This is a genomic window from Burkholderia arboris (assembly GCF_902499125.1).
GTDB lineage: Bacteria > Pseudomonadota > Gammaproteobacteria > Burkholderiales > Burkholderiaceae > Burkholderia > Burkholderia arboris.
The window spans coordinates 114,167-342,433 of the sequence record NZ_CABVPX010000002.1 but is presented as its reverse complement, the minus strand read 5'-3'; the positions used below and the strand labels follow the sequence as shown (position 1 = coordinate 342,433).

Annotated in this window: 200 protein-coding genes, 1 tRNA gene, 1 pseudogene and 3 riboswitches (2 of these 205 only partly in view); of the genes and pseudogenes, 65 read left to right on the top strand and 137 right to left on the bottom strand. The window is 67.9% G+C overall.

What is annotated here, in order from left to right:
• The 8 genes from BLA15945_RS03985 to BLA15945_RS03950 all read left to right on the top strand — a co-directional run.
• Positions 1-439, top strand: partial view of a LysR family transcriptional regulator gene (locus BLA15945_RS03985; RefSeq protein ID WP_174991532.1) — the 3' end only. 455 nt of this gene lie to the left of the window's left edge; 439 of the gene's 894 nt are visible here — the last part of the coding sequence; its start codon lies beyond the left edge, outside the window; its stop codon occupies positions 437-439.
• A 162-nt stretch (positions 440-601) separates the two neighbouring features.
• Positions 602-1,366 carry a sugar phosphate isomerase/epimerase gene (locus BLA15945_RS03980; protein ID WP_174991531.1) on the top strand — a complete coding sequence of 255 codons (765 nt, stop codon included), beginning with the start codon at positions 602-604 and terminating at the stop codon, positions 1,364-1,366.
• A gap of 28 nt (positions 1,367-1,394) precedes the next feature.
• On the top strand, positions 1,395-2,387 hold the full coding sequence (locus tag BLA15945_RS03975; protein ID WP_059234102.1) for a sugar kinase: 993 nt from the start codon (positions 1,395-1,397) through the stop codon (positions 2,385-2,387).
• 167 nt (positions 2,388-2,554) lie between these two features.
• Positions 2,555-3,835, top strand: coding sequence for an MFS transporter (locus BLA15945_RS03970; protein ID WP_059234103.1), 1,281 nt, complete (start codon positions 2,555-2,557; stop codon positions 3,833-3,835).
• Positions 3,836-3,839: 4 nt separating this feature from the next.
• Positions 3,840-4,805: an NAD(P)-dependent oxidoreductase gene (locus BLA15945_RS03965; protein ID WP_059236739.1), complete on the top strand. Its 966-nt coding sequence runs from the start codon at positions 3,840-3,842 to the stop codon at positions 4,803-4,805.
• A gap of 321 nt (positions 4,806-5,126) precedes the next feature.
• On the top strand, positions 5,127-6,170 hold the full coding sequence (locus tag BLA15945_RS03960; RefSeq protein ID WP_059234104.1) for a LacI family DNA-binding transcriptional regulator: 1,044 nt from the start codon (positions 5,127-5,129) through the stop codon (positions 6,168-6,170).
• 54 nt (positions 6,171-6,224) lie between these two features.
• Positions 6,225-7,013, top strand: a complete 789-nt coding sequence (locus BLA15945_RS03955) for a YhfC family intramembrane metalloprotease (RefSeq protein WP_059234105.1) — start codon at positions 6,225-6,227, stop codon at positions 7,011-7,013.
• Between the two features lie 12 nt (positions 7,014-7,025).
• Positions 7,026-7,388 carry a DUF3022 domain-containing protein gene (locus tag BLA15945_RS03950; RefSeq protein WP_059234106.1) on the top strand — a complete coding sequence of 121 codons (363 nt, stop codon included), beginning with the start codon at positions 7,026-7,028 and terminating at the stop codon, positions 7,386-7,388.
• Between the two features lie 33 nt (positions 7,389-7,421).
• Here the strand turns inward: BLA15945_RS03950 and BLA15945_RS03945 are convergent, their stop codons facing one another.
• Complete coding sequence (locus tag BLA15945_RS03945) at positions 7,422-7,853, bottom strand: PGDYG domain-containing protein (RefSeq protein WP_174991588.1); 432 nt, start codon at positions 7,851-7,853, stop codon at positions 7,422-7,424.
• Positions 7,854-7,986: 133 nt separating this feature from the next.
• A complete protein-coding gene (locus BLA15945_RS03940; protein WP_174991530.1) occupies positions 7,987-8,538 on the bottom strand; it encodes a Spy/CpxP family protein refolding chaperone in 552 nt (183 codons plus the stop codon).
• A gap of 255 nt (positions 8,539-8,793) precedes the next feature.
• Here BLA15945_RS03940 and BLA15945_RS03935 point away from each other — a divergent pair, with 255 nt between their 5' ends.
• The gene (locus BLA15945_RS03935) at positions 8,794-9,258 is read left to right on the top strand and encodes an Lrp/AsnC family transcriptional regulator (protein WP_006481526.1); all 465 of its coding nucleotides are present in this window, start codon (positions 8,794-8,796) and stop codon (positions 9,256-9,258) included.
• 22 nt (positions 9,259-9,280) lie between these two features.
• Here the strand turns inward: BLA15945_RS03935 and BLA15945_RS03930 are convergent, their stop codons facing one another.
• From BLA15945_RS03930 to BLA15945_RS03915, 4 genes are all read right to left on the bottom strand, one after another.
• Positions 9,281-10,678, bottom strand: coding sequence for a sensor histidine kinase (locus tag BLA15945_RS03930; protein ID WP_174991529.1), 1,398 nt, complete (start codon positions 10,676-10,678; stop codon positions 9,281-9,283).
• Positions 10,654-11,319 (bottom strand): response regulator transcription factor, encoded by a 666-nt coding sequence (locus BLA15945_RS03925; RefSeq protein WP_059234110.1) that lies wholly within the window; start codon positions 11,317-11,319, stop codon positions 10,654-10,656. Before BLA15945_RS03925 ends, BLA15945_RS03930 begins: the two co-directional genes overlap by 25 nt.
• Positions 11,320-11,411: 92 nt before the next feature.
• Positions 11,412-11,852, bottom strand: a complete 441-nt coding sequence (locus BLA15945_RS03920) for a hypothetical protein (RefSeq protein ID WP_059234111.1) — start codon at positions 11,850-11,852, stop codon at positions 11,412-11,414.
• Between the two features lie 38 nt (positions 11,853-11,890).
• Positions 11,891-12,673, bottom strand: coding sequence for a COG4705 family protein (locus tag BLA15945_RS03915; RefSeq protein WP_174991528.1), 783 nt, complete (start codon positions 12,671-12,673; stop codon positions 11,891-11,893).
• Positions 12,674-12,921: 248 nt separating this feature from the next.
• Here BLA15945_RS03915 and BLA15945_RS03910 point away from each other — a divergent pair, with 248 nt between their 5' ends.
• Positions 12,922-14,022, top strand: a complete 1,101-nt coding sequence (locus BLA15945_RS03910; protein ID WP_059234113.1) for a saccharopine dehydrogenase family protein — start codon at positions 12,922-12,924, stop codon at positions 14,020-14,022.
• Positions 14,023-14,125: 103 nt separating this feature from the next.
• On the opposite strand, the gene BLA15945_RS03905 is transcribed toward BLA15945_RS03910, so the two are convergent.
• Together BLA15945_RS03905 and cydX are read right to left on the bottom strand one after the other, a co-directional pair.
• Positions 14,126-14,743: an AAA family ATPase gene (locus BLA15945_RS03905; protein ID WP_174991527.1), complete on the bottom strand. Its 618-nt coding sequence runs from the start codon at positions 14,741-14,743 to the stop codon at positions 14,126-14,128.
• On the bottom strand, positions 14,740-14,886 hold the full coding sequence (gene cydX / locus BLA15945_RS03900) for a cytochrome bd-I oxidase subunit CydX (protein ID WP_174991526.1): 147 nt from the start codon (positions 14,884-14,886) through the stop codon (positions 14,740-14,742). The genes BLA15945_RS03905 and cydX overlap by 4 nt, the downstream gene beginning before the upstream one ends.
• Before the next feature lie 200 nt (positions 14,887-15,086).
• Between cydX and corA the strand changes: the two genes are divergently transcribed.
• Positions 15,087-16,064, top strand: a complete 978-nt coding sequence (corA, locus tag BLA15945_RS03895; protein ID WP_174991525.1) for a magnesium/cobalt transporter CorA — start codon at positions 15,087-15,089, stop codon at positions 16,062-16,064.
• A 13-nt stretch (positions 16,065-16,077) separates the two neighbouring features.
• On the opposite strand, the gene BLA15945_RS03890 is transcribed toward corA, so the two are convergent.
• Complete coding sequence (locus BLA15945_RS03890) at positions 16,078-16,365, bottom strand: YciI-like protein (RefSeq protein ID WP_174991524.1); 288 nt, start codon at positions 16,363-16,365, stop codon at positions 16,078-16,080.
• 458 nt (positions 16,366-16,823) lie between these two features.
• On the opposite strand from BLA15945_RS03890, the gene BLA15945_RS03885 reads away from it, so the two are divergent.
• Both BLA15945_RS03885 and BLA15945_RS03880 read left to right on the top strand, forming a co-directional pair.
• The gene (locus BLA15945_RS03885) at positions 16,824-17,312 is read left to right on the top strand and encodes an aminoacyl-tRNA deacylase (RefSeq protein WP_059234117.1); all 489 of its coding nucleotides are present in this window, start codon (positions 16,824-16,826) and stop codon (positions 17,310-17,312) included.
• A 288-nt stretch (positions 17,313-17,600) separates the two neighbouring features.
• Positions 17,601-18,092 (top strand): annotated as a pseudogene (locus BLA15945_RS03880) (helix-turn-helix domain-containing protein); the annotation flags it as partial.
• Between the two features lie 200 nt (positions 18,093-18,292).
• Here BLA15945_RS03880 and BLA15945_RS03875 read toward each other — a convergent pair.
• From BLA15945_RS03875 to BLA15945_RS03840, 8 genes are all read right to left on the bottom strand, one after another.
• Entirely contained in the window at positions 18,293-19,009 is a 717-nt protein-coding gene (locus BLA15945_RS03875) for a helix-turn-helix transcriptional regulator (protein ID WP_155627136.1), read from the bottom strand.
• 189 nt (positions 19,010-19,198) lie between these two features.
• Positions 19,199-19,708 (bottom strand): winged helix-turn-helix transcriptional regulator, encoded by a 510-nt coding sequence (locus tag BLA15945_RS03870; RefSeq protein WP_059234135.1) that lies wholly within the window; start codon positions 19,706-19,708, stop codon positions 19,199-19,201.
• Positions 19,709-19,814: 106 nt separating this feature from the next.
• A complete protein-coding gene (gene fabF / locus BLA15945_RS03865; protein ID WP_217468142.1) occupies positions 19,815-21,131 on the bottom strand; it encodes a beta-ketoacyl-ACP synthase II in 1,317 nt (438 codons plus the stop codon).
• A 43-nt stretch (positions 21,132-21,174) separates the two neighbouring features.
• Complete coding sequence (locus BLA15945_RS03860; protein ID WP_059234137.1) at positions 21,175-22,446, bottom strand: MFS transporter; 1,272 nt, start codon at positions 22,444-22,446, stop codon at positions 21,175-21,177.
• A gap of 19 nt (positions 22,447-22,465) precedes the next feature.
• Positions 22,466-32,191 carry a non-ribosomal peptide synthetase/type I polyketide synthase gene (locus BLA15945_RS03855; protein ID WP_174991523.1) on the bottom strand — a complete coding sequence of 3,242 codons (9,726 nt, stop codon included), beginning with the start codon at positions 32,189-32,191 and terminating at the stop codon, positions 22,466-22,468.
• Positions 32,178-33,707, bottom strand: coding sequence for a flavin monoamine oxidase family protein (locus tag BLA15945_RS03850; protein WP_174991522.1), 1,530 nt, complete (start codon positions 33,705-33,707; stop codon positions 32,178-32,180). Before BLA15945_RS03850 ends, BLA15945_RS03855 begins: the two co-directional genes overlap by 14 nt.
• Positions 33,708-33,760: 53 nt before the next feature.
• Positions 33,761-35,590, bottom strand: a complete 1,830-nt coding sequence (locus tag BLA15945_RS03845) for an amino acid adenylation domain-containing protein (protein ID WP_059234140.1) — start codon at positions 35,588-35,590, stop codon at positions 33,761-33,763.
• Positions 35,583-36,821, bottom strand: coding sequence for a thioesterase domain-containing protein (locus BLA15945_RS03840; protein ID WP_174991521.1), 1,239 nt, complete (start codon positions 36,819-36,821; stop codon positions 35,583-35,585). Before BLA15945_RS03840 ends, BLA15945_RS03845 begins: the two co-directional genes overlap by 8 nt.
• A gap of 694 nt (positions 36,822-37,515) precedes the next feature.
• Here BLA15945_RS03840 and BLA15945_RS03835 point away from each other — a divergent pair.
• Both BLA15945_RS03835 and BLA15945_RS03830 read left to right on the top strand, forming a co-directional pair.
• A complete protein-coding gene (locus tag BLA15945_RS03835; RefSeq protein ID WP_174991520.1) occupies positions 37,516-38,706 on the top strand; it encodes a hypothetical protein in 1,191 nt (396 codons plus the stop codon).
• Positions 38,703-39,428: an SDR family oxidoreductase gene (locus tag BLA15945_RS03830; protein ID WP_196486572.1), complete on the top strand. Its 726-nt coding sequence runs from the start codon at positions 38,703-38,705 to the stop codon at positions 39,426-39,428. The genes BLA15945_RS03835 and BLA15945_RS03830 overlap by 4 nt, the downstream gene beginning before the upstream one ends.
• 417 nt (positions 39,429-39,845) lie before the next feature.
• Here the strand turns inward: BLA15945_RS03830 and BLA15945_RS03825 are convergent, their stop codons facing one another.
• A complete protein-coding gene (locus BLA15945_RS03825) occupies positions 39,846-40,697 on the bottom strand; it encodes an oxidoreductase (RefSeq protein WP_174991519.1) in 852 nt (283 codons plus the stop codon).
• On the opposite strand from BLA15945_RS03825, the gene BLA15945_RS03820 reads away from it, so the two are divergent.
• A complete protein-coding gene (locus tag BLA15945_RS03820; protein ID WP_174991518.1) occupies positions 40,688-41,743 on the top strand; it encodes an AraC family transcriptional regulator in 1,056 nt (351 codons plus the stop codon). The two genes, BLA15945_RS03825 and BLA15945_RS03820, sit on opposite strands and share 10 nt — an antisense overlap.
• A 54-nt stretch (positions 41,744-41,797) precedes the next feature.
• Here the strand turns inward: BLA15945_RS03820 and BLA15945_RS03815 are convergent, their stop codons facing one another.
• Positions 41,798-43,018 (bottom strand): alpha-hydroxy acid oxidase, encoded by a 1,221-nt coding sequence (locus BLA15945_RS03815; protein WP_407045086.1) that lies wholly within the window; start codon positions 43,016-43,018, stop codon positions 41,798-41,800.
• Positions 43,019-43,121: 103 nt separating this feature from the next.
• Here BLA15945_RS03815 and BLA15945_RS03810 point away from each other — a divergent pair, with 103 nt between their 5' ends.
• The gene (locus tag BLA15945_RS03810; protein ID WP_059234145.1) at positions 43,122-44,009 is read left to right on the top strand and encodes a LysR family transcriptional regulator; all 888 of its coding nucleotides are present in this window, start codon (positions 43,122-43,124) and stop codon (positions 44,007-44,009) included.
• A 55-nt stretch (positions 44,010-44,064) separates the two neighbouring features.
• Here BLA15945_RS03810 and BLA15945_RS03805 read toward each other — a convergent pair whose 3' ends face one another.
• Positions 44,065-45,384: an MFS transporter gene (locus BLA15945_RS03805; RefSeq protein ID WP_174991517.1), complete on the bottom strand. Its 1,320-nt coding sequence runs from the start codon at positions 45,382-45,384 to the stop codon at positions 44,065-44,067.
• A gap of 400 nt (positions 45,385-45,784) precedes the next feature.
• On the opposite strand from BLA15945_RS03805, the gene BLA15945_RS03800 reads away from it, so the two are divergent.
• The 5 genes from BLA15945_RS03800 (at position 45,785) to BLA15945_RS03780 (ending at position 48,277) form a co-directional block, all read left to right on the top strand.
• Positions 45,785-46,204, top strand: a complete 420-nt coding sequence (locus BLA15945_RS03800) for an organic hydroperoxide resistance protein (protein WP_059236751.1) — start codon at positions 45,785-45,787, stop codon at positions 46,202-46,204.
• A gap of 65 nt (positions 46,205-46,269) precedes the next feature.
• Positions 46,270-46,596 carry a DUF4148 domain-containing protein gene (locus BLA15945_RS03795; RefSeq protein ID WP_059236753.1) on the top strand — a complete coding sequence of 109 codons (327 nt, stop codon included), beginning with the start codon at positions 46,270-46,272 and terminating at the stop codon, positions 46,594-46,596.
• A gap of 60 nt (positions 46,597-46,656) precedes the next feature.
• Complete coding sequence (locus tag BLA15945_RS03790) at positions 46,657-46,986, top strand: DUF4148 domain-containing protein (RefSeq protein ID WP_059236755.1); 330 nt, start codon at positions 46,657-46,659, stop codon at positions 46,984-46,986.
• Positions 46,987-47,060: 74 nt separating this feature from the next.
• On the top strand, positions 47,061-47,390 hold the full coding sequence (locus BLA15945_RS03785; protein ID WP_059234147.1) for a DUF4148 domain-containing protein: 330 nt from the start codon (positions 47,061-47,063) through the stop codon (positions 47,388-47,390).
• Between the two features lie 170 nt (positions 47,391-47,560).
• Positions 47,561-48,277: a GNAT family N-acetyltransferase gene (locus BLA15945_RS03780; RefSeq protein WP_174991516.1), complete on the top strand. Its 717-nt coding sequence runs from the start codon at positions 47,561-47,563 to the stop codon at positions 48,275-48,277.
• A gap of 47 nt (positions 48,278-48,324) precedes the next feature.
• Here the strand turns inward: BLA15945_RS03780 and BLA15945_RS03775 are convergent, their stop codons facing one another.
• From BLA15945_RS03775 to BLA15945_RS03765, 4 genes are all read right to left on the bottom strand, one after another.
• Positions 48,325-48,780, bottom strand: a complete 456-nt coding sequence (locus BLA15945_RS03775; protein ID WP_059234149.1) for a MarR family winged helix-turn-helix transcriptional regulator — start codon at positions 48,778-48,780, stop codon at positions 48,325-48,327.
• Positions 48,781-48,887: 107 nt separating this feature from the next.
• A complete protein-coding gene (locus BLA15945_RS37840) occupies positions 48,888-49,016 on the bottom strand; it encodes a hypothetical protein (RefSeq protein ID WP_256084876.1) in 129 nt (42 codons plus the stop codon).
• A complete protein-coding gene (locus BLA15945_RS03770) occupies positions 49,013-49,384 on the bottom strand; it encodes a GFA family protein (RefSeq protein WP_059234150.1) in 372 nt (123 codons plus the stop codon). The genes BLA15945_RS37840 and BLA15945_RS03770 overlap by 4 nt, the downstream gene beginning before the upstream one ends.
• A 117-nt stretch (positions 49,385-49,501) precedes the next feature.
• The gene (locus BLA15945_RS03765; protein ID WP_174991515.1) at positions 49,502-50,602 is read right to left on the bottom strand and encodes an NAD(P)H-dependent flavin oxidoreductase; all 1,101 of its coding nucleotides are present in this window, start codon (positions 50,600-50,602) and stop codon (positions 49,502-49,504) included.
• A gap of 47 nt (positions 50,603-50,649) precedes the next feature.
• Here BLA15945_RS03765 and BLA15945_RS03760 point away from each other — a divergent pair, with 47 nt between their 5' ends.
• Positions 50,650-51,441, top strand: a complete 792-nt coding sequence (locus BLA15945_RS03760; protein WP_233464116.1) for a 5-formyltetrahydrofolate cyclo-ligase — start codon at positions 50,650-50,652, stop codon at positions 51,439-51,441.
• A gap of 11 nt (positions 51,442-51,452) precedes the next feature.
• Positions 51,453-52,139 (top strand): hypothetical protein, encoded by a 687-nt coding sequence (locus BLA15945_RS03755; RefSeq protein WP_233464115.1) that lies wholly within the window; start codon positions 51,453-51,455, stop codon positions 52,137-52,139.
• Positions 52,140-52,202: 63 nt separating this feature from the next.
• On the opposite strand, the gene BLA15945_RS03750 is transcribed toward BLA15945_RS03755, so the two are convergent.
• Positions 52,203-53,336 (bottom strand): AAA family ATPase, encoded by a 1,134-nt coding sequence (locus tag BLA15945_RS03750; RefSeq protein WP_174991514.1) that lies wholly within the window; start codon positions 53,334-53,336, stop codon positions 52,203-52,205.
• Between the two features lie 41 nt (positions 53,337-53,377).
• Positions 53,378-54,247: an RNA ligase family protein gene (locus tag BLA15945_RS03745; RefSeq protein WP_174991513.1), complete on the bottom strand. Its 870-nt coding sequence runs from the start codon at positions 54,245-54,247 to the stop codon at positions 53,378-53,380.
• A 733-nt stretch (positions 54,248-54,980) separates the two neighbouring features.
• Here BLA15945_RS03745 and BLA15945_RS03740 point away from each other — a divergent pair.
• The 3 genes from BLA15945_RS03740 to BLA15945_RS03730 all read left to right on the top strand — a co-directional run bounded on the left by BLA15945_RS03740 (position 54,981) and on the right by BLA15945_RS03730 (position 58,583).
• Entirely contained in the window at positions 54,981-56,129 is a 1,149-nt protein-coding gene (locus BLA15945_RS03740) for an RNA ligase RtcB family protein (RefSeq protein WP_059234156.1), read from the top strand.
• Positions 56,129-56,737 carry a peptide chain release factor H gene (prfH, locus tag BLA15945_RS03735; protein ID WP_319002372.1) on the top strand — a complete coding sequence of 203 codons (609 nt, stop codon included), beginning with the start codon at positions 56,129-56,131 and terminating at the stop codon, positions 56,735-56,737. Before BLA15945_RS03740 ends, prfH begins: the two co-directional genes overlap by 1 nt.
• A gap of 382 nt (positions 56,738-57,119) precedes the next feature.
• Positions 57,120-58,583: an MFS transporter gene (locus BLA15945_RS03730; RefSeq protein WP_174991512.1), complete on the top strand. Its 1,464-nt coding sequence runs from the start codon at positions 57,120-57,122 to the stop codon at positions 58,581-58,583.
• An 84-nt stretch (positions 58,584-58,667) separates the two neighbouring features.
• Here the strand turns inward: BLA15945_RS03730 and BLA15945_RS03725 are convergent, their stop codons facing one another.
• From BLA15945_RS03725 to BLA15945_RS03705, 5 genes are all read right to left on the bottom strand, one after another.
• Positions 58,668-59,561 carry a LysR family transcriptional regulator gene (locus BLA15945_RS03725; protein WP_059234159.1) on the bottom strand — a complete coding sequence of 298 codons (894 nt, stop codon included), beginning with the start codon at positions 59,559-59,561 and terminating at the stop codon, positions 58,668-58,670.
• 60 nt (positions 59,562-59,621) lie between these two features.
• Entirely contained in the window at positions 59,622-60,488 is an 867-nt protein-coding gene (locus tag BLA15945_RS03720; RefSeq protein ID WP_174991511.1) for an alpha/beta hydrolase, read from the bottom strand.
• A 209-nt stretch (positions 60,489-60,697) separates the two neighbouring features.
• Complete coding sequence (locus tag BLA15945_RS03715) at positions 60,698-61,081, bottom strand: VOC family protein (protein ID WP_059234161.1); 384 nt, start codon at positions 61,079-61,081, stop codon at positions 60,698-60,700.
• A 22-nt stretch (positions 61,082-61,103) separates the two neighbouring features.
• The gene (locus BLA15945_RS03710) at positions 61,104-62,066 is read right to left on the bottom strand and encodes a hydroxymethylglutaryl-CoA lyase (RefSeq protein ID WP_174991510.1); all 963 of its coding nucleotides are present in this window, start codon (positions 62,064-62,066) and stop codon (positions 61,104-61,106) included.
• 22 nt (positions 62,067-62,088) lie between these two features.
• A complete protein-coding gene (locus BLA15945_RS03705) occupies positions 62,089-63,279 on the bottom strand; it encodes a CaiB/BaiF CoA transferase family protein (RefSeq protein WP_174991509.1) in 1,191 nt (396 codons plus the stop codon).
• 259 nt (positions 63,280-63,538) lie between these two features.
• Here BLA15945_RS03705 and BLA15945_RS03700 point away from each other — a divergent pair, with 259 nt between their 5' ends.
• The gene (locus BLA15945_RS03700) at positions 63,539-64,504 is read left to right on the top strand and encodes a D-2-hydroxyacid dehydrogenase (RefSeq protein WP_174991508.1); all 966 of its coding nucleotides are present in this window, start codon (positions 63,539-63,541) and stop codon (positions 64,502-64,504) included.
• Positions 64,505-64,704: 200 nt separating this feature from the next.
• Here BLA15945_RS03700 and BLA15945_RS03695 read toward each other — a convergent pair whose 3' ends face one another.
• The 12 genes from BLA15945_RS03695 to BLA15945_RS03640 all read right to left on the bottom strand — a co-directional run bounded on the left by BLA15945_RS03695 (position 64,705) and on the right by BLA15945_RS03640 (position 76,092).
• The gene (locus BLA15945_RS03695; protein ID WP_047900698.1) at positions 64,705-64,917 is read right to left on the bottom strand and encodes a hypothetical protein; all 213 of its coding nucleotides are present in this window, start codon (positions 64,915-64,917) and stop codon (positions 64,705-64,707) included.
• A gap of 200 nt (positions 64,918-65,117) precedes the next feature.
• Positions 65,118-65,555: a hypothetical protein gene (locus BLA15945_RS03690; RefSeq protein WP_174991507.1), complete on the bottom strand. Its 438-nt coding sequence runs from the start codon at positions 65,553-65,555 to the stop codon at positions 65,118-65,120.
• 114 nt (positions 65,556-65,669) lie between these two features.
• Complete coding sequence (locus tag BLA15945_RS03685) at positions 65,670-66,593, bottom strand: ABC transporter permease (RefSeq protein ID WP_059234166.1); 924 nt, start codon at positions 66,591-66,593, stop codon at positions 65,670-65,672.
• A complete protein-coding gene (locus BLA15945_RS03680) occupies positions 66,593-67,462 on the bottom strand; it encodes an ABC transporter permease (RefSeq protein ID WP_059234167.1) in 870 nt (289 codons plus the stop codon). The genes BLA15945_RS03685 and BLA15945_RS03680 overlap by 1 nt, the downstream gene beginning before the upstream one ends.
• Positions 67,459-68,538: an ABC transporter ATP-binding protein gene (locus tag BLA15945_RS03675; protein WP_174991506.1), complete on the bottom strand. Its 1,080-nt coding sequence runs from the start codon at positions 68,536-68,538 to the stop codon at positions 67,459-67,461. Before BLA15945_RS03675 ends, BLA15945_RS03680 begins: the two co-directional genes overlap by 4 nt.
• A gap of 49 nt (positions 68,539-68,587) precedes the next feature.
• Complete coding sequence (locus BLA15945_RS03670; protein WP_059234169.1) at positions 68,588-69,754, bottom strand: ABC transporter substrate-binding protein; 1,167 nt, start codon at positions 69,752-69,754, stop codon at positions 68,588-68,590.
• A 308-nt stretch (positions 69,755-70,062) separates the two neighbouring features.
• Positions 70,063-70,638, bottom strand: coding sequence for an RBBP9/YdeN family alpha/beta hydrolase (locus BLA15945_RS03665; protein WP_059234170.1), 576 nt, complete (start codon positions 70,636-70,638; stop codon positions 70,063-70,065).
• Between the two features lie 17 nt (positions 70,639-70,655).
• The gene (locus tag BLA15945_RS03660; protein ID WP_059234171.1) at positions 70,656-71,984 is read right to left on the bottom strand and encodes an MFS transporter; all 1,329 of its coding nucleotides are present in this window, start codon (positions 71,982-71,984) and stop codon (positions 70,656-70,658) included.
• 156 nt (positions 71,985-72,140) lie between these two features.
• Positions 72,141-73,196 carry a BKACE family enzyme gene (locus tag BLA15945_RS03655; RefSeq protein ID WP_059234172.1) on the bottom strand — a complete coding sequence of 352 codons (1,056 nt, stop codon included), beginning with the start codon at positions 73,194-73,196 and terminating at the stop codon, positions 72,141-72,143.
• 120 nt (positions 73,197-73,316) lie between these two features.
• Positions 73,317-74,165 carry a TauD/TfdA dioxygenase family protein gene (locus BLA15945_RS03650; RefSeq protein ID WP_174991505.1) on the bottom strand — a complete coding sequence of 283 codons (849 nt, stop codon included), beginning with the start codon at positions 74,163-74,165 and terminating at the stop codon, positions 73,317-73,319.
• 10 nt (positions 74,166-74,175) lie between these two features.
• Positions 74,176-75,156: a quinone oxidoreductase family protein gene (locus BLA15945_RS03645; RefSeq protein WP_059234175.1), complete on the bottom strand. Its 981-nt coding sequence runs from the start codon at positions 75,154-75,156 to the stop codon at positions 74,176-74,178.
• Positions 75,157-75,174: 18 nt separating this feature from the next.
• Positions 75,175-76,092 carry a universal stress protein gene (locus tag BLA15945_RS03640; RefSeq protein WP_059234178.1) on the bottom strand — a complete coding sequence of 306 codons (918 nt, stop codon included), beginning with the start codon at positions 76,090-76,092 and terminating at the stop codon, positions 75,175-75,177.
• Between the two features lie 243 nt (positions 76,093-76,335).
• Here BLA15945_RS03640 and BLA15945_RS03635 point away from each other — a divergent pair, with 243 nt between their 5' ends.
• The 3 genes from BLA15945_RS03635 to BLA15945_RS03625 all read left to right on the top strand — a co-directional run bounded on the left by BLA15945_RS03635 (position 76,336) and on the right by BLA15945_RS03625 (position 81,262).
• Entirely contained in the window at positions 76,336-79,029 is a 2,694-nt protein-coding gene (locus tag BLA15945_RS03635; RefSeq protein ID WP_174991504.1) for a LuxR C-terminal-related transcriptional regulator, read from the top strand.
• Positions 79,030-79,259: 230 nt separating this feature from the next.
• The gene (locus tag BLA15945_RS03630) at positions 79,260-80,384 is read left to right on the top strand and encodes a porin (RefSeq protein WP_174991503.1); all 1,125 of its coding nucleotides are present in this window, start codon (positions 79,260-79,262) and stop codon (positions 80,382-80,384) included.
• Between the two features lie 173 nt (positions 80,385-80,557).
• Positions 80,558-81,262: a glutathione S-transferase N-terminal domain-containing protein gene (locus tag BLA15945_RS03625; RefSeq protein WP_174991502.1), complete on the top strand. Its 705-nt coding sequence runs from the start codon at positions 80,558-80,560 to the stop codon at positions 81,260-81,262.
• A 119-nt stretch (positions 81,263-81,381) separates the two neighbouring features.
• Here the strand turns inward: BLA15945_RS03625 and BLA15945_RS03620 are convergent, their stop codons facing one another.
• Positions 81,382-81,897, bottom strand: coding sequence for a MarR family winged helix-turn-helix transcriptional regulator (locus BLA15945_RS03620; protein ID WP_174991501.1), 516 nt, complete (start codon positions 81,895-81,897; stop codon positions 81,382-81,384).
• Positions 81,898-82,026: 129 nt separating this feature from the next.
• Between BLA15945_RS03620 and BLA15945_RS03615 the strand changes: the two genes are divergently transcribed.
• Complete coding sequence (locus BLA15945_RS03615; protein WP_059234185.1) at positions 82,027-83,205, top strand: MFS transporter; 1,179 nt, start codon at positions 82,027-82,029, stop codon at positions 83,203-83,205.
• Positions 83,206-83,500: 295 nt separating this feature from the next.
• Here the strand turns inward: BLA15945_RS03615 and cobM are convergent, their stop codons facing one another.
• The 5 genes from cobM to BLA15945_RS03590 form a co-directional block, all read right to left on the bottom strand.
• The gene (gene cobM, locus BLA15945_RS03610) at positions 83,501-84,229 is read right to left on the bottom strand and encodes a precorrin-4 C(11)-methyltransferase (RefSeq protein ID WP_174991500.1); all 729 of its coding nucleotides are present in this window, start codon (positions 84,227-84,229) and stop codon (positions 83,501-83,503) included.
• Positions 84,230-84,272: 43 nt separating this feature from the next.
• Positions 84,273-85,004, bottom strand: coding sequence for a cobalt-precorrin-6A reductase (locus BLA15945_RS03605; RefSeq protein WP_174991499.1), 732 nt, complete (start codon positions 85,002-85,004; stop codon positions 84,273-84,275).
• Positions 85,001-86,089 (bottom strand): cobalt-precorrin-5B (C(1))-methyltransferase, encoded by a 1,089-nt coding sequence (locus BLA15945_RS03600; RefSeq protein WP_174991498.1) that lies wholly within the window; start codon positions 86,087-86,089, stop codon positions 85,001-85,003. The genes BLA15945_RS03605 and BLA15945_RS03600 overlap by 4 nt, the downstream gene beginning before the upstream one ends.
• Complete coding sequence (gene cbiE, locus BLA15945_RS03595; protein ID WP_174991497.1) at positions 86,089-87,360, bottom strand: precorrin-6y C5,15-methyltransferase (decarboxylating) subunit CbiE; 1,272 nt, start codon at positions 87,358-87,360, stop codon at positions 86,089-86,091. The genes BLA15945_RS03600 and cbiE overlap by 1 nt, the downstream gene beginning before the upstream one ends.
• 122 nt (positions 87,361-87,482) lie before the next feature.
• Positions 87,483-87,779: a hypothetical protein gene (locus tag BLA15945_RS03590; protein WP_155627138.1), complete on the bottom strand. Its 297-nt coding sequence runs from the start codon at positions 87,777-87,779 to the stop codon at positions 87,483-87,485.
• A gap of 146 nt (positions 87,780-87,925) precedes the next feature.
• Positions 87,926-88,116: riboswitch (cobalamin riboswitch) on the top strand.
• Positions 88,117-88,223: 107 nt separating this feature from the next.
• On the opposite strand from BLA15945_RS03590, the gene cobG reads away from it, so the two are divergent.
• The 4 genes from cobG to cobJ are packed head-to-tail and all read left to right on the top strand — an operon-like array spanning position 88,224 to position 92,644.
• On the top strand, positions 88,224-89,588 hold the full coding sequence (gene cobG / locus BLA15945_RS03585) for a precorrin-3B synthase (RefSeq protein WP_320205688.1): 1,365 nt from the start codon (positions 88,224-88,226) through the stop codon (positions 89,586-89,588).
• On the top strand, positions 89,581-90,207 hold the full coding sequence (locus BLA15945_RS03580; RefSeq protein ID WP_174991495.1) for a precorrin-8X methylmutase: 627 nt from the start codon (positions 89,581-89,583) through the stop codon (positions 90,205-90,207). Before cobG ends, BLA15945_RS03580 begins: the two co-directional genes overlap by 8 nt.
• Positions 90,204-90,938, top strand: a complete 735-nt coding sequence (locus tag BLA15945_RS03575; RefSeq protein WP_059234199.1) for a precorrin-2 C(20)-methyltransferase — start codon at positions 90,204-90,206, stop codon at positions 90,936-90,938. Before BLA15945_RS03580 ends, BLA15945_RS03575 begins: the two co-directional genes overlap by 4 nt.
• The gene (cobJ, locus tag BLA15945_RS03570) at positions 90,935-92,644 is read left to right on the top strand and encodes a precorrin-3B C(17)-methyltransferase (protein WP_174991494.1); all 1,710 of its coding nucleotides are present in this window, start codon (positions 90,935-90,937) and stop codon (positions 92,642-92,644) included. Before BLA15945_RS03575 ends, cobJ begins: the two co-directional genes overlap by 4 nt.
• Before the next feature lie 6 nt (positions 92,645-92,650).
• Here cobJ and BLA15945_RS03565 read toward each other — a convergent pair whose 3' ends face one another.
• Positions 92,651-93,856, bottom strand: a complete 1,206-nt coding sequence (locus tag BLA15945_RS03565) for an MFS transporter (protein ID WP_174991493.1) — start codon at positions 93,854-93,856, stop codon at positions 92,651-92,653.
• 94 nt (positions 93,857-93,950) lie between these two features.
• Here BLA15945_RS03565 and BLA15945_RS03560 point away from each other — a divergent pair, with 94 nt between their 5' ends.
• Positions 93,951-94,853 (top strand): LysR substrate-binding domain-containing protein, encoded by a 903-nt coding sequence (locus BLA15945_RS03560; protein ID WP_174991492.1) that lies wholly within the window; start codon positions 93,951-93,953, stop codon positions 94,851-94,853.
• Positions 94,854-95,103: 250 nt separating this feature from the next.
• The gene (locus BLA15945_RS03555; RefSeq protein WP_174991491.1) at positions 95,104-96,459 is read left to right on the top strand and encodes a chitinase; all 1,356 of its coding nucleotides are present in this window, start codon (positions 95,104-95,106) and stop codon (positions 96,457-96,459) included.
• Positions 96,460-96,588: 129 nt separating this feature from the next.
• Here the strand turns inward: BLA15945_RS03555 and BLA15945_RS03550 are convergent, their stop codons facing one another.
• From BLA15945_RS03550 to BLA15945_RS03535, 4 genes are all read right to left on the bottom strand, one after another.
• Entirely contained in the window at positions 96,589-97,332 is a 744-nt protein-coding gene (locus BLA15945_RS03550) for an IclR family transcriptional regulator (RefSeq protein ID WP_174991490.1), read from the bottom strand.
• Between the two features lie 61 nt (positions 97,333-97,393).
• On the bottom strand, positions 97,394-98,560 hold the full coding sequence (locus tag BLA15945_RS03545; RefSeq protein WP_174991489.1) for an acyl-CoA dehydrogenase family protein: 1,167 nt from the start codon (positions 98,558-98,560) through the stop codon (positions 97,394-97,396).
• 142 nt (positions 98,561-98,702) lie between these two features.
• Positions 98,703-100,004: a CitMHS family transporter gene (locus BLA15945_RS03540; protein WP_174991488.1), complete on the bottom strand. Its 1,302-nt coding sequence runs from the start codon at positions 100,002-100,004 to the stop codon at positions 98,703-98,705.
• A gap of 126 nt (positions 100,005-100,130) precedes the next feature.
• Positions 100,131-101,291, bottom strand: coding sequence for a CaiB/BaiF CoA transferase family protein (locus BLA15945_RS03535; protein WP_174991487.1), 1,161 nt, complete (start codon positions 101,289-101,291; stop codon positions 100,131-100,133).
• A 280-nt stretch (positions 101,292-101,571) separates the two neighbouring features.
• Here BLA15945_RS03535 and BLA15945_RS37565 point away from each other — a divergent pair, with 280 nt between their 5' ends.
• Together BLA15945_RS37565 and BLA15945_RS03530 are read left to right on the top strand one after the other, a co-directional pair.
• Complete coding sequence (locus BLA15945_RS37565; RefSeq protein WP_059234217.1) at positions 101,572-101,829, top strand: hypothetical protein; 258 nt, start codon at positions 101,572-101,574, stop codon at positions 101,827-101,829.
• 150 nt (positions 101,830-101,979) lie between these two features.
• Positions 101,980-102,402 carry an NUDIX hydrolase gene (locus BLA15945_RS03530; protein ID WP_059234218.1) on the top strand — a complete coding sequence of 141 codons (423 nt, stop codon included), beginning with the start codon at positions 101,980-101,982 and terminating at the stop codon, positions 102,400-102,402.
• A 21-nt stretch (positions 102,403-102,423) separates the two neighbouring features.
• On the opposite strand, the gene BLA15945_RS03525 is transcribed toward BLA15945_RS03530, so the two are convergent.
• The 8 genes from BLA15945_RS03525 to BLA15945_RS03490 form a co-directional block, all read right to left on the bottom strand.
• The gene (locus BLA15945_RS03525) at positions 102,424-102,750 is read right to left on the bottom strand and encodes a low molecular weight protein tyrosine phosphatase family protein (protein ID WP_059234220.1); all 327 of its coding nucleotides are present in this window, start codon (positions 102,748-102,750) and stop codon (positions 102,424-102,426) included.
• Between the two features lie 31 nt (positions 102,751-102,781).
• Entirely contained in the window at positions 102,782-103,354 is a 573-nt protein-coding gene (locus BLA15945_RS03520) for a DUF1993 domain-containing protein (RefSeq protein ID WP_174991486.1), read from the bottom strand.
• Between the two features lie 217 nt (positions 103,355-103,571).
• The gene (locus BLA15945_RS03515) at positions 103,572-104,024 is read right to left on the bottom strand and encodes a YaiI/YqxD family protein (protein ID WP_174991485.1); all 453 of its coding nucleotides are present in this window, start codon (positions 104,022-104,024) and stop codon (positions 103,572-103,574) included.
• 61 nt (positions 104,025-104,085) lie between these two features.
• On the bottom strand, positions 104,086-104,622 hold the full coding sequence (locus BLA15945_RS03510) for a vWA domain-containing protein (protein WP_233464120.1): 537 nt from the start codon (positions 104,620-104,622) through the stop codon (positions 104,086-104,088).
• Positions 104,623-104,762: 140 nt separating this feature from the next.
• Positions 104,763-105,839, bottom strand: coding sequence for an ATP-binding protein (locus BLA15945_RS03505; RefSeq protein WP_059234226.1), 1,077 nt, complete (start codon positions 105,837-105,839; stop codon positions 104,763-104,765).
• A complete protein-coding gene (gene cobN, locus BLA15945_RS03500) occupies positions 105,836-109,645 on the bottom strand; it encodes a cobaltochelatase subunit CobN (protein WP_174991484.1) in 3,810 nt (1,269 codons plus the stop codon). The genes BLA15945_RS03505 and cobN overlap by 4 nt, the downstream gene beginning before the upstream one ends.
• 6 nt (positions 109,646-109,651) lie before the next feature.
• Entirely contained in the window at positions 109,652-110,740 is a 1,089-nt protein-coding gene (gene cobW, locus BLA15945_RS03495) for a cobalamin biosynthesis protein CobW (protein ID WP_174991483.1), read from the bottom strand.
• Between the two features lie 26 nt (positions 110,741-110,766).
• Positions 110,767-111,825 carry a HoxN/HupN/NixA family nickel/cobalt transporter gene (locus tag BLA15945_RS03490; protein WP_174991482.1) on the bottom strand — a complete coding sequence of 353 codons (1,059 nt, stop codon included), beginning with the start codon at positions 111,823-111,825 and terminating at the stop codon, positions 110,767-110,769.
• Positions 111,826-112,013: 188 nt separating this feature from the next.
• Positions 112,014-112,277: riboswitch (cobalamin riboswitch) on the bottom strand.
• Between the two features lie 113 nt (positions 112,278-112,390).
• A riboswitch (cobalamin riboswitch) is annotated at positions 112,391-112,626 on the top strand.
• 110 nt (positions 112,627-112,736) lie between these two features.
• Between BLA15945_RS03490 and cobA the strand changes: the two genes are divergently transcribed.
• The 4 genes from cobA to BLA15945_RS03470 are packed head-to-tail and all read left to right on the top strand — an operon-like array spanning position 112,737 to position 115,864.
• A complete protein-coding gene (cobA, locus tag BLA15945_RS03485; RefSeq protein WP_407045084.1) occupies positions 112,737-113,546 on the top strand; it encodes a uroporphyrinogen-III C-methyltransferase in 810 nt (269 codons plus the stop codon).
• Positions 113,543-113,920 carry a cobalamin biosynthesis protein gene (locus BLA15945_RS03480; RefSeq protein ID WP_174991480.1) on the top strand — a complete coding sequence of 126 codons (378 nt, stop codon included), beginning with the start codon at positions 113,543-113,545 and terminating at the stop codon, positions 113,918-113,920. Before cobA ends, BLA15945_RS03480 begins: the two co-directional genes overlap by 4 nt.
• Positions 113,921-113,954: 34 nt before the next feature.
• The gene (gene cobO, locus BLA15945_RS03475; protein WP_059234234.1) at positions 113,955-114,557 is read left to right on the top strand and encodes a cob(I)yrinic acid a,c-diamide adenosyltransferase; all 603 of its coding nucleotides are present in this window, start codon (positions 113,955-113,957) and stop codon (positions 114,555-114,557) included.
• A 2-nt stretch (positions 114,558-114,559) separates the two neighbouring features.
• Positions 114,560-115,864, top strand: a complete 1,305-nt coding sequence (locus BLA15945_RS03470; RefSeq protein WP_174991479.1) for a cobyrinate a,c-diamide synthase — start codon at positions 114,560-114,562, stop codon at positions 115,862-115,864.
• Positions 115,865-115,890: 26 nt separating this feature from the next.
• On the opposite strand, the gene bamE is transcribed toward BLA15945_RS03470, so the two are convergent.
• The 11 genes from bamE to BLA15945_RS03415 form a co-directional block, all read right to left on the bottom strand.
• Positions 115,891-116,430: an outer membrane protein assembly factor BamE domain-containing protein gene (gene bamE, locus BLA15945_RS03465; RefSeq protein ID WP_174991478.1), complete on the bottom strand. Its 540-nt coding sequence runs from the start codon at positions 116,428-116,430 to the stop codon at positions 115,891-115,893.
• 171 nt (positions 116,431-116,601) lie between these two features.
• Positions 116,602-117,765: a M20 aminoacylase family protein gene (locus BLA15945_RS03460; protein ID WP_174991477.1), complete on the bottom strand. Its 1,164-nt coding sequence runs from the start codon at positions 117,763-117,765 to the stop codon at positions 116,602-116,604.
• A gap of 176 nt (positions 117,766-117,941) precedes the next feature.
• On the bottom strand, positions 117,942-118,358 hold the full coding sequence (locus BLA15945_RS03455) for a PIN domain-containing protein (protein ID WP_174991476.1): 417 nt from the start codon (positions 118,356-118,358) through the stop codon (positions 117,942-117,944).
• Positions 118,355-118,615 (bottom strand): type II toxin-antitoxin system VapB family antitoxin, encoded by a 261-nt coding sequence (vapB, locus tag BLA15945_RS03450; protein ID WP_174991475.1) that lies wholly within the window; start codon positions 118,613-118,615, stop codon positions 118,355-118,357. Before vapB ends, BLA15945_RS03455 begins: the two co-directional genes overlap by 4 nt.
• Before the next feature lie 250 nt (positions 118,616-118,865).
• Entirely contained in the window at positions 118,866-119,882 is a 1,017-nt protein-coding gene (locus BLA15945_RS03445; RefSeq protein ID WP_174991474.1) for a GNAT family N-acetyltransferase, read from the bottom strand.
• Entirely contained in the window at positions 119,882-120,721 is an 840-nt protein-coding gene (locus BLA15945_RS03440) for a N(5)-hydroxyornithine transformylase PvdF (RefSeq protein WP_174991473.1), read from the bottom strand. The genes BLA15945_RS03445 and BLA15945_RS03440 overlap by 1 nt, the downstream gene beginning before the upstream one ends.
• A gap of 63 nt (positions 120,722-120,784) precedes the next feature.
• Positions 120,785-123,025, bottom strand: a complete 2,241-nt coding sequence (locus BLA15945_RS03435) for a TonB-dependent siderophore receptor (protein ID WP_455578877.1) — start codon at positions 123,023-123,025, stop codon at positions 120,785-120,787.
• Positions 123,026-123,071: 46 nt separating this feature from the next.
• Positions 123,072-124,448 (bottom strand): lysine N(6)-hydroxylase/L-ornithine N(5)-oxygenase family protein, encoded by a 1,377-nt coding sequence (locus tag BLA15945_RS03430; RefSeq protein ID WP_174991471.1) that lies wholly within the window; start codon positions 124,446-124,448, stop codon positions 123,072-123,074.
• Between the two features lie 32 nt (positions 124,449-124,480).
• Complete coding sequence (locus BLA15945_RS03425) at positions 124,481-125,512, bottom strand: GNAT family N-acetyltransferase (protein WP_174991470.1); 1,032 nt, start codon at positions 125,510-125,512, stop codon at positions 124,481-124,483.
• Positions 125,502-130,487, bottom strand: a complete 4,986-nt coding sequence (locus BLA15945_RS03420) for a non-ribosomal peptide synthetase (protein ID WP_174991469.1) — start codon at positions 130,485-130,487, stop codon at positions 125,502-125,504. The genes BLA15945_RS03425 and BLA15945_RS03420 overlap by 11 nt, the downstream gene beginning before the upstream one ends.
• Before the next feature lie 9 nt (positions 130,488-130,496).
• The gene (locus tag BLA15945_RS03415) at positions 130,497-140,171 is read right to left on the bottom strand and encodes a non-ribosomal peptide synthetase (RefSeq protein WP_174991468.1); all 9,675 of its coding nucleotides are present in this window, start codon (positions 140,169-140,171) and stop codon (positions 130,497-130,499) included.
• A 272-nt stretch (positions 140,172-140,443) separates the two neighbouring features.
• Here BLA15945_RS03415 and BLA15945_RS03410 point away from each other — a divergent pair, with 272 nt between their 5' ends.
• Positions 140,444-142,189 carry a cyclic peptide export ABC transporter gene (locus BLA15945_RS03410; protein ID WP_174991467.1) on the top strand — a complete coding sequence of 582 codons (1,746 nt, stop codon included), beginning with the start codon at positions 140,444-140,446 and terminating at the stop codon, positions 142,187-142,189.
• Between the two features lie 112 nt (positions 142,190-142,301).
• Here the strand turns inward: BLA15945_RS03410 and BLA15945_RS03405 are convergent, their stop codons facing one another.
• The 7 genes from BLA15945_RS03405 to BLA15945_RS03375 all read right to left on the bottom strand — a co-directional run bounded on the left by BLA15945_RS03405 (position 142,302) and on the right by BLA15945_RS03375 (position 149,099).
• A complete protein-coding gene (locus BLA15945_RS03405) occupies positions 142,302-143,333 on the bottom strand; it encodes an ABC transporter substrate-binding protein (RefSeq protein WP_059234260.1) in 1,032 nt (343 codons plus the stop codon).
• Positions 143,330-144,130: a siderophore-iron reductase FhuF gene (gene fhuF / locus BLA15945_RS03400; RefSeq protein ID WP_059234262.1), complete on the bottom strand. Its 801-nt coding sequence runs from the start codon at positions 144,128-144,130 to the stop codon at positions 143,330-143,332. Before fhuF ends, BLA15945_RS03405 begins: the two co-directional genes overlap by 4 nt.
• A complete protein-coding gene (fhuB, locus tag BLA15945_RS03395) occupies positions 144,127-146,217 on the bottom strand; it encodes a Fe(3+)-hydroxamate ABC transporter permease FhuB (protein ID WP_174991466.1) in 2,091 nt (696 codons plus the stop codon). Before fhuB ends, fhuF begins: the two co-directional genes overlap by 4 nt.
• Positions 146,214-147,062: an ABC transporter ATP-binding protein gene (locus BLA15945_RS03390; RefSeq protein ID WP_059234266.1), complete on the bottom strand. Its 849-nt coding sequence runs from the start codon at positions 147,060-147,062 to the stop codon at positions 146,214-146,216. The genes fhuB and BLA15945_RS03390 overlap by 4 nt, the downstream gene beginning before the upstream one ends.
• Entirely contained in the window at positions 147,062-148,069 is a 1,008-nt protein-coding gene (locus BLA15945_RS03385) for a TauD/TfdA family dioxygenase (protein WP_059234269.1), read from the bottom strand. Before BLA15945_RS03385 ends, BLA15945_RS03390 begins: the two co-directional genes overlap by 1 nt.
• A gap of 44 nt (positions 148,070-148,113) precedes the next feature.
• Positions 148,114-148,356: an MbtH family protein gene (locus BLA15945_RS03380; protein WP_059234271.1), complete on the bottom strand. Its 243-nt coding sequence runs from the start codon at positions 148,354-148,356 to the stop codon at positions 148,114-148,116.
• Between the two features lie 86 nt (positions 148,357-148,442).
• Positions 148,443-149,099, bottom strand: coding sequence for an RNA polymerase factor sigma-70 (locus BLA15945_RS03375; RefSeq protein WP_059234274.1), 657 nt, complete (start codon positions 149,097-149,099; stop codon positions 148,443-148,445).
• 293 nt (positions 149,100-149,392) lie between these two features.
• On the opposite strand from BLA15945_RS03375, the gene BLA15945_RS03370 reads away from it, so the two are divergent.
• Positions 149,393-149,644 (top strand): hypothetical protein, encoded by a 252-nt coding sequence (locus tag BLA15945_RS03370; RefSeq protein WP_059236765.1) that lies wholly within the window; start codon positions 149,393-149,395, stop codon positions 149,642-149,644.
• Positions 149,645-149,688: 44 nt separating this feature from the next.
• Positions 149,689-149,826: an HHHH-motif protein gene (locus tag BLA15945_RS03365; protein ID WP_014897078.1), complete on the top strand. Its 138-nt coding sequence runs from the start codon at positions 149,689-149,691 to the stop codon at positions 149,824-149,826.
• A gap of 82 nt (positions 149,827-149,908) precedes the next feature.
• On the opposite strand, the gene BLA15945_RS03360 is transcribed toward BLA15945_RS03365, so the two are convergent.
• Positions 149,909-151,294 (bottom strand): ATP-binding protein, encoded by a 1,386-nt coding sequence (locus BLA15945_RS03360; RefSeq protein WP_174991465.1) that lies wholly within the window; start codon positions 151,292-151,294, stop codon positions 149,909-149,911.
• Positions 151,291-151,956, bottom strand: coding sequence for a response regulator transcription factor (locus BLA15945_RS03355; RefSeq protein WP_174991464.1), 666 nt, complete (start codon positions 151,954-151,956; stop codon positions 151,291-151,293). Before BLA15945_RS03355 ends, BLA15945_RS03360 begins: the two co-directional genes overlap by 4 nt.
• A 77-nt stretch (positions 151,957-152,033) precedes the next feature.
• Between BLA15945_RS03355 and BLA15945_RS03350 the strand changes: the two genes are divergently transcribed.
• Together BLA15945_RS03350 and BLA15945_RS03345 are read left to right on the top strand one after the other, a co-directional pair.
• Entirely contained in the window at positions 152,034-152,768 is a 735-nt protein-coding gene (locus BLA15945_RS03350) for a DedA family protein (RefSeq protein WP_233464113.1), read from the top strand.
• Positions 152,769-152,813: 45 nt separating this feature from the next.
• Positions 152,814-153,545, top strand: coding sequence for a class I SAM-dependent methyltransferase (locus BLA15945_RS03345; protein ID WP_174991463.1), 732 nt, complete (start codon positions 152,814-152,816; stop codon positions 153,543-153,545).
• A 114-nt stretch (positions 153,546-153,659) separates the two neighbouring features.
• Here BLA15945_RS03345 and BLA15945_RS03340 read toward each other — a convergent pair whose 3' ends face one another.
• From BLA15945_RS03340 to BLA15945_RS03305, 8 genes are all read right to left on the bottom strand, one after another.
• A complete protein-coding gene (locus tag BLA15945_RS03340; RefSeq protein WP_174991462.1) occupies positions 153,660-154,847 on the bottom strand; it encodes a calcium-binding protein in 1,188 nt (395 codons plus the stop codon).
• Between the two features lie 107 nt (positions 154,848-154,954).
• Positions 154,955-155,977 carry a fimbrial protein gene (locus BLA15945_RS03335; protein WP_059234287.1) on the bottom strand — a complete coding sequence of 341 codons (1,023 nt, stop codon included), beginning with the start codon at positions 155,975-155,977 and terminating at the stop codon, positions 154,955-154,957.
• Entirely contained in the window at positions 155,974-156,720 is a 747-nt protein-coding gene (locus BLA15945_RS03330) for a fimbrial biogenesis chaperone (protein ID WP_174991461.1), read from the bottom strand. The genes BLA15945_RS03335 and BLA15945_RS03330 overlap by 4 nt, the downstream gene beginning before the upstream one ends.
• Before the next feature lie 16 nt (positions 156,721-156,736).
• Positions 156,737-159,223, bottom strand: a complete 2,487-nt coding sequence (locus BLA15945_RS03325) for a fimbria/pilus outer membrane usher protein (protein WP_455550526.1) — start codon at positions 159,221-159,223, stop codon at positions 156,737-156,739.
• 90 nt (positions 159,224-159,313) lie between these two features.
• Positions 159,314-159,826 (bottom strand): fimbrial protein, encoded by a 513-nt coding sequence (locus tag BLA15945_RS03320; RefSeq protein ID WP_059234292.1) that lies wholly within the window; start codon positions 159,824-159,826, stop codon positions 159,314-159,316.
• Between the two features lie 864 nt (positions 159,827-160,690).
• Positions 160,691-162,151, bottom strand: a complete 1,461-nt coding sequence (locus BLA15945_RS03315) for an efflux transporter outer membrane subunit (RefSeq protein ID WP_059236770.1) — start codon at positions 162,149-162,151, stop codon at positions 160,691-160,693.
• Complete coding sequence (locus BLA15945_RS03310) at positions 162,151-165,288, bottom strand: multidrug efflux RND transporter permease subunit (RefSeq protein WP_059234294.1); 3,138 nt, start codon at positions 165,286-165,288, stop codon at positions 162,151-162,153. The genes BLA15945_RS03315 and BLA15945_RS03310 overlap by 1 nt, the downstream gene beginning before the upstream one ends.
• Positions 165,289-165,302: 14 nt before the next feature.
• Positions 165,303-166,502, bottom strand: coding sequence for a MexX/AxyX family multidrug efflux RND transporter periplasmic adaptor subunit (locus tag BLA15945_RS03305; protein WP_059234296.1), 1,200 nt, complete (start codon positions 166,500-166,502; stop codon positions 165,303-165,305).
• Between the two features lie 149 nt (positions 166,503-166,651).
• Here BLA15945_RS03305 and BLA15945_RS03300 point away from each other — a divergent pair, with 149 nt between their 5' ends.
• Positions 166,652-167,299, top strand: a complete 648-nt coding sequence (locus BLA15945_RS03300) for a TetR family transcriptional regulator (RefSeq protein WP_174991460.1) — start codon at positions 166,652-166,654, stop codon at positions 167,297-167,299.
• A 338-nt stretch (positions 167,300-167,637) separates the two neighbouring features.
• Positions 167,638-168,900: a M23 family metallopeptidase gene (locus BLA15945_RS03295; protein WP_174991459.1), complete on the top strand. Its 1,263-nt coding sequence runs from the start codon at positions 167,638-167,640 to the stop codon at positions 168,898-168,900.
• Between the two features lie 34 nt (positions 168,901-168,934).
• Here BLA15945_RS03295 and BLA15945_RS03290 read toward each other — a convergent pair whose 3' ends face one another.
• The 9 genes from BLA15945_RS03290 to BLA15945_RS03250 all read right to left on the bottom strand — a co-directional run bounded on the left by BLA15945_RS03290 (position 168,935) and on the right by BLA15945_RS03250 (position 178,443).
• Entirely contained in the window at positions 168,935-169,660 is a 726-nt protein-coding gene (locus BLA15945_RS03290) for an amino acid ABC transporter permease (protein WP_174991458.1), read from the bottom strand.
• A 2-nt stretch (positions 169,661-169,662) separates the two neighbouring features.
• Positions 169,663-170,385 carry an amino acid ABC transporter permease gene (locus tag BLA15945_RS03285; RefSeq protein ID WP_059234345.1) on the bottom strand — a complete coding sequence of 241 codons (723 nt, stop codon included), beginning with the start codon at positions 170,383-170,385 and terminating at the stop codon, positions 169,663-169,665.
• A 94-nt stretch (positions 170,386-170,479) separates the two neighbouring features.
• Positions 170,480-171,295, bottom strand: a complete 816-nt coding sequence (locus BLA15945_RS03280; RefSeq protein WP_059234347.1) for an ABC transporter substrate-binding protein — start codon at positions 171,293-171,295, stop codon at positions 170,480-170,482.
• A 225-nt stretch (positions 171,296-171,520) separates the two neighbouring features.
• Entirely contained in the window at positions 171,521-172,213 is a 693-nt protein-coding gene (locus tag BLA15945_RS03275; protein ID WP_059234349.1) for an alpha/beta hydrolase, read from the bottom strand.
• A 277-nt stretch (positions 172,214-172,490) separates the two neighbouring features.
• The gene (locus BLA15945_RS03270; RefSeq protein ID WP_174991457.1) at positions 172,491-174,008 is read right to left on the bottom strand and encodes an agmatine deiminase family protein; all 1,518 of its coding nucleotides are present in this window, start codon (positions 174,006-174,008) and stop codon (positions 172,491-172,493) included.
• Between the two features lie 151 nt (positions 174,009-174,159).
• Positions 174,160-175,272 carry an agmatine deiminase family protein gene (locus BLA15945_RS03265; protein ID WP_059234351.1) on the bottom strand — a complete coding sequence of 371 codons (1,113 nt, stop codon included), beginning with the start codon at positions 175,270-175,272 and terminating at the stop codon, positions 174,160-174,162.
• A 50-nt stretch (positions 175,273-175,322) separates the two neighbouring features.
• Positions 175,323-176,435 carry a polyamine ABC transporter substrate-binding protein gene (locus BLA15945_RS03260; protein ID WP_233464112.1) on the bottom strand — a complete coding sequence of 371 codons (1,113 nt, stop codon included), beginning with the start codon at positions 176,433-176,435 and terminating at the stop codon, positions 175,323-175,325.
• 10 nt (positions 176,436-176,445) lie between these two features.
• Positions 176,446-177,360: an N-carbamoylputrescine amidase gene (gene aguB, locus BLA15945_RS03255; RefSeq protein ID WP_059234355.1), complete on the bottom strand. Its 915-nt coding sequence runs from the start codon at positions 177,358-177,360 to the stop codon at positions 176,446-176,448.
• 45 nt (positions 177,361-177,405) lie between these two features.
• A complete protein-coding gene (locus BLA15945_RS03250; protein WP_059234357.1) occupies positions 177,406-178,443 on the bottom strand; it encodes an agmatine deiminase family protein in 1,038 nt (345 codons plus the stop codon).
• 101 nt (positions 178,444-178,544) lie between these two features.
• On the opposite strand from BLA15945_RS03250, the gene BLA15945_RS03245 reads away from it, so the two are divergent.
• Entirely contained in the window at positions 178,545-179,474 is a 930-nt protein-coding gene (locus tag BLA15945_RS03245) for a LysR family transcriptional regulator (RefSeq protein WP_059234359.1), read from the top strand.
• 76 nt (positions 179,475-179,550) lie between these two features.
• Here the strand turns inward: BLA15945_RS03245 and BLA15945_RS03240 are convergent, their stop codons facing one another.
• The 16 genes from BLA15945_RS03240 to BLA15945_RS03165 all read right to left on the bottom strand — a co-directional run bounded on the left by BLA15945_RS03240 (position 179,551) and on the right by BLA15945_RS03165 (position 200,504).
• Positions 179,551-180,855, bottom strand: a complete 1,305-nt coding sequence (locus tag BLA15945_RS03240) for an MFS family transporter (RefSeq protein ID WP_059234361.1) — start codon at positions 180,853-180,855, stop codon at positions 179,551-179,553.
• Positions 180,856-181,088: 233 nt separating this feature from the next.
• Complete coding sequence (locus BLA15945_RS03235; protein WP_059234363.1) at positions 181,089-182,768, bottom strand: SpoVR family protein; 1,680 nt, start codon at positions 182,766-182,768, stop codon at positions 181,089-181,091.
• Positions 182,765-184,033 carry a YeaH/YhbH family protein gene (locus BLA15945_RS03230; protein WP_059234365.1) on the bottom strand — a complete coding sequence of 423 codons (1,269 nt, stop codon included), beginning with the start codon at positions 184,031-184,033 and terminating at the stop codon, positions 182,765-182,767. Before BLA15945_RS03230 ends, BLA15945_RS03235 begins: the two co-directional genes overlap by 4 nt.
• 125 nt (positions 184,034-184,158) lie before the next feature.
• The gene (locus tag BLA15945_RS03225) at positions 184,159-186,081 is read right to left on the bottom strand and encodes a PrkA family serine protein kinase (protein ID WP_059234367.1); all 1,923 of its coding nucleotides are present in this window, start codon (positions 186,079-186,081) and stop codon (positions 184,159-184,161) included.
• Between the two features lie 547 nt (positions 186,082-186,628).
• Positions 186,629-188,383: a methyl-accepting chemotaxis protein gene (locus BLA15945_RS03220; protein WP_174991456.1), complete on the bottom strand. Its 1,755-nt coding sequence runs from the start codon at positions 188,381-188,383 to the stop codon at positions 186,629-186,631.
• 289 nt (positions 188,384-188,672) lie between these two features.
• Positions 188,673-189,602: a ribokinase gene (rbsK, locus tag BLA15945_RS03215; RefSeq protein WP_174991455.1), complete on the bottom strand. Its 930-nt coding sequence runs from the start codon at positions 189,600-189,602 to the stop codon at positions 188,673-188,675.
• The gene (locus tag BLA15945_RS03210; protein ID WP_059234373.1) at positions 189,599-190,630 is read right to left on the bottom strand and encodes a LacI family DNA-binding transcriptional regulator; all 1,032 of its coding nucleotides are present in this window, start codon (positions 190,628-190,630) and stop codon (positions 189,599-189,601) included. The genes rbsK and BLA15945_RS03210 overlap by 4 nt, the downstream gene beginning before the upstream one ends.
• Before the next feature lie 35 nt (positions 190,631-190,665).
• Positions 190,666-191,685 carry an ABC transporter permease gene (locus BLA15945_RS03205; RefSeq protein WP_059234375.1) on the bottom strand — a complete coding sequence of 340 codons (1,020 nt, stop codon included), beginning with the start codon at positions 191,683-191,685 and terminating at the stop codon, positions 190,666-190,668.
• Positions 191,682-193,295: a sugar ABC transporter ATP-binding protein gene (locus BLA15945_RS03200; RefSeq protein ID WP_174991454.1), complete on the bottom strand. Its 1,614-nt coding sequence runs from the start codon at positions 193,293-193,295 to the stop codon at positions 191,682-191,684. Before BLA15945_RS03200 ends, BLA15945_RS03205 begins: the two co-directional genes overlap by 4 nt.
• Positions 193,296-193,440: 145 nt before the next feature.
• A complete protein-coding gene (locus BLA15945_RS03195; protein WP_059234379.1) occupies positions 193,441-194,391 on the bottom strand; it encodes a sugar ABC transporter substrate-binding protein in 951 nt (316 codons plus the stop codon).
• Between the two features lie 324 nt (positions 194,392-194,715).
• The gene (locus BLA15945_RS03190; RefSeq protein ID WP_059234381.1) at positions 194,716-195,102 is read right to left on the bottom strand and encodes a DUF805 domain-containing protein; all 387 of its coding nucleotides are present in this window, start codon (positions 195,100-195,102) and stop codon (positions 194,716-194,718) included.
• Between the two features lie 333 nt (positions 195,103-195,435).
• On the bottom strand, positions 195,436-196,362 hold the full coding sequence (locus BLA15945_RS03185) for a CysB family HTH-type transcriptional regulator (protein ID WP_059234383.1): 927 nt from the start codon (positions 196,360-196,362) through the stop codon (positions 195,436-195,438).
• Positions 196,363-196,437: 75 nt separating this feature from the next.
• Positions 196,438-197,496, bottom strand: coding sequence for a sulfate/molybdate ABC transporter ATP-binding protein (locus BLA15945_RS03180; RefSeq protein WP_059234385.1), 1,059 nt, complete (start codon positions 197,494-197,496; stop codon positions 196,438-196,440).
• 13 nt (positions 197,497-197,509) lie between these two features.
• On the bottom strand, positions 197,510-198,454 hold the full coding sequence (gene cysW, locus BLA15945_RS03175; RefSeq protein ID WP_059234387.1) for a sulfate ABC transporter permease subunit CysW: 945 nt from the start codon (positions 198,452-198,454) through the stop codon (positions 197,510-197,512).
• A complete protein-coding gene (gene cysT, locus BLA15945_RS03170) occupies positions 198,451-199,344 on the bottom strand; it encodes a sulfate ABC transporter permease subunit CysT (RefSeq protein WP_059234389.1) in 894 nt (297 codons plus the stop codon). The genes cysW and cysT overlap by 4 nt, the downstream gene beginning before the upstream one ends.
• A gap of 122 nt (positions 199,345-199,466) precedes the next feature.
• Complete coding sequence (locus BLA15945_RS03165; protein ID WP_059234392.1) at positions 199,467-200,504, bottom strand: sulfate ABC transporter substrate-binding protein; 1,038 nt, start codon at positions 200,502-200,504, stop codon at positions 199,467-199,469.
• Positions 200,505-200,768: 264 nt separating this feature from the next.
• Between BLA15945_RS03165 and lexA the strand changes: the two genes are divergently transcribed.
• The 3 genes from lexA to BLA15945_RS03150 are packed head-to-tail and all read left to right on the top strand — an operon-like array spanning position 200,769 to position 202,515.
• The gene (gene lexA / locus BLA15945_RS03160; protein WP_006759459.1) at positions 200,769-201,416 is read left to right on the top strand and encodes a transcriptional repressor LexA; all 648 of its coding nucleotides are present in this window, start codon (positions 200,769-200,771) and stop codon (positions 201,414-201,416) included.
• A gap of 26 nt (positions 201,417-201,442) precedes the next feature.
• Positions 201,443-201,778, top strand: a complete 336-nt coding sequence (locus BLA15945_RS03155) for a hypothetical protein (RefSeq protein WP_006476078.1) — start codon at positions 201,443-201,445, stop codon at positions 201,776-201,778.
• 29 nt (positions 201,779-201,807) lie between these two features.
• Positions 201,808-202,515: a DUF2939 domain-containing protein gene (locus BLA15945_RS03150; protein ID WP_059234394.1), complete on the top strand. Its 708-nt coding sequence runs from the start codon at positions 201,808-201,810 to the stop codon at positions 202,513-202,515.
• A gap of 87 nt (positions 202,516-202,602) precedes the next feature.
• On the opposite strand, the gene BLA15945_RS03145 is transcribed toward BLA15945_RS03150, so the two are convergent.
• Entirely contained in the window at positions 202,603-203,100 is a 498-nt protein-coding gene (locus BLA15945_RS03145; protein ID WP_059234395.1) for a universal stress protein, read from the bottom strand.
• A gap of 331 nt (positions 203,101-203,431) precedes the next feature.
• Here BLA15945_RS03145 and nodI point away from each other — a divergent pair, with 331 nt between their 5' ends.
• Together nodI and BLA15945_RS03135 are read left to right on the top strand one after the other, a co-directional pair.
• The gene (nodI, locus tag BLA15945_RS03140; RefSeq protein ID WP_059234397.1) at positions 203,432-204,346 is read left to right on the top strand and encodes a nodulation factor ABC transporter ATP-binding protein NodI; all 915 of its coding nucleotides are present in this window, start codon (positions 203,432-203,434) and stop codon (positions 204,344-204,346) included.
• 6 nt (positions 204,347-204,352) lie between these two features.
• The gene (locus tag BLA15945_RS03135; RefSeq protein WP_174991453.1) at positions 204,353-205,186 is read left to right on the top strand and encodes an ABC transporter permease; all 834 of its coding nucleotides are present in this window, start codon (positions 204,353-204,355) and stop codon (positions 205,184-205,186) included.
• Positions 205,187-205,222: 36 nt separating this feature from the next.
• Here the strand turns inward: BLA15945_RS03135 and BLA15945_RS03130 are convergent, their stop codons facing one another.
• The 4 genes from BLA15945_RS03130 to BLA15945_RS03115 form a co-directional block, all read right to left on the bottom strand.
• Positions 205,223-205,645 carry a hypothetical protein gene (locus tag BLA15945_RS03130; protein WP_059234401.1) on the bottom strand — a complete coding sequence of 141 codons (423 nt, stop codon included), beginning with the start codon at positions 205,643-205,645 and terminating at the stop codon, positions 205,223-205,225.
• Between the two features lie 96 nt (positions 205,646-205,741).
• Positions 205,742-206,800 carry a permease gene (locus BLA15945_RS03125; protein ID WP_059234403.1) on the bottom strand — a complete coding sequence of 353 codons (1,059 nt, stop codon included), beginning with the start codon at positions 206,798-206,800 and terminating at the stop codon, positions 205,742-205,744.
• On the bottom strand, positions 206,797-207,924 hold the full coding sequence (mnmH, locus tag BLA15945_RS03120; RefSeq protein WP_059234405.1) for a tRNA 2-selenouridine(34) synthase MnmH: 1,128 nt from the start codon (positions 207,922-207,924) through the stop codon (positions 206,797-206,799). Before mnmH ends, BLA15945_RS03125 begins: the two co-directional genes overlap by 4 nt.
• A gap of 64 nt (positions 207,925-207,988) precedes the next feature.
• The gene (locus tag BLA15945_RS03115) at positions 207,989-208,942 is read right to left on the bottom strand and encodes a LysR family transcriptional regulator (RefSeq protein WP_174991452.1); all 954 of its coding nucleotides are present in this window, start codon (positions 208,940-208,942) and stop codon (positions 207,989-207,991) included.
• A 166-nt stretch (positions 208,943-209,108) separates the two neighbouring features.
• Here BLA15945_RS03115 and BLA15945_RS03110 point away from each other — a divergent pair, with 166 nt between their 5' ends.
• On the top strand, positions 209,109-210,530 hold the full coding sequence (locus BLA15945_RS03110) for a M20 family metallopeptidase (protein ID WP_174991451.1): 1,422 nt from the start codon (positions 209,109-209,111) through the stop codon (positions 210,528-210,530).
• Between the two features lie 35 nt (positions 210,531-210,565).
• Entirely contained in the window at positions 210,566-211,852 is a 1,287-nt protein-coding gene (locus tag BLA15945_RS03105; protein WP_174991450.1) for an MFS transporter, read from the top strand.
• Between the two features lie 77 nt (positions 211,853-211,929).
• Here BLA15945_RS03105 and BLA15945_RS03100 read toward each other — a convergent pair whose 3' ends face one another.
• Together BLA15945_RS03100 and BLA15945_RS03095 are read right to left on the bottom strand one after the other, a co-directional pair.
• Complete coding sequence (locus BLA15945_RS03100; protein ID WP_059234412.1) at positions 211,930-212,982, bottom strand: NADP(H)-dependent aldo-keto reductase; 1,053 nt, start codon at positions 212,980-212,982, stop codon at positions 211,930-211,932.
• 143 nt (positions 212,983-213,125) lie between these two features.
• Complete coding sequence (locus BLA15945_RS03095; protein WP_059234414.1) at positions 213,126-213,563, bottom strand: PaaI family thioesterase; 438 nt, start codon at positions 213,561-213,563, stop codon at positions 213,126-213,128.
• 187 nt (positions 213,564-213,750) lie between these two features.
• Between BLA15945_RS03095 and BLA15945_RS03090 the strand changes: the two genes are divergently transcribed.
• Entirely contained in the window at positions 213,751-214,239 is a 489-nt protein-coding gene (locus tag BLA15945_RS03090; protein WP_174991449.1) for a winged helix-turn-helix transcriptional regulator, read from the top strand.
• A 336-nt stretch (positions 214,240-214,575) separates the two neighbouring features.
• On the top strand, positions 214,576-215,199 hold the full coding sequence (locus BLA15945_RS03085; protein ID WP_174991448.1) for a phospholipase D family nuclease: 624 nt from the start codon (positions 214,576-214,578) through the stop codon (positions 215,197-215,199).
• Between the two features lie 150 nt (positions 215,200-215,349).
• Here BLA15945_RS03085 and BLA15945_RS03080 read toward each other — a convergent pair whose 3' ends face one another.
• On the bottom strand, positions 215,350-215,577 hold the full coding sequence (locus tag BLA15945_RS03080) for a hypothetical protein (protein ID WP_059234419.1): 228 nt from the start codon (positions 215,575-215,577) through the stop codon (positions 215,350-215,352).
• Between the two features lie 262 nt (positions 215,578-215,839).
• On the opposite strand from BLA15945_RS03080, the gene BLA15945_RS03075 reads away from it, so the two are divergent.
• Positions 215,840-216,811: a sensor domain-containing diguanylate cyclase gene (locus tag BLA15945_RS03075; protein ID WP_174991447.1), complete on the top strand. Its 972-nt coding sequence runs from the start codon at positions 215,840-215,842 to the stop codon at positions 216,809-216,811.
• Between the two features lie 85 nt (positions 216,812-216,896).
• On the opposite strand, the gene BLA15945_RS03070 is transcribed toward BLA15945_RS03075, so the two are convergent.
• The 3 genes from BLA15945_RS03070 to BLA15945_RS03065 all read right to left on the bottom strand — a co-directional run bounded on the left by BLA15945_RS03070 (position 216,897) and on the right by BLA15945_RS03065 (position 218,253).
• Positions 216,897-217,370, bottom strand: coding sequence for a VOC family protein (locus BLA15945_RS03070; protein ID WP_059234425.1), 474 nt, complete (start codon positions 217,368-217,370; stop codon positions 216,897-216,899).
• A 288-nt stretch (positions 217,371-217,658) separates the two neighbouring features.
• Positions 217,659-217,898: a hypothetical protein gene (locus BLA15945_RS37935; RefSeq protein WP_407045083.1), complete on the bottom strand. Its 240-nt coding sequence runs from the start codon at positions 217,896-217,898 to the stop codon at positions 217,659-217,661.
• Between the two features lie 46 nt (positions 217,899-217,944).
• Positions 217,945-218,253 (bottom strand): phosphatidylserine/phosphatidylglycerophosphate/cardiolipin synthase, encoded by a 309-nt coding sequence (locus BLA15945_RS03065; RefSeq protein ID WP_174991446.1) that lies wholly within the window; start codon positions 218,251-218,253, stop codon positions 217,945-217,947.
• A 184-nt stretch (positions 218,254-218,437) separates the two neighbouring features.
• On the opposite strand from BLA15945_RS03065, the gene BLA15945_RS03060 reads away from it, so the two are divergent.
• Positions 218,438-219,181: a DUF695 domain-containing protein gene (locus BLA15945_RS03060; protein WP_174991445.1), complete on the top strand. Its 744-nt coding sequence runs from the start codon at positions 218,438-218,440 to the stop codon at positions 219,179-219,181.
• A 707-nt stretch (positions 219,182-219,888) separates the two neighbouring features.
• On the opposite strand, the gene BLA15945_RS03055 is transcribed toward BLA15945_RS03060, so the two are convergent.
• Positions 219,889-220,284 carry a hypothetical protein gene (locus BLA15945_RS03055; protein ID WP_059234429.1) on the bottom strand — a complete coding sequence of 132 codons (396 nt, stop codon included), beginning with the start codon at positions 220,282-220,284 and terminating at the stop codon, positions 219,889-219,891.
• Positions 220,285-220,585: 301 nt separating this feature from the next.
• Here BLA15945_RS03055 and BLA15945_RS03050 point away from each other — a divergent pair, with 301 nt between their 5' ends.
• Entirely contained in the window at positions 220,586-221,050 is a 465-nt protein-coding gene (locus tag BLA15945_RS03050) for a plasmid fertility inhibition factor family protein (protein ID WP_059234430.1), read from the top strand.
• Between the two features lie 87 nt (positions 221,051-221,137).
• Here BLA15945_RS03050 and BLA15945_RS03045 read toward each other — a convergent pair whose 3' ends face one another.
• From BLA15945_RS03045 to ssuD, 10 genes are all read right to left on the bottom strand, one after another.
• A complete protein-coding gene (locus BLA15945_RS03045; protein ID WP_174991582.1) occupies positions 221,138-221,653 on the bottom strand; it encodes a GNAT family N-acetyltransferase in 516 nt (171 codons plus the stop codon).
• 532 nt (positions 221,654-222,185) lie between these two features.
• The gene (locus BLA15945_RS37930) at positions 222,186-222,416 is read right to left on the bottom strand and encodes a DUF6566 family protein (protein WP_059234434.1); all 231 of its coding nucleotides are present in this window, start codon (positions 222,414-222,416) and stop codon (positions 222,186-222,188) included.
• Positions 222,417-222,641: 225 nt separating this feature from the next.
• Positions 222,642-222,717: transfer RNA gene (locus tag BLA15945_RS03035), tRNA-His, on the bottom strand.
• Between the two features lie 54 nt (positions 222,718-222,771).
• Entirely contained in the window at positions 222,772-223,758 is a 987-nt protein-coding gene (gene dusA, locus BLA15945_RS03030) for a tRNA dihydrouridine(20/20a) synthase DusA (protein ID WP_059234568.1), read from the bottom strand.
• 130 nt (positions 223,759-223,888) lie between these two features.
• Entirely contained in the window at positions 223,889-224,134 is a 246-nt protein-coding gene (locus BLA15945_RS03025) for a hypothetical protein (protein WP_174991443.1), read from the bottom strand.
• Between the two features lie 55 nt (positions 224,135-224,189).
• Positions 224,190-224,387 (bottom strand): hypothetical protein, encoded by a 198-nt coding sequence (locus BLA15945_RS03020; RefSeq protein WP_059234572.1) that lies wholly within the window; start codon positions 224,385-224,387, stop codon positions 224,190-224,192.
• Positions 224,388-224,531: 144 nt separating this feature from the next.
• Positions 224,532-224,747, bottom strand: a complete 216-nt coding sequence (locus BLA15945_RS03015; protein WP_006476104.1) for a TOBE domain-containing protein — start codon at positions 224,745-224,747, stop codon at positions 224,532-224,534.
• Between the two features lie 57 nt (positions 224,748-224,804).
• On the bottom strand, positions 224,805-225,764 hold the full coding sequence (locus BLA15945_RS03010) for an ATP-binding cassette domain-containing protein (RefSeq protein WP_174991442.1): 960 nt from the start codon (positions 225,762-225,764) through the stop codon (positions 224,805-224,807).
• Positions 225,761-226,573: an aliphatic sulfonate ABC transporter permease SsuC gene (gene ssuC / locus BLA15945_RS03005; protein WP_174991441.1), complete on the bottom strand. Its 813-nt coding sequence runs from the start codon at positions 226,571-226,573 to the stop codon at positions 225,761-225,763. Before ssuC ends, BLA15945_RS03010 begins: the two co-directional genes overlap by 4 nt.
• Positions 226,574-226,590: 17 nt before the next feature.
• On the bottom strand, positions 226,591-227,748 hold the full coding sequence (gene ssuD, locus BLA15945_RS03000; RefSeq protein WP_174991440.1) for an FMNH2-dependent alkanesulfonate monooxygenase: 1,158 nt from the start codon (positions 227,746-227,748) through the stop codon (positions 226,591-226,593).
• 341 nt (positions 227,749-228,089) lie between these two features.
• Between ssuD and BLA15945_RS02995 the strand changes: the two genes are divergently transcribed.
• Positions 228,090-228,267 carry the 5' end (the start) of a hypothetical protein gene (locus BLA15945_RS02995; RefSeq protein ID WP_006484223.1) on the top strand. Its footprint extends 251 nt past the window's final position, so only the first 178 of its 429 coding nucleotides appear in the window; it begins with the start codon at positions 228,090-228,092; the stop codon falls past the right edge of the window.

Below are 228,267 nucleotides of genomic sequence, written 5' to 3'. Positions count from 1 at the left end.
GCCGCCCGGCACGGCCGTCCATGCGTGGCACGAGGACGAGATCGTCGCGATCGTGCCGGCCGGCCATCCGCTGGCCGCGTCCGGCTACGACGCGGGCGTGACGCTCGACGCGCTCGCCGCGCACCCGCTCGTGCTGCGCGAGGCGGGCTCCGCCGTGCGGCAGCTCGTCGAGCGCGCGTTCGCGCATGGCGGCGCGCCGATGCGAGTCGCGTTCGAGATTGCCGGCGTCGAGGCCGTGAAGGAGGCCGTGCGCGCCGGGATGGGCGTCGGGTTCGTGTCCGCGATGTCGCTGCGTCACCAGGATGCGGCGCTCGTGCTGCGCTCGCTCGCGCCGGCGCCGCTCACGCGGCATTTCTCCATACTTGTGCCGCACGGCGGCGCACCGTCGCGGGTCGCCGCGCAGTTCCTCGACATGAGTCTCGCGCAGGACCTCGCGTAGGCGGCCGAAAACCGGCCCGGGAACGCGAGTTGCACGCCGTCGTGCGCGCGTTCGCGTGAGGTCCGGTCTTAGGGATTTCCTCTATGGCGTGGCCCAGACGCGAAGCGCACCATCCGTCTCAAGCAAATGGAACCGGTTCCATTCCGGTATAAAAAGGGCAAAATGGCAGACATCGTGATCGTGGCGAGCGCATTCGGGATGGACCGCGTGCGTCAGGAGGGCCACAGCGCATTCGTCGCGACCGTGGCGGCATCCGGCGCGGCCGGTTTCGAGGTGCGGCGCGAACTGTTCGCGTCGGACGACGACGCGGCGCCCGGCGCGCTGGCCGCGCTCGGCGCGCAGATCGACGGCCACAAGCTGTGGTCGGTCTATTCGACACCGGCCACGCTGTATACGGAAACGGGTGCGCTGGATGCCGGCGCATTGCGCGACGCGCTCGCGGAAGCCGACGCGCTCGGCGCGCGCTTCGTGAAATTCCAGCTCGGCGGCTTCGCCGGCGATGCGCACGCAGCCGACATCGTCGCGCTGTCGCGCGGTGCGAAGGCCCGCGTGGTGGTCGAGAACGGCCAGTTGCAGGTTGGCGGCGCGTTCGCGCAGTTCCGCGGGCTGTTCACTGCACTGGCGGAAGCGGGCATGCCCGACGCGCTCGGCATGACGTTCGACATTGGCAACTGGCAGTGGCCCGGTGAAGCACCGCTTGATTGCGCGCAGGTGCTCGCGCCGCATGTGGAATACATTCATTGCAAGGCCGTCGAGGGCGAGGGCGCGCGTCGTTTCGCCGCCGCGCCGGCGCCGGATGATGCGCTCGTGACCGGCGTGCTCGCGGCGCTGCCGCAGCATGCGCCGCGCGGCATCGAATTTCCGTTCGACGCGGCCGACCTGGCAGGCGATGCCTGCCGGCGTGTCGCGTGGCTCGCGACCGCGTGACGGCGGCAGGATCCGAAGGAGTTCATTCATGAAAGCAGCACTCGATGTCGTGACCTACGGTGAAGCGATGGCGATGTTCGTCGCGACCGAGCCGGGCCATCTCGCGCACGCGGGGCAATTCACGAAGCGGATCGCGGGCGCCGACCTGAACGTCGCGATCGGCCTGTCGCGGCTCGGCTTCCGGGTCGGCTGGATGAGCCGCGTGGGCCGCGATTCGTTCGGCGGCTACGTGCTCGACACGCTGGCGCGCGAAGGGATCGACGCGTCGTGCGTGACCGTCGATCCGCGTTACCCGACCGGTTTCCAGCTGAAGTCGCGCAACGACGACGGCAGCGATCCGACCGTCGAATATTTCCGCAAGGGCTCGGCCGCGAGCCACCTGTCGTGCGACGACTACGTGGCCGACTACGTGCTCGGCGCGCGCCATCTGCACTTGACGGGCGTCGCACCGGCGATCTCCGCGACCTCGTGCGAGCTGGCGTTCCAGCTGGCGCGCGAGATGCGCGCGGCCGGCAAGACGATCTCGTTCGACCCGAACCTGCGCCCGACGCTGTGGCCGTCCGCCGACGTGATGGCGAAGACGTTGAACGCGCTCGCGACGCTCGCCGACTGGGTGCTGCCGGGCCTCGCCGAAGGGCGGCAGCTGACCGGACACGACACGCCGGCCGACATCGCGGGCTTCTATCTCGCGCAGGGCGCACGCGGCGTCGTGATCAAGCTCGGCGCGGAGGGCGCCTATTACCGCACGGCCGACGGCCGCGAAGGCACGGTTGCGGGCGAGCGTGTCGGGCGTGTCGTCGACACGGTCGGCGCCGGCGACGGCTTCGCGGTCGGCGTGGTCAGCGCGCTGCTGGAAGGGCGGAGCATCGAGCAAGCCGTCGCGCGCGGGAACCGGATCGGGGCGCTCGCGATCCAGGTGATCGGCGATTCGGAAGGATTGCCGACGCGCGAAGCCCTCGACCGACTCGAAAATGTCAGCAATCGCATCGATCGCTTAGAGGAAATCGTCACCGCGCAATGAGAGGCCGAACACGGCACAATCCGCGGATTCATTTTGTGCACGACGCACAATGGTTTTGTTCGAGGCCGGGCCGGCGCCAAAGCGTCATCTCCGGTCGACACCCCTAAAGGATGGGACCGGAGCGGGCGCCAGCGCGCCGATGCCGGTCGACATACGGAGACACGCTCATGGCAGCCAATCTCGCAGCCCGACGCTGGTGGACGATCATGCCGATCGTTTTCATCACGTACAGCCTCGCTTACCTCGACCGCGCGAACTACGGGTTCGCGGCGGCGGCCGGCATCAACCAGGACCTCGGCATCAGCAAGGGCCTGTCGTCGCTGATCGGCGCGCTGTTCTTCCTCGGTTACTTCTTCTTCCAGATCCCCGGCGCGATCTACGCGGAACGCCGCAGCGTGAAGAAGCTCGTGTTCGTCAGCCTGATCCTGTGGGGCGGCTGCGCGGCGCTCACGGGCGTGGTCAGCAACATCCCGTCGCTGATGGCAATCCGCTTCGTGCTCGGCATCGTCGAGGCGGCCGTGATGCCGGCGATGCTGATCTACATCAGCAACTGGTTCACGAAGAACGAGCGCTCGCGCGCGAACACGTTCCTGATCCTCGGCAACCCGGTCACCGTGCTGTGGATGTCGATCGTGTCGGGCTATCTCGTGCATGAATTCGGCTGGCGCCACATGTTCATCGCCGAAGGCGTGCCGGCCGTCATCTGGGCCGTGTGCTGGTGGTTCCTCGTGCAGGACAAGCCGGCCGACTCGCCGTGGCTCACCGCGCAGGAAAAGCGCGACCTCGACGCCGCGCTCGCGGCCGAGCAGGCAGCGATCAAGCCGGTGCGCAACTATGGCGAAGCGTTCCGCTCGCCGGCCGTGATCAAGCTGTGCGCGCAGTATTTCTGCTGGAGCATCGGCGTGTACGGCTTCGTGCTGTGGCTGCCGTCGATCGTCAAGAACGGTTCCGACCTCGGGATGGTCGCGACCGGCTGGCTGTCCGCGCTGCCGTATCTCGCGGCGACGATCGCGATGCTCGCCGCATCGTGGGCGTCCGACAAGGTCGGCTCGCGCCGCGGTTTCGTGTGGCCGTTCCTGCTGATCGGCGCGGGCGCGTTCGCCGCATCGTACGCGCTCGGCTCGTCGCATTTCTGGATCTCGTATGCGCTGCTGGTCGTCGCGGGCGCCGCGATGTATGCGCCGTACGGCCCGTTCTTCGCGATCGTGCCGGAACTGCTGCCGAAGAACGTCGCCGGCGGCGCAATGGCGCTGATCAACAGCATGGGCGCGCTCGGCTCGTTCGTCGGTTCGTACTTCGTCGGCTACCTGAACGGTGCGACCGGGTCGCCCGTCGCATCGTATGCGTTCATGAGCGCCGCGCTCGTCGCCGCAGTGATCCTCACGCTGTCCGTCAAACCCCAGGCGCGCGATGCGCATCCGCTCGCCGCGCCGCTGCAAGGAAAATGAAACGATGAAGCCCCGTATCGTCGCGTACAAGCCGCTGCCCGATGACGTTCTCGCGTATCTGCGCGAGCATGCGGACGTCGTGCAGGCCGATGGCGCCGACGCACTTGCCGCTGCACTCGGCGACGCGGACGGCGCGATCGGCGCGAGCCTGAAGGTCACGCCGCAGATGCTCGACCGCGCACCGCGGCTGAAGGCGTGGTCGACGATCTCGGTCGGCTACGACAACTTCGACGTCGCCGATTTCACGCGGCGCGGCATCGTGCTCGCGCATACACCGGACGTGCTGACCGAGTCGACCGCCGATACGGTGTTTTCGCTGATCCTGGCGTCCGCGCGGCGCGTGGTCGAACTGGCCGAGTGGGTGAAGGCCGGGAACTGGCATCGCAGCATCGGCCCCGACCTGTACGGCACCGACGTGCAGGGCAAGACGCTCGGCATCGTCGGGCTCGGGCGGATCGGCGGCGCGGTCGCGCGCCGTGCCGCGCTCGGCTTCCGGATGCAGGTGCTGTACGCGAACCGCTCCGCGCATGCGGAAGCCGAGACGCAGTACGGCGCGCGGCGCGTGACGCTCGACGAACTGCTCGCGCAATCCGATTTCGTGTGCCTGCAGGTGCCGCTGTCGCCGCAGACGCACCACCTGATCGGCGCGCCCGAATTCGAGAAGATGAAGCGCAGCGCGATCCTGATCAACGCATCGCGCGGGCCGGTCGTCGACGAAGCCGCGCTGGTCGACGCGCTGCGTGCGGGCACGATCCGCGGCGCGGGACTCGACGTGTTCGAGAAGGAACCGCTGCCGGCGGATTCGCCGCTGCTGCAGATGAAGAACGTCGTCGCACTGCCGCATATCGGCTCGGCGACGCACGAGACGCGCCACGCGATGGCGCGTTGCGCCGCGGAAAACCTGGTCGGCGCGCTGGCCGGCAGGTTGCGCACGAATCTCGTCAATCCGGACGCGCTGGCGCACGCCTGAGCGGCCCCCGGCATCCGGCCGGCGCGGTTAGAGTCGATGATCTTGGTGCGGGAGGGCTGGCTGCGTTATGATCGCCCGCTCTCGTCGCATCGACGGCCCGGCTACACTGCCGGTGGCGTCGGGCGGCGGGGATCCGCGCCAGGTCCGGGCGGCCGACTGCCGATGCACGCGACTGGCGGGCGCTGATCGACCGCGAAGCACGGGACCAGCGCAGGCGCAGAAGCGCTCAGACAGGGGAGGCCGCCGGATGGCTTACGTTTCCAACAACAAAGGTCCGTCTGCTCACGAAGCGGCGCGGATCGTACGTCGCGAGGCACGACAGTGACCGATTCGCAACCTTCCACGACGCGTCCGGCGACGATCAGCGACGTCGCGCGCGAGGCCGGCACGGGCAAGACCAGTGTTTCGCGCTACCTGAACGGCGAGACGCATGTGCTGTCCATCGATCTGCGCCAGCGCATCGAGGCGGCGATCGCACGGCTCAACTACCGGCCGAACCAGATGGCGCGCGGGCTCAAGCGCGGTCGCAACCGGCTGCTCGGCATGCTCGCAGCCGACCTGACCAATCCTTACACCGTCGAAGTGCTGCAGGGCGTCGAGGCCGCGTGCCATGCGCTCGGCTACATGCCGCTCATCTGCCACGCGGCGAACGAGGTCGAGATGGAGCGCCGCTTCCTGCAGCTGCTCACGACCTACCGTGTCGAAGGGCTGATCGTCAACGCGCTCGGCGCCGAGGAAGACGTGCTGCGCCCGCTGCGCGGTGCGGGGATCCCGGCCGTGCTCGTCGACCGGACGGTCGAGGGCTTCGAGGCCGACCTGATCGGGCTCGACAACGCCGACGCAATCGAGATGGCGCTCGAGCACCTGATCGAACACGGGTTCGACGCGATCCATTTCGTCGTGCAGCCGTTCGAGCGCATCAGCTCGCGGCGCGTACGCGAGGCCGCGTTCCGCGCGGCGCTGGATGCGCGCGGGCTGCCGGTGCCGCCGACGGTCGTGCTCGACCTGAACGAACCCGATGCGGCGGCCGCCGCGCTTGCCGACATCGACACCCGCATCGACGATGCGGCGCGACGTGGCGTACGTGCGGCGCTGTTCGCCGCGAATGCGCCGGTCGCGCTCTCGATCGCACGCCACTTGCGCGCGCGTTTCGGCGCCGCCTGGCAGCAGAAGGCAGCGCTGCTGTCGATCGACGATCCGGAGTGGGCCGAGCTGATCGGTATCACGACGATCCGTCAGCCGACCTACGAAATCGGCTACAAGGCCGTCGAATTCGTGCACGAGCGGATCGACGGCGCGGCGGGCGACGTGCGCGTCGCGATGCTGCCCGGCGAACTGTGTGCGCGCGCGTCGACCGCAAGCTGAGTATCATTCGGGGCACGCAGCGCGTCAGGTGCGCTGCCCCGAACAAGGAAATACATGACTGTCGCTCCCGTCACGCTGGCGCTGCTGATTGCCGCCACGCTGATCATCGCGCTGCTGCCGCTCGTCCTCTACCGCATCCTGCGCAAGCCGCTTGCGCTCAACCGCCGCGACACGATCGTCGGCGTCGCCGTCTTCACGCTGTTCGCGATGATCGCCGAGCGCGCGTTCCACGGGCTCGTGCTGAGTCACACGCCGGAGGACGGCTGGCTGACGCAGCCGCTCGCGTTCGTCGCGTACGGCGCGCTCGCCACCGCCGTGTTCGAGGAAATCGGCCGCTATCTCGGGATGCGCTTCCTGAACCGCCGCTATGGCGAATCGGCTGGCGACGGTCGCGGGATCGGCTACGGGATCGGTCACGCCGGGGCCGAGGCGTGGTTCGTCGGCGTGCTCGTGTGGGGGCAGTGGTCGTATCTCGCATGGCTCGCGAGCCGTGGCCAGCTCGAGACGCAGCTGTCCGACCTGCCGGTCGACACCGTGGTGCGGCTGCACATGATGCTCGCGACGCTGTCGGCACAGTCGATCCTGCTGTTGCTGCTCGAACGCTGCGCGGCGTTCGCGGTGCAGCTCGCGCTGTCGGTGCTGGTCTGGCGCGGCGTGCGCGCCGGCCGGATGGCCGTGTTGCCGCTTGCGATCGTGCTGCATGCGCTCGCGGCGACGCCGACGCTGCTGTACCAGGTGCGCGTGCTGCCGGCCGCGTGGGTCGAGGCCGCGTATTTCGTGCTGGCCGCGGTCCTGGCCGTCGTGCTGGTGAAGACGTGCCGGCCGTCGCGTGCGGCGGCCTGACGGGGGAGCGGAATGGACGACTATCTGATCGAATGCCAGAGCGCGGAATTCGACGCGCTCGCGCGCGTGATCTGCGATCTCTTTCCGGAGCAGACACGCTTCGCCGAAATCAGCGATGCGCGCGGGCGCTGCCTGTCCGTACACTGGCTCGCGATGCGTTTCGGCGCGACGCCGAAGCGGATGACGCTCGCGATCCGCATCGTGCCGGCGGCATTCGCGCGCTATCTGGCGCTCAAGCCGATGCAGCGCGCGCGCAGTCACGCGGTGCTGCATGCGTATACGGAAGCGATGCTCGGGTCGCTCGAGGAGCGGCACGCGGCCGGCGAGGCCGTCGAACGTGACGCGGAACTCGAACTCGACGAAGACTTTGCGTGAGGACGGGCGCCGGCAGCGTGCCGGCGCGGCCGATTACGCGTCGCGGTAGACCTGCGCGAAGCGCTGCGCCTGCACGACGCCGTAGTCGCCAGGCGCGTACTGCATGACCCAGTCGCCGGCGACGCCGCGCAGCGTGTCGCCGTTTTCCGAGCGGGCGATCGTAAACGGTTCGTCCATCCGGCGGGCCAGCACGACGGCCGGCCGGTTCCGGTAGGCGCCCGGCGCGCCGTGGGCGAGCGCCGGATCGGCGGGCAGGTATTTGGTGTCGAAGCGCGCGCGCGACACGACCCAACGGTCGCCGGTCGAGCCGGTGATCAAGGCGTCGCCCGCCACATAGCGGTTCGGGCCTTCGAGGCTCATCAGTTCGCCGTCGGCCTCCGCGAAGGAAACAGCGACGGTTTCGTCCTTGACGACGCGACGGGCCTGCGGATCGGTGCGCAGATCGAGTTGCTTGAGTTCGAGCATGGCGGGGAAGGGCGGGAAAGCGGGAAAAGCCGGGAGCTTATCCCGAATTCGGCGCGCCGTGTGGCGCGCCGATCGCCGGCAGAGGCGCGGCGCCGTCAGGCCCGGGCGGGCCACGGCGCCGGCGGGGAGGGCGTCAGGGTTGCGCGGGTGCGCTCGCGGCCGGCGCGGCGGCCGCCTTGCCTTCCTTGCCCTTCGCCTTGCCCTTGCCGCGGTGCTCGCCGCCGTGGTGCAGCCAGCTGCGGAACGTCGTGTCGGCCAGCGCCTTCTGCTCGGCCGGGAAGCTCTCGTAGAGCGGTGCGAAGGCGTCGGCGAGCTTCTTCGCGCCGTCGGCGTTCGCCTGCGACAGTTCCGCATACTGCTTCATGTCGTCGAGCGCGGAGACGTCGTGCTTGGCCATCCGTTCGCTGTAGAGGCGGCCCATCGTTTCGCCGTTGTCGCGCATCGTATCGGCGAACGTCTTCCATTGCGGTTCCTGCGCCGACGTGATCTTCAACTGGTCGTGCAGGTACTTGATGCGCTGCTCGATACGCGCTTCGTGGCGTGCCGCGCGCTGCTCGGCGCTCGGGGCCGACGCCGCGGCCGTCATGGCCGGGGCCTGGGCGGGCGCTTGCGGCTGGGCCGGGGTTTGCGCGAACGCGCTGGCTGCAACGGCGAGCGTAGCGAGGGTGAGCGAGATTTTCTTCATGGTTGGCTCTCCGGGGTGGTGTCGTGCGAGCGGGCGCGGCGGCCATTGCCGCAAGCACGCATCTCGCGTCGCACGCTATTAGTAGCACGTTGCGTGCAGCGCAGCAGTGAATGCGACACTTGCTTACATCCGATACGAATCGAAATTGAAAGGTTCGGACCGGATTCCGGCGATGCCGTTTGGGCGTGCCGGTGTTCGGCGCTATCATCGCGTCACCTTCCACTCAGCCGGCGCATCGCGCGTCGGCACAGCCTCATGCGTCCACCCCGCCTCGACCAACTCGACGATCTCGACCGGCAACTCGTCGCGCTGCTGCAAGCCGATGCGCGCGCCAGCGTCGCGGATCTCGCGCGCCAGCTCGACGTCGCGCGCACGACGGTCGTTGCGCGCATCGCGCGGCTCGAACGCACCAACGTGATCGCGGGGTACAGCGTCCGGCTCGGGCAGGACGTGCTCGATGCGAGCATTTACGCGTACGTCGGCATCATCCTCACGCCGAAGTTCGGCAAGGACGTATTGCGCAAGCTGGACCGGATGCCGGAAGTGCAGCTGCTGTGCGCGGTGAGCGGCGAGTACGACTACGTCGCGTGGCTGCGCGCCGATTCGCCCGAAAGGCTCAACGACCTGCTCGACCAGATCGGCACGCTCGAAGGCGTCGAGCGCACGACGACGTCGATCATCCTGTCGCGCAAGATCGATCGCGGGACGATCGGCGGCTGACGCCTGGTGCGTGCGTAGCGGGTCAATCGGTTGTCGGCCCGGTCGCGGGGCTGCGCTGCGCTGCGTTTGACGGGCGCACGAGCGGAATCCGCACCGACACGCGCAACCCGAGCGAGGCCCGCTCGTCCGCATACGCGAGCGTGACGTCGGCGCCCATCCGGTCCGCGAGGATCTTCACGATCGACAGGCCGAGCCCCGAACCGATCTGCACGTTGCCGGGCACGCGATAGAACGGATCGAACACGCGCTCGCGTTCCTGCGGGGCGATGCCCGGCCCGCTATCGACGACCGACACGCAGGCATGCGTGTCCGTGGCTTGCGTCCACAGGTCCACGCGACCGCCGGCCGGTGTGTAGCGGATCGCGTTGTCGACCAGATTCATGACCAGCGACGCGAGTTCGAGCTCGTCGACGGGCACGCAGGTATCCGGACCGTCCTCGACGCCGATGTCGATCGCTTTCGCCTCGGCGAGCGGCATCAGGTCTTCCAGCACACGGCGATAGACCGCATGTACCGACACGGCGCCGGGCGCGGCGGCCGGCGTGCTTTGCGCACGTGCGAGCGCGAGGAGCTGCCCGATCAGGTGGCGGCTGCGGTCGAGCCCGCCGCGCAGGGCGGCGAGCCGTGCACGCGCATCGTCCGGCAGGTCGGTGCCGGCCAGGCGCTCGGCCTGCAGCGACATCGCGGTGAGCGGCGAACGTAGCTCGTGTGCGGCATCGGCGACGAAGCGGCGCTGTGCGTCGACCGATTGTGCGACGCGCGCAAGCATCCGGTTGATCGCGACGACGAAAGGCCGCACCTCGACCGGCACGTGCTCGGCCGGCACCGGGCGCAGGTCGTGTTCGTCGCGCGCGTCGATCCCGGCCGACAGCATGGCGACCGGACGGAACAGCTTGCGCACGAGATCGGCGACGAGCAGCAGCAGGATCGGCACGAGGATCAGCAGCGGCAGCGCGGTGCGCCACGCGCTCTCGCGCGCGACGTCGTCGCGCATGCCGGCCTCCTGCGCGACTGCGATGCGCTCGCCGTTCGCGAACGTACGGACCATCACGCGATAGGCGCTGCCGCCGGCATCGACCGTGTGCAGCCCGTCGGCGAGCGTCGGCGGCAGCGCGAGCGTCGGCCCGCCGTCGGTGCGCGGTTGCGGACCGCCGCCGAGCGGCTGCACGATCACGCGCGACAGCTCGTCGCTTTCTCGCGCGGGGCCGGTGTCTGCTGCACGCGGCGCAGGCGCACGCTGGCGATCGAGCAGCGTCGCGACCTCGCGCAGCACGTCGTCCTGCAATTCGTGCGCTTCGTCGAATGCCGATGAAAACGCGAACGCGGCCGCGACCGTGGCGACGACGAGGATCGCGGCCGACAGCGCGACCGACAGGCGAAACCCGATCGATTCGTTCAGGCGTTTCTTGAAACCATCCATCCCGCCCCCCTGACGTTCTTGATCACGGTGCTGCCGAGCTTGCGGCGCAGCGAATGGATCAGGAATTCGACCGCGTTGCTTTCGACTTCCTCTCCCCAGCCGTACAGGCGATCCTCGAGCTCGCGCCGCGACAGGATCGCGCCGGGGCGTACCAGCAGCGCACGCAACAGCGAGAACTCGCGGTTCGACAGTGCAACCGGCGCATGCCCGTCGACGGTCGCTTCGCGCGTCGCGGGGTCGAGCGACACGATTCCGTTGCTCAGCAGCGGCGCGGCCGAGCCGGCCCGGCGCCGGATCGCGACGCGAATCCGCGCGAGCAGCTCGGCCATGTCGAACGGTTTCACGATGTAATCGTCGGCGCCGCCGTCGAGGCCGCGCAGACGATCGTCGAGCCCGTCGCGCGCGGTGACGATGAGCAGTGGCGTGCCGGCGTCCTTCGCGCGGATGCCGGCCAGCACGTCGAGCCCGTCGCGGCCGGGCAGGCCGAGGTCGAGCAGGACCAGGTCGTAGGGCTGCGCGGCGAACGCGGTCAGCGCGCGCCCGCCGTCGGTGACCCAGTCGGTGGCGTACGACGCGTCCTTCAGCGCGGCATGGACTGCCTCGCCGATCATCGGGTCGTCCTCGACCAGCAGTATTCGCATGCGTGTTCTCCGTGCCGCGCAATCGCCGCCAGCGTATGCGATTCCCGGGCGCGCGTCACGTGCGGCGCGCCCGGCGCATCGCCGGTCTGCGCTTACTGGCTGCCGAATCGGTCGAATGCCGCGAGCAGGTTCTTCATCGCGGCGGCCGAATCGGCCTGGGTCGGATGGTCGGCGCGCAGCGCGGCGAGCGCCCGGTCGATCTCCTGGTCGACCATGTGCCAGTCGGCGGCCGCGCGCGGCTTGAGGCCGGCCTCGGCCGAATCCCACGCGATCTCCAGATCCTTGATGCGCGTTTTCGCGCCGGGCAGGTCGCCCTTGCCGACGAGCGTGTTCACGTCGGCGGCGATCGTGCGGAACTGCGACAGGTCGCCGAGTTTCGATGCGCGGGGCGCCGCGGACGACGAGGCGGCCGTCGAAGGCGCCGGGGTCGATGCGTTCGCATCCTGCTGTTTCGAGCAGCCGGCGGCGGCGCCGAGCACGGCAATCGCTGCCGCGGCCATGACGAGACGGGAAACGGAATTCGGAATGGGCATGGGATGTCCTCGATGCGATGAACGGAAGGAAAAGGGCGTCATTCGGCGGCGCCGGCGCGCGTCTGCGCGCTGCTGCCGAATTGCGCGACGGCGACGAGCAGCACGATCACGGTCAGGAACAACAGGCTCGTCCACGCGGCGCCGAAGCCGAGCCCGCCATAGGCGCGGGCCTGCGTGAGCAAATCGCCGAGCGACGCGCCGAACGGGCGCGTCAGGATGTACGCGATCCAGAACGCCAGCACCGCGTTGACGCCGAACCGCCACATCGCGAACACGGCCGCGATCGACGCGCCGAAGGCCAGTGCGCCGAGCGTGAAGCCGAGCCCGAGCGCCTCGGTCGCGAGATCGCCGGCGGCGGTGCCCAGCGCGAACGTGCAGAGGATCGCAGCCCAGTAGAACAGCTCGCGCCGCGGCGTGACGATCGTGTCGATCGACAGCGTGCCTTCGACGCGATGCCATACGAAGAAGATCGCGGCGAGCGCGACGGCAAACGCGGCGGTGCTCGCATACAGGCTGACGTTCAGGCCGTCGGTGAGCAGGTCGGTGATCTGCGTGCCGACGATGCTGACCAGCACCACCGTGAGCCAGTAGATCCACGGCACGTAGCGGCGCGTGCGCAACTGCAGCCACAGCGCGATCGCGAGCAGCGACGCCATCGCGACGCGCGTGACGGTCTGGCCGAGGCCCGCGTTGACCGCGAGAAAGTCCGCGCCGGTTTCGCCGACCGTGGTCGACATGATCTTGATGATCCAGAACGACAGCGCGACGTCGGGCACCTTGTTCAGCCAGTGCGACGCGCGATGGACGGGCAGGGATTGCATGCGATGCCTCCTTGGAAATCGGGTGATCGGCATGCAGTCTGAATCGCGAAACTTAGGCCAGCCATAGCGGGCCGGCCGCGGGTGAAAACACGTCGTTTCGACGTTTCGACGAAATATGTCGTCGTTACGTCGAAATTATCGGTCGTTTCGCATCATTCTTCGTCTTGGAACTGATTTTGCGCGTCTCTAAACTGTGTTCATGGCTCAACGCCGTTCACAACACCAACCCATCATCAGGAGATAAGCGCATGAAAATCGCCATCGTCGGCGCAGGTCTGATCGGCCACACCATTGCTCACATGCTGCGTGAAACGGGCGACTACGAAGTCGTCGCGTTCGACCGCGATGCGGATGCGCTCGCGAAGCTGTCGCGCGAAGGCATTGCGACGCAACGAGTCGATTCGGCCGACGCGAATGCGATTCGCGAAGCAGTGAAGGGCTTCGATGCGCTCGTCAACGCGCTGCCTTACTACCTCGCGGTTAATGTCGCCGCCGCTGCGAAGGCTGCCGGCGTGCACTACTTCGACCTGACCGAAGACGTGCGTGCGACGCACGCGATCCGCGAACTGGCCGACGGCTCGGATCGCGCGTTCATGCCGCAGTGCGGCCTCGCGCCGGGCTTCATCGGCCTCGCCGCGCACGAACTCGTGAACGGCTTCACTGAAGTGCGTGACGTGAAGATGCGCGTCGGCGCGCTGCCCGAGTACCCGACCAACGCGCTGAAGTACAACCTGACGTGGAGCGTCGACGGCCTGATCAACGAATACTGCCAGCCGTGCGAAGCGATCCGCGACGGCCGCAAGCAGTGGGTGCAGCCGCTCGAAGGCCTCGAGCACTTCTCGCTCGACGGCACCGAATACGAAGCGTTCAACACGTCGGGCGGCCTCGGCACCCTGTGCGAGACGCTGTCGGGCAAAGTCGAGACGCTCGACTACAAGTCGGTGCGCTACCCGGGCCACCGCGACCTCGTCCAGTTCCTGCTGGAAGACCTGCGTCTGTCGACCGACCGCGACACGCTGAAGTCGATCATGCGCCGCGCGGTGCCGTCGACCAAGCAGGACGTCGTGCTCGTGTTCATCACGGTGACGGGCGTGAAGGACGGCCAGCTGGTGCAGGACGTGTTCACGCGCAAGATCTTCGCGAAGGACGTGTGCGGGATGCACATGAGCGCGATCCAGATCACGACGGCCGGCGCGATGTGCGCGGTGCTGGATCTGTTCCGCGAGAAGAAGCTGCCGCAGAGCGGTTTCATCCCGCAGGAAAAGGTGTCGCTGAAGGCGTTCCTGTCGAACCGCTTCGGCAAGCTGTACGAAGGCGGCACGATGGAGCGCGTGCACGCGGTCGCCTGACCATTCGCCAGCCTCGGGCACGAGGGCCGTACGACGCCGGGAGCGCAGCAGCGCTTCCGGCGTTGTTTTTTGGGGGAAGCGGGAAGGGCGCCGGGCGGCGCGCTCAGGCCGGTAGCGGCGGGACCATCGTCGCGGGTTGCGCAGGCGGCGCGATGCGGCACAGCAGCGCATCGATGTCCGCGTCGGATGGTGCCGTGTTGTCGAACATCACGATGCCGTCGCATTCGTGGCCGGTCGGCACGAAGCGGCGCTGCCGGTATTCGTCCCAGTGCGCGAGCTTGTACGCATCGTTCGGATTGCCGCGCGCGACGATCCGCTGGTGCGCGACGTCTTCCGACGTGTGGACCCAGACGACCGTCAGCGTGACATCGGGCGCGATGCCGAGCCACGTGCGATCGAGGATGCGCCGGTCGCGCACTTCGCGCGACAGCGGGCCGACGACGATCGCGCCGATGCCGAGCGCGAGATTTTCACGGGCCGTGTCGAGCAGGCCGTGGTATTCGGGATCGCGCAGGTGTTTCAGGTAGAGCGGGCTGTCGCGATCGTTCGGGTCTTCCGTGAGCGCGCCCATCGCGGCCGAACTGTAGCGGCCGTATAGCGTGTCCTTGTCGAGCAGGCAGAGCGCTTCGCCCGTTGCACGCATGAGCGGCCCGATGAGCCGCTTCGCGAGCGTGGTCTTGCCGGTGCCGGCGTGACCGCAGAAGAACACCAGATGCGTCACGAATGCGTGCTCCCCGACCCCTGGCTCGACGCGCCATTGCGCTTGTCGCCGCGCGAGAACACTTCCGCTTCGAGCCACATCGCGTTGATGATGCCGAAGCCGAGTGCCACGCCGATGCCGAGTATCCACGAGAAATACCACATAGGTCTGTCTCCTTGACGGTTGGGCCGCATGGCCGTTGCGCGTCGCACTACGCGGGTCCGGCGGGCCTGTCGAAGTACCCCGGTGTGCGTGCTGCGGCGCACGCAGCCCGATCATGACCAATATCGGCGTGCCGTGCAAGCCGGGCCGTCCGCGCAGCAAACCGGTAAACTGATGCGCAAACCGCAACATCACGGACAACATGCTGATCAACTGTGCTGCTTACCAGGACGGCCGCAAGCTGGCCGACATCGATATCGACGCCATCAGCGATTACGTGTCGAAGCCCGAGTGCTTCGTGTGGGTCGCGCTGAAGGATCCGACGCCCGACGAAATCGACCTGATGGGCGAGGAGTTCGGGCTGCACGAGCTCGCGCTCGAGGATGCCCGCAAGGGGCATCAGCGGCCGAAGATCGAGGAATACGGCGATTCGCTGTTCGCGGTACTGCATACGGTCGAACTCGACGAGGAAGGCGAATTCAAGGTCGGCGAACTGAACGTGTTCGTCGGCCCGAATTACGTGCTGTCGATCCGCAACCATACCGAGCAGGATTTCCGCGAGGTGCGCAAGCGTTGCGAGCGCGAGCCGCATCTGCTGCAGGAGGGGGCGGCGTTCGTGTTCTATGCGCTGATGGACCAGGTCGTCGACCGCTATTTTCCGATCCTCGAAACGCTCGGCGCCGAGCTGGAAGAACTCGAGGACCGCATCTTCGCGAAGGCGACGCCCGCGTCGTCGCGCGCGGTCATCGAGGATCTCTATTCGCTGAAACGCCGGCTCGTGCTGCTGTACCAGCACACGGCGCCGCTGATGGAGCCGCTCGCGAAGCTCACGGGCGGGCGCGTGCCGCAGGTCTGCAGCGGAATGGCCGCTTACTTCCGCGACGTATACGACCATCTGCAGCGGATCGTGAAGACGATCGAAGGGCGCCGCGAGATGGTCGTCACGGCGATCCAGGTCAACCTCGGGATGATTTCGCTGGCCGAGAGCGAAGTGACGAAGCGGCTCGGTTCGTTCGCCGCGTTATTCGCGATACCGACGATGATCGCCGGCATCTACGGGATGAACTTTGCGAACATGCCCGAACTGCACCTGAAATACGGCTTCTACGGCTGCATCGCGGTGATGGTCGTCGCCGACTTCGCGCTGTGGTGGCGTTTCAAGCGGGCAGGGTGGCTGTAGGCGTGCTGCGCGCCTAGCGCGGCGCGTGCTTGCCGATCACGACGCGCCACGGCCGTACGCGCCACGATTTCACGAGGCCGTTCTGCACGTATGGATCGGCGCGCGCGAACGACTCGGCCGCTTCAGGCGAATCGCCTTCGAACACGAGCACGGCCTGATCGGCCGGATCCGTCAGCGCGCCGGCGAGCACGAGTTCGCCGCGCTCGGTCGCGGCTTGCGCGAGCGCGAGATGCTGCGCACGGAACGGTTCGCGCCGCGACAGGTAATCGTCGACGAGTTCGTAGATCAACTGGTAATGCATGGTGGCTCCAGAAGTCGGGTGCCGCCGCGGGATGACGGGCGGCCGGCTCAGTATAGGTCACCGGGCAAGCCCTTGGCGGTGCGGTTTGGCGACACGCCGGCCGACGTCTGCACGTCGGCCTTTTTTGCGGATGCCAGGCTGGTATCGTCCTGCTGGCTTCCTTAAAATGCAACTAACGGTCTAGTGCTTCGGCATCCGCCTATTGATGGGCGCATACGCGCGCGAGCCTGCGAAGCGTCCATTCGTCTACAGGAAAAGAGGGTCTGCCAGGCGTATTCCGGGCCCGGATTTCACATGCCGAAGGGCGAGGGCGGCCGGACAGGGTGAAGACCGGAACCGGCTGCCGGGCCGCCCGGACGGACGTTACGCGAGGGCGTTTCCATTGGCCGGAATGCGACCTATGCTGAACGAATCCGGAGCGAACTCCGTTCGCCCGATTCGCCCAGACGAGGTGTGCCATGCCAGTATCAGCCACCCTGCAGGATTGCCTGCGCCAGAAGTCATCGCGGTACGAAGTCGTGTACCACCCCTATAGCCATACGAGCATGGAGACGGCCGCCGCGGCGCACATTCCCGGCGATCGCCTCGCGAAAACCGTGCTCCTCGAAGACGACGAGGGCTACGTCGCCGCCGTTTTGCCGACGACGCACGCCGTGCGCCTGTCGGATCTCTGGGTGAAGACGGGACGCCATCTCGTGCTCGCCCGGGAGGTCGAGTTGCGCGAGTTGTTCAAGGATTGCGACATGGGTGCGCTGCCGCCGGTCTGCATGGCGTACGGGATGAAGACGTTCCTCGAGGAACGCCTCGCGCAACAGCCGGAAGTCTATTTCGAGGCCGGCGACCACGAAGCGCTGATCCACATGATGCAGGACGAATTCCTGATGCTGATGGAGACGGCCGAGCGCGCGCATTTCTCGCACAAGATGCAAGGGATGATGTTGTCCTGATGCGGGCGGTTCGTGGTGACCGGTTGGAGATTGCGGCGATCAGGGGGATCGTCGGGGGTGGTTCGTGTCCGTGAAAGGGATGGCTGCGGACGGCCGGTGAGGTGCGATTCGGGCGTTGTCCGGCGGTGATTTCAGGGCTGTCACCGGGTAAATTTCATATTTGACATAATCATAATTATCGATAGTTTTGGTGTAGGTCCCAAGTTCAGATGTCGCGTTTCCGCTAAATAAAAATGTCGTGTTTTGGCTTGTAGGTTGATCGCCAACACCCCTCAGGGAGCGCCGGCGATGAACGCGACTGGGACGATCACCATGACGATGCGTGAAGTGGATCGGCTGAAGGTCATTGAGGCAGTGGCCGAGCGCCGGCTCAAGCCCGGTCAGGCAGCCGACCGGCTGAGTTTGAGCGTGCGGCAAGTTGAGCGCCTCGTGTTGCGCTATCGCGCAGCCGACGTGGCCGGATTGGTGTCAGGCAAGCGTGGTCGCCCGAGCAACCATCAACTGCTTGAGGATCTGGCTCATCGCGCCCTGAGTCTGATTCGTGAGCGCTACGCCGATTTTGGCCCGACGCTGGCCTGCGAGAAGCTCTGGGAATGCCACGGGCTGCAGTTGTCGAAGGAAACGGTCAGGAAGCTGATGACGGACGCTGGGCTCTGGATTCCGCGCCGGCAACGACCGCCCAAGGTCTATCAGCCACGAGCACGCCGGGCCTGCCTGGGCGAATTGATCCAGATCGATGGCAGCGACCATCGGTGGTTCGAGGAGCGGCCTGTACGCTGCTGGCGTACGTTGACGGCCCTGCAGATTCGCCGGCTGGTCGGCCGGTTGTATGCGCACGGCCAGGCGGGATTGACGTGGGGACACCGGGCGAAGCCCGGTAACCGCTATCTGAATCAAGGGACCGTCGACCGATCACGGTTCCGTTTCCGGAAGCCAGGTTGACGGAGCGATCAGACCCAACGCAACGGCTGGCGTGCTTGTCACACGCACAACAGCCCGAGGGAAATGGCCTTCGTCACCGCGTGACGACGGCCCTTGGCATTGAGCTTCCGAACGACATTGCCGATGTGAAAATTCACGGTTCGTTCCGTGATGCCGAGAATCTCGCCGATCTCCCAGCTCGTCTTGCCTGCGGAACACCACTGCAGGCATTGGCGTTCGCGCGAACTCATGCCGGACATCCGCGTCGCGCCCTGCCCTTTGGTCTCGCGCGCGATCATGGTGACCTTTTCCTCGATATACGCGCAAAGCAGACTGAGTTTCGCGGTCTGCCCGAGGTCGTGCGCAGGGATGCCCTCGGAGCCGTCGGAGGCGACGCTCAGCACGCCGATGTCACCCCGGTGGCCGCGCACCGGCAGGCTCAGGCCATGAACGAGACCGAAGCGACGGGCCTCCGCTTCGAGGCACCGCTGCTCGCCGGAACTGTACATCGCGCGCTCCCATCGCAGCGGCAGCGAGGACATGCGTGCATGAGCGAGGATCGGGTCGATGTTCGCGTAGCGACGCTCGGCGTAGACATCCTGCCAGGCCGGACAGTTCGAGATGATGTGATTGACGCCCGTCTCGCCGGCGGACGCGGACGAGACAACCGCATAGATATAAGTTTGGTATCCGGCCTCGCGGCAGAAACTTCCCACGTGGGCCCCGAGCTCCTCCATCGTCTGCGATTGAAGGATAGGCATGAATTCGTCTACCAATTCAAACTCCGTATTGACTCTTCACTGATATCGAACGTAAGCACGCATCAAGTCGGACCTGCCGAAGTACACGACACCATCGGAAACGCCACGCTCGCCCGCCGACAAACGGCGACCGCCCGGGTCGATCCGGTATTTCCTGGCCGGTACTCGGGACGAGTCCGGCTTGTTCCAACGGTACGAGAGCGGTCAGCTGCCCGAGGCACTTTCGCGCAGCTCACGCACCTGCTCGACACGTTCATGCACGGCGGCCGATGCGACCGGCCCTGCCCTGAGCAAGACGCGATCCACGGTAATCGGCTGCAGGTCATTCCTGTCGACGACCACGGATTCAAGCACCCGGCCGCTCTCGCGGTCGATCTGCTGAACCGCGACACCGTCGTTGACGAGGTATTTGCTTCCCCAGTCGAACAGCACGACCAGCAGCGGAAACAGGTCGATGCCCATCTGCGTCAGCACGTACTCGTAACGCGTAGGTCGCGTCATGTAGCGCCGGCGCTCCAGCAGGCCTTGATCGACCAGGCGTTTCAATCTGCGCGTCAGCGTATTGGTGGCAATCCCGACACTGCGCTGGAATTCGTCGAAGCGTGTACACCCCTGTAACGCATCCCGCAGGATCAGGAGCGTCCACGATTCGCCGATGCAGTCGAGTGCGCGCGCGGTCGGGCACTCCATCGATTTAAAGCTGGTCGTTCTCATGGCGTGAAGGCTATCATTGAGACTTCTAATATGCAAGTGACTATCTGGACGGACGCCCTGTGATGTCAAGGGCGTGCCGGATGGGCGTATCCGGCACGCCTCGGGATCAGGCGTCCGCCGGCGGCGGCCCGAATATCAGCGCGGCGTTCGTTCCGCCGAACCCGAAGGAATTCGACAGTGCGTAACGCACCGGCCGCGGCTTGCTGCGGTTCGGCACGAGATCGAGGCCGTCGCATTCGGGCGCCACGCGATCGAGGTTGATCGTCGGCGGTGCGACCTGGTCGCGGAGCGCCAGCAGCGCGAACACCGCTTCGACGCTGCCGGCGGCGCCGAGCAGGTGCCCGGTCGACGCCTTGGTGGCGGACACCGACGCACCACCGAACAGATGCTCGCCGAACACGCGTTTCAACGCGGCGATCTCGGCCAGGTCGCCGGCGGGCGTCGAGGTCGAATGCGCATTGATGTAGTCGATGGCGTCCGGCTCAATGCGTGCGCGCTTGAGGGCGGCAAGCATCGCGCGGGCCGCGCCGTCGCCGTCATCCGGCGGAGCGACGATGTGATAAGCGTCGCCCGACATGCCGTAGCCGATCACTTCCGCGTAGATTCGCGCGCCGCGCGCGAGCGCATGCCCGTATTCCTCGAGGACGACCATGCCGCTGCCCTCACCCATCACGAAGCCGTCGCGGTCGGCATCCCACGGCCGCGACGCACGCTCCGGCGTGTCGTTGAACCCCGTGGACAGCGCTTTCGCAGCGGCAAAACCGGCGATCCCCACCTCACATACTGCGGCCTCCGCGCCCCCCGCGATCATCACGTCCGCGTCGTCGAGCGCGATCAGGCGCGCCGCATCGCCGATCGCGTGGGCGCCGGACGCGCATGCGGTGACCGTCGCGTGCGTCGGGCCGCGAAAACCGTACTTGATCGAAATCTGGCCGGCGGCCAGATTGATCAGGTTCGACGGAATGAAGAACGGCGACAGCCGCTTGCCGGGCGCGCGTTCGAGTTGTCGCGATCCCGCCTCGATCCCCGGCAGGCCGCCGATACCCGCGCCGACCATGACGCCGGTGCGATTCTGCAATTCCCGGTCGGCCGGATGCCATTGCGCGTCGTCGATCGCTTCCGTGGCGGCCGCGATTGCATAGACGATGAACGGATCCATTTTCTTGACCTCCTTCGCCTCGACCCATTCGGTCGCGTCGAAGCCGCCGTCGCGCGCGCTGCCCGCGGGAACTACCCCGGCGATCTTGCAAGGCAGATGCGACGTGTCGAAGCGATCGATGGTCGTGATGCCGCTGCGACCGTCGAGCAGGTTCCGCCACGTGTGTTCGACACCGACGCCGAGCGGAGTCACGAGGCCGAGCCCCGTCACGACGACGCGCCGCAATCCGAGCGGATGAGGCAGTTGGGGAGTGTTGGCATTCATTGAATTCTCCAGTGGGTTCGCGGTGAATGACCTTGACGGGGGTTCATCGACTGACCTCGAGTTCGACCGCCTGGTTGCAGAAGCGCCCGCCCAGCGCGCACGCCGCCACGAGCACCAGCGCGGACGCCGCGACCGGGAGGACGATCGAATGCGGCTGCAGCAGCGAGGTCACGATCGGGGCGACGCCCCAGGCGAGCGCATTGATCGACGACACGACGCCCAGCACCTGCCCCTGATCGTCGGCGGCAGCGCGGTTCGATGCGATGCTGAGCAGCGTGACATAGGAATTGGATACGGCGAGCGCGAGCAGCGGCACGGCCGCCCAGAGGCTGGCGGGGGCGTCGACCATCACCACCAGTGCGATCAGGACCGGTTGCGCCATCAGGCTGCCCATCAGGTTCTGTTTCGGGGAAAACGCCTTCGCCAGTGCGGGAATGATGAACATCAGCGACACGGCGAAGCATGCCGAGTAGAACGACAGCAACATGGCTTCCCAGAACGCGTCGAATCCATACCGCAACAGGGAAAAGGCGGACATGTAGTTGAAGAAGATGTAGTAACCGGTCAGAAACACCGCCAGGATGATGAGCGGCGGACGGAGCGCCGGCGATGCCGCATTCGCGAGGATGCGCCGCCATGCACCGGTGCGTCGCGCGCGCGCGGCGCCGTCGTGTACGCGACGATCGGAGAAGAAGGCGGTCACGAAGGCGAGCGTGAGCGCTGCCAGGGCCGCGCCGATGACGAACGGCAACGCGAGGCCGAACGCGCCGCCGCCCGCGCCGGAAAACGCACCGCCGATGACCGGCCCGATCGCAAATCCCACGCCGTTCGCCGCCGTGATCATGCTCAGGTTGCCCGCCTTCCTGTCGGGCGCGCTGATGTCGATGACGGCCGCCTGCGCCACCGGCAAGCTTGCGGCGGTCAGGCCGCAGATGGCGCGGCCGATCAGCACCCACCACAGACTGCCGGCGTACACGCCGGCTGCGGTGCCGAGCATGCCGAGCGCGTTGCCGCCCAGGCACAGCAGCAACACGCGTTTGCGGCCGTACCGATCGGACATGTCGCCGAGCAACGGCGACGCGGCGAACATGGCCAGCGGATAGAGCGCCAGCACGATGCCGTAGATCTGATAGCGCGTGGCCTCGCTGACCGACGCGGCAAACAGGCCGGTTTCGTTGTTGAGCAGCATCGGCGTCAGCGCGGGGAACACGATGCCGATGCCGGCCGCATCGACAAAGATGGTCAGAAAGAGCGAAGCAATGGCAAGTTTGGATGTCTTCATGGTCAGAGTGCGGACGGACGAGGAGCCGTCCATCCGGGTTCAGGGAAAGGGATCAAAGCGCGGCGAGCCGGTCGAGGCAGTCTGCCGTCGTGTCGAGCAGCCAGCGGCTTGGGTCGTCGGCGGCCGGCATTTCCAGCCGGCCGAGTTCGTCGAGATACGCGGCATGCTCGACAGGCCGCCCGCTACCGCCATCGCCGAGCGCGCTGTAAAGCGGCAACATCCTGAAGAACGGATCGGATTCGGGCGTCTCGTCGCGAGCGCGGGCGACCCAGTCGGCCGCCGGCATGCCGCGCAGTGCCGCCCCGTGGCGCAGCCGCGACACGATCGCGCGAAAATCCAGATCGTCGATATGGACATTGCGCACGGCCGACATCATGGTGACCTTGCTGCGACGGACGATGTAGCGCGCCACGTGTTCCGTCGGCATGACCGGCACCGGAATCGCAAGATCCGGATAAGCGCCCATCGCCACGCACTTGTTGCTGAACGCGACGAAATGGTTTTGCCGTTTCAGGTTCGGATCGCGGCCGTCGATCAGCAGCGGCAGCCGGTAGATCGACGCGGGATAGCCGTGCAGTGCCGCTTGCGCAACGCAGGCCTCCGCCACGAATTTCGAGCGTTCGTAGCCCGACGACAGCTCGCGGATTGCTGCGTGTTCGAGCCATTGCTCCGGCAGGGACCCGAGCTCCGTGTACTGCGTCGAAATGTAGTGCACGTGCGCGACTTTCGCGGCAGCCGCAAACGCCAGGACGTGCCGGCTCGCGCCGACGTTGCCTTCGCGCATGAATGTGTAGTCGGCCGCATGGTTGACGTGCGCGGCGCAATGCATGACCTGCGTGATGCGGGTCAGCAACTGCGCATGGCGGTCGTTGTCCAGGCCGAACTGCGGCAAGGTTGCGTCGCCCCGGCAGATGCGAACACGCGCGGCGGGCAGCGCGTCGCCAAACATGGCGCGGTAGCGTGCGTCGAGACGCGCGCGCGCGTCATCGTCGTGACTGCCGCGCACCAGCACATAGACGTCCGCATGCGTTTCCTCGAGCAGCATCCGCAGGAGCCAGACGCCGAGGTGCCCGGTTGCGCCGGTCAACAGATAGGCGTCCGTCGCCCTCGCCGCCGTACCCGTGAATGCCGGCAACGTCGCGGCAGCTGCCAGATCCGACGCATACGGTGCATCGTCCTGCCGGCTGGCGGCGGCGTCCGCCGTCGTCGAACCATCGGGCCGGCTCGCACAGGCGGCCAGGAACCCGTCGATCGTCGGGTTGGTCAGGAACAGGCTGAAGTCGACCTTCAGCGCGAGTTCGCGTTCGGCGGCGAGCACCATGCGCGTCAACGACAGCGAATCGCCGCCGAGCTGGAAGAAGTTCTCGCGGGTTCCGATCGAGGCCAGGTCGAGCTGCGCCTTCCACAGCGCGCACAGGGCCGCTTGTGCAGGCGACAATGCGTCCGCCGCATCCGGCTGCCGCCGTGCGTCGGCGTCCTGCTCGATCCGGGCCAGCACGCGTTCCGTGAGCGCCTTCCGGTCGACCTTGCCGCTGCTGTTCGACGGAAAGTCCTCGAATCGCATCAGGCGCCACGGCACCATGTAATCCGGCAACCGTGTTTTCGCGGCGGCCAACACCGCAGGCTCGTCGAACGTGTCTGCAATGACGCAACCGACGATCTGCCGCCCGGCTGACGATGCCGCGCCGACATCGACCACGAGCGCGGTCGCATGACGGACGCCCGGATGCGACATCAGCACATGCTCGATCTCGCCCAGCTCGACCAGCAGCCCCCGCAGCTTCACGCGGAAATCGTTGCGCCCGATGTAGTCGAGTTCGCCGTCGCGCCGCCATTTGACGATATCGCCGGTGCGGTACATGCGCGTCGCGTCGTCCTGGTACGGATTGGCGGCGAACGCGTCGGGCGCCTTGAGCGTGCCGATGTAGCCGCGCGCCACCCCGCTGCCGCCGAGGGTGAGCTCGCCGGGCACGCCCGGCGGCACCGGGCGGCCGCGCGCGTCCAGCACCCAGTAGCGCACGCCGTCGCAGGCGACGCCGATCGATGCGCCCGGCCCGTCGGGTACCCGGGTACACGCATGATGGGTCGCATAGATCGTCACTTCGGTCGGTCCGTACAGGTTGTTGAGCGTCGTGGTCGTGCCCGACGCGAGCCATGCGCGCACCACGGGCTGCATCAACGCTTCGCCGACCGAAATCACGTGCCGCAGCGTCGGGCAGCGGGTGAGCGGCTCGAGCAGCAGGTTCAGCAGCGACGGCACGGTACTCATCATGGTCACGCGGTGGCGTACGCACACAGCGGCGTGGCCGGCCGGCCCGTCGGTCTCGTTCATCAGCACGACGACCCCGCCCGTCATCAGCGGCAGGCAGAATTCGGGCACCGAGATATCGAACGTCAGAACCGTCCCCTGCAGGAACCGGTCGCGCGCCGAGAAGCCGAAATGCCGCTCCATCCAGCGCAGGCGCTGGGTCAGCCCCAGATGCTCGACCAGCACGCCCTTCGGATTGCCGGTGCTGCCGGAGGTGAACAGCACGTAAGCAAGCCTGCCGCCCCGATCGGCATAGGCGCCGTTCGGCTCCAGTCGTGCGTGCTGCTGCACGCTGCCGGCGCGCACGACGTCGCAGTCGATCGCAGCGTCGTCCGTGCGCAGCACGACGTCGCACAGCCCCAGCGCATCGCGCTCGGCGAGCGCCTGTTGCACGCTGTCGGACAGCCGGTGCCGTTGCGTCAACACCATCGCGCATCGGGCCGTGTCGATCATGTAGCCGGTGCGCGCCGCCGGATGCTTCAGGTCGAGTGCGACGTAGGCGGCATCGCATTTCCAGATCGCGAGGATCGCAACGATGGATTCCGGGCACCCGAAGCGCGGCAACAGGATCCCGACGGTCGTCTCGCGGCCGACGCCCTGGCTGCGCAGCGTATCGGCCACCGTATCGGCGAGCGCATTCAATTCCCGGTAGGTCAGCCGGCGTTCGCCCCATTCGATGGCGACCGCGTCCGGCGTCTCTTCCGCGCGCCGTGCGAACTGCTCGTGCACGCATGCCGTGTCGCGCGGATCGACCTCCCGCATGTCGCGCGGAACCGGGCCGCACCCGGATGCCAGCAACTGCAATTGTTCGGCCGGCAGCATCGTGATCGAACCCACTTCGCGTTCGGCATGCCCGGGGTCGGACAACGCGACCAGCAGCGTGGCGAAATGCTCCGCAATCTGTTCGACCGTCGCGCGGTCGAACACGGCATCGGCGTACTTGAGGTCGATCGCCCAGTCGTGCTGACGCTGTGTCACCCACGCGCTCAGATCGAATTGCGCTTCCTGCTGCGTGATGTCGAGCGGCATCGCGTCGCGCTGCGCGCCGACGTCGACCACCATCTCGGAGGCATCGAAGTAGTTGAAGTAGGTCTGAAACAACCCGGCCGACCGGCTGGCCGAACGCAGGCGTTCGTCGCGCATCAGCAATGCGAGCGGTACGTCCTGGTGGTCGACCAGCTCGAACAGCGCACGCCTGACGCGGTCGACTGCCGCCGTGACGGTCTGGCTTTCGTCGACTTCGCTGACGAGCGGCAGCACGTTGACGAAATGGCCGACCGTGTTGCGCCAGCGTTGCGCCGAGCGGCCATTGAACGCGACACCCGTGATCACGCGATTCTGGTTCGAGTATCGCGCAAGCAGCAGCAGCCATGCGGCAAGGTGCACGGCCGCGCGCCGTCCGCCCGGCATCGCGTTGAGCTGTTCGACCAGACGCCCGGACACCGGCACGCGCACCGTGCCGCCGGTCTTCGCGCCCTGCTCCGTCCGCACCCGATCCACCGGCAGGTCAATGCTGACGGGCACGCCGTCGCCGTCGATGATCCGCTCGACGAAGAAGGCGCGCGCCGCCGTCAAGGTCGTCGCATCGAGCGCCCGCTGCGCGCCTACGAAGTCGCGATACGGTGCGTCGGAGCCGACCAGCGGCGCCGTGGCGCCGCACATCGCCTGAAGGAGCTGGACGCCCACGATGAAAATGGTCGCGGCATCCATCACGAGGTGATTCGACGTCACGACCAGATACCATTCGCGCGGCGACACGCGCAACACGTTCACGCGGGTCGCGAATTCGGTCGCCAGGTCCGGTGAGGCGGCCAGCAATGCCTGGATCCGCGCGTCGACCTCGGCACCCGATGCGGCGTCGTCGATCGCGATGGCGCAACGCGAGAGCGTTTCGTCGAGCGGGTGAATCACGTATCCCGGCTCGTGCTCGACTTCGTCGAACGTCGCGCGCAGCAATTCGTGTTCGCCAAGCAGATCCCGCCACCGGGCCGCCAGCCGATCCAGGTCAAGCCCGTCGCCAATCACGCGCCAGCCGACTGCGCAGTTGTAGGCGCGGCTGTCGCGGTGGCGGATCTGCTCGTACCAGATCGCAAACTGGTTGTACGAGAGCGGCACGCGGGCCGGCGTCCCGCCCTCCTTCACGGGCGTTGCCTCGACGTGAGCAGGTGCCGCGGCCTTGCCCATCGATGCGACCAGCCGTTCGTGGATGTCCGCGACGGTCGCGCTGTCGAAGAACAGGCTCGCGGGCAGGCTCAGCCCGAGTCGCCCCTGCAGTTCGCTGCGAATCCGGATCGTGCCGACCGAATCGAGCCCGAGTTCGTCCAGCGTCGAGGTCCTCGAAATCTGGTGCGACGCATGCCCCGTCTCCGCTGCGATCAGCCCGGTCAGCAGCGCGAACGCGACGTCGGCCGTCGTCGTGGCCGCGTCCCGCCCGATCGCCGGCGCGGCGGCGTCGCGTGTCGCGGCCGTGTCGCCGGATCGCGCGGGCGCATCCCGGACGACGCGATAAATCGCCAGATGCGCCCCGTGCGCGAGGCGCGCCATCGCCGCGATCAATGCCGCGCTGGCGGCTTTCGGGTCGAGCGGTTGCAGCCGTCGCAGCGAGCGCGACGGCGCGCGTCCCCCCACCCGCTTCAACATGCCGGTGTCCGCCCACGGCCCCCAGTCGACCACGATGGCCGGCAGGCCGAGCGACACGCCGTGCGCGGCCAGTCGTTGCAGTCCCGCGTTCGCGATCGCATACGAAATCTGACCCGGCGACTCGACGAACGACGCCAGCGACGAGAAATGCACGACGAACTCGATCGAGGGCTGCCCGTGCGCGTAGTCGTGCAGCACCGACGCACCGCGCAACTTGGCGCCGAGGACGGCGTCGAGCTGCGCCGAGTCGGTGTCCAGGATATTCCTGTCGGCGGTCGCGCCGGCCAGGTGAAAAATGCCGTCGAGCGCGCCCGCATGGGCGGTCAGCCACGCCCCGTCGACATCGGCGGCGGCCAGATCCGCGACGAGCAGCTGAATCGTCGCGCCGGACCGCTCCCGCAGGCCCGCAACCCACCGGTGATCCTCGTCGTCCGGCGTCAACGCGCGGCGACGCATCAGGACGAGGTTCCGGCATCCGCACGCGTCGACGAGATGTTCGATGAGATGTCTGCCCGCACCGCCGAACGCACCGGTCACGAGGTAACGGCCGTCGCTGCGCGGCTGAAGCGCCGGGTCGCCGTCGACTGCCGGCAAACCGGCCACGGTTTCGCGGCGCGCCAGCCCCGCGTCGTCGATACGCCACAGCGGTGTCGTGATCCGCCGCGGCGTCATGCCCGGCTTCGCGCCCCGTACCGCCACGATCGCGTCGACGACGCGTTCGCCCACGACGGCTACCTCGAGCTGTGCCGCGTCCAGCGCGGGCAGCTCGGCCTGCAAATGAACCGCGAGCGCCTGCATCGTCGCGGCCCCCAGCACGTCCGGCGCGGCATGACCCGTCTCCGTCACGAGACACACCTGCAGCGGTTGGCCCGGTTGCCGGTCCGACACCGTCTCGACGCTGCGCCGCACGTCGCGAACGAACGCGGCCACCGCGCCGTAAGACGCTGCCCCGGACAACCACCCGTGGGGCGCCCACACGACGATCGTGCGCACGCGCGCGTCATCGGCCAGCGGGCGGTCGATCGGCGCGCCGGCGCGGTGCGATTCGCCCGGCAACGCGAGCGAGCAGCTCGCTGCGCCGCGCCCGGCAAGAGCGTCGTGCCAGTGACCGGGCGCCGGCGCATCGGCCGGTGCGAGCAGCAGCCACGTTTCGCCGGTTAGCGGCGCGCCGGCCGACAGTTCCGGGACGCCGTCCCGCACCCATTCGACCCGGAAATGCACGTCATCGTGCTCGGCGGCCGGTTCCGGCAGGCTCACGCAGGTCACGCCATGAAATGTTGCAACGTCCCGGCCGGATTCGTCCTGGACGTGCACGTCGCCGACCAGTATCGTGTCGCTCGACTCCCGAAGCACGGCCCGGCAAGTCAGCGCCGAAGACCAGCGCGCATCCGGATCGATCTGGATCGACTCGAGCGCAACGGGAGCGTAGGCGCTGTCCGGACGGCCGCGGCACACGCCGAGCGACTGGAAGCACGTGTCGATGAAGGCACTGTGACTGAGCGGCAGCTCGGGCTGCGTGTCGGGCGGTGCAATGCGGCAGCGTACTTCGATGTCGCTGACGCGCTGGTATGCAACGATCCGCTGGAATAGCGGGCCGTACTCGACGCCCCGGCGCGCATATTCGTCGAAGAACGCGTCCGGGCGCATCCATTCATCCGGCTGCTCGGCGAACGGACCGCTCGAAGGCGGCAGCGGCGCGTGTTCCGGCGCAACGTGCACGCGTGCCAGTTCGGCATCGCCCTCGCCCGGCAGCCGGTACACGATCGCGTAGCGGCCATCGTGTGCGGGGCCGGTGATCTGGCAGGCCACCTCGTGCGTCGCGACCGCATCGTCGAATACGAGCGGCCGGCTGACCGTCAGATCGTCGAGCCGAATCAGGGCGCCGGCCGGATCCTGCCGGGACGCCCGCGAAATGGCCTGCATCGCGAGCGATACACCCGTCGACAGGTAGAACGCGCCGGGTACGATCGCGCGGCCGTGAATCCGGTGCTGATTGATCCAGTCCAGCGCGGGCGTGCCGGGGTCGACCTGCAAGGTCGCGCGAAAATCGATGGCCGACCACGCCGGCGTATCGCGCAATGCCAGCGCTTGCGTGCCGCCGCTGCTCGCGCGGGCGACGGCGTGCGGCCACGAAGCCGGCTGCAGCAGCGTGTGGTCGAACGGATATTTCGGCAGCTCGATGAACGGCTCACCGGCCTGCGCATCGCCGAATGCCTGCATGGCCTTCCGGATGTCCAGTGCGCCGCCCTCGGCGAGGCGTCCGGCAGCACGCAGGAACGTTTCGTCGTCGGCGCCGCGCCGGTCGATGCTGGGCAGGCACGTCAACACGCGTTGCGCCGCGCGCGCGGTGGCTGCGACGAGGCCGCAGAGCACCGGGCGCGGCCCGATTTCGAGCACCGCGTCGACGTCGTCGCCGACGATCCCGGCGGCGGCGGCCGCGAAATCGACGGGCCGCACGATCTGTTCGGCCCAGTATGCCGGCGAACCCAGCGCCGCTTCCATGTGCGCGGAACCGACCCGCCCTTCGACGGAACTCACGAACCGGACGGATGGGCGTTTCACCGCGATATCGCCGGCCAGGAGACGCGATGCGTGAGCGGCGAATTCGTCTGCCGCGGATTGCATCAGGGGCGTATGAAAGGCGCCCTGCGTGTCGAGCGGCGTGACCGTCAGGCCTTGCCGCTGCGCATGCTCCGCAGCGGCCAGCACGGCCGTATCGGAGCCGGCGACCACGGTCGATTGCGGCGCATTCAGCGCCGACAGCCAGAGCCCGGCCGACGGCAGGCCACGATTGACCTCGTCGATCAGGGCTTCGACGATCGGTCGCGGTGCGGCGATCGACAGCATCTTGCCGGGGGCAGCCGAACACGCTCGCTCCATGGCGTCGGCGCGCGCGAGCACGAGGCGCGCCGCCGTGTCGAAGTCGAATGCGCCGGCGAACCACGCCGCGGCATATTCGCCGACGCTATGTCCGAGCACCGCGTAGGGTCGGCAACCGAGTTCCTGCCAGAACTGCGCGAGCGCGCATTGCAGGACGAGCAGCGAGAGTTGCGACGCCCGCTGTTCGCGCACGAGCGGCAGCGAGGCGCCGGCAGCCGGCTCGGTGGCCAGCATGCGCGGCAGCAACGGCGTGTCCCAGCCGGCGATGCCGTCGACGCGACCGGCGAATTCCGTGAGCAGCTCGCGGAATCGCCGGTTGGCGTTGAACAGCCCGTGAGCCATGCCCGCGTACTGGCTGCCCTGCCCGGTGAAGACCATCGCCACGCGCCGCAGCCGCGTCGTCGGGCCCGGTGCGGCGCAACGTTCGCGCAACCGCTCGACCAGTTCGGCCGGGCTGCTGGCCGTGACCGCGATCGATGCGTGCGGCCAGACCTGGCGATTGGCCAGCGCCGCGTCGCACATGGCCTGCATGTCGATACCGGGCGATGCGTCGATGGCATTGGCATAAGCGTCGGCCAACGCCTGAACCGACGCCGGTGTGCGGGCCGACAGGAACAGCAGGCTCGCGCCGGTCCGGCGCGCTGCCGCCGGCGTGGCCGAGCGTTGCGCGCGCGGCTCGCCCAGCACGACGTGCGCGTTGGTGCCGCTCATGCCGAACGAACTGACCCCCGCGATCAGTCGCCCGTCCGGGTCGCCCGGCTGCCAGCGCGTGGGCGTCGCAGGGATCACCCCCTGAAAGCGCGCGAGCGGAAGATCCTCGTCGATATCGTCCGCCATGCAGTGCGGTGCGATTTGCCGCGCGGACAGGCACAGGGCCGCCTTGATCAGGCTCGCGATCCCGGCGCTCCCCTCGCAATGGCCGATATTGGCCTTGAGTGCCCCGAGATACAGCGCATGCGTGCGTGTGCCGAACACGTCCGCGATCGCGGACAACTCGATTCGGTCGCCGAGATCGGTGCCGGTTCCGTGTGTTTCGACATAGGAGACGTCGGCCGGCGTCACCGCAGCGCTCGCCAGCGCGTCTTCGATCACGCGCCGCTGCGCGGCCTGCGACGGCGCGGTGATCCCGTTGCTGCGGCCGTCGCTGTTCACGGCGCTGCCGAGCAGGTTCGCGTAAATTCGCTTGCCGGTGCGCACGGCGTCCGATTCGCGCATCAACACGACGGCGCCGACACCTTCGCCGCGCGCAAAGCCGTCGGCGTGTCGCGTAAAGGTCTTGCAGCGGCCGTCGGCGGCCAGCATGCCGGCCTGCGCCAGATCCACGCTGTAGTCATGCGTCAGCATGAGCGACGCGCCGGCCACGATCGCCGCGTCGCATTCGCCCGCGGCCAGCGCGCCGAGCGCCTGGTGAACCGCCACCAGCGACGACGAGCAAGCGGTATCGACGACCAGCGCGGGTCCTTCGAGCCCGAGGTGATAGGCGATCCGCCCCGCGGCCATGCTGCCCAGCGCGCCGCGGCTCAGGAATCCGTTGTAGTCGCCGCTGCTTGCCATGCGGCGCGCATAGTCGAGCGTGCTCAGACCGACGAACACGCCCCAGCGCTGCTTCCTCAGTGACGAAGGGTCGAGCCCCGCGTCCTCGATGGCGTGATAGCTCGTTTCCAGCAGCAGCCGATGCTGCGGATCCATGTAGATCGCCTCTTTCGGCGCGATCGAGAACACGGTCGGATCGAATGCCCACGGCGAGCGTGCCAGGAAGCCGCCGTGCAGCGCGTGCGGCGGCGTCGCGGCGCCGTCCGCGCCGAAGCGGCCGGCCGGCATCGGCCCGGTGGTTTCCCGCCCTTCCAGCACGACCGCGCGGAACGCGTCGAGAGAATGGGCGGCTCCGGGCAACTCGCATGCCATGCCGACAATGGAGATTTCCCCCGGTACCCGTTCACGCTGCTTCATTGCTCGACTCCGTCGTTTCGTTGTTCTGTTCCGTTCCGCTCTGCGCGTCGATCTGTTGCAGCGCGCATTGCACCGAACGGCAGGCGCCTTCGAAAAAGCCCTGCAGGTCCGAATACGCTTCGCCGCAGATGTGCACGCACCGGTTGTCCGGATCGCTGCCGATACTGAACGCGGCCAGTTGCCGGATCACGTCCGCCGACCGGTAGCCGGGGCGCCAGAAATGCACGCCGGCGCCGAACGGCGCCATGCTCCAGTCGCGGATGCCCCATTCGAGGATGCGCGGCGTGTCGTCGCGGGAGAACGTCTGCTGCAGGGTCCGGACGAGCGCCGCCTTCAGGCGTTCGCCCCGGTTGCGATACGGGGCCGACTGCCAGCCGCGGCGGCCTTCGTCCGTGTCGATCAGGTTGGCCCAGTACTGATGCCACGGTTCATCGCTGTAGAACATCGCCATGCCGTACCGTTCGGGCTGTCGCGGGTGGACTTCGAAATGCGCGGCCCGGACCATCGCGCCTTCGCCGCTGCCCGGCGGGGTGTCGGCGGTCCACCACGGGTCCTCGACGACGCAGCATGCCCACGTGATCGGGAACGGGACGACGGCATCGAGGCTGGCGGTCACGGCCGGCGGCAGGCAGCGGGCCAGATCCCGGAGCGGACGCTGCGGCAGCGCGAGCACGACGCGTCCGCACTCGACGACGACGCGGCGCCGCTCCGCAGCCGACACGTCTTCGATCGTCGCGGCGAGGGTGCCGTCGGGCTGCTCCGACAAGTCGACGAGCGCGCGATTCAGGACCACGTCGACACCCAGCGCGCGCACCGCGCGGCTGGCGTGGTCGATCAGCGCTTGCATGCCGCCGACCGGCAGGTACGACGGACGCGCGAGCAGGCGCAAATCGAGCAGGGTCGCGATCCATTCCGCGGCATTCGGATTCGCGTTCTTGAAGTTGTAGAACGCCCCCTTTTCGCGCGTGAACTCGACCGCTTCATGGCTCAGCACGTTCGAGAGCACGTTCCAGATGCCCTGCTGGTAAAGCGGCATGCCGTCGAACTGCGCGTCCGTACGGAATCGCGCCAGCGCCTCGGACCGGCCCGGCCGGTCGAAACGGTCGCCGTCGAGGTCCCACTGGTCCGCGACGATCATGCGCACCGCATGCATCAGCAGCGCCCACGGCGGATCGTGCGCACGCGGATCTGCCAGCAGCGCGCGCTCGTCCTCGGTCAGCCGCTCCGCACACGGACGGATCGACGAACCCGCCTCATGCGACGAAATGGGTTGCACGGGTACGCCCAGCGCCTGCACGAACGCATCGACGAGCGGTTGAAGATCGGGTTCGATTCGCACGGCGCCATATTCGGCGCGAAATGCACCGGACAGCATCTCGTCGGTCTGCACCCGGCCGCCGACGCGCGACAGCATCTCGTACAACCGGACGCGCAGTTCGGGGCGACGCTTCTTCAGTTCATAAGCGGCATACAGGCCGGCCAGGCCGCCACCGGCGATCAGTACATCGGTATCCAAAAGAATTCTCCGTCTGGAAGACCCGGCGCCGCGTGCGGCGGCCGGCGTCGTGCTCATGCCGTTGCAAGCCGTGAGTGGATTTCGCGCGTAAGCAGGTCGATCGTGTAGTACTCGAACATGTCTTCAGCCCGGAGGGACACCCCGAAGGCGGCGCTGAGCCGTAGCGACAGCGCCTGCACGCCCAGCGAATCGAGCCCGATGTCCGCGAACGGCTCGTCTCGGTCGATCAGCGCATCGCTGCCCAGGCCGATCAGCTCGGCCAGCACGCGGCCGATTTCGGACTCGACGTCGCTGGCCGGCGCGTCCTCCGCGCGGGCGCGCTCGGTGGCCTGGCGGCAGAGGTCGACGAGCGCCCGCCGGTCGGCCTTGCCGCTCATCGCCTGACGGGGAATCTCCGCGACCGCGACCCAGTCCTTCGGCAGCCAGGCGGCCGGCAGCGTGTGAGCCGCGGTTTCGCTCAGTGCCCGCATCCACGCGGTGTCGTGGCCGTCGGCCAGGACCACGATCGCGGTCAGCCGGTCGCCGACCACGAGCGCCGTGGCATCGCGCACCATCGGCGAGCGCAGCACCGCGGATTCGATCTCCGCCAATTCCACGCGCTGGCCGTTGATCTTCACCTGGTCGTCCACGCGCCCCACGCAGTGGACCAGGCCATCGGCATCGACCCGGCAGACGTCGCCGGTCAGGTAGATGCGCGAGTACACCGCCAGGTCGCCGACCTCGAACAGCGGATTCGCGATGAAGCGCAGCGCCGTTTCCGCGGCGTCGTTCACATAGCCGTTGGCCAGCGCCGCGCCGCTGATGCACAGCTCGCCCTCCTCCCCCGGCGCCGGGGGCACGACCGTATCGGTCACGCCGTCCGCCGCGGTTCGACGCAGGTAGAAGCGCGTGTGCGAAACCGGCGCGCCGATCGGCAACGAATCCCGCGGCGCGTCGTCGTAAGGCCATGCGCTCGCCATGATCGTCGCCTCCGTCGGCCCGTACACGTTGTGGACGACCGTGTCCGGCAGCAGGCGCCGTGCGCGTTCCGCGAGCGACGGACGGAAGACCTCGCCACCGACGCAGATCGCCTTCAGGCTCGTGCATTGATCGAAGCCCGGCGTTTGCGTGATGAGGTTGAACATCGTCGGCACGGTCGTGATGTGCGTCGCCGCATGCCGCCGGATGGCGGCCACGATCTCGACGCTGTCGATCCGGTGCGTGCCGCCGAGAAAGCACACCGTCGCACCGATCGTCAGCGGCGCGAGCAGCTCGTGCATGGACGGATCGAAGCACGGGTTGATACTTTGCAGCCAGCGATCGTCCTCGCGGAATCCCAGGTAGCCGATGATCCAGCTGAAGTGATTCCACGCAGCCGCATGCGAGACGGCAACGCCCTTCGGCAGCCCGGTGGAACCCGACGTGAAAATGACGTAGAGCGGATCGTGCAGTTCGGCATCGAGCCCGAGATTGTCGGACGACAACTCGCTCGCCCGCTTCAGCGCCACGTAGACGTCGCTTTGCGGCACGCCGCCGAGCTGCGTCATCGCGCGGCCTTCCAGGGCGGTCAGCACGAACGCGATTCGCGCGCGCTGGACCATGTGACGCATGCGGTCCTCGGGGCACGCCGCATCGACCGGCACGTAGACGGCCCCGCACTTCACGATGGCGAGCAACGCGACCAGCCTGACGGGATCGTGATCCGTGCACACGCCGACGGCCTCGCCGGCGCGGATGCCGACTTCATCGCGCAGGAAACGCGCGAGCCGGTTCGCGCGTGCATTCAGTTCACCGTAGGTCACGCTTTCGCGATCCGAGACCGCCGCGATGCGTTCGGGCCTCGCGGCCGCGCACTGTTCGAAGACCCGATGCGGGATGTGGGGTGAATAGATGGATTCAGTCATCGCAGGATTCAGGACGAAGGGATTGAACGATCGAAGCGACACATGCGACGTGCGGCTCCGAGAGCATTGAAAAGTGATTGCCGGGTACTTCGATGCCTTGCACGCGATGCTGGAGCGCGAGCGCATGCCAGTCGGGCAGCAGAGGCTCGCGCGCGTGCAGGCATGCCACGCGCGTGGCGGGCGCCGCGACGGTGCGATGGGACTTCAGCAAGGCCAGGCACGTCTGGCGCATGTCGAGTACCTCGCGCAGGCGGGCGGCGGGCATGCGCCGATGCAGGCGGGCGTCGATGTCGCCGTCGCTGGGTGATTCGGCGAGGAAGCGATCGGCTTCCGCCGGCGGAAACATCGCCTTGAGCAGCGTGATGCGCTCCGTGCGGTCGTTGCTCGCGCGTTCGCGTGCCGCGAGGGCCAGCGACGGATCGAGGCTGACCACGACGCCGAGGCGCTTGTCGCGCTTCTCCAGCAAGGCGGCCATTTCGCGCGCCACCACCGCACCGAAGGAGTGACCGCCGATCCAGTGGAACGGCCGGTCGTCGATCTCGCACAGGGCATCGGCGTATCGGCGCGCGAGATCCTTCAGGTCGGCGGCCTGCGCGAGTTGCGCCGGCACACCGCGAAACGCGCGGACGCGGAACGGCAGCCGCGCGGCCAGCGGCGCGAACGGCACGACGCTGCCGTCGGCGCCGTGGATCAGGGTCAGCACGGCATCGCCTGCGTCGCGCATCGCGCGCCCGGCGAGCACCCGTGTGACGTCGACGATCGGATCGACGCTCAACTGATCGGCGAGTTCGGATGCCGCGCGGCGCCACAGGTCGCCGATGGCGGCCGCGAGCGCCGGAGCGCCGGCAACGCTGACCTGCCACGCGTTCGCCTGCATCGGGTCGTGCGGCCGGAGCACGACGGGGCCGTCCGCCGCGCCGTGGACCTCGAGCGCCCATTGATCGATGGCGGCGCCGGCTTCGGCGCCCCCCGCTGCGTCGAGGCGGTCGGCGACCCGTCGAACCAGCGTGCGCAGAGGCCCGGCAAGCTCGAGCGATCCGAGCGTGATCGTCGGGTCCGCGCCAACGACAGCCGAACGTCTGCGGATCGTGATGGTCGCGTCGTTGCCGCAATCGACGCCGCGCACCCCGGCACGGCACAACGCCGCGAGAAAACCGTATTGGAGCGGCGCTCCGAGAACCTGGGCCAGGCTGGCCCGCAGGCGCGGGGCAATATCGTCCGTCCGCATCATTCTGTATTTATCCGATTTGCAAACCGCGTGTTTCTTTGAACATGCTGAAAATATATTAATTTTTCAATAACTGTTGCGGTGTGTGATTAGACAATCAAAATCTTCTGACGTGAACCTGCAATATCTGACAGACATCCCTGACATAAACATCAGGTGTCGAGGAGGTAAATAAAACTGTCTGTTTTGACAGCAATCATTTCGAGAAAATACTCGATACAATCCCCCTCCGCGCCACCTGATACGTCATGAAAATCAATTAAATCAACATCGGACCATCGAGAGGTTTTAAATGGAAGTCAAAGCACCTGAGAGCGAATCGGCTCGTACGATTCGTCAAGAAATCGCCTCGTTCCTGCGCAGCAAAAGCAATCTCCCCGTCACCGCGGAACACGCGACGGAGAAGCTTCTCGCCAAATCGCTGGACCTGGACGAAATCACGCGCCGTCGCGAGGCCTTCGCGACTCACGCGGAGATCGACGGCACCGCGGTGCTTGCGAACTACGAACTTCTGCATGGCGTGAAATATCTGGATCGACTCATAAACTGCGAAAAGCAGCAGGTCGATGCAAAATGTATTGTCGCGATCCTCAGAGGGGCGGAAATCTGCCTGAATAACATTTCAGTCCTCGCCGACCGGATCATCGACGACGTCAGTCATTCACGCTTTGGCGACGTTTCGATCAAGATTACGTGGATGAATCATTTCAACGATTCGCTGCACCGCTTTTCGCAGTTGCTGGTGCAAACGGATCTCGGCCGCAATGGCGGGGACTTTCTGTCGATCGAGGATTCGTCCACCTATCAGGCTGCCGCGAAAAAGACCGAAGCGATGTACGAAGCGCTCAAAACGGCGCCGGAATCGGTCCTCGACCTTTCCGAGAAGGATCTCGACGATCCGCAACGCTTCACGTTCTTTCACACCTTCGTCAATACCAATTACGAAACGATCTGGCTGGCCGTGCTGCGCCATGTTCGCGTACCGGGCGTGTTTCGCCACGAAGGCGAAAGCGCCGAGGCGTTCTATCAGCGGGTCGTGCAGAACGACGAGGTGCGCGATGCGGTCAACTGCGTCGATCTCAAGGATCCGACGTACCTGATGCAGTTTCGTGCGTACCACCAGATCAGCGAAGTCCTGGTGGGCCTCGTCAACGACGTCATCGCGGATTCGATTCTGGCGCTCGTCGACGAAGCGAACGAATCGTTCGAACATGAAGCGACGTCGCTGGCGATGTGCAACAAATTGCTGCAGATCGTCACCGACAACATCAAGCCGATCGTGCGAACGCTCAGTCCGAAGGCTTACTTCGCGATCCGGCCGGCGCTTGGCATCACGAGCGGCTCGCATTCGCACAATCTCCGCAAGGGGCTGTTCCTGACGATCTACCCGCTGCTGGTACGCTCGCTCCGTCTGCGGCTGATGCAATTCAACGAAACGGCCGCGCGCGACGACGACGCCGTGCTCGAGCAAGCGCAGCAGGTGCTGCGCCTGAACACGCAACCGGAACTCGCCGCGATGATTCGCCAGACGGTCTACGTGTACCAGTACGTGCGGACATGGCGTGACGAGCACATTCAGTTCGTCAAGACGCAGATCGGCGTGAGTCCGGAAGACAATACGCCGACCGCGTCGATTTCGGGCGCCGAAAACGCGGCCCAGACAGCGCACAACTTCCGCAGCACGCACCTGAACGACCCGATCGGTCCGCTTTACGAGGCCACGCTCGGCAAACGCCCGCCTGCCCCGTTCTCGATCGTCCATCCGGGACGTTTCGACGAGCACATGGCGTTCTTCACGGCGAATGCCGTCAAGGCGATGTACGCCGACGTGCAGCAACGCGCGCAGCGCAAGCGAGACCGCGCGGCCCGCGTGGGAGGCGCGTCGTGACGACTTTGCCGCTGGTGATGGTGACGGGCGCGAGCTCCGGTATCGGCGCGGCGGTCGCGCGTGCGTTCTCGGCACTGGGGCATCCGCTGCTGCTGGTGTCGCGGCGGCTGGCCGAGCTGCAGTCGCTCGATTTGCCCAACGCCGTATGCGTCGCGGCGGACGTGACCGACGAGCGTGCGGTGCGATCCGCGGTACAGGCCGCGCAAGCGCAGTTCGGCGGTGTGGATTGTCTCGTGAACAGCGCGGGAACGATGTTGCTCGGCGAGCCGCTCGAGCAATCGGCCGACGAACTCCGGACCATGCTGGACGTGAACGTCGTCGGCACGATGAATGCGATTCACAGCGTGCTGCCGGGCATGGTCGAGCGGCGGCGAGGCAGCATTTTCAACGTCAGCTCGATCACCGGACGCCAGGCCTTTCCGTTTCATTCGGCCTATTGTGCGTCGAAGTTCGCCGTGCACGGGATGTCTGCCGGGCTCGGTGCCGATCTCGGTCAGCACAATATCCGCGTGTCGACCATCGCGCCCGGCGTGGTCGACACGCCCCTGCTCGACGCAACGACGTCGGAGTCCGCCAAGACCATGTTCCGTGAGTGGATGAGTTCGCTGGAATCGGTCCTGCATCCCGACGACGTCGCACGCACGGTGTGCTTTGCCTATGCGCAGCCGCAGCACGTTTGCATGCGGGAGATTTTCCTGACGTCCACCGCGCAAACGTCGTGAAGCAAGCCGCCTCGCGATGCGTCGCGAGGCGCCGGGCAGACTGGCCGGGTGCCGTTCGCAGCCATCGCGGCGGCACGACCGGCGGAGGTCGCCGGCTGTCCGATCCCGCCCATCAAACAGCCGGTGTAATGAACTGCGCCCCAAAAGCTGGATATCGATCCGGCCTTTGGGGCGTTTGTCTTGACGCCCTGTCCGATCGAGCGCGGACATTCGAACCGCTCGCCTGCCTCGTCGCAAAGACGGCCCGCCCATCTCCGGCGAGCGATGAAGGACGCGGCATGTCGCGGCGACCGGGATCGACGCGTTTCCCGATTGATCAGTTTGGAAATGAAATCATCGTGTTGTGATAAGAAAAGTTATCCGGATAGATGCATCGTTTTATCCAACTGCGTGTTCCGCGACAGACTATCCGGTGCGTCATGCGGCCGGAAAATCGGTCCCCTCGGTGAGATCGCGCCATGCTTCGAAATTCGTGCGCAGCGCATCGAGGCGCTCGAGCGCAACGTCGAGCGCCGCCTTGCCGAGCAGCAGGCGCAACGGCAGCGCATTCGATTCCAGCGCGGCGATCACCGCGGCGGCCGCCTTGACCGGGTCGCCCGGCTGATGCCCCGATACCGCTCTCGTCGCCGCGCGGCGCTTGCCGGCCGTGGGCGCGTAATCGTCGATCACCGTACCGGAGGCAACCATCGAACGACCGGCCCATTCCGTCCGAAACGCGCCAGGCTCGACGATCGTGACCGCGATGCCGAGCGGCGCGACTTCATGCGACAGCGATTCGGACAACGCTTCGACCGCGAACTTCGTTGCGTGGTAGTAGCCGGTCGCGGCGAATGCGACGAGGCCGCCCAGTGACGAAAAATTCACGACGCGGCCGCAACGTCGCGCCCGCATGCCGGGCAGCACGGCCCGGGTGACGGCCAGCAGGCCGAATACGTTGGTCTCGAATTGCGCGCGAATGGCCTGGTCTTCGCCCTCCTCGATCGCGGCGAGATAGCCGTATCCCGCCGCGTTCACCAGGACGTCGATGTGGCCGAAGCGTGCTTGTGCGGCGGCAACCGCATCGGCTATCGATACCGGATCGGTGACATCCAGGCGCACCGTCATCGCGGTATCGGGATATCGGCCGGCGAGGCTCGCCACGGCGTCGGGCTGCCGGACCGCCAGCACGACACGCCAGCCGCGTGCCAACGCCTGTTCCGCCAGCTCGCGGCCCAGGCCGGAGGAACTGCCGGTCACGAACCAGACCGAATCTTCAGGACATGCTGTCATCGTTGCACCCTCCTCTTTCGACGAAATGCAGGTGCAATGGTGGCGCCGCGGCGATCTCGCGCGTTAGTCCGTTAAGATCAAGGTCTTGCACGATCCTGCCAAAGTGCGTGTCGCGTGCATCCTTACTTCGGGGCCGGCTCTCCATGTCCGCAAACCAGCAGTCGGCGCTTCGCCGGATCGTACGGCGACATTGCAGGCAGCCACGTCAGGCGACGTCGTTGCCGAACGTCACGTTGTTCAACTGCCCTCATCCGACGAAGCCGGTGCGCAGCTTCTACGAGCCGCGCCTGTGCGTGGTGCTTCAGGGCCGCAAGCGCGTGTTGCTCGGGCAGTCGGTGTACGACGCTGGGGCGTCGCAGTGCCTGATCGCCACGGCCGACGTGCCGGTGACGGCCTGCGTGACCGATGCGCATCCCGACCACCCGCACCTTGCCGTGACCTTGGCGCTCGACCGCCTGCGCGTTGCCGAGGTCTGGTCGACGATGCCGGCGCGGCCCGGATCGAAAGACCGCGTGGGCGGGCTGGTCACGGGCGCACTGGAGCCGGACCTGATCGATCCGCTGACCCGCTTGCTGACCATTCTCGACCGGCCGGAAGACGCCGCGGTGCTCGCGCCGATGATCGAGCGCGAGATCATTTACCGGCTGTTGCAAGGCGCGTTCGGCCCGGTGGTTGCCGGGATCGTCAACGACCCGAACCTCACGCGGATCAGCCGCGCGACCTGCTGGCTGCGCGAGCACTATCGTCAGCCGTTCCGGATCGACGAACTGGCGGCGCTCGTCGGGATGAGCGTGACCTCGCTGCATCGCCATTTCAAGGCGATCACGGCGATGACGCCACTCGACTACCGGCGCGAGATCAGACTGGAAGAAGCCCGGCGGCGCATCCTGTCGGGCGGTGCGCGCGTGGGCGAGATCGGGATCGACGTCGGCTACGACAGCGCATCGCAGTTCAGCCGCGAATATCGGCGGCATTTCGGCCGGACGCCCAGTGACGAGGCAGAGCACGTGCCGCCGGACAACACGGCGGCGATGCCCGGCGTTTGAGCGTTCCTCCGTCGCTCACTCGCCCGGCCGCTGGACAGCCGTCCGCGAGGCCGGTCATCCGTTTTTCCGGATCAGCACGTCGGGCGTCAAATGGCTGCACCGCTCGACGCCGAGCATCGCCATGTTCCGGTCCACTTCATCGTGCAACAGGCCGATCGCGTGCAGCACGCCGGCTTCGCCGGCCACGGCCGCCGCGTAATTGAACGGCCGCCCGACGAATACCATGCGGGCGCCCATCGCGATGGCTTTCAGCACGTCCGACCCGCGACGAAAGCCGCTGTCGATCATCACCGGATAATCCGCCCCGAGCGCGCGAATCACGTCGGGCAGGATCCGCATCGGCGAGACCGCGCCGTCCAGCTGGCGGCCACCGTGGTTCGACAGGATGATGCCGTCGGCACCCGCGTCGCGGGCGATCACGGCATCGTCCACGCCGAGAATGCCCTTGATCACCAGTTCGCCCTTCCATTCCTGCCGGATCCGCTTCAGATGCGTCCAGTCGAGATGGTCGCGCGCGGAGAAATCCCGCAGTACCGAGGACGACAGGATCGGTGCGCCGCGTGTTGCGAAGGAGTTCTCGAAATGCGGCATGCCGTGCGCGAGCAGCGTCCGGGCGAAGGTGCCGGCCAGCCAGCGCGGGCGCGTGAGGCCGTCCCAGAACAGGCGCGCCCCGGGACGCAGCGGCGTGGTGAAGCCGGTACGCACGTTGTTTTCGCGATTGGCGGACACGGGGATGTCGACCGTGATCACCAGCGTCCGGTAGCCGGCACGCGCGACGCGTTCGAGCAATGCGGTGATGCGGCTCGGATCGCCTGGCAGGTACGCCTGGAACCAGGTGCCCGGCGCAGCGGCGGCGACCTCCTCCAGCGGGATGAGCGACGAGCCGCTCATGATCGATGCAATGCCCGCGCGCTGCGCGGCACGCGCCAGCACGATGTCGCCGCGATAGGCCGACAGCGCATGGATCCCCATCGGCGCGATGCCGAACGGCGACGCATAGCGCCGTCCGAACAGTTCGACCGTCTGTTGCCGCTGCGAAACGTTGCGCAGCACGCGCGTGGCAAACCCGTACTCGTCGAACACGGCGCGGTTGTCGTCGCGTGTGCAGTTGTCTTCCGCCGCGCCGCTGACATAGCCGAAGATCGGGCGCGGCAGCACGCGCCGCGCCGCCGCCTCGAAGTCGTGAAGGCTCAGCATGTTGCGCAGCACGCGAGGCGGTCGCGTGTCTGCCAGGGGGCGGCTTGCTCCGGGAAGGGATGAGGCGGACGAGGTCATTTCTGCGGCCTGTTTTCGAATTGGTGCCGGAATTTTAGGTACACGCGAGGCGCTTAAAAAGCGATAATCTTCCAATGAATTTGTTCGATAAAAGCGAAAGACAATGGCCACCCCGACTCTCAAGCAACTCGACGCGTTCTACTGGGCGGCGACCTGCGCAAACTTCTCGACCGCCGCGCAACGGCTGCATCTGTCGGTGTCGTCGCTGTCCAAGCGCATCAACGAACTGGAACAGGTCGTCGAGCGCACGCTGTTCGACCGGAGCGGCCATCGGGCCGTGCTGACCGACGCCGGCGAGGCGCTGTTGCCGGCCGTGGTGCGGGTGCTCGAGTCGGTCGCTGCGCTGCAGGAATCGGTCGCACGGGACGAAGGGTTGAGCGGCCGGCTGCGCTTCGGGGTCGGCGAGCTGTCGGCGCTGACGTGGCTGCCGCGCTTCGTCGCGGCGGTGCAGAAGCTGCATCCGAAGCTGGCGCTCGAGCCGTATGTCGACGTGGGCGCGGCGCTGGAGGAGAAAGTCGATGCCGGCGAACTGGACTTCGCGGTCATCGCCGGCCGGTCGTCGCGCGGCAGCGTGCTGTCACAGCCGGTGGCGGAAGCACGGTTCGCGTGGATGGCGGCCGAGGCGCTGGTCGGCAGCACGCGCGTGCTGACGCCGGCGCTGATCGCCAGCCATGCGCTGGTGCTGCTGCCGTCCGGCTCGGGCGTGACGCGCATTCTCGACGACTGGCTGCTGGCGTGCGGCATCAATCATGCGCGCCGGATCGCATGCAACAACTGGAGTGCGGTCGCCGGCATGCTGGGCGAAGGCGTCGGCATCGGCTTCCTGCCCGTCGACTGGGCGCGTGCGCGGCTGGGCGGCAACCTCGTGGAGCTGACGAGCGAGCCGCCGCTGGCGCCGCTCCAGTATGCGTTCCAGTGGCGCCGCGGCGACGTGCGCGGGTTGATTCCGTCGATGCTGTCGCTGGTGCGGCAGTATGCGGATTTCCGCTGATGCGTGACGGCCGCCCGGCGTCAGGCGCGGGCGGCCCGGATGAAGCGTGCCGTCGTCACGCTTCGTCGATGCGCGAGACCCGCTTGGGATCGGGCATCCACAGGTAGCACAGCAGCGACACCAGCACGCATGCCGACACGTAGTAGAAGAACCACGCTTCGTGTCCGATGCTCTTCATCCACAGCGCGACATACTCGGCCGTTCCGCCGAACAGCGATACCGTGATCGCGTAAGGCAACCCGACACCCAGCGCCCGCACGCCGACCGGAAACAGTTCGGCCTTGGCCACCGCGCTGACCGACGAATACAGGCTGACGATCAGCAGCGCGACGACGATCAGCGCCAGCGCGCTGCCGGTCGTCTGGACCCCGCGGAGCGCCTGGAAAATCGGCACGGTGCAGAGCGTGCCGAGCACGCCGAACGCGATCAGCAGCGGACGACGGCCGACGCGATCGGACAGGCTGCCGAAGACCGGCTGCATCGCGACGAATGCAAGCAGGCTGATCACCGAGACCATCGATGCGTCGGCCTTGCTCATCCCCGCGCTGTTGACGAGGAATTTCTGCATGTACGTCGTGTACGCATAAAACGCGACCGTCCCGCCGAGCGTCAGCCCGGCGACGATCAGGCATTCGCGCTTGTGGTGAAACAGGTCGGCGATCGATGCGTGGCGACGCTTGCTCTGGCGATGCTGTTCGAACGATGCCGTTTCCTTCATGTTGCTGCGCAGGAAGATCGCGCTGCAGGCCAGCAGCGATCCGAGCAGGAACGGGATGCGCCATCCCCAGCTTTCGAGCTGCGCGGTCGTCAGGAAAAACTGCTGCAGCACGACCAGGACGCCCATCGCGAGCAATTGGCCGAGCGACAGGGTCGCGAACAGGAAGCTCGAATAGAAGCCGCGGCTGGACGGATCGGCCATCTCGCTCAGGTACGTCGCCGAACTCGCGTATTCGCCGCCGAGGCTCAGCCCTTGCAGCAGCCGCGCGAGGACCAGCAGCACGGGCGCGGCAATACCGATGGTGTCGTAGCCGGGTGTGAGCCCGATGATCAGCGAGCCGACGCACATGGCGAGCACCGAGACGAGCAGCGCGGCCTTGCGCCCCCGGCGATCCGCGTACATGCCGACGAGCCAGCCGCCAATCGGGCGCATGATGAAGCCGACGGCAAAGATGGCCGCGGTGTTCAGCAACTGCACGGTCAGGTTGCCGTTGGGAAAGAACGCTTTCGCGAAGTACAGCGAAATCGCCGAATAGACATACCAGTCGTAATACTCGATGAGGTTGCCGACCGATCCGCTGAAGATGGATCGGAGGTTCGCGAGGGTTCCGGTCGGCCGGGATTCCGTGGCCGTTGCAAGAGGGCTGACGCGCGACACGTAATGTCTCCGTTTCGATTGTGCTCGTTGTCCACGCAAGCGCTGGCCGCGGGCGGGCCGCTTGCGATCGGGTGCGGCAAGGTTAGAAGAGACGTTGCGTTGTAGAAAGCGAAATAATGACAAGGAACCTGTTCGCTTTATGGAAACCCCCCGGTTGGACGATTCCCCGCTCCCCCGCCACCTTCCCCGAATCGCGCCTCTTTTCTTGATGCCGGGCGATCAGGTTTTGTTCGCCTGAACGCCTTGTCCGGCAAGGCGCTACACACTCCAGATACATTGAAATACAAAATATCGCATGCGATTTAATCGAATGCGCTTGACGCGATCGGCCGCCGGGACCAAACTGCGTCGCATGCGATCGAATCGCATCTGATACAAACCTCAACTGACGGAGCAAATGATGAGCAAGATCGAAAAAGTGCTGTACACGGGCAAGACGCATACGACTTCCGGTGGCCGCGACGGTGCGGCCCGCAGTTCCGACGGCCGCCTCGACATCCAGTTGTCGTCGCCGGGCAGCGCCGGCACCGGCACCAACCCGGAACAGCTGTTCGCGGCCGGCTGGTCGGCTTGCTTCATCGGCGCGATGCAGCTTGCGGCGCGTGCCGCGAAGGTGACGCTGCCGGCCGGTCTCGCGGTCGACGCCGAAGTGGATCTCGGCACCGGCGGCAACGCGTACTTCCTGCAGGCCCGGCTGAACGTGAGCGTGCCGGGGCTCGATCGCGAGGTCGCGCAACAGATCGTCGACGCCGCGCACCAGACCTGCCCGTACTCGAAAGCGACGCGCGGCAACATCGACGTCGACATCCGTATCGCCTGAACTTATGTCGGGCGGCCGAGCGCCGCCCTGCCGAAGGTCCGATTCCTTTTCTATCGAGGTGAATGATGAAAGTCCAATTGATCGCTGCCCTGCTCGTCGCGGTATCAGCCGCTGTTGCCGCACCGGCGTTTGCCAACGAAACGACCGTGACGCGTGCGCAGGTGCGTGCCGAACTCGCGCAGCTTCAACAGGCCGGCTATCCGCTGAACCGTGCCACCGACGCGACCTACCCGAACGATCTGCAGGCCGCGTTGACGCAGATCCATGCCGACGATGCCGTCGCGGCCAACGTGCCGGTGTCCGGCTACGGCAGCAACGGCGCCGCCGCGACGCAATCGGGCCGCCGGCCTGCAGTCAGCGTGGCCGAGCGCTCGGTGTACTTCGGTCATTGAGCGTCGCGCCGGTAAGTGCCCCCTGATTCCTTTCCAGTTTCCATTTTGTCGAGGTGAATGATGAAAACCCGCTTGATCGCTGCCCTGCTCGTCGCTGTTTCCGCTTCCGCTGCCGCACCGGCGTTCGCCGGCCAGGCCGTCGTGTCCCGCGCGCAGGTGCGTGCCGAGCTCGTCCAGCTCGAACAGGCCGGCTACCGTCCGGGCCGCGCGAATGATCCGCATTACCCGGACGACCTGCAGGCCGCATTGACACGCATTCACGCAAACGACGCCGTGGCGGCCGAACCTTCCGCATCGTCCGGTTACGGCCGCGACGCTGCCGCCACGACGCAGTCGGGCAGCCGGCCTGCGACGCGCATCGCCGAACGTTCGATCTACTTCGGTCATTGAATGAAACCGCGAACGGCGCCGATGGCCGGCGTGCGGTGCGCGACCCCCGAATGCCTGTTTCCCTGTCGAGGTAAATGATGAAGCCCCAACTGATTGCCGCCCTCCTCGTTGCCGTATCGGCCTCCGTCGCCGCACCGGCGTTCGCCGGCGAAAGCACCGTCACCCGTGCGCAACTGCGTGCGGAACTGGCCGCGCTGCAGAAGGCCGGCTACCTGCCGAACCGTCCCAACGATCCGAACTACCCGGACAATATCCAGGCGGCGCTGAACCGGATTCACGACAGCGGTGCCGTCGCGGCCGACACGCAGGCAGCCGGTTACGGCAGCGACGCCAGCGGCGCGACGCAGTCCGGCAGCCGCAACGTGGCTCGCACGGTCGAGCGCTCGGTTTATTTCGGCCATTGAGCGTGGCGCGACGAAACCGGTCGCCAACCTCTGCCAAATAAAGCGCATGCGATGCAATCGCATGCGCTTTTTGTTGTTGGAGGCGGCGGAATTTGAATCGACAGCGCTACCTGCCCGGCCAATCCCGGTCTATGCTGTGCGCCACCCCATCTTCATTCGAGGAGCAGCCGATGCCGGATGCCACGACCGGAAACGCGACAGGCGAAACGCACGTGCTCGACCGCGTTGCCTGGAACGCACTCACGGGCAAGCAGCGCCGCTTTGCGCTCGGCAATGACCGCGCGTGGCGGTTTCCGGCGGCCATTGCGCCATTTGCCGCGATCGCCGACACGAGTGCAGCGTCGTTCGGCGCGCTGTCCGAACTGGTTGCCGCGCACGGGCCAACGGCCCTCGTCACGCCGGACGAGATCGAGCCGCCGGCGGGATTGCCGGTGATCCGGCGCGCGACGCTGTTGCAAATGGTCTGGCAAGGAACACCCGATTCGGCGTATGAATCGGAGCATGTCACGCTCGGCGAAGCCGATGTACCGGACATGCTCGCACTGACCGCCGCCGCGCAGCCGGGCCCGTTCGGCCCGCGTACATTCGAGCTCGGCCGCTACATCGGCGTGCGCAGCGAAGGCCGGCTGGCCGCGATGGCCGGCGAGCGGATGCAGCTCGATGGCTATACGGAGATCAGCGCCGTGTGCGTGGACGCCGCGTTTCGGCGGCAAGGTCTTGCGGCACGCTTGATCCGGTCATTGATTGCGTCGATTGCCGCACGGTCGGAAACGCCTTTCCTGCACGTCCTCACGACGAACCAGGTTGCGATTGAGCGCTACGTCGCGCTCGGTTTCGACGTGCGCCGCGAGATGCGCCTGCTGGTGCTGGGCGACGCGCACGCATGACGACACGGCCGACGCGACGTTGCGCCGGCCGCCGATGGTTCATCGGCTTATGCTTCGGTCGAACGGATCAGGTTGCCGCGCAGCGTGACGATCGCCTTCTGCACCTTCGCGAATTCGTCCGGCTTCAACCCGGTGGCCTCGACCAGATTCATGTCGAGCCCCTTCTCGCGTACGCGGCGGCCGCTCTTCGTCAGGCTGACGACCACCTGGCGTTCGTCGGACGGATCGCGATGCCGCTCCAGGTAGCCCATTGCCTCGAGCTTCTTCAGGATCGGCGTCAGCGTGTTGGATTCGAGAAACAGCTTCTCGCCGAGCTGGCCGACGGTCTGGTTGTCCTGCTCCCACAGCGCAATGATCGTGATGTACTGCGTGTACGTGAGGCCGAGTTCGTCGAGGATCGGTTTGTAGGCCTTGCCGAACGCAAGATTCGCCGAGTAGATCGCAAAGCACAGGAACTCGGACAGTTTCGGCGCGGCGGGCGGCGGGGTTTCGGTCGGTTTCATGAACTTCCTCCAGCGACGCGAACGGTCGCAGACAACCGCATTATATATCGCATGCGATTTTATCGGAAGCATGTTAATCGGCCGCGATGCACCGGCCCGACGCGTGTTCAGCGCTGCGTGCGGCGCTTGCCGGCTTGCTGACGGCTGACCGACAGCAACGAGCATTGCACCGGATGCGCGATTTCGGTCGCAAGCCCGCCCGCGGCAAACAGCAGGATCATCAACCAGCGTTTCATGCGTCCTCCACGACCGAGAGGCTCGCGCCGTCGGCGACCGTCGCGTCGAGCGCATACGGATCGATGCCGTCGAGGCAGCCGAGATTGACGCGCCAGCATGCCGGGTCCTTGCGGGTCTGATGGAACGGATAGACGCCGCATCGGCTGCAGAAATAATGGCGGGCCGTGTGCGTGTTGAAGCGATAGCACGTCAGCGCGCCCTCGCCTTCGACGATTGTCAGGTCGGCGGCGGCGAACATCGGGCTCATCAGCGCGCCGCGCCGGCGGCACAGGCTGCAGTTGCAGCGCACGGCTGGCGCAATGGCCGCTCTGACTTCGAACTTGACGGCCCCGCAATGGCAGGACCCCTTGAACCAGGTGGCAGACATGACACGCTCCGGAAAAGGTCATGCCTGCTTTATAGCGAACCCGCGCGCGGGCGTTGTATCGCGCTGTATCCGCCGCCAGCGCAGATACAGAACATTGCAAATCTGCGGCCGGCGCGATCAGTCCAGCGCGTGTTGCAGCCGTTCGATCGCCGCGCGCGTTTCGCGTTCGAGTGCGGCGAACAGCTCGGCGGCCGGCAGCGCGCGAACGAGCGGTGCCGCCTGCCCGGCCCATTGCGCGCCGTAACCGAATTCGCCCTTTGCCTTCGCGGCAGCATGCAGCGCCTTGCCCGCGTCGTACGCGATCGGATACGCGGGCGTGGCCGGTGCGTGCGGGTCGTCGCCGAGCGCGGTCAGCCGGTTCGCGATGCCGCGGGCGACCCGGCCCGAGATCGCGCGCGTGAACGTCGTGCGGCGCGCTGCGTCGCCAAGGATCGCGCGGCGATAGCCGTCGTCGATCGACGTCTCCGGGCACGCGACGAACGCGGTACCGAGTTGCGCGGCCTGCGCGCCGAGCGCGAGCGCAGCAGCAATGCCTTCGCCGTCCATGATGCCGCCGGCGGCGATCACGGGCAGTGCGCATTCGCGCGCGATCAGGCGCGTCAGCGCGAACGTGCCGAGGCGATCGTCGTGCGCGCTCGAATCGAACACGCCGCGATGCCCGCCCGCTTCGATGCCCTGCGCGACGATTGCGTCGATGCTGGCGGCGGCGATCTCGCGTGCCTCGTCGAGATTCGTCGCGGCGGCGAACAGCGTGATGCCCGCGCGCTTCAGCGCAGCGATCACGTCCGCGGACGGCAGCCCGAAATGGAAGCTGACGACGGCCGGCTTTTCTTCGACGAGCATCGCCTGCATCGCGTCGTCCGCGACGAAGCTCGTGTAGATCTCCGACAGCGACGCGGGCGGCGTTGCGCCGTATTCGCGGAACACCGGCGCGAGCCAGTCGAGCCACGCGCGTTCGACGGCGGCATCGGCATGGGCCGGACTGTGGCAGAACACGTTGATGTTGAACGGCCGGTCGGTGAGCGCACGCGTGTCGCGGATCATCTTGCGTGCGCCGTCGGCGTCGGTCGCGCCGACACCGAGCGAGCCGAGCCCGCCCGCGTTCGACACGGCGGCGGCCAGTGCCGGCGTGCTGACGCCGGCCATCGGCGCCTGGACGATCGGTGCGCGGATGCCGAGCGTGCGCAACAGTGTCCGGTTGTTGGTCGGTTGATTCATGTTGCCTGCCTCCTGTTGATGGCCGACGCGCGAGCTTGGCGGGTCGCATGGGCCGCCCGTATCGCATTTCCGGTTTCACCCCTAGAATAGCGGACGGAGAAACCGCATCCAAGGCCGTCAGCGCGCAGCGTTCGCCGAACGCTTCGCCCGACATTCATGCGGCTCCGCTGTCAAAAACCAACAACACCATCACAGCATTCATGAAAAGAAGAACATTCCTCGCGCTGCCCGCCGTGGCGGCGTCCGGCATGCTTGCCGCCTGTTCCGACGTCAATATCGGCCCGATCACCAATCGCATGATGAAGGATCCGGAATACCGGGAAACGCTGTCGGCGTTTCTGATCAGCGCCGACGGGAAGAAACTTGTCGTGATCGGCAAGCAGTACCACTACATCTTCGATGTGCCGCCGGCCCTCGCCGTCAACCTCACGGCGCCCTATCGCCCCAAGCTGGATACCGATTTCGACGATTTCGAGACGCACGGCGACAAGATCTCCGGGCGTTACATCCTGCAGCTTTCGAGCGAGGACGCCCCCCCCGGCTCCGAACTGCGCGCGCGGGCGCTCGCCGACGGTTTCAAGGACGAGCGCTACAAGCTGACCGAGCGCGGCACGATCAGCGGCAAGCGTTACCAGCCGAACGACGTTACGCCGTCTTCGATTCCGCAGGCGTTCAATCATTCTTACAACGTCAAGGTCATCGAGCGGCCGTCGCTGCTCGGCCAGGGCGCGAAGCTCGCGATGTCGCCGGTCACGATTGCGGCCGACGGCGCAGTGGGCCTGCTTGGCCTGGCGTTGTTCCCGATCGCGCTCACGGCATTCATCATCGTCGCGCATTGAGGCCGGCATCGATGATGGAATCGCTTGGCCGAAACCTGTTCCGGATCGGCTGCGTGGCCGCTTGCCTCGCATTCGCGCAACCCGCCGCAGCCGAAAGCGACTGGGACGCCGCACGCCATGTGCGTACCGACTGGGTGTTCGCGTCGATGAAGGAAAGCGACGTGCGGCCGACGCTCGATCGCACGTTGAAGGATCAGGTGCGCTGGACCGGCCTGCCGGGCAACACGCCCGATGCGGGCGCGTTCCAATGCACGAAGCTCGCGCTGCCGCCGCCGTCGGACGCTGCACAGGCTGCGTTCGACGCGGCGCCGTCATCACGCGGCCGCGACGCGGACAAGGCCTACGCAAAGGCCGCGTCGCTCGGCTCATGGCGTGCGGCCGCGCGTCTGGTGAACAGTTCGCTCGAGGACGAAGACTGGGAAGGCGCGCAGCCGGCGATCGCATGGTTGATCGCGCATCACGTGCCGGCCGGCTACAACAAGCTTGCGGACGTGCTGCAGGCGATGTCGGGTTACGACGGCGAAACGCCCGGCGAGCGCATGCGCGGGATGATCGCGTCGCTGCGCTGGCGCGCGGCACGCGAAGGCGATCCCGTGGCGCAGATGGAGATGGCCGATCTGTTCGAGAAGCTGGGCAAGAACGATCGGGTCACCGCGCTGCGCGCGTGCGCGACACAGCAGAATCCGGACCTGAAATGATGCGCGTCGCCGGTACGCCGCAGCGACTTGCGGCGTACCGGCGCGCACCGCGACAGTGCCGCGTCAGACTTCGTACCGCACCGCGTGCGCTTCTGTCGGCAGCGGCAGATCCCAGCGCAGCAGCATCGCCTCGAGCGCACGGTTCGTCAGCGACGTGTCGCGCCGCGCATTGCGGCGCAACAGTTCCGCGCGCGGCTGTTCGAGGTAGACGAGCGTCACGTCGGCGCCGTACGCATACAGCAGGTCGAGCGTCTTCTTGCGCATCAGCGGCGACAGGTTCGTCGCATTCCATACGAATGGCCGCTGCTCGCGCAACAGCGCCTTCGCAGCGTCGACCGCATGGTGCGCGACCGCCCCCTCGTTCTGGCCGTGACGCAGCCCCAACGCATCGCGCGCATCGTCGAACGACACGACCGGCAGATCCGGATGATGCCGCGCAACCCACGTGTTCTTGCCCGATGCCGGCAGGCCCGACATCACGACGACCTGCGAGCCCGGCGTGCGGAACAGCGGATAGTCGGGATGCACGTCCGCACCTCGGAAGTAGCTGAGCGCCGTATGCGCGTCGGTGAACGTACGCGGCTGGCCGTAACAACCGTCCTCCCGCGCCAGTTCGCGCAACAGTTCGATGTTGTCGAGTACGCGTTGCGTGTCGTCGCAGATGCGCCCGCGGATGTCGGCTTCCGCGAGCAGGCACAGAAGCGGAATGCCGACCTGCCACGACAGCTCGCGCGCGATGAACTCGGGCGTGCCGCGGCGCGACCCGCTCATCGCGAAAAACGGCACCTGATGCACGGCGATCATCCGGCAAACCGCCTCGCGCGCCGCGAACGGCATGCCGGCGTCCCACAGCGCGATGCGCGCATCGATCGCCCCTTTGCGCGAGTGGCCGGGATGGCCGATCGCACCGGTGACGGGATCGATGACCGTCGTGCCCGCTTTCGCGATGTCGTGCAGCAACGCGGCGAGGAACACGATTTCCCGGTCGGCGCGCGACGCGGCCTGATAGCCGGGCAACGCGAGCAGCGCATCGATCACCATCATCGTATGCGTCCACACGTCGCCTTCGCCGTGATGCGCGGGCTCTTGCGGTGTCGTTTTCGCGTGTTCGAGCGCGGGAAACGCCGCGAGACACGCACGATAGTCCGGCTGCCGGCCGGGCGCAGGCACGAGTGCCTGCAGCTGTTCGTACTTCATGATCAAGACTCCTTCCGAAACGGCGCGCGGCCGTCCCGTATTCATTTGTTCGGCCGCGCGGCCGGGGCCGATGGCCAGGTCACCGTCGGATGCGGCGCATACAGGTCGACATCGGGTGCGAGCAGGTTCGGGATGAACGGCTGTTCCGAGTGATGGCGCGCGGAATCGAGAATCGCCTGCACGAAATCGTGGCGCACCCACTTCAGGCGCGCGGTCGTCGCGTCGTCGGTCTCGACTTTCACGTAGAGCCCTTCGGAGCGCTCCGACTTGTCGCACTGCTGCCAGGCGCGCGCGAGGTCGAGCCCCTGCCGCCGCACGGTTTCCTCGAATGCGCGGCGCCAGTCCGGCGTCTTCGCGAGCGACGGGCCGAGCAGCGCTTTCAGGTCGGCCAGCCGCGCCGGTGCAATGCCTTCGTACAGCACGGGTACCGACAGCACGGGCCCGTCGGCGAGCAGCGCGCGCCGCGCAGGCGTCGACAGGAAGCGATCCGTCGCACGGTCGAACACGTCGAATTCGAAGAAGTGATGCGGCAGCGCGTCGTAGAACACCGCGTGCTTCTTGCTCATCGTTTCGCCGTACATCACGTAGCGATCGCCGAGGCGCTCGAGCAGCCAGCCGGCATGGGCGGCCGCCCAGGTCTTCACGAACCCGAACTGCCGCTCGCGGCCGCCGCCGGCCAGATAGTGGCCGCGCGACTGCAGCAGCAGTTCGCCGGCCGGACTGAAGCTGATGCCCGTGTTCGCGCCGTCGAGCTTTTCCTCGACGACGATGTGCGTGCCCGCGAGGGTGCGATACGGAATGTGGTCGTGACCTTCGTCGCCGTTCTGCAGGCGCGATCCTTCAAGATGCGGCGTGCGCGGGTAACGGGCGAGGTCGAGCGATTGCGCGTAGGCGCGAAAATCCAGCGTCATGGTCTTTCTCCGGAAACAGGGAAAAAGCCGACGACGTGAACGAACGGATGGGTGTGCGTTACGGTGTCAGTGCGAGTCCGGGCGCGGCCCTGCGATGACGGTTCCGGCGCTGCGAGGCAGACGGAAACGGGCAGGACGACACGCGGCCGGGACGGCAGTCGTCGGCGTATCAGGCGAAGGGACGAATGTTTGCGGGCACTTGGATCACCGGTTCGATGAGGGTTCTGGGATGAAGCAGGCGGATGCTACGAAACGGCTTTTGTGCTGTCAAGCGCGACCGGACGCTCGCGTTGCGGTGGCCCGCAGCCGTTGAATGCCTGCAGCGGTACGTCACACGTACGATCGATGCGCGAATGATCCGGATTCCTATGTGTGTGTTTTTCGCCACAACGAGCGTCGAATCGATCGGACGCATCGCGTCGCCCGCTTGCTGCGCCCGTTGTGTGCATGCTAGAGTCGCCGCCATTCCGATCAACCCCTCACTCGCAAGGAGAAGAAAATCATGACGTCACGCCAACGCTCCTCCCGTCGCGGGTCGTAGTTCGGGTTTTTCGCGTCCGTTCGTTTCATCGTTCACGCTACGCAGCACCGCGCATCGCCGTCACGGCGATGCGCCGGGTCGTCCCGATCCGGTCGTGCCGCCCTCCTCCCGACTTCCGATGTCGGGCAGCGCATGCGTGCGCTGCCCGCGCCATGGCCCGCCGTTCTTCCTTTTCATCGAACGGAAACCTCCATGGGCAATTCCATGCAATACCTGGGCGAGCGCATCACGTTGTGCGCTTGCCCCACCACCTGGATCGAAGGTGAGGCCATCCGGCAGCTCGAACTGGCTGCCACCCTCCCCGGCATGCGGCGCGTCGCCGGCATGCCCGATCTTCACCCCGGACGCGGCTACCCGGTCGGCGCTGCGTTCTTTTCGACGGGCCGGCTGTATCCGGCGCTGATCGGCGGCGACATCGGCTGCGGGATGGCGCTATGGCAAACCGCGCTCGATACGCGGCGCGTCGGCGCGTCGAAGCTCGCGAGCCGGCTCGGCTCGATCGACGCCGCGCCCGATGCCGGCTGGCAGCCGCTGATCGCGGCCGCCGGATTCGCGGATCATCCGTTCGCGGCGTCGCTCGGCACGATCGGCAGCGGCAATCATTTCGCGGAGGCGCAGCGGATCGACACGGTGTACGACGCCGAGGCGGTCGCGGCGCTCGGTCTCGATCGCGACCGCCTGTTGCTGCTCGTGCACAGCGGGTCGCGCGGCTTCGGCCAGTCGATCCTCGAGCAGCACATGCGCGAGCACGGCTACAACGGCCTCGACGAGACGGATGCTGCGTGCACGGCGTACCTCGCGCGTCACGATGCGGCGTTGCGCTATGCGATCGCGAATCGCGACCTGATCGCGCGGCGCATGCTGGCGCGCTGGCGCAGCGACGGCCGGTGCGTGCTCGACGTGAACCACAACCTGGTGAGCCGGGCGAGCGTCGACGGCGAACCGGGCTGGCTGCATCGCAAAGGCGCGACGCCGGCCGACTCGGGGCCCGTCGTGATTCCCGGGTCGCGCGGCGACTACAGCTACCTCGTCGCGCCGGTGCGGCCCGACGATGCGGCGAGCCTCGCGTCGCTCGCGCATGGTGCGGGTCGCAAGTGGGCGCGCGGCGACTGCAAGGGCCGCCTCGAGCGGCGCTTCACGCCGTCGCAGCTCACGCGCACGCCGCTCGGCAGCCACGTCGTCTGCGAAGACCGCGAACTGCTGTACGAGGAAGCGCCGCAGGCGTACAAGCCGATCGACAGCGTCGTGGACGCGCTCGAGGCGGCCGGGCTGCTGCGCCGGCTGGCCCGGCTCGCGCCGGTGCTGACCTACAAGACGTCCGGGGAGGGCTGCCGATGCTGATGCAGATTTCCTCGGCGCACGGCCCGCTCGAATGCCAGCTCGCCGCGGCTCACGCGTTGCGGCGCCTGCAGGCGGAAGCCGATGCGCGGCGTGTGGTCGTGACGGTGCTCGATGCACAGCCGGGCGAACGGCCCGGCACGCTGCGCTCGGCGCTGTTCGATCTCGATGGCAAGGCGGCGCAGGCGCTCGCGGACCGGTGGACGGGCACGCTGCAGTGGATTTGCGCGAGCCCGTACCGGTTGCGCCATCCGCGCAAGAACTGGTTCATCGGCGTCACGCGCTGTGCGGATGCGCAGCCGCTGCCGGACGGCGACGTGCGGTTCGAAGCGATGCGCGCACGCGGGCCGGGCGGCCAGCACGTGAACAAGACGAGCTCGGCCATCCGCGCGACGCATGTCGCGACCGGCCTGTCGGTGCGCGTGGAAAGCGAGCGCAGCCAGCACGCGAACAAGCGTCTGGCGCTGCAGTTGCTGCAGGTGCGCTTGCAGCAGGAAGCCGACCGTCACGCGTCGGACGCGCGCCGTCAGCGGCGGATGCAGCACTTTGCGCTGGAGCGCGGGAACCCCGTGCGCGTGTTTCATGGGCCGGCGTTCGTGCCGGCCGATTGAGCACGGCGGCGTGGCTGTCGGCGGCGGTTGCACCGGCGGCCACGCGACGGGCCTCATGGTTTTCCCGGCCCGTCAGGGTGCGCGGCGACGCACCGCTTCCGGTACGCCACCGCGTGTCACGCAGGCTGCAACGGCCTGCCGCGCGAATCCGGGCTGCCGCGCGTTCCCTACCCTTTCTGCCCGGGAAAGGACGCTTGAAACATCCGCAATTATCACGCGCCGCCGATTTGCCCACCATGTGTCGGACGATCGGCGCACCCCTCAAGGCCGGCCCTTTCACGGGCCTTGCCATGTCTGTCGCCGCGTCGTGCAGCCGGACGCACCACGCCGGCCGCGAACGGCCGGGCTGCGCGCCACGGCATATCGAAAATCAGGAGACACGATGAACAGCCAATCCCTCGATCTCGGCGGCAACGCGGGCGGACCCGCGTCCGCCCGACTGCCGGCCGCCTCTTCCGGCGTCGGCGCCGATGCGGCGGCCCTGCCCGCACGTCGCGTCACGCTCGGCGATTTCATGGACGACCTACCGGTCGGCGCATTGCACCGGTTCGTCGTCTGGGTGATCGGCATCGGGCTGTTCTTCGACATGTTCGAGATCTTCCTCGTCAGCACGATCGGCTCCGCGTTGCAGAACGAATACGGGCTGAGCCGGCAAAGCGCCGATTTCAAGCTGCTGCTGGCCTCTGCTTTCATCGGCATGTTCGTCGGCGCGATGTGCCTCGGCAGCCTCGCCGACCGCATCGGCCGGCGCAAGGCGTTCCTGCTGACGCTCTTGTGGTACAGCGCGTTCTCGCTGGTCGGCGCGTTTTCGGTGAACGCCGACATGCTCGTCGCATGCCGGTTCCTGACGGGCATCGGCGTCGGCGCGATCTACCCGGTCGCCGACAGCTTCCTGTCCGAAATCCTGCCGAAAGACAAGCGCGGGCGGCTCGCCGCGTGGGCCTACACGACCTCGTATGTCGCGGTGCCGCTCGTCGGCTTCCTCGCGCTGTGGCTGAACCCGCTGCATGTGGCCGGCGTGGCCGGCTGGCGCATCATTCTCGCGATCGGCAGCCTCGGCGCCGTGTACGTGCTGCTCGTCCAGCACCGCCTGCCGGAGAGCCCGCGCTGGCTGCTCGCGCAAGGCCGCACCGCCGACGCGCACGCGGCGCTGCGCCGTTTCGCGGAGAGCGCCGGCGTGCGCGTGCCCGACCAGTTCGCGGAACCGGTCGAGCCGCAGCGGCCGCTCGGGCTCGGTGCGCGCATCGCGCTGCTGCGCCGCCAGCCATATGGCGCGCGCTACCTGATGCTTGCGGTCTTTCACCTGTTCCAGGGCTTCGGTTACTACGGGTTCGGTACGCTGGCCGGCACGGTCGTGAAGAGCCGCGGCTTCGACGTGACGGACAGCACGCTGTTCATCGCGCTGTCGTTCATCGGCTACCCGATCGGCTCGCTGCTGTCGATTCCGCTGTTGAACTGGATCGAACGCCGCACGCTCGTGATCGTGTCGATCCTGTCGATCGCGGTATTCGGGCTGTGCTTCGCGTACTCGGGCAATACCGTGCTGATCGTCGGCTTCGGGTTCCTGACGACCTGCGCATCGAACGTGTTCAGCAACGCCTATCACGTGTACCAGGCCGAGATTTTTCCGGCCCGCGTGCGCTCGACGGCGATCGGCAGTACCTATGCGCTGTCGCGGATCGTCAGCGGCGCACTGCCGTTCGTGTTGTTGCCGGTGCTCGGCAGCTACGGGGCGGGCGCGATGTTCGGCGTGATCTCGGGCGCGCTTGGCATCGTCGCGGTGACGCTGCGCATGCTCGGGCCGCTGACCACGCGGCGCAGTCAGGATGAGATCAATCCGGTGTAATGCGGCGAGCGGCACGGGGGGCGCGCAAGCGTGCCCCGTGCCCCATGCGTCGTCGTTTCATCGCATTCAGCGCATTCATCGCATTCAGCGCGCCGACATGAAATCGAACAGTTTCGCGACGTCGGTCGTCAGCGCGGTTCCCGCCTTCACGCCGACCCACAGCGTGCGCGTGGCCCACGCATCGTCGAGCTTCACGACACCGAGCCGCGCCGCGCGCTCGCCCGTCACCGCATCGCGCGGCAGCACGCCGATGCCGAGCCCCGCCTCGATCATTCGGCTTACACCGTCGAAATTCGATACCTGGATGCGCAGTTTCAGCGAGCGCTCGGCCGCGAACGCGGCGTCGGTCATGCGCGCGAGCAGCGAACTGCCGTCGCTCAGGCCCACGTAATCCTCGTCGAGCGTATCCGCGAAGCGGATGCTGTCGCGCGCGGCGAACCGGTGCGTGCGCGGCACCAGCAGCACCAGCTCGTCGCGCCGGTACAGCCGCCGTTCGATGCCGGGCGCCGGCACGTTGTCCGCGAACACGCCGAGATCGGCCTTGCCGGACGCGAGCGCGTCGACGATCTCGTGACTCAGTCGCTCCTCCAGGCTCACCTTGATGCCCGGATTGTCGGTGAGGAATGCAGCCAGATCGGCGGGCAGGAACTGGACGATCGCGGACGTGTTGGTCCACACATGAATGTGGCCGCGCACGCCGGCGACGTAGTCGCTCATCTCGTGCGCCATCCGGTTGACCTGCTCGATCACCTTCGCCGCATGGTCGAGCAGCGCGCGGCCGGCGGGCGTCAGCTCGACGCCGCGCGCATGCCGGACGAACAGTGCGCTGCCGGTCACGCTTTCGAGCTCGGCGATGCGCTTGCTGACCGCAGACAGCGTGAGCTGGCCGTGTTCGGCCGCCTTCGTCAGGCTGCCGTGCTCGGCGACGAGCGCGAACACGCGCAGCGACTGCAGATCGAAATGAAGCGGGTTCACCATGTCGGGGTCCTGGGAGGGCCATGCGGGTCGTGCGCCATCATCGCGCGGGCCTGACGCCGATCATACGCCGCCCGGCCGCGTAGTCGCGATGGAGCGCGGCTGGCGCGGCGCGATGGCCTGCAGCGCGGCAAGCATCGCGCCATCCGGCCGCGCGAGATCGTCGAGCACCGCGAAGTGCTGCATGCCGGGCAGCCACGTGCGTGCGATCCGTTCGCCGGCCGCTTCGCACGCCGCCGCGTATTCGTCCGCCTGGCGGATGAGTTCGGGCAGTTCGGCGTCGCCGACCGCAACGACGGTCGGCGCACCGGGCCCGACATGACGCAACGGGCTGCATGCGTCGACTTCGCGCGCGGTGAGCTGCAGCTTGTCGTTCAGGCAGCACAGCGAGATAGGTTCGAGATCGACGAGCGGACTGATCGCGAGCGCCGACACGACGGCCGGATGCGCGCGATGCAGGGCCGTCAGGTGCCCGCCCGCCGAATGGCCGCTCAGGTGGATCGGCCGGTGCGCAGTGCCGAGGCCGTCGCGGTTGGCAGCGAGATGGTCGAGCAGCGCGCCGATCTCGGCGACGATGTCGGTCATCGTCGCGACCGGTGCGAGCGTGTATTCGGCCAGGATGACATCGAAGCCGTGCGCGAGCGGCCCGCTCGCCGCATACGCGAAATCCTCTTTCGTGCAGTGCTGCCAGTAGCCGCCGTGAATGAACACGAACAGCGGCGCGCCGGGCTGCCCGCATGACAACCAGTCGAAACGTTGCGCAGGGTGTGCGCCGTAACGCAGGTCGCGGCGGCCGGGCGTCGCATCGTACAGCGCCGCGCTGCGCGCCTGGCATGACGCGAGCAGCGCCGGGAAATCGGGAACAACCTTCGTGTTCAGGTACGCGGCGTCGAGCGCCGCGCGGTCCATGCCGCGATAGAGGATCGTCATTCCGGGAGCGCCTGGGTCGGGTTGCGGATGCGCAGGGCAGCTTCGCCATGCGTGTTGCGAAGGCGGCGACTGAGCCGGCGCCGTTGCACCATTATCCGCAGCACGGCCGCGGCCGGCTATCCGAAATCGGCGGGCGCGGCGCGCACCTGTCCGCTTTCGGCGAAGGACTGTGAATGCCGTGCGCGCATGGGCACGCCACCCGCTGCCGCTCAGATCGGCTCGGAGATCTCGATCAGGTTCAGGTCGGGATCGCGTACGTAGACCGAGCGGATCTTCTGCGTCGCGCCGGTGCGTTCGACGGGCCCTTCGACGATCGGCCATTCGACGCGCCGCAGGTGCGCGATCACGTCGTCGAGCGGCACCGATGCGATGAAGCACAGGTCGAGCGCGCCGGGCACCGGCACATGCGCTTTCGGCTCGAACTCCGCGCCGCGCACGTGCAGGTTGATCTTCTGGTTACCGAAGCGGAACGCGAGGCGGCCGGCGCCGAAGGCTTCGAGCTGCATCTGCAGCACCTCGGTGTAGAAATGCTTCGTCTTGTCCGGATCGACGCAGGTCAGTACGAGATGGTCGAGGTGGTCAATCAGCGCCATGGGATGGGCTCCTTTTTGTCGTTCACGAAAAAGCGCGTTGCGCGGGCATGTCGCCGGCGTCGGCGCGCGGCGGCGGGTGCAGGTCCGAGCGGCGCCCGGCCTTCAGGATCTGGCTCGGCACGTCGTGCCCGATCAGCGCGGGCAGGCGTGCCGATGCGGCCAGCACGGCCGCGAGGTCGATGCCCGTATCGTAGCCGTCGAGTTCGAGCATGTGGACGAGTTCCTCGGTGCATGCGTTGCCGGTCGCGCCCGGCGCATACGGGCAGCCGCCGAGACCGCCGAGCGACACGTCGAAGCGGTCGATGCCGGCGTCGAGCGCCGCGAGCGTGTTGGCCAGCGCCATCCCGCGCGTATTGTGGAAATGCAGCGTGAGCTGCAGCGCGCGGAAGCGCTCGCGCGCGCGTTCGGACATATCGCGCACCTGCGACGGAAATGCCATGCCCGTGGTGTCGCACAGCGTGAAGCCGTGCACGCCGAGATCCGCGAAGCGCTGCATCCATGCCAGCACCGCTTCGGCCGGCACGTCGCCTTCCATCGGACACCCCAGCGCGGTCGACAGCGATACGTTGATCGCGACCCGCGAGCCGCGCACGGCGTCGATCACGTCGCGCAGCTGCGCGAACGATTGCTCGCGCGTCATCCGCAGGTTCGCGCGGTTGTGGCTTTCGCTCATCGACATCACGAGGTTCACTTCGTCGACGCCGCACGACAGCGCGCGCTCGGCGCCCCGCACGTTCGGCACGAGCACCGTATAGACGACGCCCGGTGCGCGCACGATGCCGTGCATCACGGCCTCCGCGTCGCGCAGGGCGGGAATCGCCTTCGGCGACGTGAACGACGTGACCTCGATCTTCGCGTAGCCGCACGCGCTCAGCGCGTCGACGAGCGCAATCTTGTCGTCGGTGTCGACGAATGCAGCTTCGTTCTGGAAACCGTCGCGCGTCGCGACTTCGTGGATGTAGAGCCGTTTGTGTGCTGTGCTCATGTCGTCTTCTCCCGAGTCCGGTTCAGATCACGCCGCGCGTGCGCCAGTCGTCGCGTGTCGCGGCACCGATGCCGAGCGATTCGAGTACCGCGTCGGTATCCGCGCCGAGCGCGGGCGCCGGACGCTCGATGCGCCCGGGCGTGGCCTCGAGTTTCGGCACGATGCCCGGCACGAGCACGGGCGTGCCGTCGGGCAGCGCGGCGTCGACGATCATGTCGCGTGCGCGGTAGTGCGGGTCGGCCGCGATGTCGGCCACGTCGTAGATGCGCCCGGACGGAATGCGTGCTTCGTTCAGTGCCGCGAGCACCGCGTCGAGATCGTGGCGCGCACTCCACTCGCCGATCGCCGCGTCGATACGCTCGACCTGTGCGACGCGCCCGTCGTTGTGCGCGAGCGCGGGATCGTTGCCGAGATCGGGCCGGCCGATCAGTTCCATCAGACGCCGGAAGATGCTGTCGCCGTTGCCGGCGATCAGCGCGTACTTGCCGTCGCGGCAGCGGTACGCGTTGGTCGGCGCGATGCCGGGCAGGCTGCTGCCGGCCGGCGCGCGCACCGCGCCGAACGCCGAGTATTCGGGCAGCAGGCTTTCCATCAGGTTGAACACCGATTCGTACAGCGCGACGTCGACGACCTGCCCCTTGCCGCCCTGCTGCTCGCGATGCCGCAGCGCGAGCAGCACGCCGATCACGCCGTGCAGCGCCGACAGCGAATCGCCGAGCGAGATGCCGACACGCACCGGCGTGCGGCCGGGCTCGCCCGTCAGGTGCCGCAGGCCGCCCATCGCCTCGGCGATCACGCCGAAGCCGGGTCGGTCGCGGTACGGGCCCGTCTGCCCGAAGCCCGACACGCGCAGCATCACGAGCCCCGGATTGATCGCGGACAGCGCGTCCCAGCCGAGCCCCCAGCCTTCGAGCGTGCCGGGCCGGAAATTCTCGATCAGCACGTCGGTCTCGGCGACGAGGCGGCGCACGACGTCCTGGCCTTCGGGCGTGCGCAGGTCGAGTGTGAGCGAGGTCTTGTTGCGCGACTGCGCAGCCCACCAGACCGACGTGCCGTCGTGCAGCAGCCGCCATTTGCGCAGCGGGTCGCCGACGCCGGGCGGCTCCACCTTGATCACGTCCGCGCCGAATTCGGCGAGCATCCGGCCCGCGAACGGCCCGGCGATCAGTTGGCCGAGTTCCAGCACGCGAATGCCGTCGAGGGGTCGTGTCATGGCTGTCTCCGATCAAATCGTGTAGTCGATGACGGCGATCATGACGGCGTTCGCGCACCGCGAAAATCGATCGATGCTCAACCAGCCTTTCCGAAACGGAAAGGCACGCGCCGGGCGAGTGTCGCGTCGGCTGTCGTGCGGTGCGCCAGCCTTTCCATCCGGGAAAGCGCACTCGCGCAACGGTCAAACGACGGCGCGCGCGCCGCCGGCAGAATCGAAGCCGTTCCGCGCCACCGGGCGCCTGTCAGCGAGACCTGCCATGTTTTCCGTTTCCTCTCCCGCGAAGATCGTGTTTCTCGACCGCGCGACGCTGTCGCCGCAAACCGTGCTGAAGCCGATCCCGTTTCCGCACGTGATGCAGACGTTCGACCGCACGGCCGCGCACGAGGTCGCCGCACGTATCGGCGACGCGGACATCGTCGTGACCAACAAGGTGCGACTCGATGCGGCCGCCTTAGCCGACGCGCGGCAACTGCGGATGGTCGCGATCGCCGCGACCGGCACGGACATCGTCGATCTCGATGCGTGCGCGGCGCGCGGGATCGTCGTGAGCAACATCCGCGGCTATGCGGTTCGCACGGTGCCCGAGCACACGTTCGCGCTGATTTTTGCGCTGCGCCGTAGTCTCCTCGCCTATCGCGACGCGGTGCGCGCGGGGCGCTGGCTCGACAGCGGACAGTTCTGCTTTTTCGATCATCCGATCCGCGACCTGGCCGGTTCGACGCTGGGCATCGTCGGCGACGGCGTGCTCGGCCGCGCGGTGGCCGGCATCGCCCGTGCGCTCGACATGCGCGTGCTGTTCGCGGCGCACGGCGATGCCGCAGGTGACGACCACGCGCCGCTCGACATGTTGCTGCGCGTCAGCGACGTGATCACGCTGCACTGCCCGCTCACGCCCGCGACGCGACACCTGGTCGATGCGGACGCGTTCGCGCGGATGGCGCGCCGGCCGCTGCTGATCAACACCGCGCGCGGCGGGCTCGTGGACGAAAGCGCGCTCGTCGACGCGTTGCAGTCGGGGCAGATCGCCGGCGCGGGGTTCGACGTGGTCACGCAGGAGCCGCTGCCGGCCGCGCATCCGTTCCACGCGATCCTGTCGCATCCAGCCTTCATCCTGACGCCGCATGTTGCGTGGGCGAGCGACGAGGCGATGCAGGCGCTCGCCGATCAGCTCGTCGACAACGTTGCCGCGTTCGCCGGTGGCGAACCGCGGCATGTCGTGTAGCGCTGCAAGCACAAACGGAACGGCCCCGCTCGATTGCTCGAAGCGGGGCCGACTGAATTCGGGGGCGGCTTACGCCGGCGACTCGGCGCGTAACGGGTTCGTGCATCAGCCCGGTCGTGAGGCTGGTTTCTGAATGCCTGTTGAGCGCTACTTTGGGGAATTCAGGCCGACGACGCGGTAGGGCTAATCCGGAAAGCCGCTCAGTACGCGGACATCTCGACGCAAGGATCGACCTTGGACGGCGAGCAGATCACCGAGTACTTGGCGCTCTCGCGCATCAGCGCTTCGCCTTCGTGCAGCGCGATCTTGATCTCGGGGTGACGCTCGTACGCGAGGAATGCCGAGCACATGACGGCGGACATCACGACGAGGGAAAACACAAATTTTTCAAGGGTTTGGAAACGTTCAGGCATGGTTCGACCTTTCTCTTAGGCCGTGATTATACCCTGAGATAAGGGTTTTCCCTATAAGTCAGCCTGCATACCGAGGATGCATTCAATCGAGATCGGGCCAGGTGCTCGCGCCCCTTTTCAGACCAAGCCGCGAGACGGGGCGGCCTGCCAGGCCGGGGCCGCGTGCCGGGAGAAGGAGAAGAAGGCTGGCAGCCGGCGCGTCACTGCGGTGCCGACGCGCCGTTGGCCGCATTGCCCGGCCAGGCCTTGCCGATATGGTCGATCAGCGATTTCGCGGTGCCCGTCACGAGCGCCGCATCGACGCCCGAGGTCTGCCACGAGCCGTCGGCGGCCTTCACGAAGGTCAGGTTCGCGCGCGACGGCGAGTAATCGGCGTTGCGCCACGTGACGACGACGTCACACGAATACGTGCGATCGCCGAGCTTCTTGCAGTCGCCGTCGGGCTTGGCCGACACGACATCGGCCGATACGGGCAGCGGCTGGCCGAACAGCGCGTTCAGGCCGCCGTGGTTTTCCGCTTCGAGCGCGCGGCGCACGGCCGCGTCGACGTCGCTCGATCCGGGACCGTCGTGGAGCAGGTTGCAGGCGGCCAGCAGCGTCGAGGCGCCGGCGAGTGTCAGCAGCGTTTGAAACTTCATGGATATCCGTCGATCGGGTGAACGCCGCGTAGTCTGCAACGTCCGCGTGCCGGGCGCGGTATCCATTTGTAACCAATTGCACGGATGGCCGGCACGACCGTGTGACGCCCTCGCCTATTGACGCTCCTGCTTCACGCGGCTGACCAGCTGCGTCGGGCTCACGAACTGCAACGCGATCACGACCCACACGAGCGTGATCGCCATGTAGATCATCGCCATCGCGTCGATCGACTGCGGCGCGCGCACGCCGGTCGAGAACACCGCGTAATACAGCGCGACGACGAGCGTCTGCGTGCTCGGCCCCGCAGTGAAGAACGTCAGCTCGAACATCCCGATCGTGCGCACCAGCACCAGCAGCCCGGCCGCGAGCATGCCGGGCACCAGCAGCGGCAGCAGCACGTAGCGGAAATAGCGCCACGTGTTCGCGCCGAAGATGCGCGCGGCGGCTTCGAGGTTCGGATCGATCTGCTCGATGAACGGCGTCATCACGAGGATCACGAACGGCAGCGCCGGCACGAGGTTCGCGAGGATCACGCCGGGCAGCGTGCCCGCGAGCCCGATCTTGTACATCACGGTCGCCATCGGGATCCCGTACGTGACGGGCGGCACCATCAGCGGCAGCAGGAACACCAGCAGCGCAAGGCGCTTGCCGCGAAACTGCACGCGCGCGAGCGCATACGCGGCCGGCACGCCGAGCGCGATCGACAGCAGCACGACCGCGCCGACGACTTCGACGGTCACCCACAACACGCTCGCGAGCTGGAAGTCCTCCCACGCCTTCGCGTACCAGTGCAGCGTGAAGCCTTGCGGCAGCGGCGTGCCGAACCAGCGCGTCGCGACCGAATTCACCGCGACGGTCGCGATCAGCAGCATCACGTTCAGCAGGAAGAACGCCATCAGCCCCCAGACGAGCGCCTTCCAGGCACGGCCGGCGAGGTTGCTTTTCATCCGGTGCGGTTTCCTTGCGTCGACGGGCCGCGCGTCGGGCGCGTCATGCTTCGGCGGCCAGGTGCGCGCGGCATGATTGTCGGTCGCCATCAGCCCTTGCCTCCCGTGACCGCGCCCGTATAGAAGAAGCGGCGCGCGCCGAGCATCGACGCGACCACCAGCAACTGCACGAAGCCCATCACGATCGCGATCGCCGACGCGAGCGAATAGTCGTAGCTCTCGAATGCGGCTTCGGCCGCCGCGATCGAGATCACGCGTGTCGGCCCGGCCGGCGCACCGAGCAGCACGGCCGACGGGAACACCGAGAACGCCTGCACGAACGACAGGCACGCGGCCATCGTGAGCCCCGGCACGAGCAGCGGCAGGTAGATCTGCCGGAACTGTTGCCACGGGTTCGCGCCGAGTGTCGCGGCCGCACGCGCGAGCGTCGGGTCGATGCCGCTGATGTACGACAGCATCAGCAGGAACGCGAACGGAAAGCCCGACACGATCAGCGACAGCAGCACGCCCCAGTAGTTGTGCGTGAGGCGCACTTCGTCGGTGTACAGGTGCAGCCCCTGCAGCGCCTGCGGAAACCAGCCGTTCGGCCCGAAATACGTGAGCATCCCGTCGGCGACGAGCACCGTGCCGAGCGTGACGGGAATCACGAGCAGCGTCGTGACGAATTTCTGGTACGGCGAATTGCGGCGCAGCGCGAACGCGACGGGCACCGCGATGCCGACGTTGAGCAGCGTCGCCGGCACCGCGAGCTTCAGCGTGACGAGCACGGTCGGCCACATCGCGGTATCGGTGAAGAACTGCACGTAGTTCGCGAGCGCGCCGCCGCCGTTCATCGGCTGGAACGACAGCACGAGGCCGTACGCGAACGGATAGATGAACAGCGCGACGATGAACGCAAGCGCGGGCGTGACGAGCCACGCCTTCGGGTCGCGCGGCGCGCCGGACGCGAGCGTGCTCATGCGGGCTCCGCGGCGTAGACGAGCGTACGCGATGGCGCGACGCGCAGCCTCAAGCGCTCGCCTTCCGCGAATTCGCCGGCGACACGCGCCCAGATCGCGCCGAACGGCGTGACCGCACGGATCAGCGAATCGCGGCCGCCGTATTCGACCGTTTCGACGGTCGCATCGAATGCGTTGTCGCCGCCCGCGTCCGCGCGCTCGATGTCGTCGGGACGCAGTGCGACCACGACGTCCTTCGCGTCGAAGCCGGCCATCGGTATCCCCGTGAGCCGTACCCCGCCGGCTGTGATTTGAACGCCATCGCCGGCCATCCCTTCGAGCGTGAACGGCAGCACGTTGCGATAGCCCATGAAACGCGCGACATGCAAGTTGTGCGGGCGCGTATAGACGTCCTTGGGCGACGCGACCTGCTGCACGACGCCCTCCTTCATCACGACGATGCGGTCGGCCATCGACAACGCTTCATCCTGGTCGTGCGTCACGTAGATCGTCGCGCGTTCGAGCTGCGTGTGGATGCGGCGGATCTCGGCACGCATCTCGATGCGCAGCTTCGTGTCGAGGTTCGACAGCGGCTCGTCCATCAGCACGAGCGGCGGCTCGATCACGATCGCGCGCGCAATCGCGACGCGCTGCTGCTGCCCACCGGACAGTTGTCCCGGCAGCTTGCCCTCGTGGCCGACGAGCTGCACGAGTTCGAGCGCCTGCTGCGCGCGCCGCCGCGTTTCCTGTTTCGGCACGCCGCGCATCTTGAGGCCGAAGCCGACGTTGTCGAGCACCGACATGTGCGGAAACAGCGCGTAGTTCTGGAACACCATCCCGAAGCCGCGGCGCTCGGGCGGCAGCACGTCGATGCGCGCGTCGTCGAGCCAGATGCCGCCGCTCGACAGCGGCTGCAGCCCCGCGATGCAGTTCAGCGCGGTCGACTTGCCGCAGCCCGACGGGCCCAGCAGCGCGATGAATTCGCCGCGCCGGATCTCGAGGTCGAGCCCGTTCAGCGCGGCGACCTGCGCGCCTTCCGAGTTGGTGAAACTGCGGCACACGCCGTCGAGCCGTAACCGTTCGAAACTGTGCTTCATTCCGCGAACTCCATCGACGCGGGCGCCGCGGCGCCCGCCGGTTCAGGCGTCACTTCGACTTCTGCGAACCGATCTCGCGGTCCCACTTCTGGAACGCGGCGACCATCGCCTGCGCGCTGAGCGGCTGCACGTGCGGGCGATCGGCGAGCAGCTTCGCGTACTCGGGGCGGCCGAACTTGCGGACCACCTCCTGGCTGTGCGCGGGCGCCATCTCGAGCGTCACGCCCTTCACCGCGGGGCCCGGATAGAAATAGCCGTCGTCGTAGGTCATCGCCTGCTGCGCCGGTTCGAGCAGGAAGTTCATCAGCTTGAACAGCACGTCGAGCTTTTCCTTCGGCACGCCCTTCGGGATCACCATGTAGTGGGCGTCGTTGACCCACGTCATGTTGTCGAATGCCTGGATTTTGAACTCGGCCGGCACGATGCCGAGCGCGCGCGGGTTGAGGTCCCAGCCCGTGACGGTCACGGTCATGTCGCGCGTGCCTTCGCCGAGTTCCTTCATCACCGCCGACGTGCCGCCCGGGTAGTACGGCACGCAGTCGTTCAGCGCCTTCAGGAACGCCCAGGTCTTGTCCCAGCCGTTGACCGGATCCTGCGGATTCTTGTCGCCGAGCACGTACGGCAGCCCCATCAGGAACGTGCGGCCGGGGCCCGAATTCGCCGGGCGCGCATAGATCAGCTTGTTCGGGTGCGCCTTGCACCAGGCGAGCAACTGGTCGGGCGTCTTCGGCGGGGTGCTGACCTTCGCCGGGTTGTATTCGAGCAGCGGGCCGGCCGGCATGTAGGTGACTTCGAGGCCGAAGCCCTGCGCGAGATCCTGCATCTTGCGCGGGCCGGGCGCGTACTTGTCGAGCACGCCGGGGAACGCGGCCGCGTCGTCGGGCAGGAGTTTCAACCACAGGTTCTGTTCGATGCCGGCGGCCAGCGCGTCGGTGCCCGTCAGCACGAGGTCGATGTCGGAGCGCCCCGCCGCCTGCATCGCCTTGATCTTGCCCGGCAGCTGCGGCGCCGGCGCATTCGTGAACGTGACGTTCGACACGAGGGTCGGGTTCTTGTCCCGGAACGCCTCGATGGCCTTCTGCGTGAGCTGCAGGTTGCCTGCGACGTCGACGATGTTCAGTGACACGGGCGCTGCAACGGCCGCCGCGGCCGTCAGCGTGAAACCCAGTGCGAGTGCGATCCGGCGGACACGGCGAGCGATCGTGGTGGTGTTCATGTCTCCTCACTTCGGTCGGTGGATGGGACCTTTCTTTTCAGGAAATCATGACGGCGTTATACGATGTCGGTCAACAAAAAACCACGACGCGCGGGGCGGGACTTTCCCTGACAAAAACCTTCCGTATGTCAACGATTGGCGTGCTGACCGACATTGTGGAGCGGCGCGGCACCGAATGGGCGGCGTGTTAGGACGTCATATCTCGGTGAAAGGCGAGATGCGATCGGTTCGGGGCCGTATCACGGCTGAGGGTGACGGGAGTCGCGCCGGAACCCGGCCGGGCCGGCGCGTGGTGGAGAGATCTTCAGTCAGGCCGCGCGGAGCGCCGCCACTTCACCGATCAGCCGTTCGGCGTCATGCCACTCGCCATACCCGGACGCCGGGTTCAGGTGTCCGACCTCGCCGAGATCGACGAGCTTGCTGCCCCACCCGGCCGCGAACGCCTCGGCGCGCTCGAAGCGCGCGAGCGGATCGTTGCGGCTCGCGGCGACGATGCTCGGGAACGGCAGCCGTTGCGTCGGCACGGGCGTCCAGCCGTGTGCGTCGATTGCTTCCGGCGATGGATAGCCGGCGGGCATCGGCGTCTCGAGATCGGCCGGCGCCGCGAGCAGCGCGCCGTGGATCGCGCGCGTGGCCTGCAGCGCCCAATGGACGGTAATCATCACGCCCGCGCTGTGCGCGACGAGAATCACGGGGCCGTCGATCGCGGCCAGCGCCGCATCGAGTGCCGCAACGCGTGCGGCGCGGCTCAGCTTGTCGGCTTCGAGCGGCGCGACGGAGCGCGCATTCGGCAAGCGCCGTTCGAGATGCGTCTGCCAGTGGTCTTCGACGTGATCGCGCAAGCCGGGCACGATCAGGATGGTGGGCGCGGTCGCCAGGGTCATGCAGCCTCCGGAAGGGTTCAGGAAAGTTGAGACGCGCGCCGTTCGCGTTCGACGCGCGCGAGATCGGCCGCGTAGCTCGTGCGTCCGATCGCGAACAGCACGGCGGCCGCGAGCGGCACGACGGGAATCCATTGCAGTGCGCCGACGAGGCCGGCGCGATCGGCGGCCCACCCCGTCAGCAGCGGGCCCGGCGCCATGCCGAGCAGGTTGTTCGCGAGCGTGAGCGTCGCGAACGCCGACGCATGGATCGCGGCCGGCGTCAGGTTCGCGACCATCGCGCCCGATGCGCCGGACGCGCCCGCGCCGACCAGCATGCCCGCGCAGATCAACGCGAGCTGCAGCGGCCCCGGCGGCAACCGGAACGCGATCGCGAGGCAAACACCGGTGAGCACGCAATAGGCGATCGCGGTCAGCCATTTGCGCGAGCCGTCGGCACGCCCGACGCGGTCGGTGACGACGCCGCAGCCGACCATCCCGACGCCCGCGATCAGCACGAAGCCGGCCGCGAGCACGGCCGCACGGTCGGGCGCCATCGCGTAGTAGCGGTTCAGGTAGCTCGGCAGCCACGCGAACAGCGCGCCGGGCACGAACAGGTGCAGCCCGCTGCCGAGATACGCGCAGATCACCGAGCGCGACGCGAACAGCCCCGCCATCAGCGCGCGCACGCTGCCGCGCAGGCCGCGCGGCGCGTCGGCGTCGCGCCGGCACGGTTCGACGCGGCACGCGGCGAGCCGCCGCTCGGTCACCACGCAGCGATACGCGACGAGCAGCACGATGCCGAGCGCGGCCATCACGCCGAACGACCAGCGCCAGCCGAGATGCGCGCCGACCAGCCCGCCGAGCGCCATCCCGAACACCGAGCCGAACGCGCCGCCGGCCATGAACGCGCCGGTCAGCGTCGCGCGCAGCCGGGCCGGAAAGATGCTGAGGATCAGCGCGACGCCGACGCTGCCGTACGCGGCTTCGCCGAGCCCGACGAGGCCGCGCGCGACCAGCATTTCCGCGTAGTTGGTCGACAGCGCGCAGCCGAGCGTCGCGACGCTCCACAACGCGGCCATCAGCACGATGCTGCGCACGCGCCCGAAGCGGTCGGCGAGCACCGACAGCGGAAACGTCAGCAGGCCGACCAGCAGCGCAACGACGCCGGACAGCGAGCCGAGCTGCGTGTCCGACAGCGCCCACGCGTGCTTGAGCAGCGGAAACACCGCGTTGAGCACCTGCCGCGACATGTAGTCCGACAGCAGCAGCCCGACGGTCAGTCCGAACACGAGCCACGCATACGCGGGCGCGCGCCGCTCGGTGGCCGCCAGGTCCTGCAGCGACGGCTCGACGTGATGAATCAACATGCGTGTCTCCTCCGGCACCGGGGCGGCAATGCGCCGGCGCGGCTTGCGCGGCCCCGCTCCGTCCGGCGGAGCTTGCCTCGCGCGCCGCGCGAGGATGGGTGCCGCGCCACATCGATCGGCGGGCGGCGTTTGCGGGCCGCCCGGATGCGCTGCGCGTCAGGCCGCGCGCAGCGGCACGCTCAGCTGGCCCGGCCGGCGGTTCGGTGCCATGCCGAGCTGCGCGAGCGTTTCGTCGACGCCGTCGTACTGCACGCCGATCCGGTAGATCGCCTTCGCTTCCTTGCCGGTCGCGATGTCGCGGCCGAGTTCGCGCGCAATCCGCGCGCACTGCTCGACCTGCTGCACCGACGTCATCCGGTTGCCCTTCTGGTCGATGATCGTGTCCTCGATCCCGCAGCGCGGATGCAGGCCCAGCGCCATCGCGACCGTGTTGATCGGCAGCACGTTCTTCATCAGCGATTCGAGCGTGATGCACGCGCCGTCCGGGCAGCGCCGCACGAACTCCATGAAGTTGTACGGATTGGGGCCGTCGAAGCCGCCGCCGATGCCGACCCACGTGACGTTCAGCGGGCCGCGGTAGACGCCGCGCCGGATGATCCGTTCGAGCGTTTCGAGCGCATGCATGCCGGTCAGCTGGAAATGCGGCTGGATGCCGGCCGCCTGCAGCCGGCGCAGATGCTCGTCGACCCAGCCCGGGCCGGCCGGCACCGTCATCTCGCGGTACGCGTCCCACAGCGCGGCTTCGTTCAGCGACGTGCCGGCGATGTCCTTGCGGTTCATCAGCTCGGTGATGTTCATCTGCACGGTGTTGATCGCGACCGTCACCTGGTCGGGCTTCGGCGTCAGCTCGGCGAGCATGTGGCGCGTGTCGTCGGACAGCCATTTCGCTTCGGCGCCGTCGCCTTCCGGCGCGAACGAGATCGAGCCGCCGACCTGCAGGATCATGTCGGGCACCGCTTCACGCAGCCGGCCGAGCAGCTCGTTGAATTTCGACAGCCGCTTGCTGCCCTTGCCGTCGAGTTCGCGCACATGCAGGTGCAGCACGGTCGCGCCTGCGTTGTAGCAGTCGACGGCCTTCTGCACGTGCTCGTCCATCGTCACCGGAATGTCTTCCGGAAAATCGGCCGGCATCCATTCGGGGCCGTACGGCGCGACCGTGATGACCACCTTGTCCTGGTTTTCCGGGTGCAGCGAATCGTCGAGAAATTGCATGTCGTCCTCCAGTGGAAATCGTTGTATTTCGGGCGTACGGGCGTGCGTATCCCGCCGTGCCGGGCGGCGAGCCCGGCGCGTCGTATGTGGGATTGCGGATCGGTTAAGGTGCGGGCGCGCTCAGAACGGCACGTCGCCGACGATGCCCGCGCGCTCCATCCGGCGTACGCACGGCGGGTAGTCCATCACCGCGTAATGCTGCGTGCTGCGGTTGTCCCAGATCGCGACGCTGTTCTTCTTCCAGCGCCAGCGCACCTGGTATTCGGGGATCGTGGCCTGGCTGATCAGGTATTGCAGCAACTGGCCGGCGCCGGGGTTCGCGTCCTGGCCGAAGCGCACGCGGCCGGGCGTGTGGAAGTTCGTGAAATGCGTCGCGAACGCGTTCACGTACAGCACCTTCTCGCCGGTTTCCGGATGCGTGCGCACGACCGGATGCTCGGCATCCGGATACTGCGCCTTCAACGCGAGCCGCTTGTCGATCGGCATCGCCGCGCCGAAGCTCGCCTCGATGCTGTGGCGCGCGCGCAAGTCGGCGATCTGCTGCTTCACGTGGTCGGGCAGGTTCTCGTAAGCGAGCACCATGTTCGCCCACATCGTGTCGCCGCCAACCGGCGGACCCTCGATGCAGCGCAGCACACAGCCGAACGGCGGCGCCACGCGCCAGCTCGCATCGCTGTGCCACGCATTCTCGTAGCGGTCGTTCGGCTGGTCGGGCGACTTGTAGATCCGCACGAGCCCCGGGTGCTCGGGATCGCTGCCGGCGACCGGATGATCCTCGAGCTCGCCGAAGCGCCGTGCGAACGCAACGTGTTCGGCGCGCGTGATGTCCTGGTCACGCAGGAACAGCACGCGATGCCGCAGCAACTGCGCGCGGATTTCGGCGAACAGGCCGTCGTCGTGCACGGCGTCGGCGAGGCTCACATCCAGCAGTTCCGCGCCGAGCGCGCAGGTCAGGGGTTCGACTCGCATGCGCGTCTCCTCAGACGATGAACACCGACGAACCGGTCGTCTTGCGCGATTCGAGATCGCGGTGTGCCTGCGCGGCGTCCTGCAGCGCGTAGCGCTGGTTGATCCCGATCTTGATACGGCCGGCCGCGACGTGCGCGAACAGTTCGCCGGCCAGGTCGTTCTTTTCGGCCGGATCGGCGATGTAGTCGGCCAGCGCCGGGCGCGTCAGGTACAGCGAGCCCTTCATCGCGAGACGCTGCGGATCGAACGGCGGGATCGGGCCCGACGCGGTGCCGACGCACACCATCAGCCCGCGCCGCTTCAGCGAATCGAGCGAGCCTTCGAAGGTGTCCTTGCCGACGCTGTCGAACACGACGTCGACGCCTGCGCCGTTCGTCAGTTCGCGCACGCGCTTCGCGACGTCCTCGCGACTGTAGTCGATCGTATGGTCGCAGCCGTGGGCGCGGGCGATCGCGGCCTTGTGCTCGCTCGACACGGTGCCGATGACCGTGAGCCCGAGCAGCTTCGCCCATTGCGACACGATCAGCCCGACGCCGCCGGCCGCCGCATGCAGCAGGATCGTGTCGCCCGGCGCGAACGCGTGGATGCGGCGCAGCAGATAGGCCGACGTGAGCCCGCGCATCGTCATCGCGGCGGCGGTCTCGCACGAAATGCCGGCCGGCAGCCGGACGAGCGGCGCGGCCGGGATCAACCGCTCGGTGCTGTACGCGCCAAGCGTGTTCAGGAAGCCCGTGTAAGTCACCCGATCGCCGACGGCGACGTTCGTCACGCCGGGGCCGACGGCCTCGACCACGCCGGCCGCCTCGACGCCGATGCCGGCGGGCAGCGGCACCGGATACAGGCCGCTGCGGAAATACGTGTCGGCGAAATTCAGGCCGACCGCTTCGTGCCGCAGGCGCACCTGGCCGGCGCCCGGATCGCCGACGTCGACTGCCTCCCAGCGCAGCACGTCGGGGCCGCCGGTTTCGTGGAATCGCACTGCATGTGCCATTTTGTTCTCCGTATGTTGTCAGTCCGATGCGCGTCGCGCATCGTCAGGTCCAGTCATGCCCGGCGGCGTCGCGGTTGCGCGGTCCGCCGGCGGTTCGTCCAGTTCGTTCCAGTCCGCGTCGCCCAGGTAGCGCCGCGCGGCCGGGAAAATCACGCCTTCCATCCGCCCCATCTGCTCGAACGCGCCGTGCGCATAGCGAGCCAGCGCTGCGTCGAACGCGGCCGACGGCAGCCCGTCTGCGGCGATCCGGGCGAGCGCGCCGAGCGCTTGCGCGTCGCGCTGCCGCTGGCGGTCGAGTTCGTCCAGTTCGGCCGCGACGCACTCCGCGCGGACGCGCAATGCCGCGAAGAGCCGCGCTTCGGTGGCCGTGCGGAAACGCGCGTCCTGCAGCGCGGCGAGCGAGGCCAGTGCACCCGGTGCGTCGACCGCTTGCCGCTGCAGTTCGTTCGCCGTTGGCCCGGACCCCATCAGCGCCTGCAGCAGCACGCCGGCCATGCGATGCGCATCGAGACAACGCGCCATCACGCGCGCCTCGGCGGGCGTCCGGTGCGACGTGCACACCAGCACCGGCACGGCGCTCGTCGCGAGCAGATGCTGCCGTTGCGTGCATTGCGCCGCATCGGCATCCGGCGGCAGTGCCGCGACGCCAATCAGGTCGCAACCGAGCTCGCCGGCAAGCGCGCCGGGCGATGCGTCGCCGCTTGCCGGGTGGCCGGCCCCCGCGATCGCATGGGACAGGCCCTGCGCCCGCGCGGCGGCTTCCACTTTCGCACCGTGTTCCGGCAGCCGCGCTCCGGATAAACGCGAGTCCGGCGCGGCGGCGGGCAGGACGAACGTGACCCGCGCGCCGACCGCCCGCGCCAGTTCCAGTGCATGGCCGATCGCGTCGATGCCGCCGGGCACGCCGTCGACCGTCACGAGCAGATGGCGGTACATCGCGCCGCTCCGCTTATCCGGCGGTCGGCGCGCTGCGCCGTGTGCCGGTCGATACGATCTTCATGGGTGCCCTCCTCGCGGCGTTCGTCATGTATCGGAACCCATGCTATCGACGCGGCGCCGGTGCGGCCCCACTCGTCGCGGGGGGGATTGACGGGCGAATACGGTTCGGCCGATCCTTCCCCCCACGCCCACCCCGGACGCTGGCCCGCACGGCCCCGCCGGATTCCGACTGCTGCCCAGATGGCCCACCCACCCGATCGCGCCGACGCGCCCCCCACCGAACTGGTCCTGAAGACGACCGCGCCGCGCGTGCCGGCGCAGTTGCTCGCCCGCGCGCGGCTGAGCCTCGCCGCGCCGGCGTTCGACGGCCGGCCGGTCACGCTGGTACAGGCGCCGGCCGGGTACGGCAAGACGTCGCTGCTCGCGCAATGGCGCCGCGAAACCCTCGCGCTCGGCCGCGCGGTCGTGTGGCTGTCGGCCGACGAGCGCGACGACGCACCGCGGCTGCTGCAGGGGCTCGTGCAGGCCGTGCGCACCGGCTGCGCGCGGCCCGGCTTCGGGCGGCTGATCCCGGGCGGTGCGGCGCGCGCGCTGGACGGCCTGACCGCGTGGCTCGCGGAAGTCGCGCAACTGTCGATGGACGCGCTGCTGATCGTCGACGATGCCGAGCGGCTGCCGGGCGCCGGCCTCGACGCGCTGATCTACGTGCTGCACAACGCGCCGCAGAACCTGCATGTCGTCGTCGCCGCGCGGCGCGGGCTCGATCACGCGGCCGGCGATCTGCTCGCCGGCGGGCAATGCACGCTCGCGGGCCCCGACTGGCTGCGCTTCACGCTCGACGAGACGATCGCGCTGGTCGGTGCGCGCTTCGCGCAACGGGTGGACGCCGACGGGTGCGCGCGGCTGTTCGAACGCGTCGACGGCTGGCCGCTCGGGCTGCAGCTCGCGATGGCCGCGATGGCGCGCTCGGCCGATCCGCGCCAGGCGGTCGACGCGCTCGCCGCACGCATGGACGGCACGCGCGACCGGCTCGTCGAACTGCTGCTCGCGAACCAGTCGGCTGACGACACCGCGTTCCTGACACGCACGAGCGTCGCCGATCGCCTGCATCCGTCGTTGTGCGCGGCGCTGCTCGACGATGCGAACGCACCCGACCGGCTCGCACGGCTTGCGCGCGACACGCCGCTGTTCATTGCATCGGACGATTCGGACTGGTGCCGGCTGCATCCGCTCGTGCGCGACACGCTGCGCGACCGCCTGGCCACACGTTCCGACGTCGAGCGCAGCACGCTGCATGCGCGCGCGGCCGCATGGCTCGATGCGCACGGGATGAGCGAGGAAGCCGCGCGCCACGCGTACGCGGCCGGCCAGTTCGAGGCCGCGTACGCGCTCGCGCAGCGCTGCCTCGAGGATGCGATCAAGCAGGGCCGCATCAACGATGTGCTCGACTGGCTCGCGCTGCTGCCCGACGCGGAACTCGACAAGCGCCCGACGCTACGGATCGCGGTCGCATGGGCGCTGGCGCTCGGCGAGCGTCATGTCGAGGCGCAGCGCCAGATCGCGGGGATCCTCGCGGATGGCGGCACGCCGGCCGCGATGCGCTACGAATGCGCGCTGATCCTCAGCGCGGCCGCGTATTACGCCGACGAAATCGACCGCTTCGTCGAGCTGTTCGAGCCGTGGGCCGACTTCACGCCGCCGGCGGCGACATGGCTCGCGCAGATGCACGCGAACCGGCTGTCGGCGCGCGCGATCATCGTCGGCGAACCCGCGCAGGCGCGCCGTTTCCAGCAGGCCGCACCGCGCGGCGAAACGGCGGCCGGGTTCGGCTATGTCGCCCGCTGGGGCGAGCTGATCGCGGGCCTGAGCTACCTGCGCGAAGGCCAGATCCGGCTCGCGGACGACGTGCTGTCGCCGGCGCTGGCGCGTGCGGAGGCCGATCTCGGGCGCCGCCATCCGCTGACCTGCATGTTCGCGGCGATGTGCGCGGCCATCGCGTACGAGGCCGATCGCGTCGACCAGGCGGCCGCGTTGCTCGCGAACCGGCTCGACGTGCTCGAACACGCGGGCACGCCCGATACCGTGCTGCTCGGCTATCGCACGGCCGCGCGCATCGCGCTGCTGCGCGGCGTCGAGCATCGCGCGATCGACCTGCTCGAAGCGCTCGACGCGATGGGTGTCGCGCGCCGGCTGCCGCGCCTGTCGGTCGCGAGCCTTGCCGAGCAGGTGCGCATTCACGCGGCGCGCTATCGCGAGGCCACCTGCCATGCGCTCGTCGAGCGGATCGACGCGATCGCCGCGGCGCAATTTCCGGCGCACGGGCCGTTGTGGCGGCGCCCCGTCGTGCTGCTGCAGGCGACCGCGCATGCGGGCGCGGCGCTCGCCGCGCGCCGCTGGGACGATGCGAGCGCGGCGCTCGACGAAGCGGCCGTGCTGGCCCGCGAAATGAGCATGGGGCGCGAGCGCATCGAGATCATGGCGCTCAGCGCGTTCGCGCTCGAACAGTCGGGGCATGGCGGCCGCACGCTGCTCGACGAGGCGATGAATCTCGCCGACATGTTCGGACTCACGCGCACGCTTGCCGACGCGCATCCGGCCGTCGCCGACTGGGCGCGCCGCGTCGGCGACGAGGCGCTCGCCGGCGACGGCCCCGCCCGGCACGCGCTGCCGCAGCCGCGGATCGTGCCGCCGGCCCCGCGCGGTGCGGCGAGCCCGCGCGCGGTGCCGAGCGTCGTGCTGACGCCGAAGGAGCGCGCGATCCTCGAGCTGCTCGCACGCAACCTGTCGAACAAGGAGATCGCGGTCGCGCTCGCCGTCGGCGAGGAAACCGTGAAATGGCACCTGAAGAACCTGTTCGGCAAGCTCGACGCGAGCTCGCGCAAGCATGCGGTGCGCCGCGCGCTGGTGCTCGGGCTGCTCGAAAGCGCGCCCTGAGATCGGCCTGAATCCCTTGCCCCTGGCCGCATAGCCGCCCGTCCCTCCCCGTTCGATTCTCCGCAACCCTGCCCCCCGTGCGTGGGGGGGAGCGGCTGCCCGCCGTTGCGTAGTCTTTCCGCACGGCTCGCACCGGCGCCGCTTGTCGCGCCTTCCCGCCTGCCTCGATGTTGCCCCGCTTTACCCGGACGGGCTCGATCCCGTCCGGCCCATGACAACCCGGAGACTTCATGAAGACGAAACTGGCCGCGCTCGCGGCGCTTGCCGGCTGTTCGGCCCTCGCGCACGCGCAATCCTCCGTCACGCTCTACGGCGTGATCGACTCGGGCCTGCTGTACCAGAGCACGTCGGCTGCGTCGTTCAGCCCGACCGCGCCGAATACGGGCAAGGTGTTCCGCATGAAGGACGGCGGCATCTATTCGAGCTTCTGGGGCATCCGCGGCAGCGAGGACATCGGCGGCGGCTACAAGGTCAACTTCAAGCTGCAGGGTTCGTTCGACAGCGGGACCGGCAAGCTGCAGCTGAGCGATACGCCGGGCGCCGTCGCGATCTTCAACCAGGTCGCGTCGCTCGGCGTGTCGGGCCCGTTCGGCTCGTTTACGGCCGGCCGCCAGATCGTGCCGATGATCTATGCGATGGCCGACACCGACGTGCGCAACGCGCAGTTCTTCGGCAGCGTGCTGACCGCATGGCTCGGCCTGAACACCGCCGCCGGCTGGCCGGGCACGAGCACCAACGGCGCGATCGGCGCGCTGTACGACAGCAATGCGCTCGTCTATCAGTCGCCGGCGTTCGCGGGCGCGACGATCGCACTCGAATACGCGCCGGGCGGCGTCGCCGGGCAGCTCCAGGGCGGCACGCGCGAGTCCGTCGTGCTCAGGTATGCGAACTACGGGCTGAACGCGTCGGCCGTCTACTACAACGGGCACGATACGAATCCGGCGCCGGGCGTCGCGCCGACCGGCGTCGACAACAATCGCTTTTTTTACGTCGGCGCGAAATACACGATCCACGACTTTTCGGTGTCGGCGTCGTACGGCAACGGCAGGAATCCGTCGCATGCGGACAAGGTGAACCTCGACATGCTGTCGGCCGGCGTCGGATACCGCTTCACGCCCGCGTTGCAGGTCACGTCCGCCGTGTACTACCTGAAGGATCGCAACCGCTCGGAGAACCGTTCGACGGCGGTTGTGCTCGCGGCCGACTACAGCCTGTCAAAGCGGACGATGGTCTATGCGCAGGTCGGCCGCGTGAACAACCGCGGCACGATGGACCAGATGCTCGTGTACGGGCAGCCGGTCGCGCCCGGCGTCGGCACGACGGCCGCGATGATCGGGCTGCGGCACAACTTCTGACGGCTTCGGGCGGGGTGGCGGCGGCCGGCCGAGGCCGGCGCCTGCATCGATTCCGGGGATCGGCTACAGTGGGCGTCTTTGGCGCGCGCCGGCCCGCCGCCGCGCCGCGGATCGTGCGCGAGCGCGGTGGCACGGACGGCGCGCGGATCCTTCACTTCGACGAGCGAACCTTCATGCCCGATCTGTCCGCCTTCCCGATTACGCACAAGTGGCCGGCCCAGCATCCCGACCGTCTCCAGCTGTACTCGCTGCCGACGCCGAACGGCGTCAAGGTGTCGATCATGCTCGAGGAAACCGGCCTGCCTTACGAGCCGCACCTCGTGCGCTTCGACACGAACGACCAGCTGTCGCCCGAATTCCTGTCGCTGAACCCGAACAACAAGATCCCGGCGATCATCGACCCGAACGGCCCCGACGGCAAGCCGCTGCCGCTGTTCGAATCGGGCGCGATCCTGATCTATCTCGCGGACAAGACGGGCCAGCTGATCCCGAAGGATCTCGCCGGCCGCTACGAGACGCTCCAGTGGGTGATGTTCCAGATGGGCGGCATCGGGCCGATGTTCGGCCAGCTCGGCTTCTTCCACAAGTTCGCCGGCCGCGACTTCGAAGACAAGCGTCCGCGCGACCGCTACGTCGACGAGTCGAAGCGCCTGCTCGCCGTGCTCGACGCGCATCTCGCGAACCGCCAGTGGGTGATGGGCGATACCTACACGATCGCCGACATCGCGATCTTCCCGTGGGTGCGCAACCTCGTCGGCTTCTACGAAGCGGGCGACCTGGTCGGCTTCAGCGAATTCCGGCACGTCGCACGCGCGCTCGACGCGTTCGTCGCGCGCCCGGCCGTCGCACGCGGGCTCAACATTCCGGCACGCGGTTAAGCGACCGGGCAGCCGCGCGGGCGCGCCGTGTGCGGCCCGCGCGCTGCGCGAGCCCGCCGCATTGCACGGCGGGCGTTTTTTTGCCCGCGCGACGCGTCCGCGTCACGCCTGCGGCGGCGCTACTTGCCGCCCGGCGCTTCCGGCGCAGGACTTTCCAGCCCCGTCAGCAGCTTGCCCAGCAATTGCGACAACTGGGCCTGTTCCGCGTCCGACAGCGCGGCCAGCAGCGCGCGCTGGTTGTCGAGGTGCGCGACGACCGCGTCGTCGATCAGCGCGCGGCCGGTGTCCGTCAGCGCGACGAGCGTGCCGCGCCCGTCGGCCGGGTTCGGCCGCCGCTCGACCCAGCCGGCCTTCTGCAGCCGGTTGATGCGCGCGGTCATCCCGCCCGACGACATCATCAGCGCGTCGTACAACGCCGTCGGCGTCAGCGCGAACGGCGCCCCGCCGCGCCGCAGCGTCGCGAGCACGTCGAATTCGCCCGGCTGCATCCCGTAGCGCGCAAACAGCGGATTGAGACGGTCGCGCGCGATCACGAGCGCGGCTTCCTGCAGCCGCCCCATCACCACCATCGACGACGCGTCCAGATCCGGACGCTCGGCGCGCCATTGCGCGAGCGCATGCGCGGCTCGATCCATTAACCCTCCTCGGCTCACCAGTTATCTTGACGTCGAGATAAATCAGCATTTATCTTGATGTCGAGATACTTTACCTGAAAACGCACGGCGCCTCGTTGGCAGCCGTCACCGATATCGAGGGCCTCGCCGATGAATCGCTTCACTTCCCCCGGATGGCGGCTTGCCGCCATCGTGCTCGTCGGGCTGAACCTGCGGCCCGCGCTGGCCGCGGTTGGCCCGCTGCTCGACATGATCCAGCGCGCGACCGGTATCGGCGACGGCACGGCCAGCCTGCTGACGACGATCCCGATCCTGCTGATGGGGCTCGGCGCACTGGGCGCGCGGCGCCTGCAGCGCGTGACCGGCATCGCGGGCGGCGTCTGGCTGGGTGTCGCGCTGATCGGGCTGGCCTGCGTGTCGCGGATCGGCGCGCAGCACGCGTGGCTGCTGCTCGCGAGCGCCTGCTGCGCGGGCGTCGGGATCGCGATGGTGCAGGCGCTGCTGCCCGGCTTCGTGAAGGCGCATTTCGCGACGCGCATCGGCGGCGCGATGGGCGTCTATTCGACGTCGATCATGGGCGGTGCAGTGCTCGCAAGCGTCGTCGCGCCGTTCGCTGCAGCGCGCTGGGGCTGGCTCGCCGCACTCGCGGGCTGGGCGCTGCCAGCCGTGGTGGCCGCGCTCGCGTGGCCGCTTGCCAGCCGCGGCGGCGACGGCTTTGCCGCCGCGCCGGCCTCGACGTCGAATGCGCAGCCGTCGCGCTCGCCGCGCGCATGGCGGCTCGCGCTGTTCTTCGGGATCGCGACGGGCGCCTACACGCTCGTGCTCGCCTGGCTGCCGCCGTACTACATGCGGCTCGGCTGGTCGCCGACGGCGGCCGGCAGCCTGCTCGGCGGCGTGACGCTCGCGGAAGTCGTCGCGGGGTTGACGATCTCGGCGACGATCGACCGCCTGCCCGATCGCCGGCCTGCGCTGCATGCGGCGATCGTGTCGCTGTTGGCCGGGTTGCTGGTGATGCTGGCCGCGCCCGAAGCGCTCGCGCTGCCGGCCGCGCTGCTGCTCGGCGCGGGAATCGGCGCGCTGTTCCCGCTGTCGCTGATCGTCACGGTCGACCATGCGGCGACGCCGGCCGATGCCGCATCGTTGACGGGGTTCGTGCAGGGTGTCGGCTATTTGATCGCCGGATCGTTCCCGTTCGCGGCCGGTATCGTGCGCCAGCATCTCGCGGATTTGACGCCTGCGTGGATCGCGATGGCGTGCCTGTGTGTCGTGCTGTTCGCGCTGGCGGCCGGGTTTGCGCCGCGGTTGGCGCGGCAGGTTGCGCGCGCCTAGGCGACTGTCCTCGCGTTAGCCGTCAGCCGCCCGCTTCCCGCTCCGCGACGAACCGTCGGCAGGCCCGCCCGGACGGACGCCGCCGCAAGTCTCACGCACCTTCGTCGCACCGCCGGCACCCGCGGATCGCCTGTTGCAGGTTCCCCGTCGTCCGCATTGCCGCGTCGATCCCGATCCTCGGCGAGACGGCATCGCCGGTCCGTTTCGTTGGCGGCGCGATCACGATCGGCGCCGCGCTCGACACACGTCTGCGTGACCGGCACGCCGCGCCGCGCCGGTCACGGCGCGCGCGTGATCAGCCGGCGCTCGCGTACAGCGTCGAATCCGCGAACCCTTCGGCATCGAGCACGCGTCCGATCAGGATCAGCGCGGTGCGCTCGATCTGCGTGCCCTGCACCCTGGCGACGATGTCCGCCAGCGTGCCGGTCACGCGCGCCTCGTCGGGCCAGCTCGCGCGATAGATCACCGCGACCGGGCAATCCGCGCCGTAATGCGGCAGCACTTCGTCGACGATGCGCGCGAGATGGCGCACGCCGAGATGGATGGCGAGCGTCGCGCGGTGTGCGGCGAGCGAGCCGAGCGCCTCGCCTTCCGGCATCGTCGTCTTGCCCGCGAAGCGCGTGAGGATCACCGTCTGCGCGACCCCGGGCAGCGTCAGCTCGACGCCGAGCGTCGCCGCGCAGGCGGCCGTGGCCGTCACGCCCGGCACGATTTCATACGGAATCCCGAGCGCCTTCAGCCGGCGGATCTGCTCGCCGATCGCGCCGTACAGCGATGGGTCGCCCGAATGCACGCGCGCCACGTCCTGCCCTTTCGCATGTGCGGCCGCGAGCAGCGCGACGATTGCGTCGAGGTCGAGTTCGGCCGTGTTGACGACCTGCTCCGCGCAATGACCGTCGAGCACGGCCGCCGGCACCAGCGAGCCCGCATACAGGATCACCGGGCACGTGCGCACGAGGCGCTGGCCCTTCACCGTGATCAGCTCCGGGTCGCCGGGCCCCGCGCCGATGAAATACACCGTCATCGAAAATTCTCCGTCAATTCGTTGGATGATCCGCTGCGCCGCGTCATGCGCGCGCGGCCGGATCGAGTGCGTCGAGCAATGCCGCGGCCGAGTCGAATGCGCGGTCGGCGTCGGGCAGCGGCGGCCGGCGCAGCATCACGACCGGCAGCCTGCGCTCGCGCGCGACGTCGAGCTTGGCCTCGGTGGCCGCACCGCCGCTGTTCTTGCTGACGACGACGTCGATGCCCGCCAGCGCGAACAGCGCCCGTTCGCCGTCGGGCGTGAACGGCCCGCGCGCGGCGATGATCTGCGCATGCGCGTTGCCGGGATGCGCGTCGAGGCAGCGCACGAGCCAGAACTGATGCGGCGGGATCGCATCGAGATGCGCGAGCGGTTCGCGGCCGAGCGTGAACAGCGGCCGCCTGAACGGTGCGAGCGCAGCTTCGATGCCGGCCCAGTCGTCGACCATCCGCCAGTCGTCACCCGGTTGCGGCATCCAGGGCGCGCGCCGCAACGCCCAGAGCGGCACACCGGCGTCGCGGGTCGCGGCAGCGGCGTTCGCGCTGATCTGCGCGGCATACGGATGCGTTGCATCGATCACGAGGCCGATGCCGGCGTCGCGAAGATACGCGGCCAAGCCGGCGGCCCCGCCGAAACCGCCGACGCGCACGGCGCAGCGCAGGTCGTCGGGGGTCTTGCCGAGACCGGCCAGGCTATAGACGTGATGCGGGCCGAGCGCGCGCGCGATTTTCAGCGCGTCGCCGGTGCCGCCGAGCAGCAGGATCCGCGCGCTCATCGCGCCTCCCCGACGAAGCGCCCCTGACGGTCGATCGCGAACATCTCGACGGCGACCGACGGCGGCACGATATCGCGTGCGACGCGCAACGCCTGTGCGCAGACGAGATCGCCGAGCGGCACGCCGTCGGCCTGTGCAAGCTTCAGCGCTTCCTGGCTCGTGTTCGCGGCGCGCATCGCGGCCTGCAGCGCATCGCTCGCGCCGGCGTCGGCCGCCCATTGTGCGAGCAGCGGCAGGTCGATGCTCGAATGGCGGCTGTGCAGGTCGAGGTGACCGGCCGCGAGCTTGCTGAGCTTGCCGAACCCGCCGCACATCGACAGGCGCGCGACCGGCGCGCGCCGCAGGTGCTTGAGCACCGCGCCCGCGAAATCGCCCATCTCGATCAGCGCCATGTCGGGCAGGTGGTAGTGCGCACGCATCGCGTCCTCGCTCGCGTTGCCCGTGCACGCGGCGATATGCGCGATGCCGTTTGCGCGTGCGACATCGATGCCCTGGTGAATCGACGCGATATAGGCGGAACACGAGAACGGCCGCACGATGCCGGTCGTGCCGAGGATCGACAGCCCGCCGACGATGCCCAGACGCGGATTCATCGTCTTCAGTGCCAGTGCCTCGCCGCCTTCGACACCGATCGTCACGTCGAAGCCGCCCGCGTAGCCCTGTTCTGCCGCGAGCGCTTCCAGGTGGGTCGTCATCATCTGACGCGGCACCGGGTTGATCGCCGGTTCGCCGACGGGCAGCGTCAGCCCCGCGCGGGTGACCGTGCCGACGCCCGGCCCCGCATGAAAGCGCACGCCGGGCGCCGCCGCGAGCGCGACGCGCGCGACGATCAGCGCGCCGTGCGTGACGTCCGGATCGTCGCCGGCATCCTTGATCGTGCCGGCTTCGGCGCCGTCGGCCGTGGTGCGGCAGAACTCGAGCCGCATCATCACGCGTTGCCCCTTCGGCAGCACGATCTCGACCGCGTCGTCCGCCTGGCCCGCGAGCAGCAGCCGCGCGGCGGCGAGCGACGTCGCGGTCGCGCAGCTGCCGGTCGTATAGCCGAAGCGCAGCGGCGCGGGCTGTTCGGGGGTTTCGTCGCGCATCACGCGTCCGTTGCGTTCGCCGGATTCGACGCGCCGGCCGTGGCGATCGCATCGGCCCTGTCGTCCGCGTCGGGCTTGCGCACGTCATATAGCGTGACCGGCAGCGGCTGGCGCCACGTGTCGAAGCGGCCGAGCGGCTCCGCATGCGCGAGCGACACGCGCGTGAGCGTGCCGCCGTGCGCGTCGCGCCACGCGGCGAGCGCCATCTCGCCCTGCAGCGTGACCGCGTTCGCGACCAGCCGGCCGCCGGGTTTCAGCGACGACCAGCACGCGTCGAGCACGCCGGGCGCCGTCGCACCGCCGCCGATGAAGATCGCGTCGGGCGTGGCGAGCCCCGCAAGCGCATCGGGTGCGCGGCCCGCGACGAGTTGCAGGCCCGGCACGCCGAGCGCATCACGGTTGTGTTCGATGAAACGCTGCCGTTCCGCATGCGCCTCGATCGCGATTGCCTGGCAGGATGGATGCGCGCGCATCCATTCGATGCCGATCGAGCCGCTGCCCGCGCCGACGTCCCACAGCAGTTCGCCGGGCGCGGGCGCGAGGCGGCCGAGCGTCATCGCGCGCAGGTCGCGCTTGGTGAGCTGGCCGTCGTGGCGGTATGCATCGTCGGGCAGGCCGGGCGTGAGCGCGCGGCGCGGCGCGTCGGGGCCGGCCTGGCAGTCGAGCGCGACGAGGTTGAGCGCGGCCGTTTCGGCGACGGTCCACTCCTGCGCGAGGCCGTCGAGACGCCGTTCGAGCGGGCCGCCCAGATGTTCGAACACGCTGATGCGCGTCGGCCCGAAGCCGCGTGCGGCGAGCTCGGCCGCGACGGCGGCCGGCGTGCGGCCGTCGGCGCTCAGTACGAACAGGCGCCGCCCCGGCAGCAGGTGCCGCGCGAGCGTCGCGAGCGGACGCCCGACAAGCGAGACCGCGCCGACGTCCTGCAGCGCCCAGCCCAGGCGCGCGGCCGCGAGCGACAGCGACGACGGCGCGGGCAGCACGCGCCATTCGTCGGGGGAAAGCTGGCGCGCGAGCGTCGCGCCGACGCCGAACAGCATCGGGTCGCCGCTCGCGAGCACGCATACGGGCGAGCCGCGCCGCGCGAGCACGCCCGCGAGATCGAACGGCGACGGCCACGCTTCGCGTTCGGCACGCAGCCGTGCCGGCAGCATGTCGAGATGCCGTTTCGCACCGACCACGCGCATCGCGTCGAGCAGCGCGCGTCGTGCGCTGCGCCCGAGCCCCGCGTAACCGTCGTCGCCGATGCCCACTACCGTCAGCCACGCCGTCATGCACCCTTCCCCATCGTTCGATTTCCTGCCATGTGTTGCGATGCGCAGCCGCCGTGCCGCTGCGCGTTGTTCCGTTGACGGCCGCCGCCACCGCCTGCCCGGGCGCGGATGCGGCAGCGATGTCAGCCGCGCGGCATGCCGCCGAGATAGTTCAGCAAGGTCAGATACATGCCGGCGATCGATGCGACCAGCAGCCAGCCGAGCAGCAGCCACACGAGCGGCCGTACGCCGCCTCGCCGGAACAGCCAGGTTCCACCTGCCACGATCGGCACGACGAGGCCGGCGAGCCCGACATTCTTGGGCCACTCCGCGGACGGCGCAAATGGAATCAGCACGAATGCGAGCAGCATCCATGCGGGAATGGCCAGCAACGCCAGCGCAATCCCCATGCCGAACAGCTCCGTCCTGCCGAGTTTCATCATTGCGGATCCCGGCGCGTCGCCGGTCGAATGCCGAGCCGCCAATCGTACCATCCACGCGACCGCGCGCAGTCCGCCACAGCCATGCTGCGACACGGTCCCGGCGCCAATCGCCGATGTCGGGCCGGTGCCGAAATCGGGTATCCTACGGCCGTTCGTTCGCCGGTGCCCTTCGGGGCCGAAGAGGGAACACAGGGCGCGTTGCGCGCCGCTGTGGCTGCCCCCGCAACTGTAGACAGCGAGCCGATCTCCCCCTCATGCCACTGGTTTCACCGGGAAGGCCGGGAGCCGGTGCCGACCTGTCAGCCAGGAGACCTGCCGGCCTGAAAGTGCGTGCGTGCCAGTCGGCGTCGGGCGGGGTGTACCGATGCGTTGGCCGCGGCGCGACACTGTCCCGGTATCCCGTTGAGTTCCGCCCCCGATTCGATTCCTGCGTCGCCCGTCGTGCGCCCGTCGGCTTGCCCGGGGCTCGTGCGCGTGGTCGCGGCCGCCGACGGCGGGCTGTGCCGGATCAAGCTGCCGGGCGGCCGGCTCGACGCGCGCCAGGCGCGTGCGATCGCCGCCGCCGCGCGTCAATACGGCTCCGGCGCGATCGACGCGACCAATCGCGCGAATCTCCAGCTACGCGGCATTCGCGACGGCGCTGCCGATGCGCTGACGCGCACCTTGCTCGACGCGGGGCTTGGCCCGCGCGTCGATGCGGCCGCGGACCCGGCCGCCGACACAGCCGCGCTTGCTGCAAGCGACGACGTCCGCAACATCCTGCTCAGCCCGCTCGCCGGGCACGATCCCGCCGCGCTTGTCGACAGTCACGCACTCGCCCTTCCGCTGCTCGACATGCTCGCGCATGAGCCGCGCCGTGGCGAGCTGTCGCCGAAGTTCTCGATCCAGCTCGACGGCGGTGAATCGGTCGCGGCACTCGATCATCCGCATGACATCTGGCTGGCCGCATGGCGCCGCGCAGACGGTGCGGTACGCATCGCGGCCGGGCTGTCCGGCTGCCCGCCGGTCGCGGATGGCGACCGTCCTGCGTCGGTCGACGTGTCGCCCGACCAGGCTGTCGCGCTGGTCCGCGCACTGCTGCTCGCGTTCCTCGATCTCGCGCCGGCCGATGTCACGCGGATGCGCGCCGTGCTCGCGACAGCCGGCGAACGTGCGTTACTCGAGCGCGCACAGCACTACCTGCCCTTCCCGCTCGCGGCCGATCCCGCGCTCGCCGGCTGGCGGCGCATGCCCGCTCACCCGGCGTTGCGGTTCGGCGCGCCCCCGTCGCTCGATGCAGCGCGCTGCAGCGTCGGCGTGCAATGCGTACTCGGGCGGCTCGACGCGGCGCAACTGGAACAGCTCGCCGCATTGGCCGAAGCCGACGGCGACGGCACGCTGTCGATGACGCCGTGGCAAGGCCTGTTTCTGCACGGCGTGCCGAACGAACGCGCACCGGCCACGCGCGACGCACTCGCGACGATCGGCCTCGTTTGCCAGTCATCCGACCCGCTTGCGACGTTCGTCGCCTGCACCGGCAGCGCGGGCTGCGCGAAAGCGCGCGCCGATACGAAACGCGACGCGCTCGCGCTCGCCGCGCACATCGGCCACCCGGTCGATGTGCACCTGACCGGTTGCGAACGCCATTGCGCGCTGCCGCGTCCCGCGACGCATACGCTCGTCGCGGTGGCGCCCGCGCATTACGACCTTTATCGGCGCGACGCGGCCGAGGGCCTCGGCGCCCCGCTCGCGCGCCATCTGACGATTGACCAGGCCGCAGCCCGTTTGGCGGGCGCGCGCCACAGCCAGGACACCACCGATGCTTGACTACATTCGCGACGGGCAGGAAATCTACCGGCAGTCGTTCGCGACGATCCGTGCCGAGGCCGACCTGTCGCAGGTTCCGCCCGACCTCGAGAAACTCGCGGTGCGCGTGATCCATGCGTGCGGGATGGTCGACGTCGTGTACGACCTGCGTTTTTCGGCCGGCGCCGGTACGGCGGGCCGCACGGCGCTCGCGGCCGGCGCGCCGATCCTGTGCGACGCGCGGATGGTCGCCGAAGGCATCACGCGCGCGCGGCTGCCGGCCGGCAACCGCGTGATCTGCACGCTCGGCGAGCCGGAGGTGCCCGACCTCGCACGGCACCTCGGCAACACGCGTTCGGCCGCCGCGCTCGAACTGTGGCGCCCGCATCTCGCGGGCAGCGTCGTCGTGATCGGCAATGCGCCGACCGCGCTGTTCCACCTGCTCGACATGATCGACGCCGGCGCCCCGCGCCCTGCACTGATCCTCGGCTTTCCGGTCGGCTTCATCGGCGCGGCCGAATCGAAGGCGATGCTCGACGCCGACAGCCGCGGCGTGCCGTACATCGCGCTGCTCGGCCGGCGCGGCGGCAGTGCGATGGCCGCCGCCGCGGTCAACGCGCTCGCGACGGAGGCCGAATGACGACCGCGCGTGGACAACTGTTCGGCGTCGGCGTCGGCCCTGGCGATCCTGAACTGATGACGATCAAGGCGCTGCGCGTGCTGCAGGCGGCGCCCGTGGTCGCGTATTTCGTCGCGAAGGGCAAGAAAGGCAATGCGTACGGCATCGTCGAAGCGCACCTGCTCGACGGGCAGACGCAGTTGCCGCTCGTCTATCCGGTGACGACCGAAGCGCTGCCGCCGCCGCTCTGCTACGAGACCGTGATCGCCGACTTCTACGATACGGCTGCCGAGATCGTTGCCGCACACCTCGATGCAGGCCGCGACGTCGCGGTGATCTGCGAAGGCGATCCGTTCTTCTACGGCTCGTACATGTACCTGCACGACCGCCTCGCGCCGCGCTACGACACCGAAGTTATCCCGGGCGTGTGCGCGATGCTCGGCGGCACGGCCGTGCTCGGCCAGCCGCTCGTCTATCGCAACCAGAGCCTGTCGGTGCTGTCCGGCGTGCTGCCCGAGCACGAGCTGCGCGAACGGCTTGCGCGCGCCGACGCCGCCGTCGTGATGAAACTCGGCCGCAATTTCGACAAGGTGCGGCGCGTGCTCGACGAGCTCGGGCTCGCGAAACGCGCGCTGTACGTCGAGCGCGCGACGATGGCGAACCAGCGCATCGTGCCGCTCGACCAGGTCGACCCGATGGCGTCGCCGTATTTCTCGCTGCTCGTCGTGCCGGGGGAAAAATGGCAAGGATGACGACTGCGCCCGCGATCGTGATTCTCGGGGCGGGCGCGCTTGACACCGCACGACGCATCCAGGCGCGCTACCCGGGCGCAAGCGTGCACGGCCTCGCGTCGCGCGTCGACGCCGACGTGCCGTTCGACGAACTCGGCGCGCACCTGCGCGAACTCTATGCGCGCGGCTTGCCGATCGTCGCGCTGTGCGCGGCCGGCATCGTGATCCGCTGCCTCGCGCCCGCGCTCGCCGACAAGGGCGTCGAGCCGCCCGTGCTCGCGGTCGCGGAAGACGGCTCGGCCGTCGTGCCGCTGCTCGGCGGGCTGACGGGCGTCAATGCGATCGCGCGCGAAATCGCCGCATGCGTCGGCGTCGCGCCGGCGATCACGACCAGCGGCGAATTGCGCTTCGGCGCCTGCGTGCTCAATCCGCCCGAAGGCTATGCGCTCGCCGATCTCGCGCAAGGCAAGCGCTTCGTATCCGACCTGCTCGCGGGGGCATCGACGCGTGTCGACGGCGCGGCCCCGTGGCTCGACGAAGTCGCGCTGCCGCGCGACGACGCGGCCGGGCATGCCATTCGCGTGACGCCCGACGCGTGGCATGGCGCACGCGACGAACTCGTGATCCATCCCCGCAGCGTGGTGATCGGCGTCGCCATCGATGCCGTGAACGCCGGAGAGGCCCTTGCCGCGCGCATCGAAGCCCTGCTCGCCGCGCAAGGTCTCGCGCGGCTGGCACTCGCGGCCATCGTCGCGCCGGTATCGGCGATCGGCGAACCTGCGCTGGAAGAAGCGGCGCAAGCGCTCGACGTGCCGCTGCGTTTCGACGCTGCCGACAGCAGCGCGCCTGCCGATGCGGCCACGCTGCTTGGCCGCACGTTGCGTGTCGCACACGCGCTGCGTCCGGCATCGAACGGCCTCGCATGCGCGGTCGCGTCGCATCCGGTCGATCCCGCCACGCTCGGCCGCGCACGCGGCCGCCTGACGGTGCTCGGTCTCGGCCCGGGCGGTGCTGCATGGCTCACGCCGGCCGCGCGCGCCGCGCTCGCGGAAGCGACCGACATCCTCGGCTACACGACCTACGTAACCATGGCTGGCCCGTTCCGCGACGACCAGCGCGTGCACGGCACCGACAATCGCGAGGAGTTGCAGCGCGCGCGCCATGCGTTCGAACTCGCGGCCGAAGGCCGGCGCGTCGCAGTCGTGTCGTCGGGCGACCCCGGCGTGTTCGCGATGGCCGCGGCCGTGCTCGAAGCGCTCGACGAAGCGCGCGACCCGCGGTGGGCCGCGGTCGACCTGCGCGTGGAGCCCGGCATCTCCGCGTCGCTCGCGACGGCCGCGCAGGCCGGCGCACCGCTCGGTCACGACTTCTGCGCGATTTCGCTGTCGGACAACCTGAAGCCGTGGGGCGTGATCGAGACGCGCCTGCAGCATGCAGCGCAAGCCGATCTCGTGATGGCGTTCTACAACCCGATCTCGCGCGCCCGGCCGTGGCAGCTCGACCGGGCGCTCGACATCGTGCGTGCGCACCGGGCGGCCGAAACGGTCGTCGTGCTCGGCCGCGATATCGGCCGGCCAGGCGCGACGCTGACGACAACGACGCTCGGCGCGCTGCGCAGCGACCAGGTCGACATGCGGACGATGGTGATCGTCGGCTCGTCGACGACGCGGCGCTTTGCGATCGGCAACGCGCGCGAGTGGGTCTATACGCCGCGCTGGTATCGCTGATCGCGACTAGCGCGTGAGCGTGCCGTCGCGCGTGCCGGCAGGCGCGATGCCGGACGCGCCGACGGTTCGCCAGAACCGGTACACGAGCACGCCGACGATGGCCTGCGCCGCGACCACGAACGCGACGCAACCGGCCCATCCCCAGCGATGCCAGCCGGGCACCGGCAGGATCGAGCCGAGACTGCCGCCGAAGTAATAGCACGACAGGTAAATGCCGATCGCCGTCGAACGCGCGCTCGACGCCGCCTGCGAGATGAACGTATTGGCCGACGCCTGTTCGACGAACACGGCGGTCGAGCTGAGCGCGAGACCGGCCAGGATCACCGGCACGCTGTCCGACAACGTCAGCAACGCCCCGCCGATCGCGAGCGCGGCCGCGGCGAGCGCCGGTGCGCGCGGGCCGCGATGCCGCGCGAGGCGGCCTGCCAGCGGCGTCACGACCACCGCGACCAGAAACACCGCATAGATCGCGCCGATTTCGACCGTGCCGAAGCCGAACGGCGCACGCGCGAGCCGCAGGCCGACGAACGTGAACGTCGCGACCTGCGACGCGAGCACGCAGGCGCCGATCGCGAACGACGCGAGCAGCGGGCCGCGCGTGACGATGCGCCACGACGAACCCGCCCGCGTGTCATTGGCGGACGCCCGCCGCGCGATCGCACCGGACGCCGGCAGGCTCGCGTAAATCGCGACGCCGGTGACAAGACACAGCGCCGCGACGACATCGAGCGCATGCCGCCAGCCCCACATCGACGTCAGCAGGTTGGTCACGAAGCGGCCGGCGAACCCGCCGAGCGTCGTGCCGGCGACGAACAGCGCGCTGATCTCGGCCGACGTGCCGCGATCGAAGCGTTCGCCGATATACGCGATCGACAGCGCAAAGACGAACGGCATGACCAGCCCGGCCGCAAAGCGCGCGCCGAGGAACGACGCGAATCCGGCCGCATGCGCGGACCACACGACCGGCAGCGCGACGGCCACCGCCGCGAGCGAGATCGCGACGCGCCGCTCGATGCGTGCGGCCAGCACGCCGACGAACGGCGCGATAATGGCGACGGCCGTCGTGGTTGCGCTCACGCCCTGCCCCGCGCGCTCCGCGCTGACGCCGAAGGCGGCCGCGAGTTCGTGCAGGATGCCCTGCGTCGCATAGAGATTGAGGAACGCGGCAAAACCGCAGAGAAAGAACGCGATGCGCGTGGTCCTGTCGTTCATCGGAAATGCCTTGTCATCGATGCCGACAGTCTGACGAGCGCGCCGCGCGCACGCCAATACCGTTTTCACCGCGATTGATACCGGAACGACAACAATGCTCGACTTGCGCCGCCTTCGCTATTTCGTGGTCGTCGCCGACGAACTGCACTTCGGCCGCGCCGCATTGCGCTTGCGCGTCGCGCAACCGCCGCTGACCCGCCATATCGCCGCGCTGGAAAGCGAGCTCGGCGTCCGGCTGTTCGAGCGCTCGACGCGCGCGGTGCGGCTCACGCCGGAAGGCGAACTGTTCCTTGAACATGCACGCAACGTCGTCCGTGCGGCCGACGAAGCCGAGGCGAGCGCGCGCAAGATCGCGCAGGGTATCGCCGGACGCATCGTGATCGGCTACGCGAGCTCGATCCCGATGTCCGGCACGTTCCCGGACGTGATTCGTGCCGCGAGCCGCACGATGCCCGACGTCGAACTCGCGTTCCGCGAAGCGGCGACCGCAAGCCAGCGCCAGCAGATCGCCGACGGCGCGATGGACATCGGCTTCGGCTGGGCGTGGGACGGTGCGCCCGGCGTGCCGGTCGCGTCGCTCGTCGTGTCGCGCGAACCGCTCGTCGCGGCCGTACCGGCCGGCAATCCGCTCGCGGACCGTGCGAGCCTCGACGTCGCGGAACTGGCAGACGAAACCTTCGTGACCTTTCCGCCCGGTTACGGTTCGGCGTTGACGGCGGCGCTCGACGACCTGTGCGCGCAGGCCGGATTCGCGCCGCGGATCGGCGCAACCGCCGCGCAGATCACGACGCTCGTGTCGCTGGTCGCCGCCGAACGCGGGATCGCGATCGTGCCGGGCTTCACGGCGACGCTGCAGCGCCCGGGCGTCGTCTACGTGCCGCTCGCCGGCACGCGTGCAGTCGAGCAGATCGTGTCGTGGAACGAGCCGTTTTCGTCGGCGTGCGTCGAGCGTTTCGTCGCACTCGCGCGTTCGCTGGCGCAGCCGGCATCGGCATGACGCGACGCCGGCAACGCTCGCGCACCGGCATGCAATCGATCGGGAAAATCACCCGCCCGATGTGTTGCGCAACGGTGTCGAATCGGCAAGATCGTTACGTATCGGGAATCAAATAACAAAAAGAACACCTAACCATTCACTATTCGGCGCGAATCCTCCAAGATGGGCACGCCGCCGGCCGGGCAGGCCCGGTCGCCCGTCCGGCGGCGATACGCAGGCCAGCGTATCCCTCTTCCACTTGGAGAACACAATGAACAACAATGTGTTGCCGCGTTTCATTCCGCGAGCACTTGCCGCGGGTTGTCTGCTCGCCGCCGCGAGCGTGTCCCACGGTGCAGGCGTCTATGCGCCCTATGTCGACGTGACGCTCTATCCGACACCGCTCGTCGACCAGATCGGCGTCCGGCAAGGCATCCAGCAATTCACGCTCGCGTTCGTGGTCGCGGGCAACGGTTGCGTGCCGTCGTGGGGTGGCGTGCAGCCGATCGGCAACGGCGCGAGCGGCGGGCTGCTCACTGCGCTGTCGACGTCGATCGCGAGCTACCGCGCGAAAGGCGGCGAAATCGCCGTGTCGTTCGGCGGCGCGAACGGCACGCCGCTGATGCAGGCCTGCTCGACGGTTCCCGCGCTGAAGACTGCGTACCAGACCGTGATCGACACGTACGGCCTCACGCATATCGACTTCGACATCGAGGGCGCGTCGCAGCAGGACACGGCCTCGGTTGCGCGCAACTTCCAGGCCGTCGCGCAACTGCAGTCCGACTATGCGGCGAAGGGCAAGCCGCTGCACGTCACGCTGACGCTGCCGACAATGCCGACCGGGCTCACGCAGGACGGCCTGAACGTCGTCAACGCGGCGATCTCGAACCAGGCCGCGTTCGATGCGGTGAACGTGATGGCGATGGATTACGGCCCCGCGAACATCGACATGGGCGCCGCCGCGATCAGCGCCGCTCAGGCGCTGTACTCGCAGCTCGACACGGCGTTCAAGTCGGCTGGCCGGCCGAAGACCCATGCGCAGCTCTGGCAGATGGTCGGCGTCACGCCGATGATCGGCGTGAACGACGTACAGGGCGAAACCTTCACGCTCGCGAATGCGCAAAGCGTGCTGAATGCAGCGGTCGGCAACGGCTACGGTTTCTTCGGCAACTGGTCGGTCGGCCGCGATCAGGCGTGCCCGTCCGGCGGCACGTATGCGTCGCCGACCTGCTCGGGCGTTGCACAGCCGCCGTATGCGTTCGCGGCAATCTTCAAGCAGCTGGACGGCAAATGGGGCGCGGGCGTCACGCAGGACCCGAACTACGGCGGCGGCTCGGACGGCGGCACGCCGCAGCCGGGCGCGCCCTGGGCGGCCGGCCAGGTCTACACGGCCGGCGCGACGGTCACCTACCAGGGCACGACGTACCAGGCGCAATGGTGGACGCAGGGCGACGTGCCCGGCCAGGCGGCCGTATGGAAACCGGTCGGCGGCGGCACGGCCACGTGGTCGGCGACGACCGCGTATTCAGGCGGCACCTGTGTGATGTACCAGGGCGCGAAGTATTGCGCGAAATGGTGGACGCAAGGCGACAACCCGAGTGCGGGCGGTGTGTGGGTGAAGTCGTGATGCCGCGTATCGGCCGTCGTTAGGCTCGCGGATCCATGGCCGTTCGCGGCGATCGCTGCCCGATCGCCGGCGGACGGCCTGCTTGCTGGCCCGCTTGCAGGGCCGTTTGCCGGCGCGCCTTGCCTTCCGTCAGCCGCGCGCGTGCTCGGCCAGCAGCTTGGCCTTCGCGTCGACGAGCAGCGCCGCATGCGTATCGCGATGCTGCCGGATCCGCTCGGTCGGCCCGACGACCGACAGTCCGTACCAGTCGCCGTCGAGCGTCAGCGCGACCGCGATCGCCGACAGTTCGGGCGCGCTCTCGCCGAAGTTCTCGGCCCAGCCGAGTTCGCGAAACCGCGCGGTTTGCGCGACGAGCGCCGGCAGGTCGGCCACCGTCGCGTCGGTGAAGCGTTCGAACGGCAGCTGCGCGCCGAGCGCTTGCTGCGCAGCGCCGGCGAGTTCCGCGAAAATCGCCTTGCCGATCGAGTTCGCATGCAGCGGACGCAGCTCGCCCGGCTGGCGCGTGTAGCGGATCGCCTGCTCCGACTCGACGACGTCGAGATACGTGACCGACCCGCCCTGGATCTTGCCGAGCACGGCCGTCTCGCGGCTCGCGTCGCGCAGCGCGACGAGGTACGGATGGACGATGTCGACGACGGGATCGGTCGCATCGATCGCGGCGGCGATCGTCTGCAGGCGCCGCGTCGGGTAGTAGCCGCCGCGTTTGCGCACTTCGTACAGATAGCCGCGGCTCACGAGCGTGCGCGCCATCGCGAGGCAGCTCGACGGCGGCACATCGAGCAGGCGCGCGAGTTCGGTGAGCGGCAGCGGCCGCCGTTCGGCGGCGAACAGCTCGAACAGGTCGAGCGTGCGGGCAACGAGTTTGACGTCCATGACGAGCGCTTGAATCGGAAACGGGAAACCGCGCGCCGGGCCGGCCGCCGGGTCGATACGGTCAATACGACTTCGGCAGCCCGAGCACCTTCTCCGCGATGTAGCACAGGATCAGTTGCGGGCTCACGGGCGCGAGCCTCGGAATCATACACTCGCGCAGGTAGCGCTCGACATGGTATTCCTTCGCGTAACCCATCCCGCCGAGCGTCGCGACGGCCGTCTGGCACGCCTGGAACGCGGCTTCCGCACCGAGGTATTTCGCCGCGTTCGCCTCCGCGCCGCACGTCTGCCCCGCGTCGTAGCGCGTCGCGGCCTTCATCACCATCAGCCACGCAGCCTCGAGTTGCATCCACGCCTGCGCGAGCGGATGCTGGATCGACTGGTTCTGCCCGATCGGCCGGCCGAACACGACACGCTCGCACGCATACTGCGTCGCGCGGCGCAGCGCGGCCTGCCCGAGCCCGATCGCCTCCGCCGCGATCAGGATTCGCTCGGGGTTCAGGCCATGCAGCAGATAGCGGAAGCCGTCGCCTTCGTTGCCGATCAGGTCGTCGCGCGACACGCGCAGGTTGTCGATGAACAGCATGTTCGAATCGACCGCCTTGCGGCCCATCTTCTCGATTTCGCGCACCTCGACGTGCGACCGGTCGAGGTCGGTATAGAACAGGCTCAGCCCGTCGGTCGGCTTCGCGACCTGGTCGAGCGGCGTCGTGCGCGCGATGATCAGCATCTTGTTCGCAACCTGCGCGGTCGAGATCCAGATCTTGCGCCCGCTCAGCACGTAGTCGTCGCCGTCGCGACGCGCCTGCGTGGTCAGGTGCGTGGTGTCGAGGCCCGCGTCGGGTTCCGTCACCGCGAAGCACGCCTTGTCGCGCCCGGCGATCAGCGGCGGCAGGAAGCGCGCCTTTTGCGCTTCGTTGCCGAACACCTGCACGGGATTCAGCCCGAAGATGTTCATGTGCACGGCCGACGCACCGGACAGGCCGGCGCCCGATGCGCTGATCGTGCGCATCATCAGCGCGGCCTCGGTCATCCCGAGCCCGGCGCCGCCATAGGCCGGATCCATCGCGATGCCGAGCCAGCCGGCTTCGGCGAGCGCCGCGTGGAAATCGGCCGGAAACCCGCCTGCGCGATCGCGCTCGAGCCAGTAGTCGTCGCCGAAGCGCTCGCAGATTTTCTCGATCGCGCTTTCGATCGCGCGCTGGTCGTCGGTCAGGTCGAACTGCATGGATTGCACTCCAGGAAAAAGCCGAGCGGCCGCGCCGCTCTCAAGAAAGCGCCAGGCGGCGCCAGGGTTGCCGCGCCGCGGAACGTCCCCTCGCAGGACTGCCCCCTCGGGGCACGGCCACGAAGCGGCACGTCTGGCGCGCTCACAACGGAAACACGCCAGCGATCACCGCGGCGAACACCATCAGCACGGTGGCGGCGAACAGGAACGGAATCGTGAATTTCTGATGCTCGGCAAGCTCGACGCCGGTCAGGCCGACGATCAGGAACGTCGCGGGCGTCAGCGGGCTCACGGGAAAGCCCGTCGTCATCTGGCCGAGCAGCGCGGCCTGCGCCATCTGGATCGGCGGCACGCCGAGCAGCTTGCCGCTCTCCGCGAGCACCGGCAGCACGCCGAAGTAGAACGAATCGGGATCGAACAGCAGGCTGAGCGGCATCGACAGCAGCCCGAGCACGAACGGCATGTGGCGCGCATGCTCGACCGGCACGTGCGTGACGACGACTTCCGCCATCGCCTTCAGCATCCCGGTGCCGGACATGATGCCGGTGAACGCCCCCGCCGCGAGCAGCACGCTCGCCATCATCAGCGCGGCCTTCGCATGCGCATCGATCCGCTCGCGCTGCGCTTGCACGTCCGGGTAGTTGATGACGAGCGCGGCGACCGTGCCGAGCATGAACATCACCATCGGATCGACGATGCCCGACACCAGCGTGACGAGCACGACGAGCGTCAGCGCGACGTTGATCCCGAAACGGCCCGGCCGGCGCAACGCGCGTTCGGCGTCGGTCAGCTCGCGCGGCGCGATCGCCAGCGACGCCGCGCCGGCACGGTCGAGCCCGAGCCGCTTCGCCTCGCGCACGCCGAGCACGTACGCAGTGCCGAACACGAACACGAGCCCGACGATCTGTACCGGAATCATCGGCGTGAAGATCGCCGAGCCGGGAATGTGCAGCGCCGCAGACGCGCGCAGCATCGGCCCGACCCACGGCAGGAAGTTGACGCCGGCCGCCATCGACGCGACGCACGCGAGAATCCGCCGATCCATCCCGAGCCGGGTATAGAGCGGCATCATCGCCGGCAGCGTGACGAGAAACGTGACCGCGCCCGAGCCGTCCAGGTGGATCAGCAGCGCGAGCAGCGCCGAGCCCATCACGATACGCGGCGGATGGCAGCCGATCACGCGCAGTACGCCTGCGATGATCGGGTCGAGCATCCCCGCGTCGGTGAGGATTCCGAAAAATAGAATCGCAAAAACAAACATGCCGGCGATCGGGCCGATGTTCTGCACGCCGTGCACAATGAACTTGCCGGTCTGCAGCCCGAAACCGGCCGCGAGCGACGCGGCCACCGGCACGACGATCAGCGCGACGAGCGGCGACAGCCGCTTCGTGATGATCAGGCCGAACAGCGCGACGATGGCGATCGCGCCGATCCATGCGAGCATGATGCGTCTCCTCTTCTGCCGGTAGTGCGTCTTTCGCGCGCAAGCCGGCGTGATGTCCGAATGATGGTGTTCCGGCCCGCCGGCCGTGCGCCGCAGCGCGGCACGTGCCGGCGGCCGCGCTGCCGGTCAGTTCCGGCGACCGTCGTTGTCGCCGCCGTCGGCGAACACCTGTGCCGCGTGTTCGTTCAGCGCGGGCGGCGGCCGCCGGTACGTCGCCGGCGTGCGGCCGAGCTTGATCGGCGACGCGATGCCGCGATGCCGGCCCAGCTCGACCTTCATCGCCCGATGTGCGACATGCGGATGGTCGAGCGCCGCGTCGAGCCCGAGCACCGGCGCGCACGGCACGCCGCGACGCATCAGCTGCTCGGCGAGCGCCGCACCGTCGTGGGCCGCCAGCGCTGTTTCGAGCAACGTGCGCAGCGCGGCGCGGTTCGCGCTGCGCGCACGGTTGTCGGCAAAACGCGGATCGTCGAGCCAGCCGCGCGTGCCGAGCACGTCGCACAGCGCCGCGAACTGCCCGTTGTTACCGACCGCCAGGAAGATGTCGACGCCCGCCGTCGGAAAGCTGTCGTACGGCGTGATGTTCGGGTGTGCGTTGCCGGTGCGCACGGGCGCGTTGCCCGAATGGAAGTAGTTCGGCGTATGCGGATGCAGGATCGACAGCGCGCAGTCGAACAGCGTCGACTCGACGAACTGGCCGTGGCCGCTTGCATCGCGCTCGCGCAGCGCCATCAGCACGCCGAGCGCCGCGTTCAGCCCCGTGACGAGATCGACGATCGGCACGCCGACGCGCAGCGGTGCGCCGCCCGCTTCGCCATTGACGCTCATCAGCCCCGCGAGCGCCTGCACGGCCGCGTCGTAGCCAGGCAGCCCGCCGAGCGGGCCGTCCGCGCCGAAGCCCGACACGCGGCAATAGACGAGGCGTGGAAAGCGCGCATGCAGCGCGTCGAAACCGAGGCCCCAGCGCTCCATCGTGCCGATCTTGAAGTTCTCGACGACGGCGTCCGCGTGCTCGAGCAGGCCGAGCAGCCGCTCGCGGTCGGCCGGTTGCGTCAGGTCGAGCGCGACGCCGAGCTTGTTGCGATTCACGCCGAGGAAATACGACGCCGTGTCGCCGTCGAACGGCGGCCCCCAGGTGCGCGTCTCGTCGCCGGACGGCGGTTCGACCTTGATCACCTCCGCGCCGTGGTCGGCGAGGATCTGCGTCGCGTACGGGCCGCCCAGCACCCGCGACAGATCGATGATGCGCAATCCCGCCAGCGCGCCCTGCTGCTCGTGTTCCGCCATGCGTCCCGCTCCTGGTTCCGGTTGATCGGACTGCCGGCTCCGGCGGCCTGGCGCCCCTGGCGCGCAGTCGGTCCGGATTCGACGAATATTTCTTGTGTGTGAATTTATATTCACACTCAGGAATTATGTTGTCAAGCCCGGATGCACCCGGCTGCCGCGCGGATAACGTCCCGGTGCGCAAGTGGGGACGACACCGAACGCAGGCCGGTTGCGGTGGCGCCCCGCCCTTCGCTAAGCTGGCGGACTACGTTCATCCTGAAAAAAACAAGGCGGAGTATTCATGAAACGGTTGTGGCTGGCGGCCTTCGTGCTGGCGTCGATGCTGGGCGTCGGACACGCGCAAACCCAGACTTTCCATTTCGGCGAAGGACAGACGCAAATGCCCGCCGCGGCGCCGCGGGCCGGTGCATCCGCTGCCCGGCCCGCGCCTGCGCGCCGGCACGCGACGGCGCGATCGCCGCATCAGCGGCACGCCGTTCACAAGCGCCGTTCGCACCGCGCGAAGCCCGTGCGCAGCGGGATCTATACGCATGCGTGACACCGTGTCCGGCGCGCTGCGCTGTGCACGGAACTGTCACGAACGGCCGGTAACATCGATGCGGCTGCCTGTATGCCGTCGCGGCCTGGTGCCGCACAACCCGCTGCCGGCGCGCATTTTCTCCACGATTCAGCACCTGTTTTGCCGAACATGAGCATCGGGCCGGATACCCTCGCCGTCACCAAGGAACGCGCCACCATCGTGTGCCGCCAGCGCAGCAGCGTGCTGCTGGTCGCCCGCACGGCGTCGCGCTGGTCGCTGCCGGGTGGCACGATCCGGCGCGGCGAGACGCCGCTCGAAGCCGCGCAGCGGGAGCTTGCCGAGGAAACGCGGCTGGAGGGGCTTGTGCTCGACTACGCGGTGCAGTTCGGCGGGCTGACGAAGCTCCATCACGTGTTCGTGGCCGAGGTGCCGGCATACCTGACGCCGCGCGCGAACAACGAGATCGCCCGCTGCAAGTGGTTCACCGTCGACCGGCTCGACACGCTCCATGCGAGCGTGCCGACGCGCAAGATCATCGAACTGCTGCGTCTCGACTGTTTTTCGGCGATCGTCAACGGCCCGCTGCGTTGACGGCGGTGCTGCCCGCGCCGGTCACGCGCGCAGGAACGGGCCGGCCTTGCGCTCGAGCAGCGCGACGAGTTCGGGCTGCATGAACGCGTAGCGGTCGGGAATGTCGAGGCAGACGATCTTCTTGCCGTTCAGATGCGCACCGAACAGCGTCGACAGCCTCGCCTTGTGCGCCCGCTCCATCACGAACACGATTTCGGCCCAGTCGAGCTGCTCGGCGGACAGGCGCGCGTCCGCGTCGGGCGCGAGGCCCGCGGAGTCGGTTTCGATGCCGGGCCACGCGGCGAACACCGCTTCGGCCGTCGGGCTGCGCAGCCGGTTGCGGCTGCAGATGAACAGTGCCCGTGTCATGTCGCTTCGCGAGCGCCCGTTGGCGGCCCGCTTACCCTGGCGGAATCGTGCCCGGCCGCACGTACGCGAGCATGTGCGGCACGTAATCGGCCTTGCCGAGCTCGACGCCGTGATGGCGCAGGATCGCGTACGCGGCGATCGCGTGGAAGTAGAACTGCGGCAGCGCCCAGTCGCGTGCGTACTGCTCGCCGGTCATGTCGAACGCGATCCCGTTCGGCAGCTCGAGTGCGATCGGCAGCGCCGTGCCGCCATCGAGCGCATCCGGCGCGAGTTCGCCGAGAAAGGCCAGCGTGCCCGCGATGATCGCCTGCGCGTCGGCGAGCGTGCCGGGCTGCGCATCCGCATTCCATCCCGCCTCACGCAAGGCCAGCAGCGCAGCCGGCAACGGTTCGCCGCGCAGCCGGTAGACGGGCTCCATCGCCTGGAAGCACGAGAAGCGCACCTGTGCCGCGAGCGGATACATGTCGGGCGCCAGCTTCAGCGTCATCGCCGCGTCGGGCGCGTCGCCCGCAGCCTGCCGGTGCGCGACAGCCTTGTCGAGCCACGCGGTCTGTGCGCGCAGCATGTGGGTGAAGGTCGGGATGAGAAGTTGAGTCGGTGTCACGCGTACGCTCCTGGGTTGGATTGTCGTTTGCGCCACGATAGCAGCGTCGACGCAAACACGCACCCCGGCCCGGGCGACGAGCGCGATTCGATGCGGATCCGGCGGTCCGGCGGTCCGGCGATCCGGCGATCCGGCGATCCGGCGATCCGGCGTTGTGGCGCGTGCGGGTCGCCCCACACGCGGGACGATCACGACGCGCGGCCGTCGCGCCCCGGCCTCAAGGCTTGCCGTGGCGCGCCAGGAACCGGTCGAGCTGCGATGCAAACGCCTTGCCGTCGCGCGCGCTGAACGGCGCCGGCCCACCGGTGTCGATGCCCGCGCTGCGCAACTGGTCCATCATCGCGCGGGTCGACAGGCGTTCCTCGATGTTCTCGCGGCTGAACCAGTTGCCGCGCGGGTCGAGCGCATGTGCGCCCTTGTCGAGGACGGCGGCGGCCAGCGGGATGTCGGCCGTGATCACGAGATCACCGGCCTCGACCAGCTCGACGATGCGCGCATCGGCCACGTCGAAGCCGGCCGGCACCTGGACGGCCTTGATGAACGGCGACGGCGGCGTACGCAGAAACTGGTTCGCGACCAGCGTCACGCCGATTTCGGCACGACGCGCGGCGCGAAACAGCATGTCCTTGATGACGGCGGGACACGCGTCGGCATCGACCAGTACTTGCATGGCGGGTTTTTCCAGTGTGCAGAAGCAGAAGCGGCGATCATATCGCACCGCCGGCCGGCCATCAGCCGGCGAGATCCGTGCGCAGCGCGTCGGCCGTCATCCACTGCGCGCCCCATGCGGCGGCGAGCCGTGCACCCTGCCCGATCCGCACGGCCGCATCGTCGAAGTCGACGAACACGACGTGATCGGCCGCCGCGGGCCTGGCCGGCGTCTCGCGCGTGCGCCCGTCCGACAGCACCCACAGCCAGCGCTGCTTGCCGGGCTCGCGCCGCGCATCGCGCGCGAGCAGCTGCGCGGCGGCTGCGATGCCGTCCGCGAGCGGCGTGCCGCCGCCGCCGTCGACCGGTTCGAGCCAGCGCGCATTCCACCAGCGCGGCACGGCCGGGCCGAAGCGCCGCGCGGCGCCGTGGCCGCCGAAGCAGATCAGCGCGGTTTCGACACGGTCGCGCGCGGCCTGATCGAAATACGCGACGATCAGCCCCTTCGCGAGCGCGAGCCGCTCGTGCGACAGCATCGACGCCGAGCAGTCGAGCACGAAGCAATGCAGCGCATGCGGCGTGCCCGCGCGTTTCCGGAAGCGCAGCTGATCGCGATGCAGCCGGCCGTCGCGTTTCGCGGCGAGCGTCGCCGGCCATGCAACGGCCGTGCCGGCGCGTGCCGTGCCCGGTACGCGTGCGGCTGCGCCTGACTGCCATCGAGCACCGCGAACGGCGTTCGCGGCGGCGCCGGCTCGATGGCTCAGCGTTTTTTTAGCGGCAGCGGCACCACGCTTTTCACGTCGCGCAGCCCGGCCGGTTCAGGCGGCAGATAACCCCAGTCGCCCTGCGATGCCGACGCATCGCCGCGTGTCTCGCCCGGCCGGTTGTCCGGCCGCTGGCGTGCATCCGGCGGCGAACGATCGTCGTGCTCGCCACCGTGCTGCGACGATCCGTGCGACGGCGGCGTACCCGCATGGCGCCGGTGCCGCAACACCGCTTCGGCCACGCGTTCCACCTGCGATACCGTCACCGCGTCGGCCTGTTCCAGCGCGGCCAGTGCGCGCGCGGCGCGCAGCATCACCAGATCGGCACGCAACCCGTCGACGGCCGCGTCGATGCACAGCGCGCTGACGCGCGCATGCACCGCATCGTCGAAATCCAGCGCGGCCAGCCGCGCACGCGCCGCATGAATCCGGTCGCCGAGTTCGCGCTGCGCGGAGGCATGGCGCGTGCGGAAGGCATCCGGATCGAGATCGAACGCAAGTCGCGCCTTCACGATCCGCTCGCGCTGCGCGGCGTCGAAACAGTTCTCCAGTTCGACCATCAACCCGAAGCGGTCGAGCAACTGCGGGCGCAGCTCGCCCTCCTCGGGATTCATCGTGCCGACCAGCACGAAGCGTGCGTCGTGCGCGTGCGACACGCCATCGCGCTCGACGATGTTCACGCCGCTCGCGGCGACGTCCAGCAGCGTATCGACGAGCCCGTCGGCGAGCAGGTTCACTTCGTCGACATACAGCACACCGAGGTGCGCACGCGCGAGCAGGCCCGGCCGGAAGCGCACGCCGTTTTCAGCGAGCGCATGCGCGAGATCGAGCGTGCCCGTCACCTGCTCGTCGCTCGCCGACAGCGGCAGCGTGACGAACTGCCCTTCCGGCAGTAGCTCCGCGAGGCCGCGCGCGGCGGTCGATTTCGCGGTGCCGCGCGGCCCGCTCACGAGCACGCCGCCGAGCGACGGGTCGATCGCGGCGAGCAGCAATGCCTGCTGCAGCGCGTCCTGCGCGACGAGCGCCGCAAACGGAAAAACCGCGCGCGCGCGGTGCGTCGTCGGATCGGTCATCGCCGTCCCCCTTCCTGGAGTTGTTCGCTCGCGAGCCAGACCGCTTCGATCCGCTCGCGATAGTCGCCCGGCTGCTGCCACAGGCCGCGCTGCATCGCTTCCACGAAACGTTCGCAGATGCCGTGCAGCGCCTTCGGGTTGTGTCGTTCCAAGAACGCGCGGGTGGCATCGTCGAACAGGTACGCGTCGGCGACGAGCGCGTACTGGTGGTCCGACAGCACGCGCGCGGTCGCGTCATAGCCGTACAGGTAGTCGACGGTCGCAGCCATCTCGGCCGCGCCCTTGTAGCCGTGCCGCTTCACGCCGTCGAGCCATTTCGGGTTGACGACGCGCGAGCGGATCACGCGCGCGATTTCCTCGCGCAGCGTGCGCATCTTCGGCGCGACCGGGTTCGCATGGTCGCCGTGGTAGATGCTCGGCTGCTGCCCGGACAAGTGCCGCACGGCCGCCGTCATCCCGCCCTGGAACTGGTAGTAATCGTTCGAATCGAGGATGTCGTGCTCACGGCTGTCCTGGTTCTGCACGACGACGTCGATCGTCGCGAGCCGCTCGCCGAATACGTCGGCGGCCGCGTCGCCCGCGCTGTTCTGCGCATACGCATGGCCGCCCCACTGGCGATACGCATCGGCAAGATCGGCGTCGCTCTGCCAGCGGCGCTGGTCGATCAGGTCCTGCAGGCCCGCGCCGTAGCTGCCCGGCCGCGCGCCGAACACGCGCCAGCCGGCGCGGCGCCGCGCTTCGTCGGGCGCCACGCCCTGCGCGACCCATTTCGCACGTTCGCGCTCGATGCGCGCACGAACCGGGTTCAGTTCCTCGGGCTCGTCGAGCGCGGCGACAGCCTGCACGGCCGCATCGAACAGGTGCATCAGGTTCGGGAACGCGTCGCGGAAGAAGCCCGATACGCGTAGCGTCACGTCGATGCGCGGCCGGTCGAAGATCTCGATCGGGAGGATCTCGAAGTCGGTCACGCGATGGCTGCCGTGCGCCCATTTCGGCCGCACGCCGAGCAGCGCGAACGCCTGCGCGATGTCGTCGCCGCCGGTGCGCATCGTCGCCGTGCCCCATACCGACAGGCCGATCGCGCGCGGATAGTCGCCGTGATCCTGCAGATGGCGCTCGATCAGCTGCTGCGCGGATTTCAGACCGAGCGACCACGCGGCCCGTGTCGGCACCGCGCGCGTGTCGACCGAGTAGAAGTTGCGGCCGGTCGGCAGCACGTCGGGACGGCCGCGCGACGGCGAGCCGCTCGGCCCCGGCGGCACGAAGCGGCCGTCGAGCCCGCGCAGCAGCTGACGCATTTCCTCGCCGCCGCATGCGTCGAGCGCGGGCAGCAGCGTCGCGCGGACGCGCTCGATCACTGCGAGCGTATGCGGCCATTCGCCGGGCGGTGTCGAGTCGGTGGCAGGGGCGGCGCCGTTGGCTGCGCACAGCCCGTCCAGCCATTGCTGCGCGAGCCGTTCGAGCCGCTCGCGCGTATCGCCCGCATGGCGCCACGGCGACGCGTCGAGCGCCTGCAGGATCGCCGGGCGCGGGCCGGCCCACGGCGCGGCCCAGTCGGCCGCGAGCGGATCGAACTCGTCGCCGGGCATCAGATCGCGCGCCAGCGCGCCGATCAGCCCCGCGCGCGCACCCTTGCCGTCGCCGACCGGAAAGCGTGCGAGCGCGAGCAGCGTATCGCGGCGCTGGCGATCGGCCGGCGACAGGCCGAACACGTGCAGCCCGTCGCGGATCTGCGCTTCCTTCAGTTCGCACAGCCAAGCGTCGACGCGCGTGAGCAGCGCATCCTCGTCGCCCGCATCGCGCGGCGGCGACACGCTCAGTTCGTCATGCAGACGATGCTCGGCGATCGTTGCGAGGATCGTCTTGCGCAGCAGCTTCGCGCGCCGCGCATCGACCATCAGCGCTTCGTAGTATTCGTCGACCTGCCGCTCGAGATCCTGCAGCGGGCCGTAGTTTTCCGCGCGCGTGAGCGGCGGCATCAGGTGATCGATGATCACCGCCTGCGCGCGGCGCTTCGCCTGGCTGCCCTCGCCCGGATCGTTGACGATGAACGGATACAGGTGCGGCAGCGGCCCGAGCGTCAGGTCGGGCCAGCACGCGTCGGACAGCGCGACGCTCTTGCCCGGCAGCCACTCGAGGTTGCCGTGCTTGCCGAGGTGGATGACCGCGTCGATGCGATACGCGTCGCGCAGCCAGAAATAGAACGCGAGATACGCATGCGGCGGTACGAGATCCGCGTCGTGGTAGCTCGCATAGTCGTTCTCGCCGCGCGAGCGCGACGGCTGGATGCCGACGAACACGTTGCCCGCGCGCCAGCCGGCGATCGTGAAACGCCCGTGCCGCAGCGTCGGGTCGGCTTCGGGCGGTCCCCAGCGTTCGTTCAGCGCGTCGCGCACGGCCACCGGGAGCCGCGCGAACCGCGCGACGTAGTCGGCCAGCGGGAAGCTCTGGAATGCCGGGCGCAATGCGTGCACGGCCGCGTCGTTGGTCACGCCTTCGGTGAGCCGCGCGATCAGCGCGTCGCCGTCGGGCGGCAGGTCGGCCACCGCGTAGCCCGCATCGCGCAGCGTCGCGAGCACGCGCAGCGCGGACGCCGGCGTGTCGAGCCCGACGCCGTTGCCGATCCGCCCTTCGCTTTGCGGATAGTTCGCGAGAATCAGCGCGACACGCTTGTCGGCGTTGTCGAGCGTGCGCAGCCGGCACCAGCCGCGCGCGAGCGCCGCGACGAACGCGATCCGCTCGGCGTCCGGCTGGTAGCGCACGACGTCGACCTCGGTGTGCGGGCAACGGTATGCGAGCCCCTTGAAACTCACCGCGCGCGTGACGATGCGCCCGTCGACTTCGGGCAGCGCGATGTGCATCGCGATGTCACGCGCATGCAGGCCCTGGTTGTCGGCCACCCACGCGTCGCGATTGCCGCCGGACAGGATCACCTGCAGCACCGGCGCGTCGCCGGCAAGCACGTCGTGTTCGGGGCTGTCGATCGCGCCGGCCGCGAACGCGGTCGTGTTCAACACGAGCGCGACGCCGTGCGTGTCGCAGAGCTGCGTGATGACCTCGCGGCTCACCGCATCCTTCAGCGACGTCACCGCGATCGGCAGCGGATTCAGCCCTTCCTCGACGAGCGCATCGGCCAGCGCGTCGAACACGGCCGTGTTCGCGGCCTGCCAGTGCGCGCGATAGAACAGGATCGCGACGACGGGCGCGCCGGGCGTCCAGCGCGGCTGCCAGTCGTCGACGCTCGCGCGGTCGCGCGCCGGGTGATACAGCGCGGCGGCCGGCAGCGGGCGCGGCAGCTCGGGGGCGTCGCCGAACCCGAGCGTGTGGAATGCAATGCTGCGCAGCAGCGCGTCGGCGTTGTGTACGCCGCCCTCGCGCAGATAGCGCCACCACAGCCGGCACAGATCCGGCGTGACGGTACTCTTTGCGACGAGGTTCGGATCTTCCTGCAGATCGCCCGAGAACATCGCGAGCTGCTGCCCGCGCTTCGACGCGAGCGACACGGCCTGCTCGATCCCGTACGGCCAGTACGCCTCGCCGCCGAGATGATCGATCACGACCGTCTTCGCGTGGCGCAGCACGTCGTCGACATAGAAATCGACCGACGCCGGCTGGCGCAGGAACGTGACGTTCGCGAGCCGCACGCTCGGGAAACCTTCGGCCAAGTGCGGCACGACGCTCGCGAGCAGCGACAGCGTCGTGTCGGCCGAACTCAGGATCACGATGTCGGCCGGCTGCTGGTCGATCCGGACGACACCCTGCGTATCGTCGACGAAGCCGCCCGGCGTGGTGCGCAGCAGATGCATCGTGCGTTACGCCTGTTGCAGCTCGGCCGCGCACGCGGCGTCGAACGCGCGTTGCAGTGCGGCCGCGTCGAGATCCTCGCCGATCAGCACGAAGCGGCTCGCGCGCGTTTCGCCGTCCTGCCAGCGACGGTCGAAATAGCTGTCGAAACGGCGCCCGACCCCCTGGATCACGAGCCGCATCGGCGCGCCGGGCAGCGCGGCAAAGCCTTTCGCGCGGTAGATCGTGTGCGCTTCGACGACGCGCTGCAGCGCGGCGATCGTCGCTTCGCGCGTGCCGGCGTCGCCGGACACGACCACCGAGTCGAAATCGTCGTGATGGTGATCGTGATCGCCGTCGTCAGCCGAGCCGTGATGGTCGTGACGCAGGTGGATCGTTTCTTCCGACGCCGATTCGAGGCCGAGCAGCATCGCGAGGTCGAGCTCGCCGCGCGTCGCGCGCACGATCTTCACCTGCGGCGGGATCTCGTCACGGATCGCGGTTTCGATCTGCGCAAACTCCGCGTCGCCGACGAGATCGGCCTTGTTCACGATCACCAGATCGGCCGACGACAGCTGATCGGCGAACAGTTCGTGCAACGGCGATTCGTGGTCGAGGTTCGGATCGGCGCGGCGCTGCGCGTCGACGGCCTGCGGGTTTTCCGCGAACTGGCCGCTCGCGGCGGCCGGCCCGTCGACGACGGTCACGACCGCGTCGACCGTGAAGCTGTTGCGGATCGTCGGCCAGTTGAACGCCTGCACGAGCGGCTTCGGCAGCGCGAGGCCCGACGTCTCGATCAGCACGTGGTCGATGTCCGCGCGGCGCTCGACGAGCGCTTCCATCACCGGATAGAACTCTTCCTGCACGGTGCAGCACAGGCAGCCGTTCGCGAGTTCGTACAGCTGGCCGGACGCTTCGCCCGGCGCGCCATCGGCGTCCTCGCAGCCGATGCCGCAGCCCTTGAGGATCTCGCCGTCGATGCCGAGTTCGCCGAATTCGTTGACGATCACCGCGATGCGGCGGCCTTCGGCGTGTTGCAGGATGTGGCGCATCAGCGTCGTCTTGCCGCTGCCGAGAAAGCCCGTGACGATCGTGACGGGAAGCTTGCGTAGGGTCATGGAATATCCAGGGTCGTAAGGGAGAGTCAGGCCGAGATCGTCACGTCGATCTCGTCGTAGCGCTTTAACCGGTAGATCAGGGCCGACACGAGCCAGCATGCGAGGAACAGGCCGATCACGACATAGCCGAGCATGCCGAAGTGCGACGCCACCATCGACGCGAAGTCCCACACCGGGCCCTGCAGCGACAGCTTGTCCGCGAGCAGCGCGAGCACCTCGATGCCGCCGATCAGCGCGGCGACCAGCACCGACACGAAAGTGATCGTCATGTTGTAGTAGATCTTGCGGATCGGCCGCACGTACGCCCAGCGATACGCGCCCATCATCAGGATGCCGTCGGTCGTGTCGACGAGCGTCATGCCGGCGGTGAACAGCATCGGCAGCGCCATCACGGACCAGAACGACAGCCCGCCCTGCACCTGCGCCGCCGAGATACCGAACAGCGCGATCTCGGTCGCCGTGTCGAAGCCGAAACCGAACAGGAAGCCGACCGGATACAGGTGCCAGCTGCGCGACACGAGCCGGAACAGCGGGCGGAACAGGCGCGCGAGCACGCCGCGCTGGTTCAGCAGCATGTCGAGATCGGCGTCGACGATCGGCTCGCCGCGCCGCGCGGCGCGAAAGGTCCGGTAGACGGAAATCAGGATCAGCAGGTTCGCGATCGCGAGCACCAGCAGGAAGAACGCCGACACGCTCGTGCTGATCACGCCGCCCCACGCTTTCATGCTCTCGAAGCGCGCGAGCGACGCGGCCGTGAGCGTCACCACGACCGACATCACGATCACGACCGTCGAATGGCCGAGCGAGAAGAACAGGCCCGCGCCGAGCGGGCTGCGCCCCTCCTGCATCAGCTTGCGCGTGACGTTGTCGATGGCCGCGATGTGGTCGGCGTCGACCGCATGACGCAGCCCGAACACGTACGCGAGCAGCGCGGTGCCGAGCAGCACGGGCTGGACGTGGAAAGCGGCGAATGCCCAGATCCACGCGCCTGCGTTGAAGGCGATCAGCAGCGCATAGATCGCGACGATCTTGCCGCGCAACCCGGACGGACTGTCGTTGAACAGGCGAAACAACGAATCGGGCATGACGCTCCTTGGCGAACGGTCGACATGAAGAATGCCAACACGGCCGTCGCTACGCGGCCCCGCGCGGTCCGGCCCTTCATCGCACCGGAACATGCGCACTCGCGCAGGCGGCCGGACGTCGGGAATCGGGAAACGCTCGGGTGTCGGGCACGCTACGGTCGTGGACGATGCGCCGCCTCCCCGCGGCGCTGAACCCCAATGTTTAGGCCGGTATCCGGACTGACGAACACGCCGCTTCGCCTTCCCGGATGCGCAGGGCATCCAGTGGCGGTCGTCCGCATGCGGGCGGCATGCGGCGAAGCGGCGCTGCATCGCGGCGGGCACGATGCGTTCGCTTACCGTTGCGGGGGCAGCACAGGTTGGCTCGACTGCGACGCAGGCAGGCTCCCTGTTTCCCGTTTAACTGCGCACGCCGGAAGGCGCGCGCGAGCACCAAAACGCGTGCGAGTGTAGGCGGCGGGGGCAGGAGCGTCAAGGCGGCACGGGCCGCGGGACTGCGTTCCGCACCGCCCTCGCGCCGCGCCGGAGACCTTCCGTGGCCGGTTCGCGCGGGCGAACCGTGTGCTATCGTATGCGCCGCGTTCGGTGCTCGCATGCGCATTCCGCGCATGCAGTTAAACGGGAAACAGGAGGCGGATGACCGCCCGGCCTGTGCTGTCCCCGCAACGGTACGCCGCCTGCGCGACGCGCTCCCCGCGCACGCGCCCAGGCCGCCCGCGATGCCACTGCCCTTCACCGGGCGGGAAGGCTGCGGCCTGGCAAGCGGCCAGCCCGGATACCGGCCGACGCAAGGGGCGAGCCCGATGCTCGCCGAACGCCCGATCCGCGGGGGACGGATGGGGTGCGCATTCCGCCCGCGTTCGCGCGGGCTTCGCCCGATCCGTCATGCATTGCCTGTCCGCCGGCCGCCGATGTGCCGCCCGCCTTTTCTTTTCCACTGTTTCGACACGGTGCGTACCGTGCCGCGTGCGATGAGCCGCGCCTGGCTCATCGGTGCCGGCCCCGGCGACGCCGACCTGCTGACGCTCAGGGCCGCGCGCGCGATCGGCATGGCCGACGTACTGCTCGTCGACGATCTCGTGAACCCCGACGTGCTGCGCCATGCGCGCGCCGACGCGCAGATCGAGCACGTCGGCAAGCGCGGCGGCCATGCGTCGACGCCGCAGGACGCGATCGTCGCCGCGATGCTCGCGCATCTGCGCGCGGGCCGTAGCGTCGCGCGGCTCAAGGGCGGCGATCCGTTCGTGTTCGGCCGCGGCGGCGAGGAACTGGCCGCGCTTGGCGCGGCGGGTTTTCCGGTCGAGGTCGTGAACGGCATCACCGCCGGCATCGCCGCGCCGGCCGCACTCGGCATTCCGGTCACTCAGCGCGGCGACGCGCAGGGCGTGATCTTCGTCACGGGCCATGGCGCAGGCGCCGACGAGCCCGACTGGCGCGCGCTCGCGGCCACGCGCATGACGATCGTGATCTACATGGGCATCCGCCGGCTCGACACGATTGCAGCGGCGCTGCGCGAAGGCGGCCTGCCCGGCGATACGCCGTGCGCGGCGATCGAGAACGCGACGCGCCCCGAACAGCGGCACGTGCTTGCGACGCTCGACAGCCTCGTCGAACGCGTCGGCGCGACCGGACTCGGTTCGCCGGCGATCGTCGTGATCGGCCGCGTCGCGGCGCTCGCGGACGATCCGGCGGTGCGCGCGGCGCTCGGCGGCCGCGCATGATGCGTGTCGCGCTCGGCATCGGCTTTCGCGCGGACGTCACGGCCGCGCAACTCGATGCCGCGATCCGCGCAGCGTTGGCGCGTTACCCGGCCGCCGAACCGGCGCTCATCGCGACGCTCGCCGACAAGGCGCGTGCCCGTGCGCTGCGCACGCTGTGCGCGCGACGCGGCTGGCCGCTCGTCGCATTCGACGCGATGCAGCTGGCGAGCCGTCCCGAACTGGCCGCGAGCGGTCCGTCGGACGCCGCGCTCGCACGCTTCGGTGTTGCGGGCGTGGCCGAGCCCTGTGCGCAGCTTGCAGCGCCGCGTGGCCGCCTGCTGGGCCCCAAGTCCATCCGGGACGGCGTGACGGTCGCGCTCGCCGGCCCGCTCTGAACCCTTTGTTTCGCTTTCGACAGGACGATTTCCGATGAAGACCGATGCCGAATCCCATCAGCGGATGACCGAACGCCGCCGCGCCGGCCACGAGAAGAAACAGGCCGCCGCCACCCACGAAAAGGGGCTGCTGATCGTCAATACCGGCAACGGCAAGGGCAAGAGCACGGCTGCGTTCGGCATGGCCGTGCGCGTGCTCGGCCATGGCATGCGGCTCGGCGTCGTGCAGTTCATCAAGGGCGCGCTGCACACGTCCGAGCGCGACTTCCTCGGCGCGGTTGCCGAATGCGATTTCGTGACGATGGGCGACGGCTATACGTGGAACACGCAGAACCGCGACGCCGATATCGCGACCGCGCGCAAGGGCTGGGACGAGGCGCGCCGGATGATCGAAAGCGGCGACTACCGCATGGTGATCCTCGACGAGTTGAACACCGTGCTGAAGTACGAATACCTGCCGCTCGACGAAGTGCTCGCGACGCTTGCCGCGCGCCCCGCTTCGGTCCACGTCGTCGTGACCGGGCGGCATGCGCCCGATGCGCTGATCGACGCGGCCGACCTCGTCACCGAAATGCGGCTCGTCAAGCATCCGTACAAGGAGCAAGGCGTGAAGGCGCAGCGCGGCGTGGAGTTCTGAGCATGCCCGCCTGCCCCGCGCTGTTCGTCAGTGCGCCCGCGTCGGGCCAGGGCAAGACGTCGGTGACGGCCGGCCTCGCGCGGCTGCACCGCCGGCTCGGCCGCCGTGTGCGCGTGTTCAAGACCGGGCCCGACTTTCTCGATCCGATGCTGCTCGAGCGCGCGAGCGGCGCCCCCGTGCATGCGCTCGACCTCGGGATGGTCGGCGAGGCCGGCTGCCGCGCGCTGCTTGCCGATGCCGCGCGCGACGCGGACCTGATCCTGATCGAAGGCGTGATGGGGCTGTTCGACGGCACGCCAAGCAGTGCCGATCTCGCAGCCGCGTTCGGCGTGCCGGTCGTCGCGGTGATTTCCGCGAAGGCGATGGCGCAGACGTTCGCGGCGATCGCGTTCGGGCTCGCACGGTTCAGGCCGGGGCTGCCGTTTCACGGGGTGCTCGCGAACCGCGTCGGCTCGGCACGGCATGCGGAATTATTGCAACAGGCGCTGCCCAGCGACCTCCGCTGGCTCGGGCACGTACCGGCCGATGCGGGCATCGCGCTGCCGGAGCGGCATCTCGGCCTGCACCAGCCGGCCGACATCGACGATCTCGAGGCACGGCTCGATCGCGCGGCCGACGTGCTCGCGCAGACGGCGCTGGCTGAGTTGCCGCCGGCCGTCGCGTTCGCGGAACCGGACGCCGCGGCGCCGCTGCCGCGCGCGCTCGCCGGCAAGCGGATCGCGATTGCGCGCGATGCGGCGTTCTCGTTCATCTATCCGGCGAATCTCGCGCTGCTCGACGCGTTCGGTGCGCAGTTGCGATTCTTCTCGCCGCTCGCCGACGAACCCGTGCCGGATGATTGCGACGCGCTGTTCCTGCCGGGCGGCTATCCGGAACTGCATGCGGCGACGCTTGCGGCGAATGACGAAACGGCACGGACGATTCGCGCGCATGCGGCGGCCGGCCGGCCGATCGTCGCGGAATGCGGGGGGATGGTGTATCTCAGTGAATCGCTGACCGATGCGGACGGTGCGACGACGTCGATGCTCGGCCTGCTGCCGGGGCAGGCGACGATGCAGCGCCGGTTCGCCGCGCTCGGCATGCAGCAGCTCGATACGCGCACCGGACCGATGCGTGGTCACACGTTCCACTACTCGCGGCTCGCGACGCCGCTCGATCCGGTCGCGCATGCGGCACGCCCCGACGGCGTGCGGGGTAGCGGCGAGGCGGTCTATCGCCACGGCGCAATCGTCGCGACGTACATGCACATGTATTGGCCGTCGAATCCGGCGGCGGCGGCGGCGCTGTTCGGCGGCACGGCGTTCTGACCGAAAACCGGCGAGGTGCCGCGATGTCAGGGCTTTTCGCGGCCCGGCGCTTCCGAACGCGAAGTGCGGATCACGGTGCCGTCGGGCGAGAAATGCGCGTTGAACATCGCGTCGCCCGATACGCCGCCCTCGGCCCAGTGCCAGCTCCACACCTCTTCATGGCTCAGCGCGTATTGCGCGATCTCGGTCGGCTTGCCGAGCAGTTGCCGCACGTCGTCCTTCGACATCCCGGGCACGACCTTCGCAATGTTCGCCGCCGTCAGTGCCTGCGTGATCGACACGAGCCGGCCGTCGGGCCCGAAATCGAGCATGTAGGTGCTCGTGCCGTATGGACCGCGCGGATACTCGAACCGCTGCGAGCCGTCGTCGCCCTGCCTGACCATCTCGGGCTTGCCTGCCTGGCGGAGCACGTCTTCGGTCGTCGAGACGCCCGGCTGCAGATGACCGAACGCCATCGGATCGGGCTTGATCGCATTCACCGCGTCGGCCACTTTCCGGTCGTCGCACCCGGCCGCCAGAACGCCGACCGCACAAGCCGTCAACACGGTCAGAAGCTGTTTTCGCATGTCATCCACACCTGTTTTCATCGAGCCGATCCGGCGTCGCGCGCAGCGTAGCACGCGACCGGTTCCGTCGATGTCAAGGAGCGTCAAATTCACGCGCGTCCTGTCGCGCCCCGTTTCACGGACGCACACGTCGAACGGCGGCGGCGACGCCGCCGCGCTTCTGCTTCTTCTTCAAACCAGGAACGCCTCGGCCAGCTTGACCCAATACGACGCGCCGGCAGGCAGCGCCGCGTCGTTGAAGTCGTAACCCGGGTTGTGCACCATGCAGCCGCCCTCCCCGTCACCGTTGCCGATGATCAGGTAGCAGCCCGGCCGCTTCTCGAGCAGGAACGCGAAATCCTCGCTGCCGGTGAGCGGCACCATCCCGTCGATCAGGTTTGCTTCGCCCACCCATTCGCGCGCAACGCCGCGCGCAAACTCGGTCATTTCCGCATCGTTGACGAGCACCGGGTAGCGGCGCTGGTAGTCGATCGTCGCGGTCGCGCCGTACACGGCAGCTTGCGCATGGACGACTTCCTTGATGCGCGTCTCCAGCAGGTCGCGCACGTCGGGTTTCAGCGCGCGCACCGACAGGCGCATCTGCGCACGATCGGGAATCACGTTCGGCGCCTCGCCCGCGTGGATCGCGCCGACCGTGACGATCGCCATGTCGAGCGGCGACACGTTGCGCGACACGATCGTCTGCAACGCCAGCACGATCTGCGCGCACACGACGACCGGATCGATTGCCTTGTGCGGCACCGCGCCGTGGCCGCCGCGGCCCTGCACGTCGATGACGACGGTGTCGGACGACGCCATGAACGACCCCGGCAGGAAGCCGAACTTGCCGGTCGGGAAACCCGGCATGTTGTGCATCGCGAAGATTGCGTCGCACGGGAACAGCTCGAACAGCCCTTCGTCGAGCATCTTCTTCGCGCCGCCGAGCCCTTCTTCCGCCGGCTGGAAAATCAGGTTCAGCGTGCCCGAGAAGCGGCGCTCGCGTGCGAGATGCTTCGCGGCCGCGAGCAACATCGCCGTGTGGCCATCGTGGCCGCACGCGTGCATCTTGCCGGCGATCTTGCTCTCGTACGGCAGGCCCGTGGCCTCGTGGATCGGCAGCGCATCCATGTCGGCGCGCAGGCCGAGGCGCTGCGTGCCGGTGCCGACCTTCAACTGCGCGACGACGCCCGTGCCGCCGAGCCCGCGATGCACCGTGTAGCCCCACGACTGCAGTTGCTCGGCGACGAGGTCGCTCGTTGCGAATTCTTCGAAGCCGAGTTCGGGATGGGCATGGATGCGGTGCCGGATCTCGATCATTTCGTCGGCGAGGCCTGCGGGGATCACGCTGTGCGTCACGGTTTCGTCTCCTGTTTCTGCGGGGAATGTGCAGGCAAGGATAGTCGGTTCGCCGGCAACCGGGCAGACGGAAAGTCGTCGCGGTAGCAACCTGCAGTTGCCGCTGGTGCGATGCCTGGTGCGCACGCTGAAAAGTGAACCGGGCACGACACGCTTACAGGTTGGCCCCGCCGTGCTCAGGCCGCCCAATCCTCGAGCGACAACCCCGCGACACGGCCGAATGCGCGGCCATTATGGGAGACGAGCACCGCGCCGGCCGCAATCGCATGCCCCGCGATCGACGCATCGTTCGTGCCGATCGGCGTGCCGCGCGCGGCGAGATCGGCACGAATCGCGGCCGTGGCATCGACGGCCGCCGTATCCCACGGCAGCACGCCATCGAGCCGCGAAACAAACGCCGTCACGAGTTCCGCGTGCTTCGGCGACGCCTTCTTGCCAACCGCGCCAAACCGCATCTCGGCGTAGGTCATGGCCGACACGACGATCCGGTGTTGCGCATTCACGCACGACTGCAACCGCGACAGCACCACGGGGGGCCGCTCGCGCATGATGAACGAACAGATGTTCGTATCGAGCATGTAGAGCGTGGTCACCGGTTGGACTCCGTCGGCGCGTCGGCGTCGAACAGGTCGAAGCGGCCGGACTCGATGACGGCCGGGCGTTCGGCAAGGAAATCGGCATCGGCCAGCGGTTCGTTCGCGAACGACAGCCACGTTGGCCGTACCGGCCTCAGCAGCAACGTGTCGCCCTCGCGGCGGATCTCGAGTTCCGTCACCCCCTCGAACTCCATGTCCTTCGGGATGCGGATTGCCTGATTACGGGCGTTCTTGAAAATGGAAACGGTGCGCATGAGCCACTCCAGCGGAGTACGATGCGTCCATTCTAGGCATATGTCGGCATATGTCAATTTGACGGGGTGCGAATCGGACGTCGCGCCCCACGCTGTCGCGGAGGTTCGGGTCATGTTGCCGGCCTGTCGTCGATGAAGAGTGAGATCGATTCTTCACGACGCAGGCCTCGCGGTCCATATCCCGAACGGCCGATGCCGGTGCGGCACCAGACCGCGCGCAACGTCGCACCGACGCTGCGCACCCGCGCCGTCACGGCAGCCGGAAAGTGTCAAAGAACGTATCGCGCTCGATCACGGTGAGTGCCGCGCGCTTGTGCGGGAAGTCGAATTCCTTCAGCGTGTAGAACCCGAGCCGGTGCATGTACGCGATGTGCCGCACGTGATCGACGCGCGGCTCGCCGACGAGCCGCTGGGTACGCGGTTCGTCGACGAACATGTAGTGCAGCACCCCGCTCCACCACGCATGCAGCTTGCCCGCGCTCTGGAAACGCGAGTCGCCGATGAGCAGGTGCAGCCCGCGATCGTAGTCGTGCGCGTCGTAGAACGGCGCGAGGCGGTCCTCCTTCGCCCAGTAGAACTCGAAATAGCCGAACGGCGTGTCGTCGAAATAGCCGATCATCGGGTGCATGTGCGGATCGGCAAGCCGTTCGGCGAGATACGCCGCATGCTCGTCGCGCGTGCCGCGCTGGTCCCAGAAATGCGCGACGCGATCGAGGTTCATCCAGCCGCTGAACAGGTCTGCGTGCGCGTCGATGTCGACGGTGCGCAGGCTGAACGTCATCCCGACCTGCGGCATGTAGCGCGCATAGATTTCGCCGGCCGGCGACGGCGGGCGCACCGGGTGCCGGTGGCCGTTCGTGATCGCGTGGCGCAGCGGCATCCCGCCGGACGCGGGGGCCTTCAGCCACGGCCGCGGGTTCTGCCAGAACGTGGTGCGCGATACGGTGAGCCGCAGCGTGTCGCCGGCCACCTGCGCGCCGTCGATCACGCCTTCGCGCACCGCGCGTGCAACGTACGACGCGACGGCGGCCGCATCGGCGCCGCCGAGCGGCACCGAGATCGTCGCCGCGTCATGCCGCGTGTCGGTGTTGAACAGCGCGACGAACGTCGCGAGCAGCGCGTCCGGCGAAGCGTCGGGCCGCCATGTGTCGAGCGTATGCTCGACGAAGGCCGCAGCCTGCCCGTGCGCGGCGCCGTCCAGCGCGGCGGCCACGTCCCCTTCGACGGCGTCCGCGACGCCAGCCGGTTTCGTCAGCGTGTCTTCCATCACAGTGCTCCCGCGTCATGGCGGTCGGCGAGGACGTGCAGCCCGCGCTCGAGCGCCGGAAACAGGCTGCGCTGGAAGTTGTTCCAGCGCAGCTCGAGAATCGTGTCGTCCGGCGCGATCGGCGTGTCGAGCACGTCGCTGATCACCTCGCCGGAATCGATGCCGTTGTCGACGTAGTGAAACGACGCGCCCGTCATCGTCACGGGCTCGACGGACGACGTCGTGCCGTTCGCCCAGTCGACCCGTTCGCCGCGCGCGCCGTGCAGCGCGTCGAGCGTCGCCCACGCGCCGCGCCGCTGGTACGGCGAATCGTCGGCCGTGATGCCCGGGTGGATGTTCGCGATGCGCCGGTGAAAGCGCGCGCCGGGCCGCACGAGCTCGTCGAGAATCACGAGCAGCCCGTCGAGCACGACGATGTCGGCGTCGAGTTCGAGCAAACGCTCGAGCAGGCGCCGCTCGAACGCCTGCTTGCCGGCCACGCGCTCGCGCGCGTCGCGCGGCAGCCGCCGGTACGTCGACGGAATCGAGCAGAACAGTTCGTCGACCGGCCGGCCCTGCACCGTCAGCCCTTCCGGCAGGATCCACGGGCGGCCCGGCGTGCGCGCGAAGCCGTAGTCGGCCACTTTCGCGCGATCGGCCGGCGACCCGTCGTCGTCGTCGACGATCACGCCCCGGAGCGTATAGCGCTCGCCGAGCGGAGAATCGTTCAGGCGTTCGACGAGGAATTCGAGCGGCGCCTTCATGTAGCGCGTGCTGCCCTGATAGGCGACCGGCTGGCCGGCGCGATCGGCCGCGCCGTTGCGCAGCGACTGGATGTAGACGAGATTTTTCTTCGGCATGGAGGCGTCGTGGAAAAGCGGACGAAGGCGCCGCGGCCGGCCGGCGAGCCGCGGCGCGCGTCGTCACCAGTTGTATTTCGCGGTCGCGATCACGGTACGGTCGGTGCCGAACACGCAGACGTTCGACGACTGGCAACCGCTGATGTAGTGGCGGTTGAACAGGTTCGTCCCGTTCACGGCGAAGCGCCAGTTACGCGTGTCGTAGTGCACGCCCGCGTCGAACAGCGTGACGCTCGATACCGTCAGCGAGTTGTCGGCCGCACCGGCCGACGCGCTCTGGTAGCGAATGCCGCCGCCGAGGCCGAAGCCCGCGAGCGGCCCCGTGTACCACGTCCAGTCGGTCCACAGCGACGCCATCTGGCGCGGACGCGGAATGTCGACCGGCCAGTTGTTCAGCGATACGTCGTTGGCCTGCACGTTCTTCACGTCCTGATAGACGTACGACGCGATCACCGACAGGTTCCGCGTGACCTTGCCGGTCGCGCTCAGCTCGATCCCGCGCGAACGCACCTCGCCCGTCTGCACCGACTTCGTGCCGGTGGTGTCCTGGCTCGGCAGCGCCGACGTGAGCACGTTGGTCTGGTTGATCTGGTAGATCGCCGCGTTCAGCATCAGGTTCTTGCCGGGCGGCTGCCAGCGCAGACCGGCCTCGATCTGCTTGCCGCGCGTCGGCTGCGGCAGCCCGCCGCCGAGCAAGTTCACGCCGATCAGCGGGTTAAACGACGTCGCGTAGCTGACGTACGGCGACAGTCCGTAGTCGCCCTGGTACGTGAGGCCGACGCGGCCGGTGAATGCCGTGACGTCCGCCTTCGTCGACGTGCCCGCCGCACGATCGTCCTGGCGCATGTTGACCCAGTCCTCGCGGCCGCCGAGCGTCAGCGTCCAGCGGTTCCACTTGATCTGGTCCTGCGCGTACAGGCCGAACGTGTTCATCGTCGTGTACGTATTGGTGCGGAACGTCGAGTCAGGCGTGAACACCGCCGTCGTGACGGGCAGGTAGACCGGGTTGTAGATGTTCAGCGGCGGCGCGGCAGCGAGCCATTCGCTGTCGGTCGCGGTCTGGCGGTTGTACTGGAACCCGAGCAGCAGCGTGTGCTGGAGCGGCCCCGTCGCGAAGCGGCCTTCGAGGTTGTTGTCGATGTCGAAGCGGCTGTAGTTCATCTGGAACACGCCGGCCCAGCGCGACACGTCGGTCGTGCTGCCTTCGACGAAGCCGTTGCCGAATACCGAGCCGTTGTCGAGCGACAGGTGCATCAGGCGCGTGTTCTGGCGGAACGTCCACGCCGGTGTCAGGTTACGCTCGAACTGATAGCCGACCGACCACTGTTTCTTGCGGTAGTAGTTGAAGTTCCCGTCGCCCTCGTACACGTCCTTGTTGATCTGGCCGTTCGGGTTCGGCAGCACCGTGCCCTGCGCGGGCAGGAAGTTCGACGAGATGTCGCCCCAGTCCTGCAGGTACGTCGCGGACAGCGTCAGCGACGTATCCGCGTTCGGGCGCCAGCGGAACGACGGCGCGAGCGCGACGCGCTGGTCGTTGTTCGGGCCGGTCAGCGCATTGCCGTCGCGTGCGACACCGACGAACCGGTACGCGTACTTGCCGTCCGGGTCGAGCTTGTCGCCGACGTCGATCATGAACTGCTTGCGCGCGTAGTTGCCGATCTGCACTCCGGCTTCACGCACGCGCTCGCCGTCGGCGAGCTTGGTCTGCACGTCGATGATCGCGCCGGGATCGCCCGCGCCGTACAGCACCGAGGTCGGCCCGCGCAGCACGCTGATGCTGTCGATCATGTACGGATCGACGCGCCAGCTCGCGAGGTTGATCGTGTTCGGCACCTGCAGCCCGTTCACGTAGGCGGTCGGCGTGAAGCCGCGCAGCGCCGCGTACCAGTCCGAGCGGTTGTCCGAGCCATACGACGAGAAGCCCGGCACGTAGCGCAGCGCCGCGTTCACGTCGGTGGCGCCGGTCATCTCGATCTGCTGCGCGGTGACGACGTTGATCGTCTGCGGGATCTCGTTGAGCGGCGTGTCGGTCTTGGTGCCGCTCCTGCTGCGCTTCGCGACGAGCCCGACCGTGCCGTCGCTTGCCGAGGCCGCGTTGACGGTGATCGCCGGCAGCGTGCCGCTCTGCGCGCTGGTCGACGCACTGGCCGCCGCGCCGTTCGGTGCACTGCTGGCCGACGCCGCGGCGCCTGCGTTCACGGCCGGCGCCGTCTGGGCGTATGCGTGCCCTGCCGCCGCCGTACCGAACGCCACGCTTGCCGCGGCCGCGATCGCACGCAAACGCGTGCCTGTTGCCCACTCCATCTTTCTCTGCTCCACTTTTTTCATGCGGTCTCCGACCGCGCCTTTGTCAAAGAGCGAAAGCCATCCGGCCCGCGCTCACCCCGTTTTCCTGTCGTTTTTCGTGCGATGCCCGGGTCGCGCCTTCGTCATGGGCGGGCGCGATCCCGTCTTCGAGCGACGCGCAGATTTCGTCCGCGCGGCGCGCCAGTACCGACAGCAGCGTGTCGGACAATCCGTGGCTGTCTTCGCAGCAGCCTTGCAGGTAGATGCGCGGCGCGAAGTGCTCGGGCGTCGCGAGCAGGTAGTCGCGCGTGACGTCGCCGCGCGTGAGCGCATCGCCCAGGTGCGGCGCGAGCCCTTCGAGCAGCGCCGAATGCGTGTCGCGGCGGTAGCCGGTCGCGAGCACGAGCGCATCGAAACGCTCGACGCGCGTGGCGCCGCTCATCCGGTCGCGCAGCGTCAGTTCGATACGGCCGTCGGCCGTGCGCACGGCGGCCTCGATCGCGCTGTTCGCGAGCAGCGCATGACGCGGCGTGCCGTCGATGCGCTGCAGGTACAGCATTTCGTAGATCTGCTCGATCAATGGCCGGTCGACCACCGCGTAGTTGGTGTCGCGATAGCGCTCGAGCAGCGCGCGGCGCGCGTCGTGCGGCTGCGCGTAGACGATGTCGGTGAACTCGGGACTGAAGATTTCGTTGACGAACGGACTGTCGTCGGCCGGCTTCAATGCGCCGGCGCGCATCACGAGGCTCGCGTCGACGTGCGGGAAGCGGCGTGCGAGATCGATGAACACCTCGGCCGCGCTCTGCCCCGCGCCGATCACCGCGACGCGGCGGCGCTCGCCGTCGGGCGATGCGACGAGCCGGTCGATGTCGGTCAGATACGACGACGAATGGATCACGCGGTCGCGGCCGAGCGCGGCGAACGCGTCCGGAATCGCGGGCGTGCCGCCGACGCCGACCGACAGCGCGCGCGTGACGCGCTGGCGCTCGTGGCCGGCCGCGTCGCGCGACAACACGCGCAGCGCATCGATCTTCGCGCCGTCGCCGCGCACGGGCTCGATCGCCAGCACGGTTTCGCTGTAATGGACGCGCTCGTCGAACGCTTCGGCAACCCAGCTCAGGTAATCGTGGAATTCGACACGGGTCGGATAGAAGTTCTTCAGGTTGACGAATTCGTTCAGCCGGCCACGTTCGAACAGGTAGTTGATGAACGTGTAGCGGCTTTTCGGATCGCGCATCGTGACGAGATCCTTCAGAAACGAAATCTGCATCCGGCAATCGTCGAGCAGCATCCCGCGATGCCAGCCGAATTCCGGCTGGCGCTCGACGAAGCAATGGGCGAACGTGCGCGCGCCGCTGCGCTCCGCGAGGCGCACGGCCAGCGCCAGATTCGACGGCCCGAAGCCGACGCCGATCAGGTCGAATACGGTTTCTCTCTGCATGTCTCAGCTCCCTTGTCGGTGAATCCGGCCCGTCAGACGTGACGGCCGGAGAAGAACGTCTCGCGCAGCGTGCGCATCCACAGCGGCTGCGCGTCGGCCAGCGCCAGACGGCGCTGCCGCGCGAAGCCATGCCGCGCGAGATGGTCGGCAACCCGCGCATGGCCGGCCGGAACGGCACAGCCGACCGCTTCGGTACGCGGGTCGTCGAGAAACAGGTAATGCACGACGGACGGCAGCCAGCCGGCCACGCAGTGCGGGCCGCGCCAGCGCGATTCGCCGACCAGCATCCGCAGCCCGCGGTCGTAGTCGCGCGCCGCGACGTGCGGCGCGAGCGCGTCTTCCTTCAGCCAGACGGCCTCGAAATACGCGAACGGTTCGCCGTCGAAGCAGCCGACGAGCGGCGTGACGTGCGGATCGGCTTCCGGTGCGCCTGCCGTGCCGCATTGCGCGGGCTGCGCACCCGGCCAGCCGTCGCGCACGCGTGGTTCGTCGAACCAGCGCGCGAGCCGTTCGGCGTCCTCGGCCGGCTGCCAGCCGCGCAGCGTGAAGCGCACGCCGAGCGCCGGCAGGTCGCGCGCGTAGACGTCGCCGCGCGGTGCGGGCGGCCGGCGCGGATGACGCCGGCCGCCGGTGAACGTGTGCAGCGTCGCGCACGGCAGATGCGGGCCGACGAGCCACAGGTCGGCCTGTTGCGCCCAGCCGTCGCGCAGGCAGCGCCCGCCGTCGGCGAGCACGCCGCTTGCGCGCAGCGCATCGAGCGCGACCGCGGGCCACGCGGCCGGGTCGAGCCGGATCGCCGCGTGGCGCGCGCTGTCCGAAAACGCCGCGGCCAGCGCGGCCAGCAGCGCACGCCGCTGGTCGGCCGGCGCCGCACGATGGTTGTAGGCGACGAGACGCAGTGCGCCGTCGTCGCCGAGTTGTGCGCGCAGCAACTGCGCGCTGATGCCATCGCCCTGCGCGACGCGGATCTCGGCGCCGTCGCGCACGGCGAACAGGCCGTCCGCGAACGCGAGGCGGTACGTATCGAGCATCGTGAATCCGTCCGGACGCACTTCAGCCAGCATGGCGCGCCTCCTGTCCCGTTTCCGCTGGCGCATCGCACCGCGCGCCGAGTGCCGCGAGCGTCGGCGATGCGAACACGTTGGCGATCGTCAGCGCGTGGCCGGCGCGGACCGCCGCGTCGATGAAGCGCACGACGTCGAACGACGTCGCGCCGGCTTCGAACAGATCCGCGTCCGGCTCGGGGGCGGCCGTCGCAAACGTATCCGACCACAGCGCCGCGAGTGCGGCCGCGGCGTGCGACGGTCGGGCGTGCGCCCGTGCGTCGCCGCTTGCGAGTGCGCCGGACGCATTGTGCATGGACGCATGCGCATCGGGCGCGCCGAGCGCCGCTTCGGACGCGCCGGCGAAACGCGCGACTTCGTCGTGATAGACATCGACAAGCGCATCGACGAAACCGCGCTCGAGCAATTCGTCCGCATACGAGAACGCGGCGCTCACGCGGCCGTCCGGATGTTCGACGACGTCCAGTTCGAGCGTGAACACGACGCGATGACGCACGTCGTCGAATCCGGCCAGCGACAGGCCGGCCCAGTCGCGCGCGGCGGCACCGGTCGGACGCAGGTAGTTGAACATCACCTGGAACAGCGGATTGGCCTGTGCGGCCCGCGGCGTACGCAACGCGGCAACGACGTCGGCGAACGGCACGTCGGCGTGCGCATACGCGGCGAGCGCCGTATCGCGTACTTGCGCGAGCACGTCCGCGCGGCGCGCGGCCGGGTCGATCCGCGTACGCACGACGACCGAGTTGATGAAGAGGCCGAGCGCATCGCGGGCCGCATCCCCCGTGAGTTCGCGCGTCGATGCGAGCACGCCGACCGGCTGGTCGGCCGCGCCCGTCGCGCGGAACAGCGCGGTGTTGAGCGCCGCGTGCAGCAGCATCGGCAGCGTGGCGTGCGACGCCGATGCGGCGTCGCGCGCGGCGCGAATCAGCGATGCGTCGAAATCGAACGCGATACGTGCCGCGCGCCATTGCGGCACGGACGGCGCATCGTCGCGCTGCGGCAAGACACGCGACGGCAGATCGGCGAGCGCATCGCGCCAGTACGCGACACGTGCCGGATGGCACGGTGTGGGCAGCACGAGCGGCACGGCCAGTTGAACGGATTCGTCGGCCGGCACGGCGCTGCCCTGCATGCGGGCGACATAGCGTGCGCGCACGGCGTCGAGCCACAGCTCGATCGATTCGCCATCGGACACGATGTGATGGATCGTCACCGACAGCACGTGGTCGTCCGCGCCGAGCCGCAGCACGCGGGCGCGCCACAGCGGCGCGTCGGCCGCGAGGTCGAACGGCGCGAGTGCATCCTCGTCGGTCAGCGCGGCCGCGCGGGCAAGCGCATCGGCTTGGGCCGACAGGTCGATCACCGGCAGTTCGACGGCAATGTTCGCGTCGATCCGCTGGCCCGGCAGCGCGCCGTCGCGGGCGACGAGCCGCGCACGCAGCGCCGGATGCACGGCTGCCGTCGCCGAGAACGCGGCGCGCAGCGCATCGACATCGAGCGGGCCGCGCACGCGCAGCGCGACCGGAATGTTGTACGCGGCGCTGTCCGGCTGCGCGCGCCACAGGAACCACAGGCCGAGCTGCGCGGGCGACAGCGGCCACACGCCGTGTGCGTCGGGCTTGGCCACCGCGACACCCGGCGCTGCGGCGCCGGCCTGCGCGGCGCGCGGCGCGTCGGCCACCTGCAGCGCGTACTGTGCGAGCACGGGCGCTTCGAACAGCGCGCGCACCGGCACGTCGCGGCCCAACCGTTCCGCCACGCGCGTCGCGACGCGTACGGCCGCGAGCGAATGGCCGCCGAGATCGAAGAAGTGATCGCCGCGGCCGACACGCCCGAGATTCAGCACGTCGCACCAGATCGCCGCGAGCGCGGCTTCGTCGCCGTCATGCGGCGCCTCGTATGCGCGTTCGACGCGCACCGGCGCCGGCAGCCGCGCACGGTCGACCTTGCTGTTCGCGTTGCGCGGCAGCGCGTCGAGCACGATCAGTTGCGCGGGCACCATGTAGTCGGGCAGCGTGCGGCGCAGGTGCGCGTCGAGCATCGCCGCTTCGACCGGCTGCACCGCTGCCTGTGCATCGGCGGTCAACTCGACATACGCGACGAGCTGCGCGAGCGCGCCCTGCCCGTGCACGACCGCACAGGCCTCGCGCACCGCATCGTGCGCGGCCAGCTGCGCCTCGATTTCGCCGAGTTCGATGCGCAGCCCGCGCAGCTTCACCTGGTGATCGACGCGGCCGATGAAGTCGAATACGCCGTCCGCACGGCGTCGTACGAGATCGCCGGTGCGGTACAGGCGCGCGCCCGGCGCGCCGTACGGATCGGGCACGAAGCGCTCGGCCGTCAGCGCCGGACGGTCGAGATAGCCGCGCGCGACGCCGATCCCCTCGCCGCCCAGGTACAGCTCGCCGATCACGCCGACCGGCAACGGGTGCAGCCGCTCGTCGAGCACGTGCGCGGTACGCGCGCCGACCAGCGTGCCGATCGGCAGATAGGCGGCGTCGCCGAGCTTCGCCAAATCGTCGCCGGGGCGGAACATCCACAGCGTCGGCGTGATGACCGTCTCGGTCGGGCCGTAGCCGTTGACCACCCGCACGTTCGGCAACGCGCGGCGCAGCATCGCAAATGCTTCGCGCGACGTCGCCTCGCCGCCAACGGTCAACGAACGCAGCGTCGGCGGCGCACCGTGCGCGAGCGCCCATTCGGCAAGCTGGGCGGCGCAGCCGGGCGGCACGTAGGTCATCGTCACGCCGTCGCGGACCATCATTGCGCAGGTCTGCGCGGGCGGCCACAGCACATCGGCCGTCACCGACACGGCGGCGCCCGACATGTATTGCGAGAACCAGCCTTCGTGTGCGCCGTCGAAATTGACCGACTGGAACAGCAGGAACACGTCGTTCTCGCCCGCGCCGTAGCGCTCGGCGATCGCTGCGCAATGCAGCGCGAACGACGCATGGTCGACGATCACGCCCTTCGGCTTGCCGGTCGAGCCCGACGTGTAGATCGCGTAGGCCGCGTGGCCCGGCAGCACGTCCGGCAGCGCGACGTGCGCGGCTTCGTCGAGCGCGTCGATCGCATCGGCACGCCACACGCGCAGCGCCGGCAATTCGGGCAGCGATGCCGCGCTCGCACCGTCGGTCAGCACGTGCGCGATGTTCGCGTCGCCGACGATCTGCGCGAGCCGTTCGCGCGGATGCGCGGGATCGAGCGGCACGAACGCGGCGCCCGACTTCAGCACCGCGATCAGCGCGACCAGCAGGTCGACCGAGCGCTGCAGCGCAACGCCGACGCGCATCTCGGGCCGTACGCCGGCCGCCACCAGATGGCGCGCGAGGCGCGCCGCGCGTGCATCGACTTCGCCGCGCGTCAACGCACGATCGATATCGGCGACGCCGCGTGCATCGGGCCGCGCCTGCGCATGCGCGGCGATGCGGGCATGCACGGGAACGAACGGCTCGGCGCCGGTCGCGCCGGCCGGCGCGTTCCATGCAAAGAGCTGCGCCCGCTCGTCCGCGGGCAGCCAGTCGAGATCGCCGACCGGCATGTCGGGGCGTGCAAGCGCATCGGTCAGCAGCGTGACGAAGCGTACGGCCAGCCGTGAAATTGCGTCCGCGTCGAACAGATCGAGCGCGTAAATGAACGCGGCGGCGAACGTGCCGTCCGGCGTCGCTTCGACGGACAGCGTCAGGTCGAACTTCGCGGACGGCGTGCCGGACGGCAGCAACGCTGCCGCCGCCGCGCCGAGCGCCGGCAGCGCGCGGCGTTCGCCGTACGCGGCCATCACCTGGAACAGCGGATGGTGGCTCGCGCTGCGCGGCACGCCGAGCGCGTCGACCACCTGTTCGAACGGTACGTCCTGGTGCATCTGCGCGTCGACGAGCGCGCGCTGCGTGCGGGCGACCAGCGACGAGAAATCGCCGTGTGCGGGTACGTCGACGTCGATCGCCAGCGTATTGACGAAGAAGCCGATCAGGCCGGCGACTTCCGCGCGCTCGCGGTTCGCGGCCGGCACGCCGACGCAGATCCGCGCATCGCCGGTCGCACGCGCCAGCAACGCATCGAGCGCGGCCAGCAGCACGGCGAACGGCGTGGCGCCCGATGCAGCAGCAAATGCGCGCAGCTGCGCGCCGACGCGTGCGTCGAGCGAAAACACATGGCGCGCGCCGCGCGCACTGCGGCGCGCCGGCCTGGCCGTTGCGCCCGGCAGCGTCAGCACGCCGCGCTGCGGATCGAGTCGGTCGCGCCAGAACGCGAGCTGGCGGTCGCGCTCGCCGGCATCGAGCCAGCGGCGCTGCCACAGCGCGTAGTCGGCATACTGGATCGGCAGCGGCCCGAGCGGCACCGGCCGGTCGGACGCATACGCGCGATAGAACGCCGCGAGCTCTTCCAGCATCACGCCCGACGACCAGCCGTCCGATACGATGTGATGCACGGTCAGCGCGAGCCAGTGATGCGTCGCGTCGAAACGCACCAGGTGTGCACGCACGAGCGGCGCCGCCCCGAGATCGAACGGCTCGGCCTCATCGGCCGTCGCGACGGCCTCCGCACGCGCGACGCGCTGCGCGTCCGGCAACGCTTCCAGATCGGTCTCGCGCCACGGGCAGCGCAGCGGTGCGTGGATCGTTTGCGCCACGCCATCCTGCGCTTCGTCGAAGGTCGTGCGCAGCGCTTCGTGGCGTGCGATCAGCGCATCGCACGCGAGCCTCAGCGCATGCACGTCCAGCGCGCCCGTCAGCGCCAGGCGCTCGGTGATGTGATACGCGTCGGGTGCGTCGATCAGCCGTGCATGCAGCCACAGCCGCGTCTGCGCGAACGACGCCGGCACGCGGTCGCTGCGCGGCGTGCGCGGCGGAATCGGCAGCACACGGAAGTCGATGCCGGCCGCGCCGAGCTTGTCGATGAAGACCGCGCGCTGCGCGTCGGGCAGTTGCGCGAAACGCGTCGCGAGCGCAAGCCAGTCGGGTTGAACCTTCGTCATCCGTCGTCCTTATTGGGTTTCCAGTTCGCCGAGCAACGCGTCGATCGCGCTCGCCGCGTCGGTCTCGCCGCGCGCCGCGCAGGCCGCGTCGATCGCTTGCGCGCAGCGCGCCAGCGTGCGGGTGTCGAACAGCGTGCGCAGCGGCAGCGCGAGCCCCCAGTGCAGGTTCGCCTGCGCGTGCGCCTGCGTCGCGAGCAGCGAATGGCCGCCGAGCAGGAAGAAATCGCCGTCGCGGCCGATCGTGTCCACATGCAGCACGCGCTGCCAGATTTCCGCGAGCGCGCGCTCGGTATCGGTCGCGAGCTCGACGGCTTCGGCCGTTTCGCGCACCGGTGCCGGAAGCGCATGGCGGTCGCACTTGCCGTTCGGCGTGACGGGCAACGCGTCCAGCTCGATCAGCTGCGACGGCACCATGTACGCCGGCAGTTGTGCGCGCAGTGCGTCGAGCAGCGCCGCACGGTCGAGCGGGCCCGCGTCGCCGCGGGCGACATAGCCGATCAGTTGCTCGTCGCGCACGATCACGACCGCATCGTTCACGCCGGGCGCCGCACGCAGCAGCGCCTCGATCTCGCCCGGCTCGATCCGCTGGCCGCGCAGCTTCACCTGCGTGTCGACGCGGCCGAGGTAGTCGAGCGCGCCGTCGGCGCGGCGCCGCGCGAGATCGCCCGTGCGGTACATGCGCGCGCCCGGCACGAACGGATCGGGCACGAAGCGCTCGGCGGTCAGCGCCGGACGGCCGAGATAGCCGCGCGCAAGACCCGCGCCCGCGAGATACAGTTCGCCGGTCGCACCGGCCGGCACCGGCTGCCACGCGGCATCGAGCACGTGAAGTTGCAGGTTCGCGATCGGATGGCCGATCGGCACCGCGACCGCATGCGCGTCGTCGGGGCCGCAGGTCCAGTGCGACACGTCGATCGCGGCTTCGGTCGGTCCGTACAGGTTCACGAGCGTCGCGTGCGGCAGCAGCCGCGCCATCTTCGCGACGAGTTCGGGCGCGAGCGCCTCGCCGCTCGCAACGATCAGACGCACGCTGTCGCATTGCGCAGCGGCCGAAAAATCGTCGAGATGCGCGGCGAACGCGGCCAGCATCGACGGCACGAAATGCAGCACCGTCACGCCGTGCGCGTGGATCGCGGCCGCGAGACGCGCCGGATCGCGATGGTCGCCGGGCGCGGCGATCGCGAGCTTTGCGCCGATCGCCAGCGGCCACACGAATTCCCAGACCGACACGTCGAAGCCGAACGGCGTCTTGTGCAGCACGACGTCGTCGCGCGTCAGCCGGTATGCGTGCTGCATCCATGCGATGCGGTTCGCGAGCGCGCCGTGCGAGTTGCCGGCGCCCTTCGGCTTGCCGGTCGAACCGGACGTGTAGATCAGGTACGCGAGCTGCGCGTCGTCGATCGCGGCGGCTGCGTCCGTGGGCGTGCCGTCGGCTTCGCCCGCTTCATCGGCAAGCAGGTCCGCGACCGTCAACAGTTGCGTGCCGGAGCCTTCGCCCAGCGCGGCCTCGACCTGCTCGCGCAGGTGAGCCTGCGTGATCGCGACGGCCGGCCGCGCGTCGCGCAGCAGGTAGGCAATACGCTCGGCCGGATAGTCGGGATCGACCGGCAGGTACGCGGCGCCTGCCTTCAGCACGCCGACGAGCCCCATCACCATGTCGAACGAACGCTCGACGCACAGCGCGACCGGCGTGTCGGGCTGCACGCCGCGCCGGCGCAACGCGGCCGCGATGCGCGACGTGCCGGCATCGAGTTCGCGATAGGTCGCGCGATGCACGCCGCCGTGAACGTCCGCGTATTCGAGCGCGATCGCATCGGGCGCTGCCTGCGCCGCATCGGCGAATTGCCGGTGCAGCGGCTGGCGCTGCGACGCCGGCCATTCATGCGCGGTGTTCTGGGCGAGCGCCAGTGCGTCGCGAGTGGCGTCGTCGGCGATCGACAGCGTGCCGAGCAGCGCGTCCGGCGTACGGGCCAGCGCATCGAGCGCGCACGCAAATGCGCGGTGCCAGGTCTCGACCTGACGCGCATCGACGCGTGCGGTGTCGTAGCCGTAGTCGATCGTCAGTTCGGCGCCGCTCTCGATCACGAGCGTCAGCGCAAAATCGGTCGATTCGATGCTGCGTACACCGCTCAATGCCAGCGCACGCGGATCGGCATCGCGCACCGACTCGTCGACCGGGTAGTTCTCGAACACGACCAGCGTATCGAACAGTGCGCCGCCCGCTCCGCGCGCCCAGCGCTGGATGTCGGCGAGCGGCGTGTGCGCATGCTCGGCGGCGGCCGCATTCTCGCGCTGCAGCGTTTGCAGCCAGTCGGCCGCGCGATGCTGCGGCGCCGGTGCGGTGATGACCGGCAGCGTGTTGATGAACAGACCGAGCACCGCGTCGACGTCCGCGAGCGCATCGGGACGTCCCGCGACGGTCGCGCCGAATGCAACGGCCGGCTGGTGCGTCATCCGCTGCAGCGCGAGCGCCCATGCGCCCTGCACCAGCGTGTTGACGGTCAGCTTCAGCGCGCGCGCCGTCTGCACGACACGCGCCATCGTGTCCGCATCGAGCGTCGCGCGCCACGTGGCCATCTCGGCATCGGCGCGATCGGCCGTGCGCTCGGCAATCAGCGTCGGCGCATCCAGGCGCGCGAGGCGCTCGGTCCAGAAGCGCTCGTTGGCGCCGCGGTCGCGCGTGCCGAGCCACGCGATGAAGTCGCGATAGCGCAGCGCCGGGCGGGTCGCGAACGGCGACACGGCGTCCGGATCGCGATAGTCGCGCAGCACGTCGGCGAGCAGGCGCGCGGTGCTCCAGCCGTCGAGCAGCACGTGGTGACGCGTCCACACGACGCGCCATGCGTCGTCCGTCACGCGGATCAGCGTCAGCCGCATCAGCGGCGGCTCGCGCCAGTCGAAGCCGCGCGTGCGGTCGGCCGCGAGCCATGCGTCGAAATCGGTGTCGAACGTGGCGCCGCGCTCGCGCCAGTCGAGCTGCTCGACCGGCATCCGGGCATGACGATGCACGCACTGCAGCGGCGCGGCTTCGTCCGGCATCACGCTCGTGCGCAGGATGTCGTGACGCGCGACCGACGCGTCGAACGCGGCGGCGAAACGGTCGGCGTCGAGCGCAGTCGCGGTCGCGACGAGCTGGTTCACGTAGCTTGCGTGGCCGGGCGCGAACAGCGCATGGAACAGGATGCCCTGCTGCATCGGCGACAGCGGATACACGTCGTCGATCGCGCGCCAGTCGAGCGGCGTGCGTTCGATCGCGGCCTGCGTGAGGCCGGCGGCCTGCGCGAGCGGGAAATCGCCCGGCGTCGCACCGGCACCGCGATGCGCAATGCGCGACGCGCACGCTTCGACGAGTTCGCGCAGCGCCGACGCGAAGCGTTCGGCGAACGCGTCGATCGTCGCGCGCTCGAATTGCGGCGCGCCGTAGACCCAGTGCACCTTCAGCGTACGTGCGCCGTCGCGATCCGTATCGAGGTACGCGTGGATCGCGAGCGCATTGCCGAGCGGGCCTTGCGGATCGCGCTCGACGCCGGTGCCGCCGAAACGCGGCACGAGCGTTGCATCGCGCGGCGCGTCGAACTGGCCGAGGTAGTTGAACGTGACGCGCGGGCGCGGCACGGCGGCCAGCGCCGCACGCGTCGTCGCATCGCCGTAGTGTGCGAGCACGCCGAAACCGAGCCCCTTGTGCGGCACCGCGCGCAGCGTGTCCTTGACGGCGCACAGCGTGTCGCGTGCAGTCGCGGCGACCGGCAGCAGCACCGGGTAATGGCTCGTCAGCCAGCCGATCGTCCGGCTCGCATCTGCGTCGTCGAACAGTGCTTCGCGGCCATGTCCCTCCAGCTCGACGCGGCACGATGCGGCGCCACGAGCGCCGGCGATTGCCAGCGCAAGCGCCGCGCCCAGCAATTCGATCGTCTGCGTGCGGTAGGCGGCATGCGCGTCGGTTAGCGCGGCGCGGGTCAATGCCGCATCGAGCGTCTGCACGACGACGGCTGCATCGGCGTTCGTCGCCGCTGCGTCGGGATGGTCGGGTACGAGATCGTCGCCCTGCGCCATGCCGGCCCAGTACGCGGCTTCGCCCGCGAACGGCGCTGCCGGTTCCGTCGCGGCGCGCGCGAGCCGCGCGGCCCAGGCGTCCGCGCGCAAGCCCGGTTGCGACAGGCGGACCGGCGTGCGTTCGCATGCGGCGCGGTAGGCCGAGTCCAGGTCGTCGAGCAGGATGCGCCACGACACGCCGTCGACGATCGCATGATGAATCGCGAGATACAGCTGCGTCGAGCCGTCCGGCAGCCGTGCCGCACACGCGCAGGCGAGCGGCCCGCGGCCGAGGTCGAGACGGCGCTGCAGCGCGTCGAAGCGTGCGAGCGCGTCGGCTTCATCGCGTGCGGCGACTTCGACGAACGGCAGCGCATCGTACGCGTTCGCGGCATCGCTCGCGTGCCACGTGCCGTCCGCGCGGCGCGCGAAACGCTGGCGGAATGCGTCGTGATGCGTCAGCAGCGCGTCGAATGCGCGCGCGAATGCGTCGGCGTCGAACGAACCGCGCACGTCGAACGCAACCGACTGGTTCCAGTGGCCCGGGTGCGGAACATCGAGCGCGAAGAAGCGTTGCTGTGCGGGCGTCAGGATCGACGCGGCAGCCGGCGTTGCCGCTGCGGGTGCGACCGCGTTCGCAGGCTGCGCGGCAGCGGCCGTGTCGTCCGTCTTCGCGATGCGGGCCAGTTCCGCGACCGTCGGGCCGTCGAACAGTTGCTTCGGCGTGAAGCGCACGCCGCGCTTGCGCGCACGGGCGATCACCTGCAACACGAGGATCGAATCGCCGCCGAGTTCGAAGAAGTTGTCGTCACGGCCGACGCGCGGCGCCTTCAACACGGCCTGCCAGACTTCGGCGAGCACCGTTTCGACCGCGCCTTGCGGCGCATCGCCGGACGCGACCGCAACCGGCGCGGCCGCGACTTCACGCAACGCCGCGCGATCGATCTTGCCATTCGCCGTCACCGGCAGGCGCGCGAGTGCGACGAACTGCGCGGGCACCATGTAATCGGGCAGCTTCGCGGCCAGCGCCGTACGCACGGCGGCTTCGTCGAACGCCGCGCCATCGCGCATCACGACGAACGTCGCGAGCCGCAGGCGGCCGTCGTGTTCGATTGCAAGCGTCTCGGCCTGCGCGATCGGGCCGGCCGCGCGCACCGCCACACTCACCTCGCCGGGTTCGACACGGTAGCCGCGGATCTTCACCTGGTCGTCGATGCGGCCAAGGAATGCGAGGCGGCCATCGGGGCGCAACCGCACGCGGTCGCCCGTGCGATACAGCCGCGCACCTGGCGTGAACGGATCGGGCACGAAGCGCTCGGCGGTTTGCGCCGGGCGGCCGAGGTAGCCGCGCGCGACACCCGGCCCGCCCAGATACAGCTCGCCCGTCGCGCCGGCCGGCACGCAGGCGCCGAACGCGTCGAGCACGAGCGCGCGCGCATTGGGCAACGGCTGGCCGAGCGGCACGCCGCTCGCGGGATCGCGCGCATCGGCGGCGATCGATGCCGTGTCGCAGGCGATCGCGCCGACCGTCGCTTCGGTCGGCCCGTAGTGGTTGATCACGCGGCAAGCCGGCGCGAGCGCGGCCAGGCGCGCGACGAGCGCCCACGTGAGCGTTTCGCCGCCCGTCACCAGCGCATGGCGCGGCAGCACGTCGGCCGGCACGCACGCGTCGAGCAGCGCCTGCAGGTGACTCGGCACGATCTTCAGCACGCCAACTTCACGGCGGCGCATTTCGCCGGCGAACAGGTCCGGATCGAACGCGCAGGCAGCCGGCAACAGGTGCAGCGTGCGGCCCGCGCACAGCGCGCCGAACAGCGTCGTATGGCCGAGGTCGGCCGCGACGGTCGACACCATCGCGAACGATGCGTCGGGGGCGAACGCGAGTTCGTCGAGCATCCCCTGCACGTAGTCGGCCAGTGCGCCGTGCGACACGACGACGCCCTTCGGCGTGCCGGTCGAGCCCGACGTATAGATCAGGTACGCGCCCTGTTCCGGGTGCGGCGCGACGCGTACGCCGCCCGCATGGGCGAGCGTCGCATCCTGCGCGAGCGTGTCGACGTCGAGCGGCTGCGTGTCGATGCCGGCCGGCCACGCGGCCGTGTCCGCGACGAGCGCCCAGCGTGCGCCGCAATCGGTTGCCGCCGCGGCAAGCCGTGCGGCCGGTTGCGCCGGATCGAGCAGCACGGCGAGCGCGCCGGCCTTCAGCGCGCCGAGCAGGCCGACGACGAAACGCGCCGATCGTTCGATGCAGACGATCACGGACGCTTCCGCGGCCACGCCACGCTGCGTCAGTGCGCGGGCGATGCGGTTCGATGCGTCGTCGAGTTCGGCGAACGTCAGCGATGCCGATGCGTCGGCAAGCGCCACACGATGCGGATAGGCGGCCGCCTGCCGCGCGAACGCGGCAACGATGTCGGCGTGCTCGACGCGCAGCGCACGACCGTCGCGCGGCTGGCGCGAAGCAGCCGATGCATCGCACGGCAGCGCGGCCGTCGTGCGCTGCGGATCGTGCGCAGCCGCGCCGACGAGGGTCGCATAGCTGTCGAGCCACGCGCGCGCCGTCTCGGCGTCGATGCAGTCGGTCGCATAGGCTGCGACGAGTTCGATGCCGTTCGCGTCGTCGGTGAAATCCAGCGCGAAGTCGAAGCGCGCGGCGAGATCCGGCCCCGGCGTCGCGACCGCCGTGGCACCCGGCAGCACGCTGTCGTGCCGTGCGTCGAACTGCTGCGCGAACTTCACGCGCAGCCATTCGTCGCCACGCTTGACCGGCGGCTTCACCGCATCGACGACGCGCTCGAACGGCACGTCCTGGTGTGCGACCGCGTCGAGCGCCGCCGTGCGCGCCGCATCGACGAGCGCGCGGAACGGCTGCGTCGGCGCCACGCGCACGCGCAGCGCGACGGTATTCAGGAAGAGGCCCAGCAGCGCGCGCGTTTCGGGGCGCTGGCGATGCGCGACCGGCACCGCGACGACGACATCCGTTGCGCCGGTCAGGCGCGACAGCCACGCGTCGAGCGCGGCCAGCAGCACCGTGAAGACGGTGGCCTGCGCATCGCGCGCGAGTTGCCGCACGTCGGCCGCGACCGCATCGGGCAGGCGCACCGACACGCGCGCGCCTTGCAGCGTGCGCACGGCGCCCGGCTGACGGTCGACCGGCAGCGCGAGCGGGCCCGGCACGTCGCGCAATGCGCCACGCCAGTAGTCGAGCTGGCGCTCGCCCTCGCCGCCGGCCAGCATGTCGCGCTGCCAGTCCGCATAGTCGGCGTACTGGATCGGCAGTTCGGGCAGCGACGGTTTGTGCCCTTCGGCATATGCGCGGTACGCCCCCGACAGTTCGTCGAACGCGCAGCGCGAGCTCCAGCCGTCGGTGATCGCGTGATGCGCGGTCAGCAGCAGGCGGTGGCGGTCGCCGGCGAGCGCGACGAGCGTCGCGCGCAGCAGCGGGCCGCGTGCGAGGTCGAACGGTTCGGCCGCGTCGCGCTCGGCGAGACGCGCGGCTTGCGCATCGCGCGCGGCCGGTGGCTGGTCGCGCAGGTCGACATCGGCGATCGACACCGGCAGGTGCGCATGAATCCGCTGCATCACGACGCCGTCGTCGTTGTCGACGAGCGTCGTGCGCCATGCCTCATGACGCCCGATCACGTGATCGAGCGCGCGCTGCAGCGCGTCGCGGTCGAGCGCGCCATCGATCGTCCAGTGCGCGGCGATGTGATACGCGGCACTCGCATCACGCGTTTGCGCGAGTACCCAGAAGCGTTGTTGTGCGAGCGAGGCCGCGCGATCGACGTGCGGTGCGCCCGATGCAGCGGCGTCGGCCGGCGTGCGGCGCGCGCCGATGGCGGCCAGCGGTTCGCCGGTCTCGCGCTCCGCACGATCGACCTGCTCAGCCAGTTCGGCGAGCGCCGGATCGGCAAACAGCGTGTCGAGTCGCAGATTCACGCGCACGGCCGCACGGATCGCGGCCTGCAGTTGCATCGCGGCGAGCGAGTCGGCACCCAGCGCGAAGAAGCGGTCGTCGCGCGACGGCACGACATCGAGGCCCAGCAGCGTCTGCCAGAGGCCGGCGATCTGCTGTTCGGTCGGCGAGCGCGGCGCATCGCCGGTACCTTGCGTCGTGTCGCGCGCCGCGGCAATCCGCTCGCGCAGTGCTGCACGGTCGATTTTGCCGTTCAACGTATACGGCAGCGCGTCGCCACGCACGAACCGGTGCGGCTGCCACGCGGCCGGCAATTGCGCGGCCACGTGCGCTTTCAACGCCTCGTCGTCAGCCGCCGCGCGCAGCACGACGCACGCGATCAGCCGCGTCGGCCCGCTGCCAGTTTCGGCGACCACGGCCGCGTCGGCCACGGCGGGATGCGAGCGCAGGCACGCGGCGATTTCCGCCGGTTCCACGCGCACGCCGCGCACCTGGACCTGATCGTCGAGGCGGCCGAGATAGTCGAATGCGCCGTCGTCGCGCAGCCGTGCGAGATCGCCGGTGCAGTAGACGCGCGCGCCCGGCTCACCGTCCGCATCGGGAATGAAGCGTTCGGCCGTCAAGGCCGGGCGGCCGTGATAACCGCGTGCAACACAGACGCCGCCGAGCAGCAGCTCGCCCACGCCGTCGTGCCGGGCGCCGTCGATACGCGCGACGCGCGGGCCGATCACGCGGCCGATCGGCAGCGACGCATACGCATCGTCGGCGGCCAGCACGGGCGTCTCGCCCGGCTCGACCGGCCACAGCATCGGCGAGATCACGGCCTCGGTCGGCCCGTAACCGTTGATCAGCCGTACCGACGGGAACGTGCCGCGCACGAATTCGAATGCCTGCTGCGGCAGCGCTTCACCGCCGAACGCGAGCACGCGCAGCGCCGGCGGCACGCCTTCGCGCGCGGCGACGGCTGCGAATTCGCGCAGGTAGGCAGGCGGGAACGCGGCGACGTTGACCGACTCGCGCACCAGCAGCGCATGCGCGGCGTCCGGCGCGAACGGTTGCGGCGGCGCCACGACGATGCTTGCGCCGATCGCGAGCGGTGCGAGCCAGCATTCGTGCGCGGCGTCGAAGTTGACCGACGCGAAATGCAGCAGACGGTCGCCGGCCTCGATCGGCAGCGCGGCCGCAAGCGCGTCGCAATGCGCGGCGAGCGGCCCGTGCTCGACGACCACCGCCTTCGGCGTGCCGGTCGAGCCCGATGTATAGATCATGTAGGCGGCCGAACGCGGGTGAACCGGCACTTCTTCGTCGTCGGCGACGAGACCCGGCTCGCCGGTTGCTTCCGCGGCCGGATCAAACGCCTGTTCGAACGGCGTGCCGAGCGCTGCACGGCCGGCCGCGTCGACGATGCCGTGCCGCAGTTGCGCGTCCTGCACGATCCAGTCGAGGCGCGCGGCCGGATGGCGCGGATCGAGCGGCACGAACACGCCGCCCGCCTTCAACACGGCCAGCAGCGCGACGAACAGTTCGCACGAACGCTCGACACACACGCCGACCCGCACTTCCGCGCCGACGCCGGCCGCGCGCAGTTGCCGGGCCAGGTGCGACGCCCGTGCGTCGAGCGCGCCGCGCGACAGGCGCAGGTCATTCTGGAAAGGGACCGCGATGGCGGGTGCGTCGGGCGCGATGCGCGCCAGTTCGCGGATTCGGTGATGCAGCGCAGTCGGGAAACTCGTCATGTGCGTGAAGTCCTTCGGTCCGGCCGCTTCGGCCAAGTCTCGGGGCCGCTTGGGGCGGCTTCACTGGTGTGACGAACGACGCGGCCGATTTTTTACCGTTTTGCGCTCAAAGTGCTTGCGGCCGCTTTTTTTGACGGCGTTGCTAAATATTTGCGCGGCCCGTTCGTCTATCAGGGAGGAAAGCCGGAACGGGGCACCGCCTCGCCCGCCGCTTTCGCGTCAGATTTGCCGTTTCCGCGTTTTTGCCTGCCTTCCCTTTACCGACGTTGCCGATGACAGCCGCCCACGAGCCTTCCTCCCCGCCGTCCCTCGACGCCTCCCCCGGCCGCCCCGCCGCGCGCCTGATCCTTGCGCTGTTGCGCGAAAGCCGCGTGTCGTTCACGCTGGCCCTCACCGCGTGCGTACTGAACGGTATCGCGAGCGTGCTGCTCGTCGCGACGCTGAACCGCGCGCTCTCTCAACCGGGCGCGGCCGATGCGTCGCTCGCGTGGCGCTTCGCGCTGTGCGCGGTGATCGCGCTCATCACGCGGATCGTGTCGGGCACGCTGTTCGCCCGCCTGTCGCAGGACACGATGGCGCGGTTGCGCGTGCACCTTGCGCGACGCGTTGGCGCCGCCGAATTGCGCGACATCGAGCGGATCGGCGCGGCGCCCGTGCAGTCGGTTCTGACCGACGACGCGACCAACGTGTCGATGCTGTTCTTCGCGCTGCCGAACCTGGTCATGCACGGCTCGATCGTGTTCGGCTGCCTCGGCTACCTTGCGTGGCTGTCGTGGCCCGTGTGCCTGCTGGCGCTGGCCGCGATCATCGCCGGCTCGCTCGGCTATCACACCGGCGACCGCCGCGCGATTGCGTCGCTCGAAGCGGCCGGCCACGCGCAGGACCGCCTGTTCGGCTATCTCGGCTCGCTGTTCTCCGGCGCGAAGGAGCTGAAGCTGCACGATGCGCGCGCCCGCCAGTTCGTCGACGGCCAGCTCGGCGCCGCGATCGGCGAAGTGCGCGACCACCGCCGCCGCGCGTTCAGCGCGTATGCGGTCGGGGTCGGCTGGATCATCTTCCTGTTCTACGTGTTCCTCGGCGTTGCGTCGTTCTGGCCGCAACTCGGCGTGCATGCCGACCCGGCCACCGCGGCCGGCTACGTCGTCGTGTTCCTGTTCATGCTCGTGCCGCTCGACGGCTTGCTGAACAACCTGCCGACCGTGAATGCGGCACGCGTCTCGCTCACGCGGATCGAAGGCGTGATGGCCGAGTTCGGCGCACTGCGCACGGTGCCGCCCGCGGCCGACGCCCCCGACGTGCCGCCGGCCGGCGCCGTCACGCTGCGCGGCGTCACGCACGCGTACTTCCACGAACGCGACGAACGGATGTTCAGCATCGGGCCGATCGACCTGACGATCAAACCAGGCGAGCTCGTGTTCATCGTCGGCGGCAACGGCAGCGGCAAGACGACGCTCGCGAAGGTGCTGACGGGGCTCTACGAGCCGGAGGAAGGCACGATCGAGGTGGACGGCCACACGATCGGCTGGCGCGAACGGGCCGCGTACCGGCAACGTTTCAGCGCGGTATTCAACGATTTCCACCTGTTCGATGCGCTGCTCGGCATCGTCGATCCCGACGATCCGTCGCGCGCGCAGGCCGATGCACGGGCGAACGCGCTCGTCGCGAAACTCGCGCTCGACCACAAGGTGAAAGTGGTCGACGGCGCGTTCTCGACGCGCGCGCTGTCGACCGGGCAACGCAAGCGGCTCGCGCTCGTCGTCGCGTACCTGGAGGATCGCCCCTTCTATCTGTTCGACGAATGGGCCGCCGACCAGGACCCGTCGTTCAAGGCCGTGTTCTACGAACAACTGCTGCCCGAGCTGCGCGCGCGCGGCAAGGCCGTGATCGTGATCACGCACGACGATCGCTACTTCGATCTCGCCGACCGGCTGTTGAAGCTCGACAACGGGCGCATCGTCAGTGACACGCAACCCGCGCGCCTGCGTGCGCAGGATGACGTCGATGCGCTGAGCGCTTGAGAGACGGTCGATAAAAAATCGCCGACGCGCTGCGATGGCAGCGCGTCGGCGATTTGCATTTCGGAAGGGATTATTGCCGATGCGCGGCGCGCCGGTCACGACGCCCTGCGCGTCACGTCTTGCGTACGGCCGGCAGCTTCAGCATCGTGTCGGTCATCACGTCGGCCAGTTTCAGCGCCGACATCGGTCCGCCGAACCCCCAGATATTGCGTTCGATCAGCGCGATCCGCCGTTCCTTCATCGCGGGCACGAAGCGCCACACCGGCGAATCGAGTTTCGCGGACAGCGGCACGTCCATCCCCGATGCCGTCACGAACATTACGGCCAGGTCGCGCTGCCGGAGCAGATCGGCCGACGTCACGTACAGCGTGCCTTCCCGCGTCGGTTTCTTCGGCCACGGATCGAGCCCGAGCGCACGCGCGAGGCCCGCCGACGTACTGTTGCCCGTATAGGCCCAGTAACGATCGGGCAAGCCGAGATCCTGCAGCAGCGCGATCCGCTCACCCTTGCGCCCCGCGGCGGCGAGCCGCGCCGCATTGCGCGCGATCCCGGCGTCGAGCTGCGCGTCGACCGCCTGTGCGCGGGCGTCGCGCCCCGTCACTGCGCCAATGGTCCGGAAGATCTGCCGCATCCAGTCGAGCTGCGTGACGGGCACGCCGCCGTCGGACACGTTCGGGCTGAACTGGAACAGGATCGTCGGCGCGATCCGGTCGAGCGCGTCGAAGATCGGCGCATGGCGGAAGCCGACGCCGATGATCAGATCGGGCTTGACCGCAGCGATCGCCTCGAGCCCCGGCTCCTGCCGCGAGCCGATATCGGTCACGTTCGCGAGCCGCTCGCTCTGGTAACCGAGCCAGCCCGGATAGAACGCCGTGTCCGCCATCCCGGCCGGCACGATGTCGAGCGCGATCACGCTTTCCGCGAACATGAAGTCGAGCGCGACCACGCGCTGCGGCCGCACGGGCATCGTCGCGCTCGCCTGCGACACGACGGGGTTGCCGGCCAGCGACACGGCGCCCTGCGCGCCGCGTGCATCGTTGGCAACGGACGCAGCGGCGACCGATGCCGGGAACGTGCCGCAACACGCGGCGCCGAGTGCCGCCGCGAGTACGCCGAGCGCATGCCGGCGGCCGGCGTGCGTCACCGGATCGCGTCCTGCTCGGCCAGCGCCGCGTCGTCCATCGTCAGTAGCAGGGGGCAGCTTCCACACAGTTGCGTTTCTCCAGGAATTTCATAGCGCAGGCAGCACACGCGGCGCGCGCGAAACGGCGTCGGCAGCAGCGCCGAGCGCGGCACGACATCGCGCACGGGCTGGCGCAGCGGATTCGATTCGCCCCGGATACAGGTCGACCCGAACAGCCAGTCAGCATCGCGGACGGGATCGGCCGCGCACGGCAGCGAACGATACGTGTCGAGCAGATAGTCGAGCAGGTTGCCCGCATTGCTCCACAGCACGCGCGGCGTGACGCGGCCCATTGCCGCCAGCAGGTCGATCACCGCGCCGAGATGCGCGACGAGTCCCGCATAGCGGGGCACGGGATCGTCGCACGGCGCGCCGAGCGCGTCCGCCGCGAAATACAGCGCGGCCGGCATCCCGTCGTCGAGCGCGACGAACGTGCGCTCCGGGTTCATGTCGAGCGGCCGGCCGAGCGTCAGCGCGGCGACGACGCCGGCCGGCACCGCGCGGCCGAAATAGTATTTGCTCCATTGCGACATCAGCGCGCGTGCATGCTGCGCGGGATCGCCGCCGTAGTGGCCGACCATCGCGTCGAGCACTGCGTCGCGATGGGCTGGCAATGCGCTGACGGGTATGACGATGCGGCCCGGCGCACGTACGTCTTCGGGCATGCCGAGCCAGACAACGTCGAGATGTTCGGCGAACGGTTCCGGCGCGAACGCCGAAAAGCGCGTGGCGCGCGTATCGTCGAGCGCCGGCGTCATCGCCCTGCGCGCCGGGCGCGGCGCCCCTCGAGAATCAGCAGCCCGAGCAGGTAAGGCGCGCCGATCAGCGCGGTCAGCACGCCGGCCGGCACTTCGCGCGGTGCGACGACCGTGCGCGCCGCGAGATCCGCGACACCGAGGATCAGCGCGCCGCACGCAGCCGCGAGCCACAGCCGCGTGCGATGCCGGCGTGCGCCGAGCATCGTCGCGACGTGCGGCGCCATCAGTCCGATGAAGCCGACCGGCCCCACCGCCGCGACGGCCGCACACGCGGCGAGCGTCGCGATCGTCAACGCGAGCGGCCGCAGCGCGGCCACCGGCAGGCCGAGCGCGGCCGCCTGGTCGTCGCCGAGCGCGAGCATGTCGAGCGGCTTCGCGAGCCATGCGAACACGGGCACAGCGAGTACACACCACGGCAGCAGCATCGACACTTCGCCCCAGCTGCGGCCATAGGTGCCGCCGACGAGCCACACGACGAAGCGCGCGGGCTGCACGCTTTCCTGCGTGATCAGCCATTGTGCGAGTGTCGTCCACAGCGCGCCGATCACGATACCGGTCAGTGCGACCGCGAGCGGCGCGTAGCGATGCCGGTGATTCAGCGCGAGCGTGATCGCGAGCGACAGGCCACCGCCGATCAACGCGGCGGCCGCGAGCGTCACGTGCCCCATCAGCGGCCACGTCGACAATGCGAACAGCGTGACGAGCCCTGCGCCCTGCGTGACGCCGAGCACTTCGGGGCCCGCGAGCGGATTGCGCACGACGCTTTGCATCGCGACGCCGCTGACGGCAAGCAATGCGCCGGCGAGCAACGCGCACAGCAGACGCGGCATGCGCAGGTCGATCAGCATCCGCGCGAGCGCATCGTGACCGGACAGCGCGGCGGACCAGCGCGCGGGCGACAGCCATTCGGGGCCGGCCGACACGCCGCCCCACACCACGAGCGCGCCGACAGCGACGAACAGCGCCGTGCGCAACGGCCAGCCGAGCCGTTCGAGCCAGCCGACGAGCCGCGTCGAACCGCCGCCCGCCGCACGCTCGGCATCCGCATGGAGCACGCCCGACCAGGCAGCGCCGCGCCGGATCATCGCGAGCATCAGCGGCGTACCGACCAGTGCGATCGCGACGCCGGTCGACAGCGTCGCGTCGAGACCCGACGCGAGCACCGCGCTGTCGGTGACGAGCACGAGCGCGCCGCCGGTGAGCGCCGACAACGGCACCAGCACGCCGAGCCGCGCCGCGCGCGCGCCGCGCACCTGGCGCAGCAGGTTCGGCGCGACGAGGCCGACATACGACAGCGGGCCCGCGATGCTGACGGCCACACTGGTGAACGCGACCGCGACGATCGTCGCGGCGAGCCGCGTCGCATCGACGCGCACGCCGGCCGCGGCCGCTGCGTCATCGCCGAGGGTGAGCGGATTCAGCGGCCGGATCACGAACGGCAGCGCGATCAGCGGCACGACGAGCCAGCGCGCGGCGAGCGCGAGGCCCGTCGCGCCAGGCTGGTACAGGCTGCCGTTGGTCCACAGCGCGGCCCCCGCGATGTTCTGCTCGAAGAACGCGAGCACGAGCGTCGACAGCGCGGCGAACAGCAGCATGCACACGCTGCCCGCGAGCACGAGCCGCAACGGCGTCGCGCGCCAACCGCCCGCCACGACTATCGCGCATGCGGCGGCAGCGAGCCCGCAGACGAACAGCAGCGGCACCGTCGCGACGCCCGCCAATGCCGGCACGAGCATCGCCGCGAGCAGGCCGAGCTGCGCGCCGCCCGTCACGCCGAGCAGGTCGGGCGACGCGAGCGGATTGCGCGTGAGCGACTGGAACAGCGCGCCCGCCATGCCGAGGCAGCCGCCTGCGACGAGCGCCGCTGCGACACGCGGCAGGTTGAGGTCGAACAGGAACACGTGTGCGAGCGACGCGGCATCGCTGCCGGGCACCGCGTCCCACCACACGCGCAGGTCGGGCGCGACGCGCAGCGCCGCGAAGATCGCGATCAACGCGACGAGGCCGAACGCGATCGCGCCGGCCCGTCCGGTGGCTGCCCCCTTCCCGGTCGCCGCGAGGCGCTTGCGCATCGCGAACGTCGTCATACGGCGAGATCCCGGTCGAAGACGCCGGCCGCCTGCGGCGCGCCGTCGGTTGCCGGACCGTAGGCCGGCACGCACATCGGTGCGCCCGTCTGCGGATGCGCGAGCTTCAGCATCTCGACGCCGAACGCCGCACGCAGCCGCGCCGGATCGAGCATCGCGTCGGGCGTGCCCTGCGCGACGAGACGGCCCGCACGCATCAACACGATCTCGTCGCTGTACGCGGCCGCCTGGTTCAGGTCGTGCAGCACCCACACGATCGTCAGCCCGCGCGTGCGATTCAGCGTGCGCAGTGCGTCGAGGATGTCGAGCTGGTGATGGATGTCGAGATAGGTCGTCGGTTCGTCGAGCAACACGATCGGCGCCTGCTGCGCGAGCGCCATCGCGATCCACGCGCGCTGGCGTTCGCCGCCCGACAGCGCGCCGACGTCGCGCTCCGCGTCGCCGGCGAGGCCGCTCGTGTCGAGCGCCTCGTCGATCGCCGCATGGTCGGCCCGCGACAGGCCGCGCAGGAAGCCGCCGTACGCATAGCGCCCGTAGGCGACGAGTTCGCGCACGGTCAGGCCCGACGGAATCTGGTTGAACTGCGCGAGCATCGTCAGCTCGCGTGCGAGCGCGCGACGGCGAAACGATGCGAGCGGCTGGCCGTTCACGTCGACATGGCCGGCACGCGCGGGCTGCAGGCCCGCGAGCGTGCGCAGCAGCGTGCTCTTGCCGCAGCCGTTCGGTCCGCACAGCGCGGTTACGCGGCCGGCCGCGATCGACAGGTCCAGCCCGTCGATCACGACATGGTCGCGATATCCTACCGACAGCCCGCGCGCGGCAAGCGCGGCGGTACTACGCGTCATCAAGCCTCCGTTCGGTCGCGCGGGACCGTATAACTCTGCGCCATCGCGACGACGACCTTGCGCGGCCCCTCGAACGGGTCGCGCGCATGCGCGGTCAGCATGTTGTCGAGCATCAGCACGTCGCCCGTGCGCCACGGGAACACGATGCGCTGCTGGTCGAGCACGCCGCGGATCTCCGCGAGCGCGCCGGCCTCGAGCGGTTCGCCGTCGCCGTAGTACACGTTGCGCGGCACGTTCTCGAGACCGACCGCGTCGACGAGTGCTTCCTGCATGTCGTCGTCGAGCGCCGACAGGTGAAACAGGTTTGCCTGGTTGAACCACACGCGATCGCCGGTGCGCGGATGGCGTGCAACGGCCTGGCAGCGTTCGCGCGTGCGCAGCAGCAATTCGCCGTCATCGTCGGTGCGCCACGTGCATTCGATGCCGCGCGCCGCACACATCCGTTCGACCTCGGCCGGCTCGTCGGTGCCGAACGACTGCTGCCACGGCAGATCGAGCCCCTGCCCGAAATTGCGCACGTACAGCAGCTCGCGTTTTTCGAAGCGCGCGACGAGCGCCGGATCGAGCGCGCGATACACCGCGCGGCTGTCCGCGATCGGCGTCGCCCCGCCCTTCGGCGCGGCGAGCGCGCAGTGGAACCAGATCCGCAGCGGCCATTCGCGCGTGTACGACTGCTCGTTGTGCAGCGGAATCGCGCGGTGCGGCGGGTATTCGGTCGACGTGTAGACGGCGCCTTCGACCTGGCTGCGCGGCGTCGACGCATATTCATAGCCGATCAACGGATCGCCGAACGATGCCGCGAACTGCTGAAACGCGTCGATCGACGGCACGTGAAAGCCCGTGAACAGTACGCCGCCCGCCCGTTCGAGCGTGTCGGCCGCGATCTCGCGCGCCAGCGGCGCGACGTCGTCGATCGACATCCCGTCGCTGCCGCGCGGCGACACGACGGTGGGCAGCCCCGGCTCGATACGCAGGTCGTCGAGCGTCGGCAACGAAAGCAGGGTCATGCAACGTCCTCTTCAGGTGGCGCGCCGGATCGCGGCGCAGCAGGTCACGATGCGCGCGACGCGCGCTCGCCGTCCATCGCGCGGCGCAGGCTCGCGGGGCGCATGTCGGTCCAGACGGCCTCGATATGGGCGAGACAGTCGGCCTTCGGGCCGCTCACGCCGACCTCGCGCCAGCCGGCCGGCACGGGCCGGAACGTCGGCCAGATCGAATACTGTTCTTCGTCGTTGATGACGACCGTGTAGACGAGATCGTCGGTGTCGGCGGAAGGCGTCGGGGCTTGCGTCATGATCGGAAATCGCTGAGACGGTTGAAGGAGGCGAAGCGGCGGTTTCGGCCGCTCCTGTCTGATAGACGGTTGGCCGGCGCGTTTTTTTACCGCCGCCGCGCGCGGCCGCCCAGGAACACCGGGCACGCGACGCCGCGCTGGCATGCGTCGAGGCATTCCGCGCAATGGCGCTCCGCGTCGCGCACCATGAAATGCACGAGTGTCTGCGACACGTTCAGCGCGCGCGCCGCGGTCTGCAGCGTTTCCTCGCGCAGCCGCACCATCTCGAAGGCCGCGCGGCTGCGGGCCGGCAGGTCGTCGAGCGCGGCCCACACGCGCCGCAGCGTATCGCGCGTCATCAGCGCGGCTTCCGGCGTCGGCTCGGGCGACGGCACGTCGAAACCGTCGTCCTCTTCCGTGTGATAGACGTTCTCGAGGCTTTGCCGGCGGCATGCGTCGATCGACGCATTGCGCACCATCCGCGTCACGTATGCGACCGGCTGGCGCACCGCATCCTGGTTCGGGAATTCGACGAGCTTCACGAACACGTCGTGCACGACGTCCTCCGCACGGCTCGCGCAGCCGACGAAGCCGCGCGCGACATTGACGAGCATCGAGCGATGAGAGATCAGCACGTCGAGCAGCGCACCCTGCGCACGGGGCTCCGCGGCCCGGCGCGCACGCGGCGGCAGGTCCGGATAACTGCCGAGGAACGGGTTTGCCGCTGCCGCCGCCGGTCGGTCAAGCACTTCCGCCATGGCCATCGATCTGCTCCGTCAAATTCCGAGATAGCGCAATTTAACGTAAACGCAAATCATTCTCAATCCGATTACCGGATGACCCTTTCAGTTGTCAGGATTTGTCTGAACAATTGACGAAATCGTTGTCGGGGCGGATGCGTCGCGTACCGGCCGTTGCGCACCGCTTGCGCCGCGTCCACGCATGCTTTCACGCATCTGACGAAACGCCTGCACCTGTCATGGGCGGTAGCAACTTCTTACCACGTGAAATTTTGGGGGCTCGTACGATCGACTTGCTGTTTCCAAGGGAGAACAACATGAAATCCATCGTGTTATCCGCAGTCATGGTTGGCGTGCTGTCGAGCGTGATGCTCGGCGGGTGCGTGGCCTACCCTGGCCCTGCCGAAGTCACGATCGGCTGGCATGGCGATCGTTACTGGGACGGGAATCGCTACTGGGAACGCCGTGACTGGGAAGCCCAGCATCCCGGCCCGCGTGACGAGCGCCGCGACGATCGTCGAGACGAGCGCCGGGACGACCGGCACGACGATCAGCGGCCGCAGTGGTAATGCCGTCGCTCCCGTAATCCGCCATTCAACGACAGGACCTCAACATGAAGACGCTACTGAAAACCCTGACCGCCGCCGCCGTTGCCGCCGCCGTACTCGTGCCGGCGATTGCCGAAGCGCATCCGCACCGCGTGTGCCACTTCGAGCATCACCATCACAAGGTGTGCCGCTGGGTGCGCTGAGCGTTGCGCGGTAGAGGTGAAAAAGCGCCGGCTCGCCGGCGCTTTTTTTGTTCTTGCGACTCGGGCAGCGCAGGCGCTCGCGCTAACGCTGCCAGCGCTCGGGCGCCAGCCAGATCGGAAACGACAGGATCACCGCCAGTCCACGCCCATCGATACCGGCCGCCACGTCGACCGCCCCGCCGTGAGACTCGGCAATGCGCGCGACCAGCGACAGGCCGATGCCGCTACCCGGCTGCGCCGTACCCGGGACCCGGTAAAAGCGTTCGAAGATCCGCGCATGCTCGTCGACCGGCACGCCCGGCCCGTCGTCCGCGATACGCAACCTGACGCGCGCCCCGTCCGCGCCGGCCAGGCCGTCGCACGCGATCTCGACCCGCCCGCCTTCATGGCCGTAACGCAGCGCGTTGTCGATCAGGTTGCGCACCGCGATCGCGATTTCATCCAGATCGCCCCACACGCACACCGGCTCGACCGCCACCCGCACCGTCTGCCGGCGCGCATGCGCGGCCGCGTCGAAGTCGCTCGCGATCAGCGCAACGAGCCGCGACAGGTCCACCGGCCCGTGCTGCTCGGCGCGCGATCCTGCATCGAGCCGCGCCAGCTCGAGCAATTGTCCGGACAGCCGCGCGCTGCGTTCGACGCCCGTTGCCAGACGGCGCAGCGCGGCGTCCTTGTCCGCGGGGCTGTCCGCCCGCAACGCGACTTCCGCCTGCGCCGACAACGCCGCCAGCGGAATGCGCAACTCGTGCGCCGCATCGCCGATGAAACGGCGCTCGGTATCGACGGCCTGGCTCAGCCGCGCGAGCAGGCGATTGAACGACTCGACGAGCGGCCGGAGCTCGCGTGGCAGCGTCATCAGCGGCAACGGCGAGAAATCGAATGCGGCCTTGTGCTGGATCGCCCGCTGAACGTCGCGCACCGGCCCGAACGACCAGCGGATCCCCCACCAGATCGCCACGCCCAGCATGCCGAGCAGCACCGCCGTATTGAACAGGCCGAGTTGCAGCGCATTGTTCGCCTTCTCCTGCCAGGTCGTGGCCGGCCCGCCCGTCTGCACGCGAATCCGGCCCGCCGGATCCGACAGCGAATAGACCCGCCAGGTCTCGTCGTGCGCGACGCCGCGCCCGCTGCTCACCCCGTATCCGTCCCGCATGTCGGCTTTGAGCGCCGGCCCCGGCGCATCCGCGCTGTGCATGACGTTGCGGCCGTCGATCCAGATCTGGAACGCGACGTCGTATTTGCCGTACGCGGCTTTCGGCAACACCGCCTGGGCGCGGGCTTCGGGCAGGCGGTCGATTGCATCGGGCAGCGACAGCAGCAGCAGTTGCGCGGCGCCCTCGAGCAAGCCGTCGCGCCAGCCGCGCTGCTCGCGCCACAGGCCGACGCCGAGGACCGCGCCCCAGCTCGCCCAGAACACGACCACCGTCGCCATCACGGTGGCGAGCAAGCGCATACGCAGCGACCTCATGCCGTGCCCTCCCCGACGCGATAGCCGAAACCGTGCACCGTCACGATCAGTTCGTCGCCGAGCTTGCGCCGAAGCTGATGGATGTACACCGCGATCGTGTTGCTTTCGATGGCGCCGTCGTTGCCATACACGCGCGCTTCAAGCTGCGTCCGCGTGACGACGCGTCCTTGCCGTTCCATCAGCGCGACCAGCGTCCGGTACTCGTGAATGCTGAGCGCGACGGGTTCGCCGGCGCGCGTGACTTCCTTGCGTGACGGATCGACGTGGATATCGCGGTAGACCAGCCGCTCCGACACGCGGCCCTGGCTGCGGCGCGTCAGCGCGCGCAGCCGCGCATAGAGCTCGTCCAGCTGGAACGGCTTCACGAGATAGTCGTCGGCGCCGGCGTCGAGCCCGCGGATACGGTCGCTCAGCTGATCGCGGGCGGTCACGATCAATACCGGCGTCGCGTCGTAGTTCGCGCGCATCGCGGCGAGCAGCGTGAAACCGGATGCGCCCGGCAACTGCAGGTCGAGCAGCACCGCGTCGTAGTCGCGACCGACGAGCGCGAGCCGAGCCGCCGGCACGTCGGCCACCCAGTCCGCGCGCCAGCCGTTCTGGGCCAGGCCGGCCCGCACGACGTCGGCCAGCATCGCGTCGTCTTCCACCAGCAGGATCTGCATCGGTTTCGCTCCTCGAATGGCGAGGTCGCCAGCCTGACGGACCGCGATTAAAAACTTCTTAAAGCCGGGGGGCCACGATGCGTGTCGATCGCCGCATTGCCGGTGCAATGCAGTTGGCGCTTTCCCGAGAGGCCCGCCATGACCGTGTTCTGTCCTTCGATTCCGTTGCTGCGATGCAAGACGGCACGGCGCGCCCGCTTCGCGCCGTCCCGGTGCCGGGCATTCTGGCACGAAAGGCCGCCCGCATTGCGTGCGTTGCGCGCGCGCCGCGCGGGAGCGGCGCGATGAACCAAGTCGCCGCGCTCGTCCCGTTCGGCCTCGCGCTCAGCCTGGCCGGCGCCAACAGCATCGCCTGCCTCGCCGGCCTGTCGCTGATCGAACGGTTGATCCCCGTGCTGCCCTCCCACGTGCTGCTCGCGATGATCGGTGTCGCCGGTGCGCAAGGCGCATGGACACTGCCGGAAGCGATCGTCGTCACGGCGCTCGGCAGTTTCGCCGGCTGCCTCCTTCATTACGCGCTCGGCAATCTGTGGCCTGAAGACAGCGTGCTGGCCCTGCTGCGCCGCGTCGCGCCGCTGGGCAGGCTGCAGCCCGCCAGAATGGACGCGCTGATCGAAGGCATCCGCGCGCGGCCCACGCGGCTCGCACTCTGGTCGCAACTGGTGCCGTTCGTCCGGCTCGTCGCGCCGGCGCTCGCCGGATTGCTGCAAACGAGCTTCGCGCGCTTCGCGTCGGGGGCGGCGGCCGGCATCGCGCTCTGGAACACGTTGTTCATCACCGCCGGCTATCTCGCCGCGCAAGCGGCCGGCTAACCGCGCCTGTCATTGCCCCCGATCGATCCCGCCAGGAGCCTGTCGATGCGTATCCCCGAATGGATGCTGTTTCTGCGTACGTGGTTGCGCAATCCGCGCCGGGTCGGCGCACTTGCGCCGTCCGGCCCGGCGCTCGCCGCGCTGATCACCGCGCATGTCCCGCGCGAACGCGCGTCCGTGATCGAGCTCGGCGCCGGCACCGGCGTGTTCACACGTGCGCTGCTCGCGCGCGGCGTCGCGAGCGACCGGCTCGTGCTGGTGGAAGCCGATCCCGCGTTTGCCAACGCGCTGCGGCATCAGTTCCCCGCGTTGCGGATCATGCAGATGGATGCGGCCCAGCTCGGGATGACGGGTGACTTCTTCGGCGGGGAACGCGCGGATGCAATCGTGAGCGGGTTGCCGCTCGTCGCGATGCCGGTCGAGCAGGCCGTCGCGATCGTGCACTGCGCATTCGCGCGCCACCTGGCCGCCGGTGGCGCGTTCTATCAATTCACCTATGTGCCGCGCTGCCCGATTCCGGCACGCTGTCTGGAAGCCCTGCGCATTCGCGCCGTGCGGGTCGGTGTCGCGTGGATGAATTTTCCGCCGGCCGTCGTGTATCGATTCGAACGAAGCAGCGAGGCGGACGGCTGTCAGCGGCACAACGCACGGCCGCTTCGCGAAGCCGTTGCCGACGCCCCTGCCTTGCACGGTATCGACGCAAGCCGATCGTCCCGTATCTCCGCACCCGGACCGGGCCATACCGGTCCGGCAACAGGTAGAAGTTCGCCATCCTGAATGTGATCGGAGGTCGGTTGCGATTCCGCCCGCCATGACTTTCCTGCTTCTTTCCGGCGAACCGCGAAACGAGGCGCCGGTTCCCCGGCGCCTTTTCCGCGGCCCGCGTCGACGCTACTGGCGTGGCGCCGGCCGCAGCGAGGACAGCGCGATGCGTATCTGCCAGAACAACGGACGATAGTTGTCGTCCAGATACTCCTGCCCGGTGATCAGGCTGCCGTCCGGGCTGATCGCCAGCGTCGTATCCAGCCGCAGCCCGCCGCGCGATACGCCCGCGGCGTCCAGCAGCGCCGGCAGACTTCGCATGCCGACGCCCTGCGTCCAGATGAACGTTCTGACAGTGTCGCGTTCGGTGTTCCCCGACTGGCCCACCACGACGCTGCCGTCCGCATTGGCGTGTTCGGCATAGCTGTAGTTGTCGCCGTCGAGCATGCCGAGTTGTTCGATCGTGTTCCCGCCATTCAGCCAGCGGACCGCGACGGTGCCCTCCCTCTCGCCCCACGGCGACGGCAACGATCGCCCGGTCCCGGCATTCCCCACGACAGTTTGACCGTCGTCGCTTACGCTGATAGCCCGGTCCATGAGCGCAGGAGCCGAGGAAATGGCCGGCAGCAGCCGAACGCCCGAGCGCACCGTCCAGACGAAAGCGCGCGAGCCATAGACACCGCCCACATTCCCGACGCTTCCTGCCACTGCGTCGCCGGGTTGATTCATGTGAACCGCGCTCGCAGCGAAGTCCTCATCGGTGGTGATACGGTTGAAACCGCTGCGACTGTCCCACAGAAACAGCGCATTGTGCCCGTCGGTCGTCGTGTAGCTACCCGCGATGCGCGAGCCGTCGCGATTCATCACGCTGGCGTCGCTGAAATACCGCGTTGCCGTTGACGGTGCAATGGGTTGCACGCTGCCGTCCCCGGGCCAACGGACAGCCGATACCGCATCGTTGCCATACGGACCGGGCTGGGCGAGCGACCCTACGACAACGCGCCCGTCAGACGACACGGCATTGGCTCTTGACGAGCGTTCATCGGACGGTGAAGCCAGCCGTTGCCAGCCAGTCTGCGCCGACCATGAGAATGCACGCCCCGGTTCGGCCGGATTCGTGTAACTGGAGCAAGAACCGACGAAGGTCTTGCCGTCCGCACTGACGCCGCTGACCTGGTTCGTACGATCCCGCATCCCGCCGAGATCGCCGAGCCGGGTCAGCGATATTGCACCGGGCACTTGTGCTTGCGCGTGGCCGCCGGCGAGCATCAGCGCGATCGCGATCGATGTTGCCACCACCCGATACCGCGTTTGCATGTGCGTCTCCTCCCTGGACTGAAACCCGAATGGTCATCCACCATCGTCGGGTTACGACGCAAGCCGTATATCCGTTGCGCGAGCCGACGACGGTGTCGCCGTCGATATCAATAGATGAACAACCGGATCGTCGCCGTCGCGTCGAACCGCCCGATCTTCGGCGGTCCGAACGACTTCAGCACCGCGTCCATCAATACGCTCTGGTTCATGACGTTGGACGGGAATTGCGCGAGGTTGAACTGTTCGTTGAACGGAATCGCCTTGCCCTGGCTGTCCTCGATGCCGATCCCGAAATTGCTGTCCTTCGCGGGCACCAGCAAGCCGTTCTGCACCGGGAAGCTGGTTTCGAAGTACCCGTCAACACGTACCGCGACGTTGCATTTCTTCGTCAGCGACAGCGAAAACCGCTTGCGCGGTACCGCGGGCATGAAGCCGTTGCCCACCGCCTGCACCTGTCCGAAATTGACGATGCCCGGCTCGGGCGTCACAAGCACGTCGACGAAGCACGGCGTCGGCTTGAGATTACGCAGGCCGCTCAGGCGGTACTGGAAGCTCGGGTTGTATGCGTTCAGCCCGAACTCGCCGTCGAACTGAAATACCGTGTAGATGTCGCTCGGCGGCTGGACCCAGTTGCCCCGCTTGCGCACCACGACCTGGTAGTCGATGCTGATTCGCGTCTGCTCGCAACGCCCTCGATCGAAGTCGTACTTGCTGCACGGTGGCACGGAATACCCGGTGAACACCCCGCCGCCTCGGTTGCTGGTCTTGTCGAAATAATCGATACCCTTGTAACGGATGCCGATCTCGAGCCCCCAGGCGGCAGGATTCGTGCGATTCGGATTCGCGTAGAAATAGATGTTGTCGACGACTTTCAGGCTGCTGTCGTCACCCAGATCCTTGTAGCAATACCCCGACGTCGTTCGCACCGGCGACACCCAGATCACATAGCCGTCGGGCGCGTCGGTCGGATACGACGCAACGCCGCCGATCGGCTCGGTCAACGAAGTCGCGCCGCTGTTGGTCAGACAGCGCAGTGCCCATGCCGGCTGCACTGCCGCGACCAGCAACACAAGCACGATCCAGCGCAGCCAAGCGGCCGGCGATCCCTGGTGGCGCATACCGCCGCTCATTTCTTCACGCTCTTGCAAGCACCGGCCTCGCACGCATACTCGACCGCCACCTGGCCGCCGTAATCGTCGATATGCGTGACGAACAGCGTCGCCGGCGTCGCGGCCTTGAACGGCACGTCGGCCGTGCTCATCGGGCTCACCATCACCGGCTCGATCGGCACCGGCGTCTTCTGCGCGCCCGCGCTCACGTCGACCACCGTCACGTGGTACGGCGTCGGATTGTCGAACACCAGCTTGTGCGCGGCCGCATCCACCCGCAGCGTCATCGGCAACGTCCAGTCCTCGTCGCGCGTGGGCTGCACGGCCTTCGGCCGGTAGAACAGCTTCATCTGCGTGTGCAGTGCGATCTGCAGCGTGTTCGGCGTATCGGTTTTCGGCGGCACTTCGCGGATGTTCAGGTAGAACACCGATTCGCGATCGGCCGGCAGCTCGGTGCCCGGCAGCTTCGCGATCCGCAGCACGTTGCGCTCGTTCGCCTCGACGCGCTGCAGCGGCGGCACGACCATCAGCGGCGACGTGATCTTGTTGCCTTTCGTGTCCTCGAGCCACGACTGCACGAGATACGGATACGTCGTGCTCTTGTTCGTGATCGTGACGATCGCGGCCTGTTCGCCTTCGTTGAAAATCACGCGCGTGCGATCGGGCACGATCGCCGCGTGCGCGGCGCCCGCGAGCAGCGCGCCGGCGGTTGCGAGCACGCACCACGCGCGTCGCCGAAAAGAAACGGAGAAAGTGTTTTTCATCGCTGGATCCGTGAAATCATCGTTCGGCCCGCGCGGCCGCTGCATGCGACTCGCCAGGCGTCTGGCACGTCACCGGAATCGGCGTGCCTTCGAGTTGGAGCCGGTTCGGCAGTGTGTCGACCGTGCAGAGCGTACGTTCGCCCGCCCGCACCGCCAGCGTCGACTTCGGCTGAACCTGGGTCAGGAACGCCGCGCCGCCCTCGCCGACGATGCCGAGTTCCTTGCCGTTCGCCGCGTCCTGCACCGATGCACCGAACGGCAGCGGCTTGCCGGCCGCGTCGGTCAGCGTCAGGTACAGGTTGCTGCCGCGCGCGGCGGAAAACTTCACGAAGCCGATCGCGCCGTCGGTCAGCACCATGCGCTGGATCGGGTTCGTGACCTGCACTTCGAGCGGCAGCTTCTCGACGTTGACGGTCGCGTCGTACACGTTGTACGGCGAGATGCCGTCGAGCACCGCATAGCCGCGCGAATCGGTGTGCGTGAGCGAGCCGGACAGCGGCACGTCGGGCACGCCGTCGGTCGACACCAGCAGGCGCGTATCGCCCGCATTGCCGTTCGCATGCGCGGACACGCCGTACTGCGTCGCGACGAACGAGCCGTCGACTTCGAGCGAGGCGGCCGCGTAGGCGTTCGCGAGGGTCGACGCCTGCGCGGTGAGCTGGTACGCCGTCGTGCGCTGGCGGAAGCTCGCGTTCGCCGACGCGCGGCCGTCGGTTTCGCCCGCGTTGACCTGGTAGGTGCGGCCGGCCGGATCGTCGTAGATGTAGCCCGCGTTCACGCTCGTGCTGCCGCTGCCCGTCGTCAGGTTCGACGTGACGGTGTGGCGGCCGCCGATCGGCAACGTCGCGGTAACCGAGAACTGGTTGCCGCTCGCGCCGGCGCTCTGCGTGCGGAATGCCGACACGCTGACGTTCACGTTGCGCAGCGTGCCGATCGAGAATGCTCGCGTCAGCGTGAGGCCGACGCGCTGCTCGGACGAACGCGCCCAGTAGGTCGTCTGGTCGTACGAAAAATAGGTCGACGTGTCGCCGAAGCGCTTCGACATCGTCGCCGAATAGCGCTGCTTGCTGTTGGCGAGCCCGTACGCGGTCGGGTCGCCCGAGAATTGCGCGAAGTTCGTGTAGTCGCGTTCGGAAAAGCGATAGCCGAAGAAGCGCACGTCGGCGTCGAGTCCGTCGAAGTGCTTCGAATAGTTGATCCGATACGAGTTGCCGTTGCGCGTCGCGCCGTTCCACCACAGCCGTGCACGCGCATGCGTGACGTCGGCCGACACCGCGCCCAATGCACCGAAATCGCGGCCGACGCCGAGCGCGACCGACGTATAGCCCGACGCGGCGATGAAGCCGCCGTACGCGGTGATGTCGAACGGCAGGCCGTACGCGATTTCACCGAAACCGAAGAACGGCGTGATGCCGGCGCCGCCGAACAGGCGCGGCTTGCCGACCGCGGCCTTGTAGCGCAATTGCCCGGTGCGCGCGAGGAACGGCACGGCGGCCGTCGTCACCTGGAAGCGCTGCACGCTGCCGTCCTCTTCCTCGACCGCGACGTCGAGCGTGCCCTGCACGCTCGTGTTGATGTTCTGCAAAGCGAAGGCGCCCGGCGACACGCGTGTCACGTACAGCACGCGGCCCGCCTGCGACACGGTCACGGTTGCGTTGGTGCGCGCGACGCCCGCGATCAGCGGCGCATAGCCGCGCAACGAAGGCGGCAGCATGCGGTCGTCGCTGCGGATCGACGCGCCCGTCAGCGCGAACGTGTCGAAAATGTCGGAGGTCAGGTAGTCGTCGCCGAACGTTACCGTCGACTGGATCGACGGCAACGCGCGAAATGCATACAGCCGGCTGAAGCGGAACGTGCGATCCGCGTACGCCGTGTTGCCCACGTTCGATTGCGCCTGGTAGTCGCCGCGAAAGCGCCACGCATCCCAGTTCGCACCGACCGTCCCGTAGGCCTGGATCGAATTCGTCTGGCTACCGCCCGCGCCGAAGTTGCGGTTCGTGTTCGCGATCACGCGATAGTCGAGCATCGCCCCCGGAATCCCTTCGGACCAGCGCTCCGGCGGCAGGTAGGTCGAATCGGTGAACTCGAGCGCGGCCTGCGGAATCGTGATCTTGAGCCGTCCGTCGCTTTTCAGGTAACGCACGGTTGCGCCCTCGATCGCGCCGAGGTCGACGCAACGTCCGCCCTGGAAGCGCGGCAGGTCCTTCGCAAGCGCCGGCTTCAGCCCGAACTGCGCGACGAGTTCCGGCCGCAGGCACGGCTTGCCCGCGCCCGACGCATCGATCGCGATGAACTCGATCGATTGCAGCCCGTAGAACAGGTCGTTGACCTGCACGTCGAGCATGTACTCGCCCGGCAGCGTGAAGTCCGCCTCCGAGAACTGCGACAGATCGACATTGTTCGTGCCGTCGATGTTCAGGAACGACGAATTGAATTCCGTCGCATGGCTCTGGCTGCCGACGACCAGCACGGAGACGCAAAGGAAGGAATGTCTGATTCGCACGCGGCGCTACCGGAAGTCCGAGGAGAAGGGAAAACGGGAGGACGGAAGAAGGAGGGAGGGAAGCACGCATCCCTCCTCCGGTACGGGCGCTTACTGGTAGCGGACCGTGAAGTTCGCGACGCTGTCGGCGGTACCCGGCGTCACGCCGGCTGCCGTCGCTTCGTACATGGCTGCGAAGCGTGCGATGTTCGTGCCGTTTTGCAGCACGGTCGGTGCCTTCTGCTCGGCGCCGTTGTCGAGGTATTCGCCCGACGCTGCCTGCAGGCGGATGCCGACGTTGGTTGCCGAACCGATCGTGGCGAGCAGCTTCGGCTGGCCTGCGCTCGACGTGCCCGTGAACGTGAAGTACGCGTTCTTCGCGATGCTCGTGTCGCAGTCGGTCAGCTTGATGTCGAAGTTGGTCGGCGTGGACTTGTCGCCAGCCTGCTTGAACACGTTGGTCGGCACCTTGCCGAGGTTCACGGTCTGGTTGACCGAGCCCGAATCGATGCCGCATGCGCCCGCGACGATCTCGCCCGTGAAGTTGATCGTGCCGGTGCCCGCTGCGAAGGCCGAGGTGGACAGGGCCGCGAGTGCGACAGCGGTCAGGATGGTTTTTTTCATGACGTTTCCCGTTAAGGACTGCAAATGGAGTGGACGACGTGGCGGACACAAACGGCAGCGTGTGCTGGCTCCCGTCCGACACGAGGCGGCATTATCGAGATAATCGTGAAAGATTTCTGTAAATCATTGTCAAACGCTTCTGACAATGTTCGATTTACCCCTCTAAAACCGCATTCTTTCTTCATGATTTTCAATCGCGGATATTTTGTCCGCAGTCCTTTTTTATTTTCCGGAACCAATTGAAGATTAAGGGAATTTCTTGCCGATAACCATCGACACCTCTCCCTGCCTTGCCAGCACTGGCCCGGCAAAGATCCGTTACGCAAAAGACAAAATATTGTCCAACGCCGCCATCGTTGCCCGGCGACAACGCCCATATCAAATCATTTTCAACTGACAGGAAATTAAATGAGGCGTTTCTCCAATCTCTATTTACCGCGCAAACGATTGCGAAATGAATACAAACGTTTTACTGCGACACTTTGCCGCCCTCATTAATTCCAATTCATTGATTAATCCGATCTTCAATTCCCGATCGTGAATCTCACGCGGGCGCAGTCGCCGATACGAAATTTGCGAGCCTGAATGGCCGAGAGGAAATCACGAAGATGCGCGCACACGTTTGCGCCGGAGAGCGACACGACCGGTCGCCGGTCGCCGGTCGAGGGATGCGGGATGCCGCTTAGCGCGCACCGCCGCGAGAAAAAAAACATCTGGATGGTTCGCTGGACAGCGAAAGGAAGCGCCGAACATGATCGGCGATACGGCGGGCAGCACGACTGGTGAACCGGCGGCCGCACGTCGAATCGTGCGGCCGCCGTTACGTCACCCGATGCACTGCGGCGCCAGGCAACGCGGCGCGCATCACGCGGAAGCTGCGGCCTCCGCCGATGCCGGCGACCAGCCGCCGCCGAGCGCACGGTACAACGCGATCGCGTTCGCGAGCCTGAGCTGCTTGAGCCGGATCAGCTCCTGCCCCGACTCGTACGTACTGCGCTGCGCATCGAGCAGTTCGAGATAGGTCGCGACGCCGCCGGCATAACGGCGCTCCGCGAGCTTCAGCCGCGCGCCGTCCGCCGCATACACGTCCTGCTGCGCGGCAAGCTGGCGATCGATCCAGTCGCGCGCGGCGAATGCGTCGGCCACTTCGCGGAACGCCGTCTGCACGGTCTTTTCGTACTCGGCCACCGCGATGTGCTTGCGCGCGTTCGCGACATCGAGGTTCGCGCGATTGCGTCCGCCCGCGAAAATGGGCAGCGTGATGCGCGGCGCGAACGTCCACACGCTCGTGCCGGCCGCGAACAGGCTCGAGAACGCGTCGCTCACCGAACCGTAATCGGTCGTCAGCGCGATACGCGGAAAAAACGCCGCGCGCGCGGCGCCGATCTGCGCGTTCGCGGCCTTGAGCCGCGCTTCGGCCTGCCGGATGTCCGGCCGCCGTTCGAGCAATTCGCTCGGCGCGCCCGGCGCCACCGGTGCGATCGACAGCGCGTCGAGCGCGGTTGCGTCGTCGGGCACGTTGCGCGCGAAGTCGCCCGCCAGCAGCTGCAGCGCCCGTACCGCCTGCGCATGCTCGCGCTGCAGCGCGGCCTGCGATGCGCGCGCGGACGCCACCAGCATCTCGGCCGAACGCAGCTCGATCGCGTCGCTCGTGCCGGCCGCGTAGCGGCGCTGCGTGAGCGCGGCCATGCGCTCGCGCGCGTCGAGCGTACGCTGCGCCAGCGCAAGCTGCTCGTGCAGCGAACGCTCCGATACGTAGGCGCCCGCCACTTCCGAGATCACGCCGATGCGAACCGCGCGCTGCGCATCGGCCGTCGCGAAATATTCGGCCAGCGCGGCATCGGACAGGTTACGCACGCGGCCGAACAAATCGAGCTCGTATGCACTGATGCCGACGCCCGCGCGATACAGTCCGCTGATCGCGCTTTCGCGCACGACGGGATCGTACTGCCGCACGCGTTCATAGCCGAGATTCGCGTCGACCGACGGCATCAGGTCCGCGCGCTGCACGCCATACAGCGCACGTGCCTCCTCGAGGCGGCCGGCTGCGATCCGCAGGTCGCGGTTGTTCGCGAGCGCTGCGTCGATCCACGCCTGCAGCGCCGGATCGGTGAAATACGCATGCCAGTCGTCGAGCTGCGCGGCATCCTGCGCGGCAACCGGTTCGGCCGCTGGCGCCGTGCTGCCTTCAACCGGCGCATAAGTCGCCGGCACCGGCGCCGCCGGCCGCTCGTAACGCGGCGCGAGCGAGCATCCGGCGAGCGCGAGCGCGGCGGCCAGCGCGAGCTGAACCCGCAGCGCGGCGCGTGCATTCAGCGCAAACATCATTGCGAACCCTCCATCGTCGCCGGCTGCGCCCCGCCACGCCGGCGCGGGCCGACGTCGAACAGGCGGCCGACGATCACGAAAAACAGCGGGACGAGGAACACCGCGAGTACGGTCGCCGTGATCACGCCGCCGAGCACGCCGGTGCCGATCGCCATCTGCGCGCCCGACGCCGCACCCGACGCAAACGCGAGCGGCAGCACGCCGACACCGAACGCGAGCGACGTCATCACGATCGGCCGCAGCCGCAGGCGCGCGGCCTCGAGCGCGGCGTCGACGAGCGACATGCGCTGCGCAACGAGATCCTTCGCGACTTCGACGATCAGGATCGCGTTCTTCGCGGACAGCCCGATCGTCGCGATCAGCCCCACCTTGAAATAAATGTCGTTCGGCATCATCCGCAGCGTGACGCCGAGCACCGCGCCGATCACGCCGAGCGGGACGACCAGCATCACCGCGAACGGAATCGACCAGCTCTCGTAGAGCGCCGCGAGCGCGAGGAACACGACGAGCACCGACAGCGCGAACAGCATCGGCGCCTGCGCGCCCGACAGCCGCTCCTCGAACGATTGCCCCGACCACGCGAAGCCGATGCCGGCCGGCAGCTTCGCGGCGATCCGCTCCATCGCGGTCATCGCCTCGCCGCTGCTGTGGCCTGCCGCCGCCGAGCCGTTGATCGTGAACGACGGATAGCCGTTGTAGCGCGTGAGCTGCGGCGGCCCGAGCGTCCAGTGCAGTGTCGTGAACGCCGCGAGCGGCACCATCTCGCCGCGCGCGTTGCGCACGCGCAGCTTCTTCACGTCGTCCGGATCGAGCCGGTGCAGCCCGTCGGCCTGCACCATCACGCGCCGCACCTGCGTGCCGTGCATGAAGTCGCCGATATAGTCGGAGCCGAACATCACCGCGAGCGTCGTGTTGATCTCGTCCATCGATACGCCGAGCGCGGACGCCTTCGCGCGATCGATGTCGAGCTTCAGCTGCGGCGCGTCCTGCGTGCCTGCGAACATCAGGTCGGTGAGCGCGCGGTCCTTGCCGCCTGCCGCGAGCAGTTGCTCCCGCGCGGCGCTGAACGTCGCGTAGTCGAGCCCGCCGCGGTTCTGCAGCCGGAAGTCGAAGCCGCTCGACGAGCCGAGATCGGGCAGCGCCGGCGAGTTCATCGCGAACACCGTCGTGTTCGGCGTGCTCGCGAAGCGCTCGTTGATGCGCGCGACGATCGACTGCACGTGATCGCGCTCGGCCTTGCGCTCCTTCCAGTTCTTCAGCGTGACGAAGATCATCCCGCCGTTCGGCCCTTCGCCATACAGGTTGAAGCCGCCGAGCGCGAACGTATACGCGGCCGGTTCGTCCTTGCGGATATACGACTCGACCTCGCGCACGCTCTGCATCGTTTCCGCGAGCGGCGTGCCTTGCGGGCGGATCACCATCACCATGAAGTTGCCCTGGTCCTCGTCCGGCAGGAACGCGGTCGGCAGCTGCGTGAGCATCAATGCCGCGGCCGCGGTCAGCGCGCCGTACACGACCAGCCAGCGCACCGGCTTCTTCAGCATCGCGCCGACGCGCGTCGCATAGCGCTGCGTCGCACGTGCAACGAAGCGGTTGAACCAGCCGAAGAAGCCGCGCTTCTCGTGATGGTCGCCGTTCACGGGCTTGAGCAGCGTCGCGCACAGCGCGGGCGTCAGCGACAGCGCGAGGAACGCCGAGAAGCCGATCGACACCGCGAGCGACAGCGCGAACTGCCGGTAGATGTTGCCCACGGCCCCGCCGAAGAACGCCATCGGCACGAACACCGACGTCAGCACCACGGTGATCCCGATGATCGCGCCGCTGATCTGCTTCATCGCCTTGACGGTCGCGTCGTAGGGCCCCAGCCCCTCTTCGACCATCAGCCGCTCGACGTTCTCGACGACGACGATCGCATCGTCGACGAGGATGCCGATCGCGAGCACCATCCCGAACATCGTCAGCACGTTGATCGAGAAGCCCGCCGCATACATCACGCCGAAGGTGCCCGCGAGCGCGACCGGCACGACGAGCGTCGGAATCAGCGTCGCGCGCAGGTTCTGCATGAACAGGAACATCACGAGGAACACCAGCACGCCGGCCTCGATCAGCGTCGTGACGACCTTGTTCATCGATACGCGCACGAACGACGACGTCTCGTACGGGATCTGGTATTTCACGCCCGGCGGGAAGTACGCGGACAGCTCGTCCATCGTCGCGCGCACGCGCTTCTCGGTGGACACCGCGTTCGAGCCCGGTGCGAGCTTGATGCCCATGCCGGTCGCGACCTTGCCGTTCACGTACGACGGATAGTTGTAGTCGTTGCCGCCGAATTCGATCCGTGCGACGTCACGCAGGAACAGCGCGGAGCCGTCGGCCTGCGCGCGCAGCGCGATCGCGCCGAAATCGGCGGGCGTCTTCAGCGGCGCATCGGCGAACACGGTCGCCGCAATCGGCGCGCTGTCCGGCACCGCGCTGCGGCCGATATCGCCGATCGTCACGCGCGCGTTGTGCGCACGCACGGCCGATGCGATGTCCGATGCGGTGAGGCCGTGCCCGGCCATCTTCACCGGGTCGGGCCAGATCCGCATCGCATACTCGGCGCCCCAGAACTGCACCTTGCCGACCCCCTCGACGCGGCGCAGCGCCTGCACGACGTTCGCCGACGCATACTCGCCGAGCTGCACGGCGGTCATCCGGCCGTCCTCGGACGTCAGCGACACGACCAGCTGAATGTTGTCGGCGGCCTTCTCGACCTGGATGCCGTCGCGGCGCACCGGCTCGGGCAGGCGCGCGTCGACCGTCTTCAGCCGGTTCTGCACTTCGACGGCCGCGAGATCGGCGTTGACGCCCTGCTTGAACGTCAGGTACAGCGACGCCATCCCGGCGCTGCTCGTCGCGGACGTGTACATCAGCCCCGGCGCGCCGTTCATCTCGCGCTCGATCAGCGCGGTCACCGATTCCTCGACGACCTGCGCGGACGCGCCCGGGTACGTCGCATAGATGCTGACGACAGGCGGTGCGATGTCCGGGTACTGCGCCACGGGCAGCGCGCGGATCGCGAACATGCCGCCCAGCATGATGAAGATGGCGATCACCCACGCGAAGACGGGGCGATCGATAAAGAAACGTGCCATGTTGGTTTAACCGGTCAGGTTTGACGGGCGGCCGCCTGCGAAGCGGCTGCGGCCGGCGCCGCCTGCGACGGCGACGCCTTCTCGACGGGCTTGACGGCCGTATCGGGCGCGAACTGTGCGGCGTTGTCGACGATCACGCGCTCGCCGCCCGCGAGGCCGCGCGTGATGCGCCAGTCATGGCCGCTCATCTGGTCGGCCGTGACCTCGACGTCCTTGACCTTGCCGTTCGTGCCGACCACGCGCACCGACGTGCGGTCGGTCGTGCGCAGCAGCGCGTCGCGCGGCACGAGGATCGCCCGCTGGTCGACCGCCGTGTCGAGCGCGATCCGCACGTACGCGCCCGGCAGCAACTCGCGCTCCGGATTCGGGAACAGCGCGCGCATCGCGACGGTGTCGGTGGTCGGATCGACCGCGAGATCGCTGAACAGCAGCTTGCCCTTCAGCGGATACGCGGTGCCGTCGGCGCGCAGCAGCGTCACCGCGACGTCGTGCTGCGCGATGCCCGTCGCACGTCCGCTCTTCACTGCGCGGCGCAGCGCATCGACATCGGCGGCCGGCTGCGAGAAGTTCACGTAAATCGGATCGAGCTGTTCGACGGTCGTGAGCGGCGTCGCCTGGTCCTGGCCGACGAGTGCGCCTTCGGTCACGAGCGCGCGCCGTGCGCGGCCCGCGATCGGCGCGGTAACGGTCGCGTAGTCGAGTTGCAGCTGCGCACGCGCGAGCTCGGCCTTCGCGGACGAGACTTCGGCCTTCGCCTGCGTGTCGGCCGCGACGGCCTCGGTGTGGTCGCGTTCGCTCACCGCGCGATCGCGCACGAGATCGTCGTAACGGCGGCGCTTGTCGCTCGCCGCGAGCGCGGCGGCCTGCGCCTTCGCGAGCGCGCCCTGCGCGGCATCGCGTGCGGCCTTCAGCGGCGCGGGATCGATGCGGAACAGCACCGCGCCCTGCTTCACTTCCTGGCCTTCCTCGTAAGTCCGCGCGGTGACGATGCCCGCGACCCGCGCGCGCACCTCCGCCTGCCGGTACGCATCGAGCCGGCCCGGCAGCTCGACGGTCATCGGCACGGCTGTCGGGTGCACCGTCACGACGGTGGCCTGCTTCGCGGTCTCCGGCGCGGCGTCCTTGTCGCCCTTTCCACATCCGGCCAGGGCCAGCACGGCCGCCAACGCGAACGGCGCCAGACCGTGGCGCGACAGGGAGCGATTGTTATTCATATAGACCTCGGATCGTTCGCCGCCGATAAAATGCGGCGGCTCAGGGTGGCCGATTATAATCAGTCACGACTGATTAAATACATGCGGTTTCAATCTGACCGCGACACTGTCTCCATAAAACGACAGCGAACTGTAAGGAAATTCACGACATGGCCCGCAAGACCCGGGAAGAATCACTCGCCATCAAGCACCGGATCCTCGACGCCGCCGAGCTCGTGTTGCTCGAAAAAGGCGTCGCGCAAACCGCGATGGCGGACCTCGCCGAGGCGGCCGGAATGTCGCGAGGCGCCGTCTACGGCCACTACCGCAACAAGATGGAGGTGTGTCTTGCGATCTGCGACCGCGCGTTCGCGCGCACGTCGGAGGGTTTCGACGCGGGCGACGGGTTGCCGCCGCTCGCCACGCTGCGACGCGCCGCATCGCATTATCTGCAGGAATGCGGCGAGCCGGGCCCGATGCAGCGCGTGCTCGTGATTCTCTATACGAAGTGCGAGCAGAGCGAGGAGAACGGCGCGCTGCAGCGGCGCCGCATGCTGCTCGAACTGCAGATGCTGCGGATCACGAAGGCGCTCTTGCGCCGCGCGATCGCGGCCGGCGAGATCGCCGCCAATCTCGACGTGCACCTGGCCGCCGTCTATCTCGTGTCGCTGCTCGAAGGCGTGTTCGCGTCGATGATCTGGACCAACCGGCTGCGCGGCAACCTGTGGAACGACGCCGAAGCGATGCTCGACGCCGGCTTCGATACCGTCCGCACCTCCACCGCGCTGCACGTTCGCGCGCAAAAATTGCCAGACTGACGAAAAACGTCGTAACAAATGCTGATTTAACCCGATTTACCGCACTGCGAAACGAGTGAGCCGACCCCTTTTAAAATTTTTAACGTTTCGCGGAACATCGGTAGACTGACGCTGTCATCTTTCTTTAGCGTCTTCGTGATAACCGGGTTCGACCCGGTATGCACGCCGCCGTTCGAAGCGGGCCCGCCCCGTGTGTTGGGTCGAACGGAAACGACACAGGCCCCTGGCGGGGCCTGTTTTGTTGCACGCCCGCCACCCGCCCCGTCGCCGTTCGACGGATGAGCCGCCGGCGGCCCCTGCCCACACCCCTTTGAACCGCTTTCCTGGATGTGGACACCTTGGTCAACTCTGCCGCTACCCCTGCTTTCGCGCCCGGCCGCGCGCAGCGCGTCGTGCGCGCGCTCGTGCCGGCCGCCGTGCTCGGCGCCCTCGCCGCGTTCGGCCTTGCCGCCGCCCTGCCGGCCGTATCGCAACTGCCAGGCGCTGTCGACTCGGGCACGGCCGCGCTGCCGCAGCGCGTGCTGTCCGACACGCCGTTTCCCACCGCGCAGCATTTCGTGACGAGCGAACTCGCGCGCACGATCGGCGAGCGCAACGAACACGTCGATCGCAACGACCGCAGCCTGCAACCGGGCCTGTTCGCGCCGCTCAGCGCGCACCGCAACGACATGCTCGGCTATGCGAGCCTGTTCCAGTTCGCGGCGCCCGAGAACCAGCAAGGGATGCGTGCGGGCGACATCGAACTCACGCTGTCCGATACGCTGAACCGTCTCGACGTGCCGCCTGAAGTACGCATCCAGCTCGGCGATCTGGTGACCGGCAAGGTCGCCATGCGCGCGAGTGCGCAGCGCGGCGACTATTACCGCGTCGCGTTCGACACGAACGGCGGCACGCCGCGCCTCACCGCGCTCGAACTGCGCGTTGCCGGCCGCACCTTCGGCGCGATCTGGTTCCGCGCGCCGGGCGCCGAGCACGGCGCGTACTACGCGCTCGACGGCTCGCCGCTCGAAGCCGCCGCGTTCACGATGCCGGTCAAGTGGACGCGCATCAGCTCGTTCTTCGGCGAGCGCATCCATCCGTTGTCGCAGGCGATGGCGTTCCACACGGGCGTCGATCTCGCCGCGCCGAGCGGCACGCCCGTCGATGCGGCGGCCGACGGCGTCGTGTCGTTCGTCGGCACCGATCCGGGCGGCTACGGCCGCTACGTGATCGTCGATCACGCGGACGGATATTCGACCTACTACGCGCACCTGTCCGCGTTCGCTCGCGGCCTCAAGACCGGCGAAACCGTGAAGCAGGGCCAGCGGATCGGCTCGGTCGGGATGACGGGCGCCGCGACGGGCCCGCACCTGCATTTCGAGGTGCGCGTCGCGAACGATCCGGTCGATCCGCTCGTCACGCTCGCCAGCGCGCAGACGGCGCTGTCCGACATGCAACTCACCGCGTTCCGCCAGGAAGCCGCGCAATGGCGCTTCCGCCTCGCGTCGATCAGTACGGCGCCGTTTGCGTTCGCGCAGAACGACGGACCGCTGTGGGGCGACTTCGCCACCGACAAATCGACGCTGCGCGCAGTCTTCAACACGCACTACTCGGCGTCGTGACGCCCGCGTCGCCCGCCGCGGCCGCGGTGCGCCGTTACCGCGCGGGTTCGGTGTACTCGGCGGCCGCCTGCGCGGCGCGCTCCGCGCGCGGGCGGCGCGACAGCAGCCAGCGCGCGGCGCCGTCGAGTGACGTGCACAGCACCAGATAGATCACGGCAACGAACAGGAAGATCGGCGCCGGATACACCATCAGCCGGTTGTTCACCTGCGTCGCGACGAACGACAGTTCCGGCACGCCGACGATATACGCGAGCGACGTGTCCTTCACGAGCGCGACCCACTGGTTGACGAACGACGGCGTCATGATCCGGATCGCCTGCGGCAACAGCACGTAGCGCACCGTCTGCCAGCGCGTGAGCCCGAGCGACAGCCCCGCCTGCCATTGACCGTCGCCTGCCGCGACGATGCCCGCATGCACCGCATGCGCGAGATACGCACCGCCGATCAGCGCCAGTGCACACACGACCGTTGCGAGTCCCGGCACATCCATGTGCAGCAGCACCGGCATCAGGAAATACGTCCAGAAGATCAGCATCAGCACCGGAATCGCACGGAAGAAGCCGATGAACGCGAGCAGCAGCACGCGCACCGGCCCGCGCGCGAGCGCCATCGCAACGCCAAGCGCCACGCCGAGCACGGCCGACGCGATGGCTGACGCGATCGCCAGCACCAGCGACAGCGCGGCGCCGCCGAGCGGGCCTTCCGGGAACGCGCCGACGAGCAGGTACGGCAGATTGGAGAAGAGCAGCGAAAGATCCATCGTCAGCGACCCGCTCCGAGCCGGTCACGCCATTGCGTGGCGGCGTACGCACCGGCCTCGATCGCGGCCACCGCCGCGATGTACAGCAAGGTCGCGACGCCGAACGCGGCGAATGTCTTGAACGTCTCCGTCTCGACCTGCCGCGATGCATACGACAGCTCGGCCACGCCGATCGCCATCGCGAGCGACGAGTTCTTCACGAGATTCATGTATTGACCGAACAGCGGCGGCAACGCGATACGCACGGCCTGCGGCAGCACGACGTAACGCAGCGACTGCATCGGCGTGAGGCCGAGTGCGGCTGCCGCGTCATGTTGTGCCCGACGCACGCCGCGCAGGCCGGCTTCGCATTCCTCGGCGACGAACGCGGCCGTATAGGCACTCAAGCCGACCCAGCCCGCGACGAATTCGAACGACGGCCACGCGAGCGTGAACGGGCCCGCGCTCACGGCATGGCGCGCATTGAGCCACGCGATCCACGTGTCGGGCAGCAACGACGCGACGCCGAAATACCAGAACAGCAGTTGCACGAGCAACGGCGTGTTGCGAAATGCGACGACGTACGCGGCGGCGGTCGCGCGCGGGACGGTGCCGCGGGCGTGGCGCATGACCGCGAGCAACAGCCCGCCGGCCGTTGCGGCAACGGCCGACGCGGCCGCGAGGCCGAGCGTCAGCAGGAAGCCCTGCCAGAGCCAGGACAGATATTTGGGAGCCAACCCGAGCATGCTGGGGTGCGCGTGAGAAGCACGCGATCGGAAGAAAACGGAAAGCGCCGCGCAGCCGGTGTGCCGGCCCGTCGCGGCGCGCGTGCAGCGAAGATCAGGTCTTGTCGCCGATCCGGAAGATGCGCGTGAGCGGCGTCTTGGTCGTCGGCCCGAACCAGGCGTCGTAGATCTGCGTGGCGCGGCCGTTCGCCTCGAGCCCCTTCAGCGTGTCGTTGACGAAGCCGAGCAGGCGCGTCTCGCCCTTCGGCACGCCGACCCCCATGTAGTCGTTCGAGATCGTGAACGCCGGGATCTCGTAGTTCTGCTTGTCGGGCACGTTCGCCAGCAGGCCGATCAGCTTCGGGCCGTCCTGCGTGATCGCCTGCACGTTGCCGGCGCGCAGCGCGGCGAACGCGAACGGCGTGTCGTCATACGCGACGATCGTCGCCTTCGGGAATTTCTCGCGCAGCGTGATCTCGTTCGTTGTGCCCTTGTCCGCGCCGACGCGCAGGCCGTTCAGCTGCTCGGCCGATTTCAGCACGCCCTTCTTCGCGAGGAACTGCTGGCCCGACGAGAAGTACGGAATGCTGAAGTCGACCTGCTTCGCACGCTCGTCGGTGATCGTGAAGTTCGCGAGCACGAGATCGACCTTGCCGGACGTCAGGAACGGGATGCGGTTCGCGGGATTGGTCGGCTGCAGTTGCAGCTTCACGCCGAGCTTGTCGGCGAGCGCCTTCGCATAATCGACGTCGAGGCCGACGACGTGGTTGTTCTTCGCATCGACATAGCCGAACGGCGGGTTGCTGTCGAACGTCGCGACGCGCAGCACGCCGGCCTTCTTGATGTCGTCGAGCCGGTCCGCATGCGCGACGGTGCCGGCGGTAATGAGCGCAGCCCCGACGAGCCACGTAGCGAGAGTGTGGAATTTCATGAGCACGACCTGATTTGTTATGAAGGCCGCCGCGGATCGCGCGGCGGCCCGGTTCGAAGAACATCGCGACGGAGTGTGTCGTCGCGAAGCCGCTAACGTATCAGCGCGTGCAGCGAATCCGAACCAACAAATGGTGCTTTGCTCTGCGGGTTTCGTGATGAGCCGCGGCGGGCACGGGCGCGGCATCGCGCCGTGCCCTTCCCGCCATGCCCCGCTTCCTGACCTTTACCCGCCAAGCGCCGTCGCGGCCTCGTCGATCAGCGCGGCGACCGCCACCGGTTTCGATGCAAGCGACGCATGGCTCGCGTCGAGCGTGATGATCTTGCGCGCGTCCATCCGCGCCGACATCCGTTGCTGGTTCTCCGGCGCGATCATCCGGTCCTCGCTGGAGATCTGGTACCACGACGGTTTCGAGCGCCATGCGGGCGTGCCGATGGTGTCCGCGAACGTGCTCGCCAGCGGTGCCTTCTGCGTGACGGCCATCACGAGCGCTTCGTCTGACGATAGATCCTGGCAGAAGCTCTCGTGGAACTTGTCGGGCTTGAGCCACAGATAGCCGTCGCTGTCGGGCGCGAGATTCGGCGCCGCCACCGGCAGGTGTTCCTGCGTGATCCCGCCGGGGCTTTCGCCCGCGTCAGGCGCGAACGCGGCGATGAACACGAGGCCCGCGACATTCGGCAGGTTGCCGGCCTCGCTGATCACCGCGCCGCCGTAAGAATGGCCGACCAGCAGCACGGGGCCGGTCAGTTGAGCGACCATCTTGCGCGTGCGTTCGGCATCGTCGGCGAGCGACGTCAGCGGTACCTCGACCGCGTGCAGCGATGTATGGCCTTTTCGTGCGAGTTCGACGATTACTTTTGCCCAGTGCGCGGCGCCGCCCCAGAAGCCGTGCACGAGCACGATCGCGGGTTTGCTCATCGTGTATCTCCTTGACGTGGCATGTCATCGAACCGTCACCGGCCCGGCCGATCCGGACCGTCGCGCGGACACGCAGCAACCAGCATAGGCGAGCCGACGCGCGCCACCAACCCTGCCGGGGCCGGCGTGAGATGCAGCGCACAAAAAAAGACGCCCGCTGCACGCAGCGGGCGCGAATCCCAGTCAAGGAGGTGTCACACGAACTACAGGCCCAGATTAAGGAAATCGCCTGAAACGGACAACGAATCGATTTCCATATCGATATGACGGGACACGCTCACGCCGGCACCTCGCGGGTCGAACAGTGAATGCCGCCGCCGCCCGACGCGATGCCGAGAATGTCGACCTGCACGATCGCACGATTCCCCGCGTACGGCCGGATCGCGGCGACCGCGGCCGCGTCGGCCGCCGCGTCGTTGAACTTCGGCACGACGATCGCGCCGTTGCACGTATAGAAGTTGATGTAGCCGGCCGCGAAATGCGACATCTGCCGCTCGTTCAGCGTCGTGCCCGCCGACGTGCCGTAGCTGACCGGCGGCACGAGCTCGACGAGCTTCAGCGGCCGGCCGTTTGCATCGGTCTGGCCGGCCAGGCGTTGCCGGTTGGCGTCCGTCAATGCGCGTTCGCCGGTCGAATTCGACGCGTCGTAGCAGCACGCGACCACGCCGGGGGCGAGAAAGCGTGCGTAGAAATCGACGTGGCCGTTCGTGATGTCGCTTTCGCCGGCCGGTGTCGACGCGCCGCCCGCGCCACCGACGCCGCTGCCGCGCGGAAACGTCGCCGTGCCTGGCAACCAGATGATCTTCCGCACCCCGAGCGTGCGCTGCAGTTCGGCCAGCACGGTATCGCGGGCCGTCGGCCGCAGCGTTGCGTTGGCGATCGCGCCGTTCGGGATGTCGAACAGTTGCGGATTGCGGTTCACGTGCAGCACGGACGATTCGGTGAGGATCGCCGTCCCGTCGCCATCGAATTCGATCGCGCCGCCTTCGAGCGTCAACGTGCTGCGGATCAGGTTTGCGCCTTTGGTTTGCGCCATCCAGCCCGCCACCCGGCTGTCCTGGCTGAACGCCTGGAAGAACTTGCCCGCTTTCGACCGGTTGCTCGCGGCCAGGAGCGCCGGCGGAATCGTCCCCGCACTCTGGCCGGCGCCGTCGGTGTTCGCGTTGCCCCAGCCGTTGAAATTGAAGCCGATCGCGTTCAGCGCATTGCCGTTCGTCGTATCCCTGACGAACACGCAACCCGTGTCGCGCACCCAGAAATCGTTGAAGCCGTCGGCGAGCGGCACGAGGGTGATCCCGCCCGTGCCTGCGGCGCGCGCCGCATAGCGCGCATGCAGGTCGGGATTCGCGGCGCTTGCAGTCGCGAGCAGCGCGCGGGCCGCGTCCAGATCGACCGGCAGCACCAGCATGTTGACCGGTTCGGTTGCGCCGATCGCCTTCGCGACGTCCATCAGGTCGGCCCGCACGCGGTCGATGCCGGCGTCCGTGCTCTGTGACGTGACGGGCGCCCAGATGCCGTCCACGCCGGACGCGAAGGTCATGTAGGTCAACGCGTGCGGCGCATCTTCGGCCGGCAGCCGGTATGCGGCCTGCCGTGCCGATGGCGTCGGGCCCGGCGTGCCCCCCGGGCCGGATACGCCGCCGCTGCCGCCGTCGCCGCCACCGCACGCGGCCAGGCTGCCCAGCAGCGGCATGCCGAGCCACGCAGCCGAACAGCGGATGAATCCGCGTCGGCCGGCATCCGGCATGGGCGACGCGTGCGGGTTCGTGCTCGCGTTGTTTCCTTTCTTCGTCATGTATTTCAACTCCATTGCGCGGACGGCGCGCAGGCGTGCGCGCCGGCTTCCGTCCCGTGGGACGGATTCCGCATTGTTTTCAGTAGTCCGGAAAGACTGGAAAATTGAAGCAGCATGCGGACCGGTCGCGTGGACCGGCCCGGGGCCGTGCTCAGGCCGGCTGCTGTTGCGTCGTGCAGTGGATGCCGCCGCCGCCCGCGGCGATGCCGTCGATGTTCAGCTGGATGACTTCGCGGCCGGGAAACAGGTCGACGAGCGTGTCGCGCGTATTGCGGTCGGCGCGGCTGTCGCCGAATTGCGGCGCGATCACCGCGCGATTGCACACGTAGAAGTTGATGTAGCCGGCCGCGAATTCCGCGTTCTCGTAGGTGTGCCGGACGGTCTTCGGCCCCGGCAGCACGACGACCTTCAGCGCTCGCCCCTTCGCATCGGTGGATTTCCGCAGGATTTCCAGATGCTGCCGCGTCACCGCGTGATCGTACGACGACGGATCCGTATCGAGCCCGGCCACCACGACGCCCGGGCTCGTGAAACGCGCGTAGAAGTCGGTATGCCCGTCGGTGATGTCCTTGCCCGCGATGCCGGGCAGCCAGATGATCTTCTTCAGCCCGAGCAGACGGCTCAGTTCCGCCTCGCACTGGGCCTGGCTGACGCCCGGATTGCGGTTCGAATTGAGCACGCAGCTGCGCGTGATGATCGCCGTGCCCTCGCCGTCCACTTCGATGCCGCCGCCTTCCAGCACGAGCTTGGTGTCGATCAGCCGCGCGCCGGCGCGTTCGGCCACGAACGGTGCGACTTCCGCGTCCTGGTCGTGTTCCTGCTTGTTGCCCCAGCCGTTGAAATTGAAGCTCACGCCGCCGAGCTGGCCCGACGCGCTCTTCACGAACACGGGCCCCGTATCGCGCATCCACAGATCGTCGACCGGATGCTGGACGAGCTCGACCGACGAACCGCACAGCCGCGAGGCGATCGCATAGTCCTGCTCCCGCACCAGCATCTTGAGCGGTTCGTGCGCGGCGATCGCCTTCGCGACCGCGGCGAGATTCTCCCGCACCACGGGCAACAGCCGTGCGCCCCAGATATCCTCGCTCGGGCCGAACGCCATCCAGGTCGCCGTGTGCGGCGCGCCTTCGTCCGGCATGTGCCAGGCGGCGCCCTGCTGCGCGTGCGCGGCGCGGCCGAACAACCCGCCCATCGCGCTGGCGGCCAGCGCCGCACCCGATACGGACAGGCCGCGTTTCAACAGTTGACGTCGTGTGGTCATGGCATTCCTCCTTTGCTTGCCGGTTACTTCGAGTGTTGCAGGGCGGGCCGTCACGGCCGCGCGGTCTTGAAGCCGAGCCAGGTCCGGCCTTCCAGGCGCATCGCGGCCGGCGACTCGGCGATCGGCGTGAACAGTGTGCGCCGAGTCGCGTCGTCCGGATAGATGCCCGGATCGCGCACCAGCGCCGGGTCCATCAGCTTCAGCGCGCCCTGGTTCGCATTTGCGTAGCGCGTCGAGTTCGAGATCTTCGCGATCACGTCCGGACGCAGGATGTAGTTGATGAACGCATGCGCGTTGTCCGGATGCTTCGACGATGCCGGAATCACCATCGCGTCGAACCACATCAGGCTGCCGATGCGCGGGATGTCGTACACGATGTCGCGCTTCGGATCGCGCGCCCTGGCCTTCTGCGCGGCCAGGTTGATCGCGCCGGAGAAGCCGACCGTCACGCACAGCTCGCCCTCGATCAGCTCGTTGGCATCGGACGAGCCGACGAACTGGCGGATGAACGGCCGGACCTTCATCAGCATCGCCTGCGCGGCCGCGTAATCCTGCGCGGACGGACGCATCGGATCGCGGCCGATGTAGCGCAGCGCGAGCGGCAGCACCGTGCTCGCCGAGTCCTGCAGGCCGAGCCCGCATTTCGCGGCGACGCGCGCCGCGATCGCCGGGTTGAACAGCAGGTCGAGGCTGTCGGCCGGCATGTCCTTGCCGAGGATCGCGCGCACCTTCGCGCGGTCGTAGCCGACGCCCACGGTGCCCCACATGTACGGCACGCCGTACTGGTTGCCGGGATCGGATTGCGCCATCTGCTTCAGCAGCGACGGATCGAGATACTTCAGGTTCGGCAGCCGGCCCTTGTCGAGCTTGCGGTACACGCCGGCCTGGATCTGCTTGGCCATGAAGTCGTTGGTCGGCCACACGAGGTCGTAGCCGCTGTTGCCGGTCAGCAGCTTCGACTGCAGCGTCTCGTCGCTGTCGTACGCGTCGTAGCGCACCTTGATGCCGGTTTCCTTCTCGAACGCGGAAATCGTATCCGGCGCAAAGTAGTTGCTCCAGTTGTACAGGTTCAGCACCTTCTCTTCGTCGGCGCGGGCCGCACCGGCCAGCACGCACAGCGCGAGGCCCGGCGCCGCGACGCGCAGCCATCCTTTCCGTTTCATTGCGAATCCCTTATCGATAACAGGACGACACGCCGTCGCTGGTCAGCAACGTGCGATACATCTCCGGGCGGCGATCGCGGAAAAAGCCCCACGACTGCCGGTCGGCGCGGATCGCGTCGAGGTCGAACGTCTGCACCAGCACAGCTTCATCGGTACGGCCCGCCTCGGCCAGCTTCTCGCCGGTGTGATCCGCGATGAAGCTCGACCCGTAGAACACGCCCGTGAGCCCCTGCTGGTGCGGATTGCCGTTGCCGAAGCCCGTTTCGCGGCCGATCCGGTTGGCCGCCACGACCGGCACCATGTTGGCCGCCGCGTGGCCCTGCATCGTGCGCTGCCAGTGGCCGGCCGAATCGAACTCGCTGCTGAACGGCTCCGAACCGATGATGGTCGGAAAGCACAGGATCTCGGCGCCCATCAGCGCGAGACTGCGCGCCGTCTCCGGATACCACTGGTCCCAGCAGATGCCGATGCCGATCCGCCCGAAACGCGTGTCCCACACCTTGAAGCCGGTGTCGCCCGGTGTGAAATAGAACTTCTCCGTATAGCCCGGCCCGTCCGGAATATGCGTCTTGCGGTAGACGCCGAGCACGCGCCCGTCCGCGTCCGCCACGGCGATCGAGTTGTACGCGGCATTGCCCGCGCGCTCGAAGAAGCCGATCGGCAGCACGATGCCGAGCTCGCCGGCCAGCGCCGCGAACCGGGCGATCTGCGCATTGCCTTCGAATGGCTGCGCGAGTTCGAGATGGCGCACGTTCTGGTCGAGGCAGAAGTACGGCATCGCGAACAGTTCCGGGCACAGCACGAGATTCGCGCCCTGGGCCGCGGCCGCCCGGATCAGGCGCTCCGCGGTGGCCATGTTGTCTTCGAGATTCCAGCTGCCCGACGCCATCTGCACGGCGGCGACGGTAATGTGTTTGGACGGCATTGCGTTGCTCCTCGGTGAGACCGGAAACCGCTGATGAAACGTCGCTCAGCGTGCGACGGAAGGTTGCTGCTGCGTCGAACAGTGGATGCTGCCGCCGCCGATCGACAGCGTCGGGATCGGCAGCATCTCCACCTTGCGCCCCGGGAACGCGCGACTGAAAGCGTCACGGGCGGCGTCGTCCTGCTCGACGCCGAACGCGGTCACGATCACCGCGCCATTCACCAGAATGTAGTTCGCATAGCAATCGCAGTAACGCTCGGAGCCGAAGCGTTCGCTGACGATCGGCGACGGCAGGTCGAGCAGCTCGAAACGGCGCCCCGCCGCATCGGTCGCGAGTTCCAGCGCGCGGCGGTTCTCGCGCATCACGCGGAAATAGTCGCCCTGCTCCGGCAGCGCGGTCTGGCACAGCATCCGGCCCGGCGCGATGAACGACGCGATGCCGTCCACGTGCCCGTTCGTTTCCACTTCGTCGGGGTTGCCCGGCAGCCACACGATCTTCTCGACGCCCAGCATGCGGCGCAGCTCTGCCTCGATCTCCGCACGGCTCAGGTGCGGATTGCGGTTGGGATGCAGCAGGCAGCTTTCGGTCGTGACCAGCGTGCCCTGCCCGTCGACGTAGAACGAGCCGCCCTCCAGCACCATGTGCGAATTGAAGATCTCGGCTCCGGCCGCGCGCGCGATGTCCTGCCCGGCCTGCTGGCAGCCGTCGTACGGCTGGTACTTCTCGCCCCAGCAGTTGAAGCGGAACACGGCCGCGCCGAGCCCGTGCTGCTCGCTGACGAGGAAGATCGGCCCGCAGTCGCGCAGCCAGTTGTCCTCGGCTGCGACCGGCAGCACCTCGACGCTCGCGCCCAGCAGTTCACGGGCGGCGTCGGCCTGGCTGTGGTGCACCGCGACCACGCAGCGCTGGTAGCGCGCGATCGTCCGCGCGACCAGCGCGAACTCGCGGCAGACCTGCGCGTAATGCGTTCCCCACAGATCCTCGCGGTCTTCGAGAACCGGCCATCCGAGCCACGTGGCATGCATGGCTTCCCATTCGGCGGGCATCCGGTAACCGCGCTGGCGAGCATCAAAGCGACCCATCGATCCGACTCCGTTGTGATTGATGAGCGATTGTCCGCCAGGTTAAACTTGATGAATATTGATATTTTTTGGCCGAATCAATCAATTCACCTCATACCTCGATGCAACGCGTTCCGTCCCTGAAACTGTTGACCGGCTTCGAAGCCGCAGCCCGGCTGGGCAATTTCTCGCGCGCGGCCGACGAGCTGCACCTGTCGCAGTCGGCGATCAGCCATCAGATCCAGCAGCTCGAAGCGCAACTCGGGCAGCCGCTGTTCCGCCGGCGCGGCCGCGGCGTCGAGCTGACCATCGCCGGCGAGGTCCTGCAGCGCAGCGTGCAGCGCGCGATGGACACGTTGCGCGGCGGGCTCGACCGCATCGCGACCTACCTGAACCCGGGGCTCGTCGTCCTGGTGTGCCCCGCGCCGTTGCTGCACGGCTGGCTGCAGCCGCGCCTCGAGCAGTTGCAGCAGGTGCTGCCGGACCTGTGCCCGCTGCTGTCGACCGACGAAACCGCGCGCTATGTCGACGAGATCGACGTCGACATGACGATCGGCACGCGGCCGATGCTGCAGCCCGGCCTGGTCGATATCCCGTTCATGCGCGACGAATGGGTGACGGTATGCGCGACGCCGCTGGCCGAGACGCTCGCCCGCGTGCCGCGCGCCGAACACGCCCGGCATGCGGGGCTCGTCTGCCTCGAAGCGAGCCTGACCGACGAGCGTATGGCGACCGTCTTTCGCGAGCAGCTGTCGGGCTTCCGGATGCAGGCGATCTACGACGATCAGCGGCTCGTACTGGACGCCGTGCAGCGCGGCCGCGGCATTGCGTGCCTGCCGCGCCTCGTCGCGCAGGCCGGCCTCGACCAGCATGCGCTGACCGTGCTCGCCGACTACCCGCGCCTGCCCGGCACCACATGGTGGCTGTCACGGATGGAAGGCCCGTCGCGCTCGCCGATCGTCGAGCAGATGTTCGACTGGCTGGTCGAGCAAGGCATCCTGTCGAGCGCTGCCAGCCCGGCACCCGACCACGCAACGCCGCCGTCCGCGTAATCGCGCGCACAAAAAAAACGTCCCGCCGGTTGGCGGGACGTTCGTCATGTTGCCCATGCGCACGATGCGCAGCCGATCACGGCTCGTGACGCAGGTACCCTTCCTTGCTCGGGTCGCGCATCCGCCACGACACGATCAGCGAGATCGCGCACAGCACGGTCACGTACCAGTAGAAGGTTTCCTCGCTGCCGATCGACTTGAACCACAGCGCGACGTATTCGGCCGAGCCGCCGAAGATTGCGTTCGCAACCGCGTACGACAGGCCGACACCCATCGCGCGCACTTCGGGCGGGAACATCTCGGCCTTGATGAGGCCGCTGATCGACGTGTAGAAGCTGACGATCGCCAGCGCAACCGTGATCAGCACGAACGCGGCCACCGGGCTCGTCACGTCCTTCAGCGCGTGCATCAGCGGCACCGTGCCGATCACCGCGAACGAGCCGAACAGGATCATCGACGTGCGGCGGCCGATCCGGTCGGACAGCGCGCCGAACACCGGCTGCATCAGCATGTAGACGAGCAGCGCGACGGTCATCACGTTGCTGGCCGTCTTCGCATGCATGCCGGCCGTGTTCACGAGGTACTTCTGCATGTACGTCGTGAACGTGTAGAAGATCAGCGAGCCGCCGGCCGTGAAGCCGACCACCGTGAAGAACGCCCCCTTGTGCTGCCACACGCCGCGGATCGTACCGGCGTCCTTCTTGTCGCGCGATGCGCTGGTCGACGTCTCGTCGAGCGATTTCCGCAGGTACAGCGAGATCAGCGCGGCCGCCGCGCCGACCACGAACGGAATGCGCCAGCCCCACGCCTTCAGTTCGCCGGCCGACAGCGTTTGCTGCAGGATCACGAGCACCAGCAGCGCGCACAGCTGGCCGCCGATCAGCGTCACGTACTGGAACGACGCGAAGAAGCCGCGACGGCCCTTCAGCGCGACTTCACTCATGTAGGTCGCGCTCGTGCCGTATTCGCCGCCCACCGACAGGCCCTGGAACAGGCGCGCGACCAGCAGCAGCGCCGGCGCGAGCGCGCCGATCTGCGCGTAGGTCGGCAGCACCGCGATCACGAGCGATCCGCCGCACATCATCAGCACCGAGATCATCATCGCCGCGCGACGGCCGTGACGGTCGGCGATGCGGCCGAACAGCCAGCCGCCGATCGGGCGCATCAGGAAGCCGGCCGCGAACACGCCTGCCGTGTTCAGCAATTGCGTCGTCGTGTTGCCGCTCGGGAAGAACGCCGGCGCGAAGTACAGCGCGCAGAACGAGTAAATATAGAAGTCGAACCACTCGACGAGGTTGCCCGATGAGGCGCCGACGATGGCGAACACGCGCCGCCGGGTGTCATGCGCGGACAGCGCAGCTTGGTCGGTCTGGACGTCCATGGGTTGGTCTGTTCCTTTTAGTACTTTCTGGGCGAGACGGCTGGGGCCGCCGCATGCGGTCGCACGTGGCACCGGTTCCGGCGCACGGCGCTACGGGATTTTAGCGAAATGTAAAGTAACAAGCACTCCGGGTTCGTCCGGATGTAGAAAATTTTTCTCCTGCCACGCGTTCGTCATATGAAAACGCCAGCCTTCAGGCTGGCGTCCGATGCAAGCATTTTCGAAGACACCGGTCAAACGCGGATCTCCGGCGGCACGTAGCGGCACTCGTAGCGCTTGCGCACGGTACCGGCCTCGTCGACGCTTTCCAGGTACACGTCGAACTGCCAGAGCCGCGCCATGTGCTTGAGCACTTCGTCGCTGTCGTTCGACAGGTGGCGGTTGTCGGTCATGAAGTGGCGCAGCGTGAGGCTGCGGTCGCCGCGCGTGTTGACGGCCCACACCTGGATGTTCGGCTCGCGGTGATGGATGTCGTACTGCCGCGACAGCGCCTGCCGCACGTACTGGTAGCCGGAATCGTCGTGGATCGCCGAGACTTCGAGCGAATCGCGCATGTCGTCGTCGAGCACCGAGAAGAGCCGCATCTCGCGGATCAGGTTCGGCGACAGGTACTGTGCGATGAAGCTCTCGTCCTTGAAGTTGCGCATCGCGTAGTGCATCGCCGGCAGCCACGGGGTGCCCGCGATCTCCGGAAACCACTTGTAGTCTTCCTCCGTCGGCGCCTCGCAGATCCTTCGAATGTCGCTCATCATCGAGAAACCGAGCGCATACGGGTTGATCCCGCTGTAGTACGGCTTCGTGACGGGCGGCTGGTAGACCACGTTGCTGTGCGAATGCAGGAACTCCATCATGAAGCCGTCTTCCAGCTTCCCCTGGTTGTACAGCGTGTTCAGCAGCGTGTAGTGCCAGAACGTCGCCCAGCCTTCGTTCATCACCTGCGTCTGCCGCTGCGGATAGAAATACTGGCCGATCTTGCGCACGATGCGGATCACTTCCCGCTCCCACGGCTCGAGCAGCGGCGCATTCTTCTCCGCGAAATACAGCAGGTTCTCCTGCGGCTCGGGCGGATAGCGGTCTTCCTGCTCTTCCATCAGCTCGGGCTTCTTGCCCGGCAGCGTGCGCCACAGTTCGTTCACCTGCGACTGCAGGTACGCCTCGCGCTCGCGCCGCAACGCCGACTCCTTCGACAGCGACGGCTTTTGCGGGCGCTTGTAACGGTCGACGCCGTAATTCATCAGCGCGTGGCACGAATCGAGCAACTCCTCGACGCGATCGAGGCCGTAGCGCTCCTCGCATTCCGCGACGTAGTTCTTCGCGTACACGAGATAGTCGATGATCGCGTGCGCGTCGGTCCACAGCCGGAACAGGTAGTTGCCCTTGAAGAACGAGTTGTGCCCGTACGCCGCGTGCGCGATGACGAGCGCCTGCATCGTCATCGTGTTCTCTTCCATCAGGTACGCGATGCACGGATTCGAATTGATGACGATTTCGTACGCGAGGCCCATCTGGCCGCGGCGGTAGCTTTTCTCGGTCGCGAGGAAGTGCTTGCCGAACGACCAGTGACGGTAGTTGACGGGCATCCCGACCGACGCATACGCGTCCATCATCTGCTCGGCGCTGATCAGTTCGAGCTGGATCGGATAGATGTCGAGCTCGTACTGTTCGGCAACCTGCGAGATGTGCGTGTCGTATTCCTCGAGCAGCTCGAACGTCCAGTCGGACGGGCACGGCAGCGGCTTGCGTTCGGCAACGTTCATACGCGCTTCCTTCTGCCCGGAACCGGGCAAGTCGGCGGCCGGCGGCGGCGGTTCGGCCTGCGCGCGTTGCTGCGCTGCGGCAGGACTGGCCGTGTCGTCGCCGGAAGGGCGCGGCGCGTAGCCGCGCGACTCGTTGTGCAGATGGCGGGTCGTCATGACGTTTCCACCTGCTTTTCGAACAATTCGCGAAACACCGGGTAAATGTCGGCAGCCGATTCCACTTTTTTCATCGCGAGATGCTGCTGCGACAACGCCAGCTGTGCGTATTCCAGCCACAGGTTCTGCTCTTCCGGCGCGACCTGGATATACGCGAAGTAACGCGTCTTCGTGAGGATATCCTCTTCCAGGATTTTGCGACACTTGGGCGAATCGTCGGTCCAGTTGTCGCCGTCGGACGCCTGCGCGCCGTAGATGTTCCACTCGGTCGGCGAGTAGCGCTCGTTCATCACCTTGCGCATCAGTTCGAGCGCGCTCGACACGACCGTGCCGCCGCTTTCGGTCGAATGGAAGAAGGTGTCCTCGTCGACTTCCTCGGCGCGCGTGTGGTGACGGATGAACACGACCTCGATACGCTCGTAGTTGCGCTTGAGGAACAGGTACAGCAGGATGAAGAAGCGCTTCGCGAGATCCTTGCGCTGCTCGTCCATCGAGCCCGACACGTCCATCAGGCAGAACATCACGGCCTGGCTCGACGGCTGCGGCTGCTTCACGCGGTTGATGTAGCGCAGGTCGAACGGATCGATGAACGGAATCCGCCAGATGCGCCCTTTCAGGTGATGGATCTCGGCCTCGAGCACCGCGATTTCCGCGCGGCGATCCTCGGGGTCGTTCTTCATCGCTTCGAGCTGCGCCTCGAGCTCGCGCAATTCGTTGACGAGCGGCGAGCCGAGCGCGATGCGCCGGCCGAGCGCGCTGCGCAGCGAACGCACGACGTCGATGTTGTTCGGCGTGCCTTCCGCCGACCAGCCCGCGCGCACGTTCTTCCAGCTCGGCACCGTCAGCAGGTGCGTCTTCACGAGGCGCGGCAGTTCGAGATCGTCGAAGAAGTACTGCATGAACTCGTCGCGCGACAACTCGAACACGAAGTCGTCCTGCCCTTCGCCCTCGTTGCTCGCCTGACTGCCCCCGCCACCCGAGCCGCCCTGCGGGCGCGGAATCTTGTCGCCGCGCACGTAGTCCTCGTTGCCGGGGTGCACGTACTCACGACGCCCGCCAGGCGCGTGCCGAAAATTCGGCTCCGCGATGTCCTTGCGCGGGATCGTGATGCTCTGCGTGCTTTGGATATCCTTGATGCTACGGTCGCGTACCGCGTCGGACACGGCACGACGAATGTAGTTCTTGACGCGACGCAGAAAGCGTTCGCGATTGGCGATGCTCTTGTTCTTGCCGGCCAGCCTGCGGTCGATGATTTGATGAAGCACTCCCGGTCTCCCGCTCGAAAGTCGATACGCCGGGACGCTCGCCGCACATGCCGTCTCCCGTCATGCGGGCGGCGTCTCTGAAAGCGCCCGTACGGACTCGCCGTACGGGCGCGGTACCGCGCGCGTCATGACGACTTGCGCACGCGCAGGTACCAGTCGCAAAGCAGCCTCACCTGCTTCGGCGTATAGCCCTTCGCGACCATCCGGTTCACAAAGTCCTCATGCTTGCGCTGCTCCTCCGCCGAACCCTTGGCGTTGAACGAAATCACCGGCAACAGTTCCTCGGTGTTCGAGAACATCTTCTTCTCGATCACGACGCGCAACTTCTCGTAGCTCGTCCACACGGGGTTCTTGCCGGCGTTCGCCGCCCGTGCCCGCAACACGAAGTTCACGATCTCGTTGCGGTAATCCTTCGGATTGCTGATGCCCGCCGGCTTCTCGATCTTCTCCAGCTCCGCGTTCAGCGCGGCGCGGTCGAAGCTCTCGCCCGTATCGTGATCGCGGAATTCCTGGTCCTGGATCCAGAAGTCCGCATACGTGACGTAGCGGTCGAAGATGTTCTGGCCATATTCCGAATACGATTCGAGGTAAGCCGTCTGGATCTCCTTGCCGATGAACTCCGCGTAGCGCGACGCGAGCACGTCCTTCACGAAGGACAGGTACTTCTGCTCGGTTTCCGGCGGGAACTGCTCGCGTTCGATCTGCTGTTCGAGCACGTACATCAGGTGCACGGGGTTGGCCGCGACCTCGCTCGAATCGAAGTTGAACACGCGCGACAGGATCTTGAACGCGAAGCGTGTCGACACGCCCGTCATCCCTTCGTCCACGCCCGCGTAGTCGCGATACTCCTGATACGACTTCGCCTTCGGATCGGTGTCCTTCAGGTTTTCGCCGTCGTACACCTGCATCTTCGAGAACAGGCTCGAATTCTCAGGCTCGTGCAGGCGCGACAGCACCGAGAACTGCGACATCATCTTCAGCGTGCCCGGCGCGCACACGGCCTCGGCCAGCGACGAGTTGCGGATCAGCTTCTCGTAGATCTTGGTCTCTTCCGACACGCGCAGGCAGTACGGCACCTTCACGACGAAGATCCGGTCGAGCAGTGCTTCGTTGTTGCGGTTGTTGCGGAAGGCCTTCCACTCCGACTCGTTCGAGTGCGCGAGGATCACGCCGTCGAACGGGATCGCGCCGAAACCTTCGGTGCCCTTGAAGTTGCCTTCCTGCGTCGCAGTGAGCAGCGGGTGCAGCACCTTGATCGGCGCCTTGAACATTTCGACGAATTCGAGCAGGCCCTGGTTCGCGAGACACAGGCCGCCCGAGTAGCTGTATGCGTCGGCGTCGTCCTGCGCGTACTGTTCGAGCTTGCGGATATCGACCTTGCCGACCAGCGACGAGATGTCCTGGTTGTTCTCGTCACCCGGCTCGGTCTTCGCGATGCCGACCTGCCGCAGGATCGACGGGTAACGACGCACCACGCGGAACTGGCGGATGTCGCCGTTGTATTCGTGCAGGCGCTTGACGGCCCACGGACTCAGGATGCTTTTCAGGTAGCGGCGCGGGATGCCGTACTGTTCCTCGAGGATCGGGCCATCCTCGTCGTAGTCGAACAGCCCGAGCGGCGATTCGTTGACGGGCGAGCCCTTCAGCGAATAGAACGGCACGCGCTCCATCAGTTGCTTCAGACGCTCGGCGATCGACGACTTGCCGCCGCCCACCGGGCCCAGCAGATAGAGGATCTGCTTCTTCTCTTCGAGCCCTTGCGCAGCGTGGCGGAAGTACGCGACCACCTGCTCGATCACTTCCTCCATTCCGTAGAACTCACGGAATGCCGGATAGACCTTGATGACCTTGTTCGCAAAGATGCGCGACAGGCGCGGATCGTTGCGGGTATCGATGTGTTCAGGTTCCCCGATTGCTGCCAGCATGCGTTCACCAGCCGTCGCGTACGCGGATGGATCGTTCTTGCAGAGCGCGAGATACTCCTCCAGCGAGAGCTCTTCCTCTCGCGTTTTTTCGAAGCGGTTCGCGAAGCTGCTGTAAATATCCATGCTACCTCCCTCGCCTGAGTCTGAAGACGTGCCTGCCTTCGTACGACTGCGCAGAAGCAAGCGCGTTCGAATTCATCCTAAACCCTTTCTGTTTTTTTTTCACGAACTCTTCGTATGAAGTTCGTTATTCTCGACAACACCGCTTGGACAACGCATTTCGTCGTTTTACAATTGATCTCCCGAGCCGCAGAAACTGCATCCGCCGCGTCTCGTCGAACAACGGAACGTCTTGTGCGTTGGACACTTCCGACGTCGTCACTGCCTCCCCTCATCCCTATACGTTCGAGCAGCCGCGTGCGATGACACGCCGCGCGCACCGTTACAAATTTTTTTCGCAGCGCCCTTACGGAGATACCCGTACGACGAACGCGGGAACGTGATGCAACGCGCGTGCGCCCGTCCGTCGATGCGCGACGCGCGACGCACGTGACGATGTGCAATCGGATCGTTCGCACTGTCACATTTCGTCTGTCGCAGAAACGACAACGCCCGCAGGTCGCGGGCGTCGTTCGTCACCAAATGGGGATAGATACGCGGCGCGCGCGAATCAGAAAGTCTCCCAGTCGTCGCCGCCGGCGGTAGCGGCAGCCGGCGCCGCAGCGGCCGCGGCGGGCTTGCGTGCCGGCATCGCTGCGGCTGCGCGCTTCGGCGGCGCATCGCGCTCGTCGCGCGCAGCGGCCGGTACGGGCACGGCAACCGCCGCGGAAGGCGCGCGCGACGCGTGACGCGCCGCCACCGGAGCGACAGCGCGTGCGGCCTCGTCATCGAGCTGGAATACCGCCGCCGTTTCACGCAGGCGCCCGGCCTGTTCGTCGAGCGACTGCGCGGCCGCCGCCGCTTCCTCGACGAGCGCCGCATTCTGCTGGGTGACTTCATCCATCTGCGCGACCGCGCGTGCCACCTGGTCGATCCCGCCGCTCTGTTCCTCGGACGCCGCCGCGATCTCGCCCATGATGTCGGTCACGCGCTGCACCGCGCCGATCACGTCGCTCATCGTGCGCCCCGCTTCGTCGACCAGCGTCGAGCCCGTCCGGATACGCTCCACCGACGCGTCGATCAGCGCCTTGATTTCCTTCGCCGCGCTCGACGAACGCTGCGCAAGGCTGCGCACCTCGCCGGCCACGACCGCGAAGCCGCGCCCCTCCTCGCCCGCACGCGCGGCTTCGACGGCCGCATTCAGCGCAAGAATGTTGGTCTGGAACGCGATTCCCTCGATGATCGCAATGATGTCCGCGATCTTCGCCGAGCTGTCGTTGATCTCGCCCATCGTGCCGACCACCTGGCCGACCACCGTATTGCCCTTGTTTGCAATCTCCGACGCATTCGCGGCCAGCGAACTTGCCTGGCGTGCATTGTCCGCGTTCTGTTTCACGGTGCCGGTCAACTGCTCCATGCTCGACGCGGTTTCCTGCAGCGCCGCGGCCTGTTCCTCGGTGCGCGACGACAAATCGATGTTGCCGGCCGCGATCTGGCGGGCCGCGGTCGCGATCGACTCGCTGCCGCCGCGCACGGTGCGCACCGTGTCGACCAGCCCGCGCTGCATCTTCGCGAGGCCTTCGAGGAGCTGGCCCATCTCGTCGCGCCGGTCCACGACGATCGGACGGCGCAGGTCGCCGGCGGCGATCGCGTCGAAGTGCGACAGCGCGTCGGCAATCGGGCGGCCGATCGCGCGGCTCAGCGTCAGCCACGACAGCAGCGCGGCGCCGATACCGGCCAGCAGCGCGACGATCGACAGCACGCGCAGCGTGTCGAATACCGATTCCGCCTGGTCGAAGCTCGCCTGCGCATCGGTGAACTGGAAATTGCGCAACGCTTCGCTGGACACCGCGAGGTCGTTGTAGAGCGCCTGAAGCTGCTTGGCGCCGTCGCCGATGCGATCGCGCTGGTCCGCCGCGAGGAGGCTCGAGAATGCGTCACAGGCGCGCTGCAGCGCCTGACGCTTCGCGGCGACGTCCTGCGCGAGCCGGTCTTCTTCCGGGCCGCGGGGCAACGCGAGGTACTTCTGCCACCATGCGTCGGACTGCGTGCGCATCCCGCGGCTGCGCTCCACGGCGGCCGCCGAGTCAGGCGTACCGGCCAGCAGCGCCGCACGGTCGAGCGCGAGGCGTTCGCGCGCAGCGAACATTTCCGCGACTGCCACGTCGACCGCGCTCGGCATCTGGTTCGTGAAAATCTCGCGCGTCGAGTCGTTCGAACGCGTCATCCCATACACCCCGAGCACGCCGGTTACGCCCAGCAGCACCGCCAGAAACGCCATCGTCAAACCGATGCGCGCACGAATCGTCAGGTTCCTGAACACCATCATCCATCCTGTGTTGCGTCGTCATGAACGGGCCCGGCCCGTTGGCTCGAAGCATTGCTTCACCTGACTCATTTACGACCGTGCAACGCACAACTTGATGGATTTCAGCGCATTTTTTCGAATTATTCGTCTGTATATTACAAATACCTGAACAATCGATGCGAATTCGGGCCAGTTCGAGAGACGGGAGAATAGTCCGGCAATGCGCCGGCATATTGCCGAAAGGTCGGCCGGCCGTCTTCGGCGGAGGGCCGGCCGCGAGATGCGGCCGGAAGCCGGTGATCCGGGCCTAGCCGGCCAGTTCGGCGAGCGTCGGAATCGACGGCTGTGCGCCCGCGCGCGTGACCGATAGCGCGGCCGCACGTTGCGCGAAGCGGATGGCCGTATCGACGTCCGCGCCGGCGGCAATCCGCGCGGAAAAGCCGCCGATGAAGGTATCGCCGGCCGCCGTCGTATCGACGGCCTGCACGGCCGGCGCCGGATAGTGCCGCGCGGTGCCGTCGGCTGTCAGCGCGAGCACGCCGCGCGCGCCGAGCGTAACGAGCACGTTGCGCGCGCCGCCGGCCTGGAGCACGCGTGCAGCGGCTTCGGCCTCGGCCGGGTCGCGCACCGGCAGCGCGGTCAGCGCGGCCGCCTCGACCTCGTTCGGGATCAGGTAATCGACGAGCGGCAGCCAGCCGTCCGGCAGCGGTGCGACGGCCGGGGCCGGATTGAGCACCACGGTGCGGCCGAGCCGGCGCCCGGCCGACAATGCGGCGAACACCGCATCCGGCGGCGTCTCGAGCTGGCAGATCAGCACGTCGGCCGACGCCAGCGCGGCCTCGTGGCCCGCGACCGTGCCGGTCGTGACTTCGCCATTGCCGCCCGCGACGATCACGATCGCGTTCTGGCTCGCATCGTCGACGACGATCAGCGCGACGCCGGTCGACGCCGATGCGCTCGTCGCGAGCCCCGTGCAGTCGATCCCTTCGGCCTCGAGGCCCGCGCGCAGCGCTGCACCGTGCGCATCCGCGCCAACGCAGCCGATCATCGCGACCTGCGCACCGAGCCGCGCGGCGGCGACGGCCTGGTTGCCGCCCTTTCCGCCCGCCGCCTGCGCGAACGCGTGCCCGGCGAGCGTTTCGCCCGGCAGCGGCAGCCGCGGCGCCCGCACCACGAGATCCATGTTGAGACTGCCGACCACCGTCACGCGGCCGGCGCCCGCTGCGCTCGCCGTCATGCGCGACCGCCCGATGCGGCGGGCTCGCGGTAGATCGCCGTCGATTCGCGCAGCACGAGGCGCGGCGAGACGACGCGACGGCGGCTCGGCACGGCCGTCGAGCCGCCGCCGATCCGTTCGATCAGCGTCTGCGCGGCCATTTCGCCGAGCGCGCGCACCGATTGCCCGACCGTCGACAGCGCCGGATACGTGTAGCGGGAAAACTCGATGTCGTCGAAACCGATGATCGAGCAGTCGTCCGGCACGCGCAGCCCGCGCTCGGCCGCTGCGCGCAGCGCGCCGACGCCCATCAGGTCGTTGCCCGCGAAGATCGCGCTCGGCCGCACCGATTCGAACAGCCGCGACGCCGCGTGATAGCCGCCGAGGCACGAGAAGTCGCTTTCCGCGATCGCGCCCGGCACGATGTCGACCCCGCGCTCGGCCATCGCGCGGATGAAGCCGTGCACGCGCATCGCGCTGACGGCCGTGTCGGTCGGCCCCGTGATGCAGCCGATCTTCGCGTGCCCGAGTTCGAGCAGGTGACGCGTCGCCAGGTAAGCGCCGCGCTCGTGGTCGATCTGCACGAGGTCGGCCGCGAGCCCCTCGATGTTGCGGTCGACGACGACGAGCGGCGCGTGGATATCCGCGAGCGTCTGCGCGAGCACCGCGTCCTCGCCGGCCGACGCGACGATCAGCCCGTCGATGCGCTTTTCCTGCAGCACGCGCAGGTAATTGCGCTGCTTCACGGGATCGTCGTCCGAGTTGCAGAAGAACACGCAATAGCCGTTGGCCGCGCACTGATCCTCGATGCCGCGCGCAAGCTCGGCGAAGTACGGATTCGTGCTGTTCGGCACGACGAGGCCGATGGTCGCCGTCGCACGCGCCTTCAGCGAGCGCGCGACGGCCGACGGCACGTAATTCAGCTCGCGGATTGCGCCTTCGACCTTCGCACGCACATCCGCTGACACCGGCCGCGAATTGTTCACCACGTGCGAGACGGTCGTAAACGACACGCCCGCCATGGCCGCCACATCCTTGATCGTCGCCATTTCCCGTTTCTCTCTGGTCTGTTCTGTCTGTCTTTCTACCGCGCGCGCGAGCGCCGGCTACGATACGTATCGAGCACGACCGCCACCACGATCACCGCGCCGGTGATGATCCGTTTCGTCGGCTCGTTCGCACCGATTTGCGCCAGCCCCGCGGCCAGCACGGAGATGATCAACACGCCGAAGAACGTGCTGATCACCGAGCCGCGCCCGCCCATCAGGCTCGTGCCGCCAATCACGACGGCGGCGATGACCTGCAGTTCGAGGCCCGAGCCCGCGTTCGGGTCGGCCGCCTCGAGCCGTGAAATCTGGAACAGCGACGCAAGCCCCGCGAGCGCGCCCATCAATGCGAATACGAGAATTTTATACGGCCGCGGGTTAACCCCTGCAAGTCGGACGGCTTCCTCGTTCGTGCCGATCCCGACCAGATAGCGCCCGAACACGGTGCGCGTCAGCACGAACTGGGCCGCGATCATCACCGCGACCGCGATCAGGAACGCCGGCGAGATGCCGAGCGCGATCGGGTTCGACAGGAAATCGAACGCGTCGCCGATGTAGGCCGTGCGCGAATTCGTCAGCTGGTACGCGAGGCCGCGCGCGGCCTCCAGCACGCCGAGCGACACGATGAACGACGGAATCCGCCAGCCGACCGTGACCGCGCCGGTCAGCGCGCCGGTCGCGGTTGCGACCGCGATCCCGATCAGCGCGGCGGGCAGCGGCCCCCACTGCCATTTCAGCGCGGCGACGCTGACCATCGACGCGGCGAGCGCGAGCACCGAGCCGACCGACAGGTCGATCCCGGCGATGATCAGCACGAAGGTCATCCCGACCGACATCACGACGAGATCGGGAATCTGGTTCGCGATCGTGCTGAACGTGTCGTAGGTCAGGAAATGCGAGCTCAGCACGGAAAACAGCGCGATCATCGCGGCGAGTGCGCCGGCGAGCCCGAGATAGTTCGACAGGCCGAGCCGCGTGCCGGACAGCGTGCGCGCGCGGCGCCCCGTCACGTCCTGCTGGGCGCCGGCGCCGGTCGGGGATACGGGAGGCTGGGTCATTGCTGTCGTCCTGTCGTCGAATTGCCCGGAGCGGCGCCTGGCGCCTGCCCCGCGGCCGGATGCGGCGCGCCGTCCGCCGGCGCCTCGCGGCCGAAGCCGGCGAACGCCGCGGCCAGCAGCCCATCCTGGGTCCAGTTGCCGCGCTCGAACACGGCGGTCATGCGGCCGGCCGACATCACGCCGATCCGGTCGCAGATCAGCATCAGCTCGCGCAGGTCGCTCGACACGACCACGAGTGCGCGGCCTTCACGTGCGAGCGCGCCCATCAAAGTGTAGATCTCGAATTTGGCGCCGACGTCGATCCCGCGCGTCGGTTCGTCGAACAGCAGCACGCCCATGTCGCGCGCGAGCCAGCGGCCGATCACGACCTTCTGCTGGTTGCCGCCCGACAGTTCGCCGACCGCCTGCGCCGCGCCGTGCGTGCGGATCCGCAGCGCGTCGATCTGCTGCTCGGCGAGCGCCGTTTCGCGTGCGGAATCGACGACGCCACCACGCGCCAGCCGATCGAGCTGGCCGAGCGACACGTTCGCGGTGATCGACTGCGACAGCAGCAGCCCTTCACCCTTGCGATCCTCGGTGATCAGCGCGATGCCCAGCTTCACGGCATCGACGGGCGACGCGATCTGCGCCGGCTTCAGCGGCTGGCCGACCGCGATCATCCCGGCATCCGGCGTATCGGCGCCGTAGATCAGGCGCAGCAGTTCGGTTCGCCCCGCCCCGATCAGCCCCGAGATGCCGAAGATCTCGCCCGCACGCACCTCGAGCGACACGTCGCGCACGGCCGTCCCCCGCGTGAGGCCCGACACGACGAGCCGCGGCGCGCCGAAATGGCGCTCGCCGAGATCGATGTGCTCGCCGATCTCGCGCCCGACCATCAGCGTGACGAGCCCGTCGGACGTCGTCGCCGCCATCTCGCCCGCGTGCACGAGCCGGCCGTCGCGCAGCACTGCGACGCGCTCGGCGACCCGCGCGAGTTCCTCGAGCCGGTGCGAGATGTAGACGATCGCGACACCGCGCTTCTTCAGACGGTCGATCTGCTCGAACAGCAGCTCGACTTCGCGCGCAGTCAGCATCGCGGTCGGTTCGTCGAGAATCAGCACGCGGCAGTCGCCGATCAGGTTGCGCGCGATCTCGACCATCTGCTGGTGGCCGATGCCGAGCGCGCCGACCGGCGTATCGGGATCGACCGCGTCGAGCCCGACCTGCGCCATCGCGGCGCGCGCGTCCTCGCGCAACCGCGCGCGGTCGATGATCCCGAAACGCCGCGGCAGGCGATTCAGGAACAGGTTTTCGGCAACCGTCAACGTCGGCAGCAGGTTCAGTTCCTGCATCACCATGCGCACGCCGAGCGCCTCGGCCTGCGTGCGGCTCGTCGGCGCATACGCCTGGCCGCCGAGCTGCATCGTGCCGGTCGTCGGATCGACGAGCCCGCCGATGATCTTCGACAGCGTGCTCTTGCCGGCGCCGTTCTCGCCCGTCAGCGCGAGCGCCTGGCCCGCCTCGAGCGTCAGCGTGACGTCGGCGAGCACGGGTTCGGCATAGGTCTTGCCGATGCCGGATACGGACAGCACGGGGTGGGCTGAACGGGAGGGTTGGAAGGTCGGTTCCATCGCGATCCTGGTTGCGGCCGCGCGCACGCGGCGCGCGGGTGTGACGCTCACAAGTGCATGTGCATGCAGTGGCCGTGATCGCGCTCACTCCGGATAACGGCCGCCACGACGGATTCTTGAGGGTGGCGGCCGGATCGGCGCGGCGTTACTTCGTCACGAGATCCACCGGCGTCTCGACCACGCCGGACATGTCGGCCTGCTTGCGATGCTCGGCGATCGCCTTGAGCGCCGTGTCGATGCCGAACACGGCCTGCTTCGCCGCGTACTGGTCGGCAGTCGCGATCACGCGGCCATCCTTCAGCATCGGCTTGATCGCGTTGATGTTGTCATAGCCGACCACGAGCACCTTGCCCTGCTTGCCAGCCGCACGCACGGCCGACACGGCGCCGATCGCCATGTTGTCGTTGCCGCACAGCAGCGCCTTCAGGTTCGGGTATTCGTTGAGCATCGCGGCAGCGACCGCATTGCCCTTGTCGATTTCCCATTCGCCCGACTGCACCGACACGACCTTCATCCCGCCCGCCTTCATCGCGTCCTGGAAGCCCGCCGTGCGCTGCTGCGCATTGGTCGTCGTCGACACGCCTTCGACGATGCCGACCTGGTCGCCCGCCTTCAGCCGCTTCGCGAGGTAGTCGCCGATCTTGCGCGCGCCCTTGCGGTTGTCGGGGCCGACGAACGGCACGTTCAGGTTCTTCGACTTCAGCACGTCGGGATCGAGCCGGTTGTCGATGTTCACGACGATGATGCCCGCGTCGACGGCCTTCTTCACGACCGGCACGAGCGCCTTCGAATCGGCCGGCGCGAGCACGATCGCGTCGACCTTCGACACGATCATCTGCTCGACGATGCGGATCTGGTTCGCGGTATCGGTCTCGTCCTTGATGCCGTTGGTGATCAGGTCGAACTGATTCGCGTTGTGCTTCTGGTATTCCTTCGCGCCCGTTTCCATGGTCAGGAAGAACTCGTTGGCGAGCGACTTCATCACGAGCGCGACCTTCGGCTTGGCCGCAGATTGCGCGTGGACGACCGGTGCAGCAGCGACCGCGACGGCGGCAAGCGCGGCGGTCAGGAAGCGACGGCGAAAGCGGACATTCATACACATCTCCTGGCGACTGGCCCGTAGGCCGGACTGTTGTTTGACTGTTGTTTTAATGTGAGCAAACGTTTGCGCCACACTACCCGGGCAATGGCCATCGATGCTGCTGTCGGTACCACGGAATGGAAGCAAGGCAGACGGCCGACTGCCTGGCGCGTGCTGTCGTTGACGCGCCGCCGCCGGCGTGACGCCGGCAGAGTGAGGGCTATGCTGTACCGATTCGCTTCGGCGCGCAACCTGTCTGATCAATATTTAAGGGTTTATTCGGAGCGCGCGATCGTGCTGCACGACGCGCAAATACGACACTCGCATGGGCGCCGCGCATCAGGCCGGATTCTGCGGCGCGGGTTCGTCTTCATCGACCGTCGGCGGCTCGCCGAAGCGGTTCGCATGCGACGTACCGGCGATGAACCCGTTCATCACGAACAACGCGATCGCACCGACGACCGGCACGCAGATCAGCAGCATCCACCATCCCGACTTGTCGATGTCGTGCAGCCGCTTCACGGTGACCGCAATCCACGACCACATCGCGACGACGGCGATCGCAACCGCGACGAGCAGCACCAGCAGCGGCAGGTCGTCGTTCGACGAACCGCGCGAACCCGCATCGAAGAACGCGCCGATCAACCCCGAAACCAGCGAGTAGATCCACCACGGCAGGCGCCCGGTCCGGCCTTTGAAGGAAAAGAGAAACCATTTCAGATTCATTGTTCGCCTCTTCGTCGTGCGGCGCGAATGGCCGCCATCGGACAATGCGCGCATTGAATCATATCTTCCGAGAAATGGCCCGGCGGGGATGGCCGACACCGGATCGAAACGTCAGCATGTGCCGTCTTGTTTTTCTGTTGGCACGAGAACGTGTGTCGATCGCCCCACGCGGGGAAGAACCGGGCCAGGAGCGGCGGCCGCACCCCATGGCTCGCTGAATCAGGCAACCGTGACGGCGGCCATTGCGCGGCCGCCGCCCGGCGCATGGCTTCGTGCGCGCGCATCGACGCCATCCGGGGTAACGGCCCGGACGGCGCCCGATGCGCACTGCCGTCAAACGGCTTCGCGCAACAGCCCCGCGATTTCCGCTTCGTTCAGGTGCGGCGCGAACATCTCGATCAGCCGGTACGCATACGCACGCAGGAATGCGCCCTTGCGCAGCCCGACGCGCGTCGTGCTCGCCTCGAACAGGTGCTGTGTATCGAGCGCGACGAGCCCGGTGTCGCGCTGCGGATCGTAGGCCATCGCCGCAACGACGCCGATCCCCATTCCGAGCTCGACGTAGGTCTTGATCACGTCCGCGTCGATCGCGGTCAGCACGACGTCCGGCACGGCGCCCGCCTGCGTGAACGCCTGGTCGATGTGCGAGCGGCCCGTGAAGTCCTGGTCGTACGTGATGATCGGATACTCGGCGATTTCCTCGAGCGTCAGGCTCTCGCGGCCGACGAGCGGATGGCCCTTCGGCACGACGACCGTGTGATGCCACGAATAGCACGGGAACGTAACGATGTCCGGATAGCGGTCGAGCGCCTCGGTCGAGATGCCGAGATCGGCTTCGCCATTCAGGATCATCTGCGCGATCTGCTGCGGGCTGCCCTGGCGCAGCGCCAGATGCACCTTCGGGAACACGTCGGTGAACTGCCGGATCACCTTCGGCAGCGCATAGCGCGCCTGCGTGTGCGTCGTCGCGACGACGAGGTGGCCACTGTCCTGGTCGGCGAACTGGCGCGCGACGCGGCGCAGGTTCTCCGCGTCGAGCAGCATCCGCTCGATCAGCTGGTGCACGGCCTTGCCGGGCTCCGTGAGCCCCGTCAGCCGCTTGCCGCGCCGGATGAAGATGTCGACGCCCAGTTCATCCTCGAGATCCTTGATCTGCTTCGACACGCCCGACTGCGACGTGTACAGCACGTTCGCGACTTCCGTCAGGTTCATGTTCTGGCGCACCGCTTCGCGCACGAACCGCAATTGCTGAAAATTCATGGGTATGCCTCTTAGGCTGTCGTTGTTTGATTGTCGATTCGGAGCCTGTTCCGCCCCCTGCCCTGCATTTTCTCGTCAATGCGCGGGAAACACACGCACCGCGCGCGGCACGGCCGTGGCACCGTCACCGACCTGCAGCGACAGCGCACGCCATGCGTCGCGATCGAGCTCCGCCTCGAGCGCACCGCCCGCGCGCGCCTCGAGCTCCACGCGCACCGACCCGCCGAGCGGGATCACGCGGCGCACGTCCACCGCGATGCCGTCGCGATGCCCTTCGCCCGCCGGCCACAGCTGCAGATCGTGCGGCCGCACATAGGCATTCGCGGGGCCCGCGAAATCGGCGTCGACCGCGATCGGCGCAGCCGCGCCCTCGGCAACGAAGCCACGCCCGGCCACCGTGCCCGGCAGCCGGTTGGCCGCGCCGAGAAACTCGTACACGAACGCGCTCTGCGGATGATCGTAGACGTCCTGCGGGCTGCCGACCTGCTCGACGTGGCCGCGGTTCAGCACGACGATGCGATCCGCGACTTCCAGCGCCTCCTCCTGGTCGTGCGTGACGAAGATCGTCGAGATGTGCAGGTCGTCGTGCAGCCGGCGCAACCAGCCGCGCAGCTCCTTGCGCACCTTTGCGTCGAGCGCGCCGAACGGCTCGTCGAGCAGCAGCACCTTCGGCTCGACCGCGAGCGCGCGGGCCAGCGCGATGCGCTGGCGCTGGCCGCCCGACAGCTCGGACGGATAGCGCTGCGCGAGCCAGTCGAGCTGCACGAGCTTCAGCAATTCGTGCACCTTGTCGCGAATCACGGCTTCCGACGGCCGCTCGCGGCGCGGCTTCACGCGCAGCCCGAACGCGACGTTCTCGAATACGGTCATGTGACGGAACAGCGCGTAGTGCTGGAACACGAAGCCGACCTGGCGGTCGCGCGCGCCGACCGACGCGACGTCGAGCCCTTGCAACACGACCTGGCCGGCGTCCGCGTGCTCGAGGCCCGCGATCACGCGCAGCAGCGTGGTCTTGCCGCAGCCGGACGGCCCGAGCAGCGCGACCAGCTCTCCCGGCGGAAAATCGAGCGACACGTTGTCGAGCGCGGTGAAATCGCCGAAGCGCTTCTGAAGGTTACGGACGGTGATACCCATTCTGGTTGCCTCTTTACGATTTCGACGAAACGGCGGCGACGGGGCCGGCATGTGCGGGAACGGCGTCGCGCGCGCCGGCCAGTTCGGCGGCGAGGTGACGCTCGGCGATCAGCTTCAGCGCGAGCGTGACGAGCGCGAGCAGCGCCAGCACCGACGCCACCGCGAATGCGGCCGCGAAGTTGTATTCGTTGTACAGGATCTCGACGTGCAGCGGCATCGTGTCGGTCTGGCCGCGGATATGGCCCGACACGACCGACACCGCGCCGAATTCACCCATCGCGCGCGCATTGCACAGGATCACGCCGTACAGCAGGCCCCACTTCACGTTCGGCAGCGTCACGCGGCGGAAGATCTGCCAGCCCGACGCGCCGAGCACGCGCGCGGCTTCTTCCTCGTCGGTGCCTTGCGCCTGCATCAGCGGAATCAGTTCGCGCGCGACGAACGGGAACGTGACGAAGATCGTCGCGAGCACGATGCCCGGCACCGCAAAGATGATCTGCACGTCGTGATCCTGCAGCCACGGCCCGAGCCAGCCCTGCGCGCCGAACAGCAGCACGTACACGAGGCCCGAGATCACCGGCGACACCGAGAACGGCAGGTCGATCAGCGTCGTCAGCAGCGCCTTGCCGCGGAATTCGAACTTCGCGATCGCCCACGACGCGCACACGCCGAACACGAGATTCAGCGGCACCGCGATCACGGCGACGGTCAGCGTCAGCTTGATCGCCGACCACGCATCGGGATCGGCCAGCGATTCGAGATAGAAGCCGACGCCCTTGCGCAGCGCCTCGACGAACACCGCGGCGAGCGGCACGACGAGGAAGAACGCGAGGAACGCCAGCGCGATGCCGGTGAGCAGCCAGCGCACGATGCGCGACTCGCTGACGGGGTCGAGCCGTTTCGCGGCCCGCGCGGCCGGCGACGGGGTTTTCAGCACGACGGTGGCCTCCTGGCTCATTGCTGGCCTCCTGCCGCGACGGCGGTGACGGTGGCGGGCGCGGGGCCGCTGGCGCCCTTGCTCGTGCGGCGCTGCAGATACCACTGCAGCGTATTGATCAGCAGCAGCATCAGGAACGACACGACCAGCATCACGACCGCCAGCGCGGTCGCGCCCGCGTAGTCGTACTGCTCGAGCTTCGTGATGATCAGCAGCGACGTGATCTCGGATTTCATCGGCACGTTGCCGGCAATGAAGATCACCGAGCCGTATTCGCCGAGCGCACGCGCGAACGCGAGCGCGAAACCGGTGAGGAGCGCCGGCAGCACGGCCGGCAGCACGACGCGGCGGAACGTCAGCCAGCGCGACGCGCCGAGGCACGCGGCCGCTTCTTCCTGCTCGCGCTCGAAATCCTCGAGCACCGGCTGCACGGTACGCACGACGAACGGCAGCCCGATGAAGGTCAGCGCGACCAGCACGCCGGCCGGCGTGAACGCGATCTTGATGCCGAGCGGCGCGAGATACTGGCCGACCCAGCCATTGGTCGCGTAGACGGCCGCGAGCGAAATGCCGGCGACCGACGTCGGCAGCGCGAACGGCAGGTCGACGATCGCATCGACGAGGCGCTTGAACGGGAACGTGTAGCGCACGAGCACCCACGCGACGAGGAAGCCGAACACGGCGTTGATCAGCGCGCCGCCAAGTGCGGACGTGAACGTCAGCCGGTACGACGCGAGCACGCGCGGCGACGTGACGGCGGTGACGAACTGGTCCCACGACAGCGTCGCGGTCTTCAGGAACGTGGCGGCGAGCGGGATCAGCACCACGAGGCTCAAATAGGCCACCGTGATGCCGAGCGTCACGCCGAAACCGGGCAGCGCGCTCGGCTTGCGAAAGGTGTACGTCGTCATCGGATGCTCTTGCTGGGTCGATGCTGCTCATGGGTCCGACGCAAACGCCGGCGCAGTGAATCGCGCCGGCGGGCAATCGGGGATGCGGCGCGCTGTCGTGGCGCGCCGCTGTCGTTATGGCGTTACTGCGGCTTGTAGATCGAGTCGAACACGCCGCCGTCCGCGAAATGCGTCTTCTGCGCATTCGTCCAGCCGCCGAACGTGTCGTCGACCGTGTACAGCTTCAGCTTCGGGAACTGCTTCGTCAGTTCCGCCGGCACGTTCTTCGAACGCGGCCGGTAGTAGTTGCGCGCCGCGATTTCCTGGCCCTGCGGGCTGTACAGGAAGTTCAGGTACGCGTCGGCCAGCTTGCGCGTGCCCTTCTTGTCGACCACCTTGTCGACCACCGCGACGGGCGGCTCGGCCAGGATGCTCACCGACGGCACGACGATCTCGAACTTGTCGGTACCGAATTCCTTCACCGACAGGAATGCCTCGTTCTCCCATGCGATCAGCACGTCGCCGATCCCGCGCTGCACGAAGCTCGTCGTCGCGCCTCGCGCGCCCGAATCGAGCACGCCTGCGTTCTTGTAGAGCTTCGTGACGAATTCCTTGGCCGTCTGCTCGTTGCCGCCCGGCTTGTGCACCGCGTACGCCCATGCGGCCAGGTAGTTCCAGCGCGCGCCGCCCGACGTCTTCGGGTTCGGCGTGACGATCGAGATGCCCGGCTTGGTCAGGTCGTCCCAGTCCTTGATCCCCTTCGGGTTGCCCTTGCGCACCAGGAACACGATCGTCGACGTGTACGGCGACGCGTTGTCGGGCAGGCGCTTCTGCCAGTCCTTGTTGACGAGCCCCTTGTTCGCGAGCGCGTCGATGTCGTACGCGAGCGCCAGCGTGACGACGTCGGCCTGCAGGCCGTCGAGCACCGAACGCGCCTGCGCGCCCGACCCGCCGTGCGACTGCTTGAAGTTCACGGTCTCGCCCGTCTTCGCCTTCCACTCCTTGCCAAACGCCTGGTTGAAGTCCTGATACAGCTCGCGCGTCGGGTCGTACGACACGTTCAGGAACGTCGTATCGGCCTGGGCATGCGTCGCGACGCCCAGCGCCGCCGCCGCGCCCAGCGCGAGTGTTGCGATCAGGCGGCCCACTCCGCCCACCAGCCCCGTATTGCGCTTCGCCATCCTTGGTTCTCCAGTGTTGTCGGTGTTGCGATGTCGGGCCAGTCTAACGAACGGGTTACATGATTAAAAATAATCGTTCTTCATTTTTTAATACTCAAAAGTGCTAACGCAGACGGGATGGACGGTTGCGGCAGATAAACCGCCGTCCGGACGTCGCGAAATCACGCCGGAACCGGCGTGATCGCGTCGAACCTCACGTAACACTTGAAATTCGCGAAGTACTGTATAAAAATACAGCTCACTGTCTATCCATACAGTTGAGCCATGACCAAACTCACCGCCCGTCAGCAGCAAGTGTTCGACTTGATCCGTCGCGCGATCGAGCGCTCCGGATTCCCGCCCACCCGCGCCGAGATCGCGGCCGAACTGGGTTTCAGCTCGCCGAATGCGGCCGAGGAGCACCTGCGCGCGCTGGCGCGCAAAGGCGTGATCGAGCTGGCGGCCGGCGCGTCGCGCGGCATCCGCCTGCTCGGCATCGAAGATGCCCCGCACCAGTTCACGTTGCCGCACGCCGGCCTGATGCAGTTGTCGCTGCCGCTCGTCGGCCGCGTCGCAGCCGGTAGCCCGATCCTCGCGCAGGAGCACATCTCGCAGCACTACGCATGCGATCCCGCGTTGTTCACGAGCAAGCCCGACTACCTGCTGAAGGTGCGCGGCCTGTCGATGCGCGACGCCGGCATCCTCGATGGCGATCTCCTCGCCGTGCAGAAGCGCACGGAAGCGAAGGATGGCCAGATCATCGTCGCGCGTCTCGGTGACGACGTCACGGTCAAGCGCCTGATGCGCCGGCCGGGCGGTCTCGAGCTGATCGCGGAGAACCCGGATTACGAAAACATCTTCGTCAAGGCCGGCAGCGCCGAATTCGCGCTGGAAGGCATCGCCGTCGGGCTGATCCGCTCGGGCGAACTCTGACATTCCGTCTCGCTGAGGAGAACATCATGGAACGCCTTGCCCGTCTGCTGCCTTTCCGTCAATTCGGCCGCCTGCGTCATCTGCGCGGCCGCACGCCCTGCGCACCGCTGTCCGCGGCCGCGCCCGTGCAAGAAGAAGTCGCAGTCGAACGGCAGGCGTCCCTGCTGCCGTCAGCGCTCCCCGCGTTCGCCCGGGTATCGCTGAACGCCGGCCTGAATCACGCGGAACCCGCGCGTCGCGCACCGGTGCGCGTCTATCACGGCCGGTCGCGCCTGATCATGGTCGGCACGATCGATGCCGTGTGCCGGATGATCGATCGCTGCATCGCGGAGGAACGATCGGCTACGCCGGGCGGTCTCTGATTGCGGAACATCCCCGCACCGGAGGCAACGTGACTGGATCGCCGAGCCGCGCATGGCGACTCAAGCCCCTGCTGATCGTCGCGCTGATCGTCGTCGTCATTGCGGCGATCGGCTATGCGTACGCGTCGCCGTACGTCGCGCTCGGTCGCCTGAAATCGGCGATCGATGCGCGAGATGCGCAGGCGATCAGCGAGTATGTCGATTTTCCGTCGCTACGCATCAGCCTCAAACAGCAGGTCACGGAAGAGTTGATGCGCCGGATCGACGCTGTGAAGAAGAACAACCCGTTTGCGGTGATCGGCGCGCTGATCGGGTCCGCGTTGATCGGCCCGCTGGTCGATGCGTACGCGACCCCGGAGGGCGTGGCCGCGCTGATGAGCGGATTGCCGCCGCGCGGCAATCCGGGCGAGCGCCCGCCTGATTTGTCGAATCTGCCGCAAGGCAATACACCGGGCGGCGCACCAGCCGCAACGCCGGCCAATCCGGCGCCGGCAAGTGCCGCCGCTGCGAGCAGTAACGCATCCGCTGCGACCGCGTCGTCAGCGGTGCCCGCGCCTGCCACGCCGGCGAGCCCGAGCGAGGCGACGCATCCGCAGCAAACCAGCGCGGGCTACCGGAATATCGATGAATTCGTCGTGACGTATCAGCGCAGCGCCGACGGCACGCGCTATGCGGCGGTATTCCACCGCTTCGGGCTGTTTTCGTGGAAATTGTCCGCGATCGACCTGCACGCATAACAGGCCGCGCTCGACGCCCGCACCGCTGAAGCGGTGTGGCGCCTGACCAGCACGCATTGCCGACCAGGCAACCATCGCGTCTTTAGATCATTTGCCGTTCGCCGTGGCCGCTTCACGCTCGCGCGCGATTTCGGCTTTCTGCTCTTCCGCCGACGAGCACGCCACCAGAATGCTGCAGTTCACGCGGTCGAGCAGTTGCGTATTGCCCGAGCCCATCCACCATCGCGACAGTCCGCTGCGGCACCGGTGGCCGACAACGACGAGGTCGACCTTCAGTTCCGACGCAAGATTCGCGATTTCGTCGATCGGATAACCGAACGCGAAATGGCCTTCGGCCTGCACGCCACGCTCGCGCAGCCAGTTCACCCCTTCCTCGAGGATTTCGCGCGCGGTTTCCTCGAAGCGGCCGCATGCGACATCGGTCAGCAAACCTGCACTTTGCGCAATGCTCGAACGCATGTCGACGACCGACAGCAAGTGCGTTTCGGCCTTCAGGTCCATTGCGAGATTAGCGCCGCAGCGCAGTGCCTTGCGCCCTTCGAGCGTGCCGTCGTAACACAGCAAAATCTTGTTGTAGCTAGCCATGAAACCTCCCTATCGCGACAACGAGCCTACGCATTCATCATGGTGCGCCGCAATTCAGGACGCAAGGGATGGAAAACGCTGATTCGCCCCGCGCGGCGCGTGCGCGATGATGCAGTGCACGATCGGTGCGCGCATGCATCGCACCGTGCAGGCATGCCCTGAAGAGACGCAGCCGATGCACTAGAATGGCTCGTCCGTACTCCAGCGGGTCATATCGCGCCGGCGTCGTTCGCTTCGGTCATGCCCATGTGACACGCATTCGTCCGATCCGTTCGCCAACCGGCCAGCCGGCGGGCAGCGGAACGCACCCGCTCACAACGACAACATGCCCATGTCCGTCGCACCGATCGATTTCCGCAACGTCGAAAAGCGCTATGGCGACAAGCTCGTCGTCAACGGTCTGTCCTTCAACGTCCAGGCCGGCGAATGCTACGGCCTGCTCGGACCGAACGGCGCCGGCAAGACCACCACCCTGAAAATGCTGCTCGGCCTCACGCACCCCGATGCCGGCACCATCTCCCTATGCGGCGAACCGGTTCCATCGCGCGCGCGGCATGCACGCCAGCGCGTCGGCGTCGTCCCGCAGTTCGACAATCTCGATCCCGACTTCACCGTGCGCGAGAACCTGCTCGTGTTCAGCCGCTACTTCGGGATGTCGGCGCAGGCCGCACGCGCACTCGTGCAGCCGCTGCTCGAATTCGCGAAGCTCGAAAACAAGGCCGATGCGAAGGTCGGCGAGTTGTCGGGCGGCATGAAACGCCGCCTCACGCTCGCCCGCGCGCTCGTCAACGATCCCGACGTGCTGGTGCTGGACGAGCCGACGACGGGCCTCGATCCGCAGGCGCGGCATCTGATGTGGGAGCGGCTGCGTTCGCTGCTCGCGCGCGGCAAGACGATCCTGATCACCACGCACTTCATGGAAGAAGCCGAACGCCTGTGCGATCGCCTGTGCGTGATCGAGGAAGGCCGCAAGATCGCCGAAGGTGCGCCGCACGCGCTGATCGAATCGGAGATCGGCTGCGACGTGATCGAGATCTACGGGCCCGATCCGGCCACGCTGCGCGACGAGTTGTCGGCATTCGCGAAGCACACCGAGATCAGCGGCGAGACGCTGTTCTGCTATGTGACGGACCCCGAACCGCTCAGCGCGCGACTCAAGGGTCGTACTGGGTTGCGCTATCTGCATCGCCCGGCCAATCTGGAGGATGTGTTCCTGCGGCTCACGGGCCGCGAAATGCAGGACTGATCGATCATGGACGTGCGCAACTATTCCGCCGCCACACCGTCCGCGCCGCCGCGCGCGTCACGCTTCGCGATCGCGATGCCCGCGAACGCAATCAACTGGATCGCCGTCTGGCGGCGCAACTATCTCGTCTGGCGCAAGCTCGCGCTTGCGTCGATGTTCGGCAATCTTGCCGATCCGATGATCTATCTGTTCGGGCTGGGCTTCGGGCTCGGGCTGATGCTCGGCCAGGTCGACGGCGTGTCGTATATCGCGTTCCTCGCGGCCGGCACGGTCGGGTCGAGCGTGATGATGTCCGCGAGCTTCGAGTCGATGTATTCGGGTTTCTCGCGGATGCACGTGCAGCGCACATGGGAAGCGATCATGCATACGCCGCTCGCGCTCGGCGACATCGTGCTCGGCGAGATCGTCTGGGGTGCCAGCAAGGCGATGCTGTCGGGGGTCGCGATCATGCTGGTCGCGGGTGCGCTCGGCTATGCGCAGTTTCCGTCGATGCTCGTGGCGCTGCCCGTGATCGCGCTCGCGGGCCTCGCGTTTGCCAGCATCGCGATGATCGTCACGGCGCTTGCGCCGTCCTACGATTTCTTCATGTTTTATCAGACGCTCGTGCTGACGCCGATGCTGCTGTTGTCGGGCGTGTTCTTCCCGATCACGCAGCTGCCGCCGGTCGCGCAGCACGCGGCGCAAGCGCTGCCGCTCGCGAACGCGGTCGAGCTGATCCGGCCCGCGATGCTCGGCCGGCCGGCGACCGACATCGCGCTGCACGTCGCGGTGCTCGCCGGCTACGCGGTCGGCGGATTCCTGCTGTCCGCGTGGCTGTTCCGGCGGCGGATGATGCGCTGACGGCCGGCGCACCGGGCGCCGGCTCCTGCGACGACGTTACTCGTCGTCGTCGCTCCACGGGATCTCGACGTCGGTCAGGAACGCGACGGTCGCGAGCGGGCCGCCTTCCTGGCGACCGAGCTTGCCGTCCGCGCGATGCCATTCGACGCGGAACTGCGTACCCGGATCGTCGGCCACCAGATAGACCGAGCGCAGCTCTTCCTTTTCGGCCTCGTCCACCGGGCCGTCGAACGACACCAGCATCTTCTGCGGCCACAGGCCGTTGACGGGATCGTAAATGCGGTCGCCCTGCGGGATTTCGATGCTGGCATCGACACCGATCGTTGCGGAGGCCTCGATGATCATCGTGCCGAGTGCGTTCAGCACGGCAGTCGCCCGCGCGGAATTGGCCTGGCGGATCGCGAGATCGCCGCGCGTCAGCGCCTTTTCGAGTCGAGGATGAATCTTCGGTTGGGTCATGCGTTTTCCTGTTTGCTACTTGTAAAGGGCGCCGCACGCGTAAAGCGGTGGCGCCGGATGAATATGGATACGGCTATCGAACCGGGCCGGCGCGCGTCAGAACCCGAACGCTATCGCGAGCAGGCCGCTCACGATCCCGAACACGACGACGAGCGTCGCAACGATCGCCAGCATGTAAGGCTTGAACGAACGCGCGAGCATCGCGAGCGACGGCACGCTGATCGGCGGCAGCGTCATCAGCAGCGCGGCGGCCGGGCCAACGCCCATGCCGAGCGACAGCATCGCCTGGATGATCGGCACCTCGCCGGCCGTCGGAATCACGAACAGCATGCCCGCGACCGCGAATGCGACGATCCAGCCGAGATGATTGCCGATGTCCGGACCGATATGCGGGAACAGCCATGCACGCGCCGCGCCGAGCAGCAGCACCAGCACGATGTATTCGGGCACGAGCCGCACGGCCATGCGCGCGAGCAGCTTCACCCAGCGGACGAACGGATTGCCGGCCGCGGCCTGCTCGGCCGCCAGCGCGGCGAGCTGCGCGTCGTCGATGCGGCGGTCTTCAGGACGCGCAATGCGGTTCAGCAGATAGCCGATCCCGAACACCATCGCGATGCCGAGCACGAGGCGCAACGCACTCCAGTGCCAGCCGAGCACGAAGCCCATGAACACCAGCGCGGCCGGATTCAGCACCGTGTTGCCGAGCCAAAACGCGACCGCACCGCCCGGCGACGCATGGCGCGCACGCAGGCCCGCGACGACCGGCGCCGCGCAGCACGTGCACATCATTCCGGGCAGCGACAGCAGGCCGCCCGCGGCGACGCTGCCGAACCCGGTACGGCCGAGCGCACGCGCGACCCAGTGTGCGGGCAACAGCGCCTGCACGGCCGAGCCGAGCAGCAGGCCGAGCACCATCGCCTGCCAGATCGCCTTGCCGTACGCCCATGCGTAATCGAGCGCAGCCTTCAGCGACGGCTCGGGGGCGGTCGCCGACGTGCCCATCAGGATCGACTGGCCGATCGAATGGTGCTCGGCGGCGACGAACGCCTTGTTGTAGTACGGAAACCATTTCACATAGAACAGTCCCGCGACCGCGATCAACAGGAAGGTCATCCAGCCGAGGGCCGGACTGGGTTGGGTGCGTGTGGTCGTCATCGTGTGGTCGTCGATTGGTCTGTGTCGGTTGCGGATTTCGCGCCTGCGGCAAGCGCGGCCGATGCGGGCAATCCGGTTTGCGCGAGTTCGGCCAGCAGTGCGCGCGCCTGGTCGCGCACGTCGGCCGCGTTGGGCCGGAACGTGAACGTCAGCGCCCGGTTCGGCTTGTTATAGGCCGTGCGATAGGTCCGCGCGTAGGCGGGATCGTAATGCTTGTCGATCAGCTCGGAGAACAGTTCGGCGCGCGCGTTCGCATCGATCAGCGCCTTCCAGTGTGTCACCTGTTCGCGGCTATGCAGGCCGATCAGCCGATGGAGCTGCGCCTTGAACGCGTCCGGTTCGTCGAACAGGTGCGCGTAATCATCGAGAAGAAACGCGATCCGCTCGTCGTGCGCCGCGTCGACATGCACCCACGGCCCCGCGTGAAACGCTTCGATCAGCGCGATCGGCAACTGCACGAGCCCGATCCTGCGGCTTTCCGATTCGACGAACACCGGCCATTCAGGGTCGAAACGTCCAAGCGTTTCGACGAGCCCGGAATCGAACCCCTTCTGCGCCGGCTGCGGCTTGCCCGGCAGCGCACCGAGCAGCGAGCCGCGATGGCATGCGAGCGCCTCGAGATCGAGCGTCTGCGCACCCACGTCGTGCAGCGCGTTCAGCAGGCGCGTCTTGCCGCAGCCCGTATGGCCGACCAGCGCGACGTAGCGAAAGCGCGTCGGCAGCGAATCGAGCGTCGCGCACACCGACTGGCGGTACGCCTTGTAGCCGCCGTCGAGCTGGCGCGCCTTCCAGCCGATCAGGTTGAACCAGGTCGTCATCGAGCCCGAGCGTTTGCCGCCGCGCCAGCAGTAGATCAGCGGCCGCCAGTTGCGTGGCCGGTCGGCGAACGTCGTGTCGAGGTGGCGGGCGATGTTGCGCGCGACGATCGCCGCGCCGACGCGCGTCGCCTCGTACGGCGACACCTGGCGGTACATCGTGCCGACGAGCACGCGCTCTTCGTTGCTGAGCACGGGCGCGTTCAGCGCGCCGGGAATATGGTCCTCGGCGAACTCGAGCGGCGTGCGCACGTCGATGATCTCGTCGAACTCGCCGGCGCGATCGAGGGTGACAATCAGGTTCTTCAATTTGGCGTCGAACAGGGGCGATGCGGCTCGATGAGCCGCATGGACACGGAAGGCGGATTGACAATTATCTCACGGGCGGGCGTCTCGGGCCGCGCACGGCAGTCGGCGGCACCGATGCGACCTGCATCGCGTCGATCAGGTGATCGCGGAACGCGCGTACCGACGCGGGCAGATCGCGCCCCGCCATCGTCTGCACCTGGATGCTGCGCTCGCGCAGTTGCGGGTTCGTCACGGGCACGACGACGAAGCCGTCCGCATCGAAACGGTCGCGCACCGACAGCAGCCCCGTGAACATCACCGCGCCCGTGCGCCGTGCGTAGCCGTACATCGCCGCGGTGTTGTTGCTCGTCAGTTCGGGCTCGAGCAGCAGCCCGTCGAGTGCGCATGCAATGTCGATCAGCTGGCGCACCGTCGTGCCGGCCTCGGGCAGCACATGCGCGTGCCGTGCGACATCGGCGAGCGAAACCGCGTCGCACGCCGCGAGCGGATGATCGTGCCGCACCAGCGCGAAGACCGGCGCACGCTCGGTGTGCTCGACGCGCACCCCCTTCTCCGGCGCGAGACTGAAGGTCAACGCGATGTCCGCATCGCCGTCGCGCACGCGCCGCGTCGCTTCCGCCGGCGACACCACCCACACGGTGAAATCGACGCCCGGATGGCGCGCCTTGAAGCGCGCGAGCGCCCCGGGCAGAAAATCGATCGCGAACCCTTCGGAGCAGGCGATTTTCAGCAGGCTGCCGTGCAGCGCGTCGAGCCCGCCGATGTCCTTCATCACGTGCTCGGCTTCCAGCAGGCTGCGCTGCGCGAACGCCAGCAGCCGCTCGCCGGCCTCCGACAGCGCCATGCCGCGCGGCCGGCGCTCGAACAGCGGCGCACCGAGTTCGCTTTCCAGCTTCGCGATCTGCCGGCTGATCGCCGACACGGCCACGTGCAGCCGCGCGGACGCGTCGCTGATCGAGCCGGTGCGCGCCACTTCGACGAAATACCGCAACGCCAGACCATGCAGGAAAGCCGCCATCGTTCTGTCCCCGGGCCACATCTGGCCGCTCTGCTTTGCCTTTTCGGCAAAGAAAGGTTCGAAATTCGATCATTGTGACAAAAAAAACGGCTTTCTAGAATCGATCGCACTTCACGTTGCGTGCGCGATCCGCGCGCGGAGCGCCCCCCGTCAGAGGAGACACGACTTGAGCCGTACCGCCGCCATCCAGCACGCGCTGAACCAGTTCGAATCCGGTGCGTTCTTCACGACCCTGAGCCGCCGCGTCGGCCTGCGCACCGAAAGCCAGGACAGCGGCAACGAAGCCGCGCTGCGCGCCTATCTGACCGACGAGATCGCGCCCGAGGCGGCCCGCCTCGGCTTCACGTCGCGAATCGTCGACAATCCCGTCGACGGCGGCGGCCCGTTCCTGCTCGCGTCGCGCCATGAAGACGACGCACTGCCGACCGTGCTGATCTACGGCCACGGCGACGTCGTGCGCGGCTACGATGCGCAGTGGCGCGCACCGCTGTCGCCGTGGACGCTGACGGCCGACGGCGACCGCTGGTACGGCCGCGGCAGCGCCGACAACAAGGGCCAGCACACGATCAACCTGGCCGCGCTCGCCAGCGTGCTCGACGCGCGCGCCGGCCGGCTCGGCTTCAACGCGAAGCTGCTGATCGAGATGGGCGAGGAAACCGGGTCGCCGGGCCTGGACGCACTGTGCCGCCAGGAACGCGACGCGCTCGCGGCCGACGTGCTGATCGCGTCCGACGGCCCACGCATCGCCGCCGCACGCCCGACCGTGTTCCTCGGCTCGCGCGGGTCGGTCAATTTCAAGCTGAGCCTGCGCGCCCGCGACGGCGCGCATCACTCCGGCAACTGGGGCGGACTGCTGCGCAATCCGGCGATCGTGCTCGCGCATGCGCTTGCGAGCCTCGTCGATGCGCGCGGCGCCATTCGCGTCGAGGGGCTGCGCCCGCCGCCGATCCCGGCCGCCGTGCGCGACGCGCTCGCCGATCTTGTCGTCGGCGGCGGTCCCGGCGATCCGGCGCTCGACGCCGATTGGGGAGAGCCCGGCCTGTCCGCGGCCGAGCGCGTGTTCGGCTGGAACACGTTCGAAATCCTCGCGTTCAAGGCCGGCAATCCCGAGCACCCCGTCAATGCGATCCCGCCCGTCGCGTATGCGCACTGCCAGTTGCGCTTCGTTGTCGGCACCGACTGGGAAGCGCTGCCCGCACACCTGCGCGCGCACCTCGATGCGCACGGTTTCGCCGACATCGAGATCGACGTCGAACGCGGCGCCCCGGCAACGCGCGTGCCGCCGGACGATCCGTGGGTCCGCTGGGCCGTTGCGTCGCTGGCGCGCACCACCGGCAAGAAGCCCGCGATCCTGCCGAATCTCGGCGGCACGCTGCCGAACGAGGTGTTCGCCGACACGCTCGGGTTGCCGACGCTGTGGGTGCCGCACTCGTACCCGGCGTGCTCGCAGCACGCGCCCGACGAGCACCTGCTCGCGAGCGTCGTCAGCGAGGGGCTGCAGATGATGGCCGGCCTCTTCTGGGATCTCGGCGACGACGCGCCGCCCGTTCGCCGCGCGGCACCCGCCGCGGCCGGCGCCGCCCTGTAACGCGCTTCGCCCCTTTTACGGGACCTGCACATACGATGAACACGACCACCCTGACCTCGCAGGACGCCGCGCGTCCCAGCGCCGCGAAGATCCGGCGCCTCATCTTCGCGGCGTCGATCGGCAATGCGCTCGAATGGTTCGACCTGATCGTCTACGGCTTCTTCGCGGTGACGATCGCCAAGCTGTTCTTCCCCGCGACGAGCGAAGCGACGTCGCTGATGCTGACGCTCGGCACGTTCGGGCTGTCCTACCTGATCCGGCCGATCGCCGGCTTCGTGCTCGGCGCGTACGCGGACCGCGCGGGCCGCAAGGCATCGCTGCTGCTGTCGATCGCGATGATGATGGTCGGCACGCTGCTGATCGCGCTGATGCCAACCTACGCATCGATCGGCATTCTCGCGCCGCTCGGGATCATGCTGTCACGGCTGATGCAGGGCTTTTCCGCCGGCGGCGAATTCGCGAGCTCGACTGCGTTCCTCGTCGAACACGCACCGCAGCGGCGCGGCTTCATGTCGAGCTGGCAGTTCGCGAGCCAGGGCCTCGCGACGCTGCTCGCATCGGGCTTCGGCGCGCTGCTGACGGCCACGCTGACACCCGCGCAACTCGAAAGCTGGGGCTGGCGCGTGCCGTTCCTGTTCGGTCTCGCGATCGGTCCGGTCGGGCTGTATATCCGCCGCTACGTCGACGAAGGCGTCGAGTTCAAGACGCAGGCGCGCTCCGAAGCACCGGTGCGCGAGCTGTTCGCGGAACAGAAGGTGCGGGTGCTGCTGTCGATCGGCGCGCTCGTGATCTCGACCGCGATCAACTACATGATCCTGTACATGCCGACTTACGCGATCAAGCAGCTCGGACTGCCTGCGTCGACGGGCTTCGCCGCGACGCTTGCGACCGGCTTCGTGCTGACGCTCGTCACGCCGATCGTCGGCCACCTGTCCGACAGCACCGGACGCATCCGCATGATGGCGGTCGCGGCACTGCTGATGCTCGTCACCGTGTGGCCGACGTTCGCGTGGCTGACACGCCACGCGTCGTTCGCGACGATGCTCGCCGCACTGGTCTGGATCGGCGTGCTGAAGGCGATGTACTGCGGTGCGCTGCCGGCGCTGATGGCCGAGCTGTTCCCGTCGCAGACGCGCGCAACGGGGCTCGCGGTCAGCTACAACACGGGCGTCACGCTGTTCGGCGGCTTTGCGCCGTTCGTCATCACCTGGCTGATCAGCACGACCGGCAACCGGCTGTCGCCGGCGCTCTATCTGATGGGGTGTGCGGTGCTGAGCCTCGTCGCGCTGCTGGTCGCGCGCACGCGGCTCAAGATGCGATAACACCTGAAGCGACGGCGCAGCGATGCGCCGCCGGTGCGGCCCGTCGCGGCATCGCTGCCGCGCGGGCCGTGCGCCGCTTACGGCGCCGGGTTCGGCTGACGTTCGTGCAGCACGTCGATCTCCGCGAGGATCTCGTCGGACAGCTTCACGTCGATGCTGCCGATGTTCTCCTTCAACTGCTCGAGCGACGTTGCGCCGATCAGGTTGCTGCGCACGAACGGCCGGCTGTTGACGAACGCGAGCGCGAGTTGCGCAGGCGACAGCCCGTGACGCTGCGCGAGTGCGACGTAACGCGACGTCGCGTCCACGGCCTGCGGCTTGCTGTAGCGCTGGAAACGCTCGAACAGCGTGATGCGCGCACCGGCCGGACGCGCACCGTTTTCGTACTTGCCGGACAGCCAGCCGAACGCGAGCGGCGAATACGCGAGCAGGCCGACGCCGTCACGATGCGTGAACTCCGACAATCCATTCTCGAACGTACGGTTCAGCAGGCTGTACGGATTCTGGATGCTCGCGATGCGCGGCAGCCCGAGCGTCTCGGCCGCGCGCAGGAACTGCGCGACGCCCCACGGCGTTTCGTTCGACACGCCGATCGCGCGTACCTTGCCGGCCTTCACGAATTCCGCGAGCACGCCGAGCGTTTCCTCGATCGGCACCGTGTACGCGTCGTCGACCCACGGATAGGCGGGACGGCCGAACGTGGTCGTGCTGCGATCGGGCCAATGCAGCTGGTAGAGGTCGACGTAGTCGGTCTGCAGGCGCTTGAGGCTGCCGTCGAGCGCTTCGGTCAGGTTCTTGCGGTCGAACTGGTTGCCTTCGCCGCGAATATGACGCGGATTGTGCGGCTGCCGCGCCGGCCCGGCGATCTTCGTCGCGAGCACGATGCGGTCGCGCTGTGCACGATGCTGCGCGAGCCAGGTCCCGATGTATTGCTCGGTGCGCCCCTGCGTGTCGGGTTTCGGCGGCACCGGATACATCTCCGCGGCATCGATCAGCGTCACGCCCTGCGCAATCGCGTAGTCGATCTGCTCGTGCGCGTCGCGCTCCGAATTCTGCTCGCCCCACGTCATCGTACCGAGACCGATCAGACTGACCTCGATGCCCGAATCGCCGAGTGTGCGGTATTCCATGCTGTTCCTGTCGCGTCGGTGGAAAGCAGAGACGCTATCACATTGAAGCGGTCGCTTCAGACAGGCGCCGCGAACGCTTACAGGCGGCCTTCGCCCCCGCCCCGGACGGCCACGCTCCAGCCCACGCGGCGACGTTGCCGCCGTTACTGCGGCCGCTGGATGAAGCAGGTCGCCGATGCGTGCGCGACGATCTTGTCGTCCGGCGTCTTCAACGTGCCCTCCGCGACGCCCAGCGAACGCGACAGGTGAATCACGCGCCCTTCCGCGACCAGGTCGACGTCGCGCGGCACGGGCCGCAGCATCTTCACGTGCAGATCGACGGTGCCATAGCCGATGCCTGCGTCGAGCATCGAATGCACCGCGCACCCCGTGACTGAATCGAGCACCGTCGCGGCGAACCCGCCGTGCACGCCACCCAGCGGATTCAAGTGCCTGCCGTCCGCCCGTGCCGAAAACTTCACATAACCGAGCTCGACGTCGAGCGGACGCATCGGAATCGTCTCGGAAATCGACGCCAGCGGCGCATCGCCCGACACGGCGGCGCGCAGCAGATCGAGGCCAGACAGGGAAAGCGGATTCATCGGGTTGTCTCCGGGTTGAAAGCGCGTCGCCGCGTGAGTAAGTTCTAAATTGGAACTCATTATTGTCAACGATACCGGTGGTTGTCAACGCGGATTGGCCGGTTGCGACCGAAGGCGGGTTCTATAATCGAACCCGCTATTTCGCTGAACCGCCGCAAGACCGCCGCAACAGGCAAGAGACTCGACGATGAAATGGGATGACATCGGCACGCTGAACTGTTCGGTCGCGCGCACGCTCGCCGTGCTCGGCGACCGCTGGACCATGCTGATCCTCCGCAACGCATTCCTCGGCTGCCGCCGCTTCGATGCGTTCCAGACCCAGCTCGGCCTGACGCGTCACGTGCTGGCCGAACGGCTCGCACGGCTCGTCGAAGAAGGCGTGCTGGTCAAGCGTGCCTATCAGGACCGCCCGCCTCGCTTCGAATACCGGCTGACGGAAAAAGGCCTCGACCTCTACCCGGCCCTGCTCGCGCTGATGGCGTGGGGCGACCGCTGGAAGGACGACGGCCAGGGGCCGCCGGTGCAATTGCGCCATCGGACTTGCGGCCAGCTGATGCACGCCGTCACCGTATGCTCGGCCTGCGGCGAACCGCTCGACGCCCGCGACGTGCAACCCGAGCCGGGCCCCGGGTGGGTCGCCACCGGCGAAACCGGGGCACCCGCAGCCACGGATTGATGTGCAACATGCGGATGATCGGCCGACGCCTCCGAATCGCCTGTTGCGCGCGCTTCGACTGCGGACCGTTTCGAGTCGAGTCCGCCCGACTGCGCGCGTACTGATCGCACGCCGATGCCCTGCAACGGCAAACGCAATCGCACCGCCTTCACCTTCGCCTACATGCTCCGTTGATCGCCCCGATCGCACCCGCGGACCGCACAACGCAACTTTGCGTCACCCCCGCCACTGCGGCCAATCCTCGCGCGAGCAATCGCTTCGCATCCGCGCGTGACCGGGCCACTGCGTGTGCGTTACACTCACGGCCCGCTGTCTCGAAATTGTTCGCTGTCCACGATGTTGTCGCGCAATCGCCTCGCCGCTGCCTGTCTCGCCGCTTCCCTGCTCGCCACACCCTTCGCCGCCTTCGGCAAGACGCAAAGTGAATCGCTGCTCCAGCAGGCGATCGACCTCGTGTCGCGATGGCTGCCGGCCCCCACTCACGAAGCCCCCGCAACCCAGGTCGTCGAATCGGCGTTCTCGCCCGACGGCGGTGCCGAGGCGCTCGTGCTGAAAGCGATCGGGGCTGCGCGCAGCTCGATCCGCGTCGCCGCCTATTCGTTCACGTCGCCACCCGTCACGCGCGCGCTGCTTGACGCCAAACGACGCGGCGTCAATGTCGCGGTGGTGGTCGACGACAAGGGCAATCGCGCGAAGAGCAGCAAGCAGGCGCTGAACCTGCTCGTCAATGCGGGGATCCCGACGCGCACGATCGACGCGTATGCGATCCATCATGACAAGTACCTCGTGATCGACGCCGAACACGTCGAAACGGGTTCGTTCAACTACAGCGCGTCGGCCGCGAGCCGCAACTCCGAGAACGTCGTCGTGGTCTGGAACAATCCGCAACTCGCGTCGCGCTATCTCACGCACTGGCAAAGCCGCTTCGACCAGGGCACGCCGTACCGCTCCAGCTACTGACGCACGACACGCGCGCTCAACCGGCGCCCGACCGGCCGCATTCGATCCGCCCTGTCGCAAATGATCGGCGAGCGTGGCGCGGCGTTCAATTCGGCCGAATGGCCAGCGCACCGCACCGCGGATTGCCCGTCGCGCACGACGTCGCTGCATTCAATGGATGTCAGGCGCCCGCCCGGTCGCGGCGCCGGCATGTGCCGACGGCGCGCAGCGGTTCGCGTGCCCGTCCGCGCCGCTTGCCGAGTTCGCAGACAGGCCGTGAGCGCCTCCCGGCAGCACGTTGCTCACGCAATCGGTGCTGAATGCCAGCGCGCTCTGGACCATCGGGTAAATGAGATACAGCGCAAACGCGAGATAGCCCGCGTACAGAATTCGAACCATGGTGCGATGGGATGCGATGAACGATTGGACTCGCCCTATTTACGGCACGGCGACGACCACCTTGAGGTATCGCGCATCCGATTCCGCATCGGAACGAAACGTGGACCGATGACCACCACTTCTCACCGCATCTTCACCGATCCCGACAGAGCCGATCCACACCGCGGCGAGACGCGCGACGTGGCGAGGCATCGACAAATGCGCGATACTGTCCGACATACGATCCCGTGACCGGCGATGCAGCCGGGACAAGGCCAGGCCCATGCAAATCGCACCGAAACCGGCCAACGAGGCGGCCCGGCTCGATACGCTTCATTCGCTGTCGATCCTCGACACGCCGCCCGAAGAGCGTTTCGACCGCCTGACGCGTCTCGCACGCAGGCTGTTCGACGTACCGATCGCCCTCGTCAGCCTCGTCGACGAGAATCGCCAGTGGTTCAAGAGCCATGCAGGTCTCGACGCCGCGCAGACGTCGCGCGACGTGTCATTCTGCGCTCACGCCCTGCTCTCGGGCGACACGATGGTGATTCAGGACGCACTGAACGACAACCGCTTCCACGATAACCCGCTCGTCACCGGCACGCCCGGCATCCGCTTCTACGCCGGCCGGCCGCTCGCCGCGCCGAACGGCGCGCCCATCGGCACGCTGTGCCTGATCGACACGCGGCCGCGCTCGCTCGAACCCGAAGAGCTCGCGCTGCTCGGCGATCTCGCCCACATGACCGAGCGCGAAATCGCCGCGCTGCATTTCGCGACCACCGACGAACTCACGCAACTGACGAACCGGCGCGGCTTCGAGATCCTCGCCCGCCACGTGCTGAGCCTGTGCGATCGCCTCGGTCGTCACGCCGTGTTGCTGTTCTTCGACCTGAACGATTTCAAGGCGATCAACGACCGCTTCGGCCATGCAGAAGGCGACCGCGCGCTCAAGGCGTTCGCCGACACGCTGACGGGCGCGCTGCGCGACAGCGACGTCATCGCACGGCTCGGCGGCGACGAGTTCGTCGTGCTGTTGAGCGCCGCCGATCCGGCCGACGTCGCCGAGCCGGTCGAACGCGTGACGCAGGCGCTCGCGTTGCGCAACGCTGCCGACGCACGCGGCTATGCGATCCGGTTCAGCGTCGGGCACGTTGCCTACGATCCTGCACGCCATCACACCGTCGCCGACCTGCTGGCATCGGCCGATCGCCTGATGTACGAAGACAAGCAGCGCGGCAAGACAGCCGGCGCATGACCGTGATCGGTCCGGGCGCACGCGGCGGCCCGGGCCGCCGCGCAGTCGCTCGACCGCGGCTACGCGACTGTGTGACCGCGTCTGTTCAGCTCCCGCACGGCGGCGCGCTGGCCATTGCCGCCGCGATCTGTTCGGGTGTCAGGTCGCGCTGGTGCGTCGCGAGCGACCAGCGATGCCCGAACGGATCCTCGACCTGTCCGTACCGATCGCCCCAGAACATGTCGGCGGCCGGCATCGTGACCGTCGCGCCGGCCGCGACCGCCTTCGCGATCGCCGCATCGGTGTCCGGCACGTACAGGTGCAGGCAGACCGACGTGCCCTTCAGCGCCTTCGGCCCGAGCGCGCCGTGCTCGGGCATTTCATCCACCAGCATCAGTGTCGAATCGCCAATCGCGAGGCACGCGTGGGCGAGCCTGCCGTCGGGCATCGCGAGGCGAAACAGTTCGCTCGCATTGAATGCGCGCTTGTAGAAATCGATGGCTGCGGCCGCGCCCGCACAGATCAGATGCGGTGTCAGCGTGCGCATCCCTTCCGGGATCGGCTTGACGGACGTGGACATGGTGTCGCTCCTTCAGTCGGTTGTCGTATCGAAAATCGGGACGGACGCGCGATGCGCACGCCTCCGATGCTACGACGGACGACCCCGACGGAAATCGACATGGCACCCTGGATTTTTTTGTTTTCTTGAGTGCCGCGGTGCGCGGCGCGCAGTGCGGGCCTCATCGGCCCGTTCTGTCAGTCTCGTCGTCCTGCCTTCCGAACTGACGGCAACCGGCCCATCGACGCGGCGCCATGGCAGAGTACCGCGCTCGCTTGCACGGATCAGGCTCCGCTCCGCCGACGCCGGTCAATTACATACCTTGACGGTGCCGTTGCTCGTGCATTGACCGACGACCCAGTGACTCTGCCCTGCCAGAGAAGGGGCCAGGCCGATGCCGCGAATCGGCGCGGCCGGCGACGACGCAGGAACGGTTGCCGACGCGGTTTCGGGCGACGGTTGGACGGGCGCCCGCTCGGACGCGGCCTGGCAGGCGGTAAGCGCCAGACACAGCGCGAATGCTGATGGGCCGATGACGGATCGGAGCACGGTTGCGTGCGCGTTGGCGCGATGTGCGTCGGGTACCGGCTCGCCGTCAGATCTGCGGCAAATCGCGCAACGTGCGCGACTCGCTCGTTGCATCGATGTCGAGCTCGATGCCTTCCGACGCATCGCGATACAGCACGCGTTTCAGTCTGGGCCCGATCGCGGTGGCGTCCGATGCCGAGAAGATCGCGCGAACATCGTTGCCGGACGCGAGTGCGCGCGCCACGTCTGCCACCGGCGCTTCGCTCGGCGCCACCGCCCACGAGCGATCGGCCGGATTCACGGCCGCCCAGCGCACGTGCGTCACGCGCGCGCTGAGCGGATCGATTCGGACACCATTCACTGCAAACGTCGACATCGGCATCTCCCTTGAATTTTTCGCGGTCCGCCGCACACGGGCGGCGAATCGCGGACAGCCCGGAACGCGCAGACCTTACCCGCACGGCCCGCGATCATGCGCGCTGCTCCGGCCAACGCGATTTTCGATGATACATTGGGACGCTTTGCAACCGTCAACAGACAATCGTGTACGGGAGAAACACATGAGCGACGCCTGGGGAACCTTCCCTGCCAGAATGGGCGACCATCAGGCCTTCATCAGCTTCAATCACGGCTTTGCGGAAATCGCCGAAGGCGATCCGCGCACGTCGCTGCTCAGCGTCCGCGTGCCCTTCGCGCATCCGTCGCCCGAAGGCCTGCCGACCGGCGACGAATTCGCCGATCTCGCGAAGATCGAGGATCTGCTCGATGCCGCGATCACCGCGAAAGGCGGCGTGCAGGTCGGCCGCATCACCGTCGACGGCAACCGGGATTTTCTTTTCTACGTGCCGTTCGACGAAGAGGCCGCGGCGGAGATCGTCGACGCGCTGGCCGACCAGACGACCTATGCGCTTCAGTACGCCCATCAGGACGATCCGGACAAGGCAACCTACTGGCAGACCCTTTACCCGACCGACGACGACTGGCAGATCATGCGCGACATGCGCGTGCTGGATGCGCTGCGCCAGCAAGGCGATGCCGGCGACGTGAGCCGGTGCGTAATGCACTGGGCGTACTTCCCGGACCCGAGCGACGCGCACCAGTTCGCGGACTGGGCCGAAGCGAAAGGCTATCCGGTCGAATCGGTCGCGCCGACCGAAGACGGCAAGTCGGCCGTGCGGTTTTCGCACGAAGGCGCGACGACGCTGGCAGACATCACGCGCCATACGCTCGTGATCAATCGCGAAGTGCGCGCGCTCGGAGGGGACTACGACGGATGGGAAACCAGCGTCGAACAGGCCGGTTGAACGAATCGGCATGACCGCTGCGCACGGCACGATCCCATGCATGCGACGCAAAAAACATCCCGGCAGCGTTGTTACGCGCCGCCGGGATCAAGGCATCGCCGGCCGAAACCGGCGACGGGCCTGAGGGTTCGCTCAGGCACGAGGAAAGCGATTCGTGCGGGTCAGGCGATCGGATGCTCGGGCGCGCAATCAATACCGTTGTGCAGCCTGCCGAACGCCTGCCCGGTTCCGCCGACGCAGCCTTCCGGCGTCGGGCGGGCAAAAAGCCCCCGCTCCTGCGCGAGCGAGCGGGGAAACGGTTGACCGGGCCGGGGAAGAACGGTCAACCGTTCGGATTGTGATCGCGGGTCGCGCGACGGTCTGTGCGGCAACTCACCCTTTGGTGACAAGGTGACGGCAACCGGCCCGCTCGCGTGCCGCCAGGGAACGTCATGGCTCGGGCGCGACGCATGTCTTGCCGCCTTCGCTGACGACGACCGGCATCGCAGTGCAGCCTGTCGGCAGCGCCCTTCTTTTCATTTCATTTCCGGCAGTACGCGTTGTTTTAATTCGAGTGGATTTTTCAGCCCCGAGCGCAGTGTCGGATAAGTCACCGACACTGTCAAAGCAGGATTATTCTATTTTTTGAGCGATGCAATTCCAGCTTCATTCATTCGTGCCGAATTTCGCGAATACAATGACTTTCGTCATGAAAACCCGCTTTTTCATTAAGACAACCCACTGGAAAACCAGTCGGCAACCATATCGATCCAGTCGAGATCGCTAACGATTTCAATGACGGTCTCGCCGACGATATCGGCAGTCGACGAGTCTGTTGCCAGCGCCCCCGAAGCAACCGCACTCGCCTTCCCGATTTCGGCCGATGCACCAGACCTCGGATCGGCAAGCCGCTCCAGCCAGTCGACGATATTGGCACGCGCATCCTCTTCGTCGGCGAAATCATTTCGTTCGAGAAAGCGGTCGAACACGAGCCACGCGAGCGTCTTGCTTCGCGCATCGGATGCGAGCTGCCAGTCGACAACGGCGGTACGGCCGGACGCCCTGATTTCGAGCGCCGCAGTGAAACAGTAATCGAGATATTCGATCTCAAATTTCGATGACATCGCTTTCCCCGCTCAATCTGCCCTCTCGGTTCTAATGAAGCCCGGCGCCTGACGCACTTCGCGGCACTGTGTGAATCTTGCGTGAATGTCACGCAACGCGTCATTCCCGCTGGCAGTATCACGATATCCGCGTGGCCTGTCGATATGGATTGCAACCGCATGGCCGCATCCGTCCGTTCCGCGCTTCCGGTTCCGCTGCAGGTCGCTCCGTTTTCCTATTTCCGGTATCGACCTGCACCGCAGCGTTAATCGCACTGCTAAACTCGGACCACCGAGACCGCTTGCGCCACCAGAGGAAATAATGACACTCGCCCACGCACAACAGAGCGGCGTAGATGTCTGGATCATCCAGCTTCCCGGCCATACCCCCTATGCCTATACGCACCTCAAGCGGGTATTCTCGTCCGACGACTCGCGACACCGGGTCGTGACGATCGACCTGAAGAAGCTGCTGGCGTGCGCCGACCGCGATACCACGGACTATGTGCTGCCATCGGTTCAATACTGGGCCCCTGGAAAAGCCGCGGGCATTCGCGAATTCCTCGATCCGGACCAGGATCGGATTCCGGACATGCCATTCATCACGTTTCGCGAGACGAGAGCGCGCACGCTGCTCGGCATCCCCGGCCTGTCGAAAATCGGCGTTGCGTCGTTCCGTAACGGCCAGCATCGCGCGCGCTATCTCGCCTATGCCGGCGCGACGACCTTGCCCGTCGAAATCCACGAAACCGAGGCCGATTTGCTGATGCGGTATTGCGGCGAGTAACGGCCAATTGCGCTCGGCTTTCGCCCTGCATGGCGGCTGGGCGCGGGTGCATTCGCCGCCGCCGCTCGCGCCGATGCCGGCAGCCCTTCAAGCCTGTATCGCGTAAATCCGGTCGGTGACTTCCGTCTGGCCGATGCGGCTCGTTTCGACGGTGACCAGTTGCCAGCCGTTGTGTTCGTAGAAGCCGATCGCACGGACATTGCCGTCAAGCACTTGCAGGTGGACCTTGTCCACGCCGATCGACCGTGCCCACGCGCGCACGGCTTCGATCATGCGCTTGCCCGTGCCGCTGCCGTGATGCGAAGGATGGACGTGCAGGCAGTCGAGCAGCACACCGAGCGCCGGATCGACGGGACGCTCCGCGCTGACGAAGCCAACGGGTTCGCCATTCGATTCGGCGATCAGCACGAGGCCCCACTCGTCCTCATTGCGATCGAGATACTTGCGCCACCGGACCGCGTGTTCCGTCGGCACCTCGCCGGACAGATAGGCAGCCGGCAGGATATGGCTGTAGGCGGTTTGCCAGCTCAGCGTGTGCAGGCGAGCGATGTGGCTCGCGTCGCGAGGCGTCGCGGTGCGCAGTGTGGTCCGGGTGTCCGGCATCGGTGGCAACTCCTTCTGCTGGTGCTGGTGCTCGGCATGTCTCGTCGCACAATATACCGTGCTTTGCGGCATACCTTTCGCAGTGGCTCGCTGCCGCGAAATCGACGCGCAGTAGGCACAGGCAAAAAAAATCCCGACACCTTCTCCGGTCATCGGGATCGAACGGCCCTGCAAAGCATGAGGGCACGAGGAAGGCGATACATTACACCAACGTAAGCATGTTGCGCTTTGTCGGTTCGTGCCAAGTCCCTGCTCGATTCCGCCAATCACGCAACGACGGGCCGCGCTAAACGAAAAAAGCCTGCTCGCGCGAAACGCGAGCAGGCAAGAAAACGGATCAGCATTCGAGGCACGAGGGCTGTCCAGGGAAGATAACGGCACGGCGCGGGCAAACCTTAGGCAGGAGAAGAAGTGCCGCAGGCGAATGGGTGTGAACGTTGCTGGCGCAACGAAACGGAAACGCGGCGCGAATCGGGCTCGGGCCTTCTTTTGCCTCCGCGCCATCCACATTGCAGAGTTCAAGGAAGTGGGGCTATCGATTGATGTCGCGCACGATCGCGCGCCCAATTTCGAAGCCTGCCCGCTTCGCCTCTTCCGAGGTCTCGTACTCGGTGTCGAAGTCATATCGCCTGGGCGATTCGACTCCGTCTTTGCGAACCCGAACGTTCGCCATCCACGTGCTGCCGGGTGCCGGCTGCACGGACTCGACGATGATTTCGCAACCATCGAATTCGTCGAAATGGCATTCGATTCTTTCGTGCATATGGTGTCCCCGCACATTCGCCCGATGTTGCTGTCGGACAAGCGGCTTTACGAAGCCGCTCTTTTGAAGATCAACGCCGAAACTACGCTGCGCTCGATGAGTTGAATGCGCACATACAACTTCGTCAAAGACGCCCTGACGAAAAACCACTACGCCGTGCCTGCGTCCGAGCGCCAGAAAGCAAAAAGCCCGGTTCGATGAACCGGGCTTTTTGCTTGAATTTGTTGGGGTGGCTGATGGGACTCGAACCCACGACGACAGGAATCACAATCCTGGACTCTACCAACTGAGCTACAGCCACCACTGATACTGCTTGCTTCTCTTCGCTGTTTTGTTTCAGCAGCGAAGAACAAGATTATACGAAGTCTTTTGAATCTTGCAAAGCCTTTTTTTCAAAAATTTCTTCGGCTTCGATCAGATGCGCGCGCGCCTCGTCGAACACGGCCAGATCGCCGCGTGCGAGCTTCTTGTTGTCGGACAGCACGCGACGCCAGCCACGCGCGCCCGGCATGCCGCGATACAGCCCGAGCGCGTGACGCACGATCGCACCGAGGTAAGTCCCGCGCTTCAGTTCCGCCGCGCAGTATTCGATCAGTTGCGCTTCGGCCTCTTCGCGCGTCGGCACCGCGGCGGTCGATCCGTAGAAGCGCGTATCGACTTCGGCCAGCACAAACGGGTTGTGATACGCCTCGCGGCCCAGCATCACGCCATCGACGTGCTCGAGATGCTGCGCGACTTCGTCGAGCGTCGTGATGCCACCGTTGATCACGATCTCCAGAGACGGAAAATCGCGCTTCAACCGATACGCATAGTCGTACTTGAGCGGCGGAATCTCGCGATTCTCCTTCGGCGACAGCCCCTTCAGGATCGCGTTGCGCGCATGCACGACGAACGTTTCGCAACCGGCTTCGGCCACCGTGCCGACGAAATCTCGCACGAACGCGTAATCCTCGACCGCGTCGACGCCGATCCGGTGCTTGACCGTCACCGGCACCGACACCGCGTCGCGCATCGCCTTCACGCCGTCGGCGACGAGTTGCGGTTCGTTCATCAGGCACGCGCCGAACGCGCCGCGCTGCACGCGCTCGGACGGGCATCCGCAATTCAGGTTGATTTCGTCGTAGCCCCACTGCTCGCCGAGTTTCGCGGCGCGCGCGAGATCGTCACGCTCGCTGCCGCCCAGTTGCAGCGCGATCGGCGATTCGCTCGGCGTGAACGCGAGATGCCGCTGGGCATCGCCGAACAGCAGCGCGCCCGTCGTGATCATCTCCGTATACAGCCACGTGTTGCGCGTCAGCGTACGGTGGAACGACCGGCAATGACGGTCGGTCCAGTCGAGCATGGGCGCGACGGAGACGCGGCGGGGAGGAAGCGAGGACGGAACGGACATGGAAATCGGGCAACAGGCCAGGCGGCGCGGAAACAACCCGATATTTTACCGCAATACGGGCCGTGCCTGCCCGGCGAGCGCGCTACGCGTCGCCCAGCTCCGCATCGACCGCCCGGCGCGCCTCGTCGAACACGCGCTCGAGCACGCGCCGCTCGGTCAGCAACATCCCGTCGACCTTGACGAGCCGCCAGTCGATCCGCACGGCATCGCCCTGCAGCACGCGGTAGTGCGCATGCTCGCCATCCCAGACCTGCTCGGTCTTCACCTCGATCTCGAAACCGCGGTACGGCTCGCTGAAATCGCCGAGGTCGCTGCCTCTCGGTTCCATCGCACGCTCCGTGGCGACGCGGCGCCAGGCCGCCTGTGCAGCCGGCGCCGTGCGCTCAATCGTATTCGTTGGACAAAAAGGATTTGCCATCGGCCGTCAGGTCGACCCGGTCGGCCGTCGCCTGATAGATCAGCCCCTCGTTCAGCAACGCATAGACGACGTCGTCGAACGCGGCGGGAACCGGCCGGCTTTCGCCGAACTGGTCGATCCACTTCAGCGCCTCGATGGCTTCGGGGGAAAGGATGGGGGTCATGCGTTGGCCTCCGGCGTCGGTGTCGCTCCATCCTAGCACTTCGTCCGGAGGTCGAATACCGAGGCAAACGCGCCGATGAAATGCCGGTGCGGCGTCAACGGGCGCACCGCCCGCCGACACAGCACCGGCGCAGGACATGCGCGCTCAGAGACGCGCGATCGAAACTTCCGTCGACTTCACGAGCGCGACGACTTCCGCGCCGACCTTCAGTTCGAGTTCGTCGACCGAACGGGTCGTGATTACCGACGTGACGATGCCGAACGGCGTCTCGACGTCGACCTCGGACACCACGGAGCCGCGAATGATCTCCTTCACCTTGCCCTTGAACTGATTACGTACGTTGATTGCAGTGATGCTCATCGGGATGATCGCTCCGAAGAAAAAAGTCTCAGAACGGGCGGCCGGAGCCGCCCGGAATTAAACGGCCCAGCGGATCTGCCCGACCGGTCGAACGTTGTCTGCTTCATGCTCCGTGTACTGATCGGCCGCGCCAGGGCCGCCGGCGAGCACGCGCTTCAGCACGCGATCCTCCAGCGCCGCAAATGCGGCCGACGCGCGGGCACGCGGCCGGTCGAGCGGCACCGGCTGGTCGAGAGCCACACGCCCCTGCTCGATCAGCAGGATGCGGTCGCCGAGCGCGACGGCCTCCTGCACGTCGTGCGTGACGAGCAGCGCTGTGAACCGGTGCTCGCGCCACAACCGCTCGATCAGCGCATGCATCTCGATGCGGGTCAGCGCGTCGAGCGCGCCGAGCGGCTCGTCGAGCAACAGCAGTTGCGGCCTGTGCACGAGCGCCCGGGCCAGCGCGACGCGCTGCCGCTGGCCGCCCGACAGTTGCGCGGGCCAGTCGTTCGCGCGCTCCAGCAGGCCGACTTCATCGAGCACCGCACGCGCCTCGTCGCGTGCACCGCGCCCGAGGCCCAGCATCACGTTCTGCAGCACCGTTTTCCACGGCAGCAGGCGAGCATCCTGGTACATGATCCGCGTATCGAGCACGCCGCCGCCCTCGCCGCGCGTCACGAGCGCGCCGCTGCTCGGCTGCTCGAGTCCCGCGACGAGACGCAACAGCGTCGATTTCCCGCAGCCGCTGCGGCCGACGATCGCGACAAAGCTGCCGCGTGCGATGCCGAGCTCGACGTCGTCAAGCACCGTGCGGGCGCCGAACCGCTTGCTGACGCCCGACAGCGTCACCGCGTCGTCGGGCGCCGGGCTGCCCGCGCGCCGCCGCGCAAGCGGCACGACCGATGCGCCGCCGTCACGTTCGAGGATCGCCGCGTCACGCGCGTCGCCGTCCGTGACGCGCGCCTGCGCCAGCTCGACCTCGAGGTCTGCGCCGGCGAGCGGGCCGTAGGCGGCCGCCGAAGTCGTCGCATTCATGCCTTTGCTCCAGATTGATACGCGGGGTGCCAGCGCAGCGTCACGCGCTCGAGCCATTTCGCCAGCACATCGGCCAGCTTGCCGAGCACCGCGTACAGCAGGATGCCGACCACCACCACGTCAGTTTGCAGGAATTCACGCGCGTTCATCGTCATGTAGCCGATGCCCGACTGCGCGGAGATCGTTTCCGCAACGATCAGCATCACCCACATCAGCCCGAGCGCGAAGCGCACGCCAACGAGGATCGACGGCAACGCGCCAGGCAGGATCACGTCGCGGTACAACGCGAAACCGCGCACGCCGTAGCTCTTCGCCATCTCGATCAGGTTCGCGTCGACCGAGCGGATCCCGTGATACGTATTGATGTAGACCGGGAAGAACACGCCGAGCGCAACGAGGAACAGCTTCGCCTTCTCGTCGATGCCGAACCACAGGATCACGAGCGGAATCATCGCGAGCGCCGGGATGTTGCGGATCATCTGGATCGTCGAATCGAGCGCCACTTCGGCCGCTTTCGACAGGCCGGTCGCGAGCCCCAGCGCGAGGCCGACGCCGCCGCCGAACGCGAAACCGAACAACGCGCGCCACGTGCTGACCTTCACGTTCGCCCACATTTCGCCCGACGTCACGAGCGACCAGGCCGCGCGCACGACCGCAACCGGCTCGGGCAGCACGCGCGTCGACAGCCAGCCGGTGCGCGCACCGACTTCCCATACCACCAGCAGCGCGAGCGGCACGAGCCACGGCGCGACGCCGCGCCACGCGCGGGCCGCCACGACGGCGCCCGTCGTCGACGTTTTCGTTGTCATCGCAGGCCTCCTCACGCTCAGCTCTGGCTCGCCTTCGGCAGATAGCTGTTGCCGACGATCTCGCCGAACGGCCCCGACAGCGGGCCGGTCGCCTTCTCTGCGCCCTTGCCCTTGATCAGCGGGAACACGAGCTCGGCGAAGCGATACGACTCCTCGAGGTGCGGATAGCCGGACAGGATAAACGTCTCGATGCCCAGATCCGCGTATTCGCGCATGCGTTCCGCGACCTGCTCGGGATTGCCGACGAGCGCCGTGCCGGCACCGCCGCGCACGAGGCCGACGCCGGCCCACAGGTTCGGATACACCTCGAGCGCATCGCGACCGCCGCGCTTGCCGCCGTGCAGCGCCGCCATCCGGCGCTGGCCTTCCGAATCCATGTTCGCGAACGCCTGCTGTGCCCGCGCGATCGTGTCGTCGTCGAGACGGCTGATCAGGCGTTCGGCGTCACGCCATGCTTCGTCCTCGGTCTCGCGCACGATCACGTGCAGGCGGATGCCGAACTTGATCTTGCGACCGCGCGCTTCGGCGCGGGCCCGGATGTCGGCGATCTTCTTCGCGACGGCCTCGGGCGGCTCGCCCCAGGTCAGATAGGTATCGATGTGATCGGCGGCAATCGCGTGGGCGGCCGGCGACGAACCGCCGAACCACAGCGGCGGATGCGGACGCTGCACGGGCGGATAAAGCGCCTTGCCGCCTTTCGACTGCAGGTGCTTGCCGATGTAGTCGAAGCCGCCGTTGTCGTGCGATGCGGTCAGCAGCCCGCGCCAGATGTTCAGAAAATCGTCGGTGATCTCGTAGCGGGTGTCGTGATCGGCAAACAGGCCGTCGCCTTCGAGCTCGGTCGCATCGCCCCCCGTCACGACGTTGATCAGCAGGCGGCCGCCCGACAGGCGGTCGAACGTCGCGGCCATCCGCGCCGCGAGGCCCGGCGACGCGATGCCGGGGCGCACGGCGACCAGGAATTTCAGGCGTTGCGTCGCCGGAATAAGGCTCGACGCGACGACCCACGCATCCTCGCAGGAGCGGCCGGTCGGCAGCAGCACGCCGTCGTAGCCAAGCGTATCGGCCGCTACCGCGACCTGCTTGAAGTAGTCGTAATCCGCGGCGCGCGCGCCTTCGGCCGTGCCGAGATAGCGGCTGTCGCCATGCGTGGGAATAAACCAGAACACGTTCATCTGCTGCTCCTGCTTGACTGTCACTGCCGAAATTTTGAAAAAACATCGCCCTGCTCGCGTCGCGGATGCGCGGCGCATGCATGGTGTGCGTTCGAATCGGGATGGCTCGCCGGTCAGGCCGTGCAGCGGGCGAGGACGCGATTGCACGGCTGTTTCTGGGAAATCAGTCTAGGGATCGGTGCAGGGCTTTGGAACGATTTTTTTGAGCTTAGGTTTTCCGCTTTCCTGATTAGCACGACGCTGGAGCGAATATCGCCGCGGCCGGGCCCTATAATGACGCACCTATCCGAATAACTCCGCGTGTACGGCCTCGGCCGTGCGCGCCTGCGGTGCACTCATCGATGCAGAAAGTCATCCTGCCATTCCTGTCCGGCTTCCTGGCCGCCCTGTTCTTCCGCGAGGCGACGCTCGCCCTCCTTCACACGGCCGATCTGATCGCCGCAACCGGCTTCTCGACGCAGCCGTTCGCGCCGCTCGGCATTCCTGAATTTGTCGCGAATGCGCTGATCAGCGCGTGCT

What these genes read in the sequence shown, in the direction of transcription:
- BLA15945_RS03820 (WP_174991518.1), top strand. Translation starts at nt 40,688, where the DNA reads ATGCTGTCATCGTTGCACCCTCCTCTTTCGACGAAATGCAGGTGCAAT.
- BLA15945_RS03605 (WP_174991499.1), bottom strand. Translation starts at nt 85,004, where the DNA reads ATGAGCGCGCGGATCCTGCTGCTCGGCGGCACCGGCGACGCGCTGAAA.
- BLA15945_RS03685 (WP_059234166.1), bottom strand. Translation starts at nt 66,593, where the DNA reads ATGGCGACCGACAATCATGCCGCGCGCACCTGGCCGCCGAAGCATGAC.
- BLA15945_RS03590 (WP_155627138.1), bottom strand. Translation starts at nt 87,779, where the DNA reads ATGAAACTCGGCAGGACGGAGCTGTTCGGCATGGGGATTGCGCTGGCG.
- BLA15945_RS03100 (WP_059234412.1), bottom strand. Translation starts at nt 212,982, where the DNA reads ATGGAATACCGCACACTCGGCGATTCGGGCATCGAGGTCAGTCTGATC.
- BLA15945_RS03080 (WP_059234419.1), bottom strand. Translation starts at nt 215,577, where the DNA reads ATGGTTCGAATTCTGTACGCGGGCTATCTCGCGTTTGCGCTGTATCTC.
- BLA15945_RS03515 (WP_174991485.1), bottom strand. Translation starts at nt 104,024, where the DNA reads ATGCAAGTACTGGTCGATGCCGACGCGTGTCCCGCCGTCATCAAGGAC.
- BLA15945_RS03845 (WP_059234140.1), bottom strand. Translation starts at nt 35,590, where the DNA reads ATGACTGAATCCATCTATTCACCCCACATCCCGCATCGGGTCTTCGAA.
- BLA15945_RS03785 (WP_059234147.1), top strand. Translation starts at nt 47,061, where the DNA reads ATGATGAAGCCCCAACTGATTGCCGCCCTCCTCGTTGCCGTATCGGCC.
- BLA15945_RS03635 (WP_174991504.1), top strand. Translation starts at nt 76,336, where the DNA reads ATGGCCCACCCACCCGATCGCGCCGACGCGCCCCCCACCGAACTGGTC.
- BLA15945_RS03680 (WP_059234167.1), bottom strand. Translation starts at nt 67,462, where the DNA reads ATGAGCACGCTCGCGTCCGGCGCGCCGCGCGACCCGAAGGCGTGGCTC.
- cobM (WP_174991500.1), bottom strand. Translation starts at nt 84,229, where the DNA reads ATGACGGTGTATTTCATCGGCGCGGGGCCCGGCGACCCGGAGCTGATC.
- BLA15945_RS03010 (WP_174991442.1), bottom strand. Translation starts at nt 225,764, where the DNA reads ATGAATGCGACGACTTCGGCGGCCGCCTACGGCCCGCTCGCCGGCGCA.
- BLA15945_RS03800 (WP_059236751.1), top strand. Translation starts at nt 45,785, where the DNA reads ATGAGCAAGATCGAAAAAGTGCTGTACACGGGCAAGACGCATACGACT.
- cobA (WP_407045084.1), top strand. Translation starts at nt 112,737, where the DNA reads ATGTGCCGCCCGCCTTTTCTTTTCCACTGTTTCGACACGGTGCGTACC.
- BLA15945_RS03760 (WP_233464116.1), top strand. Translation starts at nt 50,650, where the DNA reads ATGGGCCGCCCGTATCGCATTTCCGGTTTCACCCCTAGAATAGCGGAC.
- BLA15945_RS03060 (WP_174991445.1), top strand. Translation starts at nt 218,438, where the DNA reads ATGAGCGACGCCTGGGGAACCTTCCCTGCCAGAATGGGCGACCATCAG.
- BLA15945_RS03560 (WP_174991492.1), top strand. Translation starts at nt 93,951, where the DNA reads ATGCTCGACTTGCGCCGCCTTCGCTATTTCGTGGTCGTCGCCGACGAA.
- BLA15945_RS03710 (WP_174991510.1), bottom strand. Translation starts at nt 62,066, where the DNA reads ATGAGCACAGCACACAAACGGCTCTACATCCACGAAGTCGCGACGCGC.
- BLA15945_RS03670 (WP_059234169.1), bottom strand. Translation starts at nt 69,754, where the DNA reads ATGAACACCACCACGATCGCTCGCCGTGTCCGCCGGATCGCACTCGCA.
- BLA15945_RS03250 (WP_059234357.1), bottom strand. Translation starts at nt 178,443, where the DNA reads ATGGGTCGCTTTGATGCTCGCCAGCGCGGTTACCGGATGCCCGCCGAA.
- BLA15945_RS03550 (WP_174991490.1), bottom strand. Translation starts at nt 97,332, where the DNA reads ATGGACGTCAAACTCGTTGCCCGCACGCTCGACCTGTTCGAGCTGTTC.
- BLA15945_RS03540 (WP_174991488.1), bottom strand. Translation starts at nt 100,004, where the DNA reads ATGCTCGCATGGATCGGCGCGATCGCCATCGTCGCGCTGTTCGGCCTG.
- BLA15945_RS03700 (WP_174991508.1), top strand. Translation starts at nt 63,539, where the DNA reads ATGTTTTCCGTTTCCTCTCCCGCGAAGATCGTGTTTCTCGACCGCGCG.
- BLA15945_RS03795 (WP_059236753.1), top strand. Translation starts at nt 46,270, where the DNA reads ATGAAAGTCCAATTGATCGCTGCCCTGCTCGTCGCGGTATCAGCCGCT.
- BLA15945_RS03145 (WP_059234395.1), bottom strand. Translation starts at nt 203,100, where the DNA reads ATGGCTAGCTACAACAAGATTTTGCTGTGTTACGACGGCACGCTCGAA.
- BLA15945_RS03775 (WP_059234149.1), bottom strand. Translation starts at nt 48,780, where the DNA reads ATGAAACCGACCGAAACCCCGCCGCCCGCCGCGCCGAAACTGTCCGAG.
- BLA15945_RS03505 (WP_059234226.1), bottom strand. Translation starts at nt 105,839, where the DNA reads ATGACCGATCCGACGACGCACCGCGCGCGCGCGGTTTTTCCGTTTGCG.
- BLA15945_RS03280 (WP_059234347.1), bottom strand. Translation starts at nt 171,295, where the DNA reads ATGAAATTCCACACTCTCGCTACGTGGCTCGTCGGGGCTGCGCTCATT.
- BLA15945_RS03575 (WP_059234199.1), top strand. Translation starts at nt 90,204, where the DNA reads ATGACGACCGCGCGTGGACAACTGTTCGGCGTCGGCGTCGGCCCTGGC.
- BLA15945_RS03935 (WP_006481526.1), top strand. Translation starts at nt 8,794, where the DNA reads ATGCGTCCACCCCGCCTCGACCAACTCGACGATCTCGACCGGCAACTC.
- BLA15945_RS03240 (WP_059234361.1), bottom strand. Translation starts at nt 180,855, where the DNA reads ATGGACGTCCAGACCGACCAAGCTGCGCTGTCCGCGCATGACACCCGG.
- BLA15945_RS03445 (WP_174991474.1), bottom strand. Translation starts at nt 119,882, where the DNA reads ATGGAAGACACGCTGACGAAACCGGCTGGCGTCGCGGACGCCGTCGAA.
- BLA15945_RS03300 (WP_174991460.1), top strand. Translation starts at nt 166,652, where the DNA reads ATGGCCCGCAAGACCCGGGAAGAATCACTCGCCATCAAGCACCGGATC.
- BLA15945_RS03200 (WP_174991454.1), bottom strand. Translation starts at nt 193,295, where the DNA reads ATGGAACCGACCTTCCAACCCTCCCGTTCAGCCCACCCCGTGCTGTCC.
- BLA15945_RS03655 (WP_059234172.1), bottom strand. Translation starts at nt 73,196, where the DNA reads ATGCAATTTCTCGACGATTCGCTGCACCCGGAAAACCAGGACAAGGTG.
- BLA15945_RS03275 (WP_059234349.1), bottom strand. Translation starts at nt 172,213, where the DNA reads ATGAGCAAACCCGCGATCGTGCTCGTGCACGGCTTCTGGGGCGGCGCC.
- BLA15945_RS03840 (WP_174991521.1), bottom strand. Translation starts at nt 36,821, where the DNA reads ATGATGCGGACGGACGATATTGCCCCGCGCCTGCGGGCCAGCCTGGCC.
- BLA15945_RS03155 (WP_006476078.1), top strand. Translation starts at nt 201,443, where the DNA reads ATGGAACGCCTTGCCCGTCTGCTGCCTTTCCGTCAATTCGGCCGCCTG.
- BLA15945_RS03645 (WP_059234175.1), bottom strand. Translation starts at nt 75,156, where the DNA reads ATGGCACATGCAGTGCGATTCCACGAAACCGGCGGCCCCGACGTGCTG.
- BLA15945_RS03090 (WP_174991449.1), top strand. Translation starts at nt 213,751, where the DNA reads ATGAAATGGGATGACATCGGCACGCTGAACTGTTCGGTCGCGCGCACG.
- BLA15945_RS03620 (WP_174991501.1), bottom strand. Translation starts at nt 81,897, where the DNA reads ATGGATCGAGCCGCGCATGCGCTCGCGCAATGGCGCGCCGAGCGTCCG.
- cobJ (WP_174991494.1), top strand. Translation starts at nt 90,935, where the DNA reads ATGACGACTGCGCCCGCGATCGTGATTCTCGGGGCGGGCGCGCTTGAC.
- BLA15945_RS03105 (WP_174991450.1), top strand. Translation starts at nt 210,566, where the DNA reads ATGAACACGACCACCCTGACCTCGCAGGACGCCGCGCGTCCCAGCGCC.
- BLA15945_RS03565 (WP_174991493.1), bottom strand. Translation starts at nt 93,856, where the DNA reads ATGAACGACAGGACCACGCGCATCGCGTTCTTTCTCTGCGGTTTTGCC.
- BLA15945_RS03940 (WP_174991530.1), bottom strand. Translation starts at nt 8,538, where the DNA reads ATGAAGAAAATCTCGCTCACCCTCGCTACGCTCGCCGTTGCAGCCAGC.
- cobO (WP_059234234.1), top strand. Translation starts at nt 113,955, where the DNA reads ATGAAGACCGATGCCGAATCCCATCAGCGGATGACCGAACGCCGCCGC.
- BLA15945_RS03340 (WP_174991462.1), bottom strand. Translation starts at nt 154,847, where the DNA reads ATGCAAACGCGGTATCGGGTGGTGGCAACATCGATCGCGATCGCGCTG.
- BLA15945_RS03355 (WP_174991464.1), bottom strand. Translation starts at nt 151,956, where the DNA reads ATGCAGATCCTGCTGGTGGAAGACGACGCGATGCTGGCCGACGTCGTG.
- BLA15945_RS03920 (WP_059234111.1), bottom strand. Translation starts at nt 11,852, where the DNA reads ATGCCCATTCCGAATTCCGTTTCCCGTCTCGTCATGGCCGCGGCAGCG.
- BLA15945_RS03955 (WP_059234105.1), top strand. Translation starts at nt 6,225, where the DNA reads ATGACTGTCGCTCCCGTCACGCTGGCGCTGCTGATTGCCGCCACGCTG.
- BLA15945_RS37930 (WP_059234434.1), bottom strand. Translation starts at nt 222,416, where the DNA reads ATGCACGAAAGAATCGAATGCCATTTCGACGAATTCGATGGTTGCGAA.
- BLA15945_RS03925 (WP_059234110.1), bottom strand. Translation starts at nt 11,319, where the DNA reads ATGCGAATACTGCTGGTCGAGGACGACCCGATGATCGGCGAGGCAGTC.
- BLA15945_RS03980 (WP_174991531.1), top strand. Translation starts at nt 602, where the DNA reads ATGGCAGACATCGTGATCGTGGCGAGCGCATTCGGGATGGACCGCGTG.
- BLA15945_RS03210 (WP_059234373.1), bottom strand. Translation starts at nt 190,630, where the DNA reads ATGGCGACGATCAAGGATGTGGCGGCCATGGCGGGCGTGTCGTTTACG.
- BLA15945_RS03975 (WP_059234102.1), top strand. Translation starts at nt 1,395, where the DNA reads ATGAAAGCAGCACTCGATGTCGTGACCTACGGTGAAGCGATGGCGATG.
- BLA15945_RS03640 (WP_059234178.1), bottom strand. Translation starts at nt 76,092, where the DNA reads ATGTACCGCCATCTGCTCGTGACGGTCGACGGCGTGCCCGGCGGCATC.
- BLA15945_RS03130 (WP_059234401.1), bottom strand. Translation starts at nt 205,645, where the DNA reads ATGACCCAACCGAAGATTCATCCTCGACTCGAAAAGGCGCTGACGCGC.
- BLA15945_RS03725 (WP_059234159.1), bottom strand. Translation starts at nt 59,561, where the DNA reads ATGGTGAACCCGCTTCATTTCGATCTGCAGTCGCTGCGCGTGTTCGCG.
- BLA15945_RS03310 (WP_059234294.1), bottom strand. Translation starts at nt 165,288, where the DNA reads ATGGCACGTTTCTTTATCGATCGCCCCGTCTTCGCGTGGGTGATCGCC.
- aguB (WP_059234355.1), bottom strand. Translation starts at nt 177,360, where the DNA reads ATGCCGTCCAAACACATTACCGTCGCCGCCGTGCAGATGGCGTCGGGC.
- BLA15945_RS03740 (WP_059234156.1), top strand. Translation starts at nt 54,981, where the DNA reads ATGGGCAATTCCATGCAATACCTGGGCGAGCGCATCACGTTGTGCGCT.
- rbsK (WP_174991455.1), bottom strand. Translation starts at nt 189,602, where the DNA reads ATGACGGCGAGCGCAGCGGGCGCCGGCCGCGTGACGGTGGTCGGCAGT.
- BLA15945_RS03855 (WP_174991523.1), bottom strand. Translation starts at nt 32,191, where the DNA reads ATGAAGCAGCGTGAACGGGTACCGGGGGAAATCTCCATTGTCGGCATG.
- cbiE (WP_174991497.1), bottom strand. Translation starts at nt 87,360, where the DNA reads ATGACGGCGTGGCTGACGGTAGTGGGCATCGGCGACGACGGTTACGCG.
- BLA15945_RS03075 (WP_174991447.1), top strand. Translation starts at nt 215,840, where the DNA reads ATGCAAATCGCACCGAAACCGGCCAACGAGGCGGCCCGGCTCGATACG.
- BLA15945_RS03825 (WP_174991519.1), bottom strand. Translation starts at nt 40,697, where the DNA reads ATGACAGCATGTCCTGAAGATTCGGTCTGGTTCGTGACCGGCAGTTCC.
- BLA15945_RS03070 (WP_059234425.1), bottom strand. Translation starts at nt 217,370, where the DNA reads ATGTCCACGTCCGTCAAGCCGATCCCGGAAGGGATGCGCACGCTGACA.
- BLA15945_RS03350 (WP_233464113.1), top strand. Translation starts at nt 152,034, where the DNA reads ATGCGTGTCGATCGCCGCATTGCCGGTGCAATGCAGTTGGCGCTTTCC.
- BLA15945_RS03675 (WP_174991506.1), bottom strand. Translation starts at nt 68,538, where the DNA reads ATGAAGCACAGTTTCGAACGGTTACGGCTCGACGGCGTGTGCCGCAGT.
- BLA15945_RS03730 (WP_174991512.1), top strand. Translation starts at nt 57,120, where the DNA reads ATGAACAGCCAATCCCTCGATCTCGGCGGCAACGCGGGCGGACCCGCG.
- BLA15945_RS03305 (WP_059234296.1), bottom strand. Translation starts at nt 166,502, where the DNA reads ATGAATAACAATCGCTCCCTGTCGCGCCACGGTCTGGCGCCGTTCGCG.
- BLA15945_RS03180 (WP_059234385.1), bottom strand. Translation starts at nt 197,496, where the DNA reads ATGGGTATCACCGTCCGTAACCTTCAGAAGCGCTTCGGCGATTTCACC.
- BLA15945_RS03430 (WP_174991471.1), bottom strand. Translation starts at nt 124,448, where the DNA reads ATGCAGAGAGAAACCGTATTCGACCTGATCGGCGTCGGCTTCGGGCCG.
- BLA15945_RS03915 (WP_174991528.1), bottom strand. Translation starts at nt 12,673, where the DNA reads ATGCAATCCCTGCCCGTCCATCGCGCGTCGCACTGGCTGAACAAGGTG.
- BLA15945_RS03165 (WP_059234392.1), bottom strand. Translation starts at nt 200,504, where the DNA reads ATGGCGAAGCGCAATACGGGGCTGGTGGGCGGAGTGGGCCGCCTGATC.
- BLA15945_RS03615 (WP_059234185.1), top strand. Translation starts at nt 82,027, where the DNA reads ATGAATCGCTTCACTTCCCCCGGATGGCGGCTTGCCGCCATCGTGCTC.
- BLA15945_RS03195 (WP_059234379.1), bottom strand. Translation starts at nt 194,391, where the DNA reads ATGAATGTCCGCTTTCGCCGTCGCTTCCTGACCGCCGCGCTTGCCGCC.
- BLA15945_RS03265 (WP_059234351.1), bottom strand. Translation starts at nt 175,272, where the DNA reads ATGACCACACGACGTCAACTGTTGAAACGCGGCCTGTCCGTATCGGGT.
- corA (WP_174991525.1), top strand. Translation starts at nt 15,087, where the DNA reads ATGCTGATCAACTGTGCTGCTTACCAGGACGGCCGCAAGCTGGCCGAC.
- BLA15945_RS03480 (WP_174991480.1), top strand. Translation starts at nt 113,543, where the DNA reads ATGATGCGTGTCGCGCTCGGCATCGGCTTTCGCGCGGACGTCACGGCC.
- BLA15945_RS03290 (WP_174991458.1), bottom strand. Translation starts at nt 169,660, where the DNA reads ATGGATCTTTCGCTGCTCTTCTCCAATCTGCCGTACCTGCTCGTCGGC.
- cysW (WP_059234387.1), bottom strand. Translation starts at nt 198,454, where the DNA reads ATGAGCCAGGAGGCCACCGTCGTGCTGAAAACCCCGTCGCCGGCCGCG.
- BLA15945_RS03385 (WP_059234269.1), bottom strand. Translation starts at nt 148,069, where the DNA reads ATGACCCTGCTTTCGTTGCCGACGCTCGACGACCTGCGTATCGAGCCG.
- BLA15945_RS03630 (WP_174991503.1), top strand. Translation starts at nt 79,260, where the DNA reads ATGAAGACGAAACTGGCCGCGCTCGCGGCGCTTGCCGGCTGTTCGGCC.
- BLA15945_RS03790 (WP_059236755.1), top strand. Translation starts at nt 46,657, where the DNA reads ATGAAAACCCGCTTGATCGCTGCCCTGCTCGTCGCTGTTTCCGCTTCC.
- BLA15945_RS03185 (WP_059234383.1), bottom strand. Translation starts at nt 196,362, where the DNA reads ATGAATTTTCAGCAATTGCGGTTCGTGCGCGAAGCGGTGCGCCAGAAC.
- BLA15945_RS03665 (WP_059234170.1), bottom strand. Translation starts at nt 70,638, where the DNA reads ATGACCCTGGCGACCGCGCCCACCATCCTGATCGTGCCCGGCTTGCGC.
- BLA15945_RS03285 (WP_059234345.1), bottom strand. Translation starts at nt 170,385, where the DNA reads ATGCTCGGGTTGGCTCCCAAATATCTGTCCTGGCTCTGGCAGGGCTTC.
- BLA15945_RS03765 (WP_174991515.1), bottom strand. Translation starts at nt 50,602, where the DNA reads ATGAATCAACCGACCAACAACCGGACACTGTTGCGCACGCTCGGCATC.
- BLA15945_RS03225 (WP_059234367.1), bottom strand. Translation starts at nt 186,081, where the DNA reads ATGGATATTTACAGCAGCTTCGCGAACCGCTTCGAAAAAACGCGAGAG.
- BLA15945_RS03950 (WP_059234106.1), top strand. Translation starts at nt 7,026, where the DNA reads ATGGACGACTATCTGATCGAATGCCAGAGCGCGGAATTCGACGCGCTC.
- BLA15945_RS03720 (WP_174991511.1), bottom strand. Translation starts at nt 60,488, where the DNA reads ATGACGATCCTCTATCGCGGCATGGACCGCGCGGCGCTCGACGCCGCG.
- BLA15945_RS03715 (WP_059234161.1), bottom strand. Translation starts at nt 61,081, where the DNA reads ATGGCGCTGATTGACCACCTCGACCATCTCGTACTGACCTGCGTCGAT.
- BLA15945_RS37840 (WP_256084876.1), bottom strand. Translation starts at nt 49,016, where the DNA reads ATGAAACGCTGGTTGATGATCCTGCTGTTTGCCGCGGGCGGGCTTGCG.
- BLA15945_RS03930 (WP_174991529.1), bottom strand. Translation starts at nt 10,678, where the DNA reads ATGGATGGTTTCAAGAAACGCCTGAACGAATCGATCGGGTTTCGCCTG.
- BLA15945_RS03020 (WP_059234572.1), bottom strand. Translation starts at nt 224,387, where the DNA reads ATGACCCCCATCCTTTCCCCCGAAGCCATCGAGGCGCTGAAGTGGATC.
- BLA15945_RS03085 (WP_174991448.1), top strand. Translation starts at nt 214,576, where the DNA reads ATGTTGTCGCGCAATCGCCTCGCCGCTGCCTGTCTCGCCGCTTCCCTG.
- BLA15945_RS03860 (WP_059234137.1), bottom strand. Translation starts at nt 22,446, where the DNA reads ATGGACGGCTCCTCGTCCGTCCGCACTCTGACCATGAAGACATCCAAA.
- BLA15945_RS03600 (WP_174991498.1), bottom strand. Translation starts at nt 86,089, where the DNA reads ATGCGCGACGAAACCCCCGAACAGCCCGCGCCGCTGCGCTTCGGCTAT.
- BLA15945_RS03375 (WP_059234274.1), bottom strand. Translation starts at nt 149,099, where the DNA reads ATGGCCATGGCGGAAGTGCTTGACCGACCGGCGGCGGCAGCGGCAAAC.
- BLA15945_RS03890 (WP_174991524.1), bottom strand. Translation starts at nt 16,365, where the DNA reads ATGCATTACCAGTTGATCTACGAACTCGTCGACGATTACCTGTCGCGG.
- BLA15945_RS03320 (WP_059234292.1), bottom strand. Translation starts at nt 159,826, where the DNA reads ATGAAAAAAACCATCCTGACCGCTGTCGCACTCGCGGCCCTGTCCACC.
- BLA15945_RS03870 (WP_059234135.1), bottom strand. Translation starts at nt 19,708, where the DNA reads ATGAGAACGACCAGCTTTAAATCGATGGAGTGCCCGACCGCGCGCGCA.
- BLA15945_RS03755 (WP_233464115.1), top strand. Translation starts at nt 51,453, where the DNA reads ATGATGGAATCGCTTGGCCGAAACCTGTTCCGGATCGGCTGCGTGGCC.
- BLA15945_RS03135 (WP_174991453.1), top strand. Translation starts at nt 204,353, where the DNA reads ATGGACGTGCGCAACTATTCCGCCGCCACACCGTCCGCGCCGCCGCGC.
- BLA15945_RS03125 (WP_059234403.1), bottom strand. Translation starts at nt 206,800, where the DNA reads ATGACGACCACACGCACCCAACCCAGTCCGGCCCTCGGCTGGATGACC.
- BLA15945_RS03440 (WP_174991473.1), bottom strand. Translation starts at nt 120,721, where the DNA reads ATGCCGAAGAAAAATCTCGTCTACATCCAGTCGCTGCGCAACGGCGCG.
- BLA15945_RS03415 (WP_174991468.1), bottom strand. Translation starts at nt 140,171, where the DNA reads ATGACGAGTTTCCCGACTGCGCTGCATCACCGAATCCGCGAACTGGCG.
- ssuC (WP_174991441.1), bottom strand. Translation starts at nt 226,573, where the DNA reads ATGACAACGAAAACGTCGACGACGGGCGCCGTCGTGGCGGCCCGCGCG.
- BLA15945_RS03535 (WP_174991487.1), bottom strand. Translation starts at nt 101,291, where the DNA reads ATGGCGGAACACGAGCAGCAGGGCGCGCTGGCGGGATTGCGCATCATC.
- nodI (WP_059234397.1), top strand. Translation starts at nt 203,432, where the DNA reads ATGTCCGTCGCACCGATCGATTTCCGCAACGTCGAAAAGCGCTATGGC.
- cysT (WP_059234389.1), bottom strand. Translation starts at nt 199,344, where the DNA reads ATGACGACGTACACCTTTCGCAAGCCGAGCGCGCTGCCCGGTTTCGGC.
- BLA15945_RS03490 (WP_174991482.1), bottom strand. Translation starts at nt 111,825, where the DNA reads ATGCCCGATTCGTTGTTTCGCCTGTTCAACGACAGTCCGTCCGGGTTG.
- BLA15945_RS03965 (WP_059236739.1), top strand. Translation starts at nt 3,840, where the DNA reads ATGAAGCCCCGTATCGTCGCGTACAAGCCGCTGCCCGATGACGTTCTC.
- BLA15945_RS03330 (WP_174991461.1), bottom strand. Translation starts at nt 156,720, where the DNA reads ATGAAAAACACTTTCTCCGTTTCTTTTCGGCGACGCGCGTGGTGCGTG.
- BLA15945_RS03695 (WP_047900698.1), bottom strand. Translation starts at nt 64,917, where the DNA reads ATGCCTGAACGTTTCCAAACCCTTGAAAAATTTGTGTTTTCCCTCGTC.
- BLA15945_RS03525 (WP_059234220.1), bottom strand. Translation starts at nt 102,750, where the DNA reads ATGACACGGGCACTGTTCATCTGCAGCCGCAACCGGCTGCGCAGCCCG.
- BLA15945_RS03945 (WP_174991588.1), bottom strand. Translation starts at nt 7,853, where the DNA reads ATGCTCGAACTCAAGCAACTCGATCTGCGCACCGATCCGCAGGCCCGT.
- bamE (WP_174991478.1), bottom strand. Translation starts at nt 116,430, where the DNA reads ATGCGAAAACAGCTTCTGACCGTGTTGACGGCTTGTGCGGTCGGCGTT.
- vapB (WP_174991475.1), bottom strand. Translation starts at nt 118,615, where the DNA reads ATGCGCACCGTTTCCATTTTCAAGAACGCCCGTAATCAGGCAATCCGC.
- BLA15945_RS03025 (WP_174991443.1), bottom strand. Translation starts at nt 224,134, where the DNA reads ATGGAACCGAGAGGCAGCGACCTCGGCGATTTCAGCGAGCCGTACCGC.
- fabF (WP_217468142.1), bottom strand. Translation starts at nt 21,131, where the DNA reads ATGAATGCCAACACTCCCCAACTGCCTCATCCGCTCGGATTGCGGCGC.
- lexA (WP_006759459.1), top strand. Translation starts at nt 200,769, where the DNA reads ATGACCAAACTCACCGCCCGTCAGCAGCAAGTGTTCGACTTGATCCGT.
- BLA15945_RS03690 (WP_174991507.1), bottom strand. Translation starts at nt 65,555, where the DNA reads ATGAAGTTTCAAACGCTGCTGACACTCGCCGGCGCCTCGACGCTGCTG.
- BLA15945_RS03315 (WP_059236770.1), bottom strand. Translation starts at nt 162,151, where the DNA reads ATGTTTGCGCTGAATGCACGCGCCGCGCTGCGGGTTCAGCTCGCGCTG.
- BLA15945_RS03260 (WP_233464112.1), bottom strand. Translation starts at nt 176,435, where the DNA reads ATGAAACGGAAAGGATGGCTGCGCGTCGCGGCGCCGGGCCTCGCGCTG.
- BLA15945_RS03095 (WP_059234414.1), bottom strand. Translation starts at nt 213,563, where the DNA reads ATGAATCCGCTTTCCCTGTCTGGCCTCGATCTGCTGCGCGCCGCCGTG.
- BLA15945_RS03835 (WP_174991520.1), top strand. Translation starts at nt 37,516, where the DNA reads ATGAATCATTTCAACGATTCGCTGCACCGCTTTTCGCAGTTGCTGGTG.
- BLA15945_RS03815 (WP_407045086.1), bottom strand. Translation starts at nt 43,018, where the DNA reads ATGACCTCGTCCGCCTCATCCCTTCCCGGAGCAAGCCGCCCCCTGGCA.
- BLA15945_RS03205 (WP_059234375.1), bottom strand. Translation starts at nt 191,685, where the DNA reads ATGACCCAGCCTCCCGTATCCCCGACCGGCGCCGGCGCCCAGCAGGAC.
- BLA15945_RS03545 (WP_174991489.1), bottom strand. Translation starts at nt 98,560, where the DNA reads ATGCAGTTCGACCTGACCGACGACCAGCGCGCGATCGAAAGCGCGATC.
- BLA15945_RS03745 (WP_174991513.1), bottom strand. Translation starts at nt 54,247, where the DNA reads ATGACGCTGGATTTTCGCGCCTACGCGCAATCGCTCGACCTCGCCCGT.
- BLA15945_RS03365 (WP_014897078.1), top strand. Translation starts at nt 149,689, where the DNA reads ATGAAGACGCTACTGAAAACCCTGACCGCCGCCGCCGTTGCCGCCGCC.
- BLA15945_RS03015 (WP_006476104.1), bottom strand. Translation starts at nt 224,747, where the DNA reads ATGAGCATCACTGCAATCAACGTACGTAATCAGTTCAAGGGCAAGGTG.
- BLA15945_RS03705 (WP_174991509.1), bottom strand. Translation starts at nt 63,279, where the DNA reads ATGACACGACCCCTCGACGGCATTCGCGTGCTGGAACTCGGCCAACTG.
- BLA15945_RS03750 (WP_174991514.1), bottom strand. Translation starts at nt 53,336, where the DNA reads ATGAAGTACGAACAGCTGCAGGCACTCGTGCCTGCGCCCGGCCGGCAG.
- BLA15945_RS03910 (WP_059234113.1), top strand. Translation starts at nt 12,922, where the DNA reads ATGAAAATCGCCATCGTCGGCGCAGGTCTGATCGGCCACACCATTGCT.
- BLA15945_RS03065 (WP_174991446.1), bottom strand. Translation starts at nt 218,253, where the DNA reads ATGTCGACGTTTGCAGTGAATGGTGTCCGAATCGATCCGCTCAGCGCG.
- BLA15945_RS03360 (WP_174991465.1), bottom strand. Translation starts at nt 151,294, where the DNA reads ATGAGGTCGCTGCGTATGCGCTTGCTCGCCACCGTGATGGCGACGGTG.
- BLA15945_RS03270 (WP_174991457.1), bottom strand. Translation starts at nt 174,008, where the DNA reads ATGACGAAGAAAGGAAACAACGCGAGCACGAACCCGCACGCGTCGCCC.
- BLA15945_RS03970 (WP_059234103.1), top strand. Translation starts at nt 2,555, where the DNA reads ATGGCAGCCAATCTCGCAGCCCGACGCTGGTGGACGATCATGCCGATC.
- BLA15945_RS03420 (WP_174991469.1), bottom strand. Translation starts at nt 130,487, where the DNA reads ATGACGAAGGTTCAACCCGACTGGCTTGCGCTCGCGACGCGTTTCGCG.
- BLA15945_RS03625 (WP_174991502.1), top strand. Translation starts at nt 80,558, where the DNA reads ATGCCCGATCTGTCCGCCTTCCCGATTACGCACAAGTGGCCGGCCCAG.
- BLA15945_RS03245 (WP_059234359.1), top strand. Translation starts at nt 178,545, where the DNA reads ATGCAACGCGTTCCGTCCCTGAAACTGTTGACCGGCTTCGAAGCCGCA.
- fhuF (WP_059234262.1), bottom strand. Translation starts at nt 144,130, where the DNA reads ATGACGCCGGCGCTCGACGATACGCGCGCCACGCGCTTTTCGGCGTTC.
- BLA15945_RS03580 (WP_174991495.1), top strand. Translation starts at nt 89,581, where the DNA reads ATGCTTGACTACATTCGCGACGGGCAGGAAATCTACCGGCAGTCGTTC.
- BLA15945_RS03050 (WP_059234430.1), top strand. Translation starts at nt 220,586, where the DNA reads ATGACACTCGCCCACGCACAACAGAGCGGCGTAGATGTCTGGATCATC.
- BLA15945_RS03380 (WP_059234271.1), bottom strand. Translation starts at nt 148,356, where the DNA reads ATGACGCAAGCCCCGACGCCTTCCGCCGACACCGACGATCTCGTCTAC.
- BLA15945_RS03410 (WP_174991467.1), top strand. Translation starts at nt 140,444, where the DNA reads ATGACAGCCGCCCACGAGCCTTCCTCCCCGCCGTCCCTCGACGCCTCC.
- BLA15945_RS03555 (WP_174991491.1), top strand. Translation starts at nt 95,104, where the DNA reads ATGAACAACAATGTGTTGCCGCGTTTCATTCCGCGAGCACTTGCCGCG.
- BLA15945_RS03425 (WP_174991470.1), bottom strand. Translation starts at nt 125,512, where the DNA reads ATGCTGGCTGAAGTGCGTCCGGACGGATTCACGATGCTCGATACGTAC.
- fhuB (WP_174991466.1), bottom strand. Translation starts at nt 146,217, where the DNA reads ATGACGACGTTCGCGATGCGCAAGCGCCTCGCGGCGACCGGGAAGGGG.
- BLA15945_RS03055 (WP_059234429.1), bottom strand. Translation starts at nt 220,284, where the DNA reads ATGTCATCGAAATTTGAGATCGAATATCTCGATTACTGTTTCACTGCG.
- BLA15945_RS03045 (WP_174991582.1), bottom strand. Translation starts at nt 221,653, where the DNA reads ATGCCGGACACCCGGACCACACTGCGCACCGCGACGCCTCGCGACGCG.
- BLA15945_RS03220 (WP_174991456.1), bottom strand. Translation starts at nt 188,383, where the DNA reads ATGGTGTTCAGGAACCTGACGATTCGTGCGCGCATCGGTTTGACGATG.
- BLA15945_RS03810 (WP_059234145.1), top strand. Translation starts at nt 43,122, where the DNA reads ATGGCCACCCCGACTCTCAAGCAACTCGACGCGTTCTACTGGGCGGCG.
- BLA15945_RS03530 (WP_059234218.1), top strand. Translation starts at nt 101,980, where the DNA reads ATGAGCATCGGGCCGGATACCCTCGCCGTCACCAAGGAACGCGCCACC.
- BLA15945_RS03885 (WP_059234117.1), top strand. Translation starts at nt 16,824, where the DNA reads ATGCCAGTATCAGCCACCCTGCAGGATTGCCTGCGCCAGAAGTCATCG.
- ssuD (WP_174991440.1), bottom strand. Translation starts at nt 227,748, where the DNA reads ATGAACGTGTTCTGGTTTATTCCCACGCATGGCGACAGCCGCTATCTC.
- BLA15945_RS03390 (WP_059234266.1), bottom strand. Translation starts at nt 147,062, where the DNA reads ATGACGCGTAGTACCGCCGCGCTTGCCGCGCGCGGGCTGTCGGTAGGA.
- BLA15945_RS37565 (WP_059234217.1), top strand. Translation starts at nt 101,572, where the DNA reads ATGAAACGGTTGTGGCTGGCGGCCTTCGTGCTGGCGTCGATGCTGGGC.
- BLA15945_RS03345 (WP_174991463.1), top strand. Translation starts at nt 152,814, where the DNA reads ATGCGTATCCCCGAATGGATGCTGTTTCTGCGTACGTGGTTGCGCAAT.
- BLA15945_RS03190 (WP_059234381.1), bottom strand. Translation starts at nt 195,102, where the DNA reads ATGAATCTGAAATGGTTTCTCTTTTCCTTCAAAGGCCGGACCGGGCGC.
- BLA15945_RS03335 (WP_059234287.1), bottom strand. Translation starts at nt 155,977, where the DNA reads ATGAGCGGCGGTATGCGCCACCAGGGATCGCCGGCCGCTTGGCTGCGC.
- BLA15945_RS03435 (WP_455578877.1), bottom strand. Translation starts at nt 123,025, where the DNA reads ATGGAGTGGGCAACAGGCACGCGTTTGCGTGCGATCGCGGCCGCGGCA.
- BLA15945_RS03780 (WP_174991516.1), top strand. Translation starts at nt 47,561, where the DNA reads ATGCCGGATGCCACGACCGGAAACGCGACAGGCGAAACGCACGTGCTC.
- BLA15945_RS03660 (WP_059234171.1), bottom strand. Translation starts at nt 71,984, where the DNA reads ATGTTGATTCATCACGTCGAGCCGTCGCTGCAGGACCTGGCGGCCACC.
- cobW (WP_174991483.1), bottom strand. Translation starts at nt 110,740, where the DNA reads ATGACCCTACGCAAGCTTCCCGTCACGATCGTCACGGGCTTTCTCGGC.
- BLA15945_RS03115 (WP_174991452.1), bottom strand. Translation starts at nt 208,942, where the DNA reads ATGGCGGCTTTCCTGCATGGTCTGGCGTTGCGGTATTTCGTCGAAGTG.
- cobN (WP_174991484.1), bottom strand. Translation starts at nt 109,645, where the DNA reads ATGCATCTGCTGCGCACCACGCCGGGCGGCTTCGTCGACGATACGCAG.
- BLA15945_RS03650 (WP_174991505.1), bottom strand. Translation starts at nt 74,165, where the DNA reads ATGCGAGTCGAACCCCTGACCTGCGCGCTCGGCGCGGAACTGCTGGAT.
- BLA15945_RS03370 (WP_059236765.1), top strand. Translation starts at nt 149,393, where the DNA reads ATGAAATCCATCGTGTTATCCGCAGTCATGGTTGGCGTGCTGTCGAGC.
- dusA (WP_059234568.1), bottom strand. Translation starts at nt 223,758, where the DNA reads ATGCTCGACTGGACCGACCGTCATTGCCGGTCGTTCCACCGTACGCTG.
- prfH (WP_319002372.1), top strand. Translation starts at nt 56,129, where the DNA reads ATGCAGATTTCCTCGGCGCACGGCCCGCTCGAATGCCAGCTCGCCGCG.
- cydX (WP_174991526.1), bottom strand. Translation starts at nt 14,886, where the DNA reads ATGTGGTATTTCTCGTGGATACTCGGCATCGGCGTGGCACTCGGCTTC.
- BLA15945_RS03235 (WP_059234363.1), bottom strand. Translation starts at nt 182,768, where the DNA reads ATGACGACCCGCCATCTGCACAACGAGTCGCGCGGCTACGCGCCGCGC.
- BLA15945_RS03770 (WP_059234150.1), bottom strand. Translation starts at nt 49,384, where the DNA reads ATGTCTGCCACCTGGTTCAAGGGGTCCTGCCATTGCGGGGCCGTCAAG.
- BLA15945_RS03470 (WP_174991479.1), top strand. Translation starts at nt 114,560, where the DNA reads ATGCCCGCCTGCCCCGCGCTGTTCGTCAGTGCGCCCGCGTCGGGCCAG.